We start from the raw sequence: 230,686 nt of genomic DNA, 5'->3' as shown, positions 1-230,686 counted from the left end.
ATCGCGTGCGTACTCGGCGTGACGGCTGTCGGCGCCTCGGCCCGGATCGTGGACGGCTTCTCCGCCGACGAGCTGCTCGCCGTCCTGGAGGAGGAGAACGCGACCTTCCTGGCGGGCGTACCGACCATGTACCACTACCTGGTCCGGGCGGCGCGGGAGAAGGGGTTCCGGGCGCCCGCCCTGCGGATGTGCCTGGTCGGCGGAGCCATCACGACGGCGGATCTGCGCCGCTCCTTCGAGGAGGTCTTCGGCGCGCCGCTGCTCGACGCCTACGGGAGCACGGAGACCTGTGGCTCGATCACCATCAACTGGCCCACCGGCGCCCGCGTCGAAGGCTCGTGCGGACTGCCGGTACCGGGACTCGGCGTACGGCTCGTCGACCCGGAGACCGGGCTGGACGTCGCACCCGGCGAGGAGGGTGAGGTCTGGGTGCGCGGCCCCAGCGTCATGCTCGGCTACCACAACCAGCCCGAGGCGACGGCCGCCGCGCTCAGGGACGGCTGGTACCACACCGGCGACCTGGCCCGCAGGAACGACGAGGGCTACTTCACCATCACCGGGCGCATCAAGGAACTCATCATCCGGGGCGGGGAGAACATCCACCCCGGTGAGGTGGAGGAGGTGCTGCGCCGGGTGCCCGGCGTGGCGGACGCCGCCGTGGTCGGCAAGCCGCACGAGGTACTGGGCGAGGTCCCTGTGGCGTTCCTGGTCCCCGGCCCCGAAGGGCTCGACCTGGAGCAGCTGTTCGCCGTCTGCCGCGAACAGCTGTCGTACTACAAGGTGCCCGAGGAGCTCTACGAGATCGACCGGATCCCGCGGACCGCCTCCGGGAAGGTGACCCGTCATGTGCTCCTGGAGCGGCCGACCCGGCTGCGGGCGTCGAGCAGCGGGCGCTACGAGTCGCTGTTCCGCCTCGACTGGACCCCGCTGCCCTCGGTGCGCGCACCCCGGGCCGAACCCGGCCGCTGGGCCGTGGCAGGCGGCACGGACACCGCCGGCGCACTGGCGGCGGCCGGCGTGCCCGTGGAACGGTACGACGGACTCGACGCGGTGCGGTTCGACGCCGATGCCGGACACCCCGTCCCAGCGGTGACGGTCCTGGACCTCACGGCCGCACCCGAGGCCGCCACCGGTGCCGGGCGGGCCGCAACAGCCGCACTCCGGGAGCTCGCGGAGCAGCTGGAACCGTGGCTGGCCGACCCCCGGTTCGCCGAGGCCCGGCTCGTGGTGCTGACCAGGCGAGCGGTGGCCGCCGGTTCCGCCGAGGACATCGAGGACCCCGTGCGGTCCCCGCTGTGGGGCTGGCTGCGCTCCGCGCAGGCCGAACTCCCCGACGGACCGGGCCGCCTGGTCCTCGCGGACGTCGACGGCGACGCGGCGTCGGTGGCGGCGCTGCCGGTGGCGCTCTCGGCGGGCGAGACGCAGTTCGCCGTCCGCGGCGGAGTGGTGCTGCTGCCGGGCCTGGCCCGGGTCTCCTCCGTCGCCGACCGGGAACCGGCGCCGCTCCTCGACCCGCGCGGGACCGTCGTGGTCACCGATGCCGAGGGCCTGGTCGGCGCCGCCGTGGCCCGGCAACTCGTCGCCGGGCACGGGGCTCGTCACCTGTTGCTCATCAGCCCGCACGGCCGCGCCGACCGGGCCGCCGCCGCGCTGGGAGCCGAACTGGCCCGCGCGGGTGCCCAGGTACGCCTCGCGGCCTGCGACATCACCGACGACGAGGCTCTCGCGGCCGTACTGGCCAAGGCGACCCGCCCGCTGACCGCCGTCGTGCACGCACCGGCGGAGACCACCGGCCTGGAGCAGGTCGCCGCCGGCGCGGACCGGCTGCACGAGGCCACCCGCTCCCTCCCGGACGTCTCCTTCGTGCTGGTCTCCTCCGTCGCCGGGCTGCTCGGCGCGCCCGGCCGGCGGGAGCGGGCCGCCCAGGCCGTCCTCCTCGACACGCTTGCCCAGCGCCGGCGCGTCGCCGGGCTGCCCGCCCTCTCCTTCGCGCTCGGCCCCTGGGACCAGGACGCCGCCGAGGACGCCCCGGCGGGGGTCGGAGTGCTGCCGATGCACGAGAGCCTGGCCCTGTTGGGGGCCGCGCACGCGGCCGACGAACCCTGCCTCGCCGCCATGCGGCCCGACACCACGTCGCTGCGCGCCGCCGCGGTACCGGCGTTGCTGCGCGGCCTGATCGACGCGCCCGTGGCCGCGGCCGCGGCGGACGAGGCCGAGTCGGACGCGCTGCGCGCCCGGCTGGGCGACCTGCCCGGCGTCGAGCAGCACCGCCTGCTGCTCGACCTGGTGCTCGACGCGGTCCGTGAGATGGCCGTCGGTGAGGATCCGGCCCCCGACCGGACCTTCAAGGAGCTCGGCTTCACCTCGGTCTCCGCGGTGGAGCTGCGCAACCGGATCACCACAGCGACCGGTTTCGCGCTTCCCGCGACGCTCGCCTTCGACCACCCCACGCCGACCGCCGTCGCCCGCCACCTGCACACCGCACTGCTGGGCCACGTCACCACACCGGCACCCGACGAGCGGGCCGTACCGGTGATGCCGGACGAGCCGATCGCGATCGTCGCGATGGGCTGCCGGCTGCCCGGCGGTGTCGACTCGCCGGAGGACCTGTGGCGGCTCCTCGAACGCGGTGAGGACGCCATCTCGCCGTTCCCCGCGGACCGCGGCTGGGACCTCGAACGGCTCTACGACCCCGACCCGGACCACACCGGCACCTCGTACGTCCGGCACGGCGGATTCCTGACCGGCATGGCCGAGTTCGACGCCGCCTTCTTCGGGATCTCACCCCGTGAGGCGCTCGCCATGGACCCCCAGCAGCGGTTGCTGCTGGAGACCTCGTGGGAGGTGTTCGAACGGGCCGGCATCGACCCGGCCTCGCTGCGCGGCAGCAAGGTCGGAGTGTTCTCCGGCGTGATGCACCACGACTACGCCGACAACCTCGGCAAGGTCCCCGACGGGACCGAGGGGTACATCGGCATCGGCACCGCGGGCAGCGTCGCCTCTGGCCGGGTGTCGTACACCCTGGGCCTGGAGGGCCCGGCCATCACCGTCGACACGGCCTGCTCGTCGTCGCTGGTGGCGCTGCATCTGGCGGTGCAGGCGCTGCGCACGGGTGAGTGCTCGATGGCGCTGGCCGGCGGCGTCGCCGTGATGTCCACCCCCGGTGTGTTCGTGGAGTTCTCCCGGCAGCGCGGGCTGGCGGCGGACGGAAGGATCAAGGCGTTCGCCGGAGCCGCGGACGGCACCGCGTGGTCCGAGGGCGTGGCTGTCGTCCTCGTCGAGCGGTTGTCGGACGCGCGGCGGTCGGGGCATCCGGTGCTGGCGGTGGTGCGGGGTTCGGCGGTGAACCAGGACGGTGCGTCGAACGGGTTGACGGCCCCCAACGGCCCCTCCCAGGAGCGGGTGATCCGCCGGGCGTTGGCGTCGGCGGGTCTGTCGGCCGCGGATGTGGACGTGGTGGAGGCGCATGGTACGGGGACGACGCTGGGTGATCCGATCGAGGCGCAGGCGTTGCTGGCGACGTATGGGCAGGGCCGGCCGGCGGAGCGTCCGTTGTGGCTGGGGTCGTTGAAGTCGAACATCGGGCATGCCCAGGCTGCCGCGGGTGTGGCGGGTGTGATCAAGATGGTGTTGGCCCTGCGTCATGGTGTGCTGCCGAAGACGTTGCATGTGGACGAGCCGACGCCGAAGGTGGACTGGTCCGCGGGTGCGGTGGAGCTGCTCACCGAGAACCGTGCGTGGCCCGCCGGTGAACGGCCGCGCCGCGCCGGCATCTCCTCCTTCGGCGTCTCGGGCACGAACGCCCACGTGATCGTCGAGCAGGCACCCGAAGGAGACCCCGTCCAGCCGCAGCCCGCCGAACACGACGGGACACTGCCCTGGCTGGTCTCCGGCGGCACTCCGGGCGGAGTACGCGCCCAGGCCGCCCGGCTGGCCGCCTTCCTGGAACGCGGCGACCAGCACGACACCGTCTCCACCGCCTACTCCCTCGCCACGACCCGTGCCCAGCTGGCTCACCGTGCGGTGGTGGTGGGGGAGGGGCGTGGTGAGGTGTTGGCGGGGTTGCGTGGGGTGGCTGTGGGTGAGCGGGTGGCTGGTGTGGTGGAGGGGGTGGTGGCCGGGGGGCGGCTGGCGTTGTTGTTCTCGGGTCAGGGCAGTCAGCGTGTGGGGATGGGCCGGGAGTTGTATGGGCGGTTTCCGGTGTTCGCGGAGGCGTTCGACGCGGTGTGTGCGCAGGCTGATGTGTTGTTGGGGCGGTCGTTGCGGGAGGTGGTGTTCGAGGGTGGGGAGGGGGTGCTGGATCGTACGGAGTTTGCGCAGCCTGGGTTGTTTGCGTTGGAGGTTGCGTTGTTCCGGTTGTTGGAGTGGTTGGGGGTGCGGGCGGATTTCGTTGCGGGTCATTCGGTGGGTGAGTTGGTGGCGGCGTATGTGGCGGGGGTGTGGTCGCTGCCGGATGCGGTGCGGTTGGTGGTGGAGCGGGGCCGGTTGATGGGGGGTTTGCCGTCGGGTGGGGTGATGGTGGCGGTGGAGGCTGGTGAGGCTGAGGTTCGTGAGGTGGTGGGTGGTCGTTCGGGGGTGGATGTCGCGGCGGTGAACGGGCCGTTGGCGGTGGTGGTTTCGGGTGTGGCGGATGTGGTGGGGGAGGTGGTGGGTGAGTTGGCGGGGCGGGGCCGGCGGACGAAGCGGTTGGTGGTGAGTCATGCGTTTCATTCGTCGTTGATGGAGCCGGTGTTGGAGGAGTTCGGGCGGGTTGCGTCGGGGCTTGTGTTTCGTTCGGTGTCGGTTCCTGTGGTGTCGAACCTGTCGGGTGAGGTGGCGGGTGGGGAGTTGTTGTCGGCGGGTTACTGGGTGCGGCATGTTCGCGGTGCGGTGCGTTTCGGTGACGGGGTGCGGCGGTTGGCGGACGCGGGTGTGACGACGTTCCTGGAAGTCGGTCCCGGCGGAGTCCTCACCGCCATGGCCCAGGACAACGTCACCGGCGACCCGGACAGCCTCGCCTTCGTGCCCACGCTGCGCGCCGAGGGCTCCGAGGAGCGGGCCGTACTGACCGCACTCGCCCGCCTGCACGTACGCGGCCTGCGGACCGACTGGGGAGCGCTCTTCGCCGGAACGGGTGCGCGCCGGGTCGAGCTGCCCACCTACGCGTTCCAGCGCGAGCGGTTCTGGCCGGAGTCCACCGCCGGCGCGGGCGACCCGGACGGCCTCGGCCTCCAGCCCGCTGGGCATCCTCTGGTGGGTGCGTTGGTGCGGTTGCCGGAGTCGGGTGGTGTGGTGGCCACGGGCCGGCTGGCGTTGTCGTCGAGTGGGTGGCTGTCGGGGCACCGGGTCGCGGGTGTGGTGGTGGTGCCCGGCACGGCCGTGGTGGAGCTGGTGGTGCGTGCCGGGGACGAGGTGGGCGCGGGTGCGGTCGAGGAGCTGGTGATCGAGGCTGCGCTGGTGGTGCCCGAGGAGGGCGGGCTGCGGTTGCAGGTCGCGGTGGCCGGGGCGGACGAGCGGGGCCGTCGTGAGGTGAGTGTGCACAGTTCCCGTGACGGGGAGAGCTGGACACGGCATGCCCGTGGGGTGCTGGGTGCGCGGGAGGCGGAGGCGGGGTTCGAGTTGCGGCAGTGGCCGCCGCCGGGGGCCGAGCCGCTGGTGGTGGACGGTTTCTACGACGGCGGGTTCGGTGCGGGGGTGGAGTACGGGCCCGTGTTCCGGGGGTTGCGGGCGGCATGGCGGCGTGGTGAGGAGGTGTTCGCCGAGGTCGCGCTGCCCGAGGGGGTGGACGTGGAGGGTTTTGGGGTGCATCCGGCGTTGTTCGACGCGGCGTTGCACACCGGGATCCTCGCCGGGGTCGGGGATGGTGGTGAGGGTGGCACGCTGCTGCCGTTCGCGTGGAGCGGGGTGGCGGTGCACGCCCGTGGTGCCACCGCCCTGCGGGTCGCGGTCCGTCCCACCGCATCCGGAGGGATGACGCTGCGGGCCGCCGACCCGGCCGGCACGCCCGTCCTGTCCATCGACTCCCTCGTACTCCGCCCCCTGCCCACCGGGCAGCTGTCCGCGGCGCGCTCGGCCGCCCAGGAGTCGCTGTTCCGCCTCGACTGGACCCCCGTCGCACCGGCCGGACACCCCGTGCCCCTGACCGCGTTCGAGGACCCCTCCGCACTCGCCGAGGCCGTACGCGCGGGCGGCAGCGTGCCCCAGGCCCTGCTGGTCGACCTGACCGGCCCCACCGACCCCGCGGACCCGTCCGGCCACCACCCCCCGGAGGCTGCCGACGCGCCCCGACGGGCCCGCGCCCTGACCGCCCGCGCCCTCGACGCCCTGCACAGCTGGGCCGCACAGCCGGAACTGGAGCCCGCCACCCTGGTCGTGGCCACCTCCGGTGCGGTGGCCACGGACGGCGCCGACGAGATCCGCGACCCGGCGGCCGCCGCCGTCTGGGGCCTGGTCCGCTCCGCGCAGTCGGAGAACCCGGGCCGCATCGCGCTGGTCGACCTCGACGGGCACCCCGACTCCCGGAAGGCCCTCGGCGCGGCACTGGCCACCGGCGAACCGCAGCTGGCACTGCGGGCCGGCGCACCCAGCGCCCCCCGGCTCGCCCGCGGCACCGGCGGCGCGCTGGCCGTCCCCGTGGGCACCCCCGCCTGGCACCTGGACGTCACCGAGCGCGGCACCCTGGCGAACCTCGCCCTGGTGCCCGGTCCCGGCGCTGCCCCGCTGGCCGAGGGCCAGGTCCGGGTCAGCGTCCGCGCCGCCGGCGTCAACTTCCGTGACGTCATGATCACCCTGGGGATGTACCCGGGGGAGGCGGCGCTCGGCGGCGAGGGCGCCGGCGTGGTCGTCGAGGTCGGTCCGGGCGTCACCGGACTCGCGCCGGGGGACCGGGTGATGGGCCTGCTGGAGCACGGTTTCGGGCCGCTGGCGGTGACCGACCGCCGCAAGCTCGTGCGCATTCCCGGCGAGTGGTCGTTCCCGCAGGCGGCCTCGGTTCCGATCGCCTTCCTCACCGCCTACTACGGGTTGCACGACCTCGCCGGACTACGGGCCGGACAGCTCGTGCTGGTGCACGCGGCGACCGGTGGGGTCGGCTCGGCCGCGGTGCAGCTCGCCCGGCACTGGGGTGCGGAGGTGTACGGCACGGCGAGCCCCGGCAAGTGGGACGCGCTGCGTGCCGACGGGTTCACCGAGGACCACCTCGCCAGCTCCCGCGACCTCGGCTTCCGGGACCGGTTCCGTGCCACGACCGGTGGCCGCGGCGTGGACGTCGTCCTCGACTCGCTCGCGGGCGAGTTCGTCGACGCCACCCTGGAACTGCTGCCACGCGGTGGCACGTTCCTGGAGATGGGCAAGACCGACATCCGGGACGCCGCCGAGGTCGAGGCAGCCCACCCCGGCGTCGCCTACCACGCGTTCGACCTGGTCGAGGCCGGGCCGGAGCGCATCCAGGAGATCCTGACCGAACTGGTCGGCCTGTTCGAGAGCGGGGCGCTGCGGCCGCCGCGGCTCAAGGTCTGGGACGTACGGCACGCCCCCGAGGCGTTCCGCCACCTCAGCCAGGCCCGGCACATCGGCAAGGTGGTGCTGAGCGTGCCGCGCGCCCTCGACCCCGAAGGGACCGTGTGGGTCAGCGGGGCCGGCAGCCTGGGTGCCCTCACCGCCCGGCACCTGGTCGCCGAACGCGGTGTCCGGCATCTGCTGCTCACTAGCCGGCGCGGGGAGCAGGCGCCGGGCGCCGGGGAACTGCGCGACGAACTGACCGCGCTGGGTGCCGAGGTACGCGTCGAGGCGTGCGACGCGGCCGACCGGGACGCGCTCCGGGCCGTCCTCGGCGGCATCCCGCCGGAGCACCCGCTGACCGCCGTGGTGCACACCGCGGGCGTCCTGGACGACGGGGTGATCCCCTCGCTGACCCCGCGGCGGCTCGATGCGGTCCTCGCCCCGAAGGCCGACGCCGCATGGCATCTGCACGAGCTGACCCGGGACCTGGACCTGGCCGCGTTCGTCCTGTTCTCCTCCGCCGCCGCCACCTTCGGCAACCCGGGGCAGGGCAACTACGCCGCTGCCAACGCCTTCCTCGACGCGCTCGCCCGGCACCGGCGCGCCCAGGGCCTGCCCGCCACCTCGCTCGCCTGGGGCTTCTGGTCCCACGGCAGCGACATGACGGCCCACCTGGACGACGCCACGCTGCAGCGCACCAAGCGCAGTGGGATGCGCGGTCTGACCGCGGAGACCGGCATGGCCCTGTTCGACGCCGGTGTCGAGGCGGCGGACGCTGCACTCGTCCCGGCCGTCCTCGACCTCGCCGGGCTGCGGACCGCATCCCCCGACGCCCCGGTGCCGCCGCTGCTGCGCGGCCTCGTCCGCACCGGTCCGCAGGCCGCGCACCGGGCGGCCCCGACGGGTGGTTCACTGGCCGACCGGCTCGTCGCGCTGCCCGCCGACGAGCAGGAGCGGTTCCTCGTCGACCTGATACGCGGGCACGCGGCCGCCGTCCTCGGGCACGCGTCACCGGACACGGTCGACGCCGGCCGTGCCTTCAAGGACGCCGGGTTCGACTCGCTGACCGCCGTCGAGCTGCGCAACCGGCTCGGCACCGGCACCGGCCTGCGGCTCTCCGCGACTGCAGTGTTCGACTACCCGACCCCGACCGCCCTGGCCCGTCAGCTGCGCACCCAACTGCTCGGTGACCGGGCCGAAGCACCCGCCGCCGCCCCCTCGGCACCAGCCACGGCGGCGGTCGACGACGACCCGATCGCGATCGTCGCGATGAGCTGCCGATTCCCCGGCGGGGTGGCCTCGCCCGAGGACCTGTGGCGGCTGGTGGCCGAGGGCACCGACGCCATCGGCGACTTCCCGGACGACCGGGGCTGGGACCTGGACGGCCTGTTCGACCCCGACCCGGACCGGCCGGGCACCTCCTACGTGCGGCAGGGAGCGTTCCTGTACGACGCGGGCGAGTTCGACGCCGGCTTCTTCGGGATCTCGCCGCGCGAGGCGCTGGCGATGGACCCGCAGCAGCGGCTGCTGCTGGAGACCTCATGGGAGGTGCTGGAGCGGGCCGGCATCGACCCGGGCTCGCTGCGGGGCGCGAAGGTCGGCGTGTACACCGGTCTGATCAGCCACGACTACACCTTCGGCATGCACAACGACGCCGGGGACCTGGAGGGCTACCGGCTCACCGGAACCGCGGGCAGTGTCGCCTCAGGCAGGGTCAGCTACTTCCTCGGCCTGGAAGGACCCTCGCTCAGCGTCGACACGGCCTGCTCCTCCTCGCTGGTGGCGCTGCACCTGGCGATACGGGCGCTGCGCACGGGCGAGTGCTCCATGGCGCTGGCGAGCGGCGCGATGCTGATGGCCTCGCCCGACACCTTCGTGGAGTTCTCGCGGCAGCGCGGCCTGGCCGCGGACGCCCGCGTCAAGGCGTTCGCCGCCTCCGCCGACGGCACCGCCTGGTCCGAGGGCGTGGGGGTGCTCCTGGTGGAACGGCTCTCCGACGCACGGCGGCAAGGCCATCCGGTGCTGGCGGTCGTCCGTGGTTCCGCGGTCAACCAGGACGGCGCCTCCAACGGGCTGACGGCCCCCAACGGACCCTCGCAGCAGCACGTCATCCAGGAGGCCCTGGCCGACGCCCGGCTGACGGCCGCGGACGTGGACGCGGTGGAGGCACATGGTACGGGGACGACGCTGGGTGATCCGATCGAGGCGCAGGCGTTGCTGGCGACGTATGGGCAGGGCCGGCCGGCGGAGCGTCCGTTGTGGCTGGGGTCGTTGAAGTCGAACATCGGGCATGCCCAGGCTGCCGCGGGTGTGGCAGGTGTGATCAAGATGGTCATGGCCCTGCGTCATGGTGTGCTGCCGAAGACGTTGCACGTGGACGAGCCGACGCCGAAGGTGGACTGGTCCGCGGGTGCGGTGGAGCTGCTCACCGAGAACCGTGCGTGGCCCGCCGGTGAACGGCCGCGCCGCGCCGGCATCTCCTCCTTCGGCGTCTCGGGCACGAACGCCCACGTCATCATCGAAGAGGCCCCCGCCACCGAGGAGAGCGAACCGACGGCTGGGGAGCCCGTGACCGGCCCCCTGCGGACGGGCGGCCCGCTGCCGTGGCCGCTGTCCGCGCGGAGCCGGGTAGCCCTGCGCGACCAGGCCGAGCGCCTCGCCGGCCATCTCGCCGCCCACCCCGCCCTGGCCGCCACCGACGTCGCCTACTCACTGGCCACCACCCGGGCCGCCCTGGAACACCGGGCCGTCGTGATCGCCGCCGACCGGGACGACGCCCGGGCGGCCCTCGCCGCACTCGCCGCCGGCGAACCCGCCCCCGAGCTGGTCACCGGAACCGCGGACGTCCACGGCAAGACCGTCTTCGTCTTCCCCGGCCAGGGCTCCCAGTGGGTGGGCATGGGCGCCGAACTCCTGGACAGCTCACCGGTGTTCGCGGCCCGCATGGCAGAGTGCGCGCAGGCCCTCGCCCCGCACGTCGACTGGTCGCTGCTCGACGTGATCCGCCAGAGCGGGCAAGCGCCCTCCCTGGAGCGGGTCGACGTCGTCCAGCCCGTCTCCTTCGCCGTGATGGTCTCCCTGGCCGCTCTCTGGAGCTCGCTCGGTGTGACACCGGACGCGGTCGTCGGCCATTCCCAGGGCGAGATCGCCGCGGCCGCCGTCGCGGGCGCCCTCTCGCTCGCGGACGCCGCCAAGGTCGTGGCGCTGCGCAGCAGGGCCATCGCCCGGGGCCTGGCCGGGCAGGGCGGCATGATGTCGGTCGCGCTGCCCGAGGAGGAGGTCGCGCGGCGCATGCCGGACGGCGTGGAGATCGCCGTCGTCAACAGCCCCTCCTCGGTCGTCGTCGCGGGCGCACCCGACGTGCTCGAAGCCGTCCACGCCGAGTGGCGGGCGGAGGGCGTCCGGGTCCGCATGGTCCCGGTGGACTACGCCTCGCACAGCTCGTACGTGGAACTCATCCGGGAGGAACTGGGCGGCCTGCTCTCCGGGCTGACGCCACGCCGCGCCGAGGTGCCGCTGTACTCGACGGTCGACGGCGCCTGGCAGGACGGCACCGGCATGGACGCCGGCTACTGGTACCGGAACCTGCGGCAGACCGTACGGTTCGAGACGGCCGTCGAGGCACTGGTGGACCAGGGGCACCGGGTGTTCGTAGAGGTCAGCGCGCACCCCGTGGTCGCCACCGGGGTGCAGGAGGTGCTCGACGGCCGTCCGGCTGTGACGGCCGTGGTGACCGGCACCCTGCGCCGTGACGAGGGCTCGCTGCGGCAGGTCCTCAAGGCGCTGGCCGGTCTCCACGTCCGGGGTGTGGACACCGACGAGGCCGCATGGTTCGCGGGGACCGGGGCGGCGCGGGTCGACCTGCCCACGTACGCCTTCCAGCACGCGCACTACTGGCACGCCGAGGCTCCCGGGTCCGGCGACGCGAACGCCGTCGGGCTGGATACGGCGGGCCACCCGCTGGTGGGCGCGGTGGTGCCGCTGCCCGGCACCGGCGGACTGCTCGCCACCGGCAGGCTCTCCCCGGTGACCAGCCCCTGGCTCGCCGAACACCGGGTCTCCGGGGTCGGCGTGCTGCCCGGCGCGGCCCTGGCCGAGCTGGTCGTCGGGGTCGGCGACGAGGTGGGCGCGGGCGTCGTGGAGGAACTCGTCGTCGAGGTGCCGCTGGTGGTGAACGGCCGCCCGGGCACCCGCGTCCAGGTCGAGGTCGCCGGTCCCGACGAGACGGGCCGGCGCGAGGTGAGTGTCTACGGCTGCGTCGAGGGCGACACCTGGACCCGGCACGCGCACGGCGTGCTGGCCGAGCGCGGCCACGGCGCGGACTTCGACCTCGGGCCGTGGCCCCCGGCCGGCGCCGAGCCCGTCGACATGGACGGTTTCTACGACCGGCAGTTCGCCGCCGGTCTGGAGTACGGACCGCTGTTCCAGGGCCTGACCGCGGTGTGGCGGCGCGGAGCGGACGTGTTCGCCGAGGTGGCGCTGCCCGAGGACACCGGGCCGGGCGCCTACGGACTGCATCCGGCACTGTTCGACGCCGCCTTGCACGCCGGCGGCTTCGCCGGGGTCGGTGGCGGCAGTGAGGACGGCCCCCTGCTGCCCTTCGTGTGGAGCGGCGTCGAACTGCACGCGTCCGGGGCGACGGCACTGCGGGTCGCGATCACCCCGGACGGCTCCGGCGGGATGACGCTGCGCGCCGCCGACACCTCGGGTGCGCCGGTGCTGACGGTGGGCTCGCTGGCCCTGCGACCGCTCGACCCGGGCCGCCTGGCCTCCTCCGGTCCGGTGGACGGGCTGTTCCGGGTGGAGTGGACCCCCCTGGCGCGGCCGACCGCGCAAGCCCGCCTGGTGGAGTACGGCGAACCGGTCGCACCCACGACGGGCACGGCACAGCTCCTGTCCACCGCAACCGGGGCACCGACCACGGACGGCACGGCGGTGCCACGGCCCGCGGACCGCACATCTGCCGGCACTCCTGCGCCCGTCGGCACCTCCGCGCCCGGAGACCTGCCGGCGCTCGGTGACTCCTTCGCGCCCGGTGCCGTCCTCGTCGACCTGCTCGGCCTCGTCGGGGACGCGGACCGGGACGGCCCCGACGGTGCCGACGGCCCGGAGCGGGTCCGTGAGCTGACCGGCCGTACCCTCGCCCTGCTCCAGGAGTGGCTCGCCGACCCGGCTCGGGAGCGGTCACGGCTGGTGCTGGTCACTCGGGGCGCGGTCGCCGTACACGCCTCCGGCGAGGTCACCGACCCGGCCGCCGCCGCGGTCTGGGGTCTGGTCCGCTCCGCGCAGTCGGAGAACCCGGACCGGATCGTGCTGGCCGACCTCGACACCGACGCGGCCTCCCGGGCGGCGCTGCCCGCCGCGGTCGCCACCGGTGAGCCCCAACTGGCCCTGCGCGCCGGTGCGCTGTTCGTGCCGCGGCTGGCCCGGACCGCCGTCAGGCCCGCCGGGGACGAGCGTCCGCTCGCCCCCGACGGCACCGTGCTGATCACCGGAGGCACCGGCATGATCGGCCGGCTCGTCGCCCGGCACCTGGTCGCCGAACGCGGTGTCCGGCATCTGCTGCTCACCAGCCGGCGCGGGGAGCAGGCGCCGGGCGCCGGGGAACTGCGCGACGAACTGACCGCGCTGGGCGCCGAGGTACGCGTCGAGGCGTGCGACGCGGCCGACCGGGACGCGCTCCGGGCCGTCCTCGGCGGCATCCCGCCGGAGCACCCGCTGACCGCCGTGGTGCACACAGCGGGCGTCCTGGACGACGGGGTGATCCCCTCGCTGACCCCGCGGCGGCTCGATGCGGTCCTCGCCCCGAAGGCCGACGCCGCATGGCATCTGCACGAGCTGACCCGGGACCTGGACCTGGCCGCGTTCGTCCTGTTCTCCTCCGCCGCCGCCACCTTCGGCAACCCGGGGCAGGGCAACTACGCCGCTGCCAACGCCTTCCTCGACGCGCTCTGCCAGCTCCGGCAGGCCCAGAAGCTGCCGGCGGTCTCCCTGGCCTGGGGCCTGTGGGCCGAGGCCGGCGGGATGACCGGGCACCTGAGCGACACCGATCTGCGGCGCAGCAGGCGCAGCGGCATGCTGGGGCTGTCCTCCGACGAGGGCATGCGGCTGCTGGACGCCGCGCTCCGGTCCGACGAGGCCGTCCTCGTGTCGGCCCGGCTCGATCTCGCCGGGCTCCGGGCCCCCGGCAACGCACCGGCGACCGACGTGCCCGCCCTGCTGCGCGGCCTGGTCAGGCCGCCGGCCCGGCGGACCGCGGCGGCCGTGCGGCGGACCGACGGCCCCTCGCTGGCCGACCGGCTGGCCGCGCTGCCCGACACCGAGCGGACCCGTATCCTGCTCGACCTGGTCAACAGCCACGTCGCCACGGTCCTGGGCCGCTCCCCGGCCGACGCGATCGAACCCACCCAGCAGTTCAAGGAGCTCGGGTTCGACTCGCTGCTCGCGGTCGAACTGCGCAACCGGCTCGCCGGGGACACCGGGCTCCGGCTGCCCGCGACCCTCGTCTTCGACCACCCGACGCCGACGGCCCTGGCCCGGCAGCTGAAGGAACTGGTGCTGCCCGCGGCGGAGGAATCCGCGTCCACGGAGCCGGACGGCCGCGAGGGCGGCGTCATCGAGATCGACGACGACTTCGATCTCGACGCGGCCACCGATGACGACCTCTTCGACCTGCTCGACGGCGAACTCGGCAGCTCCTGACCCCGTGGAGCAGGGCCCGGCCATGGACGGGCCCTGTGCACCCCACTGCGCCGCACACCGACCGAGGGACTGACCTGGTATGACCGCAGAAGACGACAAGCTCCGCACGTACCTCAAGCGCGCCCTGGCGGACCTGCGCAGCACCGGAAAGCGGCTGCGCGAACTGGAGGCGGCACGGACCGAGCCGATCGCGATCGTCGCGATGGGCTGCCGGCTGCCCGGCGGTGTCCACTCGCCGGAGGACCTGTGGCGGCTCCTCGAACGCGGTGAGGACGCCATCTCGCCGTTCCCCGCGGACCGCGGCTGGGACCTCGAACGGCTCTACGACCCCGACCCGGATCAGGCCGGCAGCTGCTATGTGCGCGAGGGCGGATTCCTGCACGACGCGGCGGAGTTCGACGCCGCCTTCTTCGGGATCTCACCCCGTGAGGCACTGGCCATGAACCCGCAGCAGCGGTTGCTGCTGGAGACCTCGTGGGAGGTGTTCGAACGGGCCGGCATCGACCCGACCACCCTGCAGGGCCACCCGATCGGCGTGTACGCGGGCGTCATGTACGCCGACTACGTGCCGCACGGCCATGCCCCGGCCGAGGTCGAGGGACTGCGCGGCACCGGCGACTCCGGCAGCGTCACCTCGGGCCGGGTGTCGTACACCCTGGGGCTGGAGGGCCCGGCCGTCACCGTGGAGACCGCCTGCTCGTCGTCGCTGGTGGCGCTGCATCTGGCGGTGCAGGCGCTGCGCACGGGTGAGTGCTCGATGGCGCTGGCCGGCGGCGTCGCCGTGATGTCCACCCCCGACGTGTTCGTCGACTTCTCCCGGCAGCGAGGGCTGGCCGCCGACGCGCGGGTCAAGGCGTTCGCAGGGTCCGCCGACGGAACCAGCCTGGGCGAGGGCGCCGGCATGCTGCTGCTGGAACGGTTGTCGGACGCGCGGCGGTCGGGGCATCCGGTGCTGGCGGTGGTGCGGGGTTCGGCGGTGAACCAGGACGGTGCGTCGAACGGGTTGACGGCGCCGAACGGTCCGTCGCAGCAGCGGGTGATCCGCCGGGCGTTGGCGTCGGCGGGTCTGTCGGCTGCGGATGTGGACGTGGTGGAGGCGCATGGTACGGGGACGACGCTGGGTGATCCGATCGAGGCGCAGGCGTTGCTGGCGACGTATGGGCAGGGCCGGCCGGTGGAGCGTCCGTTGTGGCTGGGGTCGTTGAAGTCGAACATCGGGCATGCCCAGGCTGCCGCGGGTGTGGCGGGTGTGATCAAGATGGTGTTGGCCCTGCGTCATGGTGTGCTGCCGAAGACGTTGCATGTGGACGAGCCGACGCCGAAGGTGGACTGGTCCGCGGGTGCGGTGGAGCTGCTCACCGAGAACCGTGCGTGGCCCGCCGGTGAACGGCCGCGCCGCGCCGGCATCTCCTCCTTCGGCATGAGCGGCACCAACGCGCACGTCGTCATCGAAGAGGCCCCCGCCGAGGAGGGCTCCGAGCCGGAGAGCGCCGTACGGCCCGCCCCGTCCGTCGCTCTCCCGTGGCTGCTGTCCGCCAGGTCCGCGTCCGCGCTGCGCGCCCAGGCCGCCGCACTGCTCGCCCGCGTCGAGGCCGACCCCGGCCTCGACCCTGCCGCCGTCGCCCACGCCCTCGCCACTACCCGCGCATCCCTTCCCCGGCGTGCGGTGGTGGTGGGGGAGGGGCGTGGTGAGGTGTTGGCGGGGTTGCGTGGGGTGGCTGTGGGTGAGCGGGTGGCTGGTGTGGTGGAGGGGGTGGTGGCCGGGGGGCGGCTGGCGTTGTTGTTCTCGGGTCAGGGCAGTCAGCGTGTGGGGATGGGCCGCGAGTTGTATGGGCGGTTTCCGGTGTTCGCGGAGGCGTTCGACGCGGTGTGTGCGCAGGCTGATGTGTTGTTGGGGCGGTCGTTGCGGGAGGTGGTGTTCGAGGGTGGGGAGGGGGTGCTGGATCGTACGGAGTTTGCGCAGCCTGGGTTGTTTGCGTTGGAGGTTGCGTTGTTCCGGTTGTTGGAGTGGTTGGGGGTGCGGGCGGATTTCGTTGCGGGTCATTCGGTGGGTGAGTTGGTGGCGGCGTATGTGGCGGGGGTGTGGTCGCTGCCGGATGCGGTGCGGTTGGTGGTGGAGCGGGGCCGGTTGATGGGGGGTTTGCCGTCGGGTGGGGTGATGGTGGCGGTGGAGGCTGGTGAGGCTGAGGTTCGTGAGGTGGTGGGTGGTCGTTCGGGGGTGGATGTCGCGGCGGTGAACGGGCCGTTGGCGGTGGTGGTTTCGGGTGTGGCGGATGTGGTGGGGGAGGTGGTGGGTGAGTTGGCGGGGCGGGGCCGGCGGACGAAGCGGTTGGTGGTGAGTCATGCGTTTCATTCGTCGTTGATGGAGCCGGTGTTGGAGGAGTTCGGGCGGGTTGCGTCGGGGCTTGTGTTTCGTTCGGTGTCGGTTCCTGTGGTGTCGAACCTGTCGGGTGAGGTGGCGGGTGGGGAGTTGTTGTCGGCGGGTTACTGGGTGCGGCATGTTCGGGGTGCGGTGCGTTTCGGTGACGGGGTGCGGCGGTTGGCGGACGCGGGTGTGACGACGTTCCTGGAAGTCGGTCCCGGCGGAGTCCTCACCGCCATGGCCCAGGACGTCCTGCAGGACGGCGCCGTCCCCGAGAGCGGCTTCGTCCCGCTGCTGCGCCCCGGCCGCCCCGAACCGGACTCACTGCTCTCCGGACTCGCCCGGCTGCACGTCCGCGGTGTCCGCGTCGACTGGGCCGCCCTGTCGGCCGGTCCCGGTCCGCAGCCGGTCGAGCTGCCCACGTACCCCTTCCAGCGCGAGCGCTACTGGCTGACCCCCGGTGGCCGGGCCGACGTCGCCTCCGCGGGACTCGACACCGCTGGGCATCCGCTGGTGGGTGCGTTGGTGCGGTTGCCGGAGTCGGGTGGTGTGGTGGCCACGGGCCGGCTGGCGTTGTCGTCGAGTGGGTGGCTGTCGGGGCACCGGGTCGCTGGTGTGGTGGTGGTGCCTGGCACGGCCGTGGTGGAGCTGGTGGTGCGTGCCGGGGACGAGGTGGGCGCGGGTGCGGTCGAGGAGCTGGTGATCGAGGCTGCGCTGGTGGTGCCCGAGGAGGGCGGGCTGCGGTTGCAGGTCGCGGTGGCCGGGGCGGACGAGCGGGGCCGTCGTGAGGTGAGTGTGCACAGTTCCCGTGACGGGGAGAGCTGGACACGGCATGCCCGTGGGGTGCTGGGTGCGCGGGAGGCGGAGGCGGGGTTCGAGTTGCGGCAGTGGCCGCCGCCGGGGGCCGAGCCGCTGGTGGTGGACGGTTTCTACGACGGCGGGTTCGGTGCGGGGGTGGAGTACGGGCCCGTGTTCCGGGGGTTGCGGGCGGCATGGCGGCGTGGTGAGGAGGTGTTCGCCGAGGTCGCGCTGCCCGAGGGGGTGGACGTGGAGGGTTTTGGGGTGCATCCGGCGTTGTTCGACGCGGCGTTGCACACCGGGATCCTCGCCGGGGTCGGGGATGGTGGTGAGGGTGGCACGCTGCTGCCGTTCGCGTGGAGCGGGGTGGCGGTGCACGCCCGTGGTGCCACCGCCCTGCGGGTCGCGGTCCGTCCCACCGCATCCGGAGGGATGACGCTGCGGGCCGCCGACCCGGCCGGCACGCCCGTCCTGTCCATCGACTCCCTCGTACTCCGCCCCCTGCCCACCCGGCCGGCGGACGCCGTACCGGGCGGAGCCGACGCGCTCTTCCGGGTCGACTGGGCCCCCGTCGCACCGGCCGGACACCCCGTGCCCCTGACAGAACTGACCGACGTCACGGCGCTGGTCGAGGCCGTACGCGCGGGCGGCAGCGTGCCCCAGGCCCTGCTGGTCGACCTGACCGGCCCCACCGACCCCGCGGACCCGTCCGGCCACCACCCCCCGGAGGCTGCCGACGCGCCCCGACGGGCCCGCGCCCTGACCGCCCGCGCCCTCGACGCCCTGCACAGCTGGGCCGCCGCCGACGAACTCGCGGCCTCCCGACTGGTGCTGGTCACCCGCGGGGCCACCGGGGACGCTCCGGACCCGGCCGCTGCCTGCGTCTGGGGGCTAGGCCGGTCCGCACAGTCCGAGAATCCCGGTCGTGTCGTCCTCGTCGACTCGGACGACGACCCCGCGTCCCGTGGCATGCTGCCCCTCGCCGTCGCCACCGGCGAGGAGCAGCTCGCGATACGGGCGGGAAACCTGGCCGTACCTCGGCTGACCCGTGCGGCCGGCGCAGCCTCCACCGCCGTCCGTGCCCTCGACCCCGACGGCACCGTGCTGATCACCGGTGGCACCGGTGCCCTCGGCCGGGTGGCCGCACGGCACCTGGTGACCGCGCACGGCGTCCGACGCCTGGTGCTCGCCGGCAGGCGAGGTGAGCGGGCCGACGGCGCCGCCGACTTCGCCGCCGAGCTGCGCGGGCTCGGCGCGGAGGTATCGGTGGTCGCCTGCGACGTCACCGACCGGAACGCGCTGCGCGCGCTGCTGGACACCGTTCCGCCGGAGCATCCGCTCACCGGCGTCGTGCACACCGCGGGCGTCCTCGACGACGGCGTGCTGTCCGCACTCACCCCCGAGCGGCTCGCCGCGGTCCTCGCGCCCAAGGCCGATGCCGCATGGCACCTGCACGAGCTCACCCGGGATCTGGACCTGGCCGCGTTCGTGCTCTACTCCTCGGTCGCCGGCACGATGGGCAGTGCCGGACAGGCCAACTACGCGGCCGCGAACGCCTTCCTCGACGCGCTCGCCCGGCACCGGCGTGCCCAGGGCCTGCCCGCCACGTCGCTCGCCTGGGGCCCGTGGGACCAGGACAGCGACATGACCGGCCGGCTGACGGCCGCAGACCGCGACAGGATGGCCCGCAGCGGTCTGCGACCGCTCTCCGCCGCAGAGGGCATGGCCCTGTTCGACACGGCGGTGCGCGGCGAGGATGCGACCCTGGTCGCGGCCCGGCTCGAGCTGGCGCGGATACGCGAGCGGGCCGAGGCGTCGGGCGTCCCGCCCCTGCTGCGCGGACTCGTGCGCCCGCCGCGCGGCACCGCGGCCGGGACCGGGACGGGCGGCGGCGACGCGCTCGGCGCACGCCTGGCCGGCATGCCCGCAGCGGACCGCACCCGCACCCTGCTGGAGCTGGTCAGGGCGCAGGTCGCCCTGGTGCTGGGCCTCCCGGGCGCGGACGCGGTGGAGGAGGAACTGGCGTTCAAGGATGCCGGGTTCGACTCGCTGACCGCGGTGGAGCTGCGCAACCGGCTGGCGGCCGTCACCGGCGTCCGGCTGCCCGCGACCCTGGTGTTCGACTTCCCGACGCCGGTCACGCTGACCCGCAGGCTGCTCGCCGAGCTGGCGCCGGAACCGCCCGCCGCCGAGGAGCTCGGCGAGCCGCGGGAGAGCGAGCTGCGTGCGGCGCTGGCGACCGTCCCGATCGGCCGCCTGCGTGAACTGGGGGTGCTCGGTCCTCTGCTGACCCTGGTCGAACGCCCCGGACAGCAGACACCGGCGCGGCCCGTCGAGGACTCCAGGGCCGCCATCGCCGAGATGGATGTCGACAGCCTCATCGCCAGGGCGATGGACGGCGCCGACCACTGATTGCCGACCGCGAACGAGGAGCTGTCGATGAATGCCCAGCCTGCCCACGACGAGAAGCTCGTCGCGGCCCTGCGCGCCTCGCTGCTGGAGAACGAGCGGCTGCGCGAAGAGAACCGGCGCGCCACCGAACCGATCGCCGTCATCGGCATGGCGTGCCGACTGCCCGGCGCAGTGACCTCGCCCGAGGAGCTGTGGCAGCTGGTCTCGGCAGGCGGCGACGGGATCACGGAGTTCCCCGGCAACCGTGGCTGGGACCTGGACCGAGTCTACCACCCCGATCCCGACCAGCCGGGCCGCACCTATGTGAAACAGGGCGGATTCCTGCACGACGCAGGCGAGTTCGACGCCGCGTTCTTCGGGATCTCCGACCGTGAGGCGCTGGCGATGGACCCGCAGCAGCGGCTGCTGCTGGAGACCTCGTGGGAAGTGCTGGAGCGGGCCGGCATCGACCCTGCCTCGCTGCGCGGCACCGACGTCGGCGTGTACGCGGGGCTCATGCACCACGACTACGCGACGGGCGTGGAGCGGCTGCCCGAGGGCGTCGACGGCTTCCTCGGCATGGGCCGGGCGGGCAGCGCGCTCTCCGGCCGGGTCTCCTACGCGCTGGACCTGGTCGGCCCGTCCGTCACCGTGGACACGGCCTGCTCGTCCTCACTGGTCACCCTCCACCTCGCGGTGCAGGCGCTGCGCGCGGGCGAGTGCTCCCTGGCCCTGGCAGGCGGGGTGACGGTGATGGCCACCCCCGACGCGTACGTCGACTTCTCCCGGCAGCGCGCGCTGGCGCCGGACGGAAGGATCAAGGCGTTCTCCGGTACGGCGGACGGCACCGCCTGGTCCGAGGGGGTGGCGGTACTGCTGCTGGAACGGCTCTCCGCGGCGCGGCGGCACAACCACCCGGTTCTGGCGGTCGTCCGGGGCTCGGCGGTCAACCAGGACGGCGCCTCGAACGGGCTGACGGCCCCCAACGGCCCCTCCCAGGAGCGGGTGATCCGCCGGGCGTTGGCGTCGGCGGGTCTGTCGGCCGCGGATGTGGACGTGGTGGAGGCGCATGGTACGGGGACGACGCTGGGTGATCCGATCGAGGCGCAGGCGTTGCTGGCGACGTACGGGCAGGGTCGGCCGGCGGAGCGTCCGTTGTGGCTGGGGTCGTTGAAGTCGAACATCGGGCATGCCCAGGCTGCCGCGGGTGTGGCAGGTGTGATCAAGATGGTCATGGCCCTGCGTCATGGTGTGCTGCCGAAGACGTTGCACGTGGACGAGCCGACGCCGAAGGTGGACTGGTCCGCGGGTGCGGTGGAGCTGCTCACCGAGAACCGTGCGTGGCCCGCCGGTGAACGGCCGCGCCGCGCCGGCATCTCCTCCTTCGGCGTCTCGGGCACGAACGTCCACGTCGTCATCGAAGAGGCCCCCGCCACCGAGGAGAGCGAACCGGCGCCTGCGGCAGCGGGACCGGCACACGGGCTGCTGCCCTGGACGGTGTCCGGCAAGAGTCCCGCCGCGCTGCGTGCCCAGGCCGCCCGCTTGCTGGATTACGCGCAGGCCGACCCCGGACTCGACCTGATGTCCGCCGCCCACGCCCTGGCGACCACGCGGGCCGCGTTCGAGCACCGCGCCGTGGTCGTGGCGGGCAGCAGGGACCAGTTGCTGCACGGGATACGCCTGCTGAGCGAGGACGAGCCGGCGCCCGAAGTGGTGCGCGGCCGGAGGACCTCGGGGCGGCTGGCCGTGCTGTTCACCGGACAGGGCAGCCAGCGTCTGGGCATGGGCCGTCAGCTGTACGCGGCTTTCCCGGTGTTCGCCGCGGCCTTCGACGAGGTCTGTGCCGAACTCGACGTGCGGATCGGCCGCTCGCTGCGGGAACTGGTGTTCGCGGCCACCGACGAAGAGGGGCTGCTGGATCGCACAGGATTCGCCCAGCCCGCCCTGTTCGCGCTCCAGGTGGCGCTGTACCGGCTCCTGGAGTCCTGGGGCGTACGCCCCGACCACGTCGCCGGCCACTCGATCGGCGAGCTGACCGCCGCCTACGTCGCCGGTGTCTGGTCGCTGCCGGACGCCGCCGAACTCGTCGCCGCGCGCGGCCGGCTGATGCAGGCGCTGCCTGCGGGCGGTGCCATGACCGCGGTGCAGGCCACCGAGGAGGAGGTGGCGCCCTTCCTCACCGACCGGGTGGGGCTCGCCGCGGTCAACGGCCCCCGTTCGGTGGTGCTCTCCGGAGACGCTGACGCGGTCGCCGAGATCGCGGGCGGATTCGCCGCCCGGGGACGGCGGGTCAAACGGCTGAAGGTGTCGCACGCCTTCCACTCCCCGCTCATGGACGGCATGCTCGCCGCGTTCGAGGAGGTCGCGGCCGGGCTGGAGTACCACGCGCCGGCCCTGCCGGTGCTGTCCAACCTCACCGGCCGAACCGCCACCGCGGCCGAACTCACCTCGCCGCGCCACTGGGTGGAGCACGTACGGCAGGCCGTGCGGTTCCTCGACGGGATGCGAACCCTGCAGGACGAGGGTGTCACCACCTTCCTGGAACTGGGCCCCGGCGGGGTGCTGACCGGCATGGGGCAGGACTGCGTCACCGGTGACACGGCGAAGCTCGCCTTCGTACCGGCATTGCTGCCCGGTGCGGCCGAGAGCCGTGCCGCCGTCACCGCACTCGCACGACTGCACGTGAGGGGACTGGCTGTCGAGTGGCCCGCCCTGCTGACCGGTACGCGGCGGACGGACCTGCCGACGTACGCCTTCCAACACCGTCACTACTGGCTGGAGGCCACGACATCCATGGAAGCAATCACCGAGAACGCCACACCCGAGGAGACCGAGCGGGCGGCGGCCACCCGGCAGGCGCTGGTCGAGAGCCTGGCGGGGCTGAGCGACGACGAGCGGCTGCAGAAGCTGCTCGACCTCGTCATCGCCGAGGCGACCGTGGCCATGGCGTTGCTGGAGGAGCCGGTGGTGGAGGCCATCGAGCCGGACAGCGCCTTCTTCGAGATCGGCTTCAACTCCCTCACCGCCGTCGAACTGCGCAACCGGCTCGTGGAGGCCACCGGGATCCCGCTCACCCCGATGCTGCTCTTCGACTACCCGACCGCGGAGTTCATCGCGGACTTCCTCAACGACGAGCTCGCGTCGGCCTAGCTCCCCGTCCCTGCCCCGCTCCGGCTCCCGGTAGGCGGAGCCACCGAACCCCGAGGTGGTACAGCACATGTTCGACGTCGACTTCTACTTGCGGAAACTCGGCTACTCAGGGCCGCGCGAGCCGTCTCTCACCCTGCTGAACGAGCTGCAGAAGCGGCACCTGATGACCATCCCCTTCGACAACTCCCTCAACGCTGACGCCGAGCGCGGATTCGACGTGCTGCTGGAAGTGGAGATCGATGACGACGCCGTCTTCAAGGCCGTCGTGGAGGGCGGCCGAGGGGGCGTCTGCTACGAACTCAACGGGCTGTTCCGGCGGCTCCTCACGGAACTGGGCTTCCACGTGCGGATCCTCGCGGCCGCCGTCATCCAGGTCAACGGTACCTACGGTCCCGAACTGGAGCACATCTTCAACTGCGTGGAACTCGGCGGCGAGCGCTACCTCGTGGACGTCGGGCTGGCCGGCCCCTCGTACCTGGAACCGCTGCGCGTCACCGACGAGATCCAGGAGCAGTACGGCTGCCAGTACCGGCTGGTCGAGGAGGACGGGTACCAGGTGCTGCAGCGCCGGGCGAAGGGCGGCGACTGGAGCCCCTCGTACCGCTTCGAGGACCGGTACCGGCAGATCTCCGACTGGGGCCGGCTCGTGCCCGGCATCGCCGACTTCCCGCTGGAGCAGGTGCTGATCGGCACCCGCATCCACAGCCGTGCCTTCGAAAACGGCCAGATGGTGCTGATCGGCAAGCGCTACCTGCGGGTGGAGGACGGCGTCGAGGAGATCAAGGTGCTCACCAGCCCGTCCGCGTTCAAGCAGGTCGTACGCCAGATCCTCACGCCCGGTGCCTGACCCGAAGGCCCCGGACCGTCCCGAGTGGAGGAGACGATGCACACCCAACCCACCGACGCCGACGTCCTGATCGTCGGATACGGGCCCGTCGGTCAGGTGCTGGCGCTGCAACTGGCGGGGAGAGGCTGGCGGGTGACCGTCGTCGAGCGGTGGCGCACCGGCTACCCCATGCCGCGGGCCGTGGCCTTCGACAGCGAAGGCGCGCGCATCCTGGCGGCCGCCGGCATCGGCGCCCGGATCGGTGAGATCGGCGAGCCGTCCGGCGACTACACCTGGGAGAACGCGGCGGGGCAGGCGCTGCTGCACATCGACGTGGCCGAGCGGGGCCGATGCGGCTGGCCCGAGTCGACGTCCATGTACCAACCCGCCCTGGAGGCCGCGCTCGTGGCGCAGGGGGCCGGCCTGCCGGAGCTGACCGTGATCCGCGGTGAGGAGGCCGTGGCGATCACCGACCACGGCGACCGCGTCGACGTCACCTCACACGCCCCGGACGGTTCGCGGCGGGTGCACTCGGCGCGCTGGGTGGTCGGCTGCGACGGCGCCAACAGCTTCGTCCGCCGCGCCATCGGCACCGCGATGACCGACCTGGGCTTCTCCCACGACTGGCTGATCTGTGACGTGGTGCTGCACGAGGAACGCGTGTTCCGGCCGAACAACCTGCAGATCTGTGACCCGCACCGGCCCCGCACCTCCGTCTCGGCCGGGCCGGGCCACCGGCGCTGGGAGTTCATGCGCGCGGCCGGCGAAACGGTGGAGGAACTGAACACGGAGGAGAGCGCCTGGCGGCTGCTGAAGCTCTTCGACGTACATCCCGGCAACGCCACGCTGGAGCGCTTCCACGTCTACTCGTTCGCCGCGAAGTACGCCGAGACCTGGCGCTCCGGACGGCTGCTCCTGGCCGGTGACGCCTGCCACGTCATGCCACCCTTCGCCGGCCAGGGCATGACCGCCGGTTTCCGTGACGTCACCAACCTGTCCTGGAAGCTGGACGCGGTACTGCGCGGTACGGCGGGAGAGGAGCTGCTGGACAGCTATCCGGTGGAGCGCCGCCCCCACGCCAAGCACGCCATCCACATGTCGGTGAATCTGGGCCGGATCATCTGCCAGACCGATCCGAAGGCCGCCGCCGACCGGGACATGGTGATGCTGGCCGCCGCCGAGCGGCCGGTCCCCGCGGCCGCCGCGCAGCAGCGCTCGCCCCTCCAGCCGCTCTCCGGCGGCCTGCTGGACCTGGGTGGGAAGGGCCGGCCGGTGCGCCCGGCCGGGGTGCTCGTGCCGCAGGGCCGGGTGGCCGCCGGCGAGCGGGCCGGCTGGTTCGACGAGGTCGTGGGGGAGGGCTTCGTACTGCTTTCCGCGGAGGATGCGGTGGCGGGCCTGTCCGAGGCGGACCGGGAGTTCCTCCGCAGGCTCGGCACGCGGCTCGTACGGGTCCTGGCTCAGGGCACCGATCCGCGCACCGCGGGCGAGGGCGAGGTCGTCGACACCGACGGCGTGTACCTGCCGTTCCTCGCCGAGACCGGCTCCACGGCCGTACTGGTACGGCCCGACTACTACGCCTTCGGCGGCGCCGCGGACCGGGCGGGCTTGTCCCGGCTGGTGGACGGTCTGCGGACGGGTCTGGGCGCGCCGGCCGTGCCGAGCGCGGTCTGAGACCGGCGCGGCACCCTTCCGGCCCGGGGGCGAGCAGCTCCCGGGCCGCTCCCGTCCCGCCACACCGCGGGCCTCGCGTCAGATGCGCGAGGAGCGTCTCCGGGGCGGCTGTTCACACTGCGCGAAGGTGGACAGCCGTCCGTCCACCAGCAGGGTGAGGGCCCTGACGAAGGGCTCGCGCAGTTCCTCGGGGAGCGTGCCCAGTACGTCGTCCTGTATGCCGGAGACGATCTCGTTGGACCGGGCGAGCAGTTCGAGACCCGCCGGGGTCGCCCGGATGATCCGGGCCCGGCGATCGGTGCTGGACGGGACACGCTCGGCGAGTCCGTCCTTCTCCAGCTTGTCCGTCAGGACGACCATCGTCGTCTTGTCCAGTCCGAGCGACTCCGCGATCTGTGTCTGCGTCAGATCGCCGGAGACGGCCTTGTGCAGGATGCAGTGCGCGCGCGGAGTGATGCCGAGGTCGCTGAGGCCGGCGGTCATCTCGGTCTGCAGGGCATGGCTGGCCCACGACAGCAGGAACGTGAGATCCACCTCGGGCGGGGCGGCAACGGTTGGCTTCATGCCCCCATGGTAATCGAACGGCCGAAAGTTTTTTATTTCGAAGTAGACGATTCTGAAGCTGACTATATGCTACGGTCCGTTTGTCACCACCACCAGGAGGCGTCCCCATGTCCCTGCCCGCCCAGCCGAGCCCAGGCAATCGCTGGCTCGCGTTCGCGGTGCTCTGCGCGATGCAGATGATGGTCGTCGTCGACATCAGCATCGTGACCGTGTCCCTCCGCTCCATCCAGAGCGATCTCGGCTTCCCCGAGGCCAGGCTGGCGTGGATCACCAACGCCTACACGATCGGCTTCGGCGGGCTGCTGCTGCTCTCCGGACGTCTCGGGGACCTCATCGGCCGCAAGCGGATGTTCGTCTCCGGGCTGAGCCTCTTCACGGTCGCCTCGGCCCTGTGCGGCGCCGCGCAGAACCAGGAGATGCTGATCGCGATGAGGTTCCTGCAGGGAGCCGGTGCCGCGATGGCCCATGCCGTGATCATGGGCATCATCTTCACGATCTTCACCAACCCGGCGGAACTCGGCAAGGCGATGGGCATCTCCGGCTTCGGCCAGGCGGCCGGCGCCTCGCTCGGCATCATCGCCGGCGGGCTGCTCACCGACGGTGTCAACTGGCACTGGGTCTTCTACATCAACGTCCCGATCGGCCTGGCCGCCCTGGTGATCGCGGTACGCTCGATCCCGTCCGACCGGGGCATGGGCCTGGACAAGGGTGCCGACTTCCTGGGCGCCGCGCTGGTCACCAGCGGGATGATGCTCGCCGTCTACACCATCGCCACCGTGGCCGAGTACGGCTGGGCCTCCGGGCACACCCTCGGCTTCGGCATCGGCGCCGTCGTCCTGCTCTCCGCGTTCGTCGGCCGGGCGGCCACCGCCGCCCAGCCCCTGGTCCCGCTCGGCATCTTCCGCTCGCGCAACCTCTCCGGCGCCAACACCGTCCACTTCCTTCTCGTGGGCGGCACCATGTCGTTCAACATCCTGATCGCCCTGTACATGCAGCAGGTCGCGGGCTACTCCCCGGCGGAGACGGGCTTCGCCTACCTGCCGCTCGCGGTGGCCGCCGGTGCCTGCTCGGTGGCCCTCTCGGCCCGGCTCAACATGAGGTTCGGGCTGCGCACCGTGATGATCGGCAGCCTGGCGCTGGTCGCGGCCGGCCTGCTGCTCGCCCTGCGGACGCCCACCGACCCCGCTTACGCGCTCGACATCCTGCCCACGGCCGTGCTGCTCGGTGCCGGCAGCGGTCTGGCCATGCCTGCGGTCATCATGATGTCCATGCAGGTCCGCTCGCCCAGCGAGGCGGGCCTCGCCTCAGGCCTGGCGGGCAGTGCCGGCACCATCGGCGACTCCCTGGGCATCGCCGCCCTGACCGCGATCGCCGCGGCGCACACCCAGAGCGCCCTGGACGGCGGCACCGACGCCAAGACCGCGCTCACCGACGGCTTCCATCTGTCCTTCGGTGTCGCGGCCGCCCTCGTCGTGGCCGCCATCGCGGTGGCCGTCACCGTGCTCCGCGAGGTCCCCATGGGCCCGCCTCCCGGCGCCGGAGGTCCCGACGGACCCGGCGTCGAGGCCATGCCCGGCACGGCGGACGCCCCGGGCGTGCCGTCGGTCACCGACCCCGAGGGTGCCCGGCCCTGACCGGGCACCAGCGGACCCTCCCCGCCGACTCCGACCGAACCCCGTGGCGACCACGCCACCGCGCAGTCACGTCCCCCTGAATGGAGTTACGTCATGACCTCCCACACCTCGGCCGCTCCCTCCGAGGCCGCATCGACGGTGAAGTCCCGGGCCATCGCCGTGGGCGCCGCCACCCTCGCCGCCGTCCTCGTCTGGGGCCTGGGCAAGGCGTTCGGAGCCGAATACGAAGTGGCCCAGGGCGACGGCAAGGACCCGATGGAGGTCAACGCGGGCCTCGTCATCGTGTTCGCGCTGCTCTCCTCGCTGCTGGGCTGGGGGCTGCTGGTGGCCCTGGAGAAGTTCCTGCCCGCCAAGGCCGCCACCGTCTGGGGCGTCGTGGCCGTCGTCGTCCTGCTCGCCTCGTACGGCATGGTCTTCTCCGCCGACACCACCGGCGGTACCAAGACCGCGCTGGCCCTGGTCCACACCGCGGTGGGTGCCGTCCTCATCCCGTTGCTGCTGCGCGGCGCCCGCCGGAGCGCCTGACAGGCCGCCGGCGCGAGCCGGTAGCCGCGAGCCGCAGGCGCCCGCCGTCGGCTCGCATCCGGAGGCGGATGCATCCCCCGTCACCGTCCTCCGGACAGTCCGCCGTCCCCCGGCTCCCGGGCGGACGGCGGACTTCGCCGTATGGGCTTCCGGTCCGATGCCCGCGCGGTTCCCGGGGCGTTGCCGCCGCGTGCAACGCTCGCCGCGACCGGGGCCCTGGACCGACCGGGCGCTCGAGACACGCGTGAGGACGGGTGATGGGACGACGAACAGCGGCACGCGACAGGCCCGGACAGCCGTCCCGGCAGGCCGGACCGGCGGTGCGCGCACTGGGCGCGGTGCTGGTGGCGCTTGCGGTGGTCACCGCCGGCCTCGGCACCGCCCTGTGGTGGCACCGGCAGGCGGCGGCCGGCACCGGCCCCACCGCCACCGCACGCCTCGGCGGACTCGAGGCGGTGCCGGGGGCGGCGGGCTGGGCCACCATGGCCCACCACGAGATGCAGGGCGGCAGTGGCTACCGGATGCCCTCGTCGATGATGCCGGGGGCGCCGCAGGGCGACGACACCCGGCTGGGCATCCCGATCACCCTGACGAACCGGACCGACTCCGTGCGGCGGTTCGACCTCGCCAAGGAGTTCTCGCTCAGCGGCGGCCGGGACCGCGAGGCGCGGCCACTGCACTCCGACACCCTCGGGACGCTGCCCCGGCTCAACGCGGGCAGCGCGGTACGCGGCGTCATCTACTTCGACGTCACCTCCCCACACGCAGGCGATCCACCGCTGCTCCTGGTGTGGAAGCGAGACGGCGACACCCGTCGGATGACCATCCGGATGCCGGGCCGCACACCCGAAAGCCACCGGCACGGCTCCTAGCACCCGGCTCCTCGGCCCTTCATCCAACCGACAAGGAGACCCGCCATGCGCCAGCCATCGGCTGCGCCCGCATCCGGGCCGGACGACGGGCGGGCCCTCGGCCCGCCCGGCAGAGCCCGGCCGGACCGTACCGTCCTGGCCGCCCTCGGCCCCCGCCTCGGCCTGGTCACCCTGCTCGCCCTGGGCACGGTGTCGTGGCAGCACTGGGCCGTCTTCGAGACCGGCGGCGGCCCGGCCGCCCACGCCCCCTACTTCCTCGCCGATCTGTCCCTGGCCCTGTACGCGGCCGGCGTCGCGGTACTACTGGTGCATCGGCTCGTGCGGGCCGTCGGCCCACGCCCCGGTGACCGCTGGGAGACGCTGGTCGTCGCCTGCGCCACCGCCCTCGCCATGACCGTCTGCTACGTCCCACTCGCCATGGCGCAGGCCGTACTGCACCGGATGCTGGGCGGCGCGGGAGGCGGCCCGCACCACCATGGGGCACACGCCATGCCCGCGCACGACGTCACCGGGCTGCTGGCCTACGGCGTGGGCCAGGCGGCCCAGGTGGAGATCGCCATCCTGGTGCTGTCACTCCTCGGCACCGCGGCGGCCGGGGCACGGCGCCGGGCGCGCCTGCGCCGCCGCGAGGCCCCGCTCGCCCAGCCGGCGGGGCCGCGCCGCCGCACCGTCGCGTTGCGCTCCGCCCTGGTCCTCGCGCTGTCGGCGGGACTGCTCGGGCCGGCCGGCGGCGCCGTGGCCCGGCCCGGCACGGCGGACGAGGGCGGCACCGGCGGCTGCGCGACCGCCCCCCGTCGGACGTTCGACGTCAGCGCCATCAATGTCGACATCACCGTGGACCGGTTCGGCGACCACGATCCGTACGGGATGATGTACGTGCTCGACGACCGGCTCGATGCCGTACGCGAACAGGAGGCGGCACTCCTGCGTGCCTCGAAGCTGCCGAAGAACGACCCGTCCGCAGCGAAGGTCTCCGTGGGACTCGGCCAGGACGCGATCCAACCGCTCGTGATCCGCGCCCGCCTCGGCGAGTGCGTGATCATCAACCTGACCAACAAACTGGACAAGGCGCCCCGCAGTGGCTCCTTCGGAAACCCGGCCATCGTGCAGCCCGGCGGGATCCCGTCCGTCTCGGTCGACATGGCAGGGGTGGCCTACGACGCGGCCGGCGGTGCCGGGGGCCAGGCCGTGGGGAAGAACCCCGAGTCGTCCATGGCTCCGCCCGGCCAGACCAAGCAGTACCGGTACTACCTCGACCCGCTCATGGGCGAGGGCGCCAAGGTGTTCCGCAGCGGTGGCGAGTCCACCCAGATGACCGCTCACGGACTGTTCGGCACCCTGATAGCCGAGTCGGCCGGAGCGCGCTGGTACGACCCGAAGTCCGGCGCGGACCGCACCGACGAAACCTCCTGGAGCAACTGGGAGGCCATGATCGAGCCGGCCGGCGGGCGCTCCTTCCGCGAGTTCACGCTGATCTACCACGAGGTCGGCGACGAGGCGTTCAGTCTCCGGCGACCGTTGCGCGAGAACGACGAGGGCATCCCGTTCGGCGGGGACGACGGCAAACCCCATGGCGACCAGGTGCAGTACGGCCGGCCGCTCCCCATGATCGACACTCGCCCGCCGTCGCCGAACGTGCCCAACGAGGGCGGCGGCGGCACCGCTTCCTACCGCCCGGGCAGCAGGGCCATCAACTACCGCAGCGAGCCGTTCATGCGCCGGCTGCAACTGGAGGCCGCCCGCGGGAACGCCGTGCAGCGCGCCAACAAGTCCCTGGCGTACAGCTCCTACTCGTACGGCGACCCGGCCACCCCGATGCCCCGCTCCTATCTGGGCGAACCCACCAAGACCCGGCTCGTGCACGCCGGGGTGGAGCAGCTGCACGTGCACCACGTGCACGGCGGCGGCACCCGCTGGCGGCTCAACCCGGGCGCCGACGACACGGCCATGGGCGCGGGCCTCAGCAAGAAACCGGCCCAGAACGCCAAATCGGTACGGCTCGACTCCCAGACCATCAGCCCGCTCGAGTCGTTCAACCTGGAGCACGAGTGCGGCGCCGGCGGCTGCCAGCAGGCGGCCGGTGACTTCCTGTACCACTGCCACATATCCCAGCACTACGTCACCGGTATGTGGGGCCTGTGGCGGGTGTTCGACACGGCCCAGCCCACCCTGGCCCCGCTACCGGGCCGGGAGCCCGCGCCCGAGGCGGTGAACTCCGCGGGACTGCTGGGCAGGACGGTGCACGGCAAGAAGGTCGTGCTCGCCGCGGATCTCACCGACAGCCGACACCAGGTGGCGCTCGAGGAACTGGTCGAGGGCGCGCTGCCCCCGCAGGGCGAGCGCTGGCAGCGCGACAACGGCCCGGACCCCGACGACGCGACCGTCTGGGACTGGCGCAAGGGCGGCACCGATAAGGCACCGGTCTACCTCGGCGAACCCGACACCACCGCGGTCTGGGCCAACTACCGCTCGCCCACCCCGGGGGAACGGCCGGAGATCCTCTTCAACCCGCTCACCGGAAGACCGGCCTACCCGATGCTGCGGCCCCACCTGGGCCAGCGCCCGCCGTTCGCACCGAACGGACACGCCGGAGCGCCCGGCGTGGGGGAGACCGCCTCGGCCGACCGTCCCGGGGGACTGTGCCCGCGGGACGCCAAGGTGCGGACATACGATGTGACCGCGATCCCGGTGACCGTACGGGCCACCGCCAGGGAACGCGACGACAACGGTGAGATCTACGTCCTGAACGAGGACAAGTCGGCCGTGCTCGACGGCAGCAAACCCGTGGACCCGTTGGTGATCCGGTCCAACGTCGGGGACTGTGTGGCCCTCACCTTCGGCAGCGAACTGAAGGCGTCCGTGCAGGCCAAGGCGAACATGCACACCCACCTGGTGCAGTTCGACCCGCTCGCCTCCGACGGCGTCGTGGCCGGATTCGCCTTCGAACAGGCCGTGTTCAACGCTGCCAAGGAGGACCGCACCCTCGTCTCGCAGGACTCCGGGGACAAGGTGACCGTGTCCCGGGTCGGCCAGCTGCGCACCGGCGTGTCCGTCGCGGTGGGCGTCGGCCGGCCGGACGTGGAGATCAGGACGGTCACGGCGATCGACGGCGACCAGCTCACCTTCGACCGACCACTGGACCACGCTCACGCGGCCGGTTCACCGGTCACCGTCGAGTTCGTCCAGTACCGCTGGTTCTCCGACGCCGACACGGGCACCGTCTTCTGGCACGACCACGTCGACGGCATGACGTCCTGGGCACGCGGCCTGTTCGCCGCGCACATCGTCGAACCCAAGGGTTCGGAATACCGCGACCCGGTCACGGGTGCGCAGGTCAGGAGCGGCACGATCGTCGACATCGTCAACCGGTCGGGCGCCTCGGTCGGCTACGGCCAGTCCGGCTCGTTCCGGGAGTACACGATCTTCCTCCACAACGGGCGAAGAGGCAGGGGCGAGCTCTACGAGCCACCCTCGGCCACCGGACTCAATCCGTTCAACCAGGGACAGGAGTGCGAGGAGGGCTCCATCAACCTGAGAGCGGCACCCCTGGGGGAGCGGACCCCGCCGGGTGACACCCCGGCCGATCCCAAGACCACCGACCAGCGCCAGGAGTACAACGGGGCGCGCTGCCGCAACGCGACCAGCAGGGCGCCCTACAAGGCGGGCAACCCGGACGCGACCACTGCGCGCGCCACGGTGACCACCGTCGACCCGTACGTGTTCTCGTCGGTGAAGTACGGCGACCCGGACACCCCGCTGCTGCGGGCCTACGTCGGTGACCCGGTCGTGTTCCGCACCGTCGGGGTCAACGACCGCGGCGAAGCCCTGCGGGTCCAGGGGCACCGGTTCCGGATCGAACGCTTCAACGGCCGGGGGCAGCTGACGGACACCGCGACCACAGGCATCTCCGAGCGGGCCGACTACGTGCTCGACGGCGGCGCCGGGGGGCCCGGCGGCGGCGCCGGGGACTACCTGTACTACTCCACCCGCACCTTCGCCCTGGAGAGCGGCGCCTGGGGCCTGTTCCGCGTGCACGACACGGCGCAGCGCGATCTGCGGCCGCTGCCCGGACGCCCGGAACCGCCGAGCGGGGGCGGCTTCCCGCGGCAGAAGGCGGCCGGCGGGGACACCCAGCGCGACCCGGGCCCGGCGCCCGCCCCGGCCTACACCGCGGACGGCAGCCCGGACACCGATGTCGTCACCTCGACGGCCACCGGGTGCCCCGAGAACGCCAGGGAACGGCACTATGCGGTCTCGGTGTTCGACCAGACCCTGCCGACCGCGCCGTTCAAGGACACCGGGGGAGTCGTCTACGCGCTCACCTCGGACGTGGCAGCGATCAGGTCCGGTGCCAAACCCGTCGAGCCTCTGGTGCTGCGCGCCGACAAGGGAGACTGCCTCACCATCACCCTGAAGAACGAGACATCACCCGACTCCCTCTACGGCGGCAGACGGGCCGGACTCGACCTGGGCAAGCTGGTCCGCAACCAGCAGCTCTCCGCCGGTTCCGCCGTGGGCCTCAACCCGGACACCACGGTGGCCGCCGGCCGGACGATCACCTACACCTTCCACGCCGACCGCGAACTCGGCTCGTCGCTGTTCCAGAACCTGGGCAGCCCGGCCTCGCTGCGTCACGGGGCGTACGGCATGCTGATCGTCGAGCCGGAGGGCTCCACCTGGTCGGACAGCGAGAGCGGGGAGCGGCTCGACGCCACCCGCACCAGCACCGAGGCGATCATCCGGGTGCCGGGCGGACGGAGGTTCCGGGAGTTCGCGCTGACGATGCAGAGCACCGACCAGCACTACTCCCGCAGCATCACTCCCTACGGTGACCAGGTGGCCGGCAACGGTCTCAACAGCCCGGACGCCTTCCTGCGGCCGGTCGCTCCGGTCCCCGGCGCACCACCGGGGACGGGGAACAACGCCGGCACGTTCGACAAGGCGTACAACCACGTCAACTACCGCAGCGAACCACTGACCACACGGCTGGGGCTGACCGCCAGCGTCAACGACTTCAGCAAGGCGGACGTCGTCGGCTCCTACGGCACGGCCTTCGGCTCGGCGACCTACGGCGAACCGGACACCCCGGTGTTCCGGGCCAACTCCCGCGATCCGGTGGTGTTCCGGGTCGGGGTCGGCGCCTCGGACCAGTTGCACTCCTTCACCGTCGGCGGGCACACCTTCCCGCTGGAACCCGGGATGAAGGGATCGCAGACGGTGTCCGCGCGCACGATCACGGCTGGGGAGACGATCGACGCCCGCCTGGGCCTCGCGGGCGGCCGGGCCGGATACACCGGCGACTATCTGTTCCAGGACGCCCGGATACCGTTCGCGGCGGCCGGGATGTGGGGGATCTTCCGAGTGCTTCCACCGGGCGCCGAGGACGCCCCGGCGCCCCTGTGAACCGTTTCTGAGAAAAACGGGAAAGGCGCCCCCGGTTCCAAAAGGACCGGGGGCGCCGCCGTATTTCATCACACCATTCGGGAGAGAAAGTTGAACAAGAAACAGGGGGAATAAGGGGGATGTGGTCATGGTCTTTCGCGCCTAGCGTTCCCGTCGTCCGAACAATGGACAGACAGAAGGACGGGGAGAATTTTGATCAGCAGAAGGTCACTCATCCGGACGGGCGCGGGAGCCGGGCTGGCGGCCGTGGCCGTCGGGTCGGGCGCCGCACCGGTACTCGCCGGTTCCCGCGACAAGTGGAGCAGACTCCGCGAGGCCCTCCAGGGCGACGTGGTGCTGCCCGCCGACGACGGCTACGCGCTCGCCAAGCAGGGCCAGTTCATCCAGTACGACTCGATCAACCCGGTGGCCATCGCCTTCTGCGAGACGCCCGCGGACATACGCACGTGTGTCCGGTTCGCCCAGACGCACGACCTCCCGCTGCGGGTGCGCAGCGGCGGCCACAATCTCAACGGCTGGTCGACCGGCGAGGGCCTGGTCATCGACGTCGGCCGGATCGGGCACGCCACCGTCACCGGTGCCACGGTCCGGGTCGGGCCCGGCGCCCAGTCCGTCGACGCCCTGGCCGCTCTGGCCCCGCTGGGCAAGCAGCTGGTCACCGGAACCTGCCCCACCGTCCGGGCCGGCGGCTTCGTCTCCGGCGGCGGTGTCGGCTTCCAGACCCGCAAGTTCGGCCTTGCCGCCGACCGGGTCGTCTCGGCCCAGGTGGTCCTCGCCGACGGCCGGATCGTGCGCTGCTCACCGACCGTCGAGCCCGACCTGTTCTGGGCGCTGCGCGGCGGCGGTGGCGGTAACTTCGGCATCGTCGCGGACTGGGAGGTCCGGCCCATCGACGCGCCGCGGCTGGTGGAGTACACCACCATGTGGTCGTGGGACGACGCCCCGTCCGTGATCGCCGCCTGGCAGGCATGGACGCTCGGCGCCTCCCGGGACCTCGGCTCCTCGCTGTTCGTCCTGCCCCCCAACGGCGGCGGCACCGGCACCGAGCCGCTCATCAAGATCTACGGTGGCTACCACGGCAGCGCCGCCGCTCTCGGCACGGCGCTGGCGGAACTCACCGAGCGGGCCGGGGTGCAGCCGGTGAGCAGCTCCACGCACGACGACGCCTTCAACGACGGCATGAAGGGCCTGTACGGATGCGGAGAGCTGACGCTCGACCAGTGCCACCGCACCGGCAGCCAGCCCGGCGCCCAGCTCTACCGCACCCCCTACAAGCAGCAGAGCTTCCAGCTCAGCGCCCGCGCCGCCAGTTCGGCCGAGATCAGCAACCTGATCGCCGCGTACGACGCACAGGCCACCGAGATCCCGTTCCGCTTCATCCAGGCGTTCGCCCTCGGCGGGGCCGCCGGCGACGTGCCCACGGCCGCCACCGCGTTCGGGCACCGCGACGCCCAGTTCCTGATCGGTTACCAGTCCTTCGACCTCGACGCGCAGCCCGGCCCCGACGTCGTGGCCCGGCACACCACCTGGACCACCCGCGCGGCCGACGCGCTGGCGCCGCTGTCCAGCGGCTCGTACATCAATTTCCCCAGCACCCGGCTGAACGCCGACTGGGGCACGTCCAACTACGGCTCCAACTACCCCCGGCTGCGGGCGGTGAAGCGCGCCTACGACCCCTGGGGCGTCTTCAAGCACCCGGGCGCCGTCGCCTGACCGACCGACAGGGCCCTGGACGGACGGCGCCTACCTGGGGCCCGTGGCATGACATGGATCAGCCGCCTGCCGCCAGGCGCGCAGCGAGGCGCTCGGCTGGGGCTTCCCAGTCGAGCGCCTCGCGGGGACGGCTGTCGGGATCGGAGGCGACGACCTCCAGCTGTCCGCCGGCCGCCTGCTGTCCTCACCGGTGATCAGGGAGCCTTCCCGTGCCCGGGGACGGCCCTGGCGGTCGGCGAGCCGCGCGCCGGCCACCATCGTGTCCCATGATCCCGGGCAGACGCGCGGTGGAGGCCGGTGCGGCCCGCGCATGGCCCGTCCGGTCCTCAGGGCGCGGCGCATCGGCTCACGGCTGAGTTCCCCGCGGCCTTGCCGGACGGTGGCCTCCTGCCCGAGCCGGTCGGCGACATCGACGCGGCCGGCTTCACCCGGGTACTGCGAAGGCTCGACCGGAGCCTGCTCGATGACCGGAGCAAGCTGCGGCGCCGCCGGGCCGGCCGGCGGCGCCGCCTTGTTCACACCGGAGGCATGCGGGCGTCTTGCGTGCCTACCGGTTCGCCGGCTTGCACCCCGGGGGACGTTGGCCGGGTGGGTACTTCTCGACGTCCAGTGGCTCTCCCTGCCGAGGTTCCTACCAGCTCACGGGAATGCGGGCGGGGGCGGACCACACCGCGTGGGGCGGCAGCCACGGCACGTCGTCGGCCGGCACCGCCAGCCGCAGCCCCGGGAAGCGGCGCAGCAGGCTCTCTATGGCCACCTGCAGCTCCAGCCGGGCCAGCTGGGCGCCCACACAGTGGTGCGGGCCGTGTCCGAAGGCAAGGTGCGGGTTGTGGGTGCGGGTGAAGTCCATGGTGTCCGGGTCCTCGAAGACCGAGGCGTCCCGGTTCGCCGACATCGTCGAAGGGAGCACGGCCTCACCGGCCTTCACCACCACTCCGCCGAGTTCCACGTCCTCGACCGCCACCCGCGGGATCCCCTCGCCCGTCGCGGGCCTGATGTAGCGCAGCATCTCCTCCACGGCCTGCGGCACGAGCGTCGGGTCCTCCTGAAGTTGCCGCAGGTGGGAGGGGCTGGAGAGCAGGGCGTAGATCTGGTTGCCGAGGTTGTTGCCGGTGACGTCGAAGCCCGCGATGAGGACGGCCGCGGCGAGGCCCACCATCTCGCTCTCGCTGAGCCGGTCATCCGAGTCGCGCGCCTCCACCAGGACGCTCAGCAGGTCGTCACCGGGCTGCTCACGGCGCTGCGCCACCAGCCCGGCGAGATAGCCCATCAGCTCCTCGTTGGCCTTCATGGCCACGTCGGGCGTGTGCTCGGCGGAGAAGATGATGCCGACCCAGGTGCCGAACCGGTCCCGGTCCGCATACGGCACACCGAGGAGTTCGGTGATCACGGTCAGGGACACCGGCACGGCGAACGAGCGCATCAGGTCGGCCTCGCCGCCGGCCCTCTCCAGCACGTCGAGCTGCTCGTCGACGACCTGCTGCACCCGCGGCCGCAGTTTCTCCACCCGGCGCATGGTGAAGGCCTGGGCCAGCATCTTGCGGAGCCTGTTGTGCTCCGGTGGGTCCATCGCCATGATCGTGTCCGGCGGCGGCAGGAACGGCACCAGACGCGGCACGTCGTCGCCCAGCGCCCGGGCCCGGCTGAACCGCGGGTCGGCCAGCACCGCCTTGACGTCCTCGTAGCGGACCGCCAGCCACCCGGGGTCACCGAAGGGTGGCTGTACCCGGGCCAGTCCGTCCCCGGTGCGCAACCGCCCGTACGTCGGGTCCACTTCGAGCCGTTCCGACTCCTGGAATGGATAGGCCAGTGGTTCCGGCCTGTTCTTCATCGGGCATTCGCTCATCTGATTCGTTCCCTCGTGATGCCTCGTTCGGACCGGTTCAGCCGTCGGGGACGAAGAATTTCACGCCTCCCCCACTGTGCGGCAATTCTGCGCCCACTGACCCATATCCGGAACCGAGATCCGCCCCCTAGCAACCCCCCTAACCCCACCCTGTACTTGCTCCCGCCTCGTTGGCGCCAGCCGATCCGGACTCTCGCTGCTATAGCGTGGCGAAGGTGCGAGAGATTCACCCTTCCGACACCGGACGCAATTGATCGAGGGGACTCCGTGAGGAAACTTCTGCTGCTCAACGGACCCAATCTCGGAATACTCGGAAAGCGCGAACCGGAGGTGTACGGCACCAGTACGCTTGCCGACATCGAGGAATCCGTCGCCAAAACGGTCGCGGACCGCGGCTGGCAGGTGACCGCCGTACAGCGCGAATCCGAGGGCGAACTCGTCCAAGCGGTCCAGGACAACTACGGGACGGTCGGTGCGATCGTGAACCCCGGCGCGCTGATGATCGCCGGCTGGAGCCTGCGCGACGCGCTGGCCAACTACCCGCGCCCCTGGATCGAGGTCCACCTGTCCAACGTCTGGGCCCGGGAGAGCTTCCGGCACGAGTCGGTGCTCGCCCCGCTCGCCAGCGGCGTCATCGTGGGCCTCGGCGCCGACGGCTATCGGCTCGCCGCACTGGCGCTGCTGGCGAAGACCGCCGGCTGACCGGCCGCCTCACCGGCCCCGCACCGCCGACGACTCCGGCACACCCACCGAGAACTCACCTGGGAGAAACCCATCATGAACGCCGACGCGCGCCCGCTTCCCGAATTCCCGGCCTGGCCCCAGTTCGACGACGCCGAGCGGAGCGGCCTCATCCGCGCCCTGGAACAGGGCCAGTGGTGGCGTATGGGAGGCAGCGAGACCGACACCTTCGACCGGGAGTTCGCCGAGTACCACGGCGCTGCCCGGTCCCTCGCCGTCACCAACGGCACGCACGCGCTGGAACTCGCGCTCCAGGTGCTGGGGGTCGGCCCGGGCACCGAGGTGATCGTCCCCGCCTTCACCTTCATCTCCTCCTCCCAGGCGGCCCAACGCCTCGGAGCGGTCGCCGTACCGGTCGACGTCACCCCCGACACCTACTGCATGGACCTCGCCGCAACCGAGGCCGCCATCACCCCCCGCACGCGGGCGATCATGCCCGTGCACATGGCCGGCCACTTCGCCGACATGGACGGACTGGCGAAGCTGTCCGAGGCCAGCGGTGTGCCCCTCGTCCAGGACGCCGCGCACGCGCACGGCGCGCAGTGGCGGGGCAAGCGCGTCGGCGAGCTGGGCTCGCTGGCCGCGTTCAGCTTCCAGAACGGCAAACTGATGACGGCCGGCGAGGGTGGCGCGGTGGTGTTCCCCGAGGGGGAGCGGTACGCCGAGATGTACGAGCAGGCGTTCCTGCGGCACAGTTGCGGCCGCCCCCGCACCGACCGGCGCTATCTGCACGGCACTTCCGGGTCGAACTTCCGGATGAACGAGTTCAGTGCCGCCGTGCTGCGCGCCCAGCTGGGCCGCCTCGCCGGCCAGATCGACACCCGGGAACAGCGGGAGCCGCTGCTGTCCGGTCTGCTCGCCGAGATCCCCGGCGTCGTCCCGCAGGTCAGGGACGAGCGGGTCACCCGCAATCCGCACTACATGATGATGTTCCGCATCCCCGGCCTCGACGAATTCAAGCGGAACGAGCTGGTGGACGCGCTGATCGAGCGTGGCCTGCCGGCCTTCGCCGCCTTCCGGGCCATCTACCGCTCGCAGGGCTTCTGGGAGAGTGCCGCCCCCGACCTGACCGTGGACGACCTGGCCGCCCGCTGCCCCAACACCGAGGCGATCTACAGCGACTGCGTGTGGCTGCACCACCGCACCCTGCTCGGCACCGAGGAGCAGATGCACCGGATCGCCGAGATCGTCGCCGACACCGTGGCCGCCGTATGACCGGCGGCCTGGAGGGCGCGGCCGCGGAACCCCTGCGGATCGCCATGGTCGGGCTCGGCTGGGCCGGCTCCTCCATCTGGCTGCCGCGGCTGCGCCGCCACCCCCGGTACACCGTCAGCGCAGTCGTCGACCCGGCACCCCAGGCGCCCGGGGTGCTCGCCGCCGAGGGCATCGACGCGCCCCTCTTCACCGACGCCGGCCGGCTCCCACCGGACCTGGCCGACCTGGCGGTGGTCGCGGTGCCCAACCACCTCCACGCCGCCGTGGCCACGGGGCTGCTGGCCAGGGGCACCCCGGTGTTCCTGGAGAAGCCGGTCTGCCTGAGCAGCGCGGAGGCACGGCAGCTGACGGCGGCAGAACGGGCGGGCGGCACCGTGCTGCTGGCCGGCAGCGCGGCCCGCTACCGCGCCGACGTCGCCGTGCTGCGTGAGGCGGTGGGCAGTCTGGGCCGGATCCGGCACGTGGACCTGGAGTGGGTCCGGGCCCGGGGCGTGCCGAACGGGAACGGCTGGTTCACCAGAGCCTCGCTCGCCGGGGGCGGCGCGCTGCTCGACCTCGGCTGGCATCTGCTGGACACCCTGACCTCGCTGCTCGGCCCGGTCCGCTTCGACCAGGCCGTGGGCACGGTCTCCGGGGACTTCGTCAACCAGGGCGCGGCGCGGGCGGACTGGCGGGCCGAGGAGCCGTCGCCGGGCGGACCCGGCAACGTGGAGGACACGGCACGCGCATTCCTCGTCACCGACGAGGGGGTGTCGGTCACCCTGCGGGCCGCCTGGGCCTCGCACCGGGCGACCGACGTCACCCGGATCCGGGTGGACGGCAGCGACGGCTCCGCGGCCCTGGAATGCACCTTCGGATTCAGCCCCAACCGGGTGGCCCGCCCGAGGGTCACCCGGACCACGGACGGCGTCACCACCGAACTTCCGGTGCCTGCCGAGGAGATAGGCGCCGAGTACGCGCGCCAGCTCGACGAGCTGCCCGGACTGCTGGCCGACTCGGCCCTGCGCGGCCGGGCGGCCGAGGACGCCGCCCGGGCCATCGGTGTCATCGAGCGGATCTACCGGTCGGCCCACAAGGCACACACGGCACCGGCCCTCGTCCCTTCACCCGAGAGGCAGCGATGAGCGACACCCTGAGCAGCACCGCCAGTTCCCCGACCGGCCGGGCCCTCGGGTACCGGGCCGTCGTTTTCGACCTGGACGGGGTGCTGGTCGACAGCTTCGAGGTCATGCGCGAGGCGTTCACCATCGCCTACGCGGAGGTCGTCGGACCCGGCGAACCGCCGTTCCGCGAGTACAACCGGCACTTGGGCCGCTACTTTCCCGACATCATGCGGATCATGGGACTGCCGCTTGAGATGGAGGAGCCCTTCGTGCGGGAGAGCTACCGGCTCGCGCACCGCGTCCAGCTCTTCCCCGGTGTGGCGCCGCTGCTGACGGAGCTGCGCGAGCGCGGCCTGAAGCTCTCGGTGGCCACCGGGAAGAGCGGCCCGCGGGCCCGCTCACTGCTGGAGCAGCTCGGCGTGCTCCCGCTGTTCGACCACGTGATCGGTTCCGACGAGGTCGCCCGGCCCAAGCCGGCCCCCGACATCGTGCGGCGGGCCCTTGACCTCATGGACAGCGGCCCCGAAGAGGCCATGATGGTCGGGGACGCGCTCACCGACCTGGCCAGCGCGCGGTCCGCGGGGGTGACCGCGGTGGCCGCGCTGTGGGGCGAGACGGCCGAGGACGAGATGCTCGCCGCCGAGCCGGACGTGGTGCTGCGGTCGCCCGCTGCCCTTCTCGGGCTCTGCCCACCGGTGCCGGCCCGCTGAACCACCACCGGAGCGACGAAGGGCCCGGAAGCCGGACCGGCTTCCGGGCCCGTGCCGTGCGGGCGCGGGTTTCACGCCCGCACGGCGGGCCGCTCAGCCCTGGGGCAGGCTCTGCCGCGGCATCGTCACCAGGGTGGCCGCCACGATCGACTCGTCGACGTCCTCGACCAGTTCGGCACCGTCCCGGCCGTCCAGCACGAAAGTGAGCCCGCGGGTCGCCTTCTTGTCCCGCCGCATCAGGCCGATCACCTCGGGGATGTCCAGCGACTCCGGCAGCCCGACGGGCAGGCCGTAGTGCTCGACGACCTCCAGGTGTTCGGCCACTCTGCGCTCGCCGATCCGGCCCAGGGCACCGGCGAGCCGCCCGGCGAACACCGTGCCGATCGCCACCCCCTCACCGTGCCGCAGCGCGTAGTCGGTGGCCCGTTCCAGCGCGTGGCCCAGCGTGTGACCGTAGTTGAGCAGGTGCCGCAGCCCGCCGTCCCGCTCGTCGGCCACCACGATCTCCGCCTTGCGCGCCACACTGGCCGCGATCTGCTCGGGCAGCGGCAGTCCGCGCAGATCGCCCGTGCCGATGAACATGCAACGGGCGATCTCGCCGTATCCGTTGGTCCACTCCCGCCGGGGCAGCGTGCTCAGGTAGTCGGTGTCGCAGTACACGGCCTTGGGCTGCCAGTAGGCGCCCACCAGGTTCTTGCCCTCCGGCAGGTTCACCGCCGTCTTGCCGCCGATGCTCGCGTCGACCTGGGCCAGCAGGGTGGTGGGCAGGTGGATCACCGGCACGCCACGGTGGTAGAGCGCGGCGGCCAGGCCCACGGTGTCCGTGGTGGTGCCGCCGCCGACGGATACGACGACGTCGTCCCGGGTGAGCCCGAAACGTGCGAAGCGGCTGCACAGTTCTCCGACGCTCGCGAGGGTCTTGTCGGGTTCTCCGTCCCTGGCCCGCAGCACCAGCGTCTCCACGCCGGTGTCCGGGTTCCACTCGTCGGGCCGGGCGGAGACCAGCACCGCACGCCGGGCTCCGAGGGCGGCGACCGCCCCGGCCAGCGCGGTGCGTGCCCCGGGACCGATGTGCACCGAGTAGGAGCGGTCGCCGAGCGGGACCTCCACGACGTGGAGCCCGTTGGCTGCCGGGGCGCCGCCTACCGGCGGTCCGGACGGCTGCACGGGCGCGGGCATGGCGTTCACGCGGTGCTTCCTCTCAAGGCTGGTGGAATGCTTCGGCGGTGCGTGGGTCAGGCGTTCTGCAGGCTGGGTGCGGCGGGCGCCCCGGTGGCGTCGAGCTCCGCCCGGACGATCCGGGCCGCCAGCGCCTCGACGGCGAGGGGCAGGCCCATCCGCGCATGGGTGCGGTGGGCGTGCCGGAAGAGCAGGTAGTTCCCCGGGGCTTGCGCGGTGAACGCGGGGTCGGCGGCGATCGCGCGGGTCCTCTCGGTGTACCGGGTCCAGGACACGGCCGGCCCCCGCCGCGGGCCGGCCGCCGCCTGCCCGGTCACCGACTCCGCCTCGATCTCCGCCTGGAGGCCCAGCGAGACCCGGTCCTCGGGTGCCAGGCCCGCACTCCACTGCTGCCAGCAGGCGAACAGGAACGCCCGGCGGTCCCGCTGCGGGACGAGACCCACGACATGCTGCAGGTGTCGTACCGCCCAGACCAGCGCCTCCTGGTCGGCGGGCCCTCCCTCCGCCGTCAGTGCGACGGCCAACTCGCTTGATACGGCGGCCAGTTCGTCGGAGAGATCGAAGCCCCGGGCACCGCGGTGGACCACCGGGCGCTCGCCGTGGCGTTCCTCCACGATCCGGACGGCGCCCTCGGCCCGCAGGGCCGTCCGGATCTCCTCCCGCCGCTCGGGTGCGGTGCGGCACCACAGTGCGAAGGCGGGGCCGGGCGAATCCTCCGCCGGATCGAAGAACCAGATGCCGTCCGCCGCCCGCAGCACGCGGACCAGCTCGGGCAGCTCCGGCATGCGGGCTCCGGACAGTCGGCAGAACAACCAGTCGTGCGGTACCACGAGTGCCCCCATAGGCTCGACATCCCGGCGCTTGCGGAGAGGCTAAGTGGTGCCGGCGGACCATCGCCATCGCGGACGGCGGCCATCGAGGACCCGAACGGATTCTGGGATGTCCTAGGGGGGACGCTAGGGGTGCCGACGCAGGCCCCGCCGCGCCACACTCGGGTCGTCCGCGGCGCCGCGGACACGTATCGGCCGTACCCAGGTGAACGGGGGTCGTCATCAGACATCTCGGAGTGGACATCGGTGGCACGAAGGTGGCGCTGAAGGTGGTCGGACCCGGCTCCGCGGTCCGAGAGGCCACGTTCCGCTGGCCACCGTTCGAAGGAACGCGCCAGGACATGACCGCACTGGCCGAGGGCGTCCACGCCGTGTGCGAAGGCTCGACGCGCGACCTCGAGGCGGTCGGCGTCTCGGTCCCGGCGACCCTGGACCGCGGGGGCAAGGTGGTCACCTGGCCCGGGCGGCCCGGGTGGACCGGCCTCGACCTCGCCGGCTCGCTGGACCTGCTGTTCCCCGGGACACCTGTCCGGTACGCCGACGACGGCGATCTGGCCGCCCTCGCCGAGGCCCACGCGGCCGGCGTGCGGCACCTCGTCCATCTCGGCGTGGGCACCGGTATCGGCGGCGGGATCGTGCTGGATGGCCGGCTCTGCCCCGGAACCGGCCGTGGCTCCTGCGAGGCCGGGCACATCATCGTGGACCGGGGCGGGCCTCGGTGCGACTGCGGCAGGTACGGCTGCCTGCAGGCCGTGGCCTCCGGACCGGCGACGTTGCGCCGGGCCGCCGCGCTGCGCGGCGGCGAGGTCCCGTTCACCGAACTGGGGGGCGCCCTCGCCCGGGGACGTTCCTGGGCCGTCGAGGCGGTGGAGGAAAGCTGTGCCGCGCTGGCCGCCGCCGCGGTGAGCCTGGCCGAGTTGGTGCGCCCCGACCGGATCACCATCGGAGGGGGGTTCGCCGCCGGCCTGCCGGACTTCGCCGAACGGGTGCGCCGGCACGCACAGCGGCTCGCCAGGCCGGGCGGGCCGCCGGTCGAGCCGGCCGCCGCGGCCCTCGGCGGCCTCTCCTCCCTCCAGGGCGCGCTGCTGCTGGCACGCGGGCCGGCCTGAGCCCGCACGCCCCCGCGGCCGGGCGTCAGACCGGCATGGCCAGCGGCGGATGTGCGGGCCGGCGGATGCGGCGGGCACGATGGCCGGACAGCCGCCCGTTGTCGGCCGAACCGTCCTCCGACGCGGAGGCCGCCAGCTCGTAGTGCACAGCGAGCAGATCCGCGCGGTGCGTGGGCAGGCTCTCCAGCCAGGCCGCGGCCCGCAGGTGTTTGGCGGCCCGAACGGCGCGGGGCAGGTGGGAGTAGGCGACCTCGAGCACCAGCTCGTGCCGGAACACGTAGGCCACCCCGTCCGGCACCGACTTGTCCCGGATCCGCCGAAGTAACTCCAGGTGTTCCAGCCGCCGCAGGGAGGCCGCCACATCGCCCGGCGCGCGCTTGTTGAGTGCTGCCACCGCATCCACCCACACCTTGTTGCCGAACACCGCGGCGTCGTACAGCACTTCCTTGTCCTCCGGCGCCAGCCGGTCCAGCCGCGCGGCGATGACCGCGTACACCGACTGCGGCAGCGGCGGATGGCCGTGCTCGGGGCCGGCCGGGACGACGGGGGCGCCCGACCGGCCGCAGTCGTGGTACATGCGGATGAACTCCCAGGCGAACAGCGGATTCCCGCCCATCTGTGAGATCAGCGCGGCACCGAAGCCGTCCGGGTCGGCACAGCGCGACCCGGGCGGCGGAGAGGGCAGCCGTTCGCGCTCCCGGTAGCGCGTGGCCAGCTCGTTGAGCAGCAGCCCGCTCTCCTCCCGGGTCAGTGGGGCAAGCGTGAGCGTGGTGGCGTTCCGCTTACCGCCGCCCCAGTGGGGCCGCTCCCGCAGCAGCTCGGGCCGGGCGGTGGCGATGACGAGGATCGGCACCGCGCCGACGTGGTCGGTGAGATAACCGACGAAGTCCAGCAGTATGTCGTCGGCCAGGTGGAGATCCTCCAGTACGGCGACCAGGGGCTGCTCGGCCGCGATCTCCTCCAGGAACTTGCACCACACGGCGAAGGACTCGGCCTTGGCCTCGGGGGAGCAGCCGGCCGGTGCAGGATCGTCCTCCTCCAGCCCGAGCAGCGGACGCAGCCTGCGCAGCATCACGGCCCGCTCGTCCGGTGACGCGGTCAGCCGGTCCACCGCGTCGGCGAGGGTGCGCTCGGTGGCCGCCGCGGAGTCGGAGTCGGTGATGCCGAGGAGACCGCGGACCATCTCCGACAGCGCGCCGAGTGGTGTCTCACAGCCGAAGGGGGACACCCGGCCGACCAGCCAGCGGGCCGACTCGGGCAACCCGGCGTCGTACTGCGCCAGTTCGTGGACGAGCCGGCTCTTGCCGATGCCGGGTTCGCCGAGCAGCGTCACCAGATGCGGCCGGCGCCGGGACCGTATGGTCCGCAACAGCCGGCACAGCGTCTCGAGTTCGGCCTCCCGGCCGATGAACGGGCTGAGACGGAAGCCGTCGGAGAGTTGCGTGCCGGGCGGGGTCGCCCGCTCGGCGACCGGCTCGTCGGCACCCGCGTACTCGAACGCGTCCCGGGTGACCCGGCTCGTGTGCTCGCAGACGCGTACGCCCCCGGCCGGCACCTCTTCCAGCAGCCGCTGGCAGGTGTCGAGCACTCCGCCGATCACATCGCTGGGACGAGTGTCCCCCGGGGCCCCGTAAGTCATCATCACCTCGCCGGTGGCCACCGCCACCCGCAGCGATACGGCGGGCGGCTGGCCGGGGCCGCGCTGCCGGAACCGGTCCTGGAGGGCCAGCGCGGCCCTGGTGGCCCGCTCGGGGTCGTTCTCCCGGGTGTGCGGCGCGCCGAACAGCACCCACCACTGGGCGCCCATCCGGCCCTGGAGGACCCCGCCGAAGCGTTCGCCCTCCTCCATGACCGCCGCGGTCATGGCCTTCAGGGCCCCGTCTATCTGCTCGGGGTCGTCGACCGAGGTCAGCAGGGCTCGCGCCGTCAGGACGCTGACCCACTTGCGCTCGGTCCGGTACGGCCCGCTGAGGAGCGCGGACGGGCTGTCGACGGCCGCAGCGGCGGGCCGGGCGGCCGGCGCCGCGGCCGGCATCGGGTACGGGACCGCCGGCTCCGGCGGGGCGGACGACTCGGGAGCCGGGGCCGGTTCCCGGACGGCCGTCGGGGAGGCGGGGTCGCTGGACCGGCGGCCGGATGCCGTGACCGCGGCGGACCGGTCGAAGACCAGCGAGGTGTCATGGTTGAGGATCTTGTGCTCCAGCTCCTGCAGATCCCGCCCCGGTTCCAGCCCGAACTCGGTGCGTAAGACCTTGCGGGTGCGCTGGTAGACCGTCAGTGCCTCGCGCTGGCGACCGCAGCGGTAGAGAGCCAGCATCAACAGGCCGCACAGCCGCTCACGGTCGGGCGCCGCCTCGACCAACGGCTCCAGGGCGCTGACGAGATCGTGATGCCGGCCCAGGCACAGCTCGGCCTCGTACAGGTCCTCCGCGACGGCCCCGCGGGCGCTCTCCAAGGCGCTCAGCTCGGGCCAGTTGATCCCGGTCTCGGCCAGGTCGCAGAGAGCGGGCCCGCGCCACAGGGCCAGCGCCTCGCGCAGGGAACGGGCGGCCGATGCCCAGGCGCCCGCGGCGAGTGCGGCCCGCCCTTCCTTGCTCAGCCGCTGGAAGATGTACAGGTCCACGGCGTCCCTGGGCACGGTGAGCAGATAGCCGGGGCTCCGCGTGAGCAGTTCCGTGTCCTGCTCCGAGCCTCCGTGCTCGGCGATGATCCGGCGGAGACTGGAGGCGGCGTTCTGCACCATCTTCCGTGAGGTGGCGGGAGCGTGCATTCCCCAGAGGGCGTCTATGACCTGGCTGGTCGGCACCACCTGGTTGGCGTTGAGAAGCAGGAGTCCGAGCGTGGCGCGCTGGTTGATACCCCCCAACGCGATCGACTGTCCGGCTATGCGAGCTTCGAGTGGTCCCAACAGGTAGAACTGCATACATCCCCCAATGTACGACTTGTCTTCTGTAGTCACCCGTTCCGCCGGAGCAGGCCGCGCGTGGCTGTTGAACCGGCAAACAGGGAATGCTCTTGTATCCGACTTGTCAATGCGTCTCCGGACCGCTGGACGCCGGCCCCCGCTCCCCGTTGATCGGACCCGTCGGCAGCGAACGAACCCGTAGTGTCGTCCACACTAGCAAGTGCCGCCCGTCATCGGTGTGAACGAGCGCGACGTCGCGGGTGGGTGTCGGATTCCCCGGCAGTTGGCCTGGCCCTGCTAACGATGGGTCCTGGCCGCGAAGGCCCCGGAGGTCGAGGGCCGGAACTGCATGGGGGGAATTGATGGAGATAATCGAGCGGACGGAACAGATCAGTTATCTGAGCGAATTGCTCGGGGGCAGTGAAGACCATAGGGGCCAGGTCGCTTTGATCGAGGGGCCGCCCGGCACCGGGAAAAGCGAATTGCTGCGCGCTTTCGCGGGACGGGCCGGGTCGGCGGTGGCGACCCTGGGAGCTGTGTGTTCACCGGCGGAGCAGGCGCTTCCGTTCGGTGTGCTGAGCCAGTTGCTGCAGGGCGCGGCACTGTCACCCGAAACGCAGTCCGAGATGTCCGGACCGCTCGCCGCCGGAATGGCGGTTTCGAGCGCCGGACCCGCACTGGAGGACACCGATCCGGACCTTGCACAGGCTTTTCACAGGATTTGCCTGGCACTGCTCCGGGCGGCCTCGCGGAAACCGCTGCTGATCAGCATCGACGACGCCCAGTACATGGACGACCGGTCCCGGCGCTGCCTGCTCTACCTCGCCCGGCGGCTGGCGGGCGCCCGCGTCCTGCTCCTGCTCACCGAGGGCGGCGCCCACCTCTCGCTCGCCCACCGTCTGTTCCGCGGTGAGCTGGAGCGGTTGCTGCCCTTCCACCGGCTGAGCCTCGCACCGCTGTCCCCCGAAGGGGTCGCCCTGATGCTGCGCCGGCACCTCGGTGAGAACACCTCCCAGCGGCTGGCCGCCGAGGCCCACCGGGTCAGCGGCGGCAACCCGCTGCTGCTCCAGGCCGTCGTGGAGGACTTCCGGCAGTCGGGCGGCGTGCGCGCACAGGGCTACGGCGCCGCGTTCGTCGACCACCTCCACCGCGGCGACCCGGTGCTGCTTCACGCGGCTCGCGGGCTCGCCGTGCTCGGCGAGTCCGCCAGGGCCGAGGAGGTGGCCGGGCTCATGCACCTGGACACCGAGAGCGTGACCGGTGCTCTGCGGTCGATGACCGCCGCCGGACTGCTCGCCGACGGCCGCTTCCGCCACTCGGCGGCCCGGCTGGCGGTGCTCGGTACGCTGCCGCCCGGCGAATGCCGGGAGCTGCACCGCGGTGCTGCCCGGATGCTGCACGAGAGGGACGCGCCCATCGACCGGATCGCCCACCACCTCGTCGCGGGGGACCGGGCCGCGGAGCCCTGGGAGGTGGACCTGCTGCTGGAAGCCGCCGCACACCTGCGGCTCGACGGCGACCTGCGGGCCGCCGTCCAGTGCCTACGACTCGCCGACGCCGCGCCCGGTCTCACCGACCGGCAGCAGCTCGCGGTCCGCGCCGAACTCACCCGCACGGAATGGCGGCTCAACCCCTCCTCCGCGGCCCGCCACCTCGGACACCTGACCAGCGCGGCCCGGACCGGCCGGCTGGAGCGGCAGGACCTGCCCACCCTCGTGCGCCTCCTGCTCTGGCACGGACGGGAATCCGAAGCCGCAGCCGTGCTGGACCGGATACGCGGGGCGGTCCGCGAGGACGACGGCGGCACCGCCCGCGAGCCGCACGACACCGACACGTGGCTGGCCGTCACCTACCCGGCTCACGTCCGGGGCAGGCAGTTGACGACGGTCTCCGCACGGCAGCGCGACAGCCTCGTGACCCCGGGCGCCGACCCCGGGCTGAGGGTGATCGCCGAGCTGGGCGACCGCCTGATCCGCGGCCGGTACAGCGAGTCGGCCACGCACGCCGAACAAGCGCTGCGCGATCTGCGGCTCAACCGGCGCACCTCCTGGTCGGAGGAGACCGCGCTGCTCGCGCTGTCCACCCTGCTCTACGCCGACCGGCCGGACGCAGTGCTCGCCTGGTGCGCCAGTTCCCCCTCCGTGGCCGCAACCGGCCAGAGCGCGGTGTGGCAGGCCGTCCTGGCCGCCGCTCACGCCGAGGCCGCGATACGGCTCGGCGATCTGCCCGAGGGCGTCGACCAGGCGCGCACCGCACTGACCCGGCTGACCCCGAAGGCATGGGGCGTGGCGGTCGGGCTTCCGCTGGGCAGCCTGGTCCTGGGCGCCACCCGCACCGGCGACTACGACACGGCGGCGAAGTACCTGGCATTACCCGTGCCCGACGCCCTCTTCCAGAGCCGCTACGGGCTGCACTACCTGCACGCCCGCGGCCACCACTACCTCGCCACCGGCCATGCCCACGCCGCACTCGCGGACTTCCTCTCCTGCGGCGAACTCATGCGTGACTGGGGCCTCGACCTGGCCGGTCTCGTGCCGTGGCGGACCAGCGCCGCCGAAGCCTGGCTGCGGCTGGACAACAAGGACCGTGCCCGGCGCACCGTTCAGGACCAGCTCGCCCGCTCGGCCACCGACAGCCCGCGCACCCGCGGTCAGTGCCTGCGGCTGCTCGCCGCAATGAGCCCGGTCGGGCAGCGGCCCCAGCTGCTCGCGGAGGCGCTCGACCTCTTCGAGGACTGCCGCGACCGCTACGAGCAGGCCTGGGTGCTCGGCGACCTCAGCCGCGCCCACCAGGCGCTGGCGCAGCGCTCGCGGGCGCGGATGGTGCTGCGTCGGGCCAGGCACCTGGCCGCACTCTGCGCGGCGGAGCCGCTCTCCCAGCGGCTCGTCTCCGTCCCCGGCGAGTCACCCACACCCGGACCTGCCCCGGAGACTCCGGATGCGGCACCGTTGCTCACCGACTCCGAGCACCGCGTGGCCTCGCTCGCGGTCATGGGCTACACCAACCGGGAGATCGCCGACCGGCTGTACGTCACCCCGAGCACCGTCGAGCAGCACCTCACCCGGGTGTTCCGCAAGCTCGGCATCAAGCGCCGCAGCGACCTGCCGGCCGACCTGACGTTCCAGCTGGCCGAGCAACGACGGGGACGCGGCGTACCGAGCGCCGTCGACCCCACAGGCGCAACCGCCTGACCACACGACGCCGCGCGGCCCCGCGCCCCCCGCCGACCCACGACCCCGGCCCCGTGCTACGGCTCCACCGCCGCCGGACGCGCCCGCGACCCCGCTGCCGCGGCCTGGCCGTCGGCCTCCGGCGCGTCTGTTGGCGCGCACCGGTTGCCCGGGGTGCTCGCTCTCAGGTTCGTGCCGTGGACCCGATCCAGCCGGACCACGGGCGCGTAGTGGCCGACTGTGGCGTTCCCGGGCGGAGACGCCCCGGAAGTGCCCGGAACCGGGCGGTTGAGCCCCGGGCTGCCACGGCCGATCTGCCGCTGTGGCTGCCGCGGTTCGCCGTCCTGACGACCCGAGCAGTGGCTCGGTGCCACGGCCGCGCTGCGGCGCGTTCGTTGTGGCGGGCGTGCCGCCGTGGGCCGGTGTGCACGCCCGCGTCGTGGGCTTCATGCGCCGGGCTCTCGTCGACGCCCCCTGCTGCGGGCCCCGGCCGAAAGGCTCGGCCCCGGCCCCCGGCGGCGCATCCGCCCTCCCGGTTGTCACCGCCGACCAGCCGGACGAGCAGCCGGGGACGGATGGATTACCCCTCCGTGGACGGGTAGTTGTCCTCTCGGCCTAGCGTCGCAGACATGACTCGGACGACCGACGTGCCCGTACGCACGCTGCCAGAGGTGCCCGGACTGACCCCCGGCATGCGCGCCCGGGTGGAGGACGCGCTGCGCCGCCCGGCCGCCCAGCAGCCGGCCTGGCCCGACCCGGGAAAGACCGCGGAGACGGCCGCCGTGCTGGCCGGCCGGCCCTCCCTCACCACGCTCGCCGAGGTGGACCGGCTGAGCGGGCGCCTGGCCGCGGTGGCGCGCGGCGAGGCCTTCCTGCTGCAGGGTGGCGACTGCGCGGAGACCTTCGCCGAAAACACCGAGGCCCACATCCGGGCCAACGTCCGCACGCTGCTGCAGATGGCCGTCGTACTGACCTACGCCGCCGGAATCCCGGTGGTCAGCGTCGGCCGGATGGCGGGCCAGTTCGCCAAGCCGCGGTCGAACTCCGTGGACGCGTTGGGTCTGCCCGTCTTCCGCGGTGACAACATCAACTCGCTCACCCCCGACCCGGCCGCCCGTGTGCCCGACCCGGCCCGGATGCTCCAGGCGTACGCCCACTCCTGCGGCACACTCAACCTGGTGCGCGCGCTGACCGGTTCCGGCATGGCCGACCTCGCACGGGTGCACGACTGGAACCAGGACTTCGTGCGGACCTCGCCGGCCGGGGCGCGCTACGAGGCGCTGGCCACCGAGATCACCCACAGCCTGCGTTTCATGGCCGCGTGCGGCGTGGACCACGGCTCCCTGCACGGCACCGAGATGTTCGTCAGTCACGAGGCGCTGCTGCTCGACTACGAGGCCGCGATGCTGCGCGTGGACGACTCCGGCCCCGAACCCCGGCTGTACGACGCGTCCGGCCACTTCCTGTGGATCGGCGAGCGAACCCGGCAACCGGACGGCGCGCACCTCGCCTTCGCGGAGCTCCTGGCCAACCCGGTCGGACTGAAGATCGGCCCGTCCACCACGCCGGAGCTGGTCACGGAGTACGTCGAACGGCTGGACCCGCAGGGCGTCCCCGGCCGGCTGACCCTGGTCAGCCGTATGGGCCATGAGCGGATCCGGGACACGCTCCCCGGCATAGTGGAGAAGGTGACGGCGTCCGGCCACCGGGTGGTCTGGCAGTGCGACCCCATGCACGGCAACACCCAGGAAGCGCCGAGCGGTTACAAGACCCGCCGGTTCGACCACATCGTCGACGAGGTGCGGGGCTTCTTCGAGGTGCACCGGGCGCTGGGCACCCACCCCGGCGGTATCCACGTAGAGCTGACCGGCGATGACGTGACCGAGTGCCTGGGCGGTGCGCAGGAGATCTCGGACGCGGAGCTGACCGGCCGCTACGAGACGGCCTGCGATCCCCGGCTGAACAGCTGGCAGTCGGTGGAACTGGCCTTCCTCGTCGCGGAGATGCTGCGCGCCTGACCGGCTCGGCGGCACGCCGGTGAGCGCGGTCCGGCCCCAGCTGCGAGCGTCTCGCCGTTCCCGGGGACGAGCTGTTGCCCTGGGTGTCCGCGGCCAGGGGACGAGTACACCGCCGCGATCCCGGGCCGGGGATGTCGTCGCCCGAGGGACTGCCGCGTGCGGCGCCGGCCGGCGGTCCCCGGAACGAGGGCACCGTAAGCGACCCTGCCCTCCGGACCGCCCCCTCATCTCCCGGAGCAGCCGCACGGCCTCCACCGCCGGTGCCGGACGGATCACCGCGCCTTGCTGAACGCCCCGCCCTGCCGATGCCTCATGCCGCTCACGGCTGTCGAGGGGGACCGGCTCCCGGGATCACCGAGCCACCCGGCCGGGCCCAGGGCGAGATGCCCGTGCCCAGCGGAGGTGCGACCGGCCGATCAGGGAACCCGGCGGGGGTGAGCAAAACTGCACTGCTGGTCATCGACATGATCAACACCTACGACCACAAGGACGCCGAACGGCTGCTTCCCTCGGCCCGGACGGTCGTGCCGGTCGTCGCGGGCCTCCTGCGACGTGCGCGAGACCGCTCGGTACCGGTGATCTATGTGAACGACAACTTCGGTGAGTGGCGATCACACCACGGTGAGTTGCTGGACCACGCCCTGAGCGGACCGTACGGCTGCCTGGTGGAGCCTCTGCGGCCCGACAGGGATTCCCTCTTCGTGCTGAAGGCCCGCCACTCCGTCTTCTTCGAAACGCCCCTGGAGTACCTCCTGAGGCAACAGGACATCGACCGGCTCGTACTCACCGGGCAGGTGACCGAACAGTGCGTGCTCTACTCGGCTCTCGACGCGCACATCCGTCACTTCGACGTGACCGTCCCCAGGGATGCCGTAGCGCACATCCATGAGGACCTCGCCCGGGCCGCGCTGCGGATGATGGAGTGGAACATGGGCGCATGCGTGTGCACGAGCCGGGACCTGTGGAGGTGACCGCATGCCGAGCCGGCGTCCGGAACGCTCCTTGCCGGGCTCGGTACGTGCCACTCCGAGGGCCGCGCCAGGCTTGACGAGATCGCCAAGCAGGCCGGACTGACGACCGGCGCTGTCTCCTCACTGTCCGGCAGCAAGGGCGGTCTGGTGGGACGGCGTCGACGAGCAGTACTTCGCCGACACCGCCTGGGCCCTGGTGTCACCGCTGCCCTCATCGATCAGGATGCCGACGTTCCTGTGTGACCTCGCCGCGCGCATGGAGCGCGAGGTGGGGAAGCGGTGGCAGTCCCAGATCCGGGCCGAGGGCCGGCAGCAGGCGGCGACCACCGGCGGCATCGTCATCGACACCCGGGCCCGGATCGGCTACACCGCGCCGATCGGCTCCACCGACGAGGACCGCCTCCGGCACCCGGCCGCGGCACTGCCGCCCCGATGCGCCGCCCGCCTCTTCGAGGCCCGGGAGCGGGGTGCCACCGAGCAGCAGCTGCGGGAGATCGCCGCCGAAGGGCTCAAGGAGGTGTACTTCCAGGACGACGGCCGCCGCGCCGGCCGGCTCGACGAGGTCCGCTTCCCCGACATCGAGCACCTCGAGTTCGACCTGCAGCAGCCGCGCCCGAGCAGCCGTGCGGCCCGGACCAGAGCTGGTCCGGGCCTCGCTCGCGTGTCCGCAGGGGTCGGATGGCAGGCGGCTACCTGTGCATCAGCTCGTTGAGCAGGGTGACAACGACAACACCGATGCCGATCGCCGCTCCGAGCGCCGGGTGATACAGGGCAACGATGGTTACTGTCAGTAACGACCCCTCGCTCACGACCGATGAGCGAGGGGCCCTCCCGTTTCTCTCGTCCTCTACGGCAGGCCGGCGCGGTTCGCCATCACGCGCAGCGCCTCGTCCAGCGCCTTCCGTTGCTTCTCCGTCAGCCCGGCCACGAACTCCTCGTCCAGGGTCCGCGCCATGGACGTGCAGCGGTCCAGTAGGCCCTGCCCCTCCTTGGTGAGTGTCAGTACCTGCCGTCGGCGGTCCCGCGGATCCCGGACCCGCCGAACCGCGCCTAGACCCTCCAGATAGTCGGCCAGCGACACCATCAGGCTGGGCGCGACGCCCATCCGTGCGGCCAGTTCCTGCTGGGACGCCACGGCAGCAAGGCTGAGCGCGGCCATCAGGCCGACGTGCTTGGGTTTGAGGCCCAGCCCCTCGATCTCCCGTGTGAACCGGTCGGTGGCCACCGTGCCGAGAGTGCCGAGCCGGAACACCACGGTCGAGGTCAGGCCCGAGGCATCGCCGGCCGCTGCCCCATTGACATCGCTCATGACGAGAATGATAGCTTCAAAAAACCATTCACGATAAGAATGATTCACGGGGAGACGCAACTGTGAACTCGTCCACCTTCCAGGCCATCCTCATTGCCGCCAACGGCCTCGCCTCCCTCACCTCGGCCGGCTTCTGCATCGCCGGAATGATCAGGCCCGACCTCGCCCTGCCCAACGGCATGGCCGTCAACGGGGGCACACATCTCTACGCGAACGCCTACGGAGCCCGGGCGATCCCCCTCGCCGCCGTCACCCTCGCCCTGTTCGCCGTGGGCGACGCGTCTACCGCCGCCCCCGTTCTCGCCGTCGCCGGCCTGGCCCAGATCGGCGACTCCGCGATCGGTGTGCAGCAGCGCAACAAAGGCATGGCCATCTGCGCCGGCCTCCTCGGTGTTCTTCACCTCGCGTCGGCGTGGTGGTTCCACATGCACTGAACGCTCAGTGGCCTGCATCTCAAGCAAGCTTCAGGGCGGCCGAGGTGAAAGATCGGGGGAGAGCCTGGTCGCTGTGATGAAGCCGCCGATGACCTTGGAGCGATACTGGAGCCGTTTGAGCCGGATGCGTACGAGCGCTTCGAGCTCCGCTATTCCGAGAGCCTGATCACCTGGGCATCGATCACGCTGATGACCAACGCTTCTGGCCCACTCCTGGTTGGTGGTCACCTCATGCGCGATGCTGCGCCACTGGACTTCCCCGCCTGGCAACGGCCAGGCCCCGGTGGGCCGTTGCGCCGTGTGCAGCTCCTGGGGCATGGGGATCTGATGAACGACCGAGTCCGGGCCGACAAGGATGTGACCCTTCGGCCGCATCGACCAGGCCATCGCCGATGCCCCCGACGGGGCATGGGAACGCCACTCCTGCGGCGAAGGCGACAAAGGCCCGCGCCCTTTACGACTGGGCCGCCGCAGCCTGGGCCGCCCCGACGAGATCGCCTACTACCTCGCCTACGCCCTCAACCGCACCAGCGTGGCCGACCTGGTCAGAAGCGACCCCGCCAGCATCATCCGCTTCACGGTGTACCCGGGGCTCGTGCCCAGCGGGGACGTGGTCCAGTGCGAGCTGGCGCGGTCCGCCGAGGACGGCCTGCCGCCCGACCTGGGCCGGATCCGCACGGCGCTGGAGACGGTCGCCATCAGGGCGTCCGTCGGCGGGCACGGGCAGCCTCGCCTGCACCCAGCAGCTCGTGAACGCCCTCGACCTGTGAGCGCCCACGGCCGGTGAGCCGTCGGGGGCCACCGCATACCGCCCGGGGGCGAGGAGCGCGTCGCGGGTCACGTGACGCGGCAATGCCGCTCGTCCGCCGTGATGCCGTGCCGCTCCGGTTCGCCCGAGGGGCCGGCGGTGTAGATCAGGCCGTCCGGGGTGGTCAGCACGCTGTGGGCGCTGATCTGTGTCGGCTGCCGGTCGCCCGCCGCCGACAGGGTCGTCACCCGGCCGTCCGACAGGAAGACGCCACAGTCACGGAAGACGCCGATCTCGCCGTCGCTGTTCGCCGCGGTCCTGCGCACAGGCGCGGACCGGTCCGCGGGGGCGAGGGAGATCGTCTGCTGCGCCTCGCTCGTCCCCGCCGAGAACGCCCCGAGCACGGTCGTGCTCCGGGAACTGGCGCAGTCACTGAGGAACTGCGGGACCTCACGGAGCTTCCTGCCGGTCGCCAGGTCGAACTCGACGGCCTTGTCGCCGAGCGTCCACATGGACTCGCGCTGCCGGGACAGGCAGCCGATGCTTCCGGGCAAGGCGTCGGAGACCAGGACCGGTGACAGCTGGGCGCCCGTGAGCCGGAAGCGGTAGGCGCTCCAGGTCTTCGCGGAGGCGGGCTGGACGGAGACGACCAGTGTGCTCCCGTCGTCGGAGACCCGCCCCATCGCGTCGCCGACCCCTGCGGCGAACTTCCTGCTGTGGAGTCTCCCGGACTGCGACCAGGTGATCGAGGACTCGTCCGTCGCGACCCAGGTGTCCCGGTCCTCGGCCCAGTGGACGACCAGGGACCGGCTGGGCGACGTGCGGACCGTGGAGGTGGCTCCGGTCTTCCAGACGGTGTGCGTCCGCGTCTCCCGCTCGTTCATGTCGGGGGTCGCCGATATGACGGCGTTCGGGCAGGAACCCACGCAGTGCACGTCGGTGGGGAAATAGCGGCTCTCGCGCCATTTCTCGCGGCCGTCGCTCGTGTACCCGGCCAGTACCTCGTGCTTTGTGTCGTACGTGATGTAACCACTGGAATCACCGTCGGCCAGCACGATGGAATTGTTTCCGGCAGGCGTTGCTTTCGATCCCGGCGGCGCAGTGCATCCGGTGGCGAGAAGAAGTCCGCTCAGTACCGAAGCCAGTACGAAAAGCCTTTTCTGGGTGCTCATGCGTTTCCCGGTGTCATGGACACCGCGTGGGTGCGCAGCGCCGCTGCGCACCCACGCGACGGTCGGCGGACTAGAACACCCAGGACTGGGCCTTGCACTCGGTCGGCCAGGTGTCGAGCGCGTACCAGCCGTGGACGACCAGGCGGGTCTTGCCCTTCTTGGTCACGGGACGCTGGCCCTGGGGGTAGTCATAGCCGTACGAGTTCATGTCCCAGCGGATCGAACCGGGCTTCTCGTGTTCCCAGCCCTTCCGGCTGGAGCCGACGAGCAGCCAACTGGCCACGTCCGTGTCCGAGCGGGACTTCTTGATGCCGTGGCTGCTCGGGTAGAAGTACCGGCTCAGGTGCTGCCAGGTCGTGCTCGTCTTCTTCGTGTAGTACGTCCGCACCTTGATCTTGGCGTCTGCCGTGGGAGTGAGCGAGGCGGAGCAGGTGGCGTCCGCCTTGTGCGTGGCGGCGGACGCCTGCGGGGCCGCCATGCCGGTCAAAAGAATTCCGGCGGCGACCGGAGCCGCCAAAGTCGTCAGCCATTTCTTGCTGATGTTCACCGTGTTCCCCGTTCTTCGGCTTGTGGGATCATCCTTCCGTGTGAACGAGTGGGGCGGCAACTGAGTTGAGTGTTCTTTGAGGTTCCGTTTTCCGCAGAATTTATGCAGTCGGCGTCCGCGTGAATATGTCACAACGGCCGGATGTGCCGTACCAGGTGACGGACTGTTGCGCGGGAATGTCAGGCGAGATGCCGGAGCGAATGCCGCAGCGCCGCTTCGTCGAACCTCTCCAGCAGCAGACGAGCCGCCTCCGGGGCCGGACCGAGCACGTCGGCGAGCACATCCGCCCCGGCCGCGCCCCGTGCGATGCGGTCCAGCAGGAACCCGGGGGCTGCGCGCCCTCGGTCGGGGGGAGGAGGCAGAGGCGAACGCAGGCCGCACGGCGTACCAGCCGGTGCGCCGCCACTCCCTCGCGATTCCCGCGATCACTGCGCTCACCTCCGGACCGGAGGACCCCGCCGAGGCCAGCACGACCCCGGTCGAGGACTTGTCGGCGGGCCTCGCCCCCGCCTCGGCCAGGCGCCGCTCCAACGCGGAGAGCAGCAGTGGGGAGGGGCCGAGGATCTCTGCCCGCCGGATCCGCAACCGTGCCGGTGCCTCCCGCAGCACGGCGGGGCTATCGGCCTTCGCGGGGAAGGCCCGGGTCTGCAGGAGGGGCAGTGCCACGACGTCCCGCACCCCTCGGCCGCCGGCGACCGGAGGACCGCGCGCACCGACGGGACGTTGAAGTCCAGGAAGCCCGTCTGCCCGCGCAGCCCCGGCCGCAGCGACCTGCTGGACGACGCCGCCGCACAGCCGGCCGCGGCGCTGCTGAGCCCGCACGGCGGCCCGGCCGCACCGCAGAGCGGGCGCCGCTTGGTTCGGGCCGCGCTGGTCGGGACGCGGGACGGCCAGGGGGCGTGGGGCCGGGTCGGCGGGGACCGCTCCGTACGCCCCTGGAGGTTCCTCGCACGCTGAATGCGCGGTGCGGGGGCCCGAAGCCGTCGCCCCCGCCTGCACCTGTGAGGAACCGTGTCACCGACATCCCGTAGGCTCCCGGCCATGAACGACGGGGAATCCGGCAGACGGGTTATTGACGGGCGCTTCGAACTGCAGGCGCGACTCGGTGGCGGCGGCATGGGTCTGGTGTGGCGGGCCCGCGATCTCGTCCTCGACCGAGCGGTCGCACTCAAGGAAGTACGGCCGTCCGATCCGGGTCTCGCCGAGTACGATCCGGATGCTGCGGCGATGCTGCGGGCCCGGGTGCTGCGCGAGGCACGGGCACTGGCCCGGGTCGACCACCCCAATGTGGTCACCATCCACCACGTCGTGGATGGCGGCGAGTACACGTACCCGTGGCTTGTCATGGAGTTGGTGACCGGAGGGTCACTGCAGGACCGGCTGGACAAGGGCCCGCTGGCGCCCGCCGAGGCCGCCCGGATCGGCCGCGAGGTGCTGGCCGCCCTGCGGGCCGCGCACGAGGTCGGCGTCCAGCACCGGGACGTGAAACCCGCGAACGTGCTGATGAGGCCCGACGGGCGTCCTGTGCTCACCGACTTCGGCATCGCGGCCATCAGGGAGTCGACCGTCCTGACCGCGACCGGGTCCATCATCGGCACGCCCGACTACATGGCCCCCGAGCGCATCTCCGGCGGCGAGGGCGGCCCGGGCTCCGACCTGTGGTCACTGGCGATGATGCTGTACGTCGCCGTCGAAGGCCACCACCCGCTGCGCAGGGGCACCACCCTCGCGACGCTCGCGGCCCTCCTCAGCGAGGAGCTGCCACCCCCTCACCGGGCCGGGGTGCTGGCCGGCTTCCTGAACGCCGTGCTTGTCAAGGACCCGGTCGGCCGGGCGGACGCGGAGACAGCGGAACGGATGCTCGCGGAGGCGGCCGGCAGCCCCGACTCCGCTCCCGGTGTTCCCGGCGGAGGGGGCCAGGCCACCTCGTACCGGTTGGCGCCTCCACCGGACCCGGCACCCACGCCCTCCGGGTTCGGACCCCCGACGGACTTCGGGCCGCCGACCGGCTTCCGGCCGGCAGGCCCGTACGACGCCGTGCGCCGGCCCGTCGCCCCGCCGACGCCCTATCCGACGGGTCCCACACGCTCGATGACGCCGCGCCCGGGCAGCCGTGCGAGGAGCCGCATCACCATCGCCTCCTCCGTCGTCGGCACCGTGCTGGCGGGAGTCCTGGTGTGGACGCTGCTGCCGGACGGAGGCGACAACGGCGACGGGAAAGCAGCCGATCAACCCGGTTCCTCCTCGACCAGGAAGAAGGACCCCACCCCCGAAGCGTCGGGACCGTCCCGGTCGGCGCCGGCCTCGCAGGCGGAGACGAAGACCGATCTGCTCACCCCAGACGGCATCCGGACGGCGGTGAAGGAGATCAAGGCCGCGACCGGCAGGGACCGCGCGTGCGACTTCACTGTCTATCCGGGATACGTGTCCGCGGACATCATGGTCAAGGGAAGCGACACCAAGTACGACAGCTACACCTACCGCCCGGTCGAAGGTGTCAAGAAGGGCATCATCAGCGGCGCGATCATCGGGGGTGAACGCCCGTTCGACCTGGACGACTTCGACTGGGACGTCCTCCCTTCCTTGCTGAAGCGGGCGGAGAAGGACCTCAACGTGGAGCAGCCGACGCTGCGTTATCTCCTGGTCCGCCCCGCCGACGACACCTTCGGCACGCCCCGGGGACTGGCCGTCTATTTCGCCGACGAACATGTCAGTGGCCATCTGAACGCCGACCTGAAGGGCAAGGTGACTCAGGTCCTGCCGGCCCAGGACTGACCGGCCGGGTGCGATCGGTCGCCGGGATGTCGGTCGGCGGCGTGCGGGAGGAGTCGTCCGGCGGTTGACTACCTCTCCTGATCACACGTCGGACTCGCGCCCGGCTCCCTCTTCGGCTTCGACGCCCTGCTTCTCACCCTCCATACCATGCAGTTCGGACACGCCTGACATAATCACCACGTCGCCGAGCTGCTCCGTCGCGACACCCTCGGAGCGGGCATCCCGGTGCTCGGCTTCAGGCGCAGCACCTGTCCGTCGAATCCGGGGAGGGGGACGTGGAGCGGCTGGGTCCAGTGGGCGGGGATTGCATCCAGCCCGTAGTGTGCCCCCGCGAGTCCTCCGGTCACCGCGGCGACGGTGCCTGTGTCGCCGCCGAGGTCGATCGCCGCGCGAATTGCGTCTTCGCAGCTGTTGGTCGTGCGGCGGAGCCCAGACGGCACCGTTGAACTCGTTTGCCTGATCTGGGTGTCAGTCCAGCGCGAGAACGGTGGCGTAGCGGCCCCGGTGGTCGGGATGGACAAGAGCCAGGGTCCGCCGGCAGCTGCGCGAGGGGCTGCCGCCCGGGATCCAGGTGAGGGTGGCGCGTTCGCCGAGCTGGGCGCCGCGGGTGTGAAGGAGCACGGATCGGCCACGGCGATGTTCCGGCGCTTCGGCCGGCCGCACAACCAGACGCTCCTCGATGTGATCGGCAACCCCCGCCGCGAAGCCCACAACGCCCGCCGGCAGGCCGAGTACGAAGCCCGCGAGCGCGCATACAAGGAGCATCTGCGCCGCGCGGCCGGGCAGAAGAGGGTCGAGCGGGAGGCCCGCCGCCTGGTGTGCGTCCACTGCGGCACCCGCTGCGCCGACGAACGGTGGAATGCCATCGCGCCCTCCGGGTGGGACGCCCCACGCGAGACCCACCCGCACCTGTGCGACGACGACAGCGCGCGCCACCATCGCCGAACGCCAAGCCCGACATCCCCACCCCGATCACCAGGCACCTGGCTCTCCCGCTTCCGCGCATGATCCGGGTGCTGTGCATCGCGGTGGTCTTGGTCATGGATCTGTTCAAGAGCCGCGTGGTGCGCGAAGATCACGCCCATACGGCACCACCGCATTCACGCCATCCGCAAGGGGAGGACGTACATGGCTCACCGCACACCCCGCGGTCTGCTCGCCGGGGCCATCGCCACCGTGGCCGTGCTCATGACGGCTGCCTCGGCCTCCGCCACGGTGACCGCCCCCGCCGTGCCCGGCCCGCAGGGCCGTGTCTTCATGGTCAACCCTGTCCAGTCGTCGGGCAACCAGAGCCTCACCGATGCCAAGGACGCCGCCGACGCGGTTCCCGCCACCGCCTACGCGACCGTCGCGCTGCGCAATCTGGACAGCAGCGGCGGCCTCTCCGGCCGCTGGGTCTCGGTCCGTTCCGACACCGGGGCCTCTGCGCGGGTTGCCGACGCCGCCTCGTACGACCGGCACGACGACCAGTTCGAGCAGGTCATGGCGTACTTCTGGGTCAACGAGGCGCAGGAGTACCTGCAGGGTCTCGGCTTCGGCAGCGAACTGCCCGGCGCCAACGACCGGGTCCAGCCGGTTCGTATCAACCAATGGGGCGCCGACAACTCGTTCTTCACCGACAAGAAGGCGGAGATCCGCTTCGGCAAGGGCGGTGTGGACGACGCCGAGGACGCCGAGGTCGTCGTGCACGAGTACGGTCACGCCGTGCACCACGCCCAAGTACCCGGCTTCGGTACCTCTCTGGAGGCCGGCTCCATCGGCGAGGCCTTCGGCGACTATCTCGCCGTCGCCGTCGGAGAGCACGCCGCCGCACGCTACGGCTGGCCGCTGAAGGCCGACGTCGCCTGCGTCGCCGACTGGGACTCCGTCACGTACAGCGAGGCCCCGCACTGTCTGCGCCGGATCGACTCCGACAAGACGTACGCGGACCGGGTCGGCGAGGTCCATGCGGACGGTGAGATCTGGTCCCGCGCGCTGTTCGACATCCGTACCGCCCTCGGCGCGCGCGTCGCCGACCGGATCATTGTCAACGCCCAGTTCGGCTTCGCCCCCGACACCAGTTTCGCGGCGGCCGCGAACACGACGGTCGCGACGGCGCAGAAGATGTACGGAAAGAGCGCGGCCGACGCGGTGCGCGCCGCGTTCCAGGCCCGGGCCATCCCCGGCGTCGCCTGACTCACGACGTCCCGGAGGCCGCAGATCCGCCGCCTGCGTAGCGCGCAGCCGGCGCAAGGCCGGAGACGCTTGGCTGCACGGCCAGGAGAAGGACCTGCCGAGGCGTCGGCGGGCAGAGCGCCGACCTGGTCGTTTTCGTCCTGGGCGGTGCGGGCGGCCTACCGGGAGGTGTCTTCGCGTCGTAGATTGGCCTGTTACCCGGTATTGAGGGGCGACGGCCTCCCTGTCCGCGCCGAAACTGTAGGTCAGTTGAGGATGCCGGGTGTCCGGGGTGCCTGAGCGCCCCGGACACCCCGCCGCGGTGTGCCGCTTCCCTGACACCGCGGCGGTGCCCGCCGGGTTGACGGGGCACGCACATGCAGCCCCGCGGATCATGCTGCTGTCCTCTGGGGTGCAGAGACAACGATGGCCGCTCTCGTGGCCTACGCAGAAGAGGAGCGGCGGCTATGTCGCGGTTTCGTAAGGACGGCTGCAGCACCCCACTTCCTGGAGAACACCGACTGGCCGATCGACCTGTTCGCCCACCGGCCCCGGATCCGGCACAGGCGCCTCCCCGCGCCGGCACCTCCACGCCACCATCGGTGTCAGCCCCAGGCGTGCCGCCGCACCTTCCGCCCTCACAGACAGCTCGCTGACAGGAGGTTCGCCTAGCCCGGCGATGCGCATTCCGACGCCCCTGACGTTCAGCTCCGAACCACGCCCAGAGGAAGTGCGGCCTGGCAGCTCATCCGAAACGGCAGGTCCGACGGTGCCGCCGAATCACCGGCCGCGACGATGCGCACGTCGTCCACGCTGGTCAACGTCTCGTCCGTGAGCAGTCGGCCCAAGGCGTCGGTGCTCAGCCCGCTGCGGCCGGCCAGGTCCGGCACGCCGAATCCGGCGGTCCAGATGGTCACCTTGCTCGGCAGTTCGCGGCCGCCACTGAGCTGCACGACATCGCGAGTCACAGCCGTCACCTTGGCGTCGGGGCCTTCGAGTACGGCCACACCGAGTTTGCCCAGCCGCTTGGCAACCGAGCGCCGACCTCTAGGGTGAAGGTAGGGGCCGAGTACCTCGCCGCAGATCAGGGTCACGGCGTGGCCCTTCTCCGCCAGTTCGGCGGCGGTCTCGATGCCGGTCGGACCGGCTCCGACAACCGTCATCGCTGCCGCAGCTGGCGCTGCGTCGACGACTGGCCGCAGCCGCTCCGCCTCCTCCAGGCTGGCGATCAGGTAGGCGAACTCGGCCGCTCCCCGCACACGCGGGGCGGCGCTGCCACTGCCCACTGCGTAGACCAGGTAGTCGTAGCCGACCGTGCCCCCGGTCGCCAACGTCACGCTGCGCTCGGACACGTCGATCCGTGCCACTGTGCCGACCACCAGCCGGATGCCGCTGCCCAGGACTTGTGTGTAGTCGACCAGCGCGTCGTCGGATCCGGCCACCAGTTGGTGCAGGCGGATCCGCTCGACGAAGACCGGGCGTGGGTTGATCAGAGTCACTGTCACGTCGTCGCGCTGCGTCAAGCGATTGGCCGCCATGACGCCGGCGTATCCGCCGCCTATCACGACCACATTGGTGCTCTCAGTCAGGGTGTCTCCTTAAGTTGTCCCGCGGCCTGGGAGGGCCGGATGTGGCTGAGGGCGGCTTGCCCGATGTGGCTCCGAAGAAGTGGCCGTTCGGTTCTCCAGGGCGCTGCTGCTGATGGGGGTGTCGCGCCTTCTGCGGCCTGCTGTCCGCGTAAATGACGGCGGGGTGGCCCAGTTCTGGGCTGACGCCGACGCTGGCATGTGCCACTACCGGGCGGCGGTGGTCGACGAGGCGGGTGACCCTCTGGGCGAAGAAGATCGACAACGACGACTCGGCAATCCTGACGGCGCTCGGACCCTGAGCCTGGCCGTGAGTTCCACTGGGCCGTAAACATGCCGGGCACGTCCTCCGCCCTGCCCAGCCGCACGCTCAGCCGCATGTCCGGGGCCTGCCGGGTGCGGACAAGACCGACGCAGGTGACACCCACGTCATCGCCGAAACCGCCCGGCAGCGCCCTCGCCCGGGTGAACCGGGCCAGCAGGCGCGCTCGACCGGTTGTGGTCAGCCGTGCGGCGTCGGTGTGGGCGAAGTCCAGGTCGGCCATGTCGGCGGGGACATCGGTGCAGTGCATGGGCGACGGCGGCCGACGCCCGGCCTGCGGGCTGGTCAGGCCGGCTCCGGCAGAGTGTTCCGGCGTGGCTCGCGCCTCATCGTCTGAGCTGCTCCGTGAGGAAAGCGATGATCTCATCACGGGCACGTACCGTCGGGTGACCCTGCTCGTCCACGAGATGTGCCGTGACGACGCTGTGGGCGCTCCCGACGACGTCGCGGAAGAAGGGCGGAGGGTTCGTGTTCGCTGCATCTCCGGGAAGAACGCGGCCGTCGAACGCGTCGCCGAGTAGTGCTTGGTAGGCCGCGAACCGCTGGCCCGTGCACCACCTGTCGTTGTCGAAGCGGTAGCCGAGCACCTTCAATCCGTCTCGTTCGATGCGTTCGGCGAGGGCAACTGCGTCCTCGTCTGCGATCTCCAGCCCTCCGGGGTCGTCGAGCGGCAGCGAGGGATGATTGACGACGGGGGCGATGACGGCCGGTTCGAGTGCCATGGTCAACGCGAAGTTGCCGGTGAAGCACAGCCCGACCGCGCCGACGCCCGGCCCACCGCACTCCGCGTGCGCGATCCGCGCGAGGCCGCGCAGCCACGCCACGACGGGACTGGTGCCGCCCCCGGCGAACGCACGGAACTCGGCGCTGACGCATGCCCGCCGGACGACGGCCTCGCCTGCCTCGGTCGTCGGGTAGGCACCGTCGACGCCGAAGAGGGAGGGCAGGTGGACGCAGAAGCCGGCGTCGCGTATCCAGCGTGCCAACCGCGCGACGTCGGGGCTGATGCCCGGCATCTCGGGCATCAGGATGACGCCGGGTCCTGTCCCGGCAACGTACACGGTCTTGCTGACGTCATCGACGCTGACAGCTCTCCGGTAGAAGTCGTCCAAGGGGTCGTCGCGCCGTGCTCGCATCGTTGTCATGTTCGAGAGTGTGGTGCGACACTGCTCCCACGAGAAGCGGCGACATCGCCACAAAGCACGGCGATATCGCCACCTTCGCGGGGAGTCGGAGGAATCATGAACCCACTGCGCCTGGGTGTGCTGGCGTATCCCGGCTGCTTCGCCTCGGAGGTGTTCGGGATCCCCGATCTGCTGGCCATGGCCGATCACATCGCGGCGGCGCACGGGTTGGACCGACCGCCCCACGAGGTGTCCGTCGTCTCGCCCCGGCGACGGGTGGTTGCCTCCGGCGGCTCGGCCATCGAGGTCTCGGCGTTGCGGCCCGTCGATGTCCTGATCGTGCCGGGTTTCGAGTTCTCGCCCAGGCTCGATCTCGACGCCACGCTCGCGAACCTGAGGCCCGAAGTGGCGGCGATCCGGTCGCAGGCCGCCTCCGGAACCGCCGTCGTGTCGATCTGTGTCGGCGCCTTCCTCGTCGCCGAGACCGGCCTGCTCGACGGGCGCGAGGCGACGACGTCCTGGCTGTTCGCGGATCAGTTCGCCCGTCGGTACGTCAATGTGAAGGTGCGCCCCGAGCATCTGGTGGTCACCGATCGCGGTGTGACGACCACGGCCGCCTTCAGTGCCATGTACGACTTCGCACTCCAGTTGATCCGTGAGCACGACGGCTCCCGCGTCGCCCGCAGCACCGCACGCATCGCGCTCGTCGACGACGCACGCTCCACCCAGACTCCCTACGTCGACCTGGAGCTCATGCCCGCCGTCGGCCGTGAGTTCTCACTCGGCGTCAAACGATGGCTCGACCAGAACCTCGGAACTCGCTACGACCTGTCCGCCCTCGCCGAAACGTTCCACGTCAGCACCCGCACCATGCTCCGCCGCTTCGGCGAGGAAGCAGGTCAGACCCCGCTCGCCTACCTGCAATCCGCTCGGGTCCGCCGGGCCCGTCATCTGCTGGAGACCACCGACAGGACCATCGCACACATCGCCGCCGACCTCGGGTACACGGACACGAGCACCTTCAGCGCCATCTTCGCCCGGTACACCGGCCAGCGCCCGCGGGACTACCGCGCCACGTTCCGCCGGCCTGTCCGCGAAGCAGACCGCAACGCCGCACGCGGCCCTGATCTCCCAGAACCCGGACAGACCCGGTTCATGTCCTCCAGCTCCCACTCCCGTCGCCCAGCCCGCCCCTCTTGATTACAGCGAGTACGGTGGTGCGAGGCGCGGGAAGGGGTCCAACTCGGCTGGATCGCTCCACCTCGCGAAGCAGCTGGGCGAGGTATGCCGCGTGGTGGCCGCCGAGTGTGATCGTCTTGGGGAGGGCAGCCCCGCACATGGTGTGTCGTGACTCTGCTGGGCGAGCTGGACTTCGAGGTCGGCGATGCGCTTGTTGGCAAAGCAGACGTTGTCGCGGGCGGCGGCGAGTTTTTGTTCAGGGACTTGCACTCCGAGGCCCGCTGGCAGGCTCGATTGGTGAGATTGATGTCCTCCGTAGTAAGCCGGACGATGTCCGTGCACAGAGTCTGTAGATCACGGAGGTGCCGGGAAGGTCGGCGATTGCCCGCACTGCTTGAGGAGCTCGCGATGGTCGGCCTTGCATGCTGTGGACTGCGACTTTCCTCGCATCACGGCGTGATCGCAGAGCAGTTCGACGGCGACGGGCTTGCCCACCGCTCCGACGGAACTGGCGCCCGCTGAGTGGACCGCCCCGGTCCTGGGGCGGCCTGGCATAATGCGCCCATGGATCATGCGACCGCGCGGCAGTTCGTCGACTCCTGGGTAACGGCGTGGAACGCGCACGAACTCGAGGCTGTGCTGACGCACTACGCCGAGGACGTTTCGTTCCGGTCGCCAGTGGCCGCGCAACTGCTCGGCGGTGACGGGGTCATCCGAGGCAAGAACGCACTGCGCGCCTACTGGGCAGAGGGCCTGCGGCGTATCCCCGACCTGCGATTCGAGGTACTTGGCAGCTACGTCGGCGTGAACTGCCTGGTCATCAATTACCGCAACCAGAAGGGCGGCTTGGTCAACGAAGTGCTCATCTTCGACGGCCCGCTGGTCATCGAGGGATTCGGCACCTACCTTGGCGAGGACACCAATCCGGCCGGAGCCCGCTGAACTTGCTCCAAGGTCATGAAATGGGCAGCTGTCGGCTTTCCGGATGTGAGGATGGTTTCGTCTTCGCTGGTCAGGCATAGAGACGAGTCCAGGTGACAGTGATGGCGCGCCGTGCCGTTTCTCCCCGCTAGGACTTGTCGCGTAGAGCTCGTCGGCAAGGCGGAAGATTGGCGCCTTGTCCTGCGAACACACCGGATCTTCGGCGCTGCCGTGGAGAGCCGAGAAGAGCTGGGCGTCGGTGAAGCCGAGTGGCTTGGCGAAACCGGCGGCGTGTACCCCCACTCAGGCTCCGCACCGCAGAGTGCGCAGGTCCGGTGGATCATCACATCGCGAAGTCGCGGCTCGACCCGGCCGTACCCGAGGACGCCGGAGCCGAGCGGTCGCATATGGGAGGCGAGCTCGTCGTGCACACTCCAACGGCGGCATGTCGGGTCTTGTCGAACTTCGGCGGCGACCGCCCGGGGAGCCGAGTTTCTGGCGGTTGCGGACCCGGTCCACAGGGACCGGAATGGTCGCCTTGATACCGCGTCTTTGTAGGTAGGCCCGGTTGCCGCGGGAGGCGTACGCCAAGGTCCGATCCGGGGCACCCGGATCGCCTCGAGGACTGGCTCGAACTGCAGCGAGTCGCCTCGCTGTCCGGTCTTGATCAGCACTGACAGTGGCTTGTGCCCCTGCTCGACGGCAAGGTGTCACCGGCGATCTCGTGGATCCGCCAGGGGCGCGACGTGTGCGCCGTTGTGGGAAGTCCCAGCAACTGACCCCTATATACGCGTCGGTGCTTCGTGTGGCGAAGTGGTGATTGCGGATCAGAGGGCCAACTTCTTGTAGAAGCAGACCCGGTCGTGCCCACGACCGTCGTAGTCATTGTGCAGGGGCAGACCATCGACCTCTCGGTCCCCGCTTTCGAGGGTGAATCCCATAGCGCGGTGAAAGGCGATGGAGCCAGTGTTTCCCGGCGAGGTAATCGCACGCACCTCTGTGCGGCCGGCTTCGGCGGCATGCTGGAAGAAGGTCGTGTACAGACGCCGAGCAGCCCCCTGCCCACGAAGCTCGGGATCCACTCCCACGAAGTGGATGTACGCCTCTTCGTCGTTGTCTGCGGCGTGAAAACCGATGAGGAAAGCCCTGATGCCGGCTTCGTCCTCCAGGACCAGGCTGGTGCCGGAGAAAAACTGCAGGAACAGCTTGGGGAGCAGCAGTGACAGCTCGCGAGCCTGCGCGGGGGTACGTGAGTCCCCCCACCACTGCTGCACACATGCGACGATCGTGCCGTGGTCGGAGACGCGGGCCTGTCGCAACACTGGCATGTCGTTCCCTCTCGGAGTCATGGCGTCGGCCGGGCACCCGCTTTGAGCGAATCTCACTCTCAGACGCTGACGGCTATTTTCCCGCGCGCACGGCCGCTCCTCAGGTAGCCGATGGCCTCGGGGACGTGGACCAGCGGGTAGGTCCGGTCGATCACGGGGGTGATCGCGCCCGCCTCGATGAGCTCCGCGAGGAGCCGCAGGTCGTCGTGGCTCTGCGTGGAGAAGAAGCCGCGGAGGCGCTGTCCGGTGAACGGAGACAGCAGCAGCGCTCGCAGGAGCCGGCCCATGCCGCCGAACCACTTCCCGCCGTCCTCACCGCCGACCATGACCAGCGTCCCGCCGGGGCTGAGGACGCGGCGGAGCCGGGCCAGGGGGCGGTTGCCGGCGATGTCGAGGACGAGATCGTAGCGGGCGGTGCCGTCGGTGGGCTCCTGAAGTGTGTAGTCGACCACCTCGTCGGCGCCGAGGGAGCGGACCAGCTCCGCTGTGGCGCCGCTGCAGACACCGGTGACGTGGGCGGCCCCGAGGGCCTTGGCCAGTTGCACCGCGAAGGTGCCCACCCCGCCCCCCGCGCCGATGACGAGGACGCTCTGCCCGGACCTCAGCCGCCCGACGTCGCGCAGTGCCTGGAGGGCTGTGCAGCCGGAAACCGGGACGACGGCCGCCTGCTCGAAGTCGGCGGTGGCGGGCTTGTGGGCGAGCCTGTCCTGTGTGGCGCAGGCGTACTCGGCGAACGACCCGTCGCAGGTGCCGTACACCTCGTCACCCGGCTGGAAGCGCGTGACGTCCGGGCCGACGGCCTTGACCCGTCCTGCGACATCCATGCCCCGGACGCGTGCCTTGGGCGCCCGCAGCCCGAAACCGAGGGCGCGCAGCAGGTACGGCTGGCCCGTGGTGAGATGCCAGACGCCCGGGTCTACGGATGCCGCCCGGACCTGGATGAGCACCTCGCCGCTGCCGGGCTCCGGCTGTGCGATCTCTTCGACACGCAGGTCCTCGGGCGGTCCATAGGCGTCTTGGACGATGGCCTTCACTTGCTCTCTCCCTCGATTTCGCCGGTTTCATCGGTTGCGGGGTACTGGAACACCTCGTCGAGCGGGACGCCGAACACGCGGGCGATCTGGAAGGCCATCTCCAGGGTGGGCGAATAACGGCCCTGCTCGATGGCGATGACCGTCTGGCGGGTCACGCCGATGCGGCGGGCGAGTTCGGCCTGGGTCATCTCGCCGTGGGCGAAGCGCAGCGCGCGGATCGCATTGGTGACCCTCGTCGGCCTCACCACGGGTGGAAGCCCAGCCGGTAGGCGGCGATCTTCGCCGTGGACGACAGGATCGCCGACAGGACGAACGCCAGGTAGATGGCGTTGGCGATCCAGAACTGATCGGCACGGACCATCGCGAGGACGAGTCCGGCAACACCGCCGATCACGATGAACGACTGCCCGACGTACATGCCGAAGCGGTGGATCTCCCGGTCGCGCTGATCCCGGGTGTTCGCGCCCTCGGGAGACACGATCGCCACCGTGATGTTCAGCGCGATCTGCGTGACGATCGCCGCACCGACGGTCCACAGCAGCGCAGACGCATAGGACGTCTGCGCCAGCGGCGCCGCTCCTTCGTGCCGCCCGAGGACGAAGCCCAGGTACGCCGCGTAGGACGCGATGGTGACCAGGACCATGATCCAGGCACGTCTCTCTTCGAATGCCACTGCCGCTCCCGATGTAAAGAAAGCTTGACACGGGCAGTGTCAAGCAGCGGCGACATGATGTCAAGTTTTCTGTACATCGCAGGGAGGGGGCAGCGGTTGGGCCGACAAGCGCTGACCAACCCGGCCTCCCCCCATCGCCACTGAGGGTGCCTTCGAACCGGACTGGAAGCCGGGATCGTCGATGGCCGCTGCCACACCGCCGACCCCGCGCAAAGCCCGTCGCAGCCGGGCGGCGGGAGACCGGTCACGCGGACGGACGCCGGGCCCTGCTGGTCCGCACGGAGGGGGACGCGCCCTGACCGACCAGGTGCACCGCCGCCGCTCGGCGTTCACGTCGGCGTGGCCCGCGCCCGGGCCCTGTTCGCCCGCCCTCTGACGTCCTTCGTCGAAGCCCTCGGCGGCCTGCCGAACAGAGAGACCTGGAACCCGCCCGCCGGCCCCGGCATACACCACCGGCCCAACCCGGGGGCTCAGCCGCGGGATCTGAGCCACCGGAGCATTCGCGCGCCCTGGAAGCCGACCGAGCGGGCCGCCGATTCGACTGTCGCGCCCTGGCCGATGAGGTGTTCGGCCCGCTCGACGCGCAGCAGTTGCTGGTAGCGCAACGGGGTCAGGCCCGTCGACTCCGTGAAGCGGCGAGTCAGTGTGCGTTCGCTGACGCCGACTGCAGAGGCGAGATCGGCCGGGCCCAGGTGCTCGGTGAAGCGGGAGTCGATCAGGTTCCGGGCGCGGTGGACCGCGTCGTTCACGTGCGCGCGGTGCCGCAGCATCGCGCTCGCCTGCTGCTCGTGGCCGTTGCGGCGGGTGTAGACGACCATCTGGCGGGCCACGCGCGCGGCGGCGGCCGGGCCATGGCGGACGGCGATCAGATGGAGAGCCAAGGGTGTCGGTGACGATGCTCCGCTTGCGGCCCACGGTCCTCTTCGCCGCCTCCTGCCCTGGTAGGCGGCCGGACGCTGGTGGAGGGCGTCGATCGCGCACGCGGACGGCTCCGCGTGCTAGCGGCCCACACGCACAACCCCGACTGGCGTCTGCCGCTCCGCTGGGCCGGATAGCCCGGGATCGCGCCGCCGGTGACGCTGGAGAACGAGGACCTACACAGCATGCTCGCCATGATCCGGGCCGGACTCGCGGTGGGCCTGATACCGGCTACACTCCTCGGCCCAGGACCCGAGGGGGCCGGCGTGGAGACGGTGGTCCTGGCACTCGGGGGCGCGCCGCTCTACCGGGAGCTCCTCGTCGTCAGCCGATCCGGCGCCCTCCCACTCGTTGACGAGCTGGTCACGCTCTTGTCCGGTGCCATGGACAGCGCGCAGTCGCTAGGAGGGCTCACAGCCCGATGAGTGCGTAGGCGACCTGATCAAGGGATGTCAACAGTCCAGTGGTCTCTCGGCAGCATCCACGCAACCCGGGGCCAGTCCCGCTTCGTCGACTCCACCCTCTGCCTAACAACGGAGTACTCGGCCCGCAGCCGACCCCCAACATGTGGTTGCGACTCGCGGTCCTGGCCGGCCGGCCCGCCACGCACACCGACATCCTCAGACGGGCCTTCTGGAACAAACGTGCCGCTCTGGCACGACCTCGTGCGCGGCGGACGGGAAGCGGCCCCCAGAAGCGAGCTCCTGGCCGCCCTGCGCACGGCCGACACCCAGATGTGGACCGCACGAGCCGGCAGTCGTCGAGGTCCTGCACCGTGCGCACGCAGTCGGTGTCCCCATGACGCTACTGTCCAACGCCCTGCTCCCGCTGGCCTCGGTCCTCGATGACACCGAGTGGTGCGCCACCCCGATGTCCCGCACGTTCTACTCCGCCAGGATCGCGGCAGACAAGCGCCAGCACAGCGCGTACGAAGCTGCTCTTGCAGCCGCTGGATGGCCCGCTCGCGGCCGTACGCTCTTCGTCGACGACAGAACCGACGACAGTGACGCCGCCCCACGCCTGGGGACGCGCACGCTGCACTACCGCGGGGACGCTGCCGAGCCGGCCGGCCGACTGGGGGGTGGAGGTGGGGTGGGGGTCGGTTACTGACGGGTCAACAAGCTCTAGTAGGATCCAGTCCGACCAATTCAAGCCACCCAAGCACCATCTGGGGGACACACTCATGACCAAGCGCTTCTCCGCCCTGGCCGTCTCCGCGGCCATCGCCGGCGGTCTTCTCTTCGCCTCAGTGCCGGCCCACGCCGCCGGGTCGGCCCACTCGGGGGCGGTGCTGGCCAAGGCCACCATCACGTGCAACAGGAGCCAGATGCGCCAGCAGATCGCCGCCCTCAAGGAGAAGGCCGCGAAGCTGAAGCAGCTGGGCGAGCCCGAGGCGGCCAGGAAGGCGCTCAGCGACGCGGCCGCCCTCCAGCGGAAGCTCGACGCCTGCATCAAGGCCGAGGACAACCAGAGCAAGCCGTTCCCCGGCTAACTCACCAGCTCGACGCACGGCGCCGCCCGCCCCCTTCCAGGGTGGACGGCGCCGTGCGCTTGTCCGGCGGCCGCACAAGCGAAGAAATGCTGCTCCTGGCCTCGGACGACCTCGGTGCGATCACCGACTGGGTGAGCACCGGCTGGCAGATGCCGAGCCACTACAGCACCCCAACCCTGCTGCTCGCCCGCCCAACGAGGCTGGTGGTCGGCCTCGGCCACGCGGCCCCGCCGGTCGAGTGGCTGGCAGAGAGGGGAGCGGGCCGACAGTTGTGCATGCGGCAGTCAAGTCGCTCGTCGAGCTTGAGGCGGTGTATGTAGCCGACAGGGTCCGCGGCCACGGGCTGCCCTCGGTGTCGCCACCGCGAACGCCCGAGCAGGAGCTCCCACCCTTGTGCACAGCCTGGAAATGGGCTGGGCCGAAGTCAGCAACCGCATCCTGTCCGCCCGGGCACGGATAGAAGCCCTCATCATGGGCCAGTGACCACATGGATGCGCTGCTACTGGGACGAGGAAGACGTCTGGTTCTACTTCGAGGTCGATGAGGATGGCTGGGTGACCAGGCAAGTCGAACTCCAAGGGCCTGGGCTGACACCGATCGCAGCCGCCTCCCTCGCCGAATGGCAGCAGGCCCACGAAGCGGGCCGCCTCGATGAGTACGACACCAGGTTCGGGATCACGGCCGAGCTGCCCGTATCGGCATGGGTGGGCCACGACCCGAACAACTCACCTCCGAGGAGTTCGAGGAAATCTGGCGAGCTGCCCGTCGGCAGCTCGCACCCCAGCCCAGCTGACCTCTCGGCTCTGCGGAAGCTTCTTGGCATCATCTCAGCATGACCCCGCCCCTTCCCCGCACCGTCCGAGCCGTCGACACCGCTCAGCTCCTGGACCTGGCTCAGGAGGCCGCCATGCACGGCTTCAGCCAGCGGCTCCCGGTCGACTGGCTCCGAGAGCACCTCGCCGCAGAGGCGACGCACTACCTGTTCCCGACGCTCGTGCAGCGGCTCACGCACCGTCTCGATATGCCGCTGCAGTGGAGGTGCCAGCAGCTGCTGACCGTCAGCACTGGCGAACAGATCTGGGGTCTGCTCGACGTCCTTCCCGACACCTTCGACAGGATCCCGGAGACCCTGGACACGGCCTCCAAGAAGGACATCGTCAGCCGCATCGAGCGAGCAGTAACCGTGCGCGAGTGGATGGAACGGATGGGTGGCGAAGCATGCTCGTGACCCCTGAGTAGCGTTGCAGCCTGCTGGACAAGCACCTGCCGATCCGGCAAGGCTCCCGGCCCGGATGCCGGAACCTGCGCTCCCGCCTCAGCAGCAGCGGCTCGATCCGTACCCACAACACATCCGCCACGATCCACGGCGATGCCCCATACACCGGCAACGGCACAACCCACCGCGCGGGACACGGCCCACGGCACCACCCCACCTCACTGTGTTAGCCGTTGTAAGCCGGAAGCGGGAGGGATGAGGAAGCTGCTTGGTCGCGGTTGCGGGGCTGGGCGGTCGTGGCTCTCGCGAGGCCTTGGTGGTGAAGGGGACAGCGTTCCCCACGACGGTCGCCTACGTAGCGGCCCATGACGAAGGCCTGTGTACTCCTCCAGGAAGCGCGACGCCCCTGACCGTCCGGCCGGGGGTGTCTGGTTTGGGGCCTAGGAAGTTGGTGACCGGCGCTGACTGGGGCGTCGTTCTTTGTCGAACTCGAAGTCTTCCAGCCGTTTGAGGCGAGGAAGTTCGCTTCCCTGACCGGCCGGGGGTTCTTGCGTTCCTCGGGCCGTGAGGCACTCGGCTTCTGCGGCTGCTGTCCTCACAACCGCTGACCTGCCTGAAGCCATACGTGCGGTGCGTACCTTGCTGGGCATCGCAGACGTCGGCCAGGGAGAGGTCGCTTCGAAGCCGTGATCAGGTCGCCGGATGCCCTGAAGCAAGTACGTCACGTACTGCCCGACCTCCAATGGTGGGCGTTGGCCGGCAAGAAGCATGGCTCGTCGGAGGCCGGCGACAACCCGGCAGACTGTCTGCCGGTCCGAGTGTTCGACTGGGGGCATCCGCTGGACCGCGCTGAGCCCTTCATCGCCGCTCTGGGTCCGGATCCCGCGGCTGTCCGATGGGATCTGGACGCATGGCCTGCGGTTCCCGAAGCCGGGCTGGAGGAGATCTCGCAGAAGTACGCCTACCTCACGCTGACCGTCAATTCCCGGGACCTCTACCAGGACGAACCGTCCCAGGATCACGCCGTCCACGTTTACGCCCGGGACCGGAACGCAGACCAGATCGCCCGCGTCCACTGGCTCGCCGATCAAGTGGGTGGCCGGTTGACAGGCAGGGTGGAGTTGGCGCCGCTGTAACCCCTCAGCAAACAGGCAAGAGCGCCGTCTCCATCTGCCTCTGCCGCATGACCGGCTGGACAAGCCCTAATCGGTATCGCCAATTCCGCCGCCGGATCCGCCGCCATCGCTGCCGCTGCCACCTCCGCCGCTGGTTCCGCCCGGGCGGATCGGGCCCGGCGGGAAGAACGGGAGCTTCGGGATGACTGGGCCCGGCGGGTAGAACACGAGCGGGACCTTCGGGATGACTGGACCCGGCGGGAAGAATGTCACGCCCTTCGGGCGGATCGGGTCCCCAGGCGAGAGCGGGACCTTCGGGATCGTGCCCCCGGGAACCGATTGAGCGTGTGCTGAGGGCGCGCTGCAGAAGAAAGCTGCGGCAGCCACCGCGGTGCCGAACACCGCTGTGACTCGCCTGTGCTGGTAGGCCACGTGTTCTGCCTCTCCTTTGCTCTGGCTTGGCTCCGCGAGCTTCCACTGCGGGGTGGCCGCTGAAAACCGCCTTCAGAGTGAATCTCACGTTCGTCCAGGTCAGGGCACTTGTGGCAGCGCGGCAGCGCACACCGATGGCGGCACACTCGGCCAGTCCCATATACGGTGAAAGGCGTGATCATCCTTGGGGCAGTGACGGCCGGGGCCAACCTGTTGCTGCTTGTCAGTGGTTGAGGGGTTTGGGGTCACTATTCTGGACGCGTGACTTCCGTGGGCTGTTGCTGGTCGGGGGCGTTGGTGCATGAGAAGTGACGCTGTCTCAGTCTCGTAATTCGTGTTCCGGCCAAACATCGCGCGTTTCAGTTGCCGGTTGCCGCCTCATGGCGCGTATTCGCCGCGGATTGAGGTCCCCGACGATTTGGTCGTCGGGGCAAGGCCGGCGTAGGAGGCCAGGTGGGCAGCGGTGGGGAAGCTGGTTGCATCGCCGATGGTGACCAGCGAGGTGGCGGCGGTGCTGACCGCGCCCCCCGAAATCTAGGTCAGGATCGCGGGAAGAGGGTGAACCTCCAACAGCTGTCCGATCTGCGCTTCTAGAGCGTGTCGCTGTTCGTGGACGGCGGCGAGCGAGCGGGCCAGGGACGGATCACAAGGTCGAGGGGCCGGTGCCCGGGACCACGACGGTCTGCTCGTCGAGCGCATCGAAGGCCTCGTCGATCAGCCTCTGGTCCAGGCGTGGGGCTTTCGACCGGATCACCTGAACCAGCTTGTGGCGTCCGGCTTTCGGCATGGCGCCCGGGGGATCCGTAGCGTTCCAGCAGCCAGGTCACGGCGGGGTGGTCCAGGCGCGGGCCCAGGACGCGTTCCAGGCCGGGACGCCGTAGTTGACCACGCCGACGCCGCCCCGCCCACCGAATGCGGGGGAGAGGTGGCTTCGACGTGCAGCGGCCCGGGTCAGGCCGGGGTGGCCTGCTTCGCCAGCGCGGCGAGTGGGGAGCGCCGGTCGTTCTCCATCGTGCGCAGCTGCTTTTACGGTTCTGATGTGAGTGAGGCGGCCGGGCGGCGGAGCCGGCCGGGGCTGGTGTGGCGGCGGCGGAGCAGGGTGGTCAGCGTCGTGGCGTTGTGGTAGCCGACACGGCGAGCCACTGCTTCGGTGGACAGTTCAGTGGTGCGCAGGAGGTGGATGGCTTGCTCGAGCCGGATTTCCTGGGCGAACTGGACAGGGGAGATGCCGAGGACTCGGTCGCATGCGCGCTGCAGGGTACGTTCGCTGCTGCCCAGGGCGCGTGCGGTGTCGGCGATGCTCAGCGGCTGATCGAGGTGGGTACGCAGCCAGCGTTCGAAGGCGTCGACGAGTGGATCTGTGCGTGCCAGGTGGCTGGGGATGGCATAGGCGGACTGTGTGGGCCGGGAGTCGATCACCAGGTAGCGGGCGGTGAGCTCCGCCAGGGCCGGGCTGCGCTGTTGGACGAGGGCGAGGGCCAGGTCGAGGTGCGCGAAGGCGGCACCTGCGGTGGTGACGCCCTCGGCGCGGATGAGCATGTGCGTGTCATCCAGGCGTACCTGGGGGTAGCGGCGCCGAAAGTAGGGAGCGAGCCACCAGCTGGTCGTTGCCTGAAGGTCGTTGAGGATGCCGCTTTCGGCGAGCAGGAATGTCGCGGTGCACGCCGCTGCGACGGGAACGTCTTCGGCGCGGTAGCGGCACAGCAGCTCACGCGCGGGCTGCTGCGCCTCAGCCGCCGTCCACGTCAGCAGTGGCTCAGGCTGCTTGTGGGTGATACCGGGTACCACCAGCACATCCGGCAGGGAAGCGCCGCATCGGTCGGCTGCGGTGGTCTGGACGACGAGCCCTGCGCCGGTGCGTACGGGGGCCTCACGGACGCCGACGAGGTCAACGTCCCACGGTGGTGGAGGATGTGGCAGCTCTGTGCGCAGTTCGTTGGCCGTCTGCAGCACATCAAGCACTGACGTCAGCCCTGAGTCGAACACGTCATCCAAGACCAGCACGGCAACCTTCATGACGGAAACGCTAGCGGATCTGTCGGATCCGCCACTGGGGAGGCGTGCGAGAGATTTCTAAGTTGGGAGCACATCACAACAACCACCAAGGAGTTCGTTCCTCGTGCTTCCCACCCTTGGCCTGCTGGCCCGCATTGAAGCCAAGCCCGACCACGCCCAGGACGTCCACGACCTGCTCACCGGGGCGTTGGCCCTGGCGGAGGCGGAAGAAGGCACCCTGACCTGGTTCGCCTTCCGGATGGGCCCCACCACGTTCGGCATCTTCGACGCCTTCGGGACCGAGGAGGCCCGGCAGGCTCACCTCGAAGGCGAGATCGCTCAAGCGCTCCTCGGTCAGGGGGCGCGTCTGCTTGCGGAGGCGCCGGACATCCAGCCGGTGGACGTCCTCGCTGCGAAGCTCCCGACAGCCACTCGCGTCTGACACCGGCGCATCAGTCCCCGCCCGGTGTGGCCGCTGATTCAGCGACCGCACCGGGCCGCTGTGCGCGCCAGGCACCCTGCATGGCGGGACTACGTCGGATCCATCGGACCTTGCCACCTGCCCGGCTCCCTCCGCCGCGCACTTCCAGCCTGTGCAACTCCCACCACAGCTGAGTCCTCCGGCAAAGAGTGATCCCCCTATGTCAACGAACAGGCACCGACATGCCAGGGGCGTACGGTCCACCCCGATCGGTCCTGCGGGTGCGCGTCTCGCGGCGATTCCGCTGCTTGCCCTCGCTGCGCTCGGCCTCTCAGCCACATCCGCACGTGCATCCGGCGACTCCCACACTTCCGCGCCGCCCTTCAGTAGCGACCAGGCCGCTTCCGGGCCAGACTCTGCCGAGGCGTCCTCGGCGTCCCCGGATGAGAATTCGGACGTCGGCCAAAGGGACTTTAAGCAGGCCCGGGTATCCCAGCAGTGAGAGTTCTGGTGAGGTAACAGCTCCAGTCCGGAGCCACGTCCACTGGACAATGGGTAGTCCGGGGAGCAGTCTTCTGCTTCCGACGACGCCGCGAGCGGTGCTGAGTCTCCGAATGCCTGGGAGCACGGCACCGGTCAGACCAGCCAAGGCAATCCAGTTGGCGAGTGGTCGGGCAGCAGCAGTCACAGCGAGAGCCGCAGCCACAGCGGAACTTACAGCAAGCCGCCTTACAACGGCTAACACAATGAGCCGATTCGGTGGGTGATGAGGCAGCAGGCGAGTTTGAGGAACGCTTCGTGCATGTCGGTCCTGCGTTCCCAGTGGATGCGTAGGCGGCGGAAGCCGTGGAGCCAGGCGAAGATCCGCTCGATCACCCAGCGGTAAGTGCCCAGGCCGGTGCCATGCCGGGTCCCGCGGCGGGCGATCGCCGGGACGATGCCTCGGGCGCGGACCTGGTCGCGGTAGATGTCGTGGTCGCAGCGCGGTCGGCGAAGAGCGAGTCGGGTCTGGGGCGGGGCCGGCCGACCCGGCCGCGGACCGGTGGGACGGCGTCGAGCAGCGGTAGCAGTTGGGTGACGTCGTTGCAGTTGCCGCCGGTCAGCAGGACCGCGAGCGGGAAGCCGTGCCCGTCGGTGATCAGGTGGTGCTTGGAGCCGGCCCGGCCCCGAGAGACCGGCGGCAGGCCCGTGAGCTGCCCCCTTTTAAGGCTCGCTGCGGCAGCAACGGCGCCAGCACACGCAGCTCCTGGCAGACACGGGTGATCTTGGTCGAGAACCCGTCTACCAGGAGCTTCGTCGTCGCGCATGCGTGTCCAGCACACGGTTAGCACCGCCGGCTTGGAAAAGGCTCACCGACAACCTTGACGTAGCCATGATAAAGATGAAGGCCGTTTCGCCAGAGGGGGGTTGATGAGAGCTGTTCTGGGCGGGTCAGGGATCGTACTCGTGGCACTCGGTGCGTTGCTCTGCTTCCTGAATTCAGGTGGGCTGCTCGAGTTCGTGAAGCTGTGGAAGCTGCAGCGGTACGGAGTGGAGGGGGAGGCGGTCTCCTGGCGTCAGGAGTGGATCAGCAGCGGGCATCGTGTCTTCCATGAGATCCAACTGCCCGGCGGTGTGCGCCCGGTGAACTTCATTGAGGTGGGAGTAGCGCCGCGCGGGCCTGTGGGTGACGCCGTTCCAGTGGTGTACGACCGGAGGAAGCCCAAGCGTGCCAGGACGGGGAGGCTCGCGGACATCGAACTCGGCGATGAATGGTTGGGTGTGAAGCTGTTCTGGGTGCCGGGGCTGGCATGCATCGCAGTGGGCACGGTGCTGTATATCGCTTGCTCGTGAGAGGGCGGGTCGTCAGGGTTCGAGCCTTTGGTCAGCGTCGTGCCCAGATGAGGATGGCGGCGAGGTGGTGTGCGGCCTGGTAGGCGATCGCGAGTTTGTCGGTTCGTGTGGCCAGGCCGCGCCACTGTTTGAGACGGTTGATGGACCGCTCGACGGTGTTGGGCTGCTTGCAGGCACCTGCGTCGAAGCGGGGTGGGCGCCCACCCCGGCGGCCCCGCCCGCAGACGGTGCCGATCTGGTCGGACGGCTGTGGGATGACCGCGCGGATCTGCCGGCGGCGCAGGCGGCCGCGGATCGCGCGGGATGAGTAGCGCGGTCGGCCAGGACCATGGTTGGGACGGGTCCGGAGCCGGCCAGGGCCGGTTCTCGGCACCCGGATGCAGTTCATGACCGTCTCGGAGACGGGCGCGTCACTGGCCTGACCTGCAGTGACGGTGATGGCGAGGGCTCGGGCATGGCCGTCTGCGGCCAGGTATATTTGGTGCTCAGCCCGCCGCGGGAGCGTCCGACATCATCGTCCGGCTCGTTGCGGCCCTCAGCCCCCTATTGAGTGCTCCGGCGGCGTGCTGGTGGGCCCTGACGACGGTGGAGTCGACCGACACGGTCCAACCGATGTCGTCGACGGCATCCGCTGTCGCGAGGACGGCGGTGAAAACCTTCTCCCACGTGTCGTCGATGGCCCACCTGATCAGGACTCCGGAACACGTCGTCCAGCGCATCCGACGCGGCCTACAACACATCCAGTACTGCAGCGAACTCATAGACGGCTGCCTCACCGAGACCGGCCTGACCATCAGACCCACCTGAACAAGAACACGACATCACGAGTTCGATCTCAGTGACCCCTAAGGCAGCCCTCCGGGTGCGCTAGGGGATCATCCGGATACCCCACAGCCGGACCGGATTGGGACCGTATGGGCATGACCTCAATGGCACGTACAACCCGACTGCTCTCCGTCCTCATCCCTTTCCTGCTGCTGTGCTACGGCGTGCTTCGCCTGATCGACGGCATGGACGGCGACCGCGGCCCGGGGGCGGCCTGGGACCTCGGGCACACCTTCTTCCTCGCCGCCTTCCTCCTGTTCGGCGCCTTCGTCGTGGAGCTGCGCCGCCTCGTTCCCGCGGCCACCGTCCGGATGCGAACCGCCGCCAGTACCGCCATGGTCGCCGGAGCATCCGGCGCAGGTTGCTTCGTCTGGGCTATTCTCGGCGATCTGTTCTCTGGCTTGGCCGACTCGGCCCCGCTGCCCGACCTTCTGAAGTTGGCAGGCCCACTCGCCTTCCAGCTCGGCATGCTCACACTGCTGATCATGCTGGCAGCCGCACGGCCCAGGCGGCTGCCCGTGTGGAGCCCGGCGCTCGTGTTCGTGTCCTTCGCCCTGATCACGGTCAACCTCGACCTGATCCCGCTCGCGGCCGTCGGCCTCATGGCCGGTCTCGCACCGCTGGCCCGCAACCGCACACTCCATAGAGCGCCGTAGGCCCATATAGCGCGTCAGCGCCCGGGGTAGTAAGAACCGAGTAGAGTACGGCTCTTCCATGGAGTAGTGGCTGGCCTGGCCTCGGATGCATGTGAGCGGGATCAGCTCGTCCGGGGTGGGACGGCGGGTGTGTACGTCGGTGCGGACGACGGTGAGGAAGGCGTGGGCGAGCATGCCAGGGCGCCCCACCACGAGGTGAAGCGGCGAACTTCGTACTCGTCCAGTCCGGCCCGGCCCTTTCCGGCCTGGACGGTCGCCTCTACCCGGCGATGCGCACGAGCGTGGCCAGTGGCGCCGTGGCGGGTGAGCAGCAGCGGGAGTAGGCGGAGTTCACCGATGGTGCGCTTGCGGCGGGTCAGCAATCCTTGCACGGCAGGTCCGACAGCAGACCCAGTACCAACCGCCCATCCCACGCGCGGGGTTCGTACCCGGCGAAGCGGCCTGCCCACGATCCGCCTCATGGCCACCTCGAACGCCTGAACTTACGATGATCAACGGTGGCCGTACCCGTCCACGGACCCACCAACGAGATCACGACCAACAGTTGGAGTCGTAGGCGGTTTCGAGGAGTCACTTCCGCAGCAGGATGGCGCCGGATCCGGCGAGCCAGTCCGCGAGCGTACGCAGTCCGGGATGGATGATGCGCAGCGCCTCGATGTCGGCGTGCCAGCGCGATCCGGCTGCCCAACGTTCCCGCACCTGGGCGATCTCGGGGTTGAGTGCGGTTGCCTCGGCGTGGGTGATCTGCTCGTAGCGAATGGGGGCACCGGTGGCCTCGCTGATGGCGGCGACAGCCTCGGCCGGGGTGGGGGCGTCCCCGGCCAGTTCCAGACTCCGTCCCGCGAACCGCTCAGGCTGGTCGAAGGCCAGCGCGGCGAACTCGGCGATGTCCTCCACCGCGATGATCTGGACAGGTTCGTCTGGCGGGAAGATGTGCCGGTGCACACCATGGATGATGCCGTCGAGACCGATGGGCGTCGAACCAAGATAGTTCGACATGAACCGCACCGGACGCAACACGGTCACCGACCGGATCCGCTCACGCAAGTAGTCCTCGATGCGCTTCTTTCCCTCGGAGCCACCCGGGCGACCCGGCGTGGACGCGAGCCCCGTGAACACGACGTGCTCGACTCCCACCGCGGCCGCAGCATCGATCAGCGCACGGCCACGGGCGAACTCCCGCTGCACGTCGGAGCCAGCCGGTCCGAACACCACGGGCGCTACGGCGAACAGTGCCGCCGCTCCCTCCAGCGCAGCGGGCAGACTCGACGGGTCGTCGAAGTCGCCGCGCACGAGCTCCGCTCCCGCGGTCTCAAGTGATTTGGCGGCGGGTGAGGTCATGTCCCGCACGAGCGCGCGCACCGGTCTCCCGGCCGCCAGGAGCCGGTGTGCGGTGGCTCCGCCCTGCCGGCCGGTCGCACCGGTGACGACAACCAAGCGGTCAGTGGTCATGTCATCCTCCGCCCCGGGATGGTCGGCGGGCAAGTCGGGTCGGACCCGGGGGCGATGTGGAATGCTCCACCCGGTTGAGTGGCACGAACAAGGGATTACGTGACATGACCGCAGTTCCCCAGAGCGCGAGCCGGGCTGATGCCCGCCGTAACCGCACGAAGGTGCTCGCCGCCGCTTCGCAGGCGTTCGACGAGCACGGCCTGAACGTCTCGCTCGACGCGATCGCACGGCAGGCGGGGGTGGGCGCCGGCACCGTGCACCGGCACTTCCCCAGCAAGGAGATCCTGCTGGAGGCCGTACTCGTCCAGCAGCTCGACGACCTGGCGGAGACCGCTCGACAGTGGGCGGCCCGCACTGACCCTGCTGCGGCATTCTTCGGCTTCCTACTGGCGGTCGTCGACACGTCCCACGGGCGCAAGCACGCATGCGACGCCTTGACCAGGCAAACGAGCTGGCCACGGCCGAGCCTGGCCGCGTCGGCGCGACGGTTCCGCCAGGCACTTGACCAACTGCTCCGCGCAGCCCAGGAAGCCGGCGGCGTCCGTACCGACGTGAACGCGGACGATGTCGCAGCCCTCACCGTCGGGTGCGCGGCGATACGGGCCGCCCACCACGACCGGAACGGCGGCGCCCGCATGGTGCGGCTGGCACTGGAGAGCCTGCGGGCTCCCTCATTCGTCACGCAAGGGCGGGGCTTTCGTGACACGCCCGGCACGCTTCACCCAGCGCCGCGGTGCGAGGAATGCGGGGCCCGGCTCGAGGCCCGGTCCACTGGCCGCCCTGCGCGCTACTGCGGAGCGACCTGCCGACAGCGAGCACATCGCCGCCGCCTCGGCACGGCAACGCTTTCCTGATATTCCAGCTGTAGATCGTGATCTTCACGTCTGGGGATGCGGCTTGCCGCCGGTGGTGACTGGTACGTGATCGTGTCTGCTGGCGGCGCCAGTCGGACCGGCCGAGCCGGTGGACCGTGTCGCGGACGGGCCGGACGACACGGGCGATGAACGGGCGGCAGATCTCATTGCAGGTACATCGGGGTCAGGTCGTCCGGCGTGGGTCGGTGTGCGTGTTCGTGAGCGCGGACGACGGCGAGGAAGGCGTGGGCCGGCACCGCGAGGGTGACCCAGCGGGCCCACGAGGGGTAGCGGCGGACCCGGTGCTCGTTCAGTCGCGGCGGATCAGCAGCTGGTAGCGGCCGAGATTGGTGACGACCGACGAAAGCGAATCAGAACCCGAGTTCCGACAGCGGATGTTCACGAGTTTCGACAGCACTGGCCTTGTCGGGCTGGTCGATTGCTCGGGTCGATGCGGCTGGTCCGACTCTGGCCTGGGCTGCGCTTCGCTTCCCGGGTGAGTGGCTCGTCATCGACGAGGGTTTGCGGCTCGGCCGTTTCGTCAGACGGCTTTGACGACGGTTCCGGAACCTTCGAGTGCGGCGACCTCGTGGGCGGGCGCGGTGGGGTCGGTGACGAGGGTGTGCAGGAGCGTGGCGGGGCCGACGAAGGCGTAGGCGGTGCGGCCGAGTTTGCCGCCGTCCGCGGCGACGACGAGGCGGCGGGCTGAGGCGATGCCCGCCTTCTTCACCGCGGCGTCGTCGAGGTCGTAGGCGGTCAGGCCCTCGGTGGCACTCAGGCCACAGCAGCCGATGACCGCGGTGTCGAAACGCAGCGCGGCCAGTGAGGCGAGGGTGAGGGGGCCGGTCAGGGCTCCTTCGGCGGCGCGGGGCCGTCCGCCGGGCACCATCAGCGTGGCCTGGCCCGGGGGCTCGCTGAGGACGTGGATGGCCTGGAGGGACAGGGGCATCACGGTGACCGGCCGCTCGCGCAGGAGACGGGCGACCTCCAGGCAGGTGGTGCCGCTGTCCAACAGGACGCTCTCGCCGTCGGCGATGAGCGAGGACACCTCGGCGGCGATCCGGCGCTTGGCGTCGACGGCCTCGCGGGCGCGCAGCGCGAAGGGCGGCTCCTCGCCCCGCAGCAGCAGGGTCCGCGCGCCGCCGCGGACGCGTTCGAGCACGCCCTGGCCGGCGAGCACGTCGAGGTCACGCCGGATGGTCATCTCGGATGCGCCGGTCAGCGCGACGAGGTCGTGGACGGTGACCTGGCCCGACTCCCTGACGGCCTGCGCGATCACGGAGTGACGGTCTGCGTTGCTCATACCCGCGATTGAACACCACTCAGTAACGAACATTCAATGCGTTCGAAAAGCAGGCTTTCAAACACCAATCATGTTCGTTACGGTTGGTGGTGTGAACCCTTCGCTACGAGCCGCCCGCGCGGCGACCTTCATCTACTTCGTCCTGGCCGGCACCCTGATGGGCACCTGGGTGGTCCACATCCCCGCCATCGAGACGCGGGTGGGCCTCAGCCACGCCACCCTCGGGAGCCTTCTGGTGCTGCTCGGGCTCGGAGCCTTCACCGGCATGCAGGTGGTCGGCCCCCTGACCGACCGCCTCGGAACACGCCTAGTGGTCCCCACCACCGGGGTCCTGGCCAGCGCCGCCCTGGTCCTGCCCGGCCTGGCCCGCGACCCGTGGACACTGGCAGGGGCCCTGCTGGCCTTCGGCTTCTGCAACGGCTGTCTGGACGTGAGCATGAACGCCCACGCCGTCCATGTGGAGAAGGCCTACGGCCGGCCCGTCATGTCGGCCTTCCACGCCACCTTCTCCGTCGGCGGCGTCATCGCCGCACTCGCCGCGGCCGGCGCCGCCGACGCCGGCATGAGCCCGGTCGCCGCGCTCGGCGCCTCCGCCGCGCTCGGCATCGTGATCGCACTGGCATTGACCCGCGGCCTGCTGCCCGGGACACCCGCCACTGTCGCCGCCACTCCTGCCGAGCAGGCTCCAGCCGCCAGGCGGCGCGGCATCGCCGGGCGGATCTGGATCCTGGCCGCGCTCGCGTTGACGACGATGCTGTGTGAGGGGGCCGCCAACGACTGGAGCACCCTGCACCTCAAGGACGTCCTCGGCGCTCCGGCAAGCACCGCCGCCTTCGGATACGGCACGTTCGCTGCGGCGATGACCATCGGTCGTCTCCTCGCGGACCGGGTCGCCGCGCGGTTCGGGGCGATGGCGGTCCTGCGCTACGGCTCGGCCACGGCCGCCGTCGGGATCACGATCGCCGCCCTCGCCCCGTCGACATGGGCCGCGTTCGTGGGCTGGGCCCTGTTCGGCCTGGGCCTGTCGGGCTGCATCCCCCAGCTGTTCAGCGCCGCCGGCCACGCCGACCCCGCCGCGGCCGGCTCGAACGTCTCCCGGGTCGCCGGGCTCGGCTATCTCGGCATGCTCGCCGGACCCGCCGTCATCGGCTGGCTGACCCACCTCACCGCGCTGAACCACACATTCCTGCTGCTGACCCTGCTCTGCGCCACCACCGCCATAGCCGCCGGCATCCTGCGCACCGGCTCCGGCGCCACGTCCGAGCCGGAACCCGAGCCGGCGTCCCGCCAGCAGCTGACCGCCGGTGCGGCACGACCCTGACACCGTGCCGCACCGGCACCCCGCCTACCCGCACCACCGACCAGGAAGGCCCCCCACCTTGTCCACGGACCGACGCATCGTGCTGTTCGACCTCTTCGGGGTCATCGCCTGCCACCAACGCCCCGGCGCCCTGGAACGGATGGCCGCCCGGTGCGGCGCACCCGCCGACGCCTTCGTCGACGCCTACTGGGCCTGCCGCCCGCCCTACGACGCCGCCCAGCAGACCGCGGCCGCGTACTGGACCACCGTCCTGCGACGGCTGTCGCGCCCCGTCGACACCGACACGATCGAGGAGCTGCGGCTCGCCGACATCGACAGCTGGTCCGGGGTCGACGAGCACATGGTCACCTACGCGCAGGGCCTGCGGGACCGCGCCGAGGTCGCAGTGCTGTCCAACATCCCGTCCGACCACGCGGACGCCTTCCTCGCCGCGCAGCCCTGGCTGCGGAACCTCGTCCTCGTCGCCTTCTCCGGGAAGATCAAGGCGGCGAAGCCGGACCCGGCGGCGTTCCACCACTGCGTCAGCGCCCTGCGGGCCGCCCCGGCCGACTTCCTTTTCGTCGACGACCGCGAGGAGAACGTGCACGCAGCCCAGGCCCTCGGCATGAACACACACCTCTTCACCCAACTCCATCAGCTGACGGCGGCCATCGACACCTGGCTACCACCGCGCGCCGCGTGACCAACGTCGCTCCCTCAGCCGAACGCGACCTTAGGGTGCTCACGCAGCGGGCCGGGTCCGAGGTCGGCAACCCGAGGACGTGCACTGAGCCACCAAGCCCCGGGGAGGGGCGCCGACGTCAGGCCCGCAGGCTTGATCCACGAGCGGGTGAGGCACCCAGGTTGTTCGATTCCTCAAGGTTCCACGGTGCGGTCGAAACTGGTGAACATCTGCTGTCGATCGTGAACAGAGCCAGCAAACTGTTGACGGGTGTCGACGCTCAGACACCAGCGGGTCTTGTCGGCCACCCAGTCGGTGACGTGGGGGCAGCCGTAGCCCTCGGTCGGCGGCAGCCGTGCCCCGCGCTGGACTCGGCCGTTCCCGTGTGCGTCCACAGCGTGTGCGGGGCGACAAGGCGTACTGTTCCCGCGCCAACCGGGCTACCACGAGTGGGCCGGGGAATCTGGTGGACGATCGCGGAGCCCGCCGACCAGGCCACCAACCGCAGAGGACGTGGGAGGCCGGCGGGCGGCCTTGAGCTGACGCGGCGTGGGTTTAGGTGATCAGGCGGTGTTTGGATACGGTCCGGCCCCGGTCGACCGGCGACGGGCCCGTGAGGCTCCCTCTTTTAACGCCCTGCGTGTGAGACGTCACTGGGTGGCTGCGCTCGCTGTGGCTGGAGCGCGGTGGCACCACCGTGCTGCCCGCGCCGCGCGATCCGCGGCTGCTGTGGTTCGTGCGCGAGGCGTGGCCCTCCCCAACGACCGGGACGGCGAAGGTCGCGGGTGAGCTGGAACGGGGGCGGGCGCTGCGGGCGACCGTGGAGTCGGACCGGATGGTGGTCTTCGGGGACGGCATGGAGGCCGACGCCTCGGAGCTGACCTGGGGGGAGAGCGTACAGGTGGGGATCGCGGCGGTGGCACTGCGCCTGGTGACGTGGACACCCCCAGGCGGGTGCGGGTGCGGGTGCGGCGGGCGCCGAACTCGGCCACGCCGGTCGGTGGGTGGGCGGCGAAGACCTGACGTGCTGGAGCGCGCTGTTTCCCCCACCCTGGTGGCAGGAGGGAGCAACGCCATGCCGAGTACGCCGCGGAGCTCAGGAGCGCCGCCGCAGAGCCGGCCCCGTCCGCGGCGCCGGCGGGCCGGGGCGTCCCGGCGGCGGGGCTGGACCCATCGGATCGCCGTCCGTGCCCGGACCGCGCACACCCGGGCGGAGGACCGGTTCCCGATCGTCACCCGCCTCGCCGAGCGCATGGTGTCGGTGAACATCTTCGACTCCGCCACCCGGCTGGCGGCGGAGTCCTTCCTGACCGCGGTCCCGCTGCTCTTCGTGGTCGCCGCCTACGCCCCGCCTCCGGTACGGCACCAGATGGTCACGTCCCTGCGCATCGTGTTCGGGCTCACGGGCGCGGTGAACAGCGAACTCGAACACGCCCTGGAGCCGGCGACGGGTGATCTGCGGCAGGCCACGGGCGTGGTGGGCGGGCTGATGGTGCTGCTGTCGGCCACCGCGATGAGCAGGGCGGTGCAGCGGCTGTGCAAACGGGCCTGGAAGATCCCCCGGGCGGGCACCAGGATCGCCCCGTGGCGGTGGCTGGCCTGGATCGTGCTGTGGCTGGCGGCCCTGATGATGCAAGGTCCCCTGCACGAGGGGTTCGGTGCCGGGCCCTGGCTGGGCATCCCGATGACCCTGGTGGGCTTGACGGGCCTGTGGTGGTGGACCCAGCACCTGTTGCTCGGCGGCCTGATCGGCTGGAGACCCCTGCTGCCCGGCGCGGTGATCACGGCGGCCGCCCTGACCGCGCTGACCGTGACCGCCCGGCTGTACATGCCGCGGGCGCTCGACCGCACCCTCGCCGAGTACGGCCCCCTGGGTTCGGTCTTCGTGATGCTGTCGTGGCTGATCGTGGTCTGCGTCGCCGTCGCGCTCAGCATCAGCGTGGGCGCGGTCGTGGCCGAAGAACCGGGGCTGGCCCGTCGCCTGGGCAGCCCGCCCACCCTGCGGCAGGGGGCGGCGCGTCCCTGACCCGGGTCCCAACGACTAGCGTCCCCCGAGCAGCAACAATCAGCCCTCCGCTGGCCCCCACGCAGCCGGCACCGGTAGGCCTCGACGGACACCCGTACGCACTTCATACGCAAAAGGAACGCTTTAGCGACGCAGCACGTACGGTGTTGTGGACCCCGGTCCTGCTCACAGGGGTTGCAGCAGTGGTCCGGCCCGCGGCAGTGAGTTGTTGCCGCTCCGCCGGCTCTCGCCTGGGCACGCCGCAGGTCTGGGCACGCCGCAGGTCTTACTCCCTTCCCGGCTGCAGGACATCGCCGTCCTGCTGTCCGCCGGCGGCGCCGTGGCGGTTCTGGGCGCCGCGAGCATTCGCCAGGGCGGTGGGACGCCTGTTGCGGCGTCTGCTCAAGGCCGCCCTGGCCTCCGGGGCGGGGAGCTGAGGCCGCCATGGGACGTCCGGAAGCACTGGTCGACCACACGATCCCCGCGATGGGCAGGGCCGCCGAAATCCTGCGGTCCGTGCGGCGCTCGGTGGGTCTGACCTACATGGAGCTCGCCACTCGCGCCAACTACCCGCCGGCGCACCTGAACCTGGCCGCCCGCGGCCACTGGGCCAGCGCCGACGTCTTCGAGGCCTACGCGCAGGCATGCGTGACCGAGGACGCGGACTACTGCCTCATCGCAGAGGTCAGGCATCTGCACTCCCCTGCGGCCGAGGCCATCGGCCGGCAAGCGGGCGGCGCGCCGCTCGACGGTCGTGCCCAAGCCCCGGTACGTCCACGACGAGCTCGACCTCAGCCGGGCCCTGCGGGACGCCTGGTCCCGCGCGGGGCGCCCCACCTGCCGGCAGATCGAGACCGTCACCCGCGGGCAGGTACCGAGCAGCACCCCCCACGCCGTCACCACCGCGCTCACCGTGCCCAGGGACTTGCGGCAGTACGTCACCTTCCTGACCGCGTGCGAGATCGGTGGTGACTCAGCCGCATCGCCGCGGACCCGTAGTGCACAAGCCTTCCGGTGGTGGCCGACCCCCACCATCCCGGTGCCAGCCGCTTGCCTTTGCGGGCTGGGAACGGCTTCAGCGGCGGACAGTCTTCGACAGGAACAACGCCGTCTACCTGACCATGATCGACGAGGTGGTGGATCGAGAGTACATCTACTGCTGACTAACGGCCGTCGGGATGTGAGCGACGGCGTCTGCGCTGCCTGCGCATACCAGGGGCCGAGGATGAAGGTGCCGTCGTGACATCACCCCGTCGGCCCGCGCGCCCGACCAGGCAGGCGGGGGAGAGCGGTACTCGGGGTAGATGGTGGAGGTGCCCGGTGGCCTGCACCGTTGAAGGACGCAGGCGTCGTGGTGCTGTCAATGGCAGCGACCGGAGGGAGCAGTCGGTATGGCACGTTCGCGTGCGGAGGCGAGCACCAGGCATCCCCGTCACGAACGCAGGGGCGAAGTTCGGCTGCCTGCGGTCGTCGCAACGCTCGCCGCGATCGCCCTGTACCTGTTCCTGCCGCAACGGCTGCTGGTGGCTCCGCGCTACGTGCTGCCCGCCCTGGAGTGCCTGCTGCTCGTTCCGCTGATCGCGATCAACCCCAAGCGTCTGACCCGGCAGACGAAGGCGTTCCGGGTGCTTTCCCTCACGCTCGTGGCGGTCATCGCCGTCAGCAATCTGGTGGCGCTGGTCATCCTGGTCCACGAGCTGGTGTACGCCGGGGTGAAGGACGGCCGGTCCTTGCTGGTGGCGGCGCTGCAGGTGTGGCTCACCAACATCATCGTCTTCGGCCTGGCCTACTGGGAGCTGGACCGCGGCGGCCCGGTCAGCCGCACCCAGGCACCCCGCTCGGCCCTGCCCCTGGCGGATTTCCGCTTTTCGCAAGACGAGAACGACGACGCCATCCAGGAAGTGGCCGACGGCGCCAGCGGCACGTCGGACTGGGTCCCCACCCTCGTGGACTACCTCTACGTGTCCGTCACGAACTCCACGGCGTTCAGCCCGACCGATACGATGCCGCTGTCGACCCGCGCAAAGCTCCTGATGAGTATCCAGAGCGTTTCCGCTCTGTTCACCTCGCTCCTCGTGATCGCCCGGGCCGTCAGCATCCTGCACTGACCGGCCGCGTGGCCCAGGCCTCCTCCTCACGACGGTGGCGGGGACGGTACGGCTCGGCGGCCTCGGCCATTGCCTGGGCTCCGACCACGTGGTGCTCGTGCGGTCGCCGCGCTGTCAGCCGTTCTGGTGCGGTGGGGTAGGACTGCCGATGAGGAACGCGTGGGAGCGGCGCCCTGGCAGCAGCTTGCACACCGAGACCCCGGCCACGAGCAGGGTGGTGGCCGCGAATGCGGTGGCGAGGGCGGTTTTGGAAGCGCGGCAGACGGCCGCAGCGATGCGGGTGGAGGACCTCGAGGCCGAGCTGGGTCGGGTGCGGGCGGCTCTTTCGGTCCCACACATCCGTGAGCAGTGAGAAGACCTCGTCGGGCGGCAGGCCGTCGTACATCTTCTGCACGTGCTCCCCGGAAGCGGTCGGCTCGAGGAAAGGGTCCAAGGCGTCCGCCTCCCTCCGGCAGACCTGACCGAAAGGCTTCCACCAGGTCCGGAAGTCCGGCAGAGGCTCCCGGCACCAGCGTTCCCAGCGGGAGCAGCCGCGGAGCCAAAGCGCTGATGAAGTCGTCGTCGTGGGCGCTGATGGACCAGGCCGAGGTGATACCCATGTGAAGACCGTAGGAGGCGCCGCTGACAAGCTCGGTTCCAGCGGCGCCGCCCGGGCGCCCGCATGGTCGCGTACATGCCGGCCGACGAGAAGACTCGGGAGCGGCTCGAGCGGCTGCACGACATCGCACGCTGAGGCCCTGAGGCAACGACCTGGGCACGACTGCGCCTCAGAACACGCAGGCGGTTCACAGGGCGTTTCACTCCATCCACTGGCGGTAGGTCATGACATAGGCCTGGTCCATCGTGTGGTTGTAGGTGACCTTCTGACCGAAGAGCCCCTGTGTGCCGAACCGGAGCCCGAGCATGAGGTCGACGCGTTGGAGTTCCAGGCAGGGTGCTGTCCCGAAGGTCGGGAAGAAGCCGCAGGCGAGCGTCGCCCGCCGCTGCTGATCCTTGACACTGGACAGCGAGAAGGCGTCGCCGTAGGCCGCCCTGATGTCCGACTTGCGGACGAACGGGAGCCGGCGTTCGGCGACCATCGCTGCGTCGGCGAAGAACCCGGTGGCGGGCACGGGGAAGTCACGGATGTTGCTCAGATACGTGTCGACCCGGAACCCCGACTCCATCATCCGGGCCCTGCACCAGGCATGGAGGTCGGCGATGTCACGGGCGTTGGTGAACACCCGCCTGGGCGCATGCCGGGGCTCCCACATCGTGAACAGTGCATAGTTCTGGCGCTCCGTCGTCCGCGCGAGCTGTTCGGCGATGACCTCGTCACGGCACAGGGCATCGATCTCCCGCTCCGGAAGGCCGACCAGCTCGTTGAGCGCGGCGGCCGACGGCTCGGGCCGGTAGAGACAGCGCAGCAACACGCGGGACACCCGCTGGAGATCCTCGTCGAAGGATTCCCGGGTGCGGAGGAAGCGACCGATGACTTTGGTGTACTTCGCCGGCAGGGCCGACAACAGGGACAGCCAGTGGTCGTATCCGCTTTCGCCGCGGCCGCGTTGCCGGAAGGACTCCTGGAGGAAGACCAGTTCGGTGACGACGGCGTTCGCCTCCAGCAGGTCGCCCAAGGTGATCGTGGGCCCGATGCCGGGGATCCGGGCGGGCTCGTAGGCCGCGGCGTTGCGCTGCTGGAAGCCGGCAGCCGTCTGGCGGTGCAGGTCGATGAGGGCCTGTTGCTTTTCGCCGATTTTCCTTGCCGGATCCTGCTCGCCGTTCTCCGACAGGTCGGCGAGGACGGCCATGGCCACCGAGTTGCGTTCGGCCTCGACCATGAAGCGGTCGTAGAGCGGGGGGCAGAGCAACGCGTCGTGGAAGTGGCGAATTTCGTGGAGAATCGTGGCCTCGGCCAGCAGGCGTTCTCTCTCTGGGTCCGCGGGCGGGCCGTCCTGTGAGGTCCAGATCTCCGGTCTGTGCCTGGCCAGCACGTCGGAACGGATGAGGATCACCGGCACGCCGATGACGTGGGAGCCGATGCGGCCTGTGTGCGTCACGGCTCGAGCAGGCGCCTGATCTGTTCGGACGTCAGATCGGCGATGTTGTAGCGGGTGCCGTCCACTGTGATGTTGACCTCGACAGGTGCCGTGTCGGACTCGTCGCGCGCCCGCCGCTGCCTGACCCGTTCGACGAGCTGGGTCAGGGACAGTGCCGCCTGGACCGCACCGACCACGACCGAACCGACGTTCAGCAAGGTGTCGAACTCGAGGTTCAACTCACTGTCGACAGCTGGTGTTGTCTCGTTGCGCACGAGTCCTGAACCGGCGTGGAACAACACATCGAGAACGTCCTCGAGGGACATGGACGCGGGAACACGTAAGGAGATGTCGGCCTTGACGGTCACTTTTCCCCCAGTCAGCTCGGTCGGCGGCCGGTGGTTCAGTATGGCACGGTGCCGAATACTCCGCCCGGAGGTCGCTGGATAAGTATCCTTGCGTCCGTGCGATCCGAGAAGATCCCAGGGTATGCCGCCGCGCGCCTCTACTACTCGGCCTCGCCCGTCCGGGCAGGTGCCCCGGAGCTCACGCGGAGCAAGGCCGAGGCGATCCGGGCCCACGTCGGTGCCGACATCGAACTGCGGGTGGAGAGCACGCCGTTCAGTCCTCACCTCTTCGGTACCGCCCGCAGCCATCCCTACGCCGAGGCCACCCTGCGACTCGTCGCGGCCGAGTGGTCGGACGACCTCATTCCGGAGGTGCGCGGCACGGACGGATCGCTGCTCCTCAGGTTCCGCCTGGACGACAGAGTGTTCCTGCAGCAGCTCATCGACCACCGGGACCCCGACTGGGACCCCGAACTCGCCTTCCGGCGCCGGATTCTGCACTGGGGGATGCAGAACTGGGGCGGTCTCACCTGGACTCTGTCGTCCGGCGGCACCCACCTGTACTGCTGTGATGTCGACGTCTTCCTCCCGGAGGAGCCGGAGGAGGTCACGGAGGACCTGTACCTGTACGTCGTCTCCATCGATCCGGTGGCGTACGCGCGCGCCAGGTCGGACGGGGACACGCCTGGTGCGGACCAGGAAGCCTGCGGGGCATCCCGGCCGGCTGATGGACCGGATGCACTCGATGAAGCCGTTGAGCCCGGCCGGGCCGACGAGCCCGCGGAAGCGGACGCGCGCTGTGAGCCGGCCGGGTCCTCGGCCTACGCCGGGTACGAGGACCAGCACATCGGCCGGTGCACCGACTGCGGAACGCGGCTGCGGCTCCTGTCTGCCCTGCTGACGATGGTCGAGGAGGCGGGCGGAATGGTCAGCTTGGGATGCACCGGGTGCGGCAAGGGGCATATGGTCCGCATCGCGAGCGCCTCCGAGCGCCGGATGGGTGGCGACCGCTTCGAGGTGCTGAAGCCTCGGGATCTTTCGCCCGTTGATGAGGAGCACCTACGCGAGCTGAGGCGATACGCCGAGCAGGAGGACTAAGAGCTCGCAGAGAATCAAGATGTTGCTTCCCGTGATGTGGCTAGTTGTTGTGATATGAGCGTCTGCGACGAGGTCCGTGGCCAACTCGCTGTGAAGTTCGGCGGCGTGCAGGCGCTGGGGCTTGAAGTGGCGGCCACGATGGGCGTCGTGTCTCGTTTGGTGACCCGCCACCATGGGCTTCAGTCCTTTGCTGTCGTGGGTGTTGCCAGCTGAGACGCCGACGAGGAGGGGCAGTCCGTTCGCGTCCGACATGATGTGCATCTTGGAACCCGGCTTGCTTCCTTGGGTTCTAGCGGTCGTCGCAACACCTCTCCTTGAGGGGTGCCATGTTCGAGATCCGCAAGAACCGGGACCAAGGCTTTGGGTGGTCGTAGACGACTGGTCCGCGAGCGGGAGGAAGGCTTCCGGCTCGTGGACCTGGGTTATGGCAATGCAGAAGCCTGCCGGTTGGTGGGCATCAACGAACGAACGGGGCGCGAGTGGCGCGACGGCAGGGTGGCCAAGCAGCGGTTCCGCCCGCCGGCCCGTCCTGTGCCCGGTCCTGCAGCTCCGAGCCGCTATCTCACTCAGCGGCATCCCGCTGCGTGGTGACGTCATGCGGTGGGCCTACCGGCCCTACGCGGCCCAGGCCCGTGCCGATGCCCACAGGCCACGGCCGAAGCCAGAGCCCGCGACTGCGGGACTACATTCAAGGACGTCTGTCACGACGCTGGAGTCCTGAACAGATAGCCGCCCAGCTACCGCGCGACTTCCCGGACGACCTGGAGATGCGTGTGACACACGAGACGATCTACCAGGCGTTATACGTCCAGGGGCGCGGAGAACTCCGCAGAGAACTCGCTCGGGCTCTGCGCACCGGACGAGCCCGCCACAAGCCTCACCAGCACGCAGCCAGGTGCCAGCCACGGTTCGCGACACCGATGGGGATGATCAGTGAACGGCCGGCAGAGGCCGCTGACCGGTCAGTTCCCGGCCACTGGGAGGGAGACCTCATCGTCGGCCCCGGTCACCGATCGGCCAACGGCACGCTGGTGGAACGCTCCACCCGTTATCTGATGCTCCTCCACCTACCCGACGGCGCACACCGGGCAGAACACTTCCGAGATCAAGGGAAGCGGCCAAACGGGCGATACTGCCAGCATGGCTGCCGCCGGCAGGCAATCTGGGACGGCTTCTTGGCCCGCTTGTACCGAAGCCTGAGCCCGGTCGGGTACCCCGCGCTGTTGCGCTGTCCTTGAAATCGGCCATCACCGCTCGTCGTCACCACTTGGTTGCGGGCTCGACCAGGGGGACGTGTCGACCTGACAGCCATCTGATCGGCGGTGTCGGTGCCATGTCGGAGCACTGTCGGGGGCTGTCGGTCGGGTGTCGGTGGTCCGTCGGCGGGGGCTGGCACCTTTCCAGGGACGGCCGGAGCTCACCGGGCGGCCCGATCCAGAAGGAGCCACCATGCACACCCCAGTCACGATCGTCGGCGCCGGACTCGGCGGACTCACACTGGCCCGCATCCTGCACGTTCACGGAATCCCGGTCACGGTCTACGAGGCGGAGTCCTCTCCCTCGGCGCGCGCGCAGGGCGGACTGCTCGACATCCATGACTACAACGGGCAGCTCGCACTCAAGGCGGCCGGGCTGATGGAGGAGTTCCATGCCATCGTTCTGGAGGGCCGCCAGGCGCTGCGGGTCCTCGATCCGGACGGGACTGTCCTGCTCGACCAAGCCGACGACGGCACGGGCGGGCGCCCCGAGGTGCAGCGCGGCGACCTGCGACAGGTCCTGCTCGACTCGCTCCCGGCAGGCGCCGTGCGGTGGGGGCACAAGGTCAGCCGCACCCGTGCCCTCGGCGAGGGGCGCCACGAGGTGACGTTCGCCGATGGCACCACCGTCGTCACCAGCCTGCTGGTCGGCGCGGACGGCGCGTGGTCACGGGTCCGGCCGCTGCTGTCCACCGCCACACCCGAATACACCGGCACTTCGGTCGTCGAGACCTACCTGTTCGACGCCGGCACACGGCACCCGGCCGCCGCGAAGGCGGTCGGCGGCGGGATGCTGATCGCTCCCTCGCCGGGCAGGGAGATCTTCGCTCATCGGGAAAAGGACGACACCCTGCACGCCTACGTGGGGCTGTCCGAGCCGCAGGACTGGTTCGCCGCCATCGATTTCGCCGATGCCGCCACGGCCACCGCGCGGATCGCGCAGGAATTCGACGGCTGGGCACCGGAGCTCACCGCACTGATCACCGACAGCGACACCGCACCGGTTTGGCGCCCCCTCTACGCTCTGCCGACCGGCCACCGGTGGAACCGGGTGCCCGGGGTGACCCTGCTCGGCGACGCCGCCCACCTCGCGGCTCCCAACGGCGAGGGCGCCAACCTGGCCATGCTCGACGGCGCCGAACTCGGTGAAGCCCTCGCCGCGCACCCCGACGACATCGAGACGGCGCTCACCGAGTACGAGCACACCATGTTCCTGCGCGGCGCCGAGACCGTCACCGACGAGATGCCCGGGATCGACTCCGCCGACAACACAGCCCGCAGCCTGATCAACATGTTCACCGAGAAGGGCCAATGACCCACTCAAGCCCAAACTGATGCCCTCCTCACCGACATCAGCCACGACCCAGGGTGAGGTTGAAGAGCAGGTCCGCGGAACGGCGCTGATAGAGGGTGGGGAAATTCAGGAATCCTCATCAGCGCTGGGCTATGACTCTGAGAGCCCGCCAACCAAGCGCTATCCCGCCAAGTGAAGCGATCAGTGAACCTCTTTCATCCTGTGCTGGCGGGTGAAATGGGCTGGTCAACGGGCGTGGTGACGAGGCAGGGACCCTCGTCGTCGGCGTGGTGATTCCACTCAGCACACCGGCGACCGAAGGGGCCCTGTTGGTTCCGTATCCTGCCACGCTCGACGTCCCGCATGAGCTCGTCGAGCATGTTGCCTGGCTGCTGCACGAGCACCGCCGCGCACGCAACACCCGCTGGCGGAAGCTCGGCTGCTTCGACCAGGCACTGCTCACGCTGGTCCACCTGCGCAAGAACGAGACGTTCGCCCGGCTCGGCGCCGGGTTCGCGATATCGCAGGCCACCGCCTGGCGCTACGTGGACGAGGCCCTGGAGGTGCTGGCTTCCTGGGCCCCAGGCCTCCACGAAGCCCTCACCGGCCTCGGTGAGGGCGACCACGTCATCGTTGACGGCCACTGATCCCCACCGACCGCGTCCGCGCCGATCAGCCGTACTACTCGCAGAAACACAAGAAGCACGGCATGAACGTGCAGGTCATCGCCCGCCCGGACGGCACACCCCTGTGGTTCTCCCGTGCGATACCCGGCCGCACAGATGACCTGACCTCGGCCCGTGCCCACGGCATCGTCCAGGCCTGCCTGACCCGACAGATCCTTGTGCTGGCGGACCGCGCTTACCAAGGCGCCGGCGCCACCTTCCGCACCCCGTACTAGCACCACAGCGAACAGCCCGAGCACTACCAGCAGTTCAACCGCGACCACGCTCGACTCCGAGCCCCCGGTGAACGCGCCTTCGCCCGACTCAAGTCCTGGCGCATCATGCGCAGAGCACGAGCCTCCACCCGCCGCGTCAGCCGCACCGTCCAAGCCATCCACGTGCTACTGACTTGCGGCTCTTCAGGATGAAAGAGGTTCAGTGAGCCCTTTCAGCGCCCGCGGTGGCCGGCCCGCACCGCTGGTACTTCTCCATGGTGTAGGGCCACTGGACCCACCCGAACCCGCGGGCGGCACACACGGTGTAGTCGACTGCGAAGGCGACATCGCCGGCGAGGTTCGCCGCCCGCTCCCGCCAGCCGGGCCGCTCCGAGGAGGGAGTGTCCTGTCAGGGTGCATCCAGCCAGCCGGAGGGCTGTCGACCCCATCTGCCACCGCTGATCGCGCGTAAGGTCCGTTGCCAGGGCGTACGGTCTGCCACCCACGCCACACTCTGGGCCTGCGCGGCCAGCGCCCGCGCAGCGTGCCGCTCCTCAACGTCTGCCATGCCGACCACCCTGCTTATACAAGAGGAACCGACGAAATGTTTGCTCGTCGGGTGACGGAATGCGCTGAGCGGGGTCGATGGGCCGTACGACCAAGGCGGGGCCGTCACAAGCAAGCGGCGTTGGCCTCAGCCAGATGAACCGTTCCGGGTTCGGTAGAGAGCTGGGATGTCACGCGCTGACAGGTTCGTTGGCGTGGGTGTGCTGGTGATGGTAGGCGGTTTCGTACTCGGCTGGTGATATGTGGCCGAGAGCCCCGTGGAGTCGGCGGTGGTTGTACCAGTCGATCCACTCGGCGGTGGCGAACTCGACGTCCGCGAAGGTCTTCCACGGCCCGCGGCGGTTGATCAGCTCGGTCTTGAACAGGCCGATGACGGACTCGGCGAGGGCGTTGTCGTAGGCATCGGCGACGCTGCCGATCGAGGGGGCGATGCCGGCCTGAGCCAGGCGCTCGGTGAAGGCGATCGAGGTGTACTGGCTGCCCGAGTCCGAGTGGTGCACCAGCCCGGTGACCTGGTCATTCGGCCGGTAGCCGCGCTTCCACAGGGCTTGCTCGACCACGTCCAGGACCAGGCTCGTGTGCCTGCGGGGATCTCCTGGCGCGACCTGCCGGCCCGTTACGGCCCGTGGAAGAGGGTGTATACCCGCTTCCGCCGGTATGCCCTGGACGGTGTGTTCATCCGACCCTTACAACAGATCCAGGCCCAAGCCGGCACAGCCGGCGACATCGACTGGCTGGTCCGGATAGACTCCACCATCGTCCGTGCGCACCAGCACGCCGCCGCCACCGGCCGAAATGGGGGAACCACCGCTCGGACGAACCGGAGGATCACGCCCTCGGCCGGTCCCGAGGCGGACTGACCTCCAAAATCCACCTCGCATGCGAAGGCAAGGGCCGCCCGCTCGCGATCCTCGTGACACCAGGTCAGCGCCACGACAGCATCTGCGCACGCCCCCTGCTGGAACGGATCCGCGTCCCCCGCATCGGCCTGGGCCGACCGCGCTGTAAGCCCGACCAGGTCGTTGCAGACAAGGCCTACAGCTCCCGCGGCTTCCGCGCCTACCTGCGTAAACGTGGCCTCGGGCATGTCATCTCCGAGAAGACCGACCAGCGCCGACACCGGCACAACCGCGGCCGCCACGGCGGCAGGCCGCCGGGATCCGACCGGAAAATCTACCGCTGACGCAACATGATTGAGCGCTGCTTCAATCGGCTCAAAGGCTTCCGCGGCATCGCCACCAGAGACGAGAAGACCGCCACCTCCTCCGAAGCGGCGGTCACGCTCGCGTCATTCCTGCTGTGGGCAAGATCTGTTAGAAGACGGACCCTAGTGCCGTGACCGGGCCGAAGGGGACGGCATTCGGGGTCTCGGAGTCGACCCGGCCGTGAGGGCGTCGTGGGCCGAACGCCGCGACCTCACCGCGCGTACCCCCAGGAACACCAGCAACCCGAAGGGCGACAGCAGGATCGTGAGGACCAGCAGGGGCCCCATGAGCAGGGCGGAGATCTGCAGCCTCCTGGCCTCCCGGTACATCCACTGCCCGATGAGAAGGTCCCAGGCGATGACCTGCGCCCAGATGGCTCCCGCGCCGTCCGCGAGGGCGGTCAGTTCACGGAAGGTATCGAGGTCCGGGCTGCTGACCGCGGTCCATAGTTCGGGGAGCACCGGGATCGCGAGCGCGAGGTAGACGAGCAGTACGGGCACCACGGTCATCGGTGAGGCGGCGATGCGGGCAGTCGGACCCCAGGCGGGGACGAAGATCATCAGCAGCCAGACGGGTGCGGCCAGCCAGAAGGAGAGTTCGAAGAGGAATCCGGTCACGCCGTGACCTCCTTCGAAGTGCCGGCATCGTCAGCCACCCGGCCCGCATGGGGAGTCGGACCGCGCAGGGACCCGTACGCCCCCAGAACGACGCTCACCAGGATCAGGCCGGCCACCCCCAGTGTCACGCCGTCCGGGTGGGTCAGCGGCTGGCCCCGCAGCGCCTGCCCGAGCACCAGAGCGAAGACAGCCCCGTACGCTCCCGAGGCGAGCAGCACCAGCCGCAGCCGCACCCGGTCGTCGGCGAGGCGGGCGAAGCGTGGTGCGAGAGCGGTCAGTGCCATGACCAGCAGCGGCAGGAGTTGCAGCGCGTGCATACCGACGAAGTGCGGGATCCGCAGATCCCCGCCGGTCGTGGACCAGCCGGTCAGCGGCATGGAAGGACCCCCGTCCGGCACGCCTACGCTGTGTGCGCCGATCACCTTGGAGACCCCGCGCCGCTGCCCAGGCGCGGGCCGCGTCATCAGGAATCCTACGGCGGCACCGGCCAGCGCCAGGAGGATGCCGCAGCGCATCGCCCAGGCGGACGCACGGTCGGCGATGCGAGCGCGGAGCAGCAGCACGGCGACGGCGAGTGTGCCGAGCCACAGGATGACGACCGTGACGGCCATCACTTGGAACAGTGCTTCGTCCAAAGGTGTTTCGTGGTTGAAGTGGCTACGTTTGCCGCGTATCACCTGCCCGGTGATGATCACCATCTCGACGAGACTCGCCAGCGCGACGACCGTACCCGCCCACCAGCCCACGCGCCGGCCGCGGGGAGCAGCGACAGCATCCAGGCCAGCGACAGGCAGTACGCCACGAACGACACAGCGAACTTGAACGGCTTGAACCAGATCGGCGCACCCACAAGGACGCGGTCATCGACGACGAGTCCCACGGCGGACATGACCGCCATCACCACCATCGCCGCCGAGAACAGCACCAACGGTCGGTGCCACGGACGCCGTTGAGCCGAATACCACCAGGACGACGCAGGCCGCCAAGACGGACGTAACGAAGACATAGTCCCTCCCGCTATGGATAGCGGAACTATCCGCTATCTGATAGTTCCACTATCCATCATGGGGATGAAGTCGGCAAGGGCCGGCGTGTTGGGCAGGGGCTAAGGGCGAGGAGCGAACCGGCAGTGCGTATCGGAGAGTTGAGCCGGAAGACCGGAGTTCCGGTGCCGACGATCAAGTACTACGTCCGTGAGGGTCTGCTGCGTCCGGGCAAGCTGACCAGCCCGAACCAGGCGAGCTACGGCGAGGCGCACGAGCGCCGACTGCACCTCATCCGGGCCCTGCTCGACGTGGGGGGCATGAAGGTGGCCGAGATCGCGGACGTACTGAACGCGATGGACGATCCGGCGCGTCCGCTGCACAAAGTGCTCGGCGCCGCCGCGAGCCGCCTCGGCCCCGCGTACACCGAGCACGACGACACCGAGTCGTCCGCCGCACACGCAGTCGTCGCCGACCTCGTCTCACGGCGTGGCTGGCGGACGCACGAGACGAACCCCGCCGCGGCCGACCTGGCCAAGGCCCTGGCCGCGATGGCCCGGTTGGGACACGGGGCGTTCGTGGAGGTACTCGACGCCTACGCCGACGCCGCCGAGCAGGTCGCCCGCGCCGACCTCACGTACGTGGACCGGCGGGTGGCGGTCTAGGACATGGTGGAGAGCGTCGTGATCGGAACCGTACTGGGCGAGGCGGTGTTCAACGCGTTGCGCAGGCTCGCCCACGTGGACGCCTCGGCGAAGCTCTACGGAACGGACGAGATGCCGCCGGAACGGAAGACGGGGTGATCCGGCCACAGATGGAGATGACGTTGCCCTCCTGAACACCGTGATGCAGGCCGTCTCACCTCGCAACGCCCGCGAACTCCGGCAGCCCGTCGCCCGGTTCGACGCCGTCTGAAGCCAACCGTCACCGCCGTACGACACCGACGGGGGGAACGGTTCGGCCACCGGGTACTGCACCACCGGCTGCCTCCCTGCGCTGGTTCCGCTGAGGCCCAGGGCCTGGCGGTAGGCGTCGGACGCCCGCATCGCAGACCGTCGCGAGTTCACGTCCGATGCAATGGCGGCGCTTGAAACAATGGAACAGCCGTTGACGCTAAGGGAGGATCTTGTCCGCCGAGCACAGTGATCCACTCGGCTGCTGGGGCTCGGGGAAAGATCCGATGAGCGGTGTGGGGCTATCTTCCGCCGCGTGCCGGGGGTCTGCTTCGGCGTGAGCCACGCCGAGGCGCGGGAGGTGTGGCGGCTGTCCGGAAGATCCGCCGCGTGATCAGCCTCATTCCTGATCATGTAGCTGCCGGCGGCGAGGACGGCACGGTGAACGCCGAGGTCACCAAGGTCGAGGGACAGCTGGCCGTCATCACCGTCTCCGGTCGCCCGAACCACACCACGGGCTGGCGCCTGCGCAGCGTGATCACCGAGTGCCTCTCGCTCGACCTGAGCGTGCTGATAGTGGACCTGACCGCCTTGGAAGCCTGTGACGAGGCGGACTTGCAGCCGGCGCGGCAGCTAGCCTTGATGTGATCGGCGGCTGTCTGTATCTGGCCGGCGCCCCCGAGCGCCTGCGCGTCCTGGCAAGCGGCAAGACGCTGCCGGCGTGCCATGACGATGTGGGCGCGGCCGTCAACGCCGCGCGGGCAGCGCAATCACACGACACCGAGTAGGGGAGCACGCCGAGACCTCAGCTCACGCCCATGACCAACTCTCAGTGCCAACCCCAGATCATGGCACTCCCCGGGGCCGAGGTCCTCGGCGGGGGCGGCCGTCGTCGGCAAACGGGTGCACCGCAGGCAGCCACCGGGGCTGTGAAGCGAGGTGGGGAACCGATGGACGGTGATGCCGGAATCAGGCCGGCACGCCGTTCAGGGAGGAAGGGCACGATGGAACAGCCGGAGCTGGAGAGCAAGATCCAGAAGCTGGAGACGGGGTTGGCCGTCCAGGAGGCGACCTTGGCCGGGGCGCAGTCCACGCAGGCGGCGGCGCAGGCGGGCATGACCTCGACGTTCACCGCGACGCAGACCGGGATGTGGGCCGTGATGGCCACTGGCAGCGTCGCACTGCTGGTCGGAATCTTCCTCGGCATGGCCAGCGCCAAGGACTGACGGCCGTCCTGCCCTACCGGGAGCCGCCGTTCGGCTTTACGCCGCCCTCTGCCCTGCCTCATGGCGGGTCGGAGCGGCTCACTGTGAGGCGCCCGTGGTCCGGCGGTCGGCCCCGCATGCGCCTCACGTGATGCATAGTGCCCTGGGCGGCCGGGCGAAGACCGCGGGGACCCCGGGATCACCCGGGGCGGGCCGCCGATGAGCGAAGCCGACTGGGTTTGACGAGTCCGAACGGCGGACGTGGGCGGGGCCGTGGAGCAGCACACGCAGCACCCCGACCTCGACAAGAGATCAGGGCGCATCCTCGTGCGGTGACGTGGCCGGGAATGAAGCGGAGATCAGCCCTGGACCGGGACGATCGCCTTGTCGGTGACGGCGTAACGGCCGTCGGTCCAGTACGGTGCCGCGCCAGGTGAGGTCACCTTGTCCTTGCCGGTACGGGCGTCCAGGACCACGGGACCGTTTTGCTCCGTCTGGCCGTAGACCAACCCGCGCCAGGCACCGGTCACCCGGGGCGCCACCCGCCCCGAGCTGTCCGGCAGTGCCCACAGCACCTTCCCGGTATGCGAGTCCATAGCGAAGGCCTCCGAGTCACCGCTCGCGCAGACCACAACAGACTGCTGGTCGAACTGGCACTGGCCGGGAACGCCGTGGCCAGACGGGACCTTGAAGCCCAACTCCTTGCCGGAGGCGGGCACGACGGCGGTGACGTTACCGAAGGGCTTTGCCTTCAGCCCCTGCACCAGGAGCAGTCCGGGCCCGGCGGCCACAGCGGTCCCGGATTCTGTCGCCTTCGACCAAGCCGTAGAGCCGTCCCGTACGGCCCGCGCCTGGAGACTCTCAGGTGACCAGGAGCCCGTCGACCTCAGGCCGATGACCCGACCGGCGGTGACCTCCACTGGTTTGAGGTGCGGGTCCCCCCAGACCGCCTTGCCCGCGGCGAGGTCGATCGCCACGACACCCACCTGGTCTCCGTCTTTCACGCTCACCACGGCGGTCGTGCCGTCGACGCCCATCACAGCGGTCTTGAACGAGGACTCTGAGGAGTCCGCGAATTCCTTGGGCAGCTCCACCACATGCCGCCAAGTCAGCCGTACAGAGTCCGCGTCGGCCGCCACGACCTCGATCGCGCTATGGGCGGGCGTGGTCCCCTTACCAGGGACGGTGACACCGAAGCTCTGCGTGACCAGGTTGTGGCCGCTCACCTTGACGACCTGCGGCGCCACTATGTCGACACGAGTATTGCCAATCCCGTTGTAATACTCAGTCGACTGCCCCTGGGGTTTGAATGTCGCCCGCGTCTTTCCCGTCTCGGCGTCGATGGCCAGAAGCCCCTGCGACGTCGCGGCCCATGCCACGTTCCCCAGCAGCGAGACGTGCGGGGGAGCGATGGTTTTCGTGGTGCTGTCCTGCACATCCAGCAGTACTGCTTCGGGCAGCGGCGCCCCATTCGACGCGAACTTCGTCGCCGGATCGTATGCCTTGTGCTGCTGCTGCTGCTGCTGCTGGTGCTGGGTGTTGGCGGAACCCTGCGGGTGCGGCTGTGTGCCGCCTCCGCAAGCGCTGGTTCCCGCGAACAGTGATATGACGACTGCCGCGGTCGCAGTCCTTCGTGTGAAGCGTGTGTTGCGCACGCCGCCAAGACTCATCCCCGTTGCCTTCCTCGTGATCATCTCTTGCCGAGAGAGGACCCTACTGCGAGGGCTTACAGTTCCGCTCGCCATCCGCCAGGTGGCATGCCGCATGCCTGTGGATGGTCGTACCTACGATGCAGTGAGCATCGCCGCCGGTCCCGACGCCGGGGTCTCGCCGGCCGGCTCAGAGGCGACTCGGAGGAAGAGGAGGAGTGGGGGACAGAGGCGGCCAGCCTTCAGCCGACGCTGGTTTCTTCGGTCAGCTGGGGGTGGCGCCTTCCCGGGCAAGGCGGCGGGTCATGAGGGTGGTCGGGCGGCGGCTGCGGGGCGACGGTGCAGGTGATGAACCGGCGGAAGTCGGTCAGCTTCTCCCTGGTGACGGCCCGTTGTATGTCTCCAGCACGTCTCGCTCGGTTCCGGGCTGGTAGCCCGTGGCCCTGTTCCAGGTCAGCGGGGGCCAGCCCTTCTCCGCGGCCTGGTGCTTCAGTGCGGCGAGGCCGGAACGTCGGCGCATGGTCGCTGCCGAGGGCCGGTCGTCGCTCAGTTCGTGAGGGCCTGGCGGAGGGTGTCGCGGCAGTCGATGACGGCGTCGACGCCGACGATGCTGATGGTGCGCATCACGGCCTCGCCGACAGCGGCCAGGCGTAGCCAGCCGCCGGCCTCGCTCAGGGCGCGGTGGGCGACGAGGAGGATGTTGATGCCGCTGGAGTCCATGAAGGTGACCTGGCGCATGTCGACCACGATGCGGGGACGGGGAGTGCCGGCGGCGTCCAGGGCTTGGCGGAGGGTGTCGCCAGTGTGGTGGTCGATCTCTCCAGCCAGGGTCAGCACGCGGATGCCGTCGGTAGCGGTGGTCACGACCGACAGCTGAACGCTCGGCCCAGCTTGTTCGGTGCCGGTCATCTCTGCCTCAGACATGCGGGCGATCCTGGCACACTCGGCGCCTCGCGCGCAGTGCCGCCCTGACAAGGCACGAGCGGCTCCGATCTGTGGCCGATCCGAAACCAAAGGCATGGCGTCATCCGCAGCTGCGCGGGTAGCCGCGCGGAGACTTTGCGAACGGAGAGCGAATGGCCATCGTGATGGAATCAGACCCGGCGCCGGCAGGCGGCGCAGCGCCGGGCAGGCCAGTCCTTCAGGCCAGCGCTGCTCTGGTCGGCGACGGCGAGGACATCGCCCGGGCCCGCCACATCGCCGCCGGTTTCCTCACCCGCGTCCAGGCCGAGCACGGCCTGCCCGTCTCCCAGCGCGCCCTCGAGCTCACCCAGCTGGTGGTCAGCGAACTGGTCACCAACGCCCGCAAGTACGCCCCCGGTCCGGTACTGCTGGACCTGCAGGTCACCGGGGGCGTGGTGGAGGTCGCGGTGTGGGACTCCGATCCGGTCCTTCCGATCGCCCGGGCCACGGACGCCGACCGGGTCGGACAGCACGGCCTGGAGATCGTTATGGCCGTCTCCCAGGGCTTCGCAGCGCAGCGCGAGCCGGTCGGCAAACGCGTCACATCCCGTCTCGCCCTGGCCGACGACCCCGGCGACGCCCTGCACGGACGCCAGCCCCTGTAACCCGGCCCCACGGCCCCCTCTTCAGGCGGGACGTGCATGGCGGGCGAGGGCGGCAGGACCGGTAGCGGGCTGTGCAGCAACGCATCGACAGGCAGCAGCGGGCTCACCAGGTCGGGATCGGTGAGCCTGGTCCCAGCACCTTGCGGAGGTTTGCCCTCCGGTCCAGGCCGGTCAACTCGGCGCAGGAGACAGTCAGCGCCACCATGGCCCGGCTGTCGCGCGTGCTCACCGGCCTAATCCTCCGTACTGATGAGGCAGACGCGCGACTCCCCGTTCTGCCGGCCGCAGAGCACATCGGCGGCGGCGCGGTCGCTTCCACCGCTTCGCGCGGCCCGGCATGTGATCTAGGGCCGGTGATCACCGGCCGGACAGGAACCTACCCTCCCGACCGACGAAGTGACCAGCCAGCACGTGACGCTCTACGCCCCCCGGGGGGTGAGTAGTTGGCGGCATACCCACTGTCAATCGACCGACCCGTCGGAAACTGCGCGCTGGTTCGCAAATGCCCGTGGCGACTCTCGGCCGTTCTTGACGAGTGCCGCGTCGCGGGCGGCGGAGGTGGCGTTGACCATCAGCACCAGCGCCGACCTCAACCACGTGCTGCGGCTGATGGGCGTGATCGACCGGGCCGACGACGCGCTGCGGGCAGCTTGCCCGCTACTGGCAGAAGGAGGACCTCGAGAAGTCACTGGCGTCGCCGCCCTTGGAGGCCGTTCTGTACGAGGGGCGCGGGGCTTGTTTTCCACGTGATCTATGACGGATTCACCATCACTGGCGGCTTCGCCCTCGCCGCCCGCGAGCAGTTCGCCACCGTCATCCTGGCCCGGGTCAGCACCGGCATGTGGCAGCCACTGCCCCGATAGACGGCCTCGTTTCCAAGAGCAGTCCGTTCTCGGGCTGGATCCACGTTGTCCGGGACGGCGGCGCCTCGGGTGTCGGCTGTACGAGCGACCCCGTAGGGGTCTCGGCAAATGTCAGGCCACGGCATCGCTTGCAGTAGTGCGCGCTGTGTGTCAGCGGTGCGTGAGGTGCGAGGCAGGGGGAACCGTCCACAGCGTACGGCGCGCACATGCCCCTCATTCCTTGGAAGTAACTCATAATTTGTGTGCTTGTAGGGCTGAAGTAAGGGCATCCGGTGGCCAGGAGGTTGATAACGATGGTTCCCCTGCTTCTGGTTCTTCTGCTGGCTCTGATCCTCTTCGGCGCGGGCTTCGCGCTGAAGGCACTGTGGTGGATCGCAGTGATCGTGCTCATCGTGTGGGTGCTCGGCTTCGTCGTCCGGACCGCGGACAGCGGCGGCCGCAAGGGCCGCTGGTACCGCTGGTAGACGAAAGACACCCGGCGCAGCGCGCCCTAGGCCTGAGCAATGGAGTGGGCCCGGCCGACACGGCCGGGCCCACTGGCGTGAAAGAGACGCCCCTTGCGGCGGTCGGGAGGGATCGGGCTTATCGGACGCACCGCAGGGTACGTGAGGTATACACCGGCCCCGCAGACTCAGCAGTGGAACCCTGCTCCTCCTGTCTGCGGGGTCGGTGCGTATCGCGCTTGCATACGGTTCGGTCGGGTGGCCAGGCCCCGCGGCTCACACTCACCGATTGGGCTGTCACGACCGCTGCGGCGAACTCGGACAGAAGGAGCCGCACCCAGGGCAGAAGCCGCCCCGCTCAACCACCACCCGCACGGGACAGCACGGGGCGCGAGCTGCGGACTCATGACCATCCCTGAGTCGCGGCGCACACAGCCCGCGGGGGCGGCAGCCCCCGGCCGATCCCCCTGGGATGACTCGAGCGGTCAAGAGGCGCCGCATGGGGTGTCGTTGTTGCGCAGGCTGTGAGTGGTGTCGTTGAGCTGGTAGGACCGCAGGTCGCTGATGGTGCCGCCTTCTCGTCCGATGCAGACGTGCCGGCCGAAGTAGTTGTCCTTCTGATAGATGCGTGCGGTGCGGCTGCTGTTGTTGATGATGGAGCTGCCCTTGCCGCGGAGGTAGTCGGGAAGGTGCCGCACGGAGCCGTCGACGGCGCGTTTGACGTAGGGCTGGCCGTTGAAGTTGATGTCGGGGTACATGCAGACGAACCCGCGCGGGCACGCGATCTGGTCCCGGGCCCCGGCGGGGGTGCCTGCAGTGGTGGTGGCGTGGGCGGGCGCGAGACAGGTCAGTGAGGCGGCCAGGACGGTCGGGACGGCGGCGGCGAGCAGCGCGGTGGTGCCTGTGCGGGGCCGTGCAGGCAGAAGTCCTATGGGCTCCGCCTGTCCTGACGGAGCGGTTCGTCATCCTGTTGCCATCGATGTTCATTCAGATGAGCGAGTTGACTCGGTCAGCCTCGCCGCCGAACCTCGACGGGACTGCGGCCGGCCGAGGGGTACACGGCTGCGAGCGTGCCATGGAGCCGCGTCCCCGGCGCCGGGCTGCGGCACCAGTGGTGCTGCCACTCGCGGTACGGCTGCTGGACTGGGCGGACGACTGCGTGCAGCTCAAGGCCGCGCATCTCTTCCGTCAAACATTGGAGCAGGTCACAGCACACGGAGCGCGTAGGAAGTCTCCGGCTGGGCATGTGGGTGTGGGGTGGCAGGGAGCGACGCGGCGGCATGGCACCGATGACCGTGCCGCCTCTGACATATCACCCTGCCGGCTGGACCCCATCACCGGTCAAGCACGGGCAAAAATGGCGGCACGCTCCGGGGAAGAGGACGGCATCGGGTGATCGCGGATGACGAATGGGGCGCCTACGCGGCATGCCGCAGCAGCGCCCCGGATGAACTGTTCGTCGAAGGGGCAGCCCAAAACGATGCGAAAGCCGTGTGCAGCGGTTGCCCGGTACGCGCGGAATGTCTGGCATTTGCTCTTGACCGTCGCATTGAGCATGGCATCTGGGGAGGAATGACGGAGCGAGAACGCCGTGCCCTGCTGCGCCGGCGGCCTACCGTGGCGTCCTGGCGCAGCCTGCTCGAAGCGGCCCGTTCCGAGCATGCACGCCGCGCTTGGCCGGCTGACCGGGCTGAAAGAGCGGCTCATTGACCGAGGTGGCGCTGCCCGTGACGGGCACGTGGTCCAACCCCGGGCAGGGGCGGTGCCCAGGCGGACATCGTCATCTCCGCGCCCGAGGACGGGGTGCCGCTTTTGTTCGTGGAGATCGACAACTGCTTCGAGTCCGCGCAGGTCCTCGCCGCGAAGATCGACAAGTACGTGCGGTTCTGCCAGCGGAAGGTGAAGGACGCCGACGGCCGTGAGCGGCCGATGCGGCGCACCCGCTGGTGGGTGTCCGACGGACGTTACGGCGACCGGCCGCACCCGCTGCTGCCGCTCGTCTTCAACCGCGTCGGCCCGCGCAAACCCGAACACCGTCATCGCACAGCTGGCCGAGCTGACCCGCCGGCATTGGCAAGGCGAGGCGCACGACGGCAAGCTGCCCATCGTGGTCACGCCTCGAACGGGCCCTCGCCGCTGGACTTCCTGCCCTACCGGGACGGCAAGCCCCTACCCGGCGGCTTCAAGCTCGGCATCAACCCGGGCCTGGTCAAGCACGAGGGCACCCAAACCGTCCTATGGGGCGAGGAGGTCCGCGAGCGGTTCGACGCTCCGGAGCTCAACCTCGCCCGGTACATCAAGGACGGCTCCGTCATCGACGCCGACAACGGCGAGTAGGAGAGCACGATGGCCACGTTCGGCGACGGCCTCGACAAGGCGATGCAGAAGGCGCTCACCCGCCCCGCGCCCAAGAGCGCGGGTGCGCAGATGCGGTACCTGGTCAAGCAGATGAAGGGCACCAAGCCGGTCGCCCAGATGCTGCGGATCTCCCAGCGCACCGTCGAGCGGTACGTGAAGGATTAGATCAAAAAACCCCGCCCGGACCTCGCCCCGTGCCTGGAGCGCGAGGTGACGAAACGGTGGCAGCCGCAGATCCGCGCCAAGGCCCGGCAGAAGGCGGCCACCACCGGCGGCATCGTCATCGACACCCGCGCCCGGCTCGGCTACGTCGCACCGATCGGCACGACGGACGAGGACCGCATCCGGCACCTGCCCGTCGCCCTGCCGCCCCGCTACGCCGCCCGCCTCTTCGACGCCCAGGAGCAGGGGGCCAGCGACCAGCAGCTCCAGCAGATCGCCGCCGACGCACTCAAGGAGGTGTACTTCCAGGACGGCGGCCCGCCGCGCCGGCAGCCTGGAGGAGGTCCACTTCACGGACATCGAGCACCTGGAATTCGACCTGTAGCAGCCGCGCTCTGAGCAGCCCGCGAGCCCCGGTGTGACTGAGCCCTTCACTTGGCGGATGAGCGGTTGAGTTGGCGAGTTGAGTTTGCGCGCGTTGACAGGTTGCGATGTGCCAGGTTGGCATCTTGCTGGGGCTGCTGGCATCTGCCTCTGACGCCGCACCGGATGGGCGTGTGCTCGCGCCGCCTCGGGTGAACACCTGCATAGGTGGCGGTATCGTTTCCAACGTGCCTTGCGGGCAGTACGCAGTGTCGGTTCCGTTGGGGCACTGGCCGGCCCTGGCGGCCTGGCCAAGGACCCGTGCGGCGGGAGGAGGGGAGGGGTCAGTTTCATGATCGGCCCTACCGCCCCTCGACTACGGCGGATCACTCGCCCCGATGTGATTCTGCGCGGGGAGGAGGTCGGTGCTGGACCGACCTTCCTGCTCCTTCACGCCGGTGGCGAACGCCGTCAGGTGTGGGGACCGGTCAGCGAGGTCCTCGTCGATGCCGGGTACCGGTGTGTGGCCTTCGACCAGCGAGGCCACGGCGACAGCGGGGGCACTGCTTGCAAACTGTCCGCGTGCGCGGACGACATCGCCGCGATGGTGCACACCGAGCCACCGGAAAGCGTGGTCGTCGGTGCCTCACTCGGCGGGCTCGCCGCCATCGCCGCTCTCGCGGACCCGGCAGTGCGAGCCAGGGTGACGGGGCTGGTGCTGGTCGACGTCGTACCCTGCCTCGAACCCTCCAGGGTCCGCCGCTTCCTCGCTTCCGTCGGCCCGCTCGGCGCCCACACCGAGCTCGTCGAGGACATCCTCGCCCAGGTCCCACGGCTACAGCAGGTCACCGCGGAACTCGACCTGCCCCTCCTGCTCATCCATGGCGACAACGGATCGGCGCTCACCGACGAGGACCTCGACCAGTTGCTGCACCTGGCTCCCCACACCACAGTCCGGCCCATCCGTGGCGCCGGGCACCTCATTGCCCGCAATCAGCCCGTCGCCTTGGCCCAGGCCATCATCGCCACCACCACTGCCTGGCGGTGAGCGCGCAGCTGGTTTCCGGTACTCCGCGAAACGCAGGCGAGGCCGCGGTGCTGGTCTAGTCTGTCAACGACAGGTGCCCGGCCAACGCGCAACTCGCCAATTGAACTGCTCAGTCACACCCGGACCGACATGGTTCCGGGGCTCGTTCGCGTATCCACGGGGTGGGATGTTCATGGACGCGACGCCGTGCCCAACGACTGTGAGGCGCCCGGGCCACCCCGCCCGCGTGGCAGTGCCGGGAGACGGCTGACCTCCTCAGGCGCGGCGTGCATGCGTGCGATCGGAAATCCGGGGAAAGCGATGGGCTGCTGACTGCGAGCTGTCGCTCATTGCTGAAAAGGAGAAACCGGTGCCCGGCATCACCGGCTTGCTGGTGCGGAAACTGTCCGTGTCCCTGAAGGCCACACGCAAGGGCAGTGCACGAGGCCGCCTTACGCAGCCGCTTGCCGCTCTGAGCCGGGTCCGCTCCTGCCCCTCCTGCCACAAGTGGGTCAGCGAGGGGATGGACACATGCGCGGGCGGACACCCGGTGCGCTGAAGAAGCGTTTCGCGCTTTGCCCAGCCGCCCCCAGGCGCGATGATCACCCCACAGCAGTGCGCAGCCGTCCGGGCTGCCCGTTCGTTCAGGGAGTACGGCATGGCCACGGGCACAGTGAAGTGGTTCAACGCGGAAAAGGGCTTCGGCTTCATCGCCCAGGACGGCGGCGGCCCCGACGTGTTCGTCCACTACTCGGCCATCGCCACCACCGGCTACCGGGAGCTGCAGGAAGGCCAGAAGGTCCGCTTCGACATCACACAAGGGCCCAAGGGCCCACAGGCCGAGAACGTCACCCCCGCCTGACAGGGGGAACGCCCGGAGGCTGGCGAAGCCGGAAGATATCCTCACCGCCCGCGAACCGGTAATCCTTCCTCCTTGCCCCGCCCGCCGATAACAGGGCTCACTTGCTCTCGAAGGGCGGACTTCCTTGGCCGAGAGGGTGAACCGGTGAGGGTGCCGAACCAGCGGGCCCAGCCGTGGCGAGCCATGGGGTCCCGGCTGGTCACCGAGATCCATGGGCACCGAGGTGCGCGGCAGCATCGAGTACGGGGTGGAACATTTTGGACTGCCCGCTGGTGATGGTCCTGGGCCGCAATTCCTGCGGCGCGGTCGCCGCCGCGTGCGCCGCGCTGGCCGGCGCCTGTCTCGCGCGTGTTTCCGCTCGGCCGGCCGCGATCCCTGCCCGTTGCAAGGCCGTGTCGACGTTCTGCCGAAGGCGCTCGTTGAACTGCTTCGAGGACAGTCCTTGCTGGGAACATCCGTACTGGTCGATGACCAACAGGGCCGGTGGAAGCCGAAGACCCGCCCGGCCAGCGCGTCACCCACCGAGCGCAGCTGGCGGGCCAGTCGGTCGCATACGTCCTACTCGAACCGCCAGGTCGCCACGTCGGCGAGGTCCCGGCCCGACTGGGGCTCCGGCGCCTCCGGGTGCGGACCCTTTCCGCTGCGCATCCGTTTGGCGGCACGCTTGAACCCCGCGCGGTCCTTCTCCACCTCCAGCAGGCGAGTGAGCAGGTCCCGCTGGAACTCGATCCCGGACTCCACCGTCTCGCAGTCGCGGAGCTGCTGAATGAGCTGGGCCAAGACCGGCTGCATCGCCTGATGGCGAGGGTGCACCATCATGTCGTCGGGATCGTAGGCGTCGGCGTGGAACAGGCTCATCCCGCCAGTGTGGCGATCACGTCGCTTCCCTACTGCCGTTTTCCGTACCGCCGAAGCCATGTTCGAACCCCTTGAGCACGGGATCGAGTTCGGCCGCAGCACTGCACAAAGAGCACAGCCGGGTGCCGGGGTGCTCCGCCGCGTCGAGCGCCTTGTCCAGGTCCAGCACCGGCGCCCCGGCGGGTGCTTCCTCGCAGTCGACGGCACGGATGATGCTGCGGCCGCGCTCCAGCTTCTGCAGCACCCAGCCCGACGGCCTGCGCGGCCCGAGGATCTCGCGCTCCGCCGACGGTGGGGGCAGCCGGGTCGTGGGGACGTCGTCGTACGAGACGCCGGGCACGGGCTTCACGTGGTCGGGGGCCTTCACCCACACCACGTACCAGGCGGGCTCCACCCGGCCGTCAGGCGTGTTCTGCCAGGCCGGGACGGCCACCTTGTACAGCCAGGCATCCGGGGCTTGCTGGCGCTCCTGTAGGCGGCCGGTGACCTCCTGGCCGTCGGGCAGGACCACGGTGATGGGCGGCGGCTCGTGCGGCGTCTCCCCCACGGTTACGCCGCCTACTGGCTCCCGCCGTCCTCGCGTTCGAGGGCGTGCTTGAGCTCGGACCGGGCGTCGGGCCGCTCAGGTGCGGCGACCTCGCTCCGGAACGGGTGTGTGAGGATCACGGCAGTGAGGTCGCGTTCCTTCTCCCACAACGCGGCCACTTCCTTCTTCTCCTGCTCCGACCAGCCTGGCGCGGGCACCAATCAATCGGGATTGACACGGGGCAAGCCGCGCTCACGCGTTGATATACGTGCGAATAATGATGCAGTTCTATACGGTTTCTGTTCCCGGTTCTGACAGGACAACCGGGACTCGGCGGTCCCGCGCTCCGATCGCACGCCGCGCGGGACCGCCATCGCCGGCCGCGGTGAAGGTTTTTAGGCTGGCCATGCCGATCTGCCAGGCTTCATGCCTGGCCCTGTCGGGCCCGGTGAGCTGAGGGACTGGGCCCCACATAACCTCTTCAAGCGGGACTTCTGCGGGGCCATCCTCCATGCCTGTCGACTTCAGCCGCAGCCCAGCCGCTGCCTGTGATCCCAAGGCCGGCCGTCCACTGGGCAAGGCATGCAGTGCACCCAGGGCGCCACTTGGCGGCGGAGCGCGTTGATGGCCTGCTGATGCGTGACTGGCTTGCACCGGCCCACTCTCCTTGGCGCCCCAACAGCCTCCAACGCGGACGGCATCATCGCTCGCCCTGCGAAGGACGTGCTGAATCAGCCACACGGGATCCGGGGGACGCCTCTGCTCACTTTCACGGCGCTCGACCTTCCGGCGTTCCTCTTCAACGATCCACTGTTCGAGGAGTTCACCTGGTGGTCCGAGCAGCAGCGCGAGCAGATCCGCACCGGCACCGCCCTGGTCGACGGCATCCACCAGCCCGCGCTCGCTGAAATGCGGCGTCCCGGTGGTACGGGGGAGACTACCGGGACGGCACCGCCCACCCTACGCAGCAGGGTTCACCCGCGGGCGAGAATCGCTGAAGTGTCCGCACGCGGTCGTCCTGGGTTGACCACTGCCCGCAGCGACGTCGGCTACCGGACCAGACGAATCCGACTCATGGACGGATGATCGAATGACGGAGCCCTGGCCGGGGTAGAACGGACCCCGGGCGTCATCCCAAAGTGGACGATCGCGCTACTCACCCCGGCCGGTAACCCCGGCGAGATCGAAGGACGCAGTATGGCCAGCGGCACCGTGAAGTGGTTCAACTCCGAGAAGGGCTTCGGTTTCATCGCCCAGGACGGCGGCGGACCGGACGTCTTCGCCCACTACTCGAACATCTCCGGCAACGGGTACCGCCAGCTGGTCGAGGGCGAGACGGTCACATTCGACGTCACCCAGGGCCAGAAGGGTCCCCAGGCCGAGAACATCGTCCTCGGCTGACGTCCTCGCTGGCCTCGTGAGCCCTGTGTAGAGTGGGACCACCGACGCGGGGTGGAGCAGCTCGGTAGCTCGCTGGGCTCATAACCCAGAGGTCGCAGGTTCAAATCCTGTCCCCGCTACGAGACAGAGAAGGCCCGGTCATCCGGGCCTTCTCCATGTAGAGATGGCGTGCACCCGCGGCCTCGGCATCCCCGTCGCCCGACCGTCGTGATCACTTGCGCACCGGGCCCGCCAAACCCTGTCGCAACGCACAGTTGAACGACACACGATCACTTCAGCACCTGTGCAGAACGGCATCGAGACCGTTCACGTCCCGCGCCTCGCGAAAATCACTACCCCCGAGGCACCACGGCCTCACGAGCCCCACCCCTGTCGGACAGCCTTCGGTGCCCGGCCGGCAGCAGCGCCCGAACGACACCCCGAAAACCCCGAGAGACAGGAAGCTCCGTTCCCGGTGGAGTTGCTGGGTGCTGGGGGTGTGTCCCGGATGGCGAGGTCATGTATGGGGGTGTCGGTGCCACCGTTCCGGTACGTCGACGGGCCGAGGAGAGTGCCGTGCTGGAGGTCTCGTTTCCGCATCCCGGCAACGTTCATGAACCGAATGCGTTCGTTGTGTGGGGCGGGTGCGGCGCTGTCCTGCTGCATGAGCGCGACGACGAGCGGATCGCGATGCTGCTGGAGCGGGCTCAGCCGGCGACCTTGGCGGAGGTCGAGGACGGCGACGAGGCGGTGACGGTCGGCGCGGCTCAACCGCCGCCTGGCCATCCCCACACCGCCCGGCCTGCCCCGGCTGCGTGAGCAAGCCGATGGCTGGGAGGAGCAGTTGTGCAGAGACGCCGAGGTGGCTGCGTAGGTGAGAACGCGCATCGGTTGTCGATGAGTCTCAGCAGCAGTTGTCGACATTGCGTGGGAAAAGGTCGATGAGATATGACACCGCTGCTGAGAAGGCCGAGTCATGGCATGGGCCGCCCGTCAGGGACGCGGGGCTTTCTCTCCATGCACGGCTGTGTATTCGGCTGCGAGCCAAGGACCGAGGTCATTGATGAGCATCCCGAGCACCGCCAGGTCGGGTGAGAGGGCACGGCCAATGGACACGGCGACGGTCCCCGTCATCGCGGCGAGCAGATGGACCTGGGTGCCGTCGGTGCGGCGGGCACCGCGCACGGTCTTGCCGTCCACGGCGAGGGAGGGCAGGGGCCGCCGGTCGCTGTCGTTCTCCTCCTGGCCGGCGGCGCGTTCGCGCCCGGCGAGCCAACTTCCGACGGCATGTTCCAGCGCGTCGCCGTCGATGCGTTGGAGGACACGACGCACGGTGGCCTCGGCCGGGGCGACGGGGCCGTGGTCCGGCTCCCAGCATGGGCCACCGAGCCGGGCCAGGACGTTGGGCGGGGCGTCGGCGGCCCACTCCGCGATCGCGGCCAGGGACTTCGCTCCGGCCAGGACCGCGCACGCGGCCAGGGAGAGGACGAAGGCGAGCGAGTGGCGTCGGCCCTGGTCCCGGCGGGGATCGGGCACCTGAGCCAGGCAGGTCAGCAGGCCGGGGAGGTCATCGGGTACGGTCGGCGCGGTGTCGGCGAGTTGGCCCAGAGGGCGCGGCATGAGCGAGGATGAGCGGGCAGGCACGGTCTTCCGTCGTGGTGATCAGGGACTCGACACCTCATGATCACCGGAAGTCGTGCCTGCCTCCGCGTCAGCCCCCGCAGTCCTGTCCCAGCTCCTGAAGCCCCATCAACCCGGATGCACCGCCGGAACGACGCCGCCCTGCACGCGTACCCCGTCGGTCACCGTCATCGTGGCGCCGACGGGGTACGCCCGTCACCCGCGAGCGGAGTGCGACTTCAGCGGATGCGGTGCTTCCGCCAGAAGGGGCCGAGGTCCCTGTGCGTCATCGACTGTGCGGCCTTCTTGAAGCCGGCGGTGGTGGAGACGCCGTACCAGTGGTCGTGGGCGTACTTCTTGATCAGGCGCGCCATGGTGCCGGCCCCGAGGACGTGCTCCAGGTCGGCCAGGACGCAAGGGCCGATCCCGTACACGACCTGGAAGTACTCGCCACGGTGTGTAGACCAGTAGGCCATCGAGTTGGTGAGCGCGGCGGTGGCGCTCGGCCAGGAGTCGTCCGGCGAGCACTCGAACCCGTCCCAGCGGTAGTAGCGCGCGTTGGCGTACTGAGCGAAACTCTCGTCCAGCCAGGGTGAGTTGTACTCGTCGTTGCCCACGACGCCGTACCACCACTGATGGGCGATCTCATGGACGGTGGCGCCGCCCTCCTCCTCGGTGCCGAGGATGACCAGGCCGGGGTACTCCATGCCGCCGGCGAACCCGGGGGTCATCACGAGGTCGATCTCGCCGTACGGATAGCGGCCGAACTCCCTGCCGAACCGGTCGATGGCGGCGACGCCGTCCTTGCGGTTGAGGCGGACACCGGCGGCGGGCGTGTTCGGCGACCAGTACGACTTCACGCGCACGCCGTCGGGCGAGGTCTGGGTCGCGGTGCGGAACGGGCCCGCCGCCCATGCGAAGTCCCGCACCCGCTTGGCGACGCTGTGGGTGACCGTACGCCCGGTACCGCCGGGGCGGGTCCATGTGCTGCCGGTCGCCGGGACCTTGAGGGCGGACGGGTGGTCGAGGCGCACCCGGAAGTCGCTCGCCAGGGTGTAGAAGCTCTCGCCGTACGACACATACGGATCGAGGTGCCACCCCCTCGCGTCGTGCACGGCGAGGACCGGCAGCGCGTTGCCCAGGAAGCGGAACGCGCCTTCGCGGCCGAAGCGGTTGTTGCGTGCGGGCACGGTGAGGGCCACGTCGAAGGAGACGGCCGTCCGCTCACCGCGTGCGAGCGGCCTCGGCAGAGCGATGCGCAGCGCCGTGCACTTCACGCCGGGGCGGCCCGGAGTGCCGCCGCGCACGTGGGAGACGCGGACGGGGGACGGTCTTCCGGATGTCCCGCAGCCGTCCTCGCCATTGCCCCACAGGCGTATGTACACCTCACGCAGGGGCCGGCTGGAGGCGTTGCGGAAGGACACCGTCTGCCGGCCCGCCCAGTGGGAGCCGTCGGCGTCGGCGCGCAGCTTCACGTCGTAGCTGGGGCGGTCGGGCGTCGCGGGTTCGGCCGCTCTCACCGCGGCGCCGGGCGCCGGGCCGGACGGCGTGCCGGCCTCGGCCACGGTGGAGCCTGCTGTCGCGAGCAGCGCGAGCAGGGCGACCAGCAGACGGCGACCGGTTCTTGAGGGGCCCGGGGGCGACGAAGGCATGGCAGATGACATGCCAGCGGATCTTGTCACAGGGTTCCCCACGGCCGACACAGGCCCGCGCGAAGAGGGGAGGTCGGCTCCGCTTGGGCGGCGAAAATGCCAGGGTAGGCAGGGGATGTTCGCTGTACGTTGGCGCACAGTAAGGATCCCGGTTCAACCCATCCGCAGTTCATCCCCTTCCATGAGGCCTGGTCAGGGACACCACGTACGCCGAGGACGCCTCACGCGTACGCACCGGCACCGCTCCACGTGCCATGGCATCCCTGCGCAACCTGGCCATCGGCGCTCTCCGACTTGGCAACCAGACGAACATCGCCGCTGGACTCCGCCACCACACCCGCGACGCCAACCGTCCACTGATCACCCTCGGCATCATGTGATCAACCAGGAAGGATGTGGTGCAGCTTCTCGAAGACGCCGGCATCGTGCCACTGGCCCAGTCGGCGCCAGCAGGTCTGTCCGGAGCCGAACCCCAGCTCCAGTGGCAGTAGTTGCCAGCTGACGTCGTTGTAGAGCACGTACAGGATGCCCTGCAGGCACAACCGGTCATCCACCGGCTTCGGACCGGGTGCCTTCTGCGGCCAGGGCGGCAGCAACGGCTCGGTCAACGCCCAGAGGCCATCGTCCACAATCCACGGTCGAACACTCACACTCTCCCAAAACGGCCGAATCGTCACACCGGTCACGCCCGTCCCGCTGGGGCAGCGGCACGCACATCTACGACGGCCAGGGCGATTCGTCGGTGGCCGGGACGCCTTCCAAAGGAAGGCGATCGCGGTAGTACTCCGACTCCAACCAGTCCTCCCTCACGAAGACCGGCCGCGACATTTGCACGCCACCGACCTCCTGTGAGCGCAGAAGAACTCCCAGATCGGTCAGGGCGAGGGAGTCATCGAGGGTGTACAACAAGCAACTCCCGTGCTCGGCGGCGTAGTCAAGGAGGAACTGGTGCGCCTGCTCGGGATCGTGGCCGGCCAGCGCAAAGCCCGCCAGCAAGACCTGCGGACCCGTGACCGCATCCAGGGCAATGCACGCCAACTTGCCCGCGTCGTAGAACGCTTTCACCCCGTCGGCGAAATCTTCCTGCTCGTAGGGACCGCCCACCCGTTTCTGCGGCTCAGAGAGCCGGAGCGCGTCGGCGACCTCGGCCGGGCTCAGCCCAAACCGCAGTGGCCCCACCCCGGCTCCGGGCAGCAACTCCCAGTGCTCCCGTCCCTCGCTTGCGCTCACGTGATCCGCCCTTTCAAGTGACCATCCCCTGGCTCGGCATCGCGTGCGAGACCAGCGCCCAAAGTGCCACCTGAACTGACCGAGCGCCAACTGAAACGCTTGGTCACACCGCGTACCTCAGCAAGATCGTGTTACGAGTTCTTACGGTGACGCGGTGGCACGGCGGGGGACGGCCCTCGGGGTCGAAGTCGGTGTGCCACGTCACTTCGGTACTCGCCCACCGTCCGTAACTGTCAACGGCGCAGCGGAAGATCCCTCCGTTCCAACGTCGCGCCCGACCACGATTCTCTCCGAACCTGCGGACTGAACCCGGGGCCGCTGGGCGGAGACGTGCACCAGCTCCCAGCAGCGACCGGCGTTGATGTCAGTGGTCGCCCCTATGCTGCGCCGCACAGCGAGGCACGACCCCGCTTACCCTTCGACAGCAGGGAGTTGGACCCATGGCGCGCACCGGTCGACCGCGGAAGGACCCCCGCGAGCCGGAAGAGATCATGCGGGCGGCCGGCCTGGAGCCCCTGGAGCCCTATCCCGGCAGTGACCGCAAGTGGCGGTGCCGCCATACGGTGTGCGGGCGGGAGGTCACCCCCCGCCTGGGCAACGTCACCAAGGGACAGCGCGGCTGCGTGTACTGCTCCGGGCGGGCCCCGATCGACCCCGAGGCCGCAGCCGGCGTGATGCGGGCGGCCGGCCTGGAGCCCCTGGAGCCCTATCCCGGCAGTGACCGCAAGTGGCGGTGCCGCCACGTCGCCTGCGGGCGCGAGGTCACACCCACCTATGTCCGGATCAACTCCGGTACCGGGCCCTGCCGGTGGTGCGCACCGAACGCGCCGGTCGACCCCGACGCCGCCGCGGCGGACATGCGGGCCGCGGGCCTGGAACCCCTCGGCCCCTACCCGGGAGTGGACACGCCCTGGCCCGTCCGCTGCACGACGTGCGGAGCGCCCGGGGCCCCCACGCTGGGCTCCATCCGGCGGGGGCAGGGCGGCTGCTACCCGTGTGGCCGGCGCAAGGCCAACGAGTCCATGCGCCACGACGCCGAGACCGCAGCCGCGGTGATGCGGGCGGCCGGTCTGGAGCCGCTGGAGCCGTACCCCGGGACCGCGTTCCCGTGGAAGAGCCGCTGCACCAAGTGCGGGGCGATCGTCTCCCCGCGCCTGGGGCCTCTGACCGGCCGGAGCCGGCGTCCAGGCTGCAAGCGGTGCGCCGACCGGGCCAACGGTGAGGCACAGCGCCACGACGAGGACCTGGCCGTCGCCGAGATGCGCGAGCACGGATTTGAACCCCAAGAACCGTACGGCGGGGTCAAGTCCCCCTGGCGGTGCCTGTGCCACGGCTGCGGCACCATCACCTCGCCGACCTTCGGCTCCATCCTCGCCGGCCAGAGCGGATGCCGCCGCTGCGCCGACCTCCGCGCCGGTGCCGCCCGACGGGAAGACCCCGAGCGCGCTGCCGCCTCCATGAGCGAGGCCAGCCTCGAGCCCCTTGAGCCCTACACCACGACCATGACGCCCTGGCGCTGCCGCTGCACCACCTGCGGCCGCACCTCCACCCCTACCCTGGCCAAGATCCGCAGCGGCCGCAGATGCAAGTACTGCGCCCGCTTCGGCTTCGACCGCGCCGCACCCGCCCGCGTCTACATCGTCACCCACACACAACACGGCGCCGTCAAGATCGGCGTGGCCGGCGCCCTTCAGCGCAACGACCGCATCGCCCAGCACTGCCGCCTCGGATGGACCCTCCTCTACGAACACCACGTGCCCACCGGCGACGAGGCCCTGTCCGTCGAGCAGACGATCCTGCGCCGACTGCGCGCCGCCGGCCACGGCATCTTCCTCACCGCCGACCAAATGCCCAACGGCTGGACCGAGACGTTCGATGCCACCCGCGTGACCCCAGACCACCTGCGGGACGCCATCCGGGCACACCAAGCCACCCCGCTCCCACCTGGGCCCCTGACCCCGTTCTAGGGCCGCCCTCCCCAGGCGGTATCTACCCGCGCGGCGGCATGATCTACGGTCTTTACCGCACCATCACCGATCTTCAGCAACGGGGAAATACGCACATGCGCAAGACAGCAACCCTCACCACCAGCCTGCTCGCGGCGGCGCTCCTGGTGACCGGGTGCGGCAGCGAAAAGAAGGACGACAGCCCGGCCAAGGCGAGCGCCTCACCGAGCACGGCGAGCAGCGAGGCGAAGGGCCCGTCCTCGCGGAAGAAGGGTGTTCCGCATCAGGTGGTCTTCGAGGTGGGCGGCACGGGCACGGCCCAGATCGGGTGGAACGGGAACAGCAACCACTTCGAACAGGTGACGCTGCCCTGGACCAAGACCGAGACCATGCAGCTAGAGGACGCCGAGCTGAAGGTCGGCGTCACGGTGTCGGTGGTGCCCGGCTCGGTCAAAGGTTCGGACGGGATGCTCAAGCCAGCCCCGTGCACGATCAAGGTCGACGGCAAGCAGGTTGCTGACAACCAGGAAGGCAAGTCCTCCAAGCCCTGCGAGTACAAGCTCAAGGACTGACAGCCGGTCCGTCCCTTTGCCTCGCCCCGGCGAGGCATTCACGCATGCCCTGCCGCACCGGCGCAGGCGGTCCGCCGCCGGACACCGTTCGCAGCGCAGACCGCCGGCCCCCGGCCGCCGGGCTGAGGGCGGCCGGCCGGGGTGAGGCCGCCACCCGGCTCGGCGGTTACGTATCCTCGTGCCGCCGCGGGAGCCGAGGGATCCGGCGGCCGGGGAAGGGAAGCTGACGGTGTTCGGGCGAAACAGGCGGGACGAGCCCTTCGAGACGGTGCACTGGGACGAGATCACCCAGTTCGCGGTGGGCAGGACGATGCGGGACACGTTCCGCAAGTCGAAGCGCGGCGAGGGCGCGCACGCAATCCGGTTCATGAGGACGCGCGGGGGCGAGGAGTATATGGTCCCCGGCGTCTACATAGTCCCCGTGGAGCCGGCCGCGCCCCTCGCGAAGGGCGGCTTCCGGCTCTTCGACGACGAGGCCGGGCAGCAACCGCTGTGCACGGTGCTGCCGGACGGCTCCGACCGCTACCGGGTGAAGGACGCCGCGGGCCGGGAGATCGGCTCCATCCGTCGTACCCCGGTCACAAAGCGCCTCACCCAGCAGGCCCTGTGGATGGAGCAGCCCGGGCACCCGGCCGTCGTGGCCCCCCGCGCGTGGGCGAGGGGCGGTCCGGGAGCGTCCCTGGGACGCGGGGTGGGCCACGTCCTCGACGGGATTGTCGACTCCCTACTGTGCTTCGGGTCCGACGAAGCGACGGGCTCCGGGGGCCTCATTCCGGTGGTCTGGGCGGCGGTCGCTGAGGACGCGGAGGAGGGGAAAGACGGGGAGTACGGGGAAGCGGTGCTGACCTTCCCCCGCCGCACCGACGGCACCCGCTGGTACTTCGTCAAGCGGGACGGCTGGCTGGACAAGCGCCTCGCCTTCGCCCTGGCAGTGCTGCGCGAGAGCGACACCGTCGGCGCCGACCGCCGCTGAACCGCGTCCGCCCGCCCGTGGGTGGCCCGGCGCGGCCGATGGACCGGCGTACGGGTCTACCAGTTCATCGTCGACCGGCTCGAGGAGCGGCGCCGTGAGCACTACCCCGCTGGCCGTGAGGCGTACGAGGCCGACTGGAGCGCCGCCCACGATCTAGAGAAAGACTTCGCCGAGGCCGTAGATGCCGACGACCTTGTCACAGCTGAGGAGCTCCTTGAGGAGCTCACCGAGCAAGTATCACCGAATGGCTGAGGGACGAATGACGGACACCGAGCAAGCCGAACAGGTTGGCGGGCTGTCGGTCGTGGCCACCGCCGCGGACGGCGTCCGCGTGCTGACCCTGGCCGGGGAGATCGACCACCACACCGGCGACCAGTTGCGCAACGTCCTGGACGTCACCGGCACCGCCCGGCCCCGCATCGTTGTCGATATGCGCCGTGTCACCTTCATGGACTCCAGCGGCATCAACCTCCTCATCGCTGTCTACCGCGCCGTCACCGAGGCCGACGGCTGGCTCCGTTTGGCCGCACCCACCGACTCCGTCCTGCGCGTTCTGCATCTCGTCGGCATCGACGGCATCATCGAATGCCACCCCACCCCACCCTCCCCGAAGCCTTCGCTCCCTGACCCGCTCCACACACCTTCACGGGCGCGCAACGTCCGGGCCCTCAAAGGGGGGCTCACACCGGCCCTTCGCCGGTCGACCGCGGCCGCCAGGGCAGCAAACACCAGGTGATCACCGACCGGCACGGCACACCCCTTGCAGTGTCGGTGACCAGCGAAAACCGTCACGACGTCACCCAGCTCATGCCCCTGCTGGACGCGATCCCCCGCATCCGCGGCCTGGTGGGCAGGCCACGTCACCGACCACGGCGGCTGTTCGCCGACCGCGGCTACGACTACGACAAGTACCGTCGGCTCACCGTGCTCGCGGCATCACGCCGAAGATCGCACGCAAAGAGCACCGCCCAGGGGTCCGGTCTGGGCAGGACCAGGTGGGTCGTCGAGCGCACCTTCGCCTGGCTCCACCAGTTCAAAGGCCTGCGATCCGCTACGAGATACGAGCCGACCTCCACCTCGGAATCCCTCAGCCGGGTGAACTGCCCAGCACTGGCTGAACCGGGCGCCACCCGTGGACGTCGACCAGAGCATGAAGCCGATCAGGGACGAAGACATCGCGGAACCAGGGCTCGTCGTCTAGACGCTGCGGCTGCGGACGACGCCACCGCTTTTGCTCTCCAAGAGGCGCCCGCCGAACGCTGGACGCCACGACGAGGCCGGGTTCGGTTTCCAAGACGGCGCGCAGTCCGGCGCGTACGACGGGGTGGTCGTCGACCAGGAGGAGCCGGCAGGGTGCGTTGTCGGTCACCGGCGGCCCTGGGACTCGGACTCGGTGGGCCGGGGGAGGGGCAGCCGGGCGGCCAGGGCGGTGCCGTGGCCGGGGGGTGATTCGATGGTCAGAATGTGCTCGAAGGCGCACATGCGGGCCTGTATGGCCACCAGCCCGAAGCCGCGGTTCTCGGGGACGGGCGCGGAAGGAGGCGGGGTCGGGACCTCTCCCGTCGTGCTCGCACGGCTCGCCACCACCCGCACCCGGCGGGACCAACAGGGGGAGGCGAACGACGAGTACGGGCAGGCGGCTAAATTCGTGGTCGTCTTCGCAAGTCCCCACTGCCTGAGGAACTGCCCGTGTCCGAAATACCGCCCCTGAGCGGGATGAACGCTTCCTATACTCCGGCGCAGATACGACGCAACCGCCTGGTCTTCCTCTGTCTGATCCTTGCCCTCGCGGGCATGGTGACCTTCTGGGCCTTGGGTCCGTACGAAACGAAGGACCAGTCCCCGACGCTCAGGGCTGGCGACTGCTTCCAGAACACCGGGACGGACAAGGAAGCGAAGGCCAAGAAACTCGACTGCACTGACCCGCACGCCGATTACAAGGTCCTGAAGATGGACGAGAACGCAGTCGTCGACACCCTCGCGTGCTCCGACGTCCCGGGTACGACCGGCTCGCTCACCCAGTCAGGCTCCGGAAAGTGGTTCGTCGTCTGCTTCAAGGGCAACGATGAGAAGGGCAAGGAACAGCCGGACACAGCCCGATCTCGCTGAGCCCTGAGTGCTGGCGCCACAGGATTGAGCTGGGACTGGGCTGCGGTGATAGGAAGCAGCCCTGTGGTCACGGGGCCGGCCGTGGGGGCGCCGTTGGAGGACCGGGTACAACTGGTCGCCGCGTACGAGTGGACCAACTGTCCCTGAGGCAACTCGACCTGGGTGAAGAGGGCGGAGAACGACAGCCAGGGAGCGGCGAGCACCAACTGGCCGCTGCGCAGGGCACGTCATCGACCGAGGCCCCTTCCACGTGATCAACCTAACCACCGCACCATCCTGTGCCAGACCAAAGGTGCTCCTCTCCGGCCGCCTCGGAGAGGAGCACCTCCGCTGTGTGAATCGGGAGCTGTCCATGCTGGTCCACCAGGCAGACTTCACCGTCGACCTCGGCGAGGTTCATGGGTTGGGGAGATCTCACGGACCAACAGGGGGCGGTGCTGAAGCCGTTGTTGTCGAAGGGTACGAGGGTCGGGCGGCCACCCATCTGGCCTCGGCGGCAGTTGATCGACGGCATACGGTTCCGCGTCCGAACCGGTGTTCCGTCGTGGAGACCGGTCGACCGGCCGTCATGGAACCGGACCCGGCGCCAGCCGAGCTCGTCCTGCCGCGCAAGGTCACCGCGGGAATCTGGGCCGCGCGGTCGAGCGGCTGGACGTCCCGCTCCGACGGCTCGCCGTTCGAGCTGCGCCTTTCCGCCGCCGGCTGACCGGGACGGAGCGCCGGAGGGTCCAAGAAATGGTTTGCCGACCCGGTGGCTGTGTGTCACGGTTCGGACCGGACCGGCAGTTGATCATCGGCGGCCGGTCGATGTCGACATGTCGGCGGCCTCTCGGGGATCCACCGGAGAGGTGACGAAACGATGGGAACCGGTGCCGTGGGGAACAATTACGAGGACGAGTGCCGCCGGTCGTTGGCCGAGGAGCCTTGCCGGGACCAACAACTGGGAACATGTGGACAGGGAGCGGGTCCACCAGGACTGGGACGTCCTGTACCGGGAGATCACGGCTTTCCTGGACGGCGGCTCCCTGCCAGGGGACCAGCAGATCCAGGAGCTCGTCCGCAGACACTTCGACATCGCCTGCCGGTTCTACACCCCCTCCAGGGAGGCTTACGTCGGCATGTCGCTCTTCTACGCCGAGGACGAGGCCATGAGGGCGTTCCACGATTCCTACCACCCCGGGATGGTGGATTTCCTGGGCGCCGCGATCAAGGTGTTCGCCGAGCAGGGGAGTGGGTTCGCCCCCAGCGCAGGGGCCGAGGCTTCGGCGTAGTCGGGCGGCACGGGCCAGGACATGCATGGACGGGGTAGGCCCCAGGGCTGCCGCAGCCCCTGGGAGGAGGAAGCAGAGACCGGGGTCCCGGGCTGGTGCCGAGACAACATCGTGCGTGAGGACGACTTCGTCTGCGTCTTCTGCGGGAGCGATCTGCCCGCGGTGTGGAACGTGGATCCCGCTGCGTGAGACCTCGGGTCACAGCCACTCGTTAATGGTCGCGACGAGGACGGTCGCCTCGTAGCGGACGGCGAGCTTGTCGTATCGCGTGGCGACAGCGCGATGTCTCTTGAGGCGGTTGATCCCGCACTCGACCGCGTGACGCTCGCGGTAGTCGGCCGGGTCGAATCGCGGCGGCCGGCCGCCGCGGGAGCCGAGCTTCCGGCGGTTGCGCGCCTGGTCGGCCTTGTCTGGGATGGTGGAGCGGATCCCGCGTCGGCGCAGGTAGGCGCGGTTCTTGCGGGAGGCGTACGCCTTATCGGCCCGCACCCGGTCGGGGCGGAGGCGTGGCCGGCCCGGCCCGATGCGAGGCACGCGGATCTTCCCCAGCACGGGCTCGAACTGAGGCGAGTCGCCGCGCTGACCGGCCGTAACCACGATCGCCATGGGCTTCTGACCGTGCTCGACAGCCAGGTGCAGCTTGGTGGTGAACCCGCCGCTCGAACGTCCCAGCCCGTGATCGCCGGGCTCGGTCCGGACAAGTGCAGCACCGTACGACGAAACTCGTCGTATTTTGCCTGGTCAGGGCTGTTTCGCCTGGTCAGTGGGGTGTTGCCCTGTAGCGGTTTTCTTGATCGGTTGTGCGTTGTCGTCGGGTTGGGTGCACGGTTCGAGGAGGGCGAGGGTGCGATTAGAGGTGCGGGTTGATTCGGCTGCGGGGGAGTTGCGGTCGTTGCAGGGTTGGTTGCGTGCGGATCCTGAGGTGCGCCGGTCGGCCGCGGTCACGGTGCGCGGTGGTGTGCCTGGGCCGGGGGAGATGGGCACGGGGCTTGATGTGCTGCAGCTAGAGATCTTTGACGGTGCGGGTTACGTGGGAGCGTGACGGCTGGCGTGGGCCGCGCTATGCCGGGAGGATGAGGTATCCGGATGGCGGTGGATTGACGGCCGAGGAACGGGCTCGGTGTGAGCAGGTCCGGCTCGCTGCCGCTGACCTGATCGAAGCCGGGGCCGGTGACCGGGAGGTGGCCCGGCGGTTCAGGGTGACCCGGATGTCGGCGAATCGCTGGCGGCGGGCGTTGGCTTCGAGCGATCGGCAGGCCCTGGCTTCCAAGGGTCCCGGTTGCGCCCGCTGCAAGCTCGCCCCGGAACAACTCCGCTTTTTGCAGACGGTGTTGGATGCTGGCCCGGCCACGTGCGGCTGGAGTGATCAGTGCTGGACGCTGGCGAGGATCGCCGAGATCGTGCGCCGCCGGTTCGGCGTGGAGTACACCCTGGCCGGGCTGGACTTGTTGCTGCACCGCATCGGCTGGAGTGTGCAGGTCCCATCCCGTAAGGCCACCGAGCGGGACGAGGCGAAGATCGCCGCCTGGAAGGACGAGCAGTGGCCCGTCATGAAAAGAGGGCGGCGGACTTGGGCACCTGGGTCTGCTTCGAGGACGAGGCTGGCCAGGGCCTGAGGCCGCCCAAGGGCGCACCTGGGGCCGACGGGGCCGCACCCCGGTGGTGCGCGTCGCCGCAACCGGCACCAAACGCGTCTCCATGGCGGCACTGATGCCGCTGGTGGCACGGTGACAGCTGAGTACGCATACTCATGCGACCTCTCCCTCCCGCCGTCCACAGTGGTCATGGACACGGAGGGGGCGAACAGCCGTGGGGCATCGACGTCGTACCAGGGCCGTTCTGGGCATGGTGTGCAGCGTGGCGCTGCTGGCTGTATCCGCCTGTTCGCAGGACGGCGCCACCAGCCCGAAGACTGTCCGCAAACTCGCTGGAAGCGTCGAGGCGGTCAAGGCCCGAGAGCAGGTGGAGCAGGAGATCCGGAACACCATCACCGACTGGGATGCCCACACCGCGCTCACACTTGGCCTGGTGACCGTGGACGACTCATGCATGGGCGGGCGGGCGAAGGAGTTGTTCTTCCAAGACGGGGACGACCAGTACAAAATCCGCTGCACGATGTACCTCAACGCCTACTTCGGCGCCAGCCCACACCATGTGTCCGACTCGATCGACAGCATCCTCACCGCAGGCGACCCTGAGGGCTCCCCGATTCCCTTCGGCCACGACTTCATCTACGCGACCAAGGTCGTTGACTACTACCGGGGCAAGACAGGCGACCCGCAGGGCCCAGGCACTGGTGAGCCGAACGAACTATTCAGCGCGGCTACGGTCACGCTCAACTGGGACCAAGTCCGCCACAACGGAAAGCGTGAGCTGGTCGAGGAACTACCGGCATGCTCCCCCAGCGATCCACCTGTCCATCGGTGCCTGCGTGAGCCGGCCTCCACCAGCGTCACGAACCTGCGCCGCAAGTACGGCATGGTGTTCAAGCTCACCTTCCCCTCCAGGGACTACTTTATCGTGTACAAAGACGGCCAAACAGTCAGCCACTGATGCGGGAACCGATCGCCTGAAACTCGAGCGGGCAGCTCCTCACGGCAGCTCACGAAAGCCATACCGCCCCGACGTAACCCACACTGTTACTGACCCTTTCATAATGAGCTTCAGCGTCGGCACCCTGTCGAGTTACAGGCCGTCGTCGAGGGCGTACAGGTCGCGGCTGCGAGGCAGGCCTTCAACCAGGTCCAGGATTGCTTCGTGGAGTAGGCCGTTGGTGGCCAGCACCGTCATGTCGCCCTCGAGTACGGGCCCGCCGCCTAGGTCGGTCACCCGGCCACCAGCCTCCGAAACGATGACGGGCATGGGTGCCACGTCCTCGTAACCCATGGGTGGGCCAGCGATCACGACGGCATCCGCGCGGCCGGTGACGAGGTCAACGATGCAGCCCATCGACGCCATCAGGAACACCTGACGGTGGAGAGCGGTGAGGAGTTTCTCCGGCCAGCCGGCCGGGTTGAGTGCCTGAGTCCTCGCTCCCCGCGCGCTGGTCCGCTCGGTGACTTGGGCGCGGTGGCCCGACTTCAGGTCCGGGCTCTCCCCGGTCAGTACCCAACAGCCCAGGCCCCGCCCGGCTACGACCATCTGTCGGCTCATAGGCATGTTGATCACCCCGACAGCGGGACCGTACTCGTCCTCGTAGGCAATGTCGTTCGAGAACAGCGGCCACCGGCGAGTGAACGACGTGGTGCCGTTGATGGGGTCGATGATCCATCGTCTCCCTGACACCCCGGCGGTCGAGCCCCTCTCCTCGCCGTAGATGGCGTCCTCCGGTACACGGCGGGCCAGCTCGTCCCGGACCAGCTCTTCGACTGCAAGGTCGATCTCGGTGACCTCGCTGCCGTCTTGCTTGCGGCGACTTCCCCACTCTCCGAAGAAGCCCTGCGCAGACACCTGGCCAGCCCGCGTGGCCAAGCCGACAGCGAAGTCGAGAAGCTCTCGGTCAGCGGGCGGAGCGTCGAATGTGTGATCCATCCGGTGAGCCTGTCACGATGCTGCAGGCGAGTTGGTGTAGACCCAGATGAGATCGGGGCGTACTTCGTAGCGGATCCGTGGGCGTTTGAACTGGTGGAGCCATCATCTGCCTGCGCCGACTACGAACGTCGCCCTGAACTGGTCGGTTGAGGAAAAATGCACCTTGGTGCCGGAAGCCGTGCGAAGGTCCGCTCGACAACCCACCGGGTCTTGCCCGAGCCGGAGCCGTGGGCGGTGCCTTTGCGAGCGACTTCGGGTGTGATGCCTCGGGCCCTGCTCAGGCGGCGGTACTTGTCGTAGTCGTAACCACGGTCGCCGAACACACGCTTGGGCCGGTGGCGGGGTCGCCCGCGAGCACCGCGGATGTGCGGTATCGCGTCCAGCAGTGGGATCAGCTGGGTGACGTCGTGACGGTTCCCGCCGGTCAGGGACACGGACAGAGGTGTCCCGTGCCGGTCGGTGATCAGGTGGTGCTTGCTGCCCGGACGAGCGCGGTCGACCGGCGAAGGCCCGGTGTGAGCCCCCTTTGAGAGCCCGGACGTGGGAGCCGTCGACCGCCGCATCGTCCATGTCCAGCAGTCCGGTTTTGCGCAGGTCCGACAAGAGGACCTCGTGTAGGCGCGGCCAGACTCCTGCCTGGGTCCCAGTCCAGAAGCCGCCGCCAGGCCGTCACGCCGCTGCAGCCGATCCGCTCAGCTGGCACGTCGGCCCAGCTCACCCTGGCCGGTCGGTGGAGCGGCGCCCAGTTGCGGGCGTGCGGTGGCGGCGGGACTCTGGTAGGTGAGTCCATCCCAGTCCTGAGCCGATAGCAGGCGACCATCCCTGTCGTCGGTGGTTCCGTCCACGCTAACCGGCAGTGGCTGTCGGGGCGCGGCCCTAGACGCGGCTCACGCCGCGGGTGAGCGGGACTGGCAGGGACCGGCGCACACGTACCCGTGCGTGGAAGTGGTTGGCACGGTCGCCAGCCTCCCGCGAGAGACGCCCCTATCACGCCGGAGCAAGACATGACCGGGTTCCGGGTGGTGCGAGCCGACGATCTGCTCGTTCTCACCTTCTTGTGTGAAAATCTTACGCTTGACCGTTCCGGGCCGGAGCCGAAGTTGGTCCGGGTGACCGCCGGTCAGCGTGCCTACGTGGCGGTCTATCTACCCCCGCAGCATGTCGCCGAACAGTACTTCGACCTGCCCGCGGGGACAGATACCCTGCCCGAATCGCCACGGCCTCCCGTACCCACCCGCATTGCCCAGCCCACCCGTCTGGTGTTCGACGTCCCGGCCGCGATGCCGTCGATCCCGTGCACGCTCGAAGCTCTGCTCGACTGGGGGAAGTTGACGCCAAGCCTGGCTCCGACGGCCCTCCCCGACCCTCCCGGCCTCACCGGTAGTCCGCCGCAGATCCCCTCGTGGGTGAACGATGATCAAACCCAGATCGAACTGCCCTGGTCCGTATCTCTGTCGCCCGACGCCACGGGGCGCTGGAGCCACGCGACAGCCGCAGTAACTCATGACGGAGTCACCGAGCTCTGGCATACGAGGATGGGTACGCGCGGCGACTCCGGATCGGGGACCGTTGACGAACGAACTCTGCCAGCCGTCCGTGCCGTGTACTCCGGGAGCTTGCCGCTACCCTCTGCTGACCGGATCCCCAACCTGACCATGGACCAATCCCTTCAGTGGGCCTTGGTCCATCGCACGACGTACTTCGGCTGGGACGGCCATCCGTCGCTTCCCCCGCCACTGCGCGCCACCCATTTCATCCTCACGCCGCTCGGGGCCTGTACTGACCTGCGGGGCCACTGGGCCCCCGATGACCTGATCGGTGTGACCGACTGGCACCACGTCGTGTCGCTCGGACATGACCAAGAAGTGCACGCGGACGTGGCGGGCCGGCTGTTCCCGTTCGGCCATCGGGCAGCGGTGCACCTGCTCGTCAAGCGGGAGCCGCAGCCTCCTAGGTCGACTACAGGCACGGAGATGCTGCTGCGCCGTGGAAGCCTCCGAGTGCTCGAGCCAGAGCGGGACTTCGATCGGCTTCTGACGGCGTCGGGGGCGGGGACGGCCGGTGCCAACGGCCGGCTGCCGCTTCGCCGGGTGACGGTCACCGACACCGTAGTCACCATCGACCCCGCAGGCTCCGAGAGCAGCGCCTTCGTCCCCCAGGTAGGCGGCCAGGCCTTCCTGTTTCACTGCATCGCTCAGGACTGGAACGGACGACCGGTCGACTTGGCGATGCCCATGGTGTTCATACCCGACGGTGTCCCCTGGAACCAGGTTCTGCGGTTCCGGGAGCCCGCAGCACCAGTCCCATTGAGGGGTCAGCGCATAGCCCTGGCGGCGAAACAGGGATCCGGGGCGGCCAATCCGAGCCGTGACGGAAGCACCGACCTGGCTGTCGACCAATTGTTGTTCACCGCCTCGGACGCAGGCGCCACAGGTGACCTCCCGTTCCTGCCGTACGTGACGAAGGCATGGGTGCATCTGCCGGCTGTGGACCATCTGCTGGGAGAGACCAACGCGGTGGCCGTCACACTGACTGATCCTGCTGCCACACCGGGCCAGGTGTTCGCGAGGCTGGCCGACGGCGCCCTCCCGCTTGGGATTCCGCCAGCCCTGGCCGGTGGCCTGGTTGCCCCCACACTGGCCGTCGGCGAGCTGTCCCGTACCCACGGACTCGTTCCGCCCGTGCTCGGTGACCTCGGCGCCGCGCGGTTCGACCCCCGGAAACTATTCGACGGCCACAGCGCCGTGTTGCTCGGCGTCATCAACCTGGTCGACATCATCGCCAGCAGGGCCGACGACGGTCAGGTGCCCGTGCTCAAGTATGCGGACGACGGTACTCGCGGAACGGTCTCCTTCCGCTGGGAACCCACTTTGAAGACCGGAACCAGCAGCACGCTGCAGCTCAGAACCACGAAAGCCCTCACCATAACGGCGCAGATGAGCACCCGTCTGCCACAGTCCACCACCAGGGCCGCAGACCCAGTGACCCGGGTCGAGGGAGTCCTGAGTGACTTCGTGCTGTCCTTCACCGGGATGGTGGACGTCACGTTCAAGGAGTTGCGCTTCGCCTCGCAGACGGGTTGCAAGACCTCACTGCAGCCTGCTGGTGTCGGGCTCGAATTCCAGGGCGCGCTGCAGTTCCTCAATGAGCTGGCGAACATCCTTCCCCCCGGCCTCTTCAGCGGCCCAGTCGCTGTAGCCGTGAGCCCGCAAGGCGCCACCGTCTCCAGCACTCTGGGGCTGCCGAACGCAGCCGTCGGCGTGTTCAGCATCGAGAACATCGCACTGTCCACGCACATTAGCCTGCCGTTCACGCCCCAGGTTCCAGCCTCGGTTCGGCTGGACTTCTGCCGCCCCGACCGACCCTTCCTCGTCACCGTGGCCATGATCGGTGGTGGTGGCTACTGCTCCATCGAAGCCACCACCGCAGGCCTGCGGACGGTCACGATCGAGGCTGCGGTCGAGATCGGCGGCAACATCTCGGTCGACCTCTGGGCGGTGCAGGCCAACGTTCACGTAATGGGCGGCTTCTACTTCCATATCCAGGACAGCTACGTCAACTGCTCTGCCTTCCTGCGCATCGGAGGGTCGATCGAGCTGTTGGGCATCGCCGGCGTGTCCGTCGAGATGTACCTGGCCCTCTCCTACGACGGCAGCTCCAGTTTTTACGGAGCGACAATGGTGACGGTCTCGGTGCACCTGCTGATGTTCACCACTGACGTCACCCTCAAGGCCGAACGGCGCTTTCCTATACCGCCGCGGCTGCGGCCCTCCGCAGCCCTGGGCCCGGCCGGCTTGGAAACCCGGGAGACTGCGCACCCCCCGAAGCCGTGCGCCTTCGTGGACCTCATAAGCCCCCAGGACTGGGCCCAGTACTGCAACGCGTTCGCGTGACCCGCGGCCGCTCCCGTCAGGAATCCCTTCCACCGGGAGAATCCGTCAAAGGAAACGTCATGCTGCATCAAGAAGCCACCTGGACCGCCCTGCCCAACGGTGTCACAGGGACGGGACCCGGACGACGCCTTCGCCTGTCGGTCTTCGTCTCGCCCCGCGTCACCTCCGACCAACCCAGCGCCAGCCTCGATAAGGACTTCCTCGACTGGCCCGCCTGTGTTCAGCCCGCGCGCATCTCGTTCAACGTCCAAGTCTCGCACGCCCAGCCCGTGACGGCCGCCATCGTCAGCCCGCCAGCCCAGTCGAGTCTGTGGAAGGCGCTGTTCGGGGCCTCGACCCCGATCTCCGGTGCCGGCACGGACCACACCGTCACCGGACGGTCCGTCTACAGCACATACCCCATCGCCGAGCTCCGGGACAGCATCAGCCGCGGCTACGGAAAGCTCGCAGCCGACCACTCGGCCCTCCTTCTCGACAACACCCGGCTACGTTCGGCGTTTCCAGAGCTCCTGTCGGCGCTTGGGCCGGACGGTGAGAGGGCGCGGACTGACCACATGGGGGAGTGGAACATGTCGGACACTGGTGGGGACGCCTCCGACCGGCTCATACGGCGGCGCGCGGCCGCAGCGTCCCAGCTCCTACGGCCCCATGCGGACACCGAACTCTCCAGGCGGATCGCAGAGGCGACCACACTGGCCGACCGCCTGGCGGCGGCCGAACCCGGCACCCCGGTGCCAGTAGTCGCCGCCGACGGTGGGGCAGCAGGGGCGTACGCCAGTCTGCTCGCCTTCCATATGGGGTTGGCGCGCCCGTTGAGCGGCTCGGACGCTACCCCACCCGGTCCCGTCGACTTCCACTCGGCGCTGACCTTCCTGGGCGAGTACCCGCAGGTGCTGCGCTGGCTGGGCCTGGTCATCGATCTGGAGGTGCCCGTCACTTCGCTGCCGCAGACGCCCGCCGCAGGCCCGATTCCCCTGCTGAAGGTCACCCCGACCTTCACCCCGCCCAAGAGCATCACCTCGCACAGTCCTTGGACCGCCTACCGATGGGACGGCCGGTTCTTCGAGGCGGCCTCCAAGCCACCGGACACCTCGACCCCGGCCCCCCAGATCGTGCACGGCCTGCTCGACCTTGGCCGCGACGGACTGTTCCAGGCCGTCGACACCGATATCGATGGATCAGCCCTCAAAATCCTCCACATCCTGGCAGGGCACGCCCATGAACCGGACACGGCGGCCGACGCCGCCCTGCCCGCATTGCGCAGCAGCGGTGTCACTATCGCCCAAGCCGGCCGAGCCCAGGCACTGGTCGGCCATCTGTTGACCACAGCCGCCCGCCGTGATCGCCTGTCCCGCGACGACGACGTCGTGCTGTACGCACAGGACCTGGTCCGCGGCTACCGCTTCGACGTGCTGGAAGGCGCCTCCACCACCTGGCGTTCACTACACCAGAGGGCTGGTACCTACCAGTTCCCACCCATCAGTGGCACCGCCGTGGTGAAGACAGCCACCGATGAAGGCAGCGTCCAGCCAGCTATCACCCGAGCCCCTCTGTCCGACGGCAGCGCACCCGACCCCGCATCCCCCCTGCATATCCACGAATCCGTGGCCCATTGGCAAAACTGGAGCCTGAGCGCCCCTCGGCCCGGGAAGTGCGTGACCCCCGACGGCCCGCAGCATGTAACAAGTCTTCCCGCAGCCAATGGCCCGCCTCTGACCGTATCCTTCCAGCCTGTGGCACACACTCTGCCCCGCCTGCGCTACGGCGTCTCGTACCAGTTCAGAGCCCGCGTGGCCGACCTGGCCGGCAACGGCCCGACCCCTGCAGACGCCGACGCCGTGCTCCAAGAGTTGAGCGCCGCCCACCAGGATTTGCGGCTTCCCGGTGGCGCGAGCGGGTTCGTCCACCGCCGGCTCGAACCGATCTGCCCGCCCGTCCTGGTGCCCTGCGAGGAGTTCTGCGCGGGCGAGAGTGAAAGCGTCCTGGTGATCCGCAGCCGGACCGGCCAGACCGCGGCGCAGTACGCGGCGGCACTAAGCAAAGAACTGGCAGGCCATCCGGGAGGCGGCCCGCGCTACCGGGCAACCTGCGAGCGGCACCTGGTCCCGCCCAAAGTGGCTTTGGCAATGGCAGAGGAGCATGGGGCGCTGGACGCCGTCCTCGCGGGCCCCGGTGGCGCGCCTGCCGCATACGCCCTCGCGCGACGGGAGAAGGGCAGCATCGACGACGCTTTCATCCTTGACCCGGTCACCGGCCAGCCCGTGCCAATTCCCGACAGCCGCGACACCGATCCCGTGACCGGTGCCGTGACGCAGCGACACAGCGTAGTGATCGTGACCACTGGCACGACCGAGGCAGGCCCGTGCGGATACGCCGTGCACCATGAACCACAGCTCCAGGTCCCCTACCTCTCGGACCCCGCCGCCTGCGGTGTCGCTCTGCACGGCCTGCCAGGACTGCCAACGGGTGGCAACACAGCCGGCACGATAGATCCGCAGGGCAGACTGGTGTTCGCCCCATCGCCGCTCACGCCCGACACCCTGGCCAAAATCGGCGGTTCCACCGTCCACATTCCCTTCGGGAACAACTGGCCCCAGCGGACGCCGCTGCGTCTGAGAGTCGCGGACGCTCCCACAGGATCGGCCAGCCCTCCGCCCCCGAGCTGGGACACAGCGAACCGGGTGTTGACCGTCTACCTGGCTCCCGCCCAGCAAGCCGTCGTCACCCTGAGCTCCTTCCTCTCCACAAAGAAAGACCAGGCCCCACTGCTGGACTTCGCGCTGTGGCGCTGGATCCTCGACGCCAGCGGGGGAAACCCGGGCCAGGAAGCGATCACCATGGCGCTTCAAGGCGGGCACCGCATGCTCACCCCTCTTCATACCGTCAGACTCGTGCACGCCGTAGAAGCCCCGCTCGCTGCGCCCGCCCTGGAATTGCGGGTACTGCGCGCGCCCGGAGCGCCGTTCGCCTACCTGGGCGGCACCGTGAAGGTGAACGGAGCGAGCACTGCCAAGATCGACCTGATGGCCACGTGGACGGAATACACCGACGACGGGGCCCAAAGCCGACCGCCACAGCAGTGCACCCGGCAGGTGCTGGAGGTGCCCGTCCCCCTGCCGGGAGAGCCAGCCGCGCCTCCCGATGCCTCCGGTGCCGTCCCCGTCGCCGTATACACACCGCCCCCCGCCGACACCATCACATTCCAGGCCCCCGCCACCGCAGACCCGCCACCAGCGCGGAAGTACACGGCGCGGCACGAGTTCGGCGACACACGCCATCGCAAGGTCACCTACCGGGCGACGGCGACGAGCCGCTTCCGCGAGTGCTTCCCCGAACACATCGCCGCCGACCCGACGAGATTGAGCCTCGCGGGCAACACCGTCACCGTAGATGTGCTCAGCTCTGAGCGGCCCGCGACCCCGGAAGTCGTATCAGTCCTGCCCGCCTTCCGCTGGTTCCGGTCGACCGACGCGAACGGCACCCGGCACAGTGTCCGGCACGGTGCCATCCGCGTCTACCTTGACCGCCCGTGGTATTCCTCGGGGGAGGGCGAACTCCTCGGCGTCGTCACCGCCGACTCCGGATCGGCCTCGTCCAGCCTGCCAGCGGGCTTCATCACGCACTGGGGCACCAACCCCGTCTTCGGCGCTCCCGGTCCCACCGCCACGCCCCAGCCGTCGGTCTTTCCCGGCACCGTAACGGGGGTGCATCTTATGACGGCTGAGTTTCCAGGCGGCCCGCCGGTCGCGGTGGCGGGACACCGCGTCGGCTTCGACGCCAAACGGCAGCTGTGGTACTGCGACATCGACACCAGCCCGGCCCTCGACGACAGCTACTTCCCATTTGTTCGTCTGGCACTGGCCCGCTACCAGCCGTCCTCCCTGCCCGGCAGGGAGCTCTCCCGCGTCGTTCATACCGCGTACGTGCGCACTGCACCGCGGCGAACCGTGACCCTCAAGCCGGTGCAGGACACCCCCCACACATACGACCTGCTGGTGGAGGGCCCCTCCTACGTGAGCACGGAGTGGAAGGCGGACCTCAAGGAGAATTACTCCTGGACACATCTGCCCGGGAAGGCCCTCCCTCGTGCCTCGGTCGACGTCGTTCTCGACACCCGCATACCGGGCCTCGACGACGACCTAGGCTGGACGGAAAACTCGTCGGTGCCGCCCGCTGCGGCGGTGATCATGGGCGTCGGTCCCGCGCCAGCCTCTGGCACACCCCTGTGGCGCGGCCGGTTCACGCTCCCGCCCAGTGCCGTGCCGGGGCAGACCAGGATCAGGATCGAGGAGCACGAGTTCTTCACCCAACACACGGTTAATACGACGATCCCCGGGGATCCTTCCGACTTCCCTGGCGTGCCCCCCGGTCATGTTCCCCGGCAGCCGTACGCCTACGAGTACCCCGGTGAGCGGACGGTGTTCGCCGAGACGATCGTCCTGTGACCGGCAGGCGCACGATGGCGAAACCCGTTCAGCCCTCGTGTGCAACCCCAAGGTAGGTGTCGAAGACCTGCGCAGCGCATGATCATGCGCGCGGAGACACCTGGCTGGACAAGCTGTCCGGACGGCGTGCACGAACGGGCGCGCCGGATGGCCGAGCAGGCCATCGAAAGGTTTCAGGCGCTACTAGTCGCTGATGAACCAGAGGTAGCTGCCTGGTTTGGCCACGTAGGCCGTCAGCGTCTCGGCGAGTTCGAGCAGGGCGGCTTTCTGGAAAGGGCTGGCGCACTGCCGTACGAGGGTGGTCACCTCCGGGAGGGCGGCCTGCGCGTCCTGGTCGGTGAAGCGGGTGTCCCGGTAGGGGTCGATCTGGGCGAGCCGGCCCTGGGTCACCTCCTCCAGGGCCAGCGCGAGCGTCTCCCCGTGTTTGTGGGAGGTCCGGATCACGGTCTCCCGCTGCCGCCCCTTCCCTCGCGCTGCCGTCTGCTTGACGCGCAGCTCCAGCTCTATGCCCATGGCACCTCCAAGGTGAGTACCGGTACTCATCACAAGCCCCCGGTCAATGACGAGACTTGCGGCACACGTCGACACGGAAGGCCAGGGCGTCCATGTTCCAGCATTGCCGCACCTCAGTCGTACTCCTCGCCCTCGCGGGCGGATTCGCGGCATCCCTGCTGACCGGCTGCGCCGGGTGGGGGAAGGAGCGGGTCTGCCTGCCCGGCGAAGACCCGGTGCTCGCCGTGAACGACGCGGGTGGCGACTGTGTGCCCGAGGGGGAGGAGCCTGGTCCGGGGTGGGTGCGGTATCCCCGGGGCAAGGTGCCGGTGTATGTGGGGGACGAGTGGGACCGGTACTGGTCCGACAGGACTCTCGACGAGAAGGGCCGAGTCGTACCGCAACCGCGGTGATCCCCCCGGTTAGCCTCCGGTCTTCGGGTCCGGCATGCAGCCAGGAGCCGATCTTCACCCCGGCCAGGAGGGTGTCGCGGGTGAGGGCGGCGGAGTCGGCACCGGTGGCGAGGTGGGCGCGCAGCAGGTGGGACCTGCGGTGCCAGTCTGCACCGTGCAGGAGACGTCAGTCGGCGGCGAGGGCGGTGAGAGCGTTAGCGCGGGCGGCATCGGCTGTGTTCTTGGTGGCGAGGTGGCGAGGTGGCGCTGCGCGGCGAGCCGGGCCCAGACGGGGGGTGGCGGCGGGGGCAGCGAGGTGACCGTGACCGTGGCCGCAGGGAGTCGGCAGCAGCGGCCCGGCGGGCGCGCCAGGCGGCGTCGTGCTTGTCCCAGATCATGCCCAGCGCGTCGGGCTCAGCAATCCGGTTGGGCCGAGGCGGCCGGCTTTCGCGGCGTCGCGCATGGTGGTGATGAAGGTGCCGAGGCGGTGGCCGGTGGGGTCGGTGTAATCGGCGGGGGCAGCGAGGTGGCCGTACTGGTCGCGGTAGGAGCGGGCGGCAGCGAGCACGAGGCGGCGGGAGCGGGAGACGGCCGGGTCGCGGGGGTCGAAGGAGGCCAGGTCCATGGTGCGGGCGATGCGTTCGGGGTGGGCGGTGAAGTCGAAGTGCCAGCGGCGCTCGATGACGTCGCTGGTCTCGCGTGGGAGGTGGTTGGCCTTGTCGGGGAGGCGTTCGAGGATGCGGTGGTCGTGGCTGGCCAGCGCGCAGGCGATCGCCCACACCGGCTCATACGCGGTGCCCAGGACGAGCGGCCCGGTCTGCTGGCTCATCACAAAGGGCTGTGGTTCATCCGGATCGAGGCCTTCGACAACACTGACGCCGCGTCACGGCCACCGAACTGCTGAGGTTCGGGCACTCCTGCGCCGCCGTCCACGCCAACCACGCCGTCCGCCCCTTCCCAGCCCACCCCGCTGGCCGGTACCTGCTCACCCTCACACCGAAGGCCTACGCGGGCACCGGCGTCCAAGCCGTCCGCCCCGACCAGTAACCGCCAGCCGCCCGGCCGCAGGAGACGGCCATGTACGCTGCCCCGGCCCGACCCTGGGGAGGCGGGATCGGACACCCCAGTCGCCGGGAGCGTGTCCTGGGGTTCCTGTTCGTGCGGTGCCAGCGGCCAAGAGACGTGTGCGGCGGCCATCGGGCCCCCGGCCGATCTGGCGGGTGACGGCGTCGACCGTGCTCTGCCTGTAGGCGGTGCGGATGCCGGACAGGGACATGCCGCTGGCCTCAGCGAAGGATGGCCGAGCTGACTCGGTCGCAGGCGGCCAGAACGGAGCAGGCCGCGCCGGACCGGAATGCGGTGGGCGGTGGAAGCGGCGATGTCGGTGCGGGCGGCCAGCCGCACGGCCCGATCGTCGGCTCGGTCAGGCGGTCAGCGCCGCGAGCTCCGCGTTGGCGCGCTCGGTGACCAGGGCGAGGACGCGGCCGGCGGCGGCCAGGTCCCCGGCGGGCATCCCGCCCCAGATGCGGGCGGTGATGGGGCCGGTCTCCTCGCCGACGGCGGTGATCAGCTCGCGCCCTGCATCCGTGGGGCGAAGGTGCGCGCCGTCCGCGAGGAGCAGCTGCTTGGCCAGCAGTTCGTCGAGGGTGGCGCGGATTTCGGCCGGACCGGTCTTGAGGGAGCCCCGGACCTGGGTGACGAGATCGTCCGATGTCTGCGGGGCGTCGGCGGTGACGGCGGCGCGCAGGGTGACCTGCTGCTGGAACGTGATGCCGTGCCGGGCCAGGACGTGCTCCAGGACGCCGCGGGCGGCGTAGTGGGCCAGGCCAAGGGCGCGGGCGTCGGCGACGGGTGCAGTGGCGGTGGATGCAGTGGCGGTCATGGTGTTGTCCCTTGAGTGCTCTCGTCGTTCGGTACGGATGGAGTGAGTGGCGCGTTGAGCAGAGTCGTCAGCTCGTCGGTGAACGCGCGCGTCCGCGGGGCGTCGAGGCCACCGAGTGGCTCCAGCAACTGCTGAAGCAGTTCCTGGACCACCGCGATGGCCTGACGCGTGACGGCCTGCCCCTGCTCGGTGAGGGCGAGCTGTACGGCGCGGGGATCGCGGGGATCCCGGGTGCGCTCGATCCGGCCGGCCGACTCCAAGGCGCGCGCCAGCTTCGAGACGTACAGCGCCTCCAGGCCGGTGTGGTCGGCGAGTCGGCGCTGACTGGGCCGCTCGCCGGCGCGCTGCATGCTGTGCAGCGACGCGACCAGTGAGTACTGCGCGTGGGTGAGGCCCAGCGGGGCCACTGCACGATCGACCGCGGCGCGCCACTTGTTGGCGAGCCGCCATACCAGGAAGCCGGGCGTGGGGCCGGGCGAACCGTTGCTCATGACGTATAGATTACATGGCTACTATGTCCATGGCTATTATTTCCTGGCTGGACTTCACCGCCAATGCTCGACCAGTCCGCTCAGAACACTGGCACCCACCCCAAGCAGGCCCTCGTCGACGCCGGATACTGCTGCGAGAGACCGGTCCGGATCACCGGCCCTCTCGGGCCGCTTCCCTGGCCTGCAGACACAGGCCAGACGACCGCAACCAGCCTCGGCGGCCACGATCACCAGGTCAGTGGCCGGTTATCGAGACGCGCCCCTAGCCACCCGCGTGCAGGAGCCGCGAAGCCCCGTGGCGGTCTTCGGCTACGCGTACGAGCAGGGCCCGGCCCTCCGACCCTGTCGGGGCCGGGTTCGTGCCGTATGCCGGCCCCGGTCGGCTGGTCTTCCCCGAAATCTCCTCCCCGGTGATCTGGGAGCAGCAGAATCGGGGCGTCGGCGCAGCCGCGGTACGGGAGGGCAAGGGCTCATGGGGATGCAGGACGGCTGAACGTTCCTCAACCCCACCCCATCCGGCTCCGCCTCCGTCGACCACGCCCATCAGGTCAGTGCCTTGAGAAGAGGAGTCTGCGGCAAAGGCCGCCGTCGGCAACACCGGCTGCCGCAGTCAGGGCGAGCTGCCTGGGATGTGCGTAGAAGTAGCGCACCCGGAACTCCATCAGTGCGTCGAGTGCGCGAAGTAGTCCCGCCCAGTCAGGTTGCTCCTCGACCTCGGCCTCCGCCTCCGCGCGAATCCGCCGGCTCGCGAGCTCGGCCAGATGGACGCACATGTCCGCCTTATCGTCGAAGCAGGTCCACAGACTGCCCGACGCGCCGGAAGCTCACGGAGCCGTGATCACTCGCGCCAAAGCAGCTCCCGGCCGAAGTCGCTCCGCCGCCCGCGTCGTCGCGCGCAGACCGCATGTTGCCCCGGCTGGCCAGAAACCTAAGATCAGACCACCACTACGAAGGGGGCGGTTGATGGACAGCCGAGCATGGAAGCGGGCGTTGATTTTGGTCCCGGTGGCGCTGTCGGTCTCCGCATGCATGGGATGGGGCGGCTATCCGCCTGCGAAGAATGTCCACAACTCTCAGCTCATAGGCACCTGGCGCACCCGGGACTGCGACACCACGTTGGTCCTGAAGCCGGACGGATCGGCGTCCGCCACCGGCATTCCTGCCGACACGGACCTCAACGGCAAGATCACGCGGAGGCTCAGCGGGGATGGCACCTGGGAGATCTACAAGTCTGGTGCCGAGCAAGAACTCGATGTGACCGTAGGGGACGAAGAGACCCCGTTCGATCTGTACCGGGACAAGGGGCGCTTGGTGGTGGGTCTGACCGTAGGGGACCCCGACAGTATGAACTGGTGCATCCTTACCCTTAGTGTTTGATCCCTGGGTGTGGGGTCGCGCAGGAGATGGTGGCCTCGCCGGTGAGGCGGCGGGCCATCAGGTCGGTCATGGCGAGGTGGAGCATGGCTTCGGAGCGGGCGGGCAGGGTCTCGTAGTCGCGGGCCAGGCGGCGGTGGAACATCAGCCACCCGTAGGTCCGCTCCACGGTCCAGCGCTTGGGCAGTGGCGTGAACCCCCTGGCCCCCGGGGGGTTGGACGATTTCCATGCCGATACCGAGCTGGGCGGCGTGCTCGACGAGGTGCTGGCGGTAGCCGCCGTCGACCCAGACCTTGGGGATGGTGGGGTGAGCGGCCACGACCTGGTCGACCAGGTGAGTCCCAGCTGCGGAGTCCTGCACACTCGCGGCCGTGCCATCACCGCGGGAGACCCACCCTCACCGCTCCGAAGCCATGATCTGCGTCGCAATGATCGACCTCATAAGCCGCAGGCTGACACGAGAAGGGAAGACGCGGCGCCCTCAACCGGCCCGCTCCACCGCACTGACCGCACCGATGCCCACCACTCCCGCGCCGCCGGCCGCATCGATGCGCACAACCGCACCGAGTGGATGCGCACCGGCAGGCGGTGGTGCGCATCGTGGTGCGCAGGGGATGTGCGATGCGCACCGGGTGGGGGTGCGCACCACCGCACCAGGTGCACACCCACCCCGGCGCGGTGGTGCGGCTAACGGTGCAGAGCCACCACGGTGTTCACCACCACACGGGCCCGCGCCACGTGCTCATCGCGCAGCGCCTGCAGAGCCTGGGCGACGTCCTTCGGCTCGTCGGCGAGGACCTGGTCGACGAAGTGGGCGATGCTCGGACCCGGCGAATGCACCCTGCAGACGGGCGAGTTGGTCAGGGCGCGGGAGTGCTTCGAGCGGGCCGCGGAGCGGCTGGCCGGGCAGTCCCTGCCGGTGCGCGTGCCCGCCGTGCGCGGCCGGGCGGTCTCCCACTACCTCGCCGGTGAACTCCGCTACGCGGTCTACATCCTTGAGTCCGCCATCGACGAACTGAACCGCGGCGGCCTGCCCGACCCCGACGCGCTGCTCCTCCTCTACGCCAGCGTCATCGGCCCTACATGGACATGGGCACGCACGCCCGCGCCGCCCAGGCCGCCGAGTTCGCCCTCGCGCTCGCCCCGCGTGCCGCCGAACCCGCGCTGATCGCCCGGATGCACCGCTCGGTAGCCCGCACTGCTCGCCGAGGGCCGGGTCGCCGAGGCCGACGCCTCCCTCGCCAAGGCGGCCGAGCTGTACCGCCAGCTACAGCTGCGTACCGAGCTGGCCAACTGCCACTGGATGCGCGGCTACGTCTACGCCCAGCACGGCGAACTGGACCTCGCGGAAATCGAGTTGAGCAGGCCCTGGCGATGCTCTCGGAGTCCCGAGCCGCCCTCTACCGCAGCCAGGCGGCCGTGGAACTGGCCGATGTCCTGCACCGCCGGGGCAAGTCCGAGGAGGCCGCGGAAGTCCTCTGCGGCGTCCTCGGCGACTTCTCCTCCGAGCGCGGCGCCGTGCACGCCGCCGCGGCCCACCGCCTGCTCGGCATCATCGCCGAGGACACCCGGGACACCCAGGCCGCCGAGGAGCACTGCGTCCGCGCCCTCAGCCTGCTGGAACGCGCCGGTGCCGCGGGCGACCTCGCCGATCTCTGCCGCCTCCTGGGCGACCTCCTGTGCCGCACGGGCCGCGTGGAGGCCGCCCTGGACGCCTACCGCACCGGCCTGGGCCACCGCACCGCCCCCGGCACGACCACCCTGGGACCGGCCCCGGCCCAGCCCCCGCTGTGAGCGGTCAGCCCCAGCCGGGCACCGGCGGCTGCGGCCACGGCGGCGGGGCGGGCAGCGGACGGTCCGAGCGGACGACGGCGTCCGGGCCGCGGCCGGTGAGCCAGGCGAGGAGCGCGTGGCCGGGGCCGGCGGCGGTGGGTCCGGCGTCGGCGAGGGTCCAGGAGCGGCCGAGGTCGGTCGCCTCGATACGGGCGACGGGAAAGGACCGTGCGGTCAGGGCGGCGATCGTCTCGTCGAGGGTCCGGGTGACGTAGCCGGCGGGCCAGTCGGCGGCGGTGTGGCCGAGGTTCAGGTCGACGTGGTGGGTCTCGAGTTCGCGGTGGGCCCGGTGCAGGGTGTACCAGGCGGGGTGCCGCCAGCCCGCGAGGGCGGTGACCGGCGTGGCCCAGCGGTCGCCGGGCATGGCCGCCGCCGTGTCGAACAGCCGGTCCAGGCTGCGGTGCAGATCGGTGACGAGGTACGCGGCGTCGCGCCCCGCGCCCTCGCGCAGCGCCCGGTCCAGGGCGGCGGCGTCGGCCCGCGGCCCGGGCTCGGTGCCGGTGCGGGCCAGGGTCAGCAGCCACCGGTAGGCGTCGGCGCTGCGGGCGAGGTGGGTGAGGACGTGACCGCGGCTCCAGCCGGGAAGCGCGGACGGCTCGCGGGCCTGCGGATCGGTCAGCCCGTCGAGGCCGGCGCGGAGGCGATGGGCGGAGTTGCGTACGTCGTCGAGGAGTTGGGCGATGTCGGCGCGGTCGAGTTCGGGCGTGTCGGTCACGGCCCGGCACTCTACGGCGTGCTGCTCGACTCACGCGGCGTGCCGCTTCCCGGTCTTCACGGGCTTCGGCCCGGCAGCGGGCCGACGGCCGCGATGCCCTCGCTGATCGCCCGCTCGCCGACGTTGCCGAAGCCGAGGACGAGCTGTGCGGGCGCGGTGGCGGGCGAGGCGCGGCAGGCGCTCATGCCGTACAGGCCGACGGAACGGGCGCGGGCGGCGACGACGTGCTGTTCGTCGGCGCCGTTGGGCAGGTGGGCGACGGCGTGGAAGCCGGCGGCGAGGCCGGTGACCGGCTGCCCAGGGGCGTGTTCGGCGAGCGCGCCGGGCAGGGCGGTGCGGCGGGCCGCGTAGCGGGCGCGCATACGGCGCAGATGGCGGTCGAAGCGCCCGACTCGATCAGCCCGGCCAGGGCGAGCTGGTTCCAGCGTGGGGGTGCCGCGGTCGCTGCGGTGCTTGTGCCAGGTGAGCGGTCCGGCCAGGTCGGGCGGGCAGAGGGTCCAGCCGATGCGCAGGGCGGGGGCGAGGGACTTGCTGACGGTGCCCAGGGAGACGACCTGGTCGGGGGCCAGGCCCTGGAGCGCGCCGACGGGTTCCCGGTCGTAGCGGAACTCGGCGTCGTAGTCGTCCTCGATGAGGATCGCGTCGCGGTCCCTGGCCCACCCCACCAGGGCCAGCCGGCGCTCCGGGGCGAGGACGACGCCGGTCGGCCACTGGTGGGCGGGGGTGAGGACGACCGCGCGGGCGTCGGTTGCGGTCAGCGCGCGTACGTCGATGCCGTGCTCGTCGACCGGCACGGGAACCGCCCGCAGACCCGCCGCACCACGAATGCTGTCACGTTCGCCTTCTCGCCGATCGCGCTCGGGGTGCCGAGCGCTCCGGCAATCCGGTCGGCCGCCGCGCCGGAGATCGGCGGGGACGGCATCGCGGCCCGGATGGCGTCGCGGCGTCCAGCGCCTCCACGGCGGCCCGGGAGGGCGACGAGTCCGGGTCGGGCATCGGCTGCGCCGCCGTGCCGCTCGCGTGCAATGCCCACCTTTACCGGCCTGATGCATCGGTTCGGCCTCATCTCCCGGCTGTGGCTGAGTCGCGGGCGGTGCGGGCGATGATGATCCCGCTCGCCACGGCGGCGCGCCAAACGTCTCCCGGGTAGTTGATCTTGCTCCGCCTGTCCGGCTCGGCGTGGAAAGAGCGCGACATCGTCCTCGCCCAAGACGTCTCCGGCGACAAGGTGGCCGATCTCGTCTACCGCAGCGACGCCTCGGGCAGGCTGCTGCCGCGCAAGGCAATCGCCGCTTCCGGTGGCGGTACCGACCTCACCTCGCTGGTATCGGCCGCGAACTCCTCCGGCGGCACCGACATTTACTGGACTGGCACCGGCTGGCTCACCGCCGCCATACCGCACGTCCTTGGCGCCCCGGACGCCAACGGCGACGGCAATCCCCGACGTGTGGACGGTCCGCTCCGACGGCACGGTCCGCTTCTACGCCGGCGGCCAGGACGCCATGACCGGCTCGGGGACCGAGATTATCGGGCCAAGCTCCTGGTGGAAGACCCGCATCGCCGTCGGCTGAGTGCTCCCGCACCACCGCTCAGGGCCCCGTTCTCCGATCTTGCCCGGGAAAGCGGGGCCCTTTTCGATGCCAGCCAGGCGGCCCAGCAGATCAGCCTGGTACGCAAGGCCCGGCACGTCACCGAACAGGCTATGGACCGCATCCTGGAGTCCAGAAGGCCGAACAGGCACCTTACTCGCCTACAGCTCGCACCCCTGCCCGGCGGTGTTCCTCGCCCGGAACGGAGATCGCGGCGGTACTGCAGATCCTCCGGGAGCTGGTCGACGCAAACGTGTCAGCCCTCAATCTTCATGCGATACACCGAGGTCATCGCGCATAGCGGTTCTCATAGCTCGGAGCATCTCCCAGACCTCGTACTGAGCCTGTGCCGCGGTCTCCATCGTTTCGCCTGGTTCGGGGGCACCGCGTTCGAGGCGTTTGACCTGGCCGTAGACCTTGTTCAGGGCTTGGTTGACGACACTCGCTCGCCTGAGTACTTCTTCTGGGGCGATCATCTGTGCTTCGGAATATCGATCGCGATGCGCGTTCTTCGCCCCCTCGAGTGCGTCACTGTCGGCCTCCTCCACGCCGCGTTCCCTCATGACGTGCAGGTGGCGGTTGAGTGCGGTGGTGAACTGCCGAGCATCCCGGTTGAGTTCCACGTAGCAGGTGCGCCGCAGAGAACGGTTCTCGCGGACCTCCTCATGGTCTCGAACGAGCTCTATTTCCAGGCGCTTCGCTCGTTCTGAGCCGCGCTGGGTGAGTAGCGCTCCTCCCAGGGTTCCTGCGACGCCTGCCACAGCGATGATCACTGAGCTGAGATCCACCGACGTACCCCGTGAAATCCATCGGCCCCGTGCCCGCTGCACATGGCCCAGGCCGTCAAGTTTGCCGCTCCTTGGTGCGACGGGGTTTGGTGCCCTTCTTGTGGTGGGGCGGGGCGGCTGTATGCCTCGCCGGTGGCGACGGCTCTGCCCACGTCATGACGGGTGGCCGGGCGGCGGTTCTTCGAACCCGGCGGTCGGCCAGGCCCGGGACGAGACGGTTCAGGTGCACTGGCCGGGGAGCCGGTCTGCGTGTGGCGCCCAGTACGAGGATGCGCACCCGGCGATCGTTGCCTGGACGCAGAGTAAGGCGGCGGACCGTGGCACGAACGAGCTGTAGCTGAGCGACCTCCAGGCCATGTTGGCGAGCTGACCGCGTCGGCGGGGCGGCTAGGCGGTTTCGTTCGGATCATCGTGCGTACGTGCGGGTGCTCCGCTACCCGAGCGGAGACTGATTGCTCAACCCCCGGCCAACAGGGTCGGCCTGGTCTCTCCACTGGGAGTGCGAAATGCTGGCTCTTGCTGGCAGAGCTGGAGGTGGGGATGTTCAAGCAGTGGCGCTGGCGCTGGCGCGGTCGGTTACGGACGATCAGCTTCTCGTTCTTCGGGCAGAGCGCCAGCGTGGAGTTCAGCCAGAGTGAGCGCGAGCGGGCAAGATCGATCCTGCTCCGCTTGGAGGACCACCGGGTGCTCCATGCGCCTTATGATCTCGAAGAGGAAAATGGGTCCTGGGGATCCATCGAGGCGCTGCGTACCTATCTGAACGAACAGGTCGAGCGGTGCGAGTCCGAGGAACTGCGGGAGCAAGTACGCGCGATGCGCGCCGCTGTGAGGCAGTGGCTGACCGATGTGGAGTCAGCACGCAGATTGACCGACAGAACATTCCCGGATGTCCCGCCTAACGGTCGGGATCCGATCCGGTGGGCCAGGGATCGGGATCGGGTCCAATGGGCGTATGGGCTTCAGGCGCTGGGTATGCTGCGCGGCCGGGTTGGAGTTGCTATCGCTGAGATCGGCCGGAAGTTCGACATCCCGATCGACGGTGACCTCGCCCACGTCACGCCGCCTGACGTAGACGATTCGGAGCGGGGAGCCAGGCTGTCGCCGTTGTACTTCGACGAGGCGTAGCTGTGCTAGGGAGAGCGAGCTGGGCCAGGCCCCGCTTGCCCGCTGCCCCTTGCGCCATCTCTGTCTGGATCATCGTGCGACCAGAAGAAGATCCCCGCGGTGTGGAGTCCAGCCAGGTATATCGTCGCGGTCTTCTCGTAGCGGGTGGCGATGCCTCGCCACTGTTTGAGGCGGTTGATGCACCGCTCAACGGTGTTGCGCTGCTTGTAGGCCGCACGGTCGAAGGCAGGGGTCTGCCGACCCGACTGCCCCGCGGCAGCCGGTGGCCTTGCTGGTCCGCCGGGACGCGGGTGCCTCGTTGGCGCAGGTGTTTGCGGATGGCGCGTGACGGATACGCCTTGTCGGCGAGGACCACGTCCGGTCTGGTGCGGGGCCGTCCACGGGGCCGGGCAACGCGTAGGCGAGCCATCACCTCGGCGAAAGCGGGCGCGTCCCCGGCCTGTACGGCGGTGAGGACGAAGGCCAGGGGCCGGCAGCAAGGTGGATCTGCGGGGTGAGTTGAGATAAGGGGGCGCGATGCCGTGGACCCTTTCCTCGATGTCGGCATTCCCGCCTCGCTCGTGGAACCGTACGCGCCCGTTGGCAGGACACGCTGGACACGGGTCCGCTGACGCCGCCGCCGTCGCCGGATCGGTGGTGACGAGCACGACGAAGAGCCGCCCGTCCGCCTCGACGCAGGCGGCGCAGGTCACGGGGGACGCCATCGCGCAGCCCCAGGTACGCGAACACTGCGTTCTTCCACAGCGCGGACCCGGCGAGTGCGTCCCGCCCGTCCTCCAGCGGGAACCCGTAGGCGCGCGAGTTGATGTCCGCGTACGCCCCCAGCAGTTCGTCGTCGTCCACGCGCACGTCAGCTCGGGGTGGGCGGGTTCGGGTACCGGCAGCAGATCTACACGCGGTCCTGGAAGACGCAGTTCCACCCGTACGTGCCCGCGACACTGCCGTCGGCGCGCACCGCCTCCAGCGTGTAGAAGTACGTGCCACCGCGCGCAGCCTCGGTGTCGGTGTAGGCGCGCGTCTGAGCAGGGAGCAGTCCGGTGTGCAGCGGCTGGTAGGTCCGCGTGGCCGTGTCCCACCTGCTGATCCGGTAGCCCGCGACGGTGTCGCACTCGGCGGCCTTGTCACACTGCCAATTAATGGACGGCCCGTCCTCGTCCGGTCCGCCGATCACGGTGGCGTGGCCCAGGGTGCCGAGGTTCCAGTCCTGCGTCACCGCCACCGAGGGCCGCACATCCAGCTCGGTAGCCTCGACGACCGCGGCCTTCGGGTCGCTCGGGGACAGCGCGTTGTTCCAGCGGTCCCTGGCGACGACCGCGTACACGTGCGTCTCTCCGTCGGGCAGGTCGCCGCACAGGACCGCGAGCGGATCGCTCGTGCCCTCCCCACAGCCGTAACCGAGCCACTTGACCGTGCCGTCGGCCTGCCGGGTGCCGATCCAAGCCAGGTAGCGGTCGACGTCTTCCTCGGTCGACGCCGACCAGCTCAGCAACACGCCGTCGGCACGTGGGGTGGCCTTCAGACCGGTGACCGGGGCGGGCGCGACGCGATCGCCGGTGCGGACGACGACCGGGGCGGAGAGCGCCGACTCGTTCCCGGCCGGGTCCACCGCCGCGACCGCGTACGTCACGAACGCGCCCGCCGGCATGTCGACGTCGTGGCAGAGACCACCGGTGGAGGTCTCGTCGCTATCATCGCGATCGCAGGTCACGCGCGTGAGCGCGGCCGGGTCGAGGGTCTTTCCGGGCGAGCGGTAGACGTGGTAGCTCCCGCCGTTGGAGAAGTCCTCGTCGAAGCCGTCGGGCTGCTTCCAGTACACGTCGGTGTAGCCGACCTCGGCGATGGAACCGAGTGAGGTCGGGGGTTTGGGCGGGGTCCGGTCGACGCCGTCACCGGTGACGGTGGCGTACGCCGAGGGGTTGTCAAGCGCGTCGAGGGCGCGGACGCGGTAGTACCGGGTGGTGTTCACGGGCGCGTAAGTGCGGTACGACGTCGCGGCCGTGGTGCCCAGCAGTTCGAACGGGCCGGTGGCCGAGGGCGCGGCGTACACCTCGTAGGTCTTGGCGTCGGCGTTCCCGTGCCAGGTCAGGTTGGTCCACCAGGCGTCACCGACCGCCGTGAGATCGGCCGGCGCCGCCGGCCCGGTACGGTCCACGGTGACAGCGGTGACGTCGGCGCTGCCGGTGGACTCGTGGCCCGCCTTGTCGACGGCGCGGACCTCGTACAGGAAGGTCTGGCCGGTGGCGGGCGGCGCGTCGACGAAGGACGGGGAGGTGAGCGGTGACGAGCCGCTGACCTTGGCCCACTGGGTGGTGCTCAGCCGGCGGTACACGCGGTAACCGGCGAGGTCCATCTCCTTGTTCGCGCTCCAGCGCAGCGTGGTCTTGGCGGTGTCCCGGCTGTATGCCGCCGTGAGGCCGGTGGGAGCGAGCGGCTTGACCTTGTCCACGATGGCGTCGGTGCGCGGGGTGTACGTGAACCGGACCTCGGCGCGGCCGGTCCAGGCGGCGTAGTCCACGCGGATGGTGTGCTTGCCGGCCGCAACGGTCAGGTCGACGGTCTTGCCGACGGTGGTGGAGACGTTCTTCCACAGGTCGATCTTCCGCACCCCGTCCACGTAGACGCGTATGCCGTCCTGTGTGCTGCCGGAGAGCCGGAAGGGGCCGCCGGAGCCGAAGTCCCGGGTGACGGACCAGCGGACGGAGAAGTTGTCCTTGGGCAGCGTGACACCGCTCGGGTCGCCGTCCCCGTAGTTCTCGGAGACGGCGGAGTCGCAGGCGGTCAGCTTCGGTGTACCGCTGAAGGTGGTGTTGCCGAAGTACTGGGCCTTCCACAGGGGAGAGGCGCAGGTGACGGCCGCGGACGCCGGGGCGGCGGTGATCAGGCCGCCAGTGAGGGCGGCCGTCGCGGCCACCGTGGTCAGTCGGGTACGAGTCATCACAGGGAGCGCGGGCCTTCCAGAGCGACGTCCAACGGGTGACCCCAGCCGTCACCCGTCACCAGTTGACGCTGGTGGTGCATGTGTGACTCCTGTGGAGCGATCTTGGTTGCCCCCGGGTGACGCGCTTTTTCTAGTTTCGGCAGCGGCAGACGAGCGTGCGGCGGCCGTTGCGCTCGCTGCAGCGCGGCGGCTGACCTGTGTCTTCACTCCAGACCCCGGGCTCGGTGCCAGCCTCGCACCGTACGGATTGCGTGATGTGAGCGTACGGATCGCGTACATACTCCGTCCCCCGTCACGGAGCCTACGTCCAGCGCATGCCGATGGCGGAGAGCTGCTCGATCCGTTCCGGGGACAGCGTGGCGGCCCTGCTCCGTTGGTTGCTGATCCATGCACCGAGCCGGACCCGGAGTCCCTCCCGGCCCTCTTCGCTACCCCCGTTCTCCCCGCCGATCGTTTCGATGTGTTTGCGCGGGACCCGCAGGTGCCCCTCGCGTTGGTAGTACTGGGTGGCGGCGGCAAGATTGAGAGCCCATTTGTCGGCCTGGCTGCGCCGCGGCGCCGGTTTCTCCTCCTCGGTGGCGGGTTCGATCCCGAGGACCTGCTCGCACAGCCACTGCTGTACGCCTGTGAGCTTGTCCCAGCCGAGGCGGACCGAGCGTACCCACCGTCCCAGATCCTCGCCCTGGTGCACGACGACGCCCGGCTCCGTCGGCAGCTCACCGCCGGTCTGCAGGTGCTGCCGGACGAGGTGGAAGGATCTCGGCGGCCTTGCGGGCGGCGGCCCTGGCGTTCTTCAGAAACAGCCCCACCCGGTACCCCTTGTAGGTAGCGACCAGCGGCGCCAGGAGATGGCCCGCTTCCGTTGCCCACCCGCGCGCGGCCGCGAGACCTTCCTCCCATGCGACGTCGAAGTGGCTCCAGATCATGCCGAGCTTCTCCAGCTGGACAATGCGGTCGGCGTCCATGTCGCCGCGGGCGTAGACGCGCCTGGCGTCGGCGATCCATTGCCCAAGGGGGAACCCGGCGAGCGTGGCCGGCCACCCCTCGGCTTCCGCCTCCTTCTCGTGGCGTCCGGGCACGCGGTAGGTGAACGGCACGCGCAGGTCGCCGTGGAGCCGGTGGTAGAGGACGGCGGCTTCGATGCCGCGTCGCCAGTGAGCGTGTTCGGGGTTGAGGACACGCAGGTTGATGAACGCCGCAAGCTGCGCCGGATCACGGGGCGTGCTGAACTTCAGCAGTGCGCGGGCCGGCACCGAGAGCCGGTCGCTTCGGTCGCTGCCTGCTCCCTCCTCTTCCACCCCGCTGCGGCTCTGTACGCCCCTGACACGGCTTGGCGCCTGGGGCTGCGCCAGAGCCTCCACGCCCCTGGCGTCGTGTGCCCTGAGCGCTTCCAGCAGCTTGGCCAAGCCACCGAAGGCCCGCGAGGTCAGCATGTTGTCGACCGTCTCCCCGGGCCCGAGCAGGACCGGCACCACCAGCGAGGCGACCTTCCCCTCACCGGGCTGCATCCGCAGCGCCCGCCCGACGGCTTGGACGAGGTCGGGCATGGAGCCGCGGACGTCCGCGAAATACACGGAGTCGCAGTGTCGGGTGTCGACGCCCTCGCCGAGCACCCGCACCGAGCTCAGGAAGCTCTTCTCCACGACCGTGCCGTCCCTGGCGATCCCGGCCGCGAACTCACCGAGCACTCGACGCCGGTGGCCCGGCTTATGGTCGCCGCACAGCCAGTCCGCCCACACGGTGCGCGGGTACAGCTCAGCGTCGGCCGCGTGCAGCCGGTCGGCGACGTGAGGGAGGCCGGCCGCGAACGCTTCGGCCTCCTTTACCTGGTGGTGAAAGACCAGCGTCCTGCGGAAGCCTTCCTCGGCCGAGGCCTTTACCAGCGCGGTCTGCAGGGCCGCGAGCCGCGCCCCGCGCACCTGCTCGGACCGTGCGTCCGCGCCCAGGAGCTGGGCGGCCTGGAGGTGGGTGTCCGTGATATCCACGCACACCACCTGGTAAGGGGCACAGATTCCCCGGTCGATCGCCTCCGAGAGCGTCAGGGTGTAGCAGCGAGCCCCGAACGGCCCCTGTGGGTCGTCTTCCATGCTCGCCACCAGCTCGCCCGGCACGCCCGGCGCGGTCTCGGAGTCATCCTCCAGCTGCCACAACCTCGGGGTGGCGGTCATGTACAGCCGACGCAGGGCGGGGATGCGGGTGTTGTCGTGGACGACCGCCCACGGCTTCCCGATCCGCCCGGAAGTCCGGTGGGCTTCATCCACGACGATCAGGTCCCACCCCGCGAGACCCGCGGTGTGCGCGCGCTCGAGTGTGCCAAGCCCGAGTGAGGCGTAGGTAGCGAACACGGTGACCTTGTCGAGCGGGCGGACCCAGGAGACCAGCTCGTCCACGTCCGTGGTGTTCGGGAAGGACGCCTCCGGCCCCTGCAGGGACGAGACTCCGATCATCGGTCCCGTACGCCCGCCCTCGCGCCAGGCGGCCTCGGTTTGCGCGAGGAGGTCCAGCGACGGTACGAGCACCAGCACTCGACCCGCCTGCAGCTCCTCCGCGCTGCGCACGGCGACGAGGGTCTTGCCCGATCCGGTCGCCATGACCACCTGAGTCCGCAGACCCCGCTCGGGCACAGTAGATCTTGCAGGCAATTCGAGCGCCCGGAGAACCCCGTCCACCGCTTCACGCTGATGAGGACGAAGTTCTGCCACAGCCATCCGATCCACTCTCTCCCGCGAGCTGGACAACAGCTCTCACGCACCCACTGTGACGGAGCAGTGATCTTGAGGGAGCTCGGTAGCTATGGTCTGATGTTCCGTCCTTTGGTTGGGATTTGGAGCCAGGAGAGCGGTCCGGTCCGGGAGTGATGGGCGTGGCTTGGCGGCGTGTGCGGTTTGGTTGTTCTGGTCGCTGGCCTGGAGTCCTGTAGTTGTATGGGAATGATCTTGGGTTTCCTGCGGATGTAGTGGTGCGTCTATGGGTGCGCCTATTGGTTGCGCTGATGCGGTGATGACGAGCGCGTGAGTCGGCGGTGGGCTTGGTGTTGCAGGCCGGCCTGGTGCGGGTCTGGTTGGTCGGCATTACGGCGGAAGGCCCCCGCGTTTGCGGGGGCCTTCCTGACGACGTTCAAGGGATGGGTACTACTGGGTGGCGGCTACCCGCTCGCCTTTGGTTGTCAGTTCGAGTTCGACCACGACTTCGTCGTCGCGTGTCGATTCTGTTTCCACGGACACCAGTCGTGCCTTTGCCAGCCGTGTAATCGCGGCTCTGGCCGACCGGTTGCTGGCGGGGAACGCTGCGCACAGCCTTCCGGGCCTGAGAGCGGCGAATGCCCAACCTGTAAGGGCTTCGCCTGCGCGATTGTGCTCCTGGATTGTGCCTTCTCGCACCGGCTTTCCAGTCGCAGGCCCTGAGTCTTCGGCTTCGCGGTGTGTAGCGTTCAGCGCGGTCAGCACCTCGCGATCCAGTTCCGTGAGTTCGATCGGCTTGGGAGGCCTTCCGCCGCGGCGGTCCCACCGCTTCTCGAAAGCTTCGACCTGCCACTTCACGAACACCGGACCAGCCTTGAGGTGAGCCACGGCGGGCGGGAAGTCCTCACGCTGTACGACCTGGGCAGCGCGCTGCCTGCCGACGCCGAACATGGCGGCGATCTCGGAGACTCCGACCAGTTCGGGCACAGAAGGTTCCTCGAGCCTGCGGTCCAGTTCCTCCTCGGTGACCAGTTCGATGCCGACCACCGTGTGGTTGATTCCGGTCTGCTTGGCCGCAGCGGTGACTTCCTTGAGTGCTGTGTCCACGGCCTGCCGCGCGGTGCCGGCTTCGATGAAGATCCGTACCGAGAGGTTTTCGCTGGGGGCGGTGCCGACGGCGGGGCTGCAGTCGGCCAGGTGCTCGTGCAGTTCGTCGACGGTGTCGTCGCTGACGTCGCGTACGCCCAACTCGACTTCGATGCTCCACGCCTGAGGCATAGTTGTGACAACTCCTCTCTGAGTTCTCTGGGGTGTTGCGGTCCGCCGGGGGTGCCTCCCGGCGGACCTTCTCGTGGCTTGCTACTTGTCGATGAACCCGGCTCTCTTGAGCTGAGCCTTCGCGTTCTTCAGGGCGCGAGGGTCAGACGATGTGCCGGAGATGGTCGTTATCCGCTCGCCGTCCTTCGTGACCATGTAGTGGCCCTTGCTCGTGCGCCTGACCTCGAAGCCCTGCTCTTCGGCTCTCTTCGCCAGGTCCCGTTCTTCCTTGGCCAACTGTACCTCTTTCCCTTTACGTCGTCCAGGAATTGTACCTCAGAAACCCAGGACAACGTTTAGGGTAAGTGTTCGATGTCGGCTCCCTGGTTCGAGCAGCGGACCTGCAGTCCCATCGGGCATTGCTGCCGGAGCCCTCGTGCTGAAGGTCCGCCCCGCCTTCCTTGGGGCATGTATGTCTTTGGCTGGGTGCGCACACCATTTGCGCTGGTCAGTGGCGTGTGTAGGTGAGGAAGGCGCGGAGTGGGTCGTTCGCGTTGGGGGTCAGGCGGGCGAGGCCGAGCCGGCAGGCGATGAGGATGAGGGCGTCGTTGGTGGTGCGATGTGGCCGGTTCGGCAGGGTGGCGAGTGCGCGGGCGAGGGCAACGGTTTCCGGATAGATCACCAAGTCGCGGGTCAGGAGTGCGGGGGAGGCGCTGCCTGTACTGGTCAGGTGGGGGTTGGCCTCGCATAGCTGGTTCAGGCGCCGGTGCCAGCGGTAGTTGAGGTGCTTTTCGTGGTCGTACCAGCGTGTGGTGATGGCGTGCGCTGTGGTCCAGGTGGTGGCGGCGCGGGGGTGTCGTAGGAGGCGCTGGTGGGCGTGGTGGGCGGCAGCGAGTTCGGGCACGACCCAGGTGCGGATGGTGGTCGTGAGTCGTGGGTCGGGGGCGGCTTGGTGGTGCCGAGGGCACACCAGCCGGTGCGGCGGCCGGCGAACCCAGGCGGTGTCGGTGATGCCGTGGCTGCGGTGGCGGGTGCACAGGGTGCAGGCGCGGACGGGCTGCTGCCCGGCCTTGAGCCGTTTCCAGTGCGCGGCGGCCTTGGTGCTGTGGGCGTCGTTATTGGGGGCGAGGCGGGGCAGGGTGTGCGTCAGGTGGGGGAGCGGGGTGCGGGTCAGGACAGTGAGGTGCCGGGCCGCGTTGTGATTGAGGTGGAGTTCGGCTGCCGGCAGGGTGCCGTGGCCGTGGAGAGTGATGCCGGCGCCGTCGAGGAGCTGGGGCAGCGTCAGCCGATAGGCAGCGGCGAGCCGTTGCACATAGGAGGCGGTCGCTTCGCCGGTCAGCGGCCGTACGCGGAGCACGCCCGGCGCGGCTGACGGGATCTGCAGCCATGTCCCTGCGGTGACGACACTGCGCTGCGCGGGGACGGCTGCGGCCGTATCCCAGGCCGTGACGTCTGACCGGGTCACGGGGTGCTGGTACTGCGGTTTCGGGGCCGGTGGTGGGGGCGGTAGTGCTGTTCGGCGAGGTGGTCCAGGCGGATGGCTTCGAGGGTGGTTTTGGTGATGCGTTCGGTGCCGTCGATGAGGGCGGTGATGGCGGCCTGGCGGATGAGGCGGGCGAGGCTGCCGATGCGGCCGGCGGTTCGCTCGTGCAGGTAGGGGGCCAGTTGGGGGAGGGTTCCGGGCCGGTGGTGGCGCAGGTCGAGTGCGCTCTCCATGGCTTTGACGAGGTCGCGGAAGGGTTCGCTGTCGCCGAGGCGGGCGGGGAAGGCGGCGCAGTCGATGAGGGAGGCGCGTCCGGCGAGCTGGGCGCCTCGGACCCCGGTGAACAGGGGTGTGGTGGTGACGTCGATGCCGGCGTAGACGAAGGTGGCACCTATGCGTTCGGTGAGGTCTTTGAGCAGGTCCGCGGTCTGGGCGCCGCTGGTGGTGCGGGGGTTGAGCCGGTGGACCTCGTCGATCATCACTAGCTGGACGCCTGCGGTGGTGTAGGTGTGGCAGACAGAGTTGGTGATCTGGGCCTGCGACATGCCGGCGGCGACGGGGATACCGAGGTAGCGGGCGAACTCGGTGGCTAGGGTCTTGGCGCTGGCGGCGGGCGGAACCAGGACGTAGGCGACGGGCACCTGCCCCGCTGCTGCTGTGGGGCCGTGGCGTCGGGTGTGGGCGAGGTGGCAGGCGCGTCCGACCTGGAGCAGGGCGGTGGTTTTCCCGGCGCCGGCGGGTCCGGTGACGATCAGGGACGGCCGTGCGGTGACCGTCTGGTGGCGGCCGAGGATCATCAGGGTGCGCACGTTCTTGGCCAGGGTGTCGATGGCCGGGGTGCGCACGGTGACGAACCGCGAGTGGTAGGCGAGGCGCTCGGCGAGGCTGCGGGGCGGCGCGCCGGGTGGGGGAGGGGCTGCCATAGGTGTGGTGGCGAAGGCCTGGAAACCGTCCCAGGTGGTCACCGACTGCTGCTGCGCATCAGGGGCGTCGCCGTCGGCGCTTGCCGCGGCACCGGGAGGCCGGTCCGCTGCCGACGGGGACCCGCCGGCCGCTGCATCGTTCGTGCCCGGGGAGGCGTTCACCATTGTTCGGCCTCTGCTTCGGCGTCCCACAGCCCGTATCCGCCTGCCTCGGCCGGCCGCACGCCCGCGCCCTCCGGCTCGCTCGTGTCGGTCTCGGCCGCCGCCTCGATGCCGATGAGGTCGTCCAGGCTCTCGCTCCAGTCGGGGGCCGGGGCCGGTGTGGTTTCCGTGTCGAGGGGGCGCCGCTGGCCTGGCAGATCGGGCAGCTGTGCTGCCGTACTTCCGGAGCGGGGGGTTCTGCGGCGGCGGGTGTTGTGCTCGGTCCCGGCGGGGCTGCGGGTGCGGCGCAGGAGCTGGTCGAGGGCGTCGGCGAGGTCGGCTTCGTGTGTCTCGCGGTCTCCGCGTTGTTCGACCTCGGTCTGGATGTAGCGCCAGAGGGCGTCGTTGAAGGGCTGGTGGACGTGGTCGCGGTGGATCCACGGGATTTCGTGGAGTTTTCCGTCGGTGAGGCGGACCCAGATCTGGCGGGCGTCGTGGGGGTTGTGGTGGACCTCCCACTTGCCGTCTTTGCTGGCGACATCGGAGCGCTGGCCGCGGTGGGCGTCGAGGATGTCGTGGTTGTAGGTGCGGTAGTCGAGGCGGATGCCGCGTTCGGTGATGGGCTGCCACCGCACCGGCAGCAGTTCGAGGTAGTCGGCCCCGGTCAGCGGGACGGGTACGTAGCCGCTGATGGTGATGAGCGCAGCCCACATCTGGTTCGGTGTGAGGGCGGACTTGGGCAGGACGGGGTGGCGCAGTCCGTCGTGGGGCCGGTTCTGCCAGCCGCAGGTGATCCATTCGTCGAGGAGGTCCTGCAACTGCGGGATCGTCCACCGCGCCTCGGCGGTCACGTCCTTGCCACGCCGCAGGGGGTTGGAGCCGGTGTGGCCGGCGACGTGCTGGCAGAACAGGTCGTTGATCGCGCCGAAGGTCCGCTCCACCACGGCCTTGGCCTGCGGACGGCGGGGTGGCGCGGGCTGCACGCTCACCCCGAGCGTCTCGCAGGCGGCGACGAAGCCCTGCGAGAGGTAGATCTTGCCGCGGTCGACGACGATCGTCTCGGGCACGACCACCGGGCGGGCGGCCGCGCCCTCCAGCCGCTCGTCCAGCGACAGCATCCGCTCGTAGGGCACCTCGGCCCGCGACAGATGCAGCGACTTGGACCAGGCGGGCCGGGCAGGATGGGGGACGGCCATTTCCGCCAGCAGCAGGGCTGCATCGACGGCTTTGGTGCTGTGCGGGCGCAGAACCGCGGCCAGGATGGAGCGCGTGGCGACGTCGACGGCAATGGTCAGCTCCGGCCGCCCCAGGCTGCCGTCCTCCAGGACGGCCATGATGTCCAGGCGGGTGGTGTCGATCTGTACCTGTTCCCCGGGCCGCAGCACCACCGGCGCCGACGAGGTGCGGGCGGGTGCGGTAGCGGTGCGTGCGGGACGTCCCGGACGCTCGGCCGGGTCGGCCAGCACACTCACCAGCCGGTAGAACGACGACCGCGACGGCATCTCCACCACCCCGCGCCCGTGCGTGTCCTCCAGGATCTGCCCGACCAGCACCTGCAGTCCCTTCACCGTCCCCTTCGACCGGCCTCGCTGACGCCGCAGCGCTTCCAGCACCGCGGCCACGACCCGCTCGTCGGCATACCCCGTCGGATGACGGCCGCGTGTCGGCACCGTGCGCTTGTCGACCAGCCCCCACAAGCCCTGCTTGCGGTAGACGTGCCGCATCCGCTCGACCGTCGTGCGGGTCACCCGGGTGAAGCCGAGCGCGGTCAGCTCCTTCGCCTTGGCCGCATCCCGCTGCGCCAGGGTCCACCGCTCCGGGTCGTACTCCGGCCGCATCGCCTGCCCTTCGCGGCTGCCTTCAGGGTGCGGCCACCCGGTTTCGACCTCCCGAATGTGGGGCAGCCACGCCAGCGCCCGCTGCTGGGCCGCCAACGGAACGGTCTCGAACAGCCCCCATCGCGGGACCGTGTCCGGCGCCTGCGCGCCCACCACTTCGAAGCCCGGATCGGCGAACAACCGCCCGAGCAGCAGGCTCATTTCCGCGCCGTCCTCCTGCAACAGGTAGACCTGCTGGCCCTGCAACGCAGCGACCTGCCAGGTCTGCGCCCGGTAGACGACGTGCGCGCCGACCTCCACCACCGGCCGCCGGCTCTTACCGTGTGTGCCGCCCACGGGGCTCAACCTCTCTCCGGATCGCCGCCGACGTTGCTCAGCCGCCTCTCGACGCCCTCCCCACGTTCTGCGTCTGACCAGGTCAGCGCCCGCTCGTGCAGCGGCTCATCGAGAGGCGTCGTCAGATGCCCGCACCACAGCGCGTGATAGGCGGCCGGTAGGACCTGCAAGGAATCGCCCACCACGGCTACGCCGTCGGCTAGGGGCCGCGGCGCGGCGAACGCTTCGGCCAGCGCGGCCTGCAGCCCGGGCGGGCCCTGATAACGGGGGTGGCGGTAGCCGGCCAGCCATCGCAGGTTCGCCGCCACCACCGCTGGAGGCGGCTCAAGGCGCCGATACGACCAGCCCACGCGCACGCACGCCGCCTCCAGGACCATCCGCGCCCGCTGCGCCCTGTCTCCACCGGCGGTCGGGCTGGAGGGGCAGTCCGCGAGCAGGCCGGTGCCGTCGGCGTACCGGGCGAACAACTGAGGCACCCACGAGCGCACCCGCCCGTCGGGATCACACCACAGCAGCCGTACCGGACGTGCGGACAGGCCGGTCACGTCCGGGTCCCGGTCCAGGACCATCAGCTGGGTGCGCATCGCTGCCGAACCGTGCACCACGTGCCGTCCGGTGGTCGCCGACCACCACCAGCCGGGCCCCCACCGGCGGCCCGGAACGACCGGAAACGCGGATACCGGCGCCAGATCCTCGAACCGCACCGACGTCGCCCGATCCCACGGCAGCTGCGTTGCCTGCCCGGCAGCGGTGGCGAATGCCGCTTCGACGTCCATCCCGCCCCACCCGTTGACAGCGTGCTGCTCCACGCCGGACAGCCAAGTGCCTGCCGCCTCTGACGGAGGGGCACCTCAGCAGCCATCACCCGAATGGGTGACCGGTGTGTCGCTATCTGCAATCCTGCGACAGACTGCTTGTCGGATCTTCAACCGGCCTGTGTGGAGCCGCTTCTAACATGGCCTCAGGTTGGGGGAGCAGTCTTGGGGAGGGACCGCGCGGATGAAGGTGCTCAGGCCGACGCAGCCGACGAGCGAGCAGCTCACGGTGATCAACAACCACAAGCCGGGGGTGTTCGTCGTACGGGGTGCCGCCGGTAGCGGCAAGACCACTACGGCCTTGTACCGGCTGAAGTTCACCGTCGGCTTTTGGCAGCGTCGCCGCCGCGACGGCTTCATCAGCGGCCCCGTCCGCGTACTGGTCCTCACGTACAACCGCACGCTGCGCGGTTACATCGAGGAACTCACCCAGGAGCAGCTCAAGGGCAATGACGTCGAGCTGACGATCTCCACCTTCGCGAAGTGGGCCACCGACCGTGTGGCCTACGAGCGGATCCTCCAGGACCACGAGCGCAACCGGAAGCTGGATGCTCTGGCCGCTCCTCTGCCGTTGTCCGCCGACTTCGTACGCTCTGAAGTGGACTATGTCCTGGGCCGCTTCACGCCCGACCACCTGGCCGAGTACATCGAGTGCGAACGTCAGGGCCGCGGCCGCTCCCCGCGGATGCCGACCCCGTTGCGCCGCCGGCTGCTGGAGGAGGTGATCTATCCCTTCCAGGAGTGGAAGAAGCAGCAGCAGGCCTGGGACTGGTCCGACCTGGCGAACGCCATGGCGGCCAAGCGCGCCGACGACCCCTACCACGTGGTGGTGGTCGACGAGGCTCAGGACTTCTCCGCCAACCAGGTCCGGGCCGTACTCAACCACCTCACTGACGAGCACACGCTGACCTTCGTCCTCGACGCTGCTCAGCGCATCTACCCTCAGCGCTTCACTTGGAGCGAGGTCGGCCTGAGCGTGGGCTCGCACAACAGCAAGCTGCTGTCGAAGAACTTCCGCAACACCCGGCAGATCGCCGCCTTCGCCGCTCCGCTGCTCAAGGACGTGGAGACAACGGACGACGCCGCGATCCCTGACCTCACCTCTTGCAAGGAGGAGGGCGACAAGCCTCTGCTGGTCCAGGGCACCTTCACCCAGCAGATGGATCATGTGGTGCAGTTCCTCAACGACCTGGGACCCGACAACGACGAGTCCGTCGCCATCCTTCACGCCAAGGGCTGGTTCGGCGAGGTCAAGAACCGTCTTAACTCCGCCGGACTGGCCTACGTCGAACTCACCCGGAACGCCGAGTGGCCGACGGGACCGGTGAACGTTGCCCTGTCGACCATGCACTCCGCCAAGGGGCTGGAGTTCGACCACGTCATCATCGTCGGACTCAACAGCGAAGTCATGCCGCACGCCACCGAGCCAGGTGACAGCGAGCGAGACGCTCACCTGCGCCTGCTGGCCATGTCCGCCGGACGCGCCCGCAAGACGCTGACCATCACCTACAAGCCCTCCGAGGCCAGCGACCTCATCGCCTGCATGGACCCGGACACCTACGAGGTGAAAGCCGTATGACCGCGGCAGAGTCGATCCCGGCCATACCGGATGGTGAAGGACAGGCTGAGGGCATCAACGCGCTCATCCAGGAACGCAAGATCAGCGAAGTGGTGCATTTCACCACAAATCGCGGCTTGCTAGGCATACTCCTGCAGCGAGAATGCAAGGCACGGGCACTTCTGTCCGAGGACGAGTATCTGGAGAGCATCTACCACGAGAACACCAAGTGGCGCCGCGAGGACCCGAAATACTGGCGGTACGTGAACCTCAGCATCAGCGAACCCAACCACAGCTTTCTGCGCACCAGCAGCCAAGAGTGGTGGGCGAACGAAGACCTGTTCTGGGCAGTCCTCAGCTTCGATCCCGTCATCATGACGCACCCAGGCGTGCTGTTCTCCCCAAGCAACATGGGATACGAGGGCATCACCCCCGTGGAGGGACTTCCTGGAGCCGAAGCTCTCTTCGCCGAGCGAGTCCCCTACGGATTCGGTAAGAGCACGCCGCCACGCGGCAACCGCGAGCCTCACCTTCCCACGAACCCGCAAGCCGAGGTGCTCTACCCGCAGGCCGTCTCCACACGACACCTGCAGCGCATCTACGTCCTCACTGACGAGGACGCAGCGAAGGCTGAGGCCATTGTCAGTGTCAGCGGACATGATGAGGTCGACATCATTGTCGACCCGGTCACGTTCGGCAGGTAAGGACTACGGTGAGCGCCATGCAATGGGAGGCAGTACGCGCCTCAGCCCAGTGGGCGGCGTACGGAGACGCACTCGGCTTCATCACCGAACTGACCGACACCGCTGGCGTGCGACGCCGCATCGGGCGCGATGACGTCACCACCACCGTCCCCTGGAAAAGGCGCATCGGAGGACGCTACGGACGCGACATGCCCCTACCGGCAGGCGCGTACTCCGACGACACCCAGCTACGCCTGGCCACTTCACGTGCCATTCGCGGAGACGGAGAATTCGACGCCGAGGCATTCGCGAAGATCGAAGTCGTCGCATGGCAGGCCTACGCACTCGGAGCCGGCCGCGGGACCAAAGCGGCAGCCACCGGCTTGATGCGGGTCGAAGCCAAGTGGTCACAGAACATCTTCGCCACCAAAGCCGCCCGCTACGTCGACATCGGCGGCAATGGTGCCGCCATGCGCATCCAACCCCACGTCTGGTCCGCACGGGACCTCACCAACTGGGACCACATCACCCGCGACGTCGTACGAAACGCCGTCAGTACCCACGGCCACCCCCGAGGCATCCTCGGCGCCGTCCTGCACGCCATCCTGCTGGCCCACGCCCTGGACACCAACGAACTTCCCGGCCCCAAGCAGTGGCGCCCCGCAATCGACTGGCTGGAGCAGGTACCGGACGTCATCGCAAAAGACGACGAACTCGCGTACCTGTGGCTACCCACGTGGACTGATGCCGCAGGCATCGACTTCCGCTCAGCCGCAGTCACCGTCGCCAACGAATGCCGCGCAGCACTCGAAACCTTCGACCCCACAGCACCCCTGACCGCAGAGACCTACGCTGCTCTGGTGGAGCAGTGGGGCGGCTTCAACGACGCGACTCGCGGATCAGGCACGGTCACCACCCTGCTTGCAGCGGTGCTCGCCCATGCTTATGCCGACTCACCCGAAGCCGGCCTGCTCCTCGCCGTGAACACTCTCGGCTCGGACACCGACACCATCGCCACCATGGCTGGCGCGCTCCTAGGTGCCGTCACAGCAGGCCCTCCACCTGGCGCAGTGCAAGATGTGCAGGTAATCGACTCCGAGGCACGCCGCATGTGGGACATTTCCCAAGGGCGCGAAGCCAGCACCTTCGCCTACCCAGATCTGCTCCGTTGGAGCCCCCCCAAGGCCACACTCGACCTTGTAGGCCACACGGCTATGGGACCGGCACTGGCCGGTCTGGGGCCTCTTACCCCTACGGACACACCGACGGCGAGCAACCAGGCCACATACGTGTGGGGCACCTTGCCCTTCGGCCAGAGGGTCTTGGTCCGTGCCAGGCAAGATCTCAGGCCTCTGGATGAGAACCTGCTCCCGGGCGATGTGAGACAACCGCGGAGCCAACCTGCTGGGGATGCTCCGAGAGAACAACAACTTCTCTTCGAAGCTCCATTGCAGACTGCTGTATCCGCCGATCAAAGGCCTCACCTCTCCGGAACTGCGCCCGCTGCCGTGAGCGAACGCGCCCATAGGCACGCACCCCCGCCCATTGAAGAGATCGTTCAAGAGCTGGCGAGAAACGGCTTTGCCCCCGACCAGGTAGGCCGTGCACTGCTCCAGCAGATCCGAGGCGGCCGATACAGCGTAGAGCGGGCTGCTGCGTTCGCTGGGCTCCTTGCCCGCGCCTACCATCAAGGCGATCAATAGCAGCTTGCCCGTGGTGCACCCGTCAGTACGGGACGCCTTGCTGCTGGATGCCATGGTGCTTCCTGGCCTTGACGTCTATCGGGAATGGGGCGTGTGTGGGCCGATGGCTGTCAGCAGTGTCTGTTGGTGGGGGTGGAGTTGGTGCCACAGGTTGGTCTGTTTGCGGGCCCAGCGGTCGAGTTCGGATGGGGCGGGCCCGCCTGCGGCGGCGAGGGTGCGGTACTGGTGGTAGTTCCGTTGCCAGGTGCAGGGCCAGGGTGGGTTCCACCACGGGTCCAGGGCGGTGAGTTCTTGCAGGGTGTGGGCTGTCGGTTATTCGCATAGTTGAGGCATGTCTACTGCTGCGACCTGTGACATCTCAACTGCACGCACAGAAATTGAGATTGAGTCGTTTGTCTGGTTGGGCTGCTCTGACGGGATAGAAGGGCTCTTGTGGCTACCGGTGACAAGCGTGTGGCCTGGGGTGCCGTATCCCTGTCAAGAATGTCTCAACTGCATGGATAATTTCTTGGGGCTGAGGTCCCTGAGGTGCGAAGAAGTAGATCTTGATGTGAGGGGGGAGTGTCGCTCCACGAGCCCACAGCGGGTGTGCCTCCTGCCCCCGAAGCCGGCGTTCCAGAGGCGGGAGATGGCTGGCCACACGACCGTCCTGCTGGCGCTGTTGGTTGGTTTCCCCTAACAGTGGCGGGTGTTCGTGCTGGATGAGCCGCCGTGCAGGGCTATGGTCGGCCGACCAGCGATGCCTAGGTCGGTGTGCTGCTGGCCCAGGAGCGGGGCACCGCGGGTCATCGTTCTCCACGGCGAGCGCGGCATGGGCGAGACGTACGCTCTGCGCCAGGAACGCAATGCTCTGCTGGCCGATGGTCTGCATGCCACCTGGCTGGCTGAAGCGGTGCACCGCGACCCGGTTAGCGCAGGCGCCCGCAGGCAGCTTGACACCTCCTGTGGGGTCGGGGAGCGGCATGTCCTTATTGACGGCCTGGACGGACGCCTTAACGATCTTCCCCATCTGGATCAGATCCTGGACGAGGTGCTCGAGGACGTGCCCGACCGCGGGTATGCCAGCAGGTGCTTATGTGTTTTTGCGTGCCAGCAGGGTGATGAGCATCCCGATTTTCGGATCGAGCGGGACATCGCCTGACCCGAAGCCCAAAATGCTTGCCAGGTGAGGGCCGTAAATGTCGACGGCTGCCTCCGTCAGCTTTGAAAAACCGTCAATAGCAGTCCGGCCGCGCCGCCAACTGGTCAAGCTCGTGGCCAGCCCGATGAGAAAGGAGGGCCACCAGATAGCTCCGAGCGCGAAGTACAGCAGTCCCCATGCACCGAGTCGCGCCGCGTCGTTGAACTCTGAGCGGACCTGCTCCACCTCGTTCCGGGACGCCTCGGGCATGATCAGCCATAGGTGGGGCCACGTTTCGGCGAGGTGCAGGTCGTAGGCGATTTCCACCCGAGTTCTGACTGCCCCGATCGAGTTTCCCATCCATGTCGGCCGGTCAGGCTTGGCCAGTGAGATCCGGTTCCGGGCGATGTGGTCCTCGCAGTTCATCCACCGCTTTTGCAGCCGTTCGGTGAGGCGCGCAGCCAAGGGGCGAAACGGACGGGGCCAGTTTCCCAGCCACAAGCGCTGCACCCAGCCCGCGAGAGCGCCGGCTGCCAGGCCGACGACTGCTGAGGCAAGCAGCACTCCTACTGCGGCCAGGATCAGGGTCACCGCAGGCTGCTTGTCGAGGTCTGCGGCGTAGTTGCTGCTGCGCTGGATGAGATACGACCAGTCGTTCCAGTGCTCCTGGCCGACGACTACGGCAGCCGCGACGGAAGCGAGAAACAGCAGGCCGGGCAGCACAAGAAGGGAGAACCACTTCTCGGCCAACCTCCGGCCCAGTTCACCGAGGAACTCCTGCATGGTCAATCCAGTTCACGTTCAGCGCGGAGTTGCTGGTCTCCGATCTCGCAGGACGGAATCTTCTTGCTTGGCTCGGGACACCATTCGCGGGCGCAGATCCTTACGGGGCAGACATACCTGACACGAGGGGGAGGTGTGGGAGGTATGAAGCTCGTCTGATATGCCATTAGATCGTCGACGGCGACGCCCAGGCTTAGCGCCAGACTTATGAGGGGCTCCTTGAATCCCCCGCCCTGGCGGGCCGTCTCGACGATCGCCTCCAGTTGCTGCTGGGTCTGTACGGTCCCTTTTTTCGCGGCGAGACGGCGCAGCGCGGGGAGTTGCTCGCAGAGCCATGCGGTGTCTTTGCGGGGATCGGTCATCTCAGCCACCCCAGAGGATCGAGAGCGGGGGAGGGGATGCGGCAGGACTCGCACGCAACTACGATATGAACTATGTACGCGGAATGCACCTCATGTCGCGATAATTGAGGATTCATCCAATCATTAATAGAATGCTTGACCCCGTCTCGCGACCCGTGGAGGAGGGTATGACACGGGAGACTGTGCTGGCCGCGGTGATGGAACGGCTCAAGGAGTTCAAGGCGACGGGCGACCTGCGGACCGTCGTGGGACAGGCTGCCGACGCCGAGGCTGCGGCCTTGTTGGACAGTCGTACGCATCCGACGGCCGACTGGGAAGTGCTGTGTGCGGTGGGTCTGCTCCACTGGGACAGATATGTAGCCCTCCAAGAGATGCAGGGACGAGAAGAGTTCAAGTCTGCCGTCCGGTACCTGAGCCCCGTCTACCGACTGGTTCCAACGATCGTGCCGAACCAGGTCGGAGATTTCCTTGATGAAGTAACAACCTGGCACAACCAGGCGGTCGATCTCCTGGAAGCGGCCGACACCCGTGACCGCCAGGCGATCGAAGAAGCGATTGCCTTGTTGCGGCGTGCCGTCGACTTCACGTCGGACCTCGACCCCCGTATCGCCGGCTATCTGTCCACGCTGGGCACTGGCCTGGTGGACCTGCACATCCGCACCGGAGATCTGGATACGCTCGCGGAAGCCGTGCGTATCGGCAGGCAGTCCTTGGAAGCTGGCATGTCCACGGGCGCGGATGACCCCACAATAGCCCTCTACGAATTCCGCCTCGGTCAGGCTCTACACGCCTGGCACGAACGGGTGGACGACATGGCCGTGCTCGACGAGTCCATAACCCTGCTTCGCGACGCTGTCGCGAAGAGCTCCACCGTGGACCGGCCCGGCTTCGGATTCGCTCTCAGCGGCTCGCTTCAAGCACGGTACGAACGTGTGGATGACCAAAAAGCGCTGCGGGAGGCCATCGACCTTGGCCGGGAAGCACTTGAGGGCACCCCCGCTGGTCACTCCGACCGTTGGTCATCCCTCGGGAGCCTTGCCAACGCCCTGCTCGTGTCTTACAAGCGAACCGGACAGTTGGCAGCCCTGGAGGAGGCCATCGGGCTGTACCGGGAGGCAGTCGAACGGACGCCACTTGGACACAAGGGACGGGCGGCCACCCTGTCCGCTGTGGGTATCGCACTGCGCGTGCGTTACGACTCGACGGGCGACCTGAGCTCGCTGGACGATGCGATCGGCAAGTTGCGAGAAGCCGTACAAGTAGCGCACCCGGGCGATCCTGCGAAGCCAGGGTTCCTGACCAACCTCAATCATGCCCTCGTCGTGCGCTACCGGCGTGTGCCACACGAGGCGACCATTGAGGAAGCGATCGAGGCAGGTCGGGCGGCCGTCGACACCGTCCTCCACGATGACCCCCGCAAGCCGGGTCTTCTGGTCAACCTGGGCAGCGCGCTCATGGCCCAGCATGAACAGACCAGCGACCTAGCCCCCCTCCTGGAGGCGTCCACCGTCCTGAGCGAAGCCGCTGCACGGACCCCGGACCAGAGCCCTCACCGCGGCATGGTGCTGTCCCAACTCGGCAGCGTCCTGGGGACGATCTACCAGCGCACCGGTGACACACACGCTCTGGCGGAGGCGGTGCGGCTTGAACGGGAGGCGACTGAGGTAACACCTGGGCGCCACCCAGACCGCGCAAAGTTCCTCACCAACCTCGGCACCGCACTATACGCACAGCAGCAGCACAGCCTGCCAGGAGACACGACCGCAGGCGATCAGGCCACTGCAGCCTTCCGAGAGGCGACGCACATGAGCATCGCCCCGCCTCACATCCGCTTGTCAGCTGCCCGCAAATGGGGAGACCTTGAGGCCAGGGCCAACCATTGGGAGGAGGCGGCCCAAGGACTGTCGACAGCAGTCAACCTGCTACCCCGTGTCGCTGCACGCTATCTCTGGCGCAGCGACCAAGAACATCAACTCTCCCAATTCCCCGGCCTCGTATCCGACGCCGCCGCAGCCGCGCTGCAGGCAAACAACCCAGAACGAGCCTTGGACCTGCTCGAGCGGGGACGCGGGGTGCTGATCTCGCAGGCCCTTGAGACCCGCAGCGAATCGACCGAACTCCGCGACCGAGCACCTGAGCTAGCCGCACAGTACGAGCTCCTGCGCCAAGAACTCGAGTCAGACCTCCACGCCGGTTCGCCGCCCGCGTCCGAATCGCTCGCTGAGGCGCACGGTGCAGTGGACCGACGCCACAGGACCGCCCTCCGGTGGGACCTCCTCATGGAGGAGATCCGCAGCCGCCCAGAACCCGAACTGCAGAACTTCCTGCTGCCACAAGGATTCGACGCTCTGCGCACTGTCGCCCAAGCGGGCACGGTCATCACCGTCAACGTCAGTGACTACCGATCCGACGCGATCACCCTGACCTCGGACGAGATCCGCGTAGTACCACTGCCAGCCCTCACCAGGGAGACCGTCGCCACGCAGGTTGAAAACTTCGTACGCGCAGTCGACACAGCCCAGGACGCGAAAGCGGATGTGGAAGAACGCTCGGACGCCGAGGAACGCGTGGAGAGTGTTCTCGGCTGGCTCTGGGACGTCCTCGCCGAGCCTGTCCTCACCGACCTCGGCCTGACCGCATCACCTACGCCAGACCAGTCGTGGCCTCGCATCTGGTGGTCCCCGACAGGCCCGCTCAACTTCCTCCCACTCCACGCGGCCGGCCATCACAGCCGCCTGGGCGAGGCTGTCCCACCTACCGTCATGGACCGGGCGGTCTCCTCCTACACCCCCACGCTACGGACTCTGAGCCGCGCGCGGGCGAAACAGCCGACAGACCCGGACATGCCGCACTTGGTCGTCGCCATGCCACACACACCAGGACAGCCGGACCTGCCTGAAGCCGAAGAGGCCGTCAACGTCCTCACCCGGCACTATCCCGGCAAAACCGACCCCCTCGTGGGCTCGGAGGCCACCGTCGACCACGTTCTGTACACCCTTCCCGGACACGTTTGGGCGCATTTCGCCTGCCACGGATGGAGCGACCTCAACAGCCCCTCAGAAAGCAACCTCTCCCTGCACGATGGAAACCTGTCCGTCCTCAAGCTGTCCCAACTCCACATCGAGGACGCTGAGCTCGCCTTCCTGTCCGCATGCAGCACGCAGCACGGACACCCCACACTCGCCGACGAAGCCATCCACATTGCGTCCGCCTTCCAACTCATCGGCTACACCCACGTCATCGGAACGCTTTGGCCCATAGGCGTCAGAACTGCCAGGGACATAACCCGCGACGTCTACACGACCCTTCACTCCGCTGCAGAACCCGACGCAACGGGAGCCTCCAGCGCAGCGCGAGCACTCAGCAGCGCTGTACGTCGCGCCAGAGACAAGGCACCCCGCGTACCCACTCTGTGGGCTTCCTACATTCACACAGGACCTTAACCGGCTGCTTTTCCGATAACTGCAGTCCTTGGAGGCTGACACGCACACTGAAAGTAGCCCAGATAATCAACAAGCAGCAATTCTTATGGGGTCGACCATGCAACAACAACCGACATGCACCATCTGTCGGAACCCGACTGACACACTCCTCTGCCTCCGCGGAGGAGGAAAGTGGCTGACCGGCGTCCTGATGGAGCTAGGGATCCCGCCAGATGATGCCAGATTTATGATCAGTAAGTTTCTTGACTGTGAAACCGGCGAAGTCTTCTACCATCAGAAATATGAAGATTTGCCACTGCTGTGCTGCCACCGGTGTGCAACAAGGACGGGTAAATTTCCGCCCCCTGAACCTATTGGAAAACCCAACCCTACCGTCCTTTCACAGCCCAGCGACTGGTGACCATCGTTGCCCTCTCAACCGTGCTCGGTAGGGAGAGATGGTGCTGCGGAACGGCGCTGAAGAAGCTGGCGGCAACCGCAACGACGTCACCCAGCTCCTGCCCCTGCTGAACAAGATCCCGGCAGTGGCCGGAGTCGTCGGCCGACCACGCAGAGGGTCCGACGTCACAGCGTCGCTTTGGTAGGGCGCGGTGGATCGTAGTCGCCATCCATGCCCCGCACCGACTCGTGCGACGGCACCGTGAAGTCTGGGCCTGCGGGTTGTACCGAGCGCAGCAGCTCCACTGCGAACTCTTCGAACTCTACAGGGGTCATGGCGGGCTGAGGGTAGCGGGCCGTGAACTGGGCGACCGTGTTTTCATCCTGCTGCGCTGCACGTGCTTCCAGTGCCGACTCCTTGAGGCAATGCCTGTGCGCTGGGGCCAGTGTGGCGTCCGGGGCGGCCGTGCCGGCCGTCCACGTTCTAGCACGCCCAGCCGACAGTCATTCGGCGTCGAGCATGACGTAAGAATGTTTGGCTGTGATCGCAGGAGGTGCGTCAAAACGGTGGCGCCGGTGCCCGGGCGGCCTTCGGAACTCGGCGCGGTAACTACGGGGGGAGGGGCCAGCCGGATTGTTCGCACCGAGATGACGGCCCTGCGCGCTGGTCTGATCGGGGCGCAATTACTTGCCGCGGAGTTCATCGATCCGTTGCTGCTCCCAGTCGTCCAAGATCATTTCGAGGCGCCTGACGGACGGTTCGATACGGTTCAGGGCTCGGTCCAGGTTGATAAACGGAATCATCAGCCCGGTGAGTGACGACGTCTTGGACTTCAATCCCTCTGCCTGTTTCGCCCAGGACGGCAGGTGCTTGGAAACGTCGTTGAGTCCGGTCAGCATGCGGGCCATGTCGTCATCGGGGAGGGAGGGATCCGGTTCTCCGGAGCTGTTGACACCCAGCAATTGCTGCGCGGTGGCCACGGCCGCGATGACGGCCTGCACCCGCTTCACCGCGTGACCGTGAAACCGGTGAGCCATCGCTTTGACATCGACATCGACCCCTTCGGTGAGTTGACTCCGAAGCTGCTGCGGCGTCACGACAGGAGTGGGGTCCGAGGATGCTAGGGGCCAGGCGATCGGTCGGTGCCGGCCGACAAGTTCGTCGGCCAGAACCCTGTAGGCGAGTACAAGATCTGAGATCAGATCCGGTTCCAGCGTGTCCCGGTGGTATGCCGCATTGCGGTACTGGTGCAGCCGGTCAAGAACTTCACGCTCCGAGGCTGTCAGCACGCCCTTCTGCTTCAGGAACTTGGTTCTTTCGTGCAGGTGGTCGTCCATAGCCTTGCGGCGATCCGGTCCCACGTGCTCGTCGACAAGCCGGCTCAGCTCCTCGGTGAGCTGTCCACCGCTGTCACGGAACCGGCGCATCTCCTCGATGACGCTGTCAGCGACCTGGAGGGCCAGCCGGGCGTTGACCTCGCGGCCGATGACCACCTCAACCAGGTGGTCGAGGAGGATGAGGGCGAGGCGGTCGTGGGCCTGATCGCCGGCCTCGGCGCATCGCCGAATCTCGGTTATTTCGACCGCGAGCCAATTCCACTGCTCGGCCTGATGTATGGCGCCGCGATCCCAGTCGGCTGCGAAAGGCTGCATAGGCATGGCAGCAGCCTCTCACTGCCTGGCAGGCGGACCACCAGCGCCGCGTGGACGAAACGGTGATGGGCGCCATCACACAGCGTGGGCAGCGTGGTATCACCTAAGCGGCGCCGCAGCGAGGACCTCACCGCCGCCACCGGGAACGTGCTCGCCTAACCACCTCACTGTGTCGGCAGGGGCCCAAGGGGCCGAGTTCCGGGAAATGTCCCACGGCCGGCCCTGCGCACGGTGACAGAAGACGTCCCTCGGGCGTTGTCCTCTGCCGCCGGAGCCCGCGAGGCCGCATTCCAGAACCGGGTTCGGCCAGCCATCTGAGTTCTAGGCTGGCACCAGCCAGTTGGCCCCACCCGTCAGGAGAGCACGTTGACGCGACAGCATCAGTTTCCCTGGCAACGGCGGGTGTTCGTGTTGGACGAGCCGCCCGCTCAGGGCCGCTATGGATGGGCGCCCAGCGGCGCCGAGGCCGGTGTGCTGCTGGCCCAGGAGCGGGCCACGGCGGTCATCGTCCTGCGCGGCGAACGCGGCATGGGCAAGACGTACGCTCTCCGCCAGGAACACGATGCTCTGCTGGCCGACGGTCTGCATGCCGCCTGGCTGGAGCTGAAACAGTGCACCACGACCCGGCTGGCGCAGAGGCGCCTGCAGGCAGCTTTGACACCTCCCGCGGGTTCGGGGGAGTGGCACGTTCTCCTCGACGGCCTGGACGAAGGCCTCAACGACCTTCCTCAGCTGGACCAGCTCCTAGAGGAGGCGCTCGAAGATGTGTCCGACCGGGACCGCGAGAGGCTTCGCTTGCGGATCACCTGTCGCAGCGCACGCTGGCCCGGGCGACTCGAAGAGGCCCTGCGCACACGCTGGCAACCCGACCAGATAAAGATCATGGGTCTGGCCCCACTTGGCCGGGACGACGTAGCCGTCGCGGCCAAGGCGGTCGGTGTGGCGGACACCGACGCTCTCCTCGGGTCGATCCAGCAGAAGGGTCTGATCGCGCTGGCCACCCATCCGGTCACCCTGCTGCAGCTCCTTGACAGCTATGCCGACGACGCTCGCCTGCCGGCAACGGTGCACGACGCCTACCTCGGGGCGTGTCTGCGCCTGTGCGCTGAAGAGCGTCGCTCGACCGACCCGCGGCAGCTGCAGGCTCAGGCATCCCCTGAACACCTGCTGGCCGTCGCGGCCCGGCTGGCCGCCACGATGCAGTTCGGCCCGTTCACCGCCGTGACTGATGCCCCCGTCACCGACGACTCGGCCACGTCGGCAGACCTGCGGCTGTCACGCCTCGACGACTCCGACGAACCCGGGCACCTGGGCGGCCGCGTCCCGTGCACCTTGTGGAACCTGCGCCAGGTGACCGAGTCAAGCCTGCTGGTCCCGACCGGCGACCTGCGCTGGGTATTCGCCCACGACAGCTACCGCGAATTCCTTGCTGCGCACTTCCTGCGCATGCGTAACCTGCCGCCGCACCCGCAGCGCCAGCTGCTGTGGATCGGCGATGGCGAGGCCCGCCACATCATCCCCGCCCACCAGGAAGTCGCCGCCTGGCGCGCCACCAGCGACGCCACGCTCTTCGCCGACATGCTGCGCGACGACCCCCTCGTCCTGCTCCTGGCTGACCTGCCCACTCTTGCCGACACCGCACGGGAGCGCACGGTCGACGCGCTGTTTGCCCTGCTGGAACGGGATGACACGGTAAGCCTTGACCACAGCCTGCTGCACCGCCTCAACCACACCGGCTTGGCTGACCAGTTGCGTCCCCGCTTGCAGGAAGGTGGCGCGGACCATCTGCTGTATGCGGCTTTGAGTATCGCCCGGGCCTGCCCGTGTCCCGAGCTGGCCGACGACTTGCTGGCAGTGGCCGAAGACGCCCGCCACGGCACGGGCGTGCGCACCGCGGCCCTGGCCGGTGTTACCGAGCCCACCCCGGACGCTCTCACCCGGATCGCAGGCCTGTCCCAGGACGCCTCGCCCGAGGTGATTGCGGCGGCACTGCGCCACCTCTACCCCGGCCACCTGACCGTGACCGACTACCTCGATCGCATTCGCGACCCGGACCCCGCCTACGTGGGAGCAGCCTTCTTCCTGCGCCGCGAGGCTTCGGCACAACTCGACACATCCATCATCGTTGAAGCAGCCGGATGGGCCGGGCACGCCCTGAAGGCGGGAGCCACCCAGGACGCCAGCCCCAGCCTGGCCTTGGCCGTACTGACCCGCGCGGTCACTCTCAACGAGGACACCCCCGCCCTCAACCTGGTGCCCCTCATCGGGGAAGGGCTGCTCGGCCTGGCCGGACACGAGGACCTCCTGCACAGTTCAGCCCTGCAAACCGCCCTTGAGGAACTGGCCCAGGCACTGGACGGCTGTCCCCATACTCGCCGCCTTCTCGCCCGCCATCTCCTCCAGCACGGCGATGACGACCCCTTCTATCTTCTGCTGTCAGCCATCCCCGGCGGGGCGTTCCTGCCCTCCACGGACCTGCTGTACTGGATGGAGCACTGGGACGAGCTGACTGCTATCAGCCCGGACCGCGCGCGGCAGGCTGTCCGGTTCGAACCTCCTGAAGACCCCAAGAGCACGGCACGTGCCGACGTCGCGCGTCGCGCCCACCCCACACTCGCCGCCGTCACCACGTTCTGGGACACCTACCGGCACAACCAGCAAGAACGCACTGCACACGTCGAAGCACAACGGCAGCAAAGCCGCTTCGACCCGGCTGCCATGGACACGGCCCTCGACGAGGTCCTAGCCGCCCGCGGCCCCAGCGTCCTGACCGCATGGAACCAGCTGCTGCGCTGCCTGCGGCGCACACCCGACGGCTCACCCTCAGCGCGGCAAATGACGGGCCTCCTCACCCTCGCCGCCCAGGCGCCTTCACGCCCTGCCGCCGCCACCGGCACTGCCAGGCGCCTTGACGATGCGGCCATGCACCTCCTGACCGAACTCCCCCCGCTGACCGCTGCCCACTTCCGGCTAGGCACAACCACCCGCTCGCCGACTGCCGAACTCACCGCCTTCGCCCTCGTCGACAACCCGCAAGCGCTGCACGCCGACCCCGCGCACTGGGCTGGCTGGGCCATCGCCCTCGCCTGCACCACCGTCTACGGGGCCGACGAACGCGACATCCAGCAGACCTGGCTTCGGCTGTGCGTTCCGCGCGCCGGAAACCAGATGCCCCCGCTGCTGCTGGACGCCCTCAACCACACCTCAGACCAGCTCCTCCGCGACCTGGCCCGCGCCCTGGGACAAGACCCCTCCCTGGGTCTCAGACCCCTCCTGCACACCTGGGCTCTGCACCGCGACCGCAGCCCCGAGCAGTGGTGGACCGTCATGGACGAACTTGACGCAGCCAACGACCCGGACGCCCTCGGCCACCTGATACACGCCCTGGGCACCGACCCGGGCGTGTACGAGCCCGGCTCGCCACCACGGCAACGATGGCTGTTCGCCGCCCGCACGCTGCTACGCCACAACGTCCTTCCTGACCACTGGCCAGCCCTGCGCCGCGGCCTGGGCGATCCCGCGGTCCTCAAGGAGTACGGCGACCTCCTGGCTGGCCTGACGACCGGGCCCGACAGCTCGCCCTTCGACCACCTTGACGAAGACGCTCTTGCCGACCTCTACACCCTCCTGCTGGAGAACGTCGGCGTCGAACGCCTGCAACGGCCCTTGCGCAGCGGCTTCATCCAGGAAGAAGACCGCCTCGTCGACCTGCTGCGCCACCTGCCGCTCAGCCTTGCCTCCTGCGGTACCCACCGGGCGGCAGCCGCCCTGCACCGGCTCGCTCAGGCATATCCGCAGGTGTGGCAACTGCGCATGCTCGCCCGCGACACCGCCCGCACAGCAGCAGACCACAGCGTCCGGCCCCTCAAACCAGAACAGCTGATCCGGCTCGCCACCGACCACCAAACACGTCTCGTCCGCGACGCACGCCAACTTCTCGACCTGGTCCGTGAATCCCTGGCCGTCCTGGAGGAAGACCTGCAGGGCTACAACGGAACGGCCGTCACCCTCTGGAACCGCAACCAGCACCGCTTCACCTCCGCCACCCAGTGCTGGCCCTGCTGGGAAGACGACCTCAGCGACGCCGTCGCCTCCTTCCTCCGCCGCGACATCGGCGGCCACCGCGTCGTCGTCAACCGGGAAGTCCAGGTACGACGCGACGGCCTGCCCGGCCTGCGCACCGACATACAGATCGAAGCCCCCGCGCTCGCCGACACCGGCCAGCACACCCTCAGAGTCATCATCGAAGCCAAAGGATGCTGGAACCCTGAACTGCCCACGACCGCCCGCACCCAACTGCGCGCCTACCTCAGCGAACCCGACACCGCCGGTCTGCTCCTCGTCGGCTATTTCCACTGCACCCGCTGGAACACCAAGAAACGCAGCTGCCCCGCGACCAACCACGACATCGACGACGTCCGCCGCGAGCAACACGAACAGATACGCCAACTGACCAGTAACGAGTGCTGTTGGCCGCTGCGCATGTACTGGACTGCCGACTGCCTGGTGAAGACAGCGACTGGCGCAAAACGGCGAATGAGCCAGCGTAGGCGCCTGGGCCTGCCTGCAGCCCGGACCGTGAACGATCACTACCCTGGAGGCGCCGCAGATCCGGCCAGCGCTCACCGTCCGATCAGACTGACAATCGTCTTCCTGTCCAGAAGGCACGCTCCCTGCAAGGGGAGCCTCCGGCCATGCGCCTCTTAAGCCGTTCGCATCAGCAGGAGGCCCTGGCAGGGAAGGGCCGCGGCCGGTGCGCAGGCATCAGGACTGTGCACGCGCAGCGCGCCGGCCCAGTCCCGCTCGGGCGTTCATAAAGGCCAGCGACCGGACGTGAGGGCCCATTACGCTCTTTTGGATGTCTGACAAGCGACCTCCCGGCACCCTGGGGGTTGATCTGCGCACACCGGGCCTTCGCCCGTGCGGTCTCTGCGGCGAGGTAAGGGAGATGACGAAGGCGCATGTGCCGCCTCAAGTGGCCGGCAACCGGGGCAGGGTGACCAGCGCAACCGTGCGGGTCCACAACAACGCACGCAGCCTCGGTCGGCTCGCTGCGGGCGGCATGTGGATGCGCGGCCTTTGTGGCGACTGCAACAGTCTCGCCGGATTGAACTACGACAGCGCTTATGGCGACTTCGCCAAGGCACTGGACACCTACCAGCGCGCGCGCACGCTCCTGCACCTTCCGCAGGCTGACCCAGCGCCGCCCGTGCGGGTCGCCCCAGGCCGGGTCGCCCGGTCGATCCTGATCGGGATGTTCGCCACCACTCCTCAGTTACGGGTGATGTTCCCGGGTCTCGCTGTCGACCTTCGCGAGCGGCGCGATCACATCGCGCTGCCCGACGGGGCCTCGCTGCGCATGGCCCTGTATCCCCTGAGGTGGACACGCCTGGCCAGCATGTTCAACAACTACCGGGTGCTGGGGCGCAGGCTGCACTACAACGTGTTCTCCGAGGTCTACTTCCGGCCCCTGGCGTGGGCCTTGATACCCAGCGACCGCGGGTACGAAGAGCGCCTGGGCGAGTCCGTCTTCGATGACCTTGGATGGGCAACCGTGGACGAGTGGCTCCAGTACGGCGACGACGTCACAGCGGTCGATCTGCGAGACCTCTGCCGCCATGGTGTCCCCCACGTGCGTCACCCGCTGTACGGGCCTGAACAGGACAACTGGGTTCAGCTCTTCAGCGACAAGATCACGGCCATCATCGAGGGCGAGATTCCACGGTGATGAGCTGAGACACAAACGGTAGCGGCAGGATGCGATGCCAGCATGAAGGCAGCAGTAGCCCCGCCCCGCTATAGGCTTCTGCACGCGCACGACACTTAGTCACGAGAGGGCTCCTGCTGATGGCCGAAGAGATCACCGGTGCTTTGACACGCTGGGACATCTCAGCGGCACACCTGCCCGCGACGGTGCTGACTGCCCCAACGGGCGACCGCGTGTTTCTGCTCCCCGACTCAAGCATCGACGGTATGGCCCTCTACCGGGACGATGTTGCCGGATTGATCAAAACACTGCGACACCTTGGCGTGGACATCGACTTCGCATGCGCGCGAGAAGACCGCCGCTATCTCAGTGAGTACGGGGCCACCGAGGTGGTGGCCACCATCGGCCTCGCTGTGGTCACCACCCTCACCACCGATCTGGTTAAGAGCATCGTTCTGACTGCCTGGCAGCGGGCGCGCTCCTCATTGGGGCCCAGTTGCCCTGATGAGGAGGTCGACGAGGCGCGTGTGACGGTCAAGATCGCTGAGATCGTCCGGACCGAGAACGAGACGGCCATCCGCGGTCTAGAGATCACCAGCCGGCTGGCAGACATCGAGACCCTCATCCAAGCGGCCGTGTCCGACCCGGCCCGTGCCGAGCTTCCCCCGGCAGACCCGAACGATGTCGCTCCGGAGGACACCACCGGATGAGAGTCTCCGGCCTCGTCATCCGCACCGGGGTCCCTCTGCCCCCGGCATCGGGCCCTGTGCGCCAGGCCATGATGCACAAGGATGGCGTGGCGGCCCTGCGGGAATCCATGCGCCTGTACGGACAGTTCTGTCGCAGCATCTCTCTCACCTGGGGCCTGTCGCTGGCCCACCTTCCGTCCTGGGCGTCGACGACAGAGGAACTCCACCGCCGCGGACTGTGGATGATGAACGCACAACGGGACTTCCTTATCCACGTGTGGTCGCGGGCCCGACGCCAACTGCGAGCCAACATCGAAGTACGTACCCTGCCGTCTTCCTGGTCTGCCGGTCCACCCACCTCCGACCGGTGGAGCCACTACCAGTACACGGCGATGGTGCGTTCTCTGCACCTACCGCATGACACGCGCCAGCCCACCTACCCGTGGCACGACCTGGAAGCGGCGGCACGCACCTCGCTGGCCCGTGCTGTCGACGCCTACAACTTCCTCGAGGACAGCGAGCTTTCCGAACTCGCCCACCGACACGTTCACCACGTCGCAGCCCTCGTAGGCGGACTGTTCGGCTGCAACATCGAGTACTCCGACGACACCTACTGGGATGTATGCCGGCTCACGCTCATGCACAGCAGATGGGGCATGTCTGCCGGCTTCACCTCTACCCGAAACTGTTCCCTCTGCGCACAGGACATCGAAACCTGTCAGCATCTGCTCGACACCCAGTACGAGGCCACCGTGCGGCATGATGCTCACGGAACATGCAACGCGTGTGGCCAGATCAGCTGTCCACACACCGACGGTGAGACCGTTTCCGCCTTTCCGCGGCCCGTTATGTCCGAGCTGCACATCCACGAAGTGAGTCTGGTCTCCCGGCCCAGAGACCCCCTAGCCCGCTTCCTCAAGGTCGAGATGAGTCGCGATGCCCTCCTGCAGTGCCTGGGAGAGGACCCGTCCGGCAGAGACATCTGCTGCTACCGGTGCCTCCACCCCTGCAGTGGATTTGACTGAACGTTTCCAGCGTTGACGCTCCAGGGTGCGGACGGCAGCGGCGATGACTGTCATGCGGTGAGGGCTGCAGCGGGCTCTGCGGAAGACGCGCCAGGCCTTCAGTCTCGCGACGCTGCGTTCGACCGGCGCTCTTGCCGCTGACAGGGCCCGGTTGATCGTCCGGTGGGTCGCGGTGAGGTCCTGGTGCGGGAGCCGTCTGATCGGCGTGGTTACCCAGGAGCTGGCCCCGATGTAGGCGCGGTCGGCGAGGACGGGTACGCCCTGGCGTTCGCAGATTCGGGTGATGCGGTAGGTGCGGGCCGCGGTCAAGTCGTGCGGCCGGGCAGTGCGGGCAAGATCCACAGCTGCTTGCCCGCAGGTCGGCAACGACCTGCACGTTCACGCCGTGGCGCCGGTGCTTCTGGGAGAAGTCGGCCCGGCTGTCACCGGCCTGGTCACTCGGCGAGCGTTCCGTCGAGCAGGACGTGAACGGGATCCGTTTCCCGCAGGACCCGCAGCAGCTCGGGCGCCCGGCGGGATAGATGCCGACGACGGCGGTGACGTAGGCGTGGGCAGTGTCGACGGATATACCGAAGCCGGCGGCGATCTGCGCGAGCGCGTCGTGCCTGCGAAGGTAGACCCAACCGACGAGAGCACGCTGGTGAGGCGGGAGCTTGCAGCGGCGGTCACCCCCACGGGTGGCAATGAGCGGGAGTGCGAGCTAGGTGACCTGGTCCTTCAAGGCGGTGTTCTCCGCCGTCAGGCCGGCGACCCGCTTCTTGAGTTTGGCGACGTTCTTCTGCGGCCGCGTTTCGGTCGCGGTCGCCGTCTCCGTGGTCGGCGCGGTGCCGCGGAAACTCAGGTGCTTGCCGCACGGCCCGCTCACTACCGTGAAGGGTCCCGGCTCGGAGCTGAGCAGAACACGGAAGGCACACGGCGATGAAGCGCCTCGAACTGGTCATCGTGCAATTTGAAGAGGTTAAGCGCCTCATCGAGGTCGGACGGGTCCCGCAGCTGCGGCTGGCCCATATTCTGCTGGACAGCGCCGTTGAACTGATCATGCACCGCATGGCCGAGGCCGTCTTCGACGCCGAGCGTTTCGACTTCGACCGGCTCCAGCAGCTCCGCCGGCTAGAAGCGATGCGCAAGAGCGACAAGCCTTTGAACCGCAAGTTCGGTGCATCAGGGCCGAGCGACGACGAGCTCCGCGCGGATATCCAAAGGCTCGAGAAGATCGTGACCTCGACGACGCAGCGGAAGAAGACCACCGAGTTCGGCAAGAGGATCGACTTCCTGGTCGGGAAGAAGAAGCTCCCCGAAGACCTCGCGCCGGTGCTGAAGAAGTTGCACGACTACCGGAATGAGACCTACCACCGTGACCAGCACCGAGTCGAAGTCATTCGTCCCGCCGTCTTGATCTACTTCGACGCCGCATGTACCGTCCTCGATCACTACGAACTGGGCATGCTGATAGGGGACGACTCACCCGGCCCCGAGCTGGCACGCTTCCAGGACGGCACTTCTTCCGACCGCCAGAACCCCTTCGAACTTCCCCAGCGGGTCGCGAAGCAGCTGCGAGAGGAAGTGGGCCTGGACCTAAGGGCGGTGAGGACCGCGCTGGTTGACCATCTTCTCGGACGTCTTGATGACCTTGAGTCGGGACTTGCCTACATTGAGGAGAACACCTCCGGCGGCGCGATCCCGGGCGACGGCATTCGGAGTATGCAGATCGAGGACGACGATCTGGAGGCGATCTTCGACAAGCAGGCGCTCCGGAGCCGGAAGTATCCGCTCACCATGAAGGATGTCCGGTCCTGGATCGAGAGGGCCACTGCGATGGAGGGCATGGAGGACAAGCACGCGCTGTTCGCAGAGCTCGCGGCTCTTGAGGACGCGTTCGAGGATCTTGAACAGAAGGTTCGCAAGGCGGTCTGGGTAATCGACGAGGCAGCGAACATGCGCTGAGGAACACCTGGGCGCCTCCAGATGATCGGCCTGCCTACTGCAGGATCCGGCGGACGGCCTCTTTGCAAGAGGACCAGCGTCCGGCGCACATTCGCTCCCTGCAGAATTCCTGGCGGGGTGTCAGATGATGTTGCTGCGGCCGATGGCCAGGGTCTCCAGCAGGTCCTGCGTGATGCGTTCCTTTTTCTCCCAGATCGCCTTCTGCGCGCCTTGGCTGACGAGCTGGGACAGGGCCCGCATGTAGCCTTTGCTGCGTCGGTGTAGGTATTCGTGGAGGTTGGTCAGGTCGTCCGGCTGATGGTGGTGCAGGCACAGGCGTTTGTCGAATTCGCGGACGATTTTCGCGAACAGCTTGCGGCCTTCGTCGTCGTAGCCGATTCGGCTGGTCCGTAGGCTGGCGTAGTCGCCCCAGATCTCCTCGTGGTCGGCCAGGGCGGTCTCGCGGTCACGGGTCAGGGGATCGACGATGGAGCGGGCGGCACGGCCGGCGAAGACGAAGGTGGCGCCGGTCTTCTCACTGATTTCTTCCAGGTAGGCGAGCGACTCCTCGGCATCCGCGCCGGCCCGCAGTTGCTCGATACCGTCGACGAGGACCAGCAGGGTGGAGCTGTTGCGCATTACATGGCAGACCGAGCGGGTGGGGTCGGTTCCGCCGTCGTGTTTGAGGCCGAGGAAGGAGGCGAAGGAGGTGGCCCAGTTCCGTCGGCCGCCGCGAGTCAGGGGAGGGACCCGGAGTGCGATCACCGGTACCCGGTTCTCGTCCGGCTCGTACAGCCGGGCGATCTTGTTTTCGTAGTAGCGGCCGATGTACTGCAGGATTTCGGTCTTGCCGGTGCCGCGGGGGCCTTCGATGATGACGCCGGGTTTGCCGTGGGTGCGTTCCCGGTTGGACAGCAGGTGCTGGTGGACGACGACCAGCGCGCGCCCGATGGCGGGGGTGACCACGGTCGGCATCAGGGCGTGATAGCGCAGCCGCAGGTCGTTGTCGCTGACCTTCGCGTCGGGCGGCGGACTGTCGGCCAGGTCCGGGCGGGTGCGGTCCAATGCGGCGAAGGTACGCCAGTTGCTCAGCGTGTCTAGCCACAACGGGCGGGGTGCGGCAAACACCGGCGTGGGGGCGGGGGAGTCGACGAGCAGGCGGATGTCGTCGTCCGGGACGAGGGCGGGGATGTCGTCGCTCAGGGCCTGTACCGGCGGTGTCATCGGGTCGTCTCCTGAGGAGGGTCGGTCTCGGCGGGCAGGTCCAGCAAGAGACGCGCGGTGCTGTCGAGGCTGTCATCGAGGTCACCCAGGCCCGCGAGGGGCGGGCGCGCTTCGGCGTCTGTGCCGCCGGAAGGGGCCGACCTAGGGTCCGGCCCGCCCGTGAGCGGGGGCGGGGCGTACAGGCTCGGCTGGTCCACTTCCAGCACGGTCAGCGGGCCCAGCGCCGACAGGTCGAGCGCGTCCGCCCCGGCAAAGGGGTCGAATTCCCTCGCGCCGTCGGCCGGTGCAGGCACGGTCCCGTAGCCGGGCACCGGCCCGTACCCGTCGGGCACGTGCACCGTGCCGGGTTCGTCCGGGCCCTGTCCGGCCCGCTCCAGCAACTCGGCCAGGACCTGGGCGATGTTCTCGTCGTCGGTGTGCCGGCCGCCGCGTGCCATGTGTTCCGCGGTGGCCGTGTCCCACAGATGCTGGGTCCACGGGGCGCCGATCAGGTGCTGGTACTTGAAGACCGCTGTGATCCACTCGCCGGAGCGGTGGTCACGCAGCCACACCTGCTCCGGGGTGTTGGGGTTGTAGCGCAGCTCCCATCCGTCGCGTTTCTTGCCTTTCAGCCCCGACGGTGCATTGCGGATCCCCTCGCCGAGCTCTCCCTTGTAGTTGTCGTAGGTGCGGTTCTTGAAGCGGATACCGTCGTCGCGCACCCCGACCCAGGCGGTGGGCAGCAGCTCCAGGTAGTCGTTGAAGCCCAGGGGGATCGGAATATAGCCCGCCGCCTGCACGCCTGCGGCGTACATCTGATTCGGTGTCAGCGGCGGCAGGTTCGGCTCGTAGGGGCTGCGCAGCTCGTCGTGCGGCCGCGTCTGCCAGCCAACCGCGATCCACTCTTGCAGCAGGTCGTCCAGTTCCTGCAGCGTCCACAGCCGCTCCAGAGGGGTCTCCTTACCTCGGCGGCTGAAGTCCCGCCCGGTGTAGGAGTTGATGTGCTGGCTGAAGCCCGACTTGATCGACTCGAAGGTCCGCTCGACGATCGCCTTGTCCGTCGGGGTGCGCCTGCGGGCCGGGCGGACGGTGATCCCGAGGAAGGAGCAGGCGTCGAAGAAGGTCTGACCGGCGAAGACCGTGCCGTGGTCGATCACGATGGTCTCCGGCATGATCACCGGACGGGCCGCGGCGTGTTCCATCCGCGCGTCGACTTCAAGCAGTTCCTCATAGGGCAGGTCGGAGCGGGCTGCGGAGGCCGCCGGATCGAAGCCCGGCCGCATCGGCGCGGGCATCATGCAGAGGGCCAGCAGGAGAGAGGCGTCCACGGCTTTGGTGGCACGGCCCGCGGTGGTGTTTGTGCTGAGCAGCGCCCGGGTCTGCTGCCGGGTCCGGCGCCGGCCTGCGGTCTTGGGTCGCAGCACAGCGGCGATGATGCTGCGCGTGAAGACATCGATGGCTGCTGTCAGCTCCACCTGGGTGGGCCGGCCGTCGTCCCCGAGTACTTTCACGTCCAGGGCTGTGGAGTCGACCTGGACCAGTTCGCCGGGGGCCGTGGCGGTGGTCACCCCGAACGGCGGTGCGGGTCGGTTGAGCCGGTCCTTGCGGCGCCGGGTGGGGTCCCGCAGCTGCATCGCGTCGATGCCCAGCCGCTTGAGCAGCGCGTACAGGGTGGGATCGGCCGGCACCTTCATCCGGGGGCCGGGTGCGGCACTCGCGGCGCGCCGCAGGCTTTTGAACAGGGTGCGTGCGTCCGTGGCGGCCTGCTCCCGGGCCTGGCGTTCGTGCAGGGCCAGCAGCAGGTCCACCACCCGCGGATCCGTACGCCCGTGCAGCGTGCTCTTCCGCGTGGACCTCTTGTCGACCAGCCCCCAGATGTCCTCCTTGAGGAAGGCCAGCCGTTTGCGCTGGACCGTCTTCCAGGACACCGACCAGTCCAGCACTGCGCTCAGCTCTGCGGCCTTGCGCTGGTATCGCTCGATCAGAGTGAACCGGGCCGGGTCGTAGCCTTCGCGGGGCGTGCTGCCTTCGGGCATGTCCGGCAGCAGACCGGTCTCGACCTCGATGACGTGACGACGCCAGATCCTCGCGTCCCGGGCGCTGTCAGCACTGATGCCCTCCAGCATCGACCAGGTCGGCAACGGTCCGTCCGACGTGGGCGCGCCCGTCTGGTCGAGTACGGCGAAGTCCGCTGCCGCAGCCAGGAGCTGGATCACCAACGCGACCGGCGGTGCCGTGCTGCCTGGTGCGGGCGCCAGGTGCACCGTCGTGCCCGACAGGGCCGTCACCGTGTACCGGTCGCCCATCCACCGCACCCGGTCACCCGGCGCCACGATGCCCCGCGGCGCGACCCCGGCGGGCTGTGGCCGCGGCGTGAGCATCCCGGTCACACGGCCTCCGTCTCTACGGGGCGACGCATCGCCGGCGGCACACGGCCCGACACGCCGATCACGCTGTCCGGCCCCATCGCTCGGTTCCACTCCAACGTCAACCTCTGCCGCCACAGCAGGTGGTACAGCCGCGGCAGCGTCGACAGCCGCGGCAGACCCGTGGCCCTGATCCCCTCCTCCAGCGGGCGAGGAGCCCGGAAGGCAGACATCAGCGCCTGCTCGACCTCCCGGTCGCCGTACCGCGGATGCCGGTAGCGCGACACCCACCGCAGGTTCGCCAGAGCCATCGGAGCCGGGACCCGCGGCATCCCCAGCTCCCAGCCCGCCTCCCGGCACGCCTGGCGCAGCACCTGCTGCTGCCCCTGCCACCGGGGACTGGGACCGCTTGCCGGCGGGCAGGCGATCACCAGGGTCGTTCCCTGGTCCGTGCGTGCGAAGAAGTCCGGCACGAGGCTGCGTTCACGGCCCCGCTCACGCCACTTGATCTTCGCGGACCAGGCGGTGAACTCCGTCACCGCGGGAGTGAAATCCAAGAGCATGGCCACGGCCAGCACGTTCATGGACCGGCAGCCCACGTGCCTGCCGGTCGTGGCGGCCCACCACCAGGTGGCGATGCTGCGCTGAGCAGGATGATGCGCCGGACGCCAGACCTCGCCAGTGCGAGAGAGCGCGACCGAGCTAGCCCGGGCGACGGGGACGGTGATGCTCCTGCTGCCGTCCTCAAGGCGGTGGACCACCGTCAACGCCTCAGCCATCGTGCTCCCGCATCCGTCTGGCCCCTGCAACTTCAGTAACTGCAGGGCGGGTTGACTGTAGTGCAGGGGGGAAGGCAAAGGGTTAAATGCCGTCATCCTCAAAGCCGTCGGCCGCCCCGTCGACGACCGGCATGACGCCCCGCAGGGCGAGACCATTACCACCCTCACCTCCCCCTGCAGACCACTGACCTGGACGGCCCCACGCCAGCCGCATGCCCGCTCTGTCCAGGGCCGCACCCGCCGCCACAAGATCCACGATGACCGGATGCCGACGGCGCACGCCGCCGGCCTGCCAGATTCGGCTGCGTGCGAGAAGACCACCCCGACACCTCCGACCTCCACGCCCGCGTGGACGGGCTCCTCGCCGACCTGGCAGCCCGGCGCACCCCCCTGCCGCCGCCCCGCGAACGGACCCGGCTGCGCGAGGCCGCGGGCCTGTCCCCTGCACAGGTAGCGGACACCCTCGTCTGCCAGGCTCAGGACGTCGAGGCATGGGAGGCCGGGAAGCGGGAACCGCTCGGTATCCGTCGCACGGCCTACGCGCGGCTCCTCAAGGGCCTCAAGCACCTGGAGAAACCGAAACGGGACGACAAGCCCGTCCCCGGCGAGAGCACCGCAGCACCCGCAGCACCCGCACCCACACCGCCCGCACCGCCAGCACCGCCCGCCGGGCCGCAGCAGCCGACGCTTTTCCCCGCATCCGCCGAAGCATCACCACGCCCGTCAGTGGCCAGCGAACCCCCCGTCACGCCCACAGGACCGCTGGCCGTCATCGACCACGACAACCTCCTGGTCGCCCACTTCACCAACGGCACCCAGCTGCCCCTGGACGCGGACGACCTCGTCGGCCTGCTGGAGTGGACGCTGCGCAGCGGTCTGCACCAGGAAAGCCTGTCCCCCCACGGCAAGGACAGTGACCCGCTCATCGTCCTGACCCCCGCAGCCATGGCCGCACTGCACCTGCCCACCCACCTCGAGGACCGAACCGCCCTGCGCCTTCCCACCGGCCATCCCGTCCTGACGCAGTTGGAGCAGGCAGGCTTTCTCCTCACCCGCCGCGGCTTCGGCCCGTGGGCGGGGATCTACCGGCCGGTCGTGAACAACAAGCGCGCCTCGGTACACGTTGCCGTTATGGCCTGGGGAGCCCTGTCCCAGGACGGGTGGAGTCTCCCACCGCTGCCGCCATCAGACCTGGCACGGCTGCTGGGCACCTACGCTGCCCGACTCCTGACCCCCAGCGGCTCCACCGCGGTCTGCGGCGTCAGACTCATGACGGCCCTGCGGCCCCCCACCAAAGCGACTTACGACCCGGCCACCCTCAAATGGGTGTCCGGGCCCAACCCCGGCGCCCTGCACAAGCCGTTCGAGCCCGCGCCCCCAGAAGCCCCCGACGCCCACCCCCTGGCTCAAGGCCGCCCGCCGGAGCAGGCCATGGAGGAGGAAGCCTGGGACTGGAGCCGCCCGCCCGACCAGCAGGAGACAGCCGACTTCCCGCACGTCGTCGGACTCGACACCAACATGGCCTTTATCGTCGCCGCATCCAGGCTGTCCGTCGGCCGCAACGCCCCGCCCCGCCATGTCACGACACCCGCCTTCGACGAGAAGACTCCCGGCGCCTGGTACTGCGACCTCAGCCACGCCCCGCACGACCCGCGCCTGCCCTCGCCCTTCACCGCCACCGGCCAGGCCCCGACCAGGCCCGCCTGGTACACGACCATCACCCTCGCCTACGCCAAAGAACTCAACATAGAGGTCCGGCCCATCGAGGCCTACGTCCGCGACGATCACGGCCCGTACCTGGACCCCTGGTACACGCGGCTGAGAGACGCCTACCTCGCCACCATGGCCGACCTCGGCGTGCACAAGGACATCCCCCAGGGCAACTACCTGGCCGCCATGAAAAAACTTTCGACGGCCGACCCCGCCCTGCTCGCCCTGCTCGCAGCCATCAAAGCCACAGGAAAAGGCGGCCTCGGAAAACTCCGCGAAGGCCCCCGTCCCCCCGCCGCCCCCTACACACGCTGGCCCGCACTCAACCAGCCCACCTGGCGCCCCGACATCCGCGCCGCCGTCATCTCACGCACCCGCGTCACCCTGCACCGCAAAATGCGCAGAATGCTCACCGAGACCGGCCGCAGCCCGCTTGCCGTCCTCTCGGACTGCGTCATCTACCCCGCCCACCAGCCGACCGCCCTCGACGTCGTCCCCGCCGGCCCCGACCAGACCGGCATCAAGGGACTGCTGTGCTTAGGCGTCAACCCCGGCTTCGTCAAAGAAGAAGGCGTCCAGACCATGGCCTGGTACCAGCACCAGCACACCCAAGGCCTCAACCCCGCCCGCTACATCAAAGCCACCCCCGACGCCTGACCTCTCCCGCGCCGATGCCACCTGCCCCACACCTACTGTGCCGGCCGCCACGGCATGCTCGTCATCCGCGCTCCCAAACGCCACGGAAGACACGACGCCTCCTCCAGCGGACCATGCACCGGAACCACACGATGCGGCTCCAACAACGCCAACGGCACACTCCGGGGATGCGCCCGCGCCTCCTGCCGCGCCACACGCTCGACGACCGGCACCGTATTGCGGTGCGACATCAGCCACGCCTCCAGCCCCCGATGCCCCCCGGCAGCCATTTCCTCACCCATCCCCAGCCGTTCACCCACCCACTGAACCCACCGCCCCGTCGACCACCCCGCAGGACCGCCCGCGAAACTGCGCCCCACCGCCCGCTGCCGCTCCCGCACGGCCATCGCCTCCGCCACGACGACCGCCTCCGGATACACCACCAGGGGAACAGCCCACAGCGCCGAACGATCCACCCCCAAAACCTCCTGCCGCGCCCGCCACACCCCACGCCAGGCCATCTGACGGCACTGCCACCAATACACCGCCACCTGCTGCGCATCCGCCAGCAGAGCCCGCGCGTACAGACCCGTACGACGCTCCAGACCCACCCGCCGCACGTGCGCCTCCACCACCTCCGGCAACCGCCCCAGGCCGACCTGGAACTGCCCCCGACCCACAGCCGTCCACCGTCCGTGCCGCACACACACCGCCCACTGCCCACCAGGCACCCGCCACACCGGACGCTCACCGAGCCCAGCCGCGCACAACCCACAGGCCTGCACCGGCATCCAGCTCTCCGGCCAGGCTTCCACCTTCACCTGGTGGCGGGCCCGGGGACCGATACCGCTGTCGCCGAGCGACACCAACGCCCGTTCCAGATGCGGCAAGGACCGTCCGCTAACCTCCGCCAGACGCTGACGCGCCACAGGCCCCAGACGCACCTCCTCAACACCCGGATCAACCGCCCGGATGGTCCTCGGCGCACCGATGTACTGAGCCAGCTCCTCGAAGGCCATCCCATTGCGCACCGCAAGCCGCCACAGATACGACGCGACCGTCTCGCCCCGCACCATCACCACACGTCCCGGCAGCCGCGCGAGCGGATTCTCGATCCTCATAAAGCGATCGTCACAACCCCCGCCGCCGGCGCCACACAAACAAGCCACCCACCACGAAAGCTGCCCGCCGTGCCCCTGAGGCTGAGCGCCGACACCGTCCAGGAAGCCCTCGACCGGGCCGACTCCCGGCACTGGACCCGCAACCCGCCCCACTCCATGCGAGCCCGGCTCACCTATCTCCTCAAGCACTACGAACCTGCTGCCCTGGCCCGTCGGCTCCAGACGACTCCCTCCTACTTCGACGCCCTGCTCGGCGCACAGCAGGTACCGGAAGACCACCCGCTGCATTACGCGGTGGAACGCGAAATCGTCCGGATGTGGCAGCCCCGCGTCCGCCGCCGCGCCCACGCCACCATCCTCGCCAACGGCGGCCAGATGACACTCAGCTTCCGCGCATGGCTGGGATTCACCGCAACAGCCGGATCAAGCGACGACCCCCGCCTGCGCTTCCTGAGCCTGCACCTGGACGCCCCCTATCCGGAACGCCTGTTCACCGCCCGGCGCATCGGAGCACCGGAATCAGAACTGCAAGCCATCCTCAACGACGCCCTCAGCATCTGCTACTTCCACCGCGGCCGGCCCGCACACCCCCGCGAGAGCGTGAGCCTCGACCGCATCGACTTCCTGGAGTTCTACTACTGAGATCGTCCCGCTCCTCCCGTGCCCCGCAATGACCCGGGGAGCAGGTGGTTGATCCCGGTTGCCCTCACGCGCTGCTCGCCAGTGCCCATATCCGCATTCGGAGGCGCGGGGACCTGAAGTGCAGGCCGGCTCGCCCGGTTCTGGCGGACTGGTCGGCGCATCCTCAGCACCTGAGGTAGAAAGGACGTACGTGCAACAAGCGGCCCGGGGGGCACCATGGTTCGCATAGCAGTCCGCAATGTCCGGTACAGAAAGGGAGGCCCCAACAAGGAGCTGCGCCTGGCCCTATGGGAGGTGTGGGGCTCGAAGTGCTACTGGTGTTCAAAGCCGGTGGAGTTCGGCTTCGTCCAGATCGACCACATCATCCCCAAGGACGTCAGCGAACCCCGAATGCGCGAACTCAAGCGCACTTACGGCCTGCCGCACGATTTTGACATCCACGATCCGAAGAACCTCGCGCCCATCTGCACTCCGTGCAACGGGGCGGAGAATAAGAGCAACGACACCTACGACGCCCCAATCGTGGTGACCCGTCTGAAGACGGCAGAGAAGCACCGGGCCAAGGTCATCGCTCACGTACAGAGGTTCGGGCTGTCCGGCAAAGTAGCCGCACATCTGCTGGAAGCCGCCACGGCGGATCTTAGCGATCCGGGCCTACGACAGGAGTTCCTGGACCACGCTCCCGCCGTCGTTCAGATCCTGGCAATGATGGATCCGGGACTCGGTGACTACCAATCCTTCCGCGAGGTGGAGGTGGCGGTCTGCGAAGACACGGGAAGATACCAGCGCGTTGACGTAACCCTGGACCGCCGGGGGCGTTCCGCGGTGTCGTTGCTGGAAGAGGTCTGCGAGACAGAACTGGCCGACACGCTCCAAGCCCCGGTTGTGCAGCTAATCGACGAGATTCACAACCGGGTAACCGCCGGATTCGAGGGCGCCGAATCGAGCGACCCGATCACCGCGGGGCCGCCCACCGATGACTTCATCACGCTTGACGTCGACTCCCTCGACTTCAGCCGCTTCGCCGGCGAGATCGAGTTCACCTTCAATGGCACCTTTGAGGGCAGCCTCTCAGCGTCCTTGGTACGTAGCAGCTCCGACGGTGACGGGACGGACGAGCTGCAAGGCGACGCTGTAGTCAGCGGCACCTTCTCCATCGTGGCTGTCTGGGACCTCACGGACGATCCGGCCGACCTGTCTGCGGGCGAGTGCACCATCGTCAACTGGGAGCAGGACCTCCACGTCTCGTAGCACGCTGGCAACCAGAGCCACAGGCTCCGCTGCCACGGTGCTGTCACAGTCACAGCGAACAGCGGTATCTAGACGCGACTGCGCGCCAGCTGTCGCGTTCGGCCGCCAACTAGCGTGCCCAACGGCCAACCATCGTGCTCAGTCACAAAGGCGAATAGGTCGTTGACGGCACGCACACCTCGCAAAAATAGTGCCCATGTTCTATTTTTGAGAACCTGTGACAGCCTGCAGCGACGGATGGTTGGATGCCGATGTCTGGCGGCCTGATCGCTCGTTGAACACACCACAGGCTGCACACCGGGCCTGCGGGCGGCCGTGACCGCAGGAGGATGGGGAGCCGACGGGTGAGTGACCGCAGTCCGATCGAGTGGACCGAAGCGACGTGGAACCCCACGACGGGCTGCGACCGGGTCTCGGACGGCTGCGACAACTGCTACGCGCTGACGCTGGCGAAGCGGCTCAAGGCCATGGGATCGGCGAAGTACCAGAACGACGGTGACCCCCGTACCTCCGGCCCCGGCTTCGGCCTGACCGTGCACCCGGACGCGCTGCGGGTCCCATTGGGCTGGAAGGCGCCGCGCACAGTGTTTGTGAACTCGATGTCGGATCTCTTCCACGCCCGCGTACCGCTGGATTATGTCCGGCAGGTCTTCGAGGTCATCGAGCAGACTCCACAACACACTTATCAAGTGCTCACGAAGCGAGCACGCCGACTGCGTCAGGTCGCCGACCGACTACAGTGGCCGGCCAACCTGTGGATGGGTGTGTCCGTGGAGAGCGCCAAGGAACTGTCCCGTGTCGACGACCTGCGGCAGGTCCCGGCCACGGTGCGTTTCCTATCGTGCGAGCCGTTGCTCGGTCCTCTGGACGGACTGGACCTGGCGGGCATTCACTGGGTTATCGCCGGAGGCGAGTCAGGTCCCCGCTTCCGCCCCGTGGAACAGGAATGGGTCACAGGAATCCGGGACGCCTGCCTCCAAGCCGACGTGGCCTTCTTCTTCAAACAGTGGGGAGGCCGGACCCCCAAGGCGTCTGGTCGGCACCTTCAGGGTCGGACCTGGGACCAGATGCCTATGCTCGAACCTGCGCCTGCAGGCTGATCCGGCTCTTGGTCGTGAGCTTGCCCGGCGACTGGACGGTCACCACGCCGTCCTGCCGCATCTGCCGAGCCGCCTGCAAAGCATGCTTCGGCATCCAGCGGGCGGTCTCCGCCAGCAGCCACTCGCCGATGGCCTCCACCGTTGTGGCCCCGGCACTCAACCGCTGAGCGACCAGTTCGGCCAGCTCGTCGTCGATCAGACCTGCGGCCTGGAACAGGTCGAGCTGCCCGTCTGCCTTGGCGCCTCGGGTGCGTGGGTCGCGGAAGCTTTCGCCATCAAGCTCGTCGACCTTCCACATGGCGTCCTTCATCGCCCTCAGGCCTGCGGTGCTGCCGGTGCCGAAGACGAGATAGAGGGGCTGCCCAGTACGCGGAACGAGTTCGAACTGCAACTGGTAACCGAAGCCGGCCCGGCGCAGCGCATCCCGGTAGGTGCGCAACCACACGCGCCACTTCTCGTCGGGGCGCAGTTCGTCCGCAGCAGGGCTCCAGAAGCCGCGGCCACCGAAGACCGCGTCGAGGATGCCGGCGTTCAGATCCTCGCGGCGGCTGAACCAGTTGGGCCCGAAAGTGGTGATGACTTCGCTGGACCGGTTGCGAGCGATGCGGGACATCACATGCAGCGGTACGTTCACGCTGCCCCAGCTGTCGAAGATCCCCAGGATCGGCTGGCCCCACGCTCCGAGCTCGTCGAGGAGAGCGAGGCTGTCGCGACCTGCGTCGCCGCGCCGCACCTCCACCCGGACCGGCAGATCCCTGAGCGGCCCGAAACAGGAGACGAGTTCTGTCATCAGGTGCTCGTGGCGCGCCCGGTCCTTCTCGATGAATATCAAATGCACCCGCCGCGGGCTGAGGTGCATACGATCGGCCGCGTCATGGTGCAGCAGGCGGTCCAGGATGAACACAGGCGAGCCCGGCTCGCCGTTCTCATAGCGCCCCGGCCCGGCGAACGCGTCCAGGAGCGTGACCCGGGGCCGGGAGTATCCGTTGCTCTGGGAGGTCTGCAGCAAGATCGGCCACCAGGCGTCCAGGTACCGCTGGTACAACCGGTGCTTGGCTGCGGTCGCTGGCTCCAGTTTCCATAACACGCCCATCCGTGCCCCCTGTCCAGGATCGCCGCAGCCGGCGGCTGGCACGTGCCAGCCGCATCCCCTAGTACCAGATGGTGGGCGCAACAACGTTCAACGTAAAGACCGCGTATCGGCCCCTGAGAGAGCCGGACGTTCAGCGTTTGTAGGACGTCGACGATGGGATCTGCCCAGGGAAGGGGGCGGCCGATTGGGCCCCGTCACGGAATCAGTCCCAAGCGGAGCGGACTGGTCACAGTCCAATCCTGTGGATCTCATCGTTGGGCAGTCCGTAAGGCGCACTCCGAACCCGGCCACTGAAGGCCATCTCGGGACTGGCGGCCGAAGGCAGGCGCGGTGCTGTGGGGCGCTGATCGTCTCATTTGCTGCGCCTTTGACGCGCTTTTAGTCGCCGCACTAGAGTGAGTCCCCGATCAGATAACAGAGTCCGCTTGCAGAGGGGAGGCTGGCATGCTGCTGACAACCGGGCAGGCGGCAGACGAACTCGGCTGTGCGATCACCACCTTCCGCCGCCTCGTGCGCGCCCGCCTGCTGCCAGGCCTGTCCCGCCGTGGCGTACGCGTCATGATCCCCCTGGACACGGTCCAAGCCCTCGCCACCCGCCGACGCGCCCCGCTGGAACAATTGGACGCCACGGAGATCGCCGTGCTACGTGTCGACGCAGCCCGCCCGGCCCCCGAGCCCGACCGGCCCTGGATCGGCTTCGCCGCCACCCTCACCCCCGACGACCTGCTCAAGGCCCTGCGCGGCTGGTGGCGCTGCGACCCGGTCAGCGTCGCCGCCGGGGGAGTGCTACCCGTGACCCTGTCGGGCTACGTCGTCGCCGTCCTGACCGGCCTGCAGGCATGGGAAAAGAGTTCAACCGGCCGCCACACCTTCTCCCAGGCCCGTCTGGCCGGCTACGTCACCGACCTGGCCGCACCCCGCATCACTCTCACCTCCCGCACGGACGGCGACCAGCACCTTGCCGAGTTGCTGCTGGGCACCCGCTTGCCCTCCGACTCCGGCGGGGCGATCGCCTACATCACCACCCACACCACCGGCTGAACCGCCCCCCATAAGGAAGCCTCATGGACGCACAGAGCTACAGCGCCGCTCTCACAGAGCTGCGCACCGTGCGGGACACGATCAAGAAGGCCCGGGCGGAACTGACCAAGCTCGAGGCGGACCGGGACCAGCGGATCACCCGGCTGGCCTCCTACGACAAGGCCAAGGCAGACCGGATCGCCCCCGCCGCCGGGCTGAGCGTCGCCGACGTCGTGGCCTTGGCGCCCGCCCTGGCCCCCGACAGCCTGACCGCCGCAGCGGACGCTGCGCCGCAGCCCGGGCAGCCCGGGCAGCCCGCGCAGGCCGAGCAGACCGTGGCGCCCACCGCCGGGTCGGCCACCTCCTCGAAGACTCAGCCGCCCACCGTGATGACGCCCCCCGCAGCCGAGCCCATCGCGGCTGCCGGGATCCCGTCCCCCGAGCAGGAGCCGCGCACCCTGCCCTCGATTCCCGGGGGCGGCGCCGGAGACACCTGGCTCGCCCACACGTCCGGCCTGGCATCCACCCGGCCGAACTTCACCCAGCAGGCCCGCTCGACCGTCTTCCTGGACGCCAGCACCGGCGTCCTGGTCCACCGCCAGCAGACCCACCATCTCGACCTCGGCAACGCCACGGCTGCCGACATCCTCACCGCCGTCTTCCACACCATCCCCGAAGGCGTGGAGCGGATCTACATCACCGCTGGCGACCCCTGGCACTGCGACGCCGACCGCTACCCCTATCTGCGTGATGCCGTCGCCGCCTGGCTGAACGCCCCCATCCCGGGCTGGCGTACCGACACTGGCCGCGGCCGCGACCGCCTGGCCGGGCACTTCGTCCACGCCCGCAACCCCGTAGGCCGCTACCAGCGCGAGAACGGCGAGCAGCATGTGGAGATCCGCTCGGTGGGGGAGTGGTTCGACGCCGACGGAGACGACCCCGCCACCATCCGCGACGCCTTCGTCCTGCTGTGGCAGGCTCTGCGCCGCCACTGGCCCGACGCAGTGATCATGGGCTCGCCCTCCCAGACCGGCCGCGACCTCTGGACCCGCACCATCCCCCAACGCGGCCAATACGCGGACGGCTTCCCCGTCCTGTCCGAGGAACTGCGTGGCCTGCTGCACGCCACCGCGGGCCAGGGCCGTAACGAACTCATCACCCCGCCCCGCGTCCCCGACGAGCTGCCCCGGCTCGTCGAGTACGACCGCACCTTCGCCTACGCCAAGCACACCTGGAAGTCCCCGGTCGGCACCCCCCGCCGCATCACCGCCGCCACCTTCGCCGCCTGGTCGGAGAAGGAACAGATGCGCGCCCTGTACGGGTGCGGGCACTGGCAGGTCCGCGTGACCGTCCCCGACACCTGGAACCACGTCGGCCTGCTGCCCGCCCCCGCCCCCGGCGACCGCGCCTGGCACTACCCGGCCACACCTGGAACCACCTTCACCACCTGGGCCGGCGGCCCCGAGATCCACACCGCCCTGACCAACCCCATCCAGCCGTGGAAGATCGACATCCTCGACGGCATCCTGTGGGAGGACGGCAAACCTCTCGACGACTGGGCCAAGAAACTCAAAGAGACCTGGACCAACCTCTCCGCCCAGGCCCAATTCCACGGCGACCCCCAGCAGGCGAGGGCCGCGCACCTCGCCTCCCGAGCCGTACGTTCCATCCTGCTCTACGGCATCGGCGCCTTCGCCCAGCGCCCCCGCATGGTCACCGGCACCACCCCCCGCAGCATGGAACGTGACGTGCCCGCGGACGCCGAAATCATCGCCTTCGACGACGAACACATCACCTGGCAAAAGCCCACCGGCTTCGCCCGCGACCCCAACGCCCATCCCGAATGGGCAGCCGCCATCTGGTCGGGCGCCCGCGCCGCCCTGCTCACCCAACGCCACCGCGACGACAACACCCATGCCGGTGCCCTCCATACCCCGCCTGGCACCGTCGTCGCTTTCCGTACCGACGCCCTCTACCTCACCGAGCCCCAGAACTGGCCCTACCATCACCAGCCCGGCGACTACCTCCTGCGCGGCCACCTCACCGGCCCCATGCCCGCCCCCACCACCGAGGACGAACTCCTCGCTCTGCGTGACGCCGGACGTGCCCACCTCGCCCGCAGCGCCCAGGAGGCCTGATGCCGCCCCGCTCACGCCGACACCGACGCCCAGACCAGCGGCAGCCGAACGAGGCCGCGCAGCTCGCCGACCGGCTCCAGAGGGCCGGCTTCACCAAACGAGACATCGCACGGATCATCAACCGCGATCCGTCCCTGGTCTCGCAGTTCTACACCAAAGGCAAAGGCGCTGCCTTCGTCCCGGCTCTCCGCGAAGTCCTCGCAGCGGTCGAGACTGCAGGCATCACCGACCTGCCCGAGCTCGCCGCCATTGCCGGCCGCCGCATCACCCGCCGCACCACAGCCTCCGGTACCCGTGCCCGGGTGCGTACCAAGGCCGTTCTGATCACTCCGACCGGCACGGGGACCGGCCGCGTCGGCGCACAGGCCATCGCCTCCGGCTCCGCCCGCCTGCGCCCCCTGATCGCCGAAGCCGCCCGCCGCGGTCTGCGCCTGGCGTTCACCGTCCGCCTCGCCAAAACCGGCTACCTGCACCCGTCCGGGAGCCGCGTCGACTCACCCGGTGTCCGCCGTGGCGTCATCCAACGCGCCGACCACACCGAGGAACGCTCCTACGGCTCCGCCCAGACCGGCGGCTTCGAGGCGGCCGACTTCGCCCGCCGAGTCGATGCCGCGGGCGGTGACGTCACGACAGCCATCCACCAGTGGCTGGCCGAGACCGGTCGCATCCAGCCGGACGCGCGCATCCTCCACCTCGAAATCCGTACCTGGCAGCCGTCAGCCTCCAGATGATCCCGGACCCCGCTGACCGCAACGCCCCTAGCCAGCCCCCGCCCAGCTCAGCCGGGGACCATACGAAGGCAGCCGGAATCCGAGCAGGCGGCACCCTGTCGCGGACAGAAGACTGCAGCACTCAGGCAAACTCACCTCCGCGCCAGGTGAGGGGCCTCGACGCCCGTCGTAGGGTGCGGCTATGACCGGACACGCCCCTGGAGGCCCCGCCTCGATCGCCCTCGCCGTTCGAGGAGACGGCCGAGCCGCAGCAGCCCTGGGAGCCCTTGCGCTCAGCGGCGATCTCCGCAACGCCCCGATGCCTCTGCCTTTGGCTGCGGCCATCGACGAGCACGGCGGCCGTGTGCCGCTGCCCTACGGCCAAGGCCAGTGCCGCATCGCCAGGACCGGAGAAACGATCACCGGGATGCTGTATGCCACTCCGCCCATCCGCTGGCTCCAGGAACATCCGCCGACTCAGCGCAAAAGCCTGGTCCATGCGCTCGTGGAGATCGAGCTTCTCGCCGTCGCGGAGCCGTACCGCAGGCACGGCATCGGTACGGCTCTGCTGGAGAAAACCGAGCACGCAGCACGCGCTGAAGGCACCCGCCTGGCTCTCGCCAAGGTCCGCATCGGCGCCTTCCCAGTCATGCGCTGGTATCGCGGCCGCGGTTACACCGTCGCAGGCCAGGGCGAACCCGTTGTCATCCGCACGCGCCGCGACGGATTCACCTCCTGCGACGATGGATCCAACGGTTACCAACTCGCCGTCGAAGCGCTCCAATCCCGGGAATCAGTTCGCCGCCATGCCAGGGGAACTGACACGATGCTTATCGTCGAGCACGCCTGAGCACACAGGCTTCGCGGTCCGCCGCCTGTCTCTGTGCGGCACAAGCCCACTGCCACGGCTTGTGGGCAGTGACGCGGCCGCCCGCCCTACACCTCTGTCCACTTGCGGGCTCGATCGTTTTCACCGCCGGCCACGCAAGATCACTGCGTACGCCTCGATGAGCCGAGTTGTTCAGGTGCGCCTGCGCGCTGAAACGTTGCCGCTGCTCGCAGGGGTGGAAGGCGCGCGCCCGAAGCCCACTTTCGGGGGACACCGCACAACCGCCAAGGCGGCTACGATCCTCCCAACCCACCCCCCATGCAATTGCATATGGGATTGCACTTCCCACGGTTCGGCAATGCAGCGGCCCGTGGGCGGGGCCTTCGGGCGCTCGCTCGGTGGGAGAAGACGTCGACCGAGACGGGAAGGTGACAGCAGTGCAGTACCGCAACGGAGTGCCAGCCCACGAAATCCTGGGTGTGACATGGTTCAAGAGCAGTCTCAGCAGTGCACAGGGCGGTAACTGCGTCGAAGTGGCGGCTCTGCCCGGCGGAGGGGCGGTCATGCGTAACTCGCGGGATCCGCAGGGGCCGGCGCTGGTGTACACGGCCGAGGAGATGGACGCGTTCCTGGCGGGCGTGAAGGCAGGCGAGTTCGACCGTCTGACCGGCTGAGTGCTCTGACGGCAACCGTCGGACATGCAGAGTCCAAGTCTGCAAAACTGACCCCTGGGTCAAAGGCTGTCTCGCAGGGGGGCGTGCATGTCCGACGGTTCTGCGGCGCGGGAAGCAAGCACTGAGCCTGCCGTCGTACCGATCGCGGGGCACAGCGCCCGGCCGGAGATCGCGGCTCGTCTGCTCGGTGAGGCGTTGCGGCAGGCCCGCACGGAACGCAATCTGACGTTGCGCGACGCCGCTGCGGTGATTCGCGGATCGGTGTCCAAAGTCAGCCGTCTGGAACGGGGAGAGAGCCCGCCGCGGGACCGGGACGTCAGGGACCTGGTTGCCTTCTACCAGCTCTCAAGTGAGCAGTCCCACGAGATCGAGGGACTGTTGCAGCAGGCCAAGGACAACGTCTGGTGGCAGAAGTACGGTGATGTCACTCCCAACTGGCTCAAGCGCCTGATCGGACTCGAAGCCGGAGCCACCCGAATCACCTGCTATGAAAACCACGTCGTCCCCGGACTGCTGCAGACGCCCGGCTACATGCGTGCCCTCGTCTCCAACGGCCTGCCGGGCGCCAGCCCTGAGGAGATCAAGCGGCGGGTCGACCTGCGCTGCGACCGCCAGCGGATCCTTTGGACCGCCCGCCGTCCCAGCGTTGTCGCGATGCTCGAAGAGGCCATCCTGCTACGGCCGGTGGGCGGGGCCTCCGTGATGTGCGAGCAGCTCGACCACCTCATCGAGCTCTCCGAGCGCGACGGAATCAACATCAGGATCGTCCCGTTCGAGCGCAGCGCCAGCGTTGCCCCCAGTTACCCCATCACGCATCTGACGTTCGGCGATGGGGGGCCGTCCGAGCTGGTTTATGTCGAACTCATCGACAGCGCGATGTATCTCAGCCGGGCCGCTGAAGTCGAGCAGTACCGGCACGTGCTCCTCAACCTTCTCAAGGTCTCGGAGCGGATGAGGGACAGCCGTGATCGGTTGATGGCGGCGCGAGACCGCTACGCGGCCCTCGCTGGCGACCTCGCGCCGTAGACCGAATCCGGACTCATCACAGCCGGGCGACGCCGCCCCACTCCGCCCATTCCTCGCCCTGGGAGCGGGCCACACCGTCGCCGGAGTGCCACTGTGTGACATCGACCAGCCCCGGTTCGAGGATGTCCCAATCGCCGAAGAAGGCCCGGACTTCGTGTTGTTCCCGCACACGGCCCCAGTGGCCGCGTGTGGCGGCTTGCATCAGTTCGGTGACCTGCCGGCGCACGTCGGCGCGGTGGCTGACGAGCTGGCAGACCACCAGGAAACTGCCGGGTGCCAGGTACTCGGCCACACGGCGCACCAGTTCACCGGGACGGTCCTCGTCGGGCAGGCAATGCAGTACGGACACGAACAGGGCAGCGACGGGCTGAGTGAAGTCGATCAGCTGCCGCACCTCGGGATGCCGCATGATGTGGTCGGTGTGGCGCATGTCGGCATTGAGGACGAGGGTGTTGTCGTTCTCCTCCAGGGCGGCGCGGCCATGCGCGAGGACGCTGGGGTCATTGTCGATGTAGACGACCCGGGCCTGCGGGTCGGTCCGCTGTGCGATCTGGTGGACGTTGTCTTGTGTGGGCAGTCCCGATCCGTGATCGATGAACTGGCGGATTCCGTAGTCCTGTGCCAGCACTCTGACCACTCTTTGCAGAAAAGCGCGGTTGTTGCGCGCCAGCAGCTTGCTGCTCGGTGCGATCTGAAGAAGCTTCTCGCACTCCCGCCGGTCGGCGGCATAGTTCTCCACACCGCCCAGGAGCCAGTCGTACATCCGCGCCACGCTTGGCGTGCTCACGTCAATACCGGCGTTTTCTGGTTTTCCCGTCACTAACGCCACGTACGCCCCCAGGTGTCTGTCTCGGTGAATCACCCATGGTAGGGGGGCAGATGATGGCATCCAAGCGCGAGGCAGGTAAACACCGGATGGAACGAAATTGGCTGACGCGCAGACCAGAAAATGCGCCGGTGCACCCTGGAGCGCACCGGACGGCTCAAGGACATGCCGACCGCTTCCAGGCAATGATCACCAGTCCGGCTGCCGCACTCAGGACGCGTCCAGCGTGGTGCCCCGGCACCCGGCACACCCCAGATACCTGCTGGAGGCAGACCCGTGCAGGTCGACGGCCGCCTGGCACGCTGCCTGCCACAACGGCTGGAAGTCCTCGACCCGCCCGCTCAGAGCGCGCACCAGGCGCGCGGTGGCCGGCCATGGCGGAGCGTGCTGGCCGACCAGCACCCGGTCGAGACACTCAGGCGGCAACAGCGCCTGCGTGCTGAGCTGAGGCAGCCCGGGAGAGCCAGCCGACACGTACAAGCCGCGCAGCGCGGCGGCCAGATAGCCGGCTGCCCCCTCGACCGGCAGGCCCGCAGGCCGCACCGAGCCGGATGCGCTCTCCCACAGCACCCGCAGATCCTCGGGCCGGCCGCCGAACACACTCGCCAGCGTAAACACCTCCGGCCAGGCGGGCAGACAGCTGCCCTCCAGCACCTGAGCAAGATAAGGCAGGGAAACCCCCGCTCGCTCCGCGGCCTCATCGACCAGCACGCCCGAGCTCACCTGCAAAAACGCCAGCGCGTCCGCAAGGCGCTGCTGTGCCCTTCTGCGATCACACGACGGCAGTGCGGGGAACAGCGCCCTGAGGGCTGCCTCGTCCCACTGTGCCCTGGCCTGCGCCGCTGTCGTGCCGGCAGCGGCTGCCACCTCATCCCAGCCGGTGCCGGACTGCCGGGCTTCATGCACCGCCGCAGCCGCGAACCGCTCGGCCTGCCGCAGGAGATGCTCGACGAGATCGAACCGAGCGCGCAGCGGCAGCCGCAGCCGCTCCGCCGTAACAAGCCGTCCGGCCAGGGCCGACAGATCGCGTGCCGCACGCATCCCGCTGGGGATGGACAGGGGCAGATCCCGCTGGGCGGCCCTGACCCGCCGGGCCCGGCTGCGGCAGACGGGGTCGCAGTAGTCCCGCCGCCGCCCGCGGCCCTCCCGCAGGTCGAGAGGGCGCCCGCAAAAACCGCAGTGCTTACGTTGAACTGGCGTCCGCATGCTGATCGCTCTGCTCCTGTGCAATGACGTCGGATACCCGGGCAGTGCTTGCGGCGCAGACCCGGAGGTCCGCGCCGCAAGCACGGTGCGTAAAACCCGGAGCCGGGGGCTCACGCAGGCGGCGTCAGAACCGCAGACGCAGGTAGCGGACGTGCAAGCAAGCCGTCAGACCGATGGCCGCCCACATCTGCCACTCCACACCCCAGTCCCGAACCGGCGCTGTGACCACGATGATCACGATGACGACGTACAGCCGCAGGTACACCTCCAGGGCGCTCACGCAGGCGTTTCCTGGAATACGAGGGCGCGAAATGGTATTTTCGCGTCGCGGGGACGCGCACTGCAGCACCCCGTAAAGACGGACAATCATATGGTTAGCGACCTTTCTTGTGGTTGTCCGCGCCAGGGCCCTGGAGGTGTTGCACCACCACCAGGGCCCGCCCGTATGCGGGTGGCCGGTACAGGAAGATACCCGTTCATCCTCCCCTTCGTCACGGCAACTTATCAGTCCGCCGGGTTCCCGAGATGGGAAACGAAGCTGTCAAGAAACCCGTTCGGTGGGTCGATTCTCCGCTCTCAAGAAAAGCAGTCCGGCCCTGCCCTGAAGGCGGTCGCTAACCGCTCATTTATGTAATCGATCGTGCAGTTCATGAAAATAATCGATCAATGCTGGACTTCAGGCACACGAGGTGTTCCGGATCAGCCGTCATCAAGACCTCACCCCTGTTCCCTCGGTCGAGTGACATCGCATGGACCGGAGGATGTCCCTCCGTTCATCTGCACGTGCAGATGCAAAAAATGGAGGCTCCGTGACACGTCCATCCGTGACGCCGGACTCTGGTTGCCCCGGGTAACTCCCAGCTCCGAGCGTCGCACACCTCGGATCCACGCGGCCGCGTACCCCCGACGCAAATCAGGAGCCCACAACCCTCGTTCTGATGCATTCGAGCCGAACTGGCACACCTACGGGCAGCGATCGCCACAATGGGACAGCACTGAACGGGCGGACGACGACGCGTCGGCCCTCAAGGGCAGCTAGCACCAACCGGGGGAGTGCATGCCACCACGCAGAATCACAGAGCCCGAAGCCGTCCGAGAGTTCCTGGCACGCGGTGCGCGTCCCCTCGAAGCCTTCCCCGGGACACAACTCCCCTGGCGGTGCGAGTGCCTGCACTGCGGCCAGGTCAACGCCCCGCGGTACAACGACGTCGTCAACAAGGGCACCGGCGTCTGCCGGGGCAAGTGCCGCTCGCGTAAACTCGCCGACAAGCTCATGCTGGACGGCACCAAGGCCGCAGCCACAATGGAACAACACGGCTGGTTGCCACTGGAACCCTACCCAGGAGCAGCCAAGGCCTGGCGGTCGCGGTGCGCCCAGTGCGCCGCCGTCAAGACCAAACGCCTCACACACGTCCGCAACGGACGGGCCCGGTGTAGTAACTGCGGAGGCCGCAGCCTAAGCGCCGCCACAGCCACTGCGACCATGTTGGCAGCAGGTCTTGAACCGCTGACCCCCTATCCCGGCCAGCAACTACGCCCCTGGCTTGTCAGATGCGTCAACTGCGGCCATCACAGCACCCCGACACTCGCCTTTGTCCGCGTGCACGGACACCAGTGCTGGGCATGCCGTGCCACTCAGTTCCCCACCCGCGGCGGCCTCGACGAGGAGCAAGCCGTCGCCTGCATGCTTTCCCAGGGCCTCTCCCCGCTCGACCCCTACCCCGGACGGGCTGATGCGCCCTGGAAGAGCCGGTGCATTACCTGTGACAGCGACTCGGCGCCTGTTCCCGAAGCCCTGCCCGGCCACCATCAAGGTTGCCCGGTCTGCGCGCAACAGGGCATCAGCCCTGTAGAACCCGGCGACTTCTACCTCGTGGTCCACGACGACTCCCGCACCCTAGGCTGGGGGGTGACTCAGACCGGTCGACGTCATCTGCACCCCACCCGTCGCGCATGGCGCCCACTAGCTCGCTGGCGGTTTTCCGCAGCGCAGGATGCGTGGGCCTTCGGCCGCTACCTCAAACAGCAGATACGCAGTAACGGCTGCCCTCCGGTCCCGTGCGCAGACACAGCCCACGACCAGGCCTGGCCGCAGACCGTCTCCCTCGATGACATCTCCAGTGCACGCGTCCTCCACATGATTGAAGAGGTCGCTGGGCCCGCGTCCTGACACCGCCGCAGGCGAAGCGGCAATCCACAGGCGACAGCAGCACCCAACCCTTGCCCGACCTTGCCCCTCAGACACTGTCAGGCGGCAGACGCAGCGCTCGAGGAAAGGGGCGATTACGCGGAACTCCGAAGACCATGCAAAGCGGCCATCGACGGCAAAGCGCTATGCTGGCCGTCATTCGACAGCGCCGGACGGCGCCTCGGCCTCACGCAATGCAGACGGCTCTGTCGCGCCAAGGCCGGTGTAGAAGACGGCACTGCCCTGCTTGGTGCGCTGAACCCTGCTGCGGGCCACGAGATTTTCCAAAGTGGTGCGCACAACCTTCGTCTGAATGTCCCGGTTGGGGTGCCCCTGGCTGAGCGCGGCGGCAATCTCCGCCGCTGAACGCGGCTCGCTCTGACCGGCCAGGTGCTGGTCGATGAGCGTGACCAGGGAGGGCCGCGCCGACTTGACGGCCGGCTCTCCGGCTGCCGCCTTCTTGCGCGGCCGCTTCACGTTCTTGGGAGGCGCAGCCGCACCCTTGCGGGCCTGCCGACGTCCGCCGGAGGCAGCAGAAGCCTTCTTTCGGGGCGAAGGAACGGCCGAGACAACCGGTGCAGGGATTCCGTCTGCGCCGCCGGCCGGTGCCCCGAGCGCCTGCCGCATGGCTTCGAGAACCGTGTGGTCGTGCTGCAGGGCAGCCAACTGCTGCTGCAACGCGGCGATCTCCGCCGTGATGCGTTCCTGTTCCTTGGTGTTGCGTTCGAGGTCGCCAGTCACCTGGTTGAAGTACTGCGACGTCAACTCCGTGCCATTCACAGTGCCTTCGGACATCTCGTGCTCCTCTACTGCCCGCTCCGTCAGATTCCGGTGGAGAAGAATCGAGCCAGAAGGCCATTTCCGATCGACCGGGGGAGAGGCGATGATACGGGCGCCATACCCTTCGCCGCTATGAGACGTATGTCTGGCGGGCGCCGCTGCTCGCTGTCAGTCCTGCCATGCCACCGGTACGGTGGTCATGCGACGGCAGCCGCCAGAACACCTCGTTGCTGGCCCGGTCGTGGTGCCAGGCCGTCAGTGCGTGGAGGGCGACCAGCCGGTCGAGGAGTTCCGCAGTCTGCTGAGGCGTGTGCCCTCCCAGTCGGGTCAGCGCCGCCATATCGGTGTGCGCGGTGCCCTTGCTGGTGTGCACGGCAAGAACGAGAGCGCTCAGGTGAAGCGCGGCAGGAGCGGCGACAGGAAGGGATGGAGGAGCCGGATGCAGAGCCCAATGGGCGGCCCGACACCGTGCGGGCCGGCCCGGGACCTGTTCTCGCACGGTGGCATCAAGAAGGCGCACCGACACCGGTGTGGCCCTCAGATCAGGCGGCCGAAGCCACAGTCCGTGGGCCAGCTCCTCCCACACCTCCCTGCGTCCGCATAGACGCATGCTGCGCAACAGGCCTGCGGGTAGACGGACATACCCGCGGCTGTCGGCGCGCAGAGCGCACTGCACAGCGAGCAGGCGTGCGGCCGGTGATGTGAACCGCGGCAGGGCAGTGGCGAGGTAGGTGAGTGTCTCCCTGACTCGCGTTCGCTCTTCAGATCCGCCGAGGAGAGCACCGGGGGTAGGTGCGGACGGTGCGCAGGCTTGTGGCCTACCGAACCGTGTTTCCGGGACGACGGCGCTGTGGTGTGTCACCGCCGCGCACGCAGCACAAGTGTCGGCCAGGCGCCAGGTACGGCCGCTCGGGTCGCACGTGAGGACAAGTAACACCGGACCGGCACAGCCTCGATGGCGGGGATGCCACCGGCACTCCCGCATCCCGCACTGGCAGGTACGCAGATGCTCCGGCAGCACATCCGCCCGCGCATGACGGGCCAGATGGGCCAAGGCGGCGGACCGGGCAGACGCAGCCTCGAACCGAGACGCAGGCGCGGTGCAGTGCGCGCACACGAGGTCGGGCCGGCCTGCCCGTGAACGCAGTTCCACCGTCCAGATCCGTCGTGCTGCGACTCCGACGAGCCTCATCAGTCGGCTGTCCTCCTGTCTGTCCGTGCCGCAGAGCCAAACCGCCTGCTGGCGGGCGTGCCGGAACGGACGGTAGTGCAGAACTCTGCACTACCACCCGCCGCGGAAATAGTGCAGAAGTCTGCACTGACAGGGCAGAGTCCTGCACCGTCGGATGGTGGGATGACGATCTTCCCGCCCGACCCCAACCTCACCGCCCTGCGAGTCGAACTTGCACGGCTGCGGGGCGAGCGCGGATGGACCTTCGACGAGCTGGCCGAACGCAGCGGCCTGGCCCGGCGAACCCTCATCGACCTTGAACACGGCCGCACCACCGGCAGTGTCACCACCTGGCACGCCCTCGCTCATGCCTTCGGCGTCCCCATCGAGCGCTTCCTCGTCTCCTTGTGTGACGGCCACTCGGCCCCCGGCGCCGCACAGCCTTGACCCGGCACGGCCGCGGACTGCTTCCACCGCCCGAGAGAATCACTCACATAGGCGAGAGGGCATCGAACGACAGAGCGACGCACCGGTCACGCGTACCCGCCGGCTGGGCTGATCGCATGACATCGACGAAAGCCGCCCCTACCGACCGGCGCGCTACCTGGCACCCTCGCCGCCATGCGCCCCCACAGCCCCCACCGAGAACGTCACTGGGACGGCAGCCCCCGCTACCTGCCTCCCCGCCGCTCTCTGCAAATCGCCGCAAACAGCGCGAGCCGCCTTCTCCGCGCGGGGCAAACCGGCCGCTGCCGCCACTGCGGCAACCGCATCGACTGGTACCCGCGCTCCGACGGCCGACCCATCGCCCTGCATCCCGCAGAAGTGGCCACCCCTGACGTCTCCGCGGACTGCCACTGGCATCTCAGCAGCGGCGTCGCCTACCCCCACGACGACGGCAGCGGATGGTGCCGCATCCCGCACGCCGTCCTCTGCCCTCAACAGCCCACACACTCCCAAGGCACAAGCGCCCGTCTCGCATCACTGCGTCGCGAGCTCAGCCTGCGTTCCCGACGCATGATCAACGTCGGCGCTTTCACCCCAGCACCCTCCTCGCCAGCCCCTGCGGCCCCGGGCGGAAACGAGAAGCGACCCACCCGGCCTGTCGTCCGGATCCTCCTCGTCAATTACCTGGCCGAAGGCCCCCTCGAGAGCATCCGCTGTGTCGCTCAGACCCGCCAACGAGGCCGCTGCACACACTCCCTCCTCGCCGCTGTCCGAGGGCGCTGGATGCTGCTGCCCACCCAGCCCACCCACGGGCAACTCACCCTCCCCGACAGCAGCATGGTGGTCTACGACCTGAGCCACCTGCCCTACGCAGAACAACTGCGCTGGCGCGCCCAACGCTGCACCACCCACGCCACCGCGACCACAGCAGCCGACCTGGCCCTGGCTGGCTGGCAGCCCTTCGACCCCCTACTGCACGCCGAACACATCAACACCGAGCTGCCCCCGCCCGAGCGGCACTATCCCCGCCCAAGGTGACGGAAGCCGCACCCGGCACCGCCGAGCCCCCTTACCCACACACTGCACCAAGCCGGGACCGACATCGCGCGTCGCAGATGACACTGGCAGCCAACCAAGACGCCCACCCGCTTATGGCACTCGTCAAAGCGCTGGGCAGCCGGGCCATTCGCTGGACCCGCCGCCGACGCGGCGACAGACTGCGCATCGACGCGGTCACCATTCCCACTCGGATACCGAACACAACGTGCTGTTCCACGTAGCGCTCCCACCGCCGTCCCGGCACGCCTCACCGACCACGCTCTGCCCCAAGCCTGACCCTTCAACGCTTCATGGAGCCGGTACGCCGGGCCTTGGCAGGCGCCTCTGCCGAGCAGGCGACCGTTTTCCCCACACCGTCCGCCAAATGCTCACCCACGCCCACCCCACACCTGCGCCGCCGGCCGCACTCCCGCCCAGCCCTCCAAGGACCTTCTGCGATGAAACCCACCGACGAACAGACCGCCGCCCTGGACGCCTTCCGCGCCGGCCATGACCTGGCCCTGCAAGCCGGAGCCGGCACCGGCAAGACCACCCTGCTGGAAATGCTCGCCCGCTCAACCCCGCGCCGAGGCCGCTACCTCGGCTACAACCGGGCCATCGCCCAAGAAGCCACCACACGCTTCCCACGCACCGTCCAGTGCAAAACCGCCCACGCACTTGCCTACGCCGCCATCGGCCATCGCTACACCAGCCGCCTGAACGCCCCACGCCGCCCCGCGTGGCAGACCGGCCAAGCCCTCGGCCTCACCAAAGCCATCCGCGTCGGCGAACGCGACATCTCCCAACGCGCTCTGTCCAACGCACTCCTGCGCACCGTCACCCGCTTCTGCCACACCGCCGACGAGACCATCACCCGCCACCATGTACCGAAACTGCGCGGTCTGGAAGACAAAGACATGCACCACGAACTTGCTACCCATGTCGTCCCAGTCGCTCGTAAAGCCTGGGCGGACCTGCAGAACTCCGACGACGGCTGCGTCCGCTTCGAACACGACCACTACCTAAAGATCTGGGCACTCACCCAGCCGAGAGTCGACGCTGACTACCTGCTCCTGGACGAAGCCCAGGACACCAACCCCGTCGTGGAGGAAATCTTCCTCACCCAACGCGACCACGCTCAGCTCGTCATGGTCGGAGACTCTGCGCAGGCCATCTACCAATGGCGCGGTGCCAAGGACGTCATGACCAGCTTCAACGGCACTCAGCTGACCCTGTCGCAGTCCTTCCGCTTCGGACCTCACCTCGCAGAAGAAGCCAACCGCTGGCTCGACCTGGCCGAGGCTCCTCTCCGGCTTACCGGCACCCCCACCGTGACCACCGAGATCGGCCCCGTCCCCAGCCCGGACGTCATCCTGTGCCGCACCAACGTCGGCGCCATGGCCCAGGTCATGCAACTCATGGCGGACGGATACCGCGTTGGCCTGTCCGGAGGAGGTGACAGCCTCAAAGCCCTTGCTCAGGCCGCCCGCGACCTGAAGGACGGACGACGCACTCACCACCCCGAACTGCTCTTGTTCCCCTCCTGGGGAGACCTTCAGGACTACGCCACCCATGATCCGGCAGGACGCGACCTGCAACCACTGGTCGACCTTGTCGACACTCATGGAACCGACGCCATCCTGACCGCAGTGGCCCAACTCGCCCACGAACGCCACGCCGACATCACCGTCTCCACTGCCCACAAAGCCAAGGGACGCCAATGGCCACGCGTAAAAATCGCCGATGACTTCGCCCCACGCACCCGGGCTGATCAGCACGACCGACCCAAAGAAGCCGCAGTCAGAACCATCGACGACAGTGAGGCCCGCCTTGCCTACGTCGCCGTCACCCGCACCCGCCAGCGCCTCGACATCGGTGGCCTGTCCTGGGTCCATGAGCTGCCGGAGCACGAAGCCGTCTGGGCACGTGCCTCAGACGCGTGAAGTCAGAGAGACGTGCAGAAGGCAAAGACATCTGCTCGGAAGGCACAGCCGGGGAGGCTGGGCGCGCAGCGGCGGTGCCGGCGGCAAGGAGAACTACAGAAGCTGAGCAAGGCGGAGCTATTGGCCGTCGAACAGCACACGCCTCCTGCCAAGAGCACGACTCGGCGCCGGCCGCGATTGAGGACATCGGTCGACACCGCCACGCCCGCCGGCGCCGCGACGACGGTCACCGGGTGTACCGGGCCGTGCCACGCGCGCCGCCCCGGGACGCGGTGCGGGCAGCGCACTTCCCGCTGGGCCGACGGGCGGTCAGCACGACGCTGACTTCGTGAGACACGGGATCCCGAGGATGTGCCCCGGCGGCGATCAGTGAGATGGCGGCATTGGCGAGGGGCCGTACTTGATCATGCGGCGGGCGGAGTCTGCGCCCCGTTAGGCCAAGTCCATGGGCTTGTGGGAAGGGCGGGGGAGTTGGCCCTGCTCCGGATTTGGAAGCGCCGCCTTTCGCTGTGCCTGCAGCCGTTCCAACCGTTCTCACAGCTCATCCGACACGACACCCCCAGCCGAACGCTCAACTCTCCTTCGGGCGAGGCAAGCCGAGGCGATCCCCCCGTTGTGCCGGCCGCTGTCAGCAGGTGCCTCGGCGGGTGTCGGCGCCACCTACTAGGGTTTTCGACCGCGACCGCAGATGTCGGCTTTCGCGTGCAGGTGCAGAGCAACGGGGAGGAAAACGGGGATGGGTTACACGATCCCGGGCTGGCTGGACGAAGTCCTGGACTTCATCGGGATCAACTTCCCGAATGTTGACGAGGACGACTACCGTGACATGGCCGACGCCATGCGCGAGTTCGCGGATACGTTCGAGGGACACGGTGGGGACGCGCACGCGGCGGTCTCACGGATCCTGTCCTCATCCGAGGGCTGGGCGGTCGATGCGTTCGAGAAGCACTGGCACCAGGTGAAGGCGAGCCACCTGGAAAAACTCCCGGAACTTGCACGGTTGTTCGCTGATGCCTGCGATGTCCTCGCGGACATCATCTTCGGGATGAAGACCAAGGCCGAGGCCGAACTGGCCGTCATGGCTGGGTCGGTGGGCCTATCCATCGGTCTCGCCTGGGTGACCGGCGGTCTGTCCGCAGTTCTGGGCGCAGCCGAGATCACAGCGATGCGCCAGGCCGTCAAGCGGATCATCGACGAGGCGGTGGACCGGGTCGTCGATGAGGTGATCGCGAAGGTCACCGAACCGGTCAACGCCAAGCTGGAGGCGATGGTCGAGGATATGGTCCTCGAGTTGGCCGAGGGCGCGTTTTCCATGCCGAGCGACGCCGGAAGCGCAGGGCACGGCGGCAAGGGTGGGCACGGGGGAATGCAGCTCGCCTCGGCCGGCGGTTCTGGCGGGGGCGGTGGTCCGCAGAAGCGGACCCGCATCGATCACGCCGAGTTCGAGGACGGGGCTGGAAAGGTATCCCGTCACGGAAACGAGCTGCATCTCGCCTCGTCCAATCCGTTGCGCCGAGCCAAGAGCGTGTTCGGCCACAGCAAGGGCCGTGACCCGTTCACGAAGACCTTCGACAGTGTGCTCCACGGCGCGCTCGAGGGCTCCGAGAAGGCCCTCAAGAAGATCACCAAGCACATCACGGAGACCGTCCCGGACCGAGTCAGGGCCACCTCCCGCCTGCACAAGCACAACGACATCGACGTCGGCAACAAGGCCGACAGCATCCAGGTCAACAAGGGCGGCGGCGTCGGCAGCTCGCACGGCCACGGTGGCACCCCTGCGTCCGGCAGTAAGCCCGACCACGGCCTGAAGATCGATGACGCGAAGCTCTTCAAACAGTCGCATGCCCTGAACAGCAGGGAGTGGTGCGGGGATCCGATCGATATGGCGAGCGGCCAGATGATGCTGGCCTACACCGACGTGGACCTGCCGGGTGTACTGCCGCTGACCCTGCGCCGTACTCATCTCAGCGGCTACGATGCGGGGCGCTTCTTCGGCCCGTCCTGGGCGTCTACCTTGGACGAGCGGCTGGCAGACCACCCGGACGCAGGCGGTGTCTGGTGGTACCGCGAAGACGGCTCGGTTCTGGTCTATCCTCGCCGCCCGGACCTGCCCGGTGACCGCGTCCTTCCCATCGCCGGTGTCCCACTGCCTCTGACGTATGTCACGCGCGGAACCTCTTATGTCCTGACCGTGGAAGATCCCTACACTGGGCTGACCCGCCACTTCGAGCCGGCCGCCACGGGAGGCGGCACCTGGTGGCTGACAGAGATAAGGGACCGCAACCACAACGTCATCGGCATCGACCGCGGCGAGGACGATGCCCCGCACTCAGTCACTCACTCCGGCGGTTACCGGCTCCAGGTCACTACCCGCACCGTCGGTGACCGAATACGTGTCACGGCCCTCCACGCTGTCGCCGAAGGCAGCCCAGTCACGCTACGCGTGTTCGGCTACGACGAGACAGGCGGGGACCTGACCGAGGTGCGCAACGCGGTCGATGCGCCGCTGTACCTGACCTACGACCAAACGCACCGCGTCACCGGGTGGCGCGATTCCAACGACACCACGTTCACCTACGAGTACGACGAGCAGGGGCGGGTGATCGCCACCCGAGGTACCGATGGCATCCTCAACTCCACCATCACCTATACCGGTGCGGACAACAACGGTGTAACCACCGCCACCTACACCGACTCCTTGGGCCACGCCACTGTCTACCGCGCCAACCGGTACGGACAGATCATCTCAGTGACCGACCCACTCGGTGCGACGGTCACCCAGGAGTGGGACCGGCGCGACCGTCTGCGCTCCCGTACCGACGCGCTGGGACGCACCACACAGTGGGAGTGGGACGACGCGGGTGACTTGGTGGCCACCATCACGGCCGACGGCACGGTCAGCCACACTGCATACAACGACCTCCACCTGCCCATCCAATGGACCGGGCCGGACGGCACTCGGATCCGGCAGGATTTCGACGAGCGGGGCAACCGCATCAGCGTCACCGGACCCGACGGCTCGGTCACCCGCTTCACACACCATCCGACGGGCGCCCCGGCGACACTGACCGACGCGCTCGGCGCGAGGGTACAGATCGAAGCGGACCCAGCAGGACTGCTGGTCGCCGTCGAGGACAGCCGCGGTGCCCGCACCACATGCCAACGGGATGCATTTGGCCGCCCCATTCTCCTCACTGACCCGCTCGGCGCCACGACCAGCCTGCGCTGGGACGCGGAGCACCGCCTGGTGGAGAGAATCGCAGCCGACGGCACCCGCGAGAGCTGGAGCTGGGACGGCGAGCACAATTGCCTCGCCTACACCGACCAGGCGGGTGGTCGCAGCGAATTCACCTACGGTCCCTTCGACCTGCTGCGCACCCGCACCACGCCGGACGGTGCCGTCTACACGTTCGCTCACGACACCGAGATGCGGCTGACCACCGTCACCGACCCCGCCGGGCTTACCTGGACCTACCGCTACGACGAGCGCGGCGCCCTGGTTGCGGAGACGGACTTCGACGGCCGCACCACATCGAGCACCTACGACGCCGCCGGCCAGCTGACGGCGCGGCGCACCCCTACGGGAGCGTCGTTTGCCTTCGAGTACGACGCGGCCGGCGATCTGCGCGCCAAAGAAGCCGACGGAGCGCGCACCGAATACACCTACGACCAGGCCGGACGTCTCACCGCGGCCGTATCCGCCACCTCGCGGGTCGCGTTGGAGTACGACGCGGTCGGGCGGATGGTGGCTGAGACGGTCGACGGGCGCACGACGCGGTACCGCTACGACACGCTCGGACGACGCACGCGTCGCACCACCCCCACCGGTGCGGTCACCGACACGTCTTGGGACGCGGTCGGCAACTGCACCGGCCTCACGGTCGCCGACGTGCACCGGCTGGCCTTCGAGCGCGACCTGCTGGGCCGGGAGACACGGCGGACCTGGGGCGAGCAGGCTCTGCTTGCCTCGTCCTGGGACGAGGTGGGCCGCCTGACCAGCCAGACCCTGAGCTTGGGTGGACAGCGCGCGCACGAGCGGGAATACACCTATCGCCCCGACGGCCATCTCACCTCAGTCACCGACCGCGGCTCCGGCCGCAGTCTCAGCTACGAACTCGACCCCCTGGGCCGTCCCCTGTCCGTTGTCACCCGAGGCGGCATCACCGAGATCTACCGCTACGATCCGGCGGGCAACCAGATGCATGCCACCTGGACGAATGCAGTAGGCGCCCCCGAGGCCGCCGGAGACCGCGCCGTCACAGGAACCCGGCTGCTGTCCGCAGGACGTATCACCTACCGCTACGACCGTGCGGGCCGCCTCATCGAACGGACCCGCAAGCGCCTGTCCCGCAAGCCCGACACCTGGCGGTACTCCTGGGATGCGGAAAATCGGCTCACCTCCTGCACCACCCCTGACGGCACCGTCTGGCACTACCGCTACGACGCCCTCGGGCGCCGCACCGCCAAGTACCGCCTAGGCCAGGACGGCACCATCGCCGAGGAAATCCTCTTCAGCTGGGACGGCACCCGGCTGGCAGAGCAAACAGACGCAGTCACCGGAACGGTGCTGACCTGGGAATACGACGGCTACCGACCCCTGGCCCAGTACGAGCGCAAGATGCTGTCCCAGGAAGAGGTCGACGCCCGCTTCTTCGCCATCGTCACCGACCTGGCAGGCTCGCCCACCGAACTCATCGATGAGAGCACGGTGGCCTGGCGCACCAGGACCACGGCATGGGGCACCACAGCGTGGAACACCGATGCCACGGCCTACACCCCGCTGCGCTTCCCCGGACAGTACGCCGACCCCGAAACCGGACTGCACTACAACTACTTCCGGCACTACGACCCCGAAACCGCCCGCTACACGAGTCCCGACCCGCTCGGTCTCGGACCGGGCCCGAACCCGGTCACCTACGTAACCAACCCGCAGTCCGAACTCGACCCACTCGGACTTGCCAAGTGCGACGAGAACGAGGTCACCTGGGGCGGCCGTGTCCAGTACGGTCCGCTGGGCCCCGGCAACCGCGCGACCGGCGTCCGTGCCACGCTCGAACCCGACATGATGGGCGGAAAAACCCGTCCGCGCGTCAACGTACCCGGCTATAAAAAGGGCGGTGCTTGGAACAAAGGTCACCTGCTCGGCGCCCAGCTCGGCGGATCGAACCGGGACCCCCGCAACTTCGTCGCCATGCACGCCTACGCCAACAGCCCGGTCATGCGGCAGGTCGAGAACGACGTACGCGCGGCTGTCGACCGAGGCGAGACGATCACGTACAACGTCACGCCGATCTACCGCACCAACGACCCGACCGATGTCGTGCCCGTCGGCGTCACCATCGAGGCACATGGCAACCGCGGATTCCAGTTCACTCCGCTGGGCTCCAGCTCCCCGACCAATGCGGTCACTATCCTGAACGAACCCCGACCCGAGGAACGCTGATGAACCCCTCCCTCACCCGCCTGACCGAGCTGCTGCCGCCCCCCGAAGTGGCCCCCAAGGACTGGGCTGCCGTGGAGGAACAACTGGGTACTGAGCTGCCGCAGGACTACAAGGAACTCGTCGACACCTACGGTGGCGGCCTGTTCGACGAGAACGTCTGGCTGCTGGAGCCCGGTTGCCCGCGCCCGCGCTACGACCTGATCGCCATGGACGCTCAGTGCCGCGAGTCCCTGCAGCTTCTGTGGGACCGTGGCGAGCCCCGCCCCGCCGAACTGGACCAGGAAGGAGCCCGTCTCATCCCGTGGGCCTACGAGGACGAGGGCGGTGAAGTCCTCTACTTCTTGTCCACCCCCGGCCAGAAACCCGAGAACTGGCCCATCCTGATCAACGAAGGCCGCGGCCCCGAATGGGAGCGGCACGCTGGCCCCTGCACCTCCTTCTTGCTGGGGCTGATGACGGGAGAGATCGAGTCCGAGTACTTCCCCGACATGCCCCTGGATGAGCACGTCTTCGAAACCAACGAAGAGATCTTCGCCAACGGATAGACGGCATAAGAGATCGTCTCAACTGGCTTGATCACTAAGCTGGCGGGTGTGATGGCGATGGTGGAGCGGTTGGTGCCGGACAGGTTGTGGGAGTAGTTCCGGAGGGTGGTCCCGGCTGCTCCAGTACGGCCTCAAGGTGGCGGCCGACGCCGGTATGGGGACAGCGCTGGCGGCCATCGTGTTCGCGGCCACGACGGGCTGCACTTGGCGCTCTGGTGAGGCGGTCGTTGGCCCCCAAGGGCAGGTAGCCGACCCGGCTGCGGCGTCGCTGTGGGGTGTCCGCGGCACCCCTCAAGCGCGGTTCGTAACGTCAGCCGGCGGTAGGCCGAGTTCGAGTTCGGGCAGCCACCGGGGCCGCTTCCGCCCAGCCGCGATCGACACGTCGAGCACCGCGGACGCCGCCTTTTGCCCTCAGATCGTCGGATCCCTGCCACAGTTCTGGCACGCAGGGTGATCGTCATGATCCGCGCCTTGGATGCCCCCTACGCGCCGCCGCCCGGTTCCTGCCCGGTTGAGAAACGGGGCGGTCGCGCGTCGGCAGTGGCACGACACCGCTGGTTGTTACTCACTTTCGGGTGAGCCTGCCCCCTGCAGTAGGGGGCCCTGCCCGGCACTGCATTGCCCGAGGCCAGAAATTTCAGGGGCACACTGGGCACGTGTGGCTCTCAGCCGCATTCTCAACCCCTGCGCCGTCGAGCGCTCAGCCTTGGACACCTTCCAGCGGCAGGTGGTCGCGGTAGTACTCCGACTCTAGCCACTCTTCCTTCACGAAGAGCGGGCGTGTCAGGAGCGTTTCCCCGACCCGCTGCTCACGCAGGAGGATTCCGAGATCGGTCAAGGAGAGCGATGCGTCAGGGGTGTAAAGCACCCAGTTCCCGTGCTCGGCTGCGTGGTGCAGGAGGAACTGGTGACCCTGCGCCGGATCGCTTCCTGCCAGCGGGAAGTCTGCCAGGAAGACCTGCGGGCCGGCGACTGCATCCAGCGCAACGCATGCAAGCTTGCCCACGTCGTAAAACGCCTTCACGCCGTCCGGGAAGTCTTCCTGCCCGTACGGGCCGCCAACCCGTGCCTCCGGCTCGGAGACCAGCAGTGCCTTGGCGACCTCTGCCGGCGACATCCCGAACCGCAGCGGTCCCACGCCGCCTTCCGCTCGCAGCTCCCAGCGCTCGCGCTCCACACTTGCGCTCATTCACCCCGTCCCTACGTTTGACCGGCCCATATTCGTGTCCGTTGATGTGCAGACGGACCGATCACGGTGCCCGCGAATCGTGAGATCGGGTGCCGAGGCTATCCCCTGCACCCACCACTCCCAGGAAGTACCTGACGCTGGCGGAGGCATCAGGGATCATCCGGGGCGGGCCGCCGATGAGCGAAGCCGACTGGGTGTGACGAGTCCGAGCGGCGGACGTGGGCGGGGCCGTGGAGCAGCACACGCAGCACCCGACCTCGACAAGAGATCAGGGCGCATCCTCGTGCGGTGACGTGACCGGGAATGAAGCGGAGGTCAGCCCTGGACCGGGACGATCGCCTTGTCGGTGACGGCGTAACGGCCGTCGGTCCAGTACGGTGCCGCGCCAGGTGAGGTCACCTTGTCCTTGCCGGTACGGGCGTCCAGGACCACGGGACCGTTTTGCTCCGTCTGGCCGTAGACCATCCCGTGCCAGGCACCGGTCACCTGGGGCGCCACCCGCCCCGAGCTGTCCGGCAGTGCCCACAGCATCTTCCCGGTATGCGAGTCCATTGCGAAGGCCTCCGAGTCACCACTCGCGCAGACCACAACAGACTGCTGGTCGAACCGGCACTGAGCTGGAACGCCGTGGCCCGACGGGACCTTGAAGCCCAACTCCTTGCCGGAGGCGGGCACGACGGCGGTGACGTTACCGAAGGGCTTTGCCTTCAGCCCCTGCACCAGGAGCAGTCCGGGCCCGGCGGCCACAGCGGTCCCGGATTCTGTCGCCTTCGACCAAGCCGTAGAGCCGTCCCGTACGGCCCGCGCCTGGAGACTCTCAGGTGACCAGGAGCCCGTCGACCTCAGGCCGATGACCCGACCGGCGGCGACCTCCACTGGTTTGAGGTGCGGGTCCCCCCAGACCGCCTTGCCCGCGGCGAGGTCGATCGCCACGACACCCACCTGGTCTCCGTCTTTCACGCTCACCACGGCGGTCGTACCGTCGACGCCCATCACAGCGGTCTTGAACGAGGACTCTGCGGAGTCCGCGAATTCCTTGGGCAGCTCCACCACATGCCGCCAAGTCAGCCGTACAGAGTCCGCGTCGGCCGCCACGACCTCGATCGCGCTATGGGCGGGCACGGGCGTCCCCCCCTGTAAGCCGACCCCACGGCCACCTCTTCAGGCGCCACGTGCATGGCGGGCGAGGGCTGCCTGCAGCTCTCGCTGCAGGGGGCCGGGCAGGTCCGTGCCCTGGGCGTGCTTGAGGGCGCCGTGCTCGCAGGGCCCCGGCCTCTACACCAGCGTGTCCGCGCGGTTGCGGGCGTGGCTTCCGCACTGATCGCCGCCGGTGGAGGCACCGCACTCGCCATACCCCGCCGCAGGACCCGTCAGGCCGTCTGAGCGCACTCCTCCCCGCCTCACCACGCGCCAATGTCGCCCCCGCACCCTGGCAAGAACGGTAGCGGGCTGTGCAGGAACGCATCGATACCCTCGCTCCGCAGCGGCGAGATCAACAGGTGGGGTATCGGCGAGCCTGGTCCCAGCACCTGGGCGCGGAGGTTTGCCCTCCGGTCCAGGCCGGTCAACTCGGTGAGGTGGACCAGTTAGCGCCACCATGGCCCGGCTGTCACGCGTGCTCACCGGCCTAATCCGTCCGTACGATGAGGCAGACGCGCCAGCTGGTGTGCGGTACCTCCAGGCATCCTGCGGTAAGGCCGGGAGAGTGCGGCTCCTGGACGGCCAGGCGTCGGCGCGTGCGGTTCTGCAGCTGGGGCGTGGCTGTTACTTCAGACCGAGTCGTTTTCAGCGGTCACCCAGTCTGAGGCAATGGCGTGCTGGGCTGCTGTGAGGGTGACCCGTCCGTTGCAGATGGCTGTGTGCAGGCGGGTTTCGACTTTGTCCTTGTCGTTGTTCGGGTTGGCGCCCGGCCTGTGGCCGGGGCTCGGCGGTTCCACCCAGGGGTTGCGTGGGTCGTTCGGGTCTCCGCCCAGCTGCAGTGAGACCAGGTGGTCGTACTCGGCGTCGTGCAGGCTCGCCTTGTCGGTTTCAATGCGGCAAGCAAGCAGTGGCGACGATCTCGCTTACCGCCCGATCGGTAGGACCGGCTCGAGTTCCAGCGGTGTTCGTCGGGGGCGTGCGGCCGCTTGGCGTGCCGTGGTCGGCTGCTGGCGCGGATTATGAGACACCGGCCGATGCGGAGCCTCACACGAGGGTTCCGGGCCTGCGGATCCTATGTGTGAGTCAGCCTGGTCAAGACCTGTCGGAAGTTACCGCCGGGGCCGGCGAACCTGGGTGAGACTGGGCGGCTGGAGGGTGAGGCGGGGGGCTGCTGCTGCGTGGTTACGGCTAAGAGGGGCATTCCGATGGCGTACCGGGTGAGTACCCGTCAGTAGCCCACGCGGCGTGTAGTGATCTCGTTACTCTGGGCAGTACTGGCATGGCGGAATCGGGGGGCTATGACGGCTACAGCGGTGCGGCACCTGTTAGTGGGTGTCAGTTCGTATGAGGATGCGGCGCTCGAGCTGCCGGCGGGCACGGCGCACAACGTTGCGCAGTTGCGAGAGGCGCTGACGGCCTCCCAGCATCACCACGATGACGCCTCGTCGATGGCGCCGCGGGCCTGCCGGGTCCTGGAGCCCGGTGATGCCTCGCAGGTGCTGGATGAGGTTGCGGCGGTGGCCCAGGAGCAGCCGTCCCTCGTCGTCTACTGGACGGGGCACGCTGCAATCACGCCGGAGGACGGCGTGTGTCTGGCCTTGCCGCATTCGCGCGTGGACGATCTGAGTACCTGGATGCCCGCAGACCTGCTCATCGAGTCGATGTCGCCACGCGTGGACGAGCGATGGGACCGCCTGCTGATCCTGGATGCCTGCTTAGGGGCAGGGCAGAGCACGGCAGGCGGGCGGAGCGACGTGGATGTGTCCGAGGTGGTCACGTCGATGGGCCGCCCAGGGGTGGCGGTGTGGGCCGGCCTGGGGCGGACGGCGACGGGATTCGCGGCCAACAGCCGGGATACCTCGGTCTTCACGCAGGTGTTGGCGCACCTCCTGCTGAGAGCTGCGGAGTCGATGACGCCCCTGAAGCTTCAGGCCGCCCACGAGTGGCTGGTTCAGGAGCTCGAGCGCAGCGGCTATCCGCCGCCGTGCCTGGGCAATGCCGGTGCCTTCCGCAGCTTCCTGGCCCAGGCCTCCGACCCCGCCCCACAGCGCAGGCGGGCAGACCGGCTCGTGCGACGGGCGCTGGGCCGGCTCGTGCCCGCCGACACGCGGCGCTACGCACTGGTGTGCGGGATGGCGCTGTGGGGTGCCCGGGAGCAGGACACTTCCCCTTACAAGAACGCCGTGTGGCTTTACGAGCGGCTGCTGGCCAGTGGATGGGGCTTCACCCGCGACACCACCACCGTGGTCGGATCGGTGACCCGGCAGGAACTGCGCAGCAAGATCAGCGAGCTGGCCTCGCAGGGGCAGAACCTGGTCCTGGTGTACCTCTCCGGCGCTGCGCGTGTCTTCTCCGAGCGCGACTCCCTCGACGTGATGGTCGCCTTGGCGGAGGAGCAGTCCGTTTCGGTCAGCGAACTGGTGGAGATGCTGCGCACCTCGCGCGCAGAACGCGTCACCTTGCTGATCGATGCCTACCAGTCGCATACGCAGACGGCCGTTGCCGACCGCTTGGCTGCGGTTGCACAGGCCTGCGGCTGGGCGCCTGCCGCGGGGGCCAGCCGCCTGGCCATCACGTGGGCGACTTCCCCTGCTGCGTCCGGCCCCGACCCGCTGGCGCTGACTGCCCAGGGCTCCGCCCTGACTGACGAGCAGGGCTGGGGCGACTTGCTGTATTCCCTTCCTGGGACTGGCCACTGGCCGCGGCCATGGAGGTTCTCCTTCCCCGAGGCGGAGATCCGGTACCTGCCCGGATCCGGCCCGCTTGCCGCCTGGCAGACGCTGCTGGGGAGCCTGCGCGAACCGTCTGCTGACGCGAGTGTGGCCCAGTGGCTGCTGTCTGTGAACCCCGCTGGTGTGGGGGATGTGCCCTCGGACCCGTTTGCGGGGCTCGTTCCGCCTCCTGCGGTCCCCCCTGCCTCCTCTCCGCCTCCTGAGGCGAAGTCCTCGGCTCGGCTGAGGGTGGTGGGGGGAACCTATCCCGCGGCAGCGGGCCGCGAGATTCTTCTTGCCTTCGATTACCAGTCCCACCAGCCCGGCACTGTGCCCGTCTGCGGTGACGACCCGCTCGACCTGACGGTTGTGGTGTCGGCCGATGACGCCGCTGTCGAGCCGCGGCTGTTCTACACCCGTGTCGACCGTGATGCCGGCACCCCCACGCAGTGCATCCGTCTGACACCCCGCACCGGCACGCCTGTGAAAGTCCAGCTCAGCGTGATGCGCCGCGGTGACGGGGCTCTCCTGCAGGAACTGACCACCGTTTTGCCCGCGGCCGCACCGGAGAACGCAGCGCTCTCGTAATGGACCAGCTCAACATCAATCTCGACCTCACGCTCGTGCACGCAGGCCTCGATGAGGACACCTCTGCCACGCCCGAGCCGCACAAGATCGCCGATCGCAGCATCTTCCTACACATCAGCACCAACAGTGCCGGCCAGTACACCGTGCTCGCCCACGGCACCGAGTTCCAACGCGACGGCAGCCTGAGCATGGAAGGGGCCATCCACCGCAGCAGGGAAGACATCGCCGCCGCCACCTCAGAGCTGCTGCGTGGCTGGTCCAAGGACGTCATCCAGCACCAGCCGCCAGGGCAGGAGGCGTTCACCTTCGAAGGATCGCCTGTCGTCGACTTCGGGGAAGACCGCGCGCGCACCTACCTCAGCAAGCAGGGCCTCGCTCTGGCCCGACACGGCAACAAGCTCTTCAAACGCATCTTCTGCAACGGTGACGACGACTTGCGTCGGCTCGGAGAGCGCCTGGAGCACGCCCTGCGCAACAGGCCTCAGACCATCACCGTCATATCCGACGACTTCTTCGTCCCCTGGAGCATGCTCTACGTCTGCGCCGACCCCGACACGCGGATCTCCGCAGCGAACGCCTCATGGGACTGGTCGGGCTTCCTGGGCTACACCCACCTGATCGAACACGTCCTGCCCACCGCCGGCAGGGCTTCGACCCGCCAGCGCATCGGAAGCCCGCAGCGCCGGTTACGCACCGGACTGCAACTCGACCTGCGGCTGATCAACCCTGAACACCCCGCCGGACCCCTGGCCCCGGTCCACGCCGTCATCGACGAGCACACCGACTACGCAACCCGCAGCTGCAAGCAGGACGTAGCCGACGCGTTTTGCGACCCTGCCACCGCCGAGGAGATCCTCCTGTTCGGCGCGCACGGCACAGCCGAACGCTTCGACGACCAAGGCATGATCCCCGCCCAGGTCACCCTCAGCGACGACGACCCCATCTGCAGCTCCGACCTGGACTTCTGGCGCGAGGAACGCAAGAAACCCCTTCCAGAGCCCCTCTGCTTCATGATGGTGTGCGAAGGCGGACGCACGGCCACCCACATCCACGAAGGGCTCGGCAGGCCCCTCTTCCAACTCGGGGTCGGCTGCCTCGTAGGCCCGCAACTCGAAGTGCCCATGGATTTCGCCGGCCTCTACACCCACCGCTTCTTCCAAGAAGCATTCACCGGCGCCCGGATCGCCCACATCGCCAGAGAACTCACCCGCGAGTTCCTCATCAAACACGCCAGCCCTCTCGGACTGATTTTCACCCTGCTGCGGGGCATCGACACTCACCTCGCAACACCCGACCAGCAAAAGAGACCATGAGCCAGCGCATCACCCACCTCGACCTCGACCGCGACGGCAAACTCATCCACCCCCGCACCGGCACCCCGCTCGACGCCGACGAGGTCCCCGCCCATATCGAACGGCACCTGCGCCTTGACCCCGCCACCACCGACGTCTTCCTCTACGTCCACGGCTGGCGGACCAAGCCCGACGACGCAGCCGATGCAGCCCAGCGCCTGGCCGCGCTCATCGGCGACCTCATCGACAACCAGCCCCACCACTACCCCTGCCTGACCCCCTTCCGGCCCCGGTACGTAGCCATCCGGTGGCCCTCGCGCAGCCTGCCCACGCCTAAGGGCTACCGCACCATCCGCGACCGGGCCGCCGCCATGTCCCACCCCGGGCAAGCCGCCCGCGTCCTGGCTGCCATCCTCGGCTACTACAACCAGCACCGCCGCACCCCCGCCCCCGGCCCGCCGCGGCTCAAGACCGCCGGCGGCCAGTACCTGCACGCCGTGGGCCACTCCTTCGGCGGCCGGTTCCTGGCCCACGCCATCGCGCAGGCCAGCACCAAACTGCCCCACAGCCCCCGCACACTCACCTGGAACTACCGCAGCGACCAGTACCCCTGGACCCTGGACAGCTTCACCACCTTCCAGATGGCGCTGCCCCACGACTCCTTCGCTGAAGCGCCCTACAGCCGCCTGCTCGAGGACAACGTCCTCAACGCCCCCGTCGCCATGACCTTCAGCCCCCACGACCGGGCCCTGGGGCGCTGGCACCGCGCCACGGAAGAGGGCAAGGAGGGCATCGGCTACGCCGGCGCCACAGCACCGGAAAGCCACCTGCACACACTCCGCCTCCAAGACACCGGCGACGCCTACACCTTCCCCTCCGCCCGCCTGCTCAACGTGGACGCCTCCCACCGCTACCGCGCATCGCCCGCCCGCATCGAGGGAGCGCACTCCGACTACTTCCACCCCGAATCAGCCCACCTCCTGCTCTCACTGGCCAACCAGGCACGGTGATGGGTGGACCGGGACACCGCAAAAGGGGCCGGGGCGCATGAGAGAGCGCCAGAGCTGGAGCTCCATGCAGCCTGCAAGCCAGACCAAGGGGGAACATTGTTTTTCGATGATCTGAACGATCCAAATGTAAGAGCTGCTGAGGAACGGGCGAGGGCAAGCGCCGCAGAGTACATCGCCAACTTCGACCGGGCCGTCGAGCGACTGCGTCTCGGCGATGTTGATGTCCCATTCATCAGAGCGACGGTCCGGGAGCCGGAGGACGTGGCGCGAGCCTTCGCACCATTCGCGGTGTCTGGTATCACCTTGATCGGCGTCTGGTGGAAGGCGAACCCCTACATCTTAAGGCACGGGCGCTTCTCCTGGCCGGTCCATCTGACCGATCTGACGCCTGCGCTGACCATTGGGGGACTGGGTGTTGTCTTACTGTGGCTCCTGGCCCGGACCCGATTCGGGGGAACGCCTGTACGTGATCAGCTGATACACGACGTTGCTCGGCAGGTGATCAAATGCGGCCGCGCCTACGGCCAAGACATCCCTGAGCGCGTCAAGTGCCTGGCGCAGCTGGACTACGGGTACTACCGCGTTGAGCGCAGCCTCCTCCGCGCTCACCGGAGGCGCAGAACGATGGCGTGGGTCTCTCTGCGCCACTCGCCTGCGATGCGGCACGCAGCCCTTGTTGCCGCGGCACTGCGCCAGGATTTTCTACGTGTCGATGTTGACTCTAATCCGGCGCTTCGGGATCTCGCAGGCAAGTTGCTGACAGTGGGCGAGCGGTATGCCGAGGGCCGTGTCGGCGGCCTTCTTCCTGAAGAAGTGCTGCAAGGGCTCGAGCCGCTCTCCCTTCCCCGGAAGGCGTTGCAGGAGTCGGCACGCGCGGTGTTGATCATTCTGGCTGCCTTGGTCGGAGCGGTTGTAGCACATAAGGCGGCTGGCGCATTCGGGCACCCTTGGATCGAGAAATGGCTTCCCCTGGCCGGCGCAGTCGTGGCCGGGATTATCGTCGGAGGCTGGCACAGGGTCTCTCAGATGCTGCCCCTCGCTCCTGGGAAGGGCTGACACCGGAGCGGTGCCCCGCCGGGACCGGTTCGACTGCCGAGGTACCGCACTGAGGGGTACCGCACTGAGGAAGCACGCCGGCAGCGAGGCGACGTGGCCGATGCCGAAGCCGGACTTCCGGTTCAGATGGTCGGTGAGCAGGTTTCCACCGTCGCCGCAGTCGCGGCTGGCGAGGCGGGACTTGGGTGATCATTTCGACGCACAGTTCTTCCGCTTCCTGGGAGGACTGACGAAGACGACGTCGGGGGCTTCGCGAGCAACTCGGCTATGGGAAGCTCGGAGAGCGGAGTGAGACGCGTGCCTGCGCACCCACGGCGAGAACGGTCCGCCCAACCATGCGACTGGACGTGGAGAGGACCTAACCCTCCCCGTGCCCGCGGCGCACCCGCCCCGGCGCAGATGTCTTGCGAGCGGGCAGGCCTCAGAATCGGCCGCCTGAACGAGTGGGCCGGCCCACCCCGCCGTCTCGACGTCCTCGTCACGCCCCTGGGAGGCGAGCCGAACTCTCGCCCCATTCGGAACTCTCCGCGGTGAGGTGAGTCGGTTCGGGACCGACCGGCTCGGGTCGGCCCGTTATCCAGCGCAGGAGGCGGAACGTACGCGGGGAGTCGGGCCCCACACCGCTGTGGCGAAAGCGAGGAGCAGGACGGCCAGTTCGGCGCTATACAAGATGCCCGCGAGGCCGGGGTCCAGCATGCTGACCGCAGCGGGAATCGCCAGGATCGTGGCGGCCAGACCGAAGGGGGCCCGGGTGCCCGGCATCCTCATTTCGGGCCCACCCGCCCACCGGCGCCGACTGCCCGTCCGCGGAGTCCGAGGACCCAGCTCCAAGCGATCACAGCCGGTGCGTGGAGCGTGAAGTTGCGTAGCGAATGCCTTGCCTCGACCCGCAGCTCAGAGCTCCCTGACGCCCGCTCCACCCAGACGAAGAGAGCAGAAACACCTGCCTAATGGAGCTCCAGGGCGATCGGGATGCTCACACTACGATGTCCTCGAACCGCTCCAATTGCGTCCAACCCTTCGCGGCCCGCACATGCGGAGGCAGTCGGTCTGCGGCGGGAAGCGGGCCCAGGTCCAAGCCGGTGATCTCCGCGACGTCAGCCACCGGTACCTGGAAGGTGCGGAAGGCTCCCAGTGGCGGGGGGTCGCCAGCCCGCGCTGCGTCAGCCATAGCTCGTGCAGCGGCATCGCGGGACAGGTCGGGGCTTTGGTCGAGGACGTACGCGGTAGCCGCGAGCTCACCGTCCTGCATGAAGGCTGCGACCTTCCAAAAGCGCAGCGGCACCTGGATACCGCGGTAGGGCGGGTCGGAGTCTTCAAGGACCGGACCGGTGAACACTGCCAGCTTGCGGTGGAAGGTCTTGGCATGGTTGAGCAGGAAGTCTTCCAGCCCCTGCCAGAGTTTCTTTCCCTGGTTGAAGAGATCCATCTGCGGCGCTGCGTTCGTGTAGTGGAACGTGTCGCTGTTCGCGGCTGACGTCTCACTTGCCGTACCCCAGACCGGATCAAGCCTGCGGACCAGATGGCCCTTGTCGAGTGGGTTGTTCTTGTAGACGGGGTCACCCGCTTGCTTTCCGTCGGGAAGGCGCGGGTCAAATCGCCAGTCGTTGGTGCGGTCCGCTTCGATCAGCTGTTGGCCGTTGATCACCACACCGGTTGATGCGGCCAGTCGTCGGTCAGGGCGGAACACCACGCTGAAATGTGTATACGGCAGGATCACAGTCTCGATGCCTGGATCCACCGGGCGGGGCAGCGGGACAGCTGGTCCCAGGAACCGCTCGTCGTAGCCCGTGCGGTTCGTGAGGGATTCGCGAGTCAAGGCGTCGGCATCAGGCGTGGGATCAGGCGAAGACGTCATGTCTCTCTAGCTACCGCGCAGCCTGATCATTGATGCCGGCATCACCCGAATAGGACCCGGCCGCCGCCAGCTTCAGCACGGCCGCCGAACCGGGACGCTTGGCAGGTCGTTCCGTCCTGGGCCGCTCGACGGGGTGTGCGTGGCTGCTCGCCATGATCGGTGAGAAGCCCTGCGCGCCCCGGCTGGGGGTCTTTGTCTGTTGACCGGCGCGGTGACACGGAACGGACAGGTGGGAAACTGCGGCATACGGCCTGGAGCGGCGGTTGGCGACAAGCGTGTCGGCGAAGCTCTCGATGCAGTCTGCTTCGGTGAATGCGTGGATCTGCCGGTTGAGTAACTGTCCCTTGGTGGACACGTGTGTGGAGAGCGGGCGGTACTTGCTGGCTGGATGGCTGCTGGCGGTGCGTGTGAGCGGAACCTGTCATGTTTCGCCGTTCTGGCCTGCACGAGGTGCTGACGGGCGGGTGATCTCGGTCAAAGTGCCGTGGTGATCAGGACAAGTCCGACTCGCTGGGCAGAATTTCGCTCATGTGTTCGTAAGCCTGAGTGCTGACCAGTCGCCAGAGGTGAGATCCGGCGGCGCATGAGTTCGGGGGTTCGTAGATGGGCCGTACAGGATGGTGGCCGTCTGGCAGAAAGCTGCTGACGGCGCTTACGGCACTTGTTGTCGTGTCCGCAGCCGCCCCGGCGTTGGCGAGCGCGGACCAGCGAAGCGATCTGCGAGTGGAGTCGTACGTCCTGCCGCTCGGTGAGGTGAGGTCGTCGCTGCAGGAACTGGCGACTCCCCAGGGGCGGAACAAGTTGCAGCAGTTGGCGGGGCAGGCCGAGTCTGGCGCGCGGCTGGCGCAGGAGACGAGGGGGCCGGCGGCTGGCTATGCGCCCGAGTCGCGTCGGGCCTCCGGTTACGCGTTGTCGAGCGACGAGTCAAGGGGGGCGCCGGGGGCCGGGCCGGGTGCGACGGCACCGGAACCGTCGAGGAAGATGACGTTCGACGAGTGCAAAAAGGGCTTGGGCTCCGACAACCCGTTCTTCGTGAAGTCACGGTTCGCTGTATGTGATGGCGCGTCGTTCGTGCAGGAGTGGCTTGTCAACGGCCGTCCCACCGGTGCCAGCATGTTCAACCTGCGCGTCGTCGGAACCATCGCGAAGAACAGTCGCACCATCGACTACCAGTACTACTACACCGATTTCAAGGTGACCGGCAGGACAGGGGCACTGACCATGCCCATCAGCACCAAGGGAACCACCCCGAAGACCTGGCCGTCCGGCGCCCACTTCACGCACGGCGGGAACATGCCCGGCACCAAGACGTGGACGCAGTTGAAGGCGCTGCGCACGTTCCACCACACGATGAACGCCAAGCCCGGCCAGGGAAGCGGACGCTCGGATGTGCTGGCCGCGGTCTACGAGCCCGTGGTCAGTTTCCAACCGCCGGCTCCCTGGCAGCTGAGCGGCGACACAGGCGGCAAGCTGTTCATGCTCGCACCACTATGGGACGCGGCGTCCTATCTGCCCAACTCCACCGGTGGCGGAAACCCGGCGAAGAAGGGTGCGGCAAGCTTCGCCTACTACGCGTCGCTGACTCTGAGTGCGAAGGCGGGCGCGGAAGAACGCGCCGAAGCCCAGCACATCAAGACGGCGTTCACGCATCCGGAGGACACCAAGCCGTACATGTCGGCCAAGAAGGTGCCCGGCCAGACCGTCAAGGCTCCGCTGCACCGGACAGTGAGCGCGCAACGGAACGAGGACAACCGCAAGGCGGCGAAGAAGCAGTGCAGGCGCTACTGGGGGGACGGGTACTCCCATGGCGGGACGCGGGACTGCGACGAATACCCGTTCGCCAGTACCTATGAAGGTGCCGCGGAACACGACTACGACCCTGAGGTACGGAAGTTCAACTTCTCGGTGAAACCCATAGCCAAGGAAGACAACCAGGCTGGTGGGCTCATCCTGAAGAGCTTCTACAGCAAGAACCGAATCCTCGACGGCATGAACGACGGCTTCACCGTCAGGATCATCGGCTGATGTGCCTCGCGTCGGAAGCGGCCGGCCGCTCCCGACGCGGTACGGGGACTACGAATCGGCAGGCCAGAACTGTACGAGGTAGCGCTCGACTCCTTTGATGCTCTCCTCGCTCTCGGCCAGAGCCTTGACATCAGCTCGGCCCGCGGAACTGACCCGCACGCGCCACAACCCGCCCGAGTCCGCCAGTGTGATCAGGTCATCAAGTCGGCCCAGGCTCATCGACCACACCGCGACCTGGCCGCTGACCGACTCGAAGTCCGCCTCCGCCTGCTCTTCCCAGGCTGCGGAGTCCTGCACAGGCGCAGGCCCGTCCCATACCTCAACCGTGAGAGAGGCGGTGTGGGTAT

The 230,686-nt window shown here is 69.2% G+C and carries 160 protein-coding genes, 1 tRNA gene and 42 pseudogenes (2 of these 203 only partly in view); 114 read left to right on the top strand and 89 right to left on the bottom strand.

What is annotated here, in order from left to right; translation table 11 throughout:
- The 5 genes and pseudogenes from S1361_RS38830 to mhpA all read left to right on the top strand — a co-directional run.
- Positions 1–14,181, top strand: the 3' portion of a protein-coding gene (locus tag S1361_RS38830; protein WP_243769015.1) for a type I polyketide synthase. It extends 678 nt beyond the left edge of the window; only the last 14,181 of its 14,859 coding nucleotides appear in the window; its start codon lies off the left edge, out of view; its stop codon occupies positions 14,179–14,181.
- Between the two features lie 124 nt (positions 14,182–14,305).
- On the top strand, positions 14,306–19,753 hold the full coding sequence (locus S1361_RS01150) for a type I polyketide synthase (RefSeq protein WP_425087960.1): 5,448 nt from the start codon (positions 14,306–14,308) through the stop codon (positions 19,751–19,753).
- Between the two features lie 27 nt (positions 19,754–19,780).
- A pseudogene (locus S1361_RS01145) lies at positions 19,781–22,870 on the top strand (type I polyketide synthase); the annotation flags it as partial.
- A gap of 79 nt (positions 22,871–22,949) precedes the next feature.
- Positions 22,950–23,729: an arylamine N-acetyltransferase family protein gene (locus S1361_RS01140; protein WP_208029987.1), complete on the top strand. Its 780-nt coding sequence runs from the start codon at positions 22,950–22,952 to the stop codon at positions 23,727–23,729.
- Positions 23,730–23,765: 36 nt separating this feature from the next.
- Positions 23,766–25,379: a bifunctional 3-(3-hydroxy-phenyl)propionate/3-hydroxycinnamic acid hydroxylase MhpA gene (gene mhpA / locus S1361_RS01135; protein WP_208029986.1), complete on the top strand. Its 1,614-nt coding sequence runs from the start codon at positions 23,766–23,768 to the stop codon at positions 25,377–25,379.
- A 78-nt stretch (positions 25,380–25,457) separates the two neighbouring features.
- Here mhpA and S1361_RS01130 read toward each other — a convergent pair whose 3' ends face one another.
- Complete coding sequence (locus S1361_RS01130) at positions 25,458–25,943, bottom strand: MarR family winged helix-turn-helix transcriptional regulator (RefSeq protein WP_208029985.1); 486 nt, start codon at positions 25,941–25,943, stop codon at positions 25,458–25,460.
- Between the two features lie 107 nt (positions 25,944–26,050).
- Here S1361_RS01130 and S1361_RS01125 point away from each other — a divergent pair, with 107 nt between their 5' ends.
- From S1361_RS01125 to S1361_RS01105, 5 genes are all read left to right on the top strand, one after another.
- Positions 26,051–27,577: an MFS transporter gene (locus S1361_RS01125; RefSeq protein ID WP_243769014.1), complete on the top strand. Its 1,527-nt coding sequence runs from the start codon at positions 26,051–26,053 to the stop codon at positions 27,575–27,577.
- A 93-nt stretch (positions 27,578–27,670) separates the two neighbouring features.
- Positions 27,671–28,102 (top strand): DUF6069 family protein, encoded by a 432-nt coding sequence (locus S1361_RS01120; RefSeq protein ID WP_208029984.1) that lies wholly within the window; start codon positions 27,671–27,673, stop codon positions 28,100–28,102.
- 257 nt (positions 28,103–28,359) lie between these two features.
- Positions 28,360–28,974: a hypothetical protein gene (locus S1361_RS01115; protein WP_208029983.1), complete on the top strand. Its 615-nt coding sequence runs from the start codon at positions 28,360–28,362 to the stop codon at positions 28,972–28,974.
- 45 nt (positions 28,975–29,019) lie between these two features.
- A complete protein-coding gene (locus S1361_RS01110) occupies positions 29,020–34,377 on the top strand; it encodes a cupredoxin domain-containing protein (protein WP_208029982.1) in 5,358 nt (1,785 codons plus the stop codon).
- A 246-nt stretch (positions 34,378–34,623) separates the two neighbouring features.
- Positions 34,624–36,090, top strand: a complete 1,467-nt coding sequence (locus S1361_RS01105; RefSeq protein WP_208029981.1) for an FAD-binding oxidoreductase — start codon at positions 34,624–34,626, stop codon at positions 36,088–36,090.
- A gap of 631 nt (positions 36,091–36,721) precedes the next feature.
- Here the strand turns inward: S1361_RS01105 and S1361_RS01100 are convergent.
- The gene (locus S1361_RS01100) at positions 36,722–37,921 is read right to left on the bottom strand and encodes a cytochrome P450 (RefSeq protein ID WP_208029980.1); all 1,200 of its coding nucleotides are present in this window, start codon (positions 37,919–37,921) and stop codon (positions 36,722–36,724) included.
- A gap of 282 nt (positions 37,922–38,203) precedes the next feature.
- Between S1361_RS01100 and S1361_RS01095 the strand changes: the two genes are divergently transcribed.
- The 4 genes from S1361_RS01095 (at position 38,204) to S1361_RS01080 (ending at position 41,705) form a co-directional block, all read left to right on the top strand.
- A complete protein-coding gene (locus S1361_RS01095) occupies positions 38,204–38,638 on the top strand; it encodes a type II 3-dehydroquinate dehydratase (RefSeq protein ID WP_208029979.1) in 435 nt (144 codons plus the stop codon).
- Between the two features lie 75 nt (positions 38,639–38,713).
- Entirely contained in the window at positions 38,714–39,892 is a 1,179-nt protein-coding gene (locus tag S1361_RS01090; RefSeq protein WP_208029978.1) for a DegT/DnrJ/EryC1/StrS family aminotransferase, read from the top strand.
- Entirely contained in the window at positions 39,889–41,016 is a 1,128-nt protein-coding gene (locus tag S1361_RS01085) for a Gfo/Idh/MocA family protein (protein ID WP_208029977.1), read from the top strand. Before S1361_RS01090 ends, S1361_RS01085 begins: the two co-directional genes overlap by 4 nt.
- Positions 41,013–41,705 carry an HAD-IA family hydrolase gene (locus S1361_RS01080; RefSeq protein WP_208029976.1) on the top strand — a complete coding sequence of 231 codons (693 nt, stop codon included), beginning with the start codon at positions 41,013–41,015 and terminating at the stop codon, positions 41,703–41,705. The genes S1361_RS01085 and S1361_RS01080 overlap by 4 nt, the downstream gene beginning before the upstream one ends.
- A gap of 93 nt (positions 41,706–41,798) precedes the next feature.
- Here the strand turns inward: S1361_RS01080 and S1361_RS01075 are convergent, their stop codons facing one another.
- On the bottom strand, positions 41,799–42,893 hold the full coding sequence (locus tag S1361_RS01075; protein ID WP_243769013.1) for a 3-dehydroquinate synthase family protein: 1,095 nt from the start codon (positions 42,891–42,893) through the stop codon (positions 41,799–41,801).
- A gap of 47 nt (positions 42,894–42,940) precedes the next feature.
- A complete protein-coding gene (locus tag S1361_RS01070) occupies positions 42,941–43,669 on the bottom strand; it encodes a hypothetical protein (protein ID WP_208029975.1) in 729 nt (242 codons plus the stop codon).
- A gap of 281 nt (positions 43,670–43,950) precedes the next feature.
- Here S1361_RS01070 and S1361_RS01065 point away from each other — a divergent pair, with 281 nt between their 5' ends.
- On the top strand, positions 43,951–44,823 hold the full coding sequence (locus tag S1361_RS01065; protein ID WP_243769012.1) for an ROK family protein: 873 nt from the start codon (positions 43,951–43,953) through the stop codon (positions 44,821–44,823).
- A gap of 25 nt (positions 44,824–44,848) precedes the next feature.
- On the opposite strand, the gene S1361_RS01060 is transcribed toward S1361_RS01065, so the two are convergent.
- Entirely contained in the window at positions 44,849–47,689 is a 2,841-nt protein-coding gene (locus S1361_RS01060; protein ID WP_208029974.1) for an ATP-binding protein, read from the bottom strand.
- A 401-nt stretch (positions 47,690–48,090) separates the two neighbouring features.
- On the opposite strand from S1361_RS01060, the gene S1361_RS01055 reads away from it, so the two are divergent.
- From S1361_RS01055 to tpg (S1361_RS01040), 4 genes and pseudogenes are all read left to right on the top strand, one after another.
- Positions 48,091–50,919, top strand: a complete 2,829-nt coding sequence (locus tag S1361_RS01055; RefSeq protein WP_208029973.1) for a helix-turn-helix transcriptional regulator — start codon at positions 48,091–48,093, stop codon at positions 50,917–50,919.
- A gap of 671 nt (positions 50,920–51,590) precedes the next feature.
- Entirely contained in the window at positions 51,591–52,916 is a 1,326-nt protein-coding gene (locus S1361_RS01050; protein WP_243769478.1) for a class II 3-deoxy-7-phosphoheptulonate synthase, read from the top strand.
- Positions 52,917–53,350: 434 nt separating this feature from the next.
- The gene (locus S1361_RS01045; RefSeq protein WP_208029971.1) at positions 53,351–53,887 is read left to right on the top strand and encodes a cysteine hydrolase family protein; all 537 of its coding nucleotides are present in this window, start codon (positions 53,351–53,353) and stop codon (positions 53,885–53,887) included.
- 241 nt (positions 53,888–54,128) lie between these two features.
- Positions 54,129–54,488, top strand: a pseudogene (tpg, locus tag S1361_RS01040) (telomere-protecting terminal protein Tpg); the annotation flags it as partial.
- Between the two features lie 246 nt (positions 54,489–54,734).
- Here tpg (S1361_RS01040) and S1361_RS01035 read toward each other — a convergent pair.
- Positions 54,735–55,196, bottom strand: coding sequence for a MarR family winged helix-turn-helix transcriptional regulator (locus S1361_RS01035; protein ID WP_208029970.1), 462 nt, complete (start codon positions 55,194–55,196; stop codon positions 54,735–54,737).
- A gap of 62 nt (positions 55,197–55,258) precedes the next feature.
- On the opposite strand from S1361_RS01035, the gene S1361_RS01030 reads away from it, so the two are divergent.
- The 3 genes and pseudogenes from S1361_RS01030 (at position 55,259) to S1361_RS01020 (ending at position 56,417) form a co-directional block, all read left to right on the top strand.
- On the top strand, positions 55,259–55,630 hold the full coding sequence (locus S1361_RS01030; protein ID WP_208029969.1) for a hypothetical protein: 372 nt from the start codon (positions 55,259–55,261) through the stop codon (positions 55,628–55,630).
- A gap of 361 nt (positions 55,631–55,991) precedes the next feature.
- Positions 55,992–56,180, top strand: a pseudogene (locus S1361_RS40185) (IS701 family transposase); the annotation flags it as partial.
- On the top strand, positions 56,163–56,417 hold the full coding sequence (locus tag S1361_RS01020) for a hypothetical protein (RefSeq protein ID WP_208029968.1): 255 nt from the start codon (positions 56,163–56,165) through the stop codon (positions 56,415–56,417). The pseudogene S1361_RS40185 and the gene S1361_RS01020, both read left to right, overlap by 18 nt.
- Before the next feature lie 50 nt (positions 56,418–56,467).
- On the opposite strand, the gene S1361_RS01015 is transcribed toward S1361_RS01020, so the two are convergent.
- From S1361_RS01015 to S1361_RS38820, 3 genes and pseudogenes are all read right to left on the bottom strand, one after another.
- On the bottom strand, positions 56,468–57,433 hold the full coding sequence (locus S1361_RS01015; protein WP_208029967.1) for a hypothetical protein: 966 nt from the start codon (positions 57,431–57,433) through the stop codon (positions 56,468–56,470).
- Between the two features lie 187 nt (positions 57,434–57,620).
- Positions 57,621–58,097 (bottom strand): hypothetical protein, encoded by a 477-nt coding sequence (locus S1361_RS01010; protein WP_208029966.1) that lies wholly within the window; start codon positions 58,095–58,097, stop codon positions 57,621–57,623.
- A 179-nt stretch (positions 58,098–58,276) separates the two neighbouring features.
- Positions 58,277–58,903 (bottom strand): annotated as a pseudogene (locus S1361_RS38820) (sirohydrochlorin chelatase); the annotation flags it as partial.
- Here S1361_RS38820 and S1361_RS01005 point away from each other — a divergent pair.
- Together S1361_RS01005 and S1361_RS01000 are read left to right on the top strand one after the other, a co-directional pair.
- Positions 58,821–59,054 (top strand): hypothetical protein, encoded by a 234-nt coding sequence (locus S1361_RS01005; protein ID WP_208029965.1) that lies wholly within the window; start codon positions 58,821–58,823, stop codon positions 59,052–59,054. The pseudogene S1361_RS38820 and the gene S1361_RS01005 sit on opposite strands and share 83 nt — an antisense overlap.
- Before the next feature lie 84 nt (positions 59,055–59,138).
- The gene (locus tag S1361_RS01000; protein ID WP_208029964.1) at positions 59,139–60,872 is read left to right on the top strand and encodes a serine/threonine-protein kinase; all 1,734 of its coding nucleotides are present in this window, start codon (positions 59,139–59,141) and stop codon (positions 60,870–60,872) included.
- Between the two features lie 173 nt (positions 60,873–61,045).
- On the opposite strand, the pseudogene S1361_RS00995 reads toward S1361_RS01000, so the two are convergent.
- Positions 61,046–61,400, bottom strand: a pseudogene (locus S1361_RS00995) (ADP-ribosylglycohydrolase family protein); the annotation flags it as partial.
- A gap of 108 nt (positions 61,401–61,508) precedes the next feature.
- On the opposite strand from S1361_RS00995, the gene S1361_RS00990 reads away from it, so the two are divergent.
- Both S1361_RS00990 and S1361_RS00985 read left to right on the top strand, forming a co-directional pair.
- Positions 61,509–61,880, top strand: coding sequence for a hypothetical protein (locus S1361_RS00990; protein ID WP_208036966.1), 372 nt, complete (start codon positions 61,509–61,511; stop codon positions 61,878–61,880).
- Between the two features lie 120 nt (positions 61,881–62,000).
- Positions 62,001–63,047 carry a M4 family metallopeptidase gene (locus S1361_RS00985; protein WP_208029963.1) on the top strand — a complete coding sequence of 349 codons (1,047 nt, stop codon included), beginning with the start codon at positions 62,001–62,003 and terminating at the stop codon, positions 63,045–63,047.
- Positions 63,048–63,745: 698 nt separating this feature from the next.
- Here the strand turns inward: S1361_RS00985 and S1361_RS00980 are convergent.
- Together S1361_RS00980 and S1361_RS00975 are read right to left on the bottom strand one after the other, a co-directional pair.
- Positions 63,746–64,615, bottom strand: a pseudogene (locus S1361_RS00980) (NAD(P)/FAD-dependent oxidoreductase); the annotation flags it as partial.
- Positions 64,616–65,260: 645 nt separating this feature from the next.
- Positions 65,261–66,046: a dienelactone hydrolase family protein gene (locus S1361_RS00975; RefSeq protein ID WP_208029962.1), complete on the bottom strand. Its 786-nt coding sequence runs from the start codon at positions 66,044–66,046 to the stop codon at positions 65,261–65,263.
- A gap of 129 nt (positions 66,047–66,175) precedes the next feature.
- On the opposite strand from S1361_RS00975, the gene S1361_RS00970 reads away from it, so the two are divergent.
- Both S1361_RS00970 and S1361_RS00965 read left to right on the top strand, forming a co-directional pair.
- Positions 66,176–67,258: a GlxA family transcriptional regulator gene (locus tag S1361_RS00970; RefSeq protein ID WP_208029961.1), complete on the top strand. Its 1,083-nt coding sequence runs from the start codon at positions 66,176–66,178 to the stop codon at positions 67,256–67,258.
- 543 nt (positions 67,259–67,801) lie between these two features.
- Positions 67,802–68,179, top strand: coding sequence for a YybH family protein (locus S1361_RS00965; RefSeq protein ID WP_208029960.1), 378 nt, complete (start codon positions 67,802–67,804; stop codon positions 68,177–68,179).
- Between the two features lie 806 nt (positions 68,180–68,985).
- Here the strand turns inward: S1361_RS00965 and S1361_RS00960 are convergent.
- The 5 genes and pseudogenes from S1361_RS00960 to S1361_RS00940 all read right to left on the bottom strand — a co-directional run.
- Positions 68,986–69,486: a GNAT family N-acetyltransferase gene (locus S1361_RS00960; protein WP_208029959.1), complete on the bottom strand. Its 501-nt coding sequence runs from the start codon at positions 69,484–69,486 to the stop codon at positions 68,986–68,988.
- A gap of 59 nt (positions 69,487–69,545) precedes the next feature.
- On the bottom strand, positions 69,546–70,520 hold the full coding sequence (locus tag S1361_RS00955; protein WP_208029958.1) for an NAD(P)-dependent alcohol dehydrogenase: 975 nt from the start codon (positions 70,518–70,520) through the stop codon (positions 69,546–69,548).
- Complete coding sequence (locus S1361_RS00950; RefSeq protein ID WP_208029957.1) at positions 70,517–70,768, bottom strand: helix-turn-helix transcriptional regulator; 252 nt, start codon at positions 70,766–70,768, stop codon at positions 70,517–70,519. Before S1361_RS00950 ends, S1361_RS00955 begins: the two co-directional genes overlap by 4 nt.
- Positions 70,762–71,193, bottom strand: a complete 432-nt coding sequence (locus S1361_RS00945; RefSeq protein WP_208029956.1) for a hypothetical protein — start codon at positions 71,191–71,193, stop codon at positions 70,762–70,764. Before S1361_RS00945 ends, S1361_RS00950 begins: the two co-directional genes overlap by 7 nt.
- A gap of 470 nt (positions 71,194–71,663) precedes the next feature.
- A pseudogene (locus tag S1361_RS00940) lies at positions 71,664–72,080 on the bottom strand (helix-turn-helix domain-containing protein); the annotation flags it as partial.
- Positions 72,081–72,254: 174 nt separating this feature from the next.
- Here S1361_RS00940 and S1361_RS40180 point away from each other — a divergent pair.
- The 6 genes and pseudogenes from S1361_RS40180 to S1361_RS00915 all read left to right on the top strand — a co-directional run bounded on the left by S1361_RS40180 (position 72,255) and on the right by S1361_RS00915 (position 75,955).
- On the top strand, positions 72,255–72,536 hold the full coding sequence (locus tag S1361_RS40180; RefSeq protein WP_425087958.1) for a type 2 periplasmic-binding domain-containing protein: 282 nt from the start codon (positions 72,255–72,257) through the stop codon (positions 72,534–72,536).
- A gap of 373 nt (positions 72,537–72,909) precedes the next feature.
- A complete protein-coding gene (locus S1361_RS38815) occupies positions 72,910–73,221 on the top strand; it encodes a hypothetical protein (RefSeq protein ID WP_243769011.1) in 312 nt (103 codons plus the stop codon).
- Positions 73,222–73,294: 73 nt separating this feature from the next.
- Entirely contained in the window at positions 73,295–73,603 is a 309-nt protein-coding gene (locus S1361_RS00930; RefSeq protein ID WP_208029955.1) for a hypothetical protein, read from the top strand.
- Positions 73,604–74,094: 491 nt separating this feature from the next.
- Positions 74,095–74,396: pseudogene (locus tag S1361_RS00925) on the top strand (hypothetical protein).
- A 39-nt stretch (positions 74,397–74,435) separates the two neighbouring features.
- A complete protein-coding gene (locus S1361_RS00920; protein WP_208029954.1) occupies positions 74,436–74,831 on the top strand; it encodes a hypothetical protein in 396 nt (131 codons plus the stop codon).
- 740 nt (positions 74,832–75,571) lie between these two features.
- Positions 75,572–75,955 (top strand): hypothetical protein, encoded by a 384-nt coding sequence (locus tag S1361_RS00915; protein WP_208029953.1) that lies wholly within the window; start codon positions 75,572–75,574, stop codon positions 75,953–75,955.
- A 792-nt stretch (positions 75,956–76,747) separates the two neighbouring features.
- Here S1361_RS00915 and S1361_RS00910 read toward each other — a convergent pair.
- Together S1361_RS00910 and S1361_RS00905 are read right to left on the bottom strand one after the other, a co-directional pair.
- A pseudogene (locus tag S1361_RS00910) lies at positions 76,748–77,262 on the bottom strand (transposase); the annotation flags it as partial.
- A gap of 130 nt (positions 77,263–77,392) precedes the next feature.
- Positions 77,393–78,382, bottom strand: a complete 990-nt coding sequence (locus S1361_RS00905; RefSeq protein WP_243769010.1) for a GlxA family transcriptional regulator — start codon at positions 78,380–78,382, stop codon at positions 77,393–77,395.
- Positions 78,383–78,485: 103 nt separating this feature from the next.
- Between S1361_RS00905 and S1361_RS00900 the strand changes: the two genes are divergently transcribed.
- On the top strand, positions 78,486–78,803 hold the full coding sequence (locus tag S1361_RS00900) for a putative quinol monooxygenase (RefSeq protein ID WP_208029952.1): 318 nt from the start codon (positions 78,486–78,488) through the stop codon (positions 78,801–78,803).
- Positions 78,804–79,520: 717 nt separating this feature from the next.
- Here the strand turns inward: S1361_RS00900 and S1361_RS00895 are convergent.
- Positions 79,521–79,993 (bottom strand): annotated as a pseudogene (locus S1361_RS00895) (IS5 family transposase); the annotation flags it as partial.
- 235 nt (positions 79,994–80,228) lie between these two features.
- On the opposite strand from S1361_RS00895, the gene S1361_RS00890 reads away from it, so the two are divergent.
- Positions 80,229–80,615 carry a hypothetical protein gene (locus S1361_RS00890; protein WP_208029951.1) on the top strand — a complete coding sequence of 129 codons (387 nt, stop codon included), beginning with the start codon at positions 80,229–80,231 and terminating at the stop codon, positions 80,613–80,615.
- A gap of 31 nt (positions 80,616–80,646) precedes the next feature.
- Here the strand turns inward: S1361_RS00890 and S1361_RS38810 are convergent.
- Positions 80,647–81,307: pseudogene (locus S1361_RS38810) on the bottom strand (IS5 family transposase); the annotation flags it as partial.
- Positions 81,308–81,544: 237 nt separating this feature from the next.
- On the opposite strand from S1361_RS38810, the gene S1361_RS00875 reads away from it, so the two are divergent.
- Positions 81,545–82,096 (top strand): hypothetical protein, encoded by a 552-nt coding sequence (locus tag S1361_RS00875; RefSeq protein ID WP_243769009.1) that lies wholly within the window; start codon positions 81,545–81,547, stop codon positions 82,094–82,096.
- Positions 82,097–82,183: 87 nt separating this feature from the next.
- On the opposite strand, the pseudogene S1361_RS40490 reads toward S1361_RS00875, so the two are convergent.
- A pseudogene (locus S1361_RS40490) lies at positions 82,184–82,503 on the bottom strand (IS701 family transposase); the annotation flags it as partial.
- 163 nt (positions 82,504–82,666) lie between these two features.
- Entirely contained in the window at positions 82,667–83,548 is an 882-nt protein-coding gene (locus tag S1361_RS00870; RefSeq protein ID WP_208029947.1) for an NmrA/HSCARG family protein, read from the bottom strand.
- A gap of 104 nt (positions 83,549–83,652) precedes the next feature.
- Here S1361_RS00870 and S1361_RS00865 point away from each other — a divergent pair, with 104 nt between their 5' ends.
- Positions 83,653–84,402 carry a TetR/AcrR family transcriptional regulator gene (locus S1361_RS00865; RefSeq protein ID WP_208029946.1) on the top strand — a complete coding sequence of 250 codons (750 nt, stop codon included), beginning with the start codon at positions 83,653–83,655 and terminating at the stop codon, positions 84,400–84,402.
- 37 nt (positions 84,403–84,439) lie between these two features.
- On the opposite strand, the pseudogene S1361_RS38795 reads toward S1361_RS00865, so the two are convergent.
- Both S1361_RS38795 and S1361_RS00860 read right to left on the bottom strand, forming a co-directional pair.
- Positions 84,440–84,716, bottom strand: a pseudogene (locus S1361_RS38795) (IS701 family transposase); the annotation flags it as partial.
- Between the two features lie 227 nt (positions 84,717–84,943).
- Positions 84,944–85,705 (bottom strand): DeoR/GlpR family DNA-binding transcription regulator, encoded by a 762-nt coding sequence (locus S1361_RS00860; RefSeq protein WP_208029945.1) that lies wholly within the window; start codon positions 85,703–85,705, stop codon positions 84,944–84,946.
- Between the two features lie 70 nt (positions 85,706–85,775).
- Between S1361_RS00860 and S1361_RS00855 the strand changes: the two genes are divergently transcribed.
- Positions 85,776–87,026 (top strand): MFS transporter, encoded by a 1,251-nt coding sequence (locus S1361_RS00855; protein WP_208029944.1) that lies wholly within the window; start codon positions 85,776–85,778, stop codon positions 87,024–87,026.
- Between the two features lie 58 nt (positions 87,027–87,084).
- A complete protein-coding gene (locus S1361_RS00850; RefSeq protein WP_208029943.1) occupies positions 87,085–87,708 on the top strand; it encodes an HAD family hydrolase in 624 nt (207 codons plus the stop codon).
- Between the two features lie 537 nt (positions 87,709–88,245).
- Here the strand turns inward: S1361_RS00850 and S1361_RS40175 are convergent.
- Positions 88,246–88,341, bottom strand: a pseudogene (locus S1361_RS40175) (IS5/IS1182 family transposase); the annotation flags it as partial.
- Here S1361_RS40175 and S1361_RS38790 point away from each other — a divergent pair.
- The 3 genes and pseudogenes from S1361_RS38790 to S1361_RS00840 all read left to right on the top strand — a co-directional run.
- Positions 88,340–88,621, top strand: a pseudogene (locus S1361_RS38790) (hypothetical protein); the annotation flags it as partial. The pseudogenes S1361_RS40175 and S1361_RS38790 overlap by 2 nt on opposite strands.
- Positions 88,622–88,762: 141 nt before the next feature.
- Entirely contained in the window at positions 88,763–89,713 is a 951-nt protein-coding gene (locus tag S1361_RS00845; RefSeq protein ID WP_208029942.1) for a YhjD/YihY/BrkB family envelope integrity protein, read from the top strand.
- A 1,370-nt stretch (positions 89,714–91,083) separates the two neighbouring features.
- On the top strand, positions 91,084–91,800 hold the full coding sequence (locus S1361_RS00840) for a DUF1345 domain-containing protein (RefSeq protein ID WP_208029941.1): 717 nt from the start codon (positions 91,084–91,086) through the stop codon (positions 91,798–91,800).
- Between the two features lie 797 nt (positions 91,801–92,597).
- Here S1361_RS00840 and S1361_RS00835 read toward each other — a convergent pair.
- Positions 92,598–93,839 carry a hypothetical protein gene (locus tag S1361_RS00835; protein ID WP_208029940.1) on the bottom strand — a complete coding sequence of 414 codons (1,242 nt, stop codon included), beginning with the start codon at positions 93,837–93,839 and terminating at the stop codon, positions 92,598–92,600.
- A complete protein-coding gene (locus tag S1361_RS00830; RefSeq protein ID WP_208029939.1) occupies positions 93,836–94,186 on the bottom strand; it encodes a hypothetical protein in 351 nt (116 codons plus the stop codon). Before S1361_RS00830 ends, S1361_RS00835 begins: the two co-directional genes overlap by 4 nt.
- Positions 94,187–94,282: 96 nt before the next feature.
- Here S1361_RS00830 and S1361_RS00825 point away from each other — a divergent pair, with 96 nt between their 5' ends.
- On the top strand, positions 94,283–95,263 hold the full coding sequence (locus S1361_RS00825) for a hypothetical protein (protein ID WP_208029938.1): 981 nt from the start codon (positions 94,283–94,285) through the stop codon (positions 95,261–95,263).
- A 105-nt stretch (positions 95,264–95,368) separates the two neighbouring features.
- Here S1361_RS00825 and S1361_RS40170 read toward each other — a convergent pair.
- Positions 95,369–95,548: pseudogene (locus S1361_RS40170) on the bottom strand (transposase); the annotation flags it as partial.
- Positions 95,549–95,589: 41 nt separating this feature from the next.
- Here S1361_RS40170 and S1361_RS40165 point away from each other — a divergent pair.
- The 3 genes and pseudogenes from S1361_RS40165 to S1361_RS00805 form a co-directional block, all read left to right on the top strand.
- Positions 95,590–96,369, top strand: a pseudogene (locus S1361_RS40165) (IS30 family transposase); the annotation flags it as partial.
- Positions 96,370–96,712: 343 nt separating this feature from the next.
- A complete protein-coding gene (locus S1361_RS00810; RefSeq protein ID WP_208029937.1) occupies positions 96,713–97,834 on the top strand; it encodes an FAD-dependent oxidoreductase in 1,122 nt (373 codons plus the stop codon).
- Positions 97,835–98,100: 266 nt separating this feature from the next.
- A pseudogene (locus S1361_RS00805) lies at positions 98,101–98,906 on the top strand (transposase family protein).
- Positions 98,907–99,430: 524 nt separating this feature from the next.
- On the opposite strand, the pseudogene S1361_RS00800 reads toward S1361_RS00805, so the two are convergent.
- A pseudogene (locus S1361_RS00800) lies at positions 99,431–99,838 on the bottom strand (transposase); the annotation flags it as partial.
- On the opposite strand from S1361_RS00800, the pseudogene S1361_RS40160 reads away from it, so the two are divergent.
- Together S1361_RS40160 and S1361_RS40155 are read left to right on the top strand one after the other, a co-directional pair.
- Positions 99,752–99,928, top strand: a pseudogene (locus S1361_RS40160) (transposase); the annotation flags it as partial. The pseudogenes S1361_RS00800 and S1361_RS40160 overlap by 87 nt on opposite strands.
- Complete coding sequence (locus tag S1361_RS40155; protein ID WP_208029935.1) at positions 99,886–100,443, top strand: transposase; 558 nt, start codon at positions 99,886–99,888, stop codon at positions 100,441–100,443. The pseudogene S1361_RS40160 and the gene S1361_RS40155, both read left to right, overlap by 43 nt.
- 144 nt (positions 100,444–100,587) lie before the next feature.
- Here S1361_RS40155 and S1361_RS00785 read toward each other — a convergent pair whose 3' ends face one another.
- Together S1361_RS00785 and S1361_RS00780 are read right to left on the bottom strand one after the other, a co-directional pair.
- The gene (locus S1361_RS00785; protein ID WP_208029933.1) at positions 100,588–101,082 is read right to left on the bottom strand and encodes an ABA4-like family protein; all 495 of its coding nucleotides are present in this window, start codon (positions 101,080–101,082) and stop codon (positions 100,588–100,590) included.
- Positions 101,079–101,989: pseudogene (locus S1361_RS00780) on the bottom strand (hypothetical protein). The gene S1361_RS00785 and the pseudogene S1361_RS00780 overlap by 4 nt, the downstream one beginning before the upstream one ends.
- Before the next feature lie 222 nt (positions 101,990–102,211).
- Here S1361_RS00780 and S1361_RS00775 point away from each other — a divergent pair.
- From S1361_RS00775 to S1361_RS00765, 3 genes and pseudogenes are all read left to right on the top strand, one after another.
- Positions 102,212–102,868 (top strand): annotated as a pseudogene (locus S1361_RS00775) (MerR family transcriptional regulator).
- Positions 102,869–103,348: 480 nt separating this feature from the next.
- Complete coding sequence (locus S1361_RS00770) at positions 103,349–103,606, top strand: hypothetical protein (RefSeq protein WP_208029932.1); 258 nt, start codon at positions 103,349–103,351, stop codon at positions 103,604–103,606.
- A 356-nt stretch (positions 103,607–103,962) separates the two neighbouring features.
- The gene (locus S1361_RS00765) at positions 103,963–104,184 is read left to right on the top strand and encodes a hypothetical protein (RefSeq protein WP_208029931.1); all 222 of its coding nucleotides are present in this window, start codon (positions 103,963–103,965) and stop codon (positions 104,182–104,184) included.
- A 338-nt stretch (positions 104,185–104,522) separates the two neighbouring features.
- Here S1361_RS00765 and S1361_RS00760 read toward each other — a convergent pair whose 3' ends face one another.
- Positions 104,523–105,833 (bottom strand): outer membrane protein assembly factor BamB family protein, encoded by a 1,311-nt coding sequence (locus tag S1361_RS00760; protein ID WP_208029930.1) that lies wholly within the window; start codon positions 105,831–105,833, stop codon positions 104,523–104,525.
- 525 nt (positions 105,834–106,358) lie between these two features.
- Positions 106,359–106,736 carry an STAS domain-containing protein gene (locus S1361_RS00755; protein ID WP_243769008.1) on the bottom strand — a complete coding sequence of 126 codons (378 nt, stop codon included), beginning with the start codon at positions 106,734–106,736 and terminating at the stop codon, positions 106,359–106,361.
- Positions 106,737–106,900: 164 nt separating this feature from the next.
- Between S1361_RS00755 and S1361_RS00750 the strand changes: the two genes are divergently transcribed.
- The gene (locus S1361_RS00750; RefSeq protein WP_208036376.1) at positions 106,901–107,380 is read left to right on the top strand and encodes an ATP-binding protein; all 480 of its coding nucleotides are present in this window, start codon (positions 106,901–106,903) and stop codon (positions 107,378–107,380) included.
- Between the two features lie 1,156 nt (positions 107,381–108,536).
- Positions 108,537–108,707 (top strand): hydrophobic protein, encoded by a 171-nt coding sequence (locus tag S1361_RS00745; RefSeq protein WP_208029929.1) that lies wholly within the window; start codon positions 108,537–108,539, stop codon positions 108,705–108,707.
- Between the two features lie 464 nt (positions 108,708–109,171).
- On the opposite strand, the gene S1361_RS38785 is transcribed toward S1361_RS00745, so the two are convergent.
- Entirely contained in the window at positions 109,172–109,444 is a 273-nt protein-coding gene (locus S1361_RS38785; RefSeq protein ID WP_243769007.1) for a peptidase inhibitor family I36 protein, read from the bottom strand.
- 634 nt (positions 109,445–110,078) lie between these two features.
- Between S1361_RS38785 and S1361_RS00735 the strand changes: the two genes are divergently transcribed.
- The 6 genes and pseudogenes from S1361_RS00735 to S1361_RS38775 all read left to right on the top strand — a co-directional run.
- A complete protein-coding gene (locus S1361_RS00735) occupies positions 110,079–110,396 on the top strand; it encodes a WhiB family transcriptional regulator (RefSeq protein WP_208029928.1) in 318 nt (105 codons plus the stop codon).
- Between the two features lie 402 nt (positions 110,397–110,798).
- A pseudogene (locus tag S1361_RS40150) lies at positions 110,799–111,023 on the top strand (telomere-associated protein Tap); the annotation flags it as partial.
- A 9-nt stretch (positions 111,024–111,032) separates the two neighbouring features.
- Positions 111,033–111,591: pseudogene (tpg, locus tag S1361_RS00725) on the top strand (telomere-protecting terminal protein Tpg).
- Positions 111,592–111,921: 330 nt separating this feature from the next.
- Positions 111,922–112,617 (top strand): alpha/beta fold hydrolase, encoded by a 696-nt coding sequence (locus tag S1361_RS00720; RefSeq protein ID WP_208029927.1) that lies wholly within the window; start codon positions 111,922–111,924, stop codon positions 112,615–112,617.
- A 637-nt stretch (positions 112,618–113,254) separates the two neighbouring features.
- Positions 113,255–113,458 carry a cold-shock protein gene (locus S1361_RS00715; RefSeq protein WP_208029926.1) on the top strand — a complete coding sequence of 68 codons (204 nt, stop codon included), beginning with the start codon at positions 113,255–113,257 and terminating at the stop codon, positions 113,456–113,458.
- A 211-nt stretch (positions 113,459–113,669) separates the two neighbouring features.
- A pseudogene (locus tag S1361_RS38775) lies at positions 113,670–113,787 on the top strand (carbonic anhydrase); the annotation flags it as partial.
- Positions 113,788–114,016: 229 nt separating this feature from the next.
- Here the strand turns inward: S1361_RS38775 and S1361_RS00710 are convergent.
- The 3 genes from S1361_RS00710 to S1361_RS00700 are packed head-to-tail and all read right to left on the bottom strand — an operon-like array spanning position 114,017 to position 115,060.
- Positions 114,017–114,316, bottom strand: a complete 300-nt coding sequence (locus tag S1361_RS00710) for a hypothetical protein (RefSeq protein WP_208029925.1) — start codon at positions 114,314–114,316, stop codon at positions 114,017–114,019.
- Positions 114,317–114,332: 16 nt separating this feature from the next.
- Positions 114,333–114,863, bottom strand: coding sequence for a DUF6233 domain-containing protein (locus tag S1361_RS00705; protein WP_208029924.1), 531 nt, complete (start codon positions 114,861–114,863; stop codon positions 114,333–114,335).
- An 11-nt stretch (positions 114,864–114,874) separates the two neighbouring features.
- Entirely contained in the window at positions 114,875–115,060 is a 186-nt protein-coding gene (locus S1361_RS00700; protein WP_208029923.1) for a hypothetical protein, read from the bottom strand.
- A gap of 505 nt (positions 115,061–115,565) precedes the next feature.
- On the opposite strand from S1361_RS00700, the gene S1361_RS00695 reads away from it, so the two are divergent.
- From S1361_RS00695 to S1361_RS00680, 4 genes and pseudogenes are all read left to right on the top strand, one after another.
- Complete coding sequence (locus S1361_RS00695; RefSeq protein ID WP_208029922.1) at positions 115,566–115,928, top strand: hypothetical protein; 363 nt, start codon at positions 115,566–115,568, stop codon at positions 115,926–115,928.
- Positions 115,929–116,039: 111 nt separating this feature from the next.
- A complete protein-coding gene (locus tag S1361_RS00690; RefSeq protein ID WP_208029921.1) occupies positions 116,040–116,243 on the top strand; it encodes a cold-shock protein in 204 nt (67 codons plus the stop codon).
- 45 nt (positions 116,244–116,288) lie between these two features.
- Positions 116,289–116,362: transfer RNA gene (locus tag S1361_RS00685), tRNA-Met, on the top strand.
- 250 nt (positions 116,363–116,612) lie between these two features.
- A pseudogene (locus S1361_RS00680) lies at positions 116,613–117,081 on the top strand (aminoglycoside phosphotransferase family protein); the annotation flags it as partial.
- 134 nt (positions 117,082–117,215) lie between these two features.
- On the opposite strand, the gene S1361_RS00670 reads toward S1361_RS00680, so the two are convergent.
- The 4 genes and pseudogenes from S1361_RS00670 to S1361_RS00655 form a co-directional block, all read right to left on the bottom strand.
- Complete coding sequence (locus S1361_RS00670; RefSeq protein ID WP_243769005.1) at positions 117,216–117,842, bottom strand: transposase family protein; 627 nt, start codon at positions 117,840–117,842, stop codon at positions 117,216–117,218.
- 239 nt (positions 117,843–118,081) lie between these two features.
- A complete protein-coding gene (locus S1361_RS00665; RefSeq protein WP_243769004.1) occupies positions 118,082–119,494 on the bottom strand; it encodes a M1 family metallopeptidase in 1,413 nt (470 codons plus the stop codon).
- A 389-nt stretch (positions 119,495–119,883) separates the two neighbouring features.
- A pseudogene (locus tag S1361_RS00660) lies at positions 119,884–120,126 on the bottom strand (transposase); the annotation flags it as partial.
- 85 nt (positions 120,127–120,211) lie between these two features.
- Positions 120,212–120,724: a hypothetical protein gene (locus S1361_RS00655; RefSeq protein WP_208029918.1), complete on the bottom strand. Its 513-nt coding sequence runs from the start codon at positions 120,722–120,724 to the stop codon at positions 120,212–120,214.
- A gap of 440 nt (positions 120,725–121,164) precedes the next feature.
- Between S1361_RS00655 and S1361_RS38765 the strand changes: the two genes are divergently transcribed.
- The 5 genes and pseudogenes from S1361_RS38765 to S1361_RS00630 all read left to right on the top strand — a co-directional run.
- Complete coding sequence (locus S1361_RS38765; protein WP_243769003.1) at positions 121,165–122,691, top strand: hypothetical protein; 1,527 nt, start codon at positions 121,165–121,167, stop codon at positions 122,689–122,691.
- 38 nt (positions 122,692–122,729) lie between these two features.
- The gene (locus S1361_RS00645) at positions 122,730–123,242 is read left to right on the top strand and encodes a hypothetical protein (RefSeq protein ID WP_208029917.1); all 513 of its coding nucleotides are present in this window, start codon (positions 122,730–122,732) and stop codon (positions 123,240–123,242) included.
- 229 nt (positions 123,243–123,471) lie between these two features.
- Complete coding sequence (locus tag S1361_RS00640) at positions 123,472–124,215, top strand: hypothetical protein (RefSeq protein WP_208029916.1); 744 nt, start codon at positions 123,472–123,474, stop codon at positions 124,213–124,215.
- 181 nt (positions 124,216–124,396) lie between these two features.
- Positions 124,397–124,951 carry an STAS domain-containing protein gene (locus S1361_RS40010; RefSeq protein ID WP_341829277.1) on the top strand — a complete coding sequence of 185 codons (555 nt, stop codon included), beginning with the start codon at positions 124,397–124,399 and terminating at the stop codon, positions 124,949–124,951.
- Positions 124,930–125,220 (top strand): annotated as a pseudogene (locus S1361_RS00630) (transposase); the annotation flags it as partial. The gene S1361_RS40010 and the pseudogene S1361_RS00630, both read left to right, overlap by 22 nt.
- A 241-nt stretch (positions 125,221–125,461) precedes the next feature.
- Here the strand turns inward: S1361_RS00630 and S1361_RS38760 are convergent.
- Positions 125,462–125,584: pseudogene (locus tag S1361_RS38760) on the bottom strand (DNA-binding response regulator); the annotation flags it as partial.
- Positions 125,581–125,799 carry an ATP-binding protein gene (locus S1361_RS00625; RefSeq protein WP_208029915.1) on the bottom strand — a complete coding sequence of 73 codons (219 nt, stop codon included), beginning with the start codon at positions 125,797–125,799 and terminating at the stop codon, positions 125,581–125,583. The pseudogene S1361_RS38760 and the gene S1361_RS00625, both read right to left, overlap by 4 nt.
- 105 nt (positions 125,800–125,904) lie before the next feature.
- Between S1361_RS00625 and S1361_RS00620 the strand changes: the two genes are divergently transcribed.
- The 3 genes and pseudogenes from S1361_RS00620 (at position 125,905) to S1361_RS38750 (ending at position 127,595) form a co-directional block, all read left to right on the top strand.
- A complete protein-coding gene (locus S1361_RS00620) occupies positions 125,905–126,324 on the top strand; it encodes an LppU/SCO3897 family protein (RefSeq protein WP_208029914.1) in 420 nt (139 codons plus the stop codon).
- A 398-nt stretch (positions 126,325–126,722) separates the two neighbouring features.
- A pseudogene (locus S1361_RS38755) lies at positions 126,723–126,854 on the top strand (IS5 family transposase); the annotation flags it as partial.
- Between the two features lie 420 nt (positions 126,855–127,274).
- Positions 127,275–127,595: a TipAS antibiotic-recognition domain-containing protein gene (locus S1361_RS38750; RefSeq protein ID WP_243769477.1), complete on the top strand. Its 321-nt coding sequence runs from the start codon at positions 127,275–127,277 to the stop codon at positions 127,593–127,595.
- A gap of 198 nt (positions 127,596–127,793) precedes the next feature.
- On the opposite strand, the pseudogene S1361_RS00610 reads toward S1361_RS38750, so the two are convergent.
- A pseudogene (locus tag S1361_RS00610) lies at positions 127,794–128,294 on the bottom strand (IS5 family transposase); the annotation flags it as partial.
- 64 nt (positions 128,295–128,358) lie between these two features.
- Here S1361_RS00610 and S1361_RS39780 point away from each other — a divergent pair.
- From S1361_RS39780 to S1361_RS00600, 3 genes and pseudogenes are all read left to right on the top strand, one after another.
- Positions 128,359–128,637 (top strand): effector-associated constant component EACC1, encoded by a 279-nt coding sequence (locus S1361_RS39780; protein WP_341829365.1) that lies wholly within the window; start codon positions 128,359–128,361, stop codon positions 128,635–128,637.
- A gap of 31 nt (positions 128,638–128,668) precedes the next feature.
- Positions 128,669–129,308: pseudogene (locus S1361_RS00605) on the top strand (winged helix-turn-helix domain-containing protein); the annotation flags it as partial.
- A gap of 144 nt (positions 129,309–129,452) precedes the next feature.
- Positions 129,453–130,148: a hypothetical protein gene (locus S1361_RS00600; protein ID WP_208029911.1), complete on the top strand. Its 696-nt coding sequence runs from the start codon at positions 129,453–129,455 to the stop codon at positions 130,146–130,148.
- Positions 130,149–130,280: 132 nt separating this feature from the next.
- Here the strand turns inward: S1361_RS00600 and S1361_RS00595 are convergent, their stop codons facing one another.
- Both S1361_RS00595 and S1361_RS00590 read right to left on the bottom strand, forming a co-directional pair.
- A complete protein-coding gene (locus S1361_RS00595) occupies positions 130,281–131,126 on the bottom strand; it encodes an inositol monophosphatase family protein (protein WP_208029910.1) in 846 nt (281 codons plus the stop codon).
- A pseudogene (locus S1361_RS00590) lies at positions 131,095–131,946 on the bottom strand (IS5 family transposase). The gene S1361_RS00595 and the pseudogene S1361_RS00590 overlap by 32 nt, the downstream one beginning before the upstream one ends.
- 184 nt (positions 131,947–132,130) lie before the next feature.
- On the opposite strand from S1361_RS00590, the gene S1361_RS00585 reads away from it, so the two are divergent.
- Both S1361_RS00585 and S1361_RS00580 read left to right on the top strand, forming a co-directional pair.
- The gene (locus S1361_RS00585) at positions 132,131–135,019 is read left to right on the top strand and encodes a hypothetical protein (RefSeq protein ID WP_208029909.1); all 2,889 of its coding nucleotides are present in this window, start codon (positions 132,131–132,133) and stop codon (positions 135,017–135,019) included.
- 59 nt (positions 135,020–135,078) lie between these two features.
- Positions 135,079–139,464, top strand: a complete 4,386-nt coding sequence (locus S1361_RS00580; protein ID WP_208029908.1) for a hypothetical protein — start codon at positions 135,079–135,081, stop codon at positions 139,462–139,464.
- Positions 139,465–139,647: 183 nt separating this feature from the next.
- On the opposite strand, the gene S1361_RS00575 is transcribed toward S1361_RS00580, so the two are convergent.
- Positions 139,648–139,977 carry a hypothetical protein gene (locus tag S1361_RS00575; RefSeq protein WP_208036373.1) on the bottom strand — a complete coding sequence of 110 codons (330 nt, stop codon included), beginning with the start codon at positions 139,975–139,977 and terminating at the stop codon, positions 139,648–139,650.
- Between the two features lie 92 nt (positions 139,978–140,069).
- Between S1361_RS00575 and S1361_RS00570 the strand changes: the two genes are divergently transcribed.
- Positions 140,070–140,369 (top strand): SCO0607 family lipoprotein, encoded by a 300-nt coding sequence (locus S1361_RS00570; protein WP_208036372.1) that lies wholly within the window; start codon positions 140,070–140,072, stop codon positions 140,367–140,369.
- A gap of 373 nt (positions 140,370–140,742) precedes the next feature.
- Here S1361_RS00570 and S1361_RS39775 read toward each other — a convergent pair whose 3' ends face one another.
- The 3 genes from S1361_RS39775 to S1361_RS00555 all read right to left on the bottom strand — a co-directional run bounded on the left by S1361_RS39775 (position 140,743) and on the right by S1361_RS00555 (position 142,721).
- A complete protein-coding gene (locus tag S1361_RS39775) occupies positions 140,743–141,177 on the bottom strand; it encodes a Helicase associated domain protein (protein ID WP_279577594.1) in 435 nt (144 codons plus the stop codon).
- A gap of 594 nt (positions 141,178–141,771) precedes the next feature.
- Complete coding sequence (locus tag S1361_RS00560) at positions 141,772–142,230, bottom strand: MarR family transcriptional regulator (RefSeq protein ID WP_208029907.1); 459 nt, start codon at positions 142,228–142,230, stop codon at positions 141,772–141,774.
- Positions 142,227–142,721: a MarR family winged helix-turn-helix transcriptional regulator gene (locus tag S1361_RS00555; protein ID WP_208029906.1), complete on the bottom strand. Its 495-nt coding sequence runs from the start codon at positions 142,719–142,721 to the stop codon at positions 142,227–142,229. The genes S1361_RS00560 and S1361_RS00555 overlap by 4 nt, the downstream gene beginning before the upstream one ends.
- A 963-nt stretch (positions 142,722–143,684) precedes the next feature.
- On the opposite strand from S1361_RS00555, the gene S1361_RS00550 reads away from it, so the two are divergent.
- A complete protein-coding gene (locus S1361_RS00550; RefSeq protein WP_208029905.1) occupies positions 143,685–144,098 on the top strand; it encodes a hypothetical protein in 414 nt (137 codons plus the stop codon).
- On the opposite strand, the pseudogene S1361_RS00545 reads toward S1361_RS00550, so the two are convergent.
- Both S1361_RS00545 and S1361_RS00540 read right to left on the bottom strand, forming a co-directional pair.
- Positions 144,088–144,469: pseudogene (locus S1361_RS00545) on the bottom strand (transposase); the annotation flags it as partial. The gene S1361_RS00550 and the pseudogene S1361_RS00545 sit on opposite strands and share 11 nt — an antisense overlap.
- 314 nt (positions 144,470–144,783) lie before the next feature.
- Positions 144,784–144,936 (bottom strand): hypothetical protein, encoded by a 153-nt coding sequence (locus S1361_RS00540; protein WP_208036965.1) that lies wholly within the window; start codon positions 144,934–144,936, stop codon positions 144,784–144,786.
- Here S1361_RS00540 and S1361_RS00535 point away from each other — a divergent pair.
- Positions 144,911–145,890: pseudogene (locus tag S1361_RS00535) on the top strand (transcriptional regulator); the annotation flags it as partial. The gene S1361_RS00540 and the pseudogene S1361_RS00535 sit on opposite strands and share 26 nt — an antisense overlap.
- Before the next feature lie 4 nt (positions 145,891–145,894).
- Here S1361_RS00535 and S1361_RS00530 read toward each other — a convergent pair.
- The gene (locus S1361_RS00530) at positions 145,895–146,644 is read right to left on the bottom strand and encodes a maleylpyruvate isomerase family mycothiol-dependent enzyme (protein ID WP_208029904.1); all 750 of its coding nucleotides are present in this window, start codon (positions 146,642–146,644) and stop codon (positions 145,895–145,897) included.
- 56 nt (positions 146,645–146,700) lie between these two features.
- Positions 146,701–147,438: an aminotransferase class I/II-fold pyridoxal phosphate-dependent enzyme gene (locus S1361_RS00525; RefSeq protein ID WP_208029903.1), complete on the bottom strand. Its 738-nt coding sequence runs from the start codon at positions 147,436–147,438 to the stop codon at positions 146,701–146,703.
- Positions 147,439–147,800: 362 nt separating this feature from the next.
- On the opposite strand from S1361_RS00525, the gene S1361_RS00520 reads away from it, so the two are divergent.
- On the top strand, positions 147,801–148,943 hold the full coding sequence (locus S1361_RS00520) for a hypothetical protein (protein WP_208029902.1): 1,143 nt from the start codon (positions 147,801–147,803) through the stop codon (positions 148,941–148,943).
- 133 nt (positions 148,944–149,076) lie between these two features.
- On the opposite strand, the pseudogene S1361_RS38735 reads toward S1361_RS00520, so the two are convergent.
- Positions 149,077–149,257 (bottom strand): annotated as a pseudogene (locus S1361_RS38735) (NF041680 family putative transposase); the annotation flags it as partial.
- A gap of 304 nt (positions 149,258–149,561) precedes the next feature.
- Between S1361_RS38735 and S1361_RS00515 the strand changes: the two are divergent.
- Positions 149,562–150,146 (top strand): hypothetical protein, encoded by a 585-nt coding sequence (locus S1361_RS00515; protein WP_208029901.1) that lies wholly within the window; start codon positions 149,562–149,564, stop codon positions 150,144–150,146.
- Between the two features lie 5 nt (positions 150,147–150,151).
- Here the strand turns inward: S1361_RS00515 and S1361_RS00510 are convergent.
- The 11 genes and pseudogenes from S1361_RS00510 to S1361_RS00470 form a co-directional block, all read right to left on the bottom strand.
- Positions 150,152–150,618: pseudogene (locus S1361_RS00510) on the bottom strand (transposase); the annotation flags it as partial.
- 154 nt (positions 150,619–150,772) lie between these two features.
- Positions 150,773–151,036, bottom strand: a pseudogene (locus S1361_RS38730) (GNAT family N-acetyltransferase); the annotation flags it as partial.
- On the bottom strand, positions 151,036–153,081 hold the full coding sequence (locus tag S1361_RS00505) for a PA14 domain-containing protein (protein WP_208029900.1): 2,046 nt from the start codon (positions 153,079–153,081) through the stop codon (positions 151,036–151,038). The pseudogene S1361_RS38730 and the gene S1361_RS00505, both read right to left, overlap by 1 nt.
- Before the next feature lie 304 nt (positions 153,082–153,385).
- Positions 153,386–153,775, bottom strand: a complete 390-nt coding sequence (locus S1361_RS40145; RefSeq protein WP_425086577.1) for a helicase associated domain-containing protein — start codon at positions 153,773–153,775, stop codon at positions 153,386–153,388.
- Between the two features lie 25 nt (positions 153,776–153,800).
- Positions 153,801–155,822 (bottom strand): helicase associated domain-containing protein, encoded by a 2,022-nt coding sequence (locus S1361_RS00500; RefSeq protein ID WP_425086576.1) that lies wholly within the window; start codon positions 155,820–155,822, stop codon positions 153,801–153,803.
- 393 nt (positions 155,823–156,215) lie between these two features.
- Entirely contained in the window at positions 156,216–157,043 is an 828-nt protein-coding gene (locus tag S1361_RS00495) for a hypothetical protein (RefSeq protein ID WP_208029899.1), read from the bottom strand.
- A gap of 81 nt (positions 157,044–157,124) precedes the next feature.
- On the bottom strand, positions 157,125–157,319 hold the full coding sequence (locus tag S1361_RS00490) for a hypothetical protein (RefSeq protein ID WP_208029898.1): 195 nt from the start codon (positions 157,317–157,319) through the stop codon (positions 157,125–157,127).
- A 211-nt stretch (positions 157,320–157,530) separates the two neighbouring features.
- Positions 157,531–158,487, bottom strand: a complete 957-nt coding sequence (locus S1361_RS00485) for a TniQ family protein (protein ID WP_208029897.1) — start codon at positions 158,485–158,487, stop codon at positions 157,531–157,533.
- Positions 158,484–159,470, bottom strand: a complete 987-nt coding sequence (locus S1361_RS00480; RefSeq protein WP_208029896.1) for a TniB family NTP-binding protein — start codon at positions 159,468–159,470, stop codon at positions 158,484–158,486. Before S1361_RS00480 ends, S1361_RS00485 begins: the two co-directional genes overlap by 4 nt.
- Positions 159,471–159,586: 116 nt before the next feature.
- A complete protein-coding gene (locus tag S1361_RS00475) occupies positions 159,587–161,743 on the bottom strand; it encodes a Mu transposase C-terminal domain-containing protein (RefSeq protein WP_243768999.1) in 2,157 nt (718 codons plus the stop codon).
- Between the two features lie 5 nt (positions 161,744–161,748).
- Positions 161,749–162,519 carry a TnsA-like heteromeric transposase endonuclease subunit gene (locus tag S1361_RS00470; RefSeq protein WP_208029895.1) on the bottom strand — a complete coding sequence of 257 codons (771 nt, stop codon included), beginning with the start codon at positions 162,517–162,519 and terminating at the stop codon, positions 161,749–161,751.
- 223 nt (positions 162,520–162,742) lie between these two features.
- Between S1361_RS00470 and S1361_RS00465 the strand changes: the two genes are divergently transcribed.
- The 4 genes from S1361_RS00465 (at position 162,743) to S1361_RS00450 (ending at position 167,643) form a co-directional block, all read left to right on the top strand.
- Positions 162,743–164,137 carry a 3'-5' exonuclease gene (locus S1361_RS00465; protein WP_208029894.1) on the top strand — a complete coding sequence of 465 codons (1,395 nt, stop codon included), beginning with the start codon at positions 162,743–162,745 and terminating at the stop codon, positions 164,135–164,137.
- A complete protein-coding gene (locus tag S1361_RS00460) occupies positions 164,134–164,820 on the top strand; it encodes a DarT ssDNA thymidine ADP-ribosyltransferase family protein (protein WP_208029893.1) in 687 nt (228 codons plus the stop codon). The genes S1361_RS00465 and S1361_RS00460 overlap by 4 nt, the downstream gene beginning before the upstream one ends.
- Before the next feature lie 17 nt (positions 164,821–164,837).
- Positions 164,838–166,502, top strand: a complete 1,665-nt coding sequence (locus tag S1361_RS00455) for an ADP-ribosylglycohydrolase family protein (protein ID WP_243769474.1) — start codon at positions 164,838–164,840, stop codon at positions 166,500–166,502.
- Between the two features lie 811 nt (positions 166,503–167,313).
- A complete protein-coding gene (locus tag S1361_RS00450; RefSeq protein WP_208029891.1) occupies positions 167,314–167,643 on the top strand; it encodes a hypothetical protein in 330 nt (109 codons plus the stop codon).
- On the opposite strand, the gene S1361_RS00445 is transcribed toward S1361_RS00450, so the two are convergent.
- Entirely contained in the window at positions 167,575–168,405 is an 831-nt protein-coding gene (locus tag S1361_RS00445) for a hypothetical protein (protein ID WP_208029890.1), read from the bottom strand. The two genes, S1361_RS00450 and S1361_RS00445, sit on opposite strands and share 69 nt — an antisense overlap.
- A 2-nt stretch (positions 168,406–168,407) precedes the next feature.
- On the bottom strand, positions 168,408–168,767 hold the full coding sequence (locus S1361_RS00440) for a hypothetical protein (RefSeq protein ID WP_208029889.1): 360 nt from the start codon (positions 168,765–168,767) through the stop codon (positions 168,408–168,410).
- A 167-nt stretch (positions 168,768–168,934) separates the two neighbouring features.
- On the opposite strand from S1361_RS00440, the gene S1361_RS00435 reads away from it, so the two are divergent.
- Positions 168,935–172,210, top strand: coding sequence for a CHAT domain-containing protein (locus S1361_RS00435; protein WP_208029888.1), 3,276 nt, complete (start codon positions 168,935–168,937; stop codon positions 172,208–172,210).
- A gap of 467 nt (positions 172,211–172,677) precedes the next feature.
- Positions 172,678–172,773, top strand: a pseudogene (locus S1361_RS00430) (IS5/IS1182 family transposase); the annotation flags it as partial.
- Position 172,774: 1 nt separating this feature from the next.
- On the opposite strand, the gene S1361_RS00425 reads toward S1361_RS00430, so the two are convergent.
- Together S1361_RS00425 and S1361_RS00420 are read right to left on the bottom strand one after the other, a co-directional pair.
- Positions 172,775–172,924, bottom strand: a complete 150-nt coding sequence (locus S1361_RS00425) for a hypothetical protein (protein ID WP_208036964.1) — start codon at positions 172,922–172,924, stop codon at positions 172,775–172,777.
- A 348-nt stretch (positions 172,925–173,272) separates the two neighbouring features.
- On the bottom strand, positions 173,273–174,247 hold the full coding sequence (locus S1361_RS00420) for a hypothetical protein (protein WP_243768997.1): 975 nt from the start codon (positions 174,245–174,247) through the stop codon (positions 173,273–173,275).
- A gap of 360 nt (positions 174,248–174,607) precedes the next feature.
- On the opposite strand from S1361_RS00420, the gene S1361_RS00415 reads away from it, so the two are divergent.
- From S1361_RS00415 to S1361_RS00400, 4 genes are all read left to right on the top strand, one after another.
- Positions 174,608–178,948 (top strand): hypothetical protein, encoded by a 4,341-nt coding sequence (locus tag S1361_RS00415; protein WP_208029887.1) that lies wholly within the window; start codon positions 174,608–174,610, stop codon positions 178,946–178,948.
- A gap of 241 nt (positions 178,949–179,189) precedes the next feature.
- Positions 179,190–179,969: a hypothetical protein gene (locus tag S1361_RS00410; RefSeq protein WP_208029886.1), complete on the top strand. Its 780-nt coding sequence runs from the start codon at positions 179,190–179,192 to the stop codon at positions 179,967–179,969.
- 119 nt (positions 179,970–180,088) lie between these two features.
- A complete protein-coding gene (locus S1361_RS00405; RefSeq protein WP_208029885.1) occupies positions 180,089–180,658 on the top strand; it encodes a hypothetical protein in 570 nt (189 codons plus the stop codon).
- Positions 180,655–181,662, top strand: coding sequence for a hypothetical protein (locus S1361_RS00400; protein ID WP_243768994.1), 1,008 nt, complete (start codon positions 180,655–180,657; stop codon positions 181,660–181,662). The genes S1361_RS00405 and S1361_RS00400 overlap by 4 nt, the downstream gene beginning before the upstream one ends.
- Positions 181,663–181,671: 9 nt before the next feature.
- On the opposite strand, the pseudogene S1361_RS00395 reads toward S1361_RS00400, so the two are convergent.
- Positions 181,672–182,347: pseudogene (locus tag S1361_RS00395) on the bottom strand (transposase); the annotation flags it as partial.
- Positions 182,348–182,362: 15 nt separating this feature from the next.
- Entirely contained in the window at positions 182,363–182,527 is a 165-nt protein-coding gene (locus tag S1361_RS00390; protein WP_208029884.1) for a hypothetical protein, read from the bottom strand.
- A gap of 53 nt (positions 182,528–182,580) precedes the next feature.
- On the opposite strand from S1361_RS00390, the gene S1361_RS00385 reads away from it, so the two are divergent.
- The gene (locus tag S1361_RS00385) at positions 182,581–183,606 is read left to right on the top strand and encodes a hypothetical protein (protein WP_208029883.1); all 1,026 of its coding nucleotides are present in this window, start codon (positions 182,581–182,583) and stop codon (positions 183,604–183,606) included.
- Positions 183,607–183,726: 120 nt separating this feature from the next.
- Here S1361_RS00385 and S1361_RS00380 read toward each other — a convergent pair whose 3' ends face one another.
- From S1361_RS00380 to S1361_RS00370, 3 genes are read right to left on the bottom strand one after another with little or no spacing between them, the layout of a single operon-like run.
- Complete coding sequence (locus S1361_RS00380; RefSeq protein ID WP_208029882.1) at positions 183,727–184,809, bottom strand: AAA family ATPase; 1,083 nt, start codon at positions 184,807–184,809, stop codon at positions 183,727–183,729.
- Positions 184,806–187,178 (bottom strand): DDE-type integrase/transposase/recombinase, encoded by a 2,373-nt coding sequence (locus tag S1361_RS00375; protein ID WP_208029881.1) that lies wholly within the window; start codon positions 187,176–187,178, stop codon positions 184,806–184,808. Before S1361_RS00375 ends, S1361_RS00380 begins: the two co-directional genes overlap by 4 nt.
- Positions 187,175–187,933, bottom strand: coding sequence for a TnsA-like heteromeric transposase endonuclease subunit (locus S1361_RS00370; protein ID WP_208029880.1), 759 nt, complete (start codon positions 187,931–187,933; stop codon positions 187,175–187,177). Before S1361_RS00370 ends, S1361_RS00375 begins: the two co-directional genes overlap by 4 nt.
- Positions 187,934–188,239: 306 nt before the next feature.
- Here S1361_RS00370 and tap point away from each other — a divergent pair, with 306 nt between their 5' ends.
- The gene (gene tap / locus S1361_RS00365; RefSeq protein WP_243768986.1) at positions 188,240–190,300 is read left to right on the top strand and encodes a telomere-associated protein Tap; all 2,061 of its coding nucleotides are present in this window, start codon (positions 188,240–188,242) and stop codon (positions 190,298–190,300) included.
- A 32-nt stretch (positions 190,301–190,332) separates the two neighbouring features.
- On the opposite strand, the gene S1361_RS00360 is transcribed toward tap, so the two are convergent.
- On the bottom strand, positions 190,333–191,400 hold the full coding sequence (locus S1361_RS00360) for a TniQ family protein (RefSeq protein WP_208029879.1): 1,068 nt from the start codon (positions 191,398–191,400) through the stop codon (positions 190,333–190,335).
- Between the two features lie 69 nt (positions 191,401–191,469).
- Between S1361_RS00360 and tpg (S1361_RS00355) the strand changes: the two genes are divergently transcribed.
- The 3 genes from tpg (S1361_RS00355) to S1361_RS00345 all read left to right on the top strand — a co-directional run bounded on the left by tpg (S1361_RS00355) (position 191,470) and on the right by S1361_RS00345 (position 194,393).
- Positions 191,470–192,042 carry a telomere-protecting terminal protein Tpg gene (tpg, locus tag S1361_RS00355; protein ID WP_208029878.1) on the top strand — a complete coding sequence of 191 codons (573 nt, stop codon included), beginning with the start codon at positions 191,470–191,472 and terminating at the stop codon, positions 192,040–192,042.
- Positions 192,043–192,372: 330 nt separating this feature from the next.
- Complete coding sequence (locus S1361_RS00350; protein ID WP_208029877.1) at positions 192,373–193,293, top strand: HNH endonuclease family protein; 921 nt, start codon at positions 192,373–192,375, stop codon at positions 193,291–193,293.
- Positions 193,294–193,637: 344 nt separating this feature from the next.
- Positions 193,638–194,393 carry a DUF5131 family protein gene (locus S1361_RS00345; protein WP_208029876.1) on the top strand — a complete coding sequence of 252 codons (756 nt, stop codon included), beginning with the start codon at positions 193,638–193,640 and terminating at the stop codon, positions 194,391–194,393.
- Here S1361_RS00345 and S1361_RS00340 read toward each other — a convergent pair.
- Positions 194,365–195,486 (bottom strand): three-Cys-motif partner protein TcmP, encoded by a 1,122-nt coding sequence (locus S1361_RS00340; RefSeq protein ID WP_208029875.1) that lies wholly within the window; start codon positions 195,484–195,486, stop codon positions 194,365–194,367. The two genes, S1361_RS00345 and S1361_RS00340, sit on opposite strands and share 29 nt — an antisense overlap.
- Before the next feature lie 444 nt (positions 195,487–195,930).
- On the opposite strand from S1361_RS00340, the gene S1361_RS00335 reads away from it, so the two are divergent.
- The 6 genes from S1361_RS00335 to S1361_RS00310 all read left to right on the top strand — a co-directional run bounded on the left by S1361_RS00335 (position 195,931) and on the right by S1361_RS00310 (position 201,883).
- Positions 195,931–196,527, top strand: a complete 597-nt coding sequence (locus S1361_RS00335; RefSeq protein ID WP_208029874.1) for a helix-turn-helix domain-containing protein — start codon at positions 195,931–195,933, stop codon at positions 196,525–196,527.
- A 23-nt stretch (positions 196,528–196,550) separates the two neighbouring features.
- Positions 196,551–198,644 carry a coiled-coil domain-containing protein gene (locus S1361_RS00330; RefSeq protein ID WP_208029873.1) on the top strand — a complete coding sequence of 698 codons (2,094 nt, stop codon included), beginning with the start codon at positions 196,551–196,553 and terminating at the stop codon, positions 198,642–198,644.
- Entirely contained in the window at positions 198,644–199,375 is a 732-nt protein-coding gene (locus tag S1361_RS00325) for a helix-turn-helix domain containing protein (RefSeq protein WP_208029872.1), read from the top strand. The genes S1361_RS00330 and S1361_RS00325 overlap by 1 nt, the downstream gene beginning before the upstream one ends.
- A gap of 181 nt (positions 199,376–199,556) precedes the next feature.
- Positions 199,557–200,204: a GNAT family N-acetyltransferase gene (locus S1361_RS00320; RefSeq protein WP_208029871.1), complete on the top strand. Its 648-nt coding sequence runs from the start codon at positions 199,557–199,559 to the stop codon at positions 200,202–200,204.
- Positions 200,205–200,620: 416 nt separating this feature from the next.
- Positions 200,621–200,857 (top strand): DUF397 domain-containing protein, encoded by a 237-nt coding sequence (locus S1361_RS00315; protein WP_208029870.1) that lies wholly within the window; start codon positions 200,621–200,623, stop codon positions 200,855–200,857.
- An 87-nt stretch (positions 200,858–200,944) separates the two neighbouring features.
- The gene (locus S1361_RS00310; protein WP_208029869.1) at positions 200,945–201,883 is read left to right on the top strand and encodes a helix-turn-helix domain-containing protein; all 939 of its coding nucleotides are present in this window, start codon (positions 200,945–200,947) and stop codon (positions 201,881–201,883) included.
- Between the two features lie 16 nt (positions 201,884–201,899).
- On the opposite strand, the gene S1361_RS00305 is transcribed toward S1361_RS00310, so the two are convergent.
- The 5 genes from S1361_RS00305 to S1361_RS38725 all read right to left on the bottom strand — a co-directional run bounded on the left by S1361_RS00305 (position 201,900) and on the right by S1361_RS38725 (position 207,256).
- On the bottom strand, positions 201,900–202,712 hold the full coding sequence (locus S1361_RS00305) for an SAM-dependent methyltransferase (RefSeq protein WP_243768984.1): 813 nt from the start codon (positions 202,710–202,712) through the stop codon (positions 201,900–201,902).
- Positions 202,713–202,919: 207 nt separating this feature from the next.
- Complete coding sequence (locus tag S1361_RS00300) at positions 202,920–203,750, bottom strand: hypothetical protein (protein WP_208029867.1); 831 nt, start codon at positions 203,748–203,750, stop codon at positions 202,920–202,922.
- A 289-nt stretch (positions 203,751–204,039) separates the two neighbouring features.
- Positions 204,040–204,195 (bottom strand): hypothetical protein, encoded by a 156-nt coding sequence (locus tag S1361_RS00295; protein WP_208029866.1) that lies wholly within the window; start codon positions 204,193–204,195, stop codon positions 204,040–204,042.
- A 2,064-nt stretch (positions 204,196–206,259) separates the two neighbouring features.
- Positions 206,260–206,898 (bottom strand): hypothetical protein, encoded by a 639-nt coding sequence (locus S1361_RS00290; RefSeq protein WP_208029865.1) that lies wholly within the window; start codon positions 206,896–206,898, stop codon positions 206,260–206,262.
- A 115-nt stretch (positions 206,899–207,013) separates the two neighbouring features.
- Positions 207,014–207,256: a hypothetical protein gene (locus tag S1361_RS38725; RefSeq protein ID WP_243768974.1), complete on the bottom strand. Its 243-nt coding sequence runs from the start codon at positions 207,254–207,256 to the stop codon at positions 207,014–207,016.
- A gap of 981 nt (positions 207,257–208,237) precedes the next feature.
- On the opposite strand from S1361_RS38725, the gene S1361_RS00280 reads away from it, so the two are divergent.
- The 6 genes and pseudogenes from S1361_RS00280 to S1361_RS00260 all read left to right on the top strand — a co-directional run bounded on the left by S1361_RS00280 (position 208,238) and on the right by S1361_RS00260 (position 217,470).
- Complete coding sequence (locus S1361_RS00280; protein WP_208029864.1) at positions 208,238–208,501, top strand: helix-turn-helix transcriptional regulator; 264 nt, start codon at positions 208,238–208,240, stop codon at positions 208,499–208,501.
- Positions 208,502–208,675: 174 nt separating this feature from the next.
- Positions 208,676–209,065: pseudogene (locus S1361_RS40000) on the top strand (DUF6083 domain-containing protein); the annotation flags it as partial.
- 219 nt (positions 209,066–209,284) lie between these two features.
- Positions 209,285–209,539: a hypothetical protein gene (locus tag S1361_RS39995; RefSeq protein WP_341829376.1), complete on the top strand. Its 255-nt coding sequence runs from the start codon at positions 209,285–209,287 to the stop codon at positions 209,537–209,539.
- A gap of 458 nt (positions 209,540–209,997) precedes the next feature.
- Positions 209,998–211,482: a UvrD-helicase domain-containing protein gene (locus tag S1361_RS00270; RefSeq protein WP_208029862.1), complete on the top strand. Its 1,485-nt coding sequence runs from the start codon at positions 209,998–210,000 to the stop codon at positions 211,480–211,482.
- Between the two features lie 688 nt (positions 211,483–212,170).
- On the top strand, positions 212,171–216,925 hold the full coding sequence (locus tag S1361_RS00265) for an RHS repeat-associated core domain-containing protein (RefSeq protein WP_243768972.1): 4,755 nt from the start codon (positions 212,171–212,173) through the stop codon (positions 216,923–216,925).
- Complete coding sequence (locus tag S1361_RS00260; protein ID WP_208029861.1) at positions 216,925–217,470, top strand: SMI1/KNR4 family protein; 546 nt, start codon at positions 216,925–216,927, stop codon at positions 217,468–217,470. Before S1361_RS00265 ends, S1361_RS00260 begins: the two co-directional genes overlap by 1 nt.
- Before the next feature lie 700 nt (positions 217,471–218,170).
- Here the strand turns inward: S1361_RS00260 and S1361_RS00255 are convergent.
- The 3 genes and pseudogenes from S1361_RS00255 to S1361_RS38715 form a co-directional block, all read right to left on the bottom strand.
- Positions 218,171–218,647: a hypothetical protein gene (locus S1361_RS00255; protein WP_243768971.1), complete on the bottom strand. Its 477-nt coding sequence runs from the start codon at positions 218,645–218,647 to the stop codon at positions 218,171–218,173.
- A 327-nt stretch (positions 218,648–218,974) separates the two neighbouring features.
- The gene (locus S1361_RS00250) at positions 218,975–219,781 is read right to left on the bottom strand and encodes an outer membrane protein assembly factor BamB family protein (protein ID WP_208029859.1); all 807 of its coding nucleotides are present in this window, start codon (positions 219,779–219,781) and stop codon (positions 218,975–218,977) included.
- A 647-nt stretch (positions 219,782–220,428) separates the two neighbouring features.
- Positions 220,429–220,674, bottom strand: a pseudogene (locus S1361_RS38715) (hypothetical protein); the annotation flags it as partial.
- A 423-nt stretch (positions 220,675–221,097) separates the two neighbouring features.
- Here S1361_RS38715 and S1361_RS00245 point away from each other — a divergent pair.
- From S1361_RS00245 to S1361_RS00230, 4 genes are read left to right on the top strand one after another with little or no spacing between them, the layout of a single operon-like run.
- Complete coding sequence (locus S1361_RS00245; RefSeq protein ID WP_208029858.1) at positions 221,098–223,098, top strand: hypothetical protein; 2,001 nt, start codon at positions 221,098–221,100, stop codon at positions 223,096–223,098.
- Complete coding sequence (locus tag S1361_RS00240) at positions 223,098–224,411, top strand: CHAT domain-containing protein (RefSeq protein WP_208029857.1); 1,314 nt, start codon at positions 223,098–223,100, stop codon at positions 224,409–224,411. The genes S1361_RS00245 and S1361_RS00240 overlap by 1 nt, the downstream gene beginning before the upstream one ends.
- Positions 224,408–225,400, top strand: a complete 993-nt coding sequence (locus S1361_RS00235) for a hypothetical protein (protein WP_208029856.1) — start codon at positions 224,408–224,410, stop codon at positions 225,398–225,400. The genes S1361_RS00240 and S1361_RS00235 overlap by 4 nt, the downstream gene beginning before the upstream one ends.
- Before the next feature lie 3 nt (positions 225,401–225,403).
- Entirely contained in the window at positions 225,404–226,456 is a 1,053-nt protein-coding gene (locus S1361_RS00230) for a hypothetical protein (protein WP_208029855.1), read from the top strand.
- Positions 226,457–227,432: 976 nt separating this feature from the next.
- Here the strand turns inward: S1361_RS00230 and S1361_RS00225 are convergent.
- Positions 227,433–228,314, bottom strand: a complete 882-nt coding sequence (locus S1361_RS00225) for a DNA/RNA non-specific endonuclease (RefSeq protein WP_208029854.1) — start codon at positions 228,312–228,314, stop codon at positions 227,433–227,435.
- Between the two features lie 10 nt (positions 228,315–228,324).
- Positions 228,325–228,669, bottom strand: coding sequence for a hypothetical protein (locus S1361_RS00220; RefSeq protein WP_208029853.1), 345 nt, complete (start codon positions 228,667–228,669; stop codon positions 228,325–228,327).
- A 314-nt stretch (positions 228,670–228,983) separates the two neighbouring features.
- On the opposite strand from S1361_RS00220, the gene S1361_RS38710 reads away from it, so the two are divergent.
- Entirely contained in the window at positions 228,984–230,339 is a 1,356-nt protein-coding gene (locus tag S1361_RS38710; RefSeq protein WP_243768970.1) for a NucA/NucB deoxyribonuclease domain-containing protein, read from the top strand.
- Between the two features lie 48 nt (positions 230,340–230,387).
- On the opposite strand, the gene S1361_RS00210 is transcribed toward S1361_RS38710, so the two are convergent.
- Positions 230,388–230,686 carry the 3' portion of a hypothetical protein gene (locus tag S1361_RS00210; RefSeq protein WP_208029852.1) on the bottom strand. 169 nt of this gene lie beyond the right edge of the window, so 299 of the gene's 468 nt are visible here — the last part of the coding sequence; the start codon falls outside the window, past its right edge — the gene reads right to left on this strand; the stop codon is at positions 230,388–230,390.

It is taken from the genome of Streptomyces cyanogenus (genome assembly GCF_017526105.1).
GTDB classification, from domain to species: domain Bacteria; phylum Actinomycetota; class Actinomycetes; order Streptomycetales; family Streptomycetaceae; genus Streptomyces; species Streptomyces cyanogenus.
Note: the sequence above shows the minus strand (reverse complement) of the source record. Positions and strands in the feature narration are given on the sequence as shown.

What these genes read in the sequence shown, in the direction of transcription:
- S1361_RS00965 (WP_208029960.1), top strand. Translation starts at nt 67,802, where the DNA reads ATGGATCATGCGACCGCGCGGCAGTTCGTCGACTCCTGGGTAACGGCG.
- S1361_RS00225 (WP_208029854.1), bottom strand. Translation starts at nt 228,314, where the DNA reads ATGACGTCTTCGCCTGATCCCACGCCTGATGCCGACGCCTTGACTCGC.
- S1361_RS00310 (WP_208029869.1), top strand. Translation starts at nt 200,945, where the DNA reads ATGTCCGACGGTTCTGCGGCGCGGGAAGCAAGCACTGAGCCTGCCGTC.
- S1361_RS00465 (WP_208029894.1), top strand. Translation starts at nt 162,743, where the DNA reads ATGAAGGTGCTCAGGCCGACGCAGCCGACGAGCGAGCAGCTCACGGTG.
- S1361_RS01140 (WP_208029987.1), top strand. Translation starts at nt 22,950, where the DNA reads ATGTTCGACGTCGACTTCTACTTGCGGAAACTCGGCTACTCAGGGCCG.
- S1361_RS00580 (WP_208029908.1), top strand. Translation starts at nt 135,079, where the DNA reads ATGCTGCATCAAGAAGCCACCTGGACCGCCCTGCCCAACGGTGTCACA.
- S1361_RS38785 (WP_243769007.1), bottom strand. Translation starts at nt 109,444, where the DNA reads ATGTACCCCGACATCAACTTCAACGGCCAGCCCTACGTCAAACGCGCC.
- S1361_RS00860 (WP_208029945.1), bottom strand. Translation starts at nt 85,705, where the DNA reads ATGAGCAACGCAGACCGTCACTCCGTGATCGCGCAGGCCGTCAGGGAG.
- S1361_RS00330 (WP_208029873.1), top strand. Translation starts at nt 196,551, where the DNA reads ATGGACGCACAGAGCTACAGCGCCGCTCTCACAGAGCTGCGCACCGTG.
- S1361_RS00360 (WP_208029879.1), bottom strand. Translation starts at nt 191,400, where the DNA reads ATGAGGATCGAGAATCCGCTCGCGCGGCTGCCGGGACGTGTGGTGATG.
- S1361_RS01085 (WP_208029977.1), top strand. Translation starts at nt 39,889, where the DNA reads ATGACCGGCGGCCTGGAGGGCGCGGCCGCGGAACCCCTGCGGATCGCC.
- S1361_RS00325 (WP_208029872.1), top strand. Translation starts at nt 198,644, where the DNA reads ATGCCGCCCCGCTCACGCCGACACCGACGCCCAGACCAGCGGCAGCCG.
- S1361_RS00970 (WP_208029961.1), top strand. Translation starts at nt 66,176, where the DNA reads ATGAACCCACTGCGCCTGGGTGTGCTGGCGTATCCCGGCTGCTTCGCC.
- S1361_RS00710 (WP_208029925.1), bottom strand. Translation starts at nt 114,316, where the DNA reads ATGAGCCTGTTCCACGCCGACGCCTACGATCCCGACGACATGATGGTG.
- S1361_RS00400 (WP_243768994.1), top strand. Translation starts at nt 180,655, where the DNA reads ATGAGAGTCTCCGGCCTCGTCATCCGCACCGGGGTCCCTCTGCCCCCG.
- S1361_RS00370 (WP_208029880.1), bottom strand. Translation starts at nt 187,933, where the DNA reads ATGGCTGAGGCGTTGACGGTGGTCCACCGCCTTGAGGACGGCAGCAGG.
- S1361_RS38765 (WP_243769003.1), top strand. Translation starts at nt 121,165, where the DNA reads ATGGCGCGCACCGGTCGACCGCGGAAGGACCCCCGCGAGCCGGAAGAG.
- S1361_RS00855 (WP_208029944.1), top strand. Translation starts at nt 85,776, where the DNA reads ATGTTCGTTACGGTTGGTGGTGTGAACCCTTCGCTACGAGCCGCCCGC.
- S1361_RS00505 (WP_208029900.1), bottom strand. Translation starts at nt 153,081, where the DNA reads ATGACTCGTACCCGACTGACCACGGTGGCCGCGACGGCCGCCCTCACT.
- S1361_RS00760 (WP_208029930.1), bottom strand. Translation starts at nt 105,833, where the DNA reads ATGAGTCTTGGCGGCGTGCGCAACACACGCTTCACACGAAGGACTGCG.
- S1361_RS01035 (WP_208029970.1), bottom strand. Translation starts at nt 55,196, where the DNA reads ATGAGCGATGTCAATGGGGCAGCGGCCGGCGATGCCTCGGGCCTGACC.
- S1361_RS00380 (WP_208029882.1), bottom strand. Translation starts at nt 184,809, where the DNA reads ATGACACCGCCGGTACAGGCCCTGAGCGACGACATCCCCGCCCTCGTC.
- S1361_RS39995 (WP_341829376.1), top strand. Translation starts at nt 209,285, where the DNA reads ATGCTGCTGCCCACCCAGCCCACCCACGGGCAACTCACCCTCCCCGAC.
- S1361_RS01080 (WP_208029976.1), top strand. Translation starts at nt 41,013, where the DNA reads ATGAGCGACACCCTGAGCAGCACCGCCAGTTCCCCGACCGGCCGGGCC.
- S1361_RS00990 (WP_208036966.1), top strand. Translation starts at nt 61,509, where the DNA reads ATGTTCCGGCGCTTCGGCCGGCCGCACAACCAGACGCTCCTCGATGTG.
- S1361_RS00905 (WP_243769010.1), bottom strand. Translation starts at nt 78,382, where the DNA reads ATGAAGGTTGCCGTGCTGGTCTTGGATGACGTGTTCGACTCAGGGCTG.
- S1361_RS01130 (WP_208029985.1), bottom strand. Translation starts at nt 25,943, where the DNA reads ATGAAGCCAACCGTTGCCGCCCCGCCCGAGGTGGATCTCACGTTCCTG.
- S1361_RS00750 (WP_208036376.1), top strand. Translation starts at nt 106,901, where the DNA reads ATGGAATCAGACCCGGCGCCGGCAGGCGGCGCAGCGCCGGGCAGGCCA.
- S1361_RS00570 (WP_208036372.1), top strand. Translation starts at nt 140,070, where the DNA reads ATGTTCCAGCATTGCCGCACCTCAGTCGTACTCCTCGCCCTCGCGGGC.
- S1361_RS00450 (WP_208029891.1), top strand. Translation starts at nt 167,314, where the DNA reads ATGGGCGAGACGTACGCTCTGCGCCAGGAACGCAATGCTCTGCTGGCC.
- S1361_RS00435 (WP_208029888.1), top strand. Translation starts at nt 168,935, where the DNA reads ATGACACGGGAGACTGTGCTGGCCGCGGTGATGGAACGGCTCAAGGAG.
- S1361_RS00555 (WP_208029906.1), bottom strand. Translation starts at nt 142,721, where the DNA reads ATGAGCAACGGTTCGCCCGGCCCCACGCCCGGCTTCCTGGTATGGCGG.
- S1361_RS39775 (WP_279577594.1), bottom strand. Translation starts at nt 141,177, where the DNA reads ATGAGCCAGCAGACCGGGCCGCTCGTCCTGGGCACCGCGTATGAGCCG.
- S1361_RS01000 (WP_208029964.1), top strand. Translation starts at nt 59,139, where the DNA reads ATGAACGACGGGGAATCCGGCAGACGGGTTATTGACGGGCGCTTCGAA.
- S1361_RS00920 (WP_208029954.1), top strand. Translation starts at nt 74,436, where the DNA reads ATGACCCCGCCCCTTCCCCGCACCGTCCGAGCCGTCGACACCGCTCAG.
- S1361_RS00470 (WP_208029895.1), bottom strand. Translation starts at nt 162,519, where the DNA reads ATGGACGTCGAAGCGGCATTCGCCACCGCTGCCGGGCAGGCAACGCAG.
- S1361_RS00810 (WP_208029937.1), top strand. Translation starts at nt 96,713, where the DNA reads ATGCACACCCCAGTCACGATCGTCGGCGCCGGACTCGGCGGACTCACA.
- S1361_RS00270 (WP_208029862.1), top strand. Translation starts at nt 209,998, where the DNA reads ATGAAACCCACCGACGAACAGACCGCCGCCCTGGACGCCTTCCGCGCC.
- S1361_RS00455 (WP_243769474.1), top strand. Translation starts at nt 164,838, where the DNA reads ATGCAATGGGAGGCAGTACGCGCCTCAGCCCAGTGGGCGGCGTACGGA.
- S1361_RS00720 (WP_208029927.1), top strand. Translation starts at nt 111,922, where the DNA reads ATGATCGGCCCTACCGCCCCTCGACTACGGCGGATCACTCGCCCCGAT.
- S1361_RS01055 (WP_208029973.1), top strand. Translation starts at nt 48,091, where the DNA reads ATGGAGATAATCGAGCGGACGGAACAGATCAGTTATCTGAGCGAATTG.
- S1361_RS00960 (WP_208029959.1), bottom strand. Translation starts at nt 69,486, where the DNA reads ATGCCAGTGTTGCGACAGGCCCGCGTCTCCGACCACGGCACGATCGTC.
- S1361_RS00765 (WP_208029931.1), top strand. Translation starts at nt 103,963, where the DNA reads ATGGAACAGCCGGAGCTGGAGAGCAAGATCCAGAAGCTGGAGACGGGG.
- S1361_RS00320 (WP_208029871.1), top strand. Translation starts at nt 199,557, where the DNA reads ATGACCGGACACGCCCCTGGAGGCCCCGCCTCGATCGCCCTCGCCGTT.
- S1361_RS40010 (WP_341829277.1), top strand. Translation starts at nt 124,397, where the DNA reads ATGCCGACGACCTTGTCACAGCTGAGGAGCTCCTTGAGGAGCTCACCG.
- S1361_RS00460 (WP_208029893.1), top strand. Translation starts at nt 164,134, where the DNA reads ATGACCGCGGCAGAGTCGATCCCGGCCATACCGGATGGTGAAGGACAG.
- S1361_RS00420 (WP_243768997.1), bottom strand. Translation starts at nt 174,247, where the DNA reads ATGCCTATGCAGCCTTTCGCAGCCGACTGGGATCGCGGCGCCATACAT.
- S1361_RS00845 (WP_208029942.1), top strand. Translation starts at nt 88,763, where the DNA reads ATGCCGAGTACGCCGCGGAGCTCAGGAGCGCCGCCGCAGAGCCGGCCC.
- S1361_RS00595 (WP_208029910.1), bottom strand. Translation starts at nt 131,126, where the DNA reads ATGGATCACACATTCGACGCTCCGCCCGCTGACCGAGAGCTTCTCGAC.
- S1361_RS00550 (WP_208029905.1), top strand. Translation starts at nt 143,685, where the DNA reads ATGGACAGCCGAGCATGGAAGCGGGCGTTGATTTTGGTCCCGGTGGCG.
- S1361_RS00300 (WP_208029867.1), bottom strand. Translation starts at nt 203,750, where the DNA reads ATGCGTGCGGCACGCGATCTGTCGGCCCTGGCCGGACGGCTTGTTACG.
- S1361_RS00335 (WP_208029874.1), top strand. Translation starts at nt 195,931, where the DNA reads ATGCTGCTGACAACCGGGCAGGCGGCAGACGAACTCGGCTGTGCGATC.
- S1361_RS00865 (WP_208029946.1), top strand. Translation starts at nt 83,653, where the DNA reads ATGACCGCAGTTCCCCAGAGCGCGAGCCGGGCTGATGCCCGCCGTAAC.
- S1361_RS00745 (WP_208029929.1), top strand. Translation starts at nt 108,537, where the DNA reads ATGGTTCCCCTGCTTCTGGTTCTTCTGCTGGCTCTGATCCTCTTCGGC.
- S1361_RS00425 (WP_208036964.1), bottom strand. Translation starts at nt 172,924, where the DNA reads ATGACCCCTGTAGAGTTCGAAGAGTTCGCAGTGGAGCTGCTGCGCTCG.
- S1361_RS00240 (WP_208029857.1), top strand. Translation starts at nt 223,098, where the DNA reads ATGGACCAGCTCAACATCAATCTCGACCTCACGCTCGTGCACGCAGGC.
- S1361_RS00445 (WP_208029890.1), bottom strand. Translation starts at nt 168,405, where the DNA reads ATGCAGGAGTTCCTCGGTGAACTGGGCCGGAGGTTGGCCGAGAAGTGG.
- S1361_RS01115 (WP_208029983.1), top strand. Translation starts at nt 28,360, where the DNA reads ATGGGACGACGAACAGCGGCACGCGACAGGCCCGGACAGCCGTCCCGG.
- S1361_RS00290 (WP_208029865.1), bottom strand. Translation starts at nt 206,898, where the DNA reads ATGTCCGAAGGCACTGTGAATGGCACGGAGTTGACGTCGCAGTACTTC.
- S1361_RS00440 (WP_208029889.1), bottom strand. Translation starts at nt 168,767, where the DNA reads ATGACCGATCCCCGCAAAGACACCGCATGGCTCTGCGAGCAACTCCCC.
- S1361_RS00755 (WP_243769008.1), bottom strand. Translation starts at nt 106,736, where the DNA reads ATGTCTGAGGCAGAGATGACCGGCACCGAACAAGCTGGGCCGAGCGTT.
- S1361_RS00260 (WP_208029861.1), top strand. Translation starts at nt 216,925, where the DNA reads ATGAACCCCTCCCTCACCCGCCTGACCGAGCTGCTGCCGCCCCCCGAA.
- S1361_RS00985 (WP_208029963.1), top strand. Translation starts at nt 62,001, where the DNA reads ATGGCTCACCGCACACCCCGCGGTCTGCTCGCCGGGGCCATCGCCACC.
- S1361_RS00235 (WP_208029856.1), top strand. Translation starts at nt 224,408, where the DNA reads ATGAGCCAGCGCATCACCCACCTCGACCTCGACCGCGACGGCAAACTC.
- S1361_RS00690 (WP_208029921.1), top strand. Translation starts at nt 116,040, where the DNA reads ATGGCCAGCGGCACCGTGAAGTGGTTCAACTCCGAGAAGGGCTTCGGT.
- S1361_RS00405 (WP_208029885.1), top strand. Translation starts at nt 180,089, where the DNA reads ATGGCCGAAGAGATCACCGGTGCTTTGACACGCTGGGACATCTCAGCG.
- S1361_RS01125 (WP_243769014.1), top strand. Translation starts at nt 26,051, where the DNA reads ATGTCCCTGCCCGCCCAGCCGAGCCCAGGCAATCGCTGGCTCGCGTTC.
- S1361_RS01090 (WP_208029978.1), top strand. Translation starts at nt 38,714, where the DNA reads ATGAACGCCGACGCGCGCCCGCTTCCCGAATTCCCGGCCTGGCCCCAG.
- S1361_RS00870 (WP_208029947.1), bottom strand. Translation starts at nt 83,548, where the DNA reads ATGACCACTGACCGCTTGGTTGTCGTCACCGGTGCGACCGGCCGGCAG.
- S1361_RS01120 (WP_208029984.1), top strand. Translation starts at nt 27,671, where the DNA reads ATGACCTCCCACACCTCGGCCGCTCCCTCCGAGGCCGCATCGACGGTG.
- S1361_RS38815 (WP_243769011.1), top strand. Translation starts at nt 72,910, where the DNA reads ATGACGCTACTGTCCAACGCCCTGCTCCCGCTGGCCTCGGTCCTCGAT.
- S1361_RS00840 (WP_208029941.1), top strand. Translation starts at nt 91,084, where the DNA reads ATGGCACGTTCGCGTGCGGAGGCGAGCACCAGGCATCCCCGTCACGAA.
- S1361_RS00585 (WP_208029909.1), top strand. Translation starts at nt 132,131, where the DNA reads ATGACCGGGTTCCGGGTGGTGCGAGCCGACGATCTGCTCGTTCTCACC.
- S1361_RS00665 (WP_243769004.1), bottom strand. Translation starts at nt 119,494, where the DNA reads ATGCCTTCGTCGCCCCCGGGCCCCTCAAGAACCGGTCGCCGTCTGCTG.
- S1361_RS01070 (WP_208029975.1), bottom strand. Translation starts at nt 43,669, where the DNA reads ATGCCGGAGCTGCCCGAGCTGGTCCGCGTGCTGCGGGCGGCGGACGGC.
- S1361_RS01110 (WP_208029982.1), top strand. Translation starts at nt 29,020, where the DNA reads ATGCGCCAGCCATCGGCTGCGCCCGCATCCGGGCCGGACGACGGGCGG.
- S1361_RS00245 (WP_208029858.1), top strand. Translation starts at nt 221,098, where the DNA reads ATGACGGCTACAGCGGTGCGGCACCTGTTAGTGGGTGTCAGTTCGTAT.
- S1361_RS00875 (WP_243769009.1), top strand. Translation starts at nt 81,545, where the DNA reads ATGGCACGTACAACCCGACTGCTCTCCGTCCTCATCCCTTTCCTGCTG.
- S1361_RS00495 (WP_208029899.1), bottom strand. Translation starts at nt 157,043, where the DNA reads ATGCCTCAGGCGTGGAGCATCGAAGTCGAGTTGGGCGTACGCGACGTC.
- S1361_RS00515 (WP_208029901.1), top strand. Translation starts at nt 149,562, where the DNA reads ATGTTCAAGCAGTGGCGCTGGCGCTGGCGCGGTCGGTTACGGACGATC.
- S1361_RS00645 (WP_208029917.1), top strand. Translation starts at nt 122,730, where the DNA reads ATGATCTACGGTCTTTACCGCACCATCACCGATCTTCAGCAACGGGGA.
- S1361_RS00575 (WP_208036373.1), bottom strand. Translation starts at nt 139,977, where the DNA reads ATGGGCATAGAGCTGGAGCTGCGCGTCAAGCAGACGGCAGCGCGAGGG.
- S1361_RS00670 (WP_243769005.1), bottom strand. Translation starts at nt 117,842, where the DNA reads ATGCCGCGCCCTCTGGGCCAACTCGCCGACACCGCGCCGACCGTACCC.
- S1361_RS01100 (WP_208029980.1), bottom strand. Translation starts at nt 37,921, where the DNA reads ATGAAGAACAGGCCGGAACCACTGGCCTATCCATTCCAGGAGTCGGAA.
- mhpA (WP_208029986.1), top strand. Translation starts at nt 23,766, where the DNA reads ATGCACACCCAACCCACCGACGCCGACGTCCTGATCGTCGGATACGGG.
- S1361_RS00280 (WP_208029864.1), top strand. Translation starts at nt 208,238, where the DNA reads ATGACGATCTTCCCGCCCGACCCCAACCTCACCGCCCTGCGAGTCGAA.
- S1361_RS01050 (WP_243769478.1), top strand. Translation starts at nt 51,591, where the DNA reads ATGCGCGCCCGGGTGGAGGACGCGCTGCGCCGCCCGGCCGCCCAGCAG.
- S1361_RS00930 (WP_208029955.1), top strand. Translation starts at nt 73,295, where the DNA reads ATGACCAAGCGCTTCTCCGCCCTGGCCGTCTCCGCGGCCATCGCCGGC.
- S1361_RS00560 (WP_208029907.1), bottom strand. Translation starts at nt 142,230, where the DNA reads ATGACCGCCACTGCATCCACCGCCACTGCACCCGTCGCCGACGCCCGC.
- S1361_RS00265 (WP_243768972.1), top strand. Translation starts at nt 212,171, where the DNA reads ATGTCGGCTTTCGCGTGCAGGTGCAGAGCAACGGGGAGGAAAACGGGG.
- S1361_RS00340 (WP_208029875.1), bottom strand. Translation starts at nt 195,486, where the DNA reads ATGGGCGTGTTATGGAAACTGGAGCCAGCGACCGCAGCCAAGCACCGG.
- S1361_RS00385 (WP_208029883.1), top strand. Translation starts at nt 182,581, where the DNA reads ATGAAGCGCCTCGAACTGGTCATCGTGCAATTTGAAGAGGTTAAGCGC.
- S1361_RS00410 (WP_208029886.1), top strand. Translation starts at nt 179,190, where the DNA reads ATGACGAAGGCGCATGTGCCGCCTCAAGTGGCCGGCAACCGGGGCAGG.
- S1361_RS00715 (WP_208029926.1), top strand. Translation starts at nt 113,255, where the DNA reads ATGGCCACGGGCACAGTGAAGTGGTTCAACGCGGAAAAGGGCTTCGGC.